The sequence below is a fragment of the Duganella sp. GW821-FHT01E12 genome, from assembly GCF_059422325.1.
Genome location: NZ_JBWKWR010000010.1, coordinates 57,244 through 226,088 on the forward strand (window position 1 = coordinate 57,244; position 168,845 = coordinate 226,088).

A 168,845-nucleotide genomic window follows, 5' to 3' on the forward strand; every position below is an offset into this window, starting at 1 on the left:
CTATCCGTCTTCCAGTAAAACTACTGCTGACTCCAAAACTTATAGGAATCGCTTTCACTTATCTCTTTTATGCGAGCATTAGTTCTTGAAATCATGCAATCGATCGAAGAATTCGGGCCACCATTTCCGCCAAAAAATTGAATATCAATAAGGTCGCCGCACTCGACTTTAACAAGGGAGCGCCATTTTTCGTCAGCCGTATTTATACCTGCAATCACCGACGCTTTCGCCTTTTTATCCATTTCAGAATTCGTGGAGGCAACTGTCGCAGATTCCACCTTAGCTATAAGCTGCTTTACTTTTTGCCTCTCCAACTTCTCGGCAACCCTGAGTTCTTTAATCAGGCAGTCGTAGACGCTACCGTTACTATCAAAGCATGGGCTATCTTCAAACGCATACGCCGACGAAAACAAAATCGACAGCATTACGGTTGATGTTGTCCGTATTCTTCTTGGCGGCATAAAATCCAATTCATAAAAAATTACCAACAGCAAACGTCTGCAACTGGCCGAATTCGGCCAAACATGCACAGCATATCATCTTGCCAAACTGAAAATCTCGCGCATTCTCACCCTGGGCAAAAGCCTGTCTTCATGCGATCAATAAATGGAACTCTGGCGCCCAAGCGCCGCCGAACGTGCGCGTCGAGGAGCATTTGCCGCTCCGGCTTGACGGTGGCCCCAATTCTCCCAACGACAGGCCATGTTCCAAAATTATAAAAAGGTTGCCTTATGGAAAAACGCGGACTATGATGAAGATGTACACAGACCTAAATAATGTCTAACGTTGTGAAAATAATAGGTGATCGCTATGCAACTCAGTGAACACACCGCCCTTTCGATCCGTCGAGGGCCGCCACGCCCGCAGGACGCGATGACCCAAATCCCGGCCTCGGCTAACTCGTATGAGATGACGGGCGAGGACGATATCGGCGACACGCTGACCCAATTGGCCGAGAGCGGCGACGCGATCTCGATGTACGTGTCCGGCACCCGCGAGCCGGTGCTGGGGCGCATCCTGTCGGTCGATCCCGAGCAGCCGCATTTTGTGATGGAGTTGAATGAGGGCTCGGTCCTGCCGCCCGGCAGGGTCACCTTTGTCACCTGGGTGTCGTCCGCGAAGCTGCAGTTCCGCCTGACCAGCCAGGAGTGGGCCTCGGTTCCCGGCAGTCCTCACCTGATTCCCATGGTATTCCCCGAGACCTGCTCGGTGCTGAACCGGCGCGCGTCGGAGCGCGTGGAAACGCCGCTGGCGGTCACCTTCAGCGCCTCGTTCGAGTTGAACGGTAAGCTCTACGAGCTGCCCATCTACGATTTCTCGCTGGGCGGAATCGGCCTGCGCTGCACCAAGAACGCCGTCAAGGGTTTGCTCAAGGGCCGCAAGCTGCTGAACGTGCAGCTGGAGCTGGAATCGGAATCGGTCATCATCGCGGAAATGGAAGTGCGCGTGACGCGTTCCTACCGCTCCTTCCTGCTGGGCGAGCAACTCCATATCGGCGCCATGTTCCTCCATCCGTCGCCGGAGGAGGAGGCCGATATCAAGACCCTCCTCAACCACATCCACAACATCCCGCGGGATTAGCGCGCCGTCATTCGGCGCCGTCGTCGTCGTCCTCTGTTTCCGGCGTGCCGTCCTTGACCGTGCGGACACGCGCGGCGTCGGCGGCGGTCTTCAGCCTGGCCGCATCGGCCATGAATTGATCGACGCTGTGGTCCGGACTATGCCGCACTTCCGGCGGCAGCAGCACCGACATGTACAGCTCGTCGGCGGCGCGGCCCGTGCCCTGCAGATTGGTCATCAACATCAGCGCGGCGCCGCCCACCAGCATCACCCAGCTGCTGATGGCGAAGCGGCGCGGATGGTGGGGCTTGATGGTGATCAGGTGGAAGAACAACATGCCGCAGGCGATCGCCAGCGTGACCAGGTTGCCGTAGCGCGTGAACGCCTCGGCCGACCAGGCATAGGCCAGCACGGAGCTGACCACCCGCCACAAACCGACCACGGCCAGCGCGCTGCCGAGGATGAACAAGTGCCGTCCCAGTCGCGCATGCACGCCGAACAGGCGGTTGGCCAGCGCCCACAGGCCGCTCCACACCAGGCCGGCGGCCAGGCTGGTGGCCAGCACCTGCAGGTAGCGGATCAGCGCGAACGGTTCGACGTCGGACAGCCAGGTTTCCGCGCAGGTGAAGAGGGCGATCAGCGCCAGGCCGATGGTGGCCGGCGCCGCGCCTTCCCAGCCGTGCATGGTGGTGTCGGCCCGCTCGTCGGCGACCGGGAAGTCGGCCGCGCGCACCCGCAGGCGCGTGTGGCCCAGGCGCACCATGGTGTCGCCGTCCAGCAGCATGCTGGTCTGGCGCCTGCCGTTGAGGTAGCTGCCGTTCTTGCTGCCCAGGTCGCGCAGCACCAGCCGGCCCTGCTCGTCGGCGTCGACCACGGCGTGGGCGGCGGCGCTGTGGGCGTCGTCGAGGATGACGTCGTTGTCGTAGCTGCGGCCCAGGCGGATCGGCAGCTGCGCCACCTTGTGACGGTGCAGCACGTCGCCGTTGCGGGCCAGGATCTCGATGAAGTAGGGGGCTTTCATTGCGCGCCTCCCTTGGCCGGCGCGGCGGGCTTCTTGCTCACCGGCGCCAGGCCGATCGAATCGATGAACACGCGCGACAGGCGCAGGCCGTTTTCATACGAGACGCCGTGCGCGTCGAGCCTGCTCTGCAAACTCATCAAGCCCTGGTCGGTGCTCGCGGTCAACAGCGCGAAGTCGTACAGGCCGGCGAACTTGCGGTAGGCGCGCACGCACAGCACGGCGCGCAGCGGCACGTCCTTGTTCTTGACGAAGTCCTCGGTGCATTGCGGGCCGGTCAGGCGGGTGTCCTTGTTGTTGCCGAAGTGCTCGTTCTTGAACGAGGCGCTGGCCAGCTGCGCGAAGCGCAGCTGACCCAGCCCGGTGCTGCGCAGGAACTGGTGGCGTATGCTCAGCTGCCCGGTCTGCAGCGAGCCGCTGACGAAGATGGCCGACTCCATCGCGCAACTGGCGTCGTCCACCGTGAACGGCTTGTCGGCCTTGACGTTCGAGCGGCCCCAGCAGCGCATCTGCTCCGACTCGCGCACCGGCACCTGGTACGGACCCATGGGCTTGAGGCTCAGCGGGCTGGCCAGCAGCTGGTCGACCATGGCGCGCTGGTGGGTCAGCAGCTGCGCGGCGACCACGGCGGTGAAATCGGCCGGCGCCTTCTTTTGCTGCTCCACGCGCTTGAGCAGGTCCTGCGCGTAGCGGGCCGGCACCAGGAAGCTGACCAGCTCGCCGTCGAGGCGCTTGGAGACGTTGACGCCGGCCACCGCGCCGTCGACCGTCACGCTGGGGCCGCCGCTCATGCCCGAGTTGATCGGGCCGGTGAACATCAGCTGGTCGTAGAAGCTGCGCGCGATCACGCCGTTGTAGGCGCCCTCGGAAATGGCGAAGCCCAGGTCGAGCGGATTGCCCAGCGAGTACAGGTACTGGCCCTGTGTCAGCTTGGCCAGCTGTTCGGGGATCTTGAAGAAGCCGGTGCCGTTGCGGCTCACGCGCAGCACGGCCAGGTCGTGCAGCACATCCACCGCCAGCAGTTCGACGTTGCCGCGCTGGCCGCTGGTGTCCACCCATTCGCCGACGTAGGTGTCGGGATCGAGCGCGAACTGCGACACCACGTGGTAGTTGGTCACCACCAGGTTGCTGGTGCCGATCAAAAAGCCGGAGCCGACCGACGATTGCGTGCGCCCGCTCTTGAGCAGCGAGCGCACTTGCAGGATATCGTTTTTGGCGGAAGCATACAGATGCTGGGCCGCGCTGGAGGGCGGCGGCAGCGGGGCGGCGTCGGCGTTGTCGGCGGCGGGCGCCGAGGCCTTGGCCGAGGACTGCGCGGCGGCCAGCTGGGGCGGCGAGGCGGGCGCATTTGCGGCCGGCGCCGCCAGGGCGCCGGCGCTGGCCCAGCTCAGGGCGAGGGAAACAGCAAGCTCGTTAAATTTCATGCAATCCTTTTAAAACAACCTTACAGCGCGCCATCCTCCACCGGGGCCGGGGTCAGCGGCGTCATCATGTGGCCCAGCTTGGCGGCCTTGGTATTCAGGTAGTGCTGGTTGAAGGCGTTGCGGTTGACCAGCAGCGGAACGCGCTCGGCCACCTCGATGCCCAGTTTGGTCATGGCGTCGATCTTACGCGGATTATTGGTCATCAGGCGTAAGCTTTTGACGCCGAACTGCGCCAGCATCGGCTGCACCAGGCCGTAGGTGCGCTGGTCCGGCTTGAAGCCCAGCTGCTCGTTGGCCTGCACCGTGTCGGCGCCGGCTTCCTGCAGGCGGTAGGCGCGGATCTTGTTGATCAGACCGATGCCGCGGCCTTCCTGGCGCAGGTACAGCAGCACGCCGCGGCCTTCGCTGGCGATGCGCTTGAGCGCGCCTTCGAGCTGGGCGCCGCAATCGCAGCGCTGCGAGAACAGCACGTCGCCGGTCAGGCACTCGGAGTGCACGCGCGCCAGCACCGGCTCGCCGTCGCCGATGTCGCCCAGCACCATCGCCAGGTGTTCCTTGCCCGTGGCCTTTTCGACAAAGGCGTGCAGCGTGAACTGGGCCCAGGGGGTAGGCAGGGCGCAGGAAGTCATGTAATCCAGTTCGTCGGTTGCCGGGGTTGCTGCGCTCTGCGACATAGCTATGCTCTTCAATTGATTGATATTCAAGGTAAAAAAGGCGCGCCGGGCTGTTCGAACAGACCCGGCGCGCCCTTCATGATACCAAAACTGGCGGAAAGTTTTTTTAGGCCGGCCTCTAGCTTATGCAGGGAGGTCGAACACCAGCACTTCCGCCTCGGTGGCGTCCTGCAGCGTGACCAGCGTTTCGGCCGTGATCTTCAGCGCGTCGCCGTCTTTGAGCGCTGTGCCGTTGACCGTCACGTCGCCGCGGATCACGTGGACGTAGGCGATGCGTCCCTCGGCCAGCTCATGCTTCAGGTGGTCGCCGGGCGCCATGATGGTGGCGTACAGCGCCGCATCCTGATGGATCAGCACCGAACCGTCGCGGCCGTCGCTGGAGGCGATCAGGCGCAGCCGGCCCTGTTTGCTTTCCGGCGTGAAGTGCTTTTCCTCGTAGCTGGGCGGGATGCCGGTCTGGTTGGGCTGGATCCAGATCTGCAGGAAGTGCACCTGTTCGCTTGGCGAATGGTTAAACTCGCTGTGGCGCACGCCGTTGCCGGCGCTCATGCGCTGGACGTCGCCGTAGTGCAGCACCGAGCCCGTGCCCATGCTGTCCTTGTGCTCCAGCGCGCCGCTCAGCACGTAGGAGATGATCTCCATGTCGCGGTGGCCGTGGGTGCCGAACCCCTGGCCGCCGAGGACCTGGTCTTCATTGATGACCAGCAGCGGGCCGAAACCGGTGTGTTTCGGATCGTGATAGCTGCCGAACGAAAAGGTGTGGCGCGATTGCAGCCAGCCGTGGTTGGCGACGCCGCGTTCTTCACTTCTACGAATTTGTAACATGGTAGGCTCCGTTTCTTTTTAGTTAATGTGCGATAATTTTGAAAGGCTTCGCTATCGCTGCATCCATGAATCACAGTATATTCCTCAGGTCCTGAATAAAAAAACGGAAAATTTACCACTTTACTATCGAAGAAATCGAATGCTCAGACTCAGCCTGGAAGCCCTGCAAATCGTCGACGCCATCGACCGCCGTGGATCGTTCTCCGCCGCCGGCAAGGAGTTGCACCGCGTACCCTCGACCATTTCCTACACCGTCAGCAAGCTGGAGGACGACCTCGGCGTGCAAGTGTTTGAGCGCATCGGCCCGCGCGTGGAGCTGACGGCGGCCGGCGCCGAGCTGCTCAAGGAGGGGCGCTACCTGCTCAAGGCGGCGCAGGATCTGGAGCACCGCGTGCGCCGCGTGGCATCCGGCTGGGAGACCGAGCTGGCCGTAGGCATGGATTCGATGTTCTCGGCCGGCGTGTTCCGCGACGACATCCATGCCTTCTACCAGGTCGCCCAGCAGACCCGGCTGCGCATCGTGCGGGAAGCGCTGTCCGGCGCCTGGGAGGCGCTGCTGGACCGCCGCGCCGACCTGCTGGTGGGCGTGGCCGGGGACGGCCCGGCCGGCGGCGGCTACGTCTCCCTGCCGATCGGCAAGATCGGCTTCGTGTTCGCGGTGGCGCCGTCGCACCCGCTGGCCTCGGTGGAAGGCAAGCTGGACCGTGGTCAATTGCAGCGCCACCGCGCCGTCAGCGTGGCCGATTCCGCCCGTCAGATGGCGCCGCGCACCGTGGGCCTGGTGCTGGGCCAGGACACGCTGACCGTGCCCGACATGTCCACCAAGTTCCAGTACCAGTTGGACGGCATGGGCTTCGGCTTCCTGCCCGAGCCCTGCGCGCGCGCCGCCATCGCCGCCGGCCTGCTGGTGGAAAAGCAGGTCGAGGAGCCGAAGCCGGCCGAAACCTTCCACCTGGCCTGGCGCAGCGGCGAGCACGGCGCGGCGCTGCAATGGTGGCGGGACCGCATGAAGCAGCCGGGACTGTTCGAGCGCTTGCTGGGCCATTTGCCCCATCGTTTGATATTGCCCGGTTCGCTACCATAATGTTGGCCGACGCCAATAATTTCGGAGTACCATAGCGGGATCATCGATTGCTCTTGCTGGACACCCCATGACCGCCTCGACCGCCATGCCGCCCGTGTTTTTGCATCCCCTGGCCGACCGCAACGGCGTGCCCTCGGCGTTGCTGATCGACGGGGGGCGCTTGCAGGCCGATACGCTGCCGGCCGGCGTTCTGCAGGAGCTCGCTTCCGGCAGCATGAGCTGCTATTACCGCGCCGGCCAGGCCGGGCCGGTCAACCAGATGCTGGACGCGGCCGGCTGGCAGCCGCTGCCCGCCGACAAGGTCCACCACAGCGACGCCGCGCTGGCCGCCGAGCTGCCCGCCGGCGCCGCCTGGGTCGAGGGCGACTGGTTCCTGGCGCCGCCGCCCAAGCCGGTGGGCAGCCAGGCCGCCTCGCGCGCGCTGGCGCTCAAGCTGGTGCAACTGGTCTCGGCCGACGCCGACACCCACGAAATCGAAGCGCTGCTGCGCCAGGACCCCACGCTGTCCTACCACCTGCTGCGGCTGGTGAACTCGCTGGGCATGGGCACCGGCCGCCGCGTCACCAGTTTTTCGCAGGCCATCCTGATCCTGGGCCGCTCGCAGCTGCGGCGCTGGCTCAACCTGATGCTGTTCTCGTCGCGCGAGGCCGACCAGCGCTCGGCCATGCTGCTGGCGCGGGTGTCGGTGCGGGCGCGGCAGATGGAGCTGCTGGCCAGGGCCGCCGGCCACGACAAGCCGCACCAGGAGCAAGCCTTCATGGCCGGCATGTTCTCGCTGCTGGGCGTGCTGTTCGGCATGCCGCTGGCCGAGGTGCTGAAACCGCTGACCATCAGCGAAGCCGTGCAGCAGGCGCTGCTGTCGCGCGAGGGCGAGCTGGGCCAGCTGCTCGGCGTGGTCGAGGCCGCCGAGCACGAGGACCTGGCGGCGCTGACCCAGGGCCTGCAGGCGCTGCAGATCGACACCGCCAGCTTCAACCAGATCCAGGCCGAAGCGTATTTGTGGATGCAGGGCGTGGCGGCGGGCAAGGCGGGAAATCCCCATGCATGACGCGATCGAGCTGTGCCTTGCGCTGAGCCGCCAGGCGCGCGGCGAGACGGGCGCGGCGCTGGCGGCCACGCTGGCCCGGCTGGACGCCGCGCTGGCCGAGGCGCGCGCCGGCGCGCCGCCGCCGGAGGCCGCCAGCGGCGCCGTGCTGGAACTGGACCTGGCCGGCTACGTGACCGCCTGGAGCGACGGCGCCCGCCAGATGTTCGGCTACGCCACCGAGGAGGCCGTGGGCCGGCACGTGCTGTTCCTGTACGCCGAGGGCGACGACGACGGCAACATCGCCGAGCTGTTCTTCGAGCACGACGGCAGCCCCGCCGGCGGCGCCCACACCGAGGTGCGGCGGCGCAAGAAAAATGGCGAGCTGATCTGGGTGAACCTGCACATCCTGCTGCGCCACGACGAGGCCGGCGAGCCGGTCGGCATGCTGGTCGAGCTGTCCAATGTCGACCAGACGCTGTCGGCGGCGGACAAGGTCAACCTGCACGCGCGCATCATCGAGGACAGCGACCAGGGCGTGCTGATCACCGACGCCCACGAGCGCATCGTGTCGATCAATTCCTCGTTCACCCGCATCACCGGCTACACGCCGGAGGAGTCGATCGGCAAGACGCCCGACCTGCTGCGCTCCGGCGTGCACGACGCCGAGTTCCGCGCCAAGGTGCGCTCGGCCATGCAGGGCGAGGGGCCGTGGCGCGGCGAGATCATCGGCAAGCGCAAGAACGGCGAGCTGTTCCCGCAATCGGTGACCATCAGCGTGGTGCGCGACGAGCACGGCAAGATCAGCCACACCTTCTCGCTGTTCTCCGACATCAGCGTGCACAAGGACGCCGAGGCGCGCATGCAGCGCATGGCCAACTACGATCCGCTGACCGGCCTGCCCAACCTGTGCCTGCTCAACCAGCTGGTCAGCCAGGCGCTGACCGAGACCAAGCGCTCGCAGGAGCACGGCGCCCTCTTGGTGATCGAGATCACCCGCATCGGCGCCATCAGCGACACGCTGGGCCACGAGATCGGCAACGGCCTGCTGTGCGAGATCGGCCGCCTGTTCCGGCTGTCGCTGCGCGAGGCCGACGTGCTGGCGCGGCTGGACGGCCACAAGTTCGCGGTCGCGCTGCTGCACGTGGAAAAGCGCGAACACGCCGCCATCGTCGCGCAAAAGCTGCTGGCCGCGCTGGCCGCGCCCATCGTGATCGGCGGCCACCGGCTGCAGGTGGGCGGCCACATCGGCATCACCGTCTACACCGAGGACGGCGCCGACGTGCCGACCCTGATCCGCTACGCCGACGTGGCCATGACCAAGGCGGCGCAGAACATCGAATCGGCCTTCCTGTTCTACAGCGAGGAGATGAACCAGCGCGCCAAGGAGCACCTGCGCATCGAGAGCGAGCTGCGCCAGGCGCTCGGCAACAACGAGCTGCTGCTGTACTACCAGCCCAAGGTCAGCCTGCGCAGCGGCCGCATCGTCGGCGCCGAGGCGCTGCTGCGCTGGCGCCATCCGGTGCGCGGGCTGGTGTCGCCGGGCGTGTTCATCCCGGTGGCGGAGGAGACCGGCCTGATCCTCGACCTCGGCAGCTGGGTGCTGGAGGAGGCCTGCCGCCAGGTGCGCGAATGGAAGGACGCCAACCTGATCATGCCGCCGATCGCGGTCAACCTGTCGGCGCGCCAGTTCGACAACCAGCTGCCCAAGCGCGTGGCGGCGGTGCTGGAGCGGCACGGCGTGCAGCCCGACCAGATCAACCTGGAGATCACCGAGAGCCTGCTGGTGCGCGGCACCGACAACGTGATCGCCATCATGAACGAGCTGGTGGCGATGGGCATGGCGCTGGCGCTGGACGACTTCGGCACCGGCTACTCCAGCCTGGCCTACCTGAAGAAATTCCCGATCAGCACCCTGAAGATCGACCGCTCCTTCGTCATCGGCCTGCCGTACGAGGAGAACGACTGCGCCATCGCGCGCGCCATCGTCACCATGGCGCAGCAGCTGCGCCAGGAGATCGTGGCCGAAGGGGTGGAGACCGCCGAGCAGATGAGCTTCCTGCGCGAGCTGGGCTGCGACCAGCTGCAGGGATATCTGTTCAGCCAGCCGATCCCGGCGGCCGAGTTCGCCAGCATGCTGCGCGAAGGCAAACGCCTGGCCTTCGGCAACCGCTGATGCGCGGCGTGATTGGCCTCCTGAAAAATCCCGCGATTGGCATCCCGCCGCCGCGCCGTCCGCAGGCACAATGAAACCATGATAGATCTCTACTACGCCGCCACCCCCAACGGCTTAAAAATGACCATGTACCTGGAAGAGGCCGGCATCGACTACCGGCTGATCCGCGTGAACATCGGCAAGGGTGAACAGTTTGCGCCGGAGTACCTGCGCATTTCTCCGAACAACAAGATCCCGGCGCTGGTCGACCACGCGCCGGCCGACGGCGGGCCGCCGCTGAGCATGTTCGAGTCCGGCGCCATGCTGCAATACCTGGCCGACAAGAGCGGCTTCGGCCTGCCGCGCGACCCGCGCGCGCGGCTGGTGGCCTTGCAATGGCTGACCTGGCAGGTGTCCGGCCTGGGGCCGATGGCGGGGCAGATCGGCCACTTCAACATCTACGCGCCGGAGCCGGTGCCGTACGCGATCGACCGCTACACCCGCGAAACGCGCCGCCTGTACGGCGTGCTGGACAAGCAGCTGCAGGGCCGCGACTTCATCGCCGGCGAGTTCTCGATCGCCGACATCGCCTGCTATCCGTGGATCGTGCCGCACGAGGGCCACGGCCAGACGCTGGCCGATTTCCCCGACCTGCAACGCTGGTTCGAGGCGATGCGCGCGCGGCCGGCCACCGTCAAGGCCTACGTCGGCGTGGAGAACGTCTACGTCCGCAAGGAGCATGCGATGTCGGACGAAGAGCGCGCCATCCTGTTCGGGCAGGCCCGGCCCGTTTGATACGGATGGGACAAAGCACGAATCGCCGGAAGGTGACAGAATAGGGGCAGCCATGGCAATTATGGCAACCTGCCACTCGTTCATCTTTCACGGAGACTTCCATGCAAAAACGTACTTTCCTGCTTCGTAGCACCGCAGCGCTGATGTTGGCCGGCCTGGCGCTGGGCGGTTGCACCACCACCACCTCGGCCGGCAAGGCCGATTCGGCCGCAGTCCGCACCGAGATCGAGCAGGGTTCCTACTCGACGCTGGAGCGCCTGTATGCGGAAGTGAAGGGTTCGCGCGAGCTGGTGCGCAAATCGGCCGGCGTGCTGGTGTTCCCGCGCGTGCTGGCGGCCGGCCTGGTGGTGGGCGGCGAGTACGGCAAGGGCGTGTTGCGCACCGGCGGCCAGTCGGTCGACTACTACAGCGTGGCGTCGGTGTCGGTCGGCTTCCAGGCCGGCGCGCAATCGAAGGCCGTGGTGCTGTTGTTCATGACCCGCGAAGCGCTGGACAAATTCCGCAACAGCAAAGGCTGGACCGCCGGCGTCGACGGTTCGGTGGCGCTGCTGAAGGTGGGCGCCAACGGCGAGATCGACACCACCACCGCCAACAATCCGGTGCAGGCGCTGGTGCTGACCAACGCCGGCCTGATGGCCAACCTCAACCTCGAAGGCACCAAGATCTCCAAGCTGGAGCTCTGATCCCTGGTCCCGGCGCGGAAAAGGCTTTGCCGCCGCGCCGGTTGCGGCTACTCTTACGCTCATCTGTCACCAACAAGGAATATCGATGAGCCGTAACATCCTGGACGAAGCCCACATCCACCCGGCCGTGCGCCAGCAGGTCAGCAGCTACCACCGCGAGCTGGTGGCCGAAGTGCAGGCGGCCGTGGCCGCCAACGCCGTGGTGGTGGTCGGCATGGGCCTCAATCCCTTCCCGCGCAAGGCCCGCAAGATCCTCGACGGCCTGGGCACGCCCTACCAATACCTGAGCTATGGCAGCTACCTGGGCGGCTGGCGTCCGCGCACGGCGCTGAAGATGTGGACCGGCTGGCCGACCTTCCCGATGATTTTCGTCAAAGGCACGCTGATCGGCGGCGCCAACGATCTGCAAAAGCTGGTCGATCAGGGCGAATTCGCGCGCATGGTGGCCTGATGCAAACGCTGGCGCTGCGCCTCGAGCCGGGCGACGACCTGCGCGCGGCGCTGGTGGCGGCCCTGCTGGCCAGCGGCCACGCGGCCGGCTTCGTGTTGCAGGGCATCGGCAGCCTGAGCGTGGCGCAGCTGCGCTACGCCGGCCAGCCGCAGCCGGACACGCTGCGCGGCGACCTGGAAATCCTGAGCCTGGCCGGATCGCTGTCGGCCGACGGCGCGCACCTGCACATGTCGGTGTCGGACGCGCAGGGGCGGGTGCTGGGCGGCCACGTGTGCGCCGGCTGCGTCGTGCGCACCACGGCCGAGCTGCTGCTGGCGCTGCTGCCCGGCCAACGCTTCACGCGCGAGCTGGACCCGCGCACCGGCTATCCCGAGTTGAAGATCGTCTAGTCGGGATCGACTTCGTACAGCTTGTCGGTGAGTTCCTTGAGCGGCGGCGGCACGGCGTCCAGATGGTAGTGCACGCAGTGCTGCCGCTGGTCATGGTCCACTTTGAGGTCGTACAGGAAATCCGACGAGCGCGGCGCGGCCTTGACCAGCTTGTCCGGCAGGGCGAAGAAGTCGCAGGCCGACAACAGGTGCTCCAGCTCGTGCGCCTGGTGCGGCGGCAGCAGCGACAGATCGACCGTGCGCGTCTGCGCGCCGGCCGGGCCGGTGAAACCTCCGGTGCATCGCAACGTTAAACGTGTCATACGATTTCTCCTAAACGACGCCGACCACCTTCCACGCCGCCAGCACCGCATGCTGCTCGGCCGAATCGGCGCCATACAGCAAGGTGGCGGCCTGCGAGGTGGCCTTGGCCATGTCGGCGAAGCTGGCGTTCGGCGTCAGCAAACCCAGGGCCTTGTACCAGATGGGTCCGGCCTTGTCCCACGAATTGCCCTTGAGCGCGATGGCCGCCGCATAAAAGGCATGGTTGGGGATGCCCGAATTGATGTGCACATCGCCACCCTCCACGTATCCTGCCATGGTTTTGGGTTGATCGTCGCCCGACCAGGTTAATTCTTTGTTGCCGGGATCGGCCATCGAGCGCAGCGCCTTGCCGACGCCGGCAGCCAGGATGCCGGCGCCGATCAGCCAGTCCGCCTGCTCGACGCTCTGCTTGAGCTTCCACTGCTTGATGATGCTGCCGAACACATCGGAGATCGATTCGTTGAGCGCGCCGCTTTGGTTTTCGTAGACCAGGCCGCCGGGGACGGCGTGCTGGGTCACGCCGTGGGTCAGTTCATGGGCGATGACGTCCAGCGCGCCGGTAAAGCCGAGGAACAGTTTGCCGTCGCCATCGCCGTAGACCATCTGCTGGCCGTTCCAGAAGGCGTTGTTGAAGCGGTTCTGGTAGTGGACGGTGGAATCGATGCGCAAGCCCTTGTTGTCGATGGAGTTGCGCTTCAGGACCTCGCGATAGAAATCGTAGGTGACGCCGGCGCCATCGTAGGCCTGGTTGACGGCGGCATCGGCCACGGCCACGCCGCCCTCGGTGCGCATCAGCTTGCCGGGCAGGGTGGTCTTGTGGCCGGCGTCATAGACGGTGCGGCGCTTTTCGCCGACCGCCGCCACGCCTGTCGCCACCGGCGAGATTGAGCGCTGGCCGCGCAGGTAGGCGGACGTTTCGCACTGGTCCAGCAGCAGGTCGCGGTCCACCGGCGAGGCGGCCTCGTCGGCCAGCTTGCGCAGCATGGTGGTCGGGATGATGAAGCAGGTACAGCTGTGCGGCTGGGTTGCCATGACGTTCTCCTTCGCTGATGCAATAGTGTCTTCTTTATACACGGATTCGCCTTTTCGGGACGTCACGATTGCTCTGGCAGGGGAGTTTTCAAAATGATATTCTTTGTTGGATTGGACAACTCACCGGAGACCACTGTGGCTACCATTACCTTTTCAGCTTACGCAGGCGTGTTCGACTTCAAGCAGGTAGACCCGGAGACTGGCGAGGAGGGCGTGTTGGTTGAAGACGCGGCTATCCTAAAGACTCTGGACGGCCTGTGCTACGACGAGGAAGTTTTTTCAGACTATCTGCTGGACGGCGAAAACGCCGGCGAACTGGAGGACGCGGGCATCAGCGGCGGCAGCCTGGTATTCGCGTTCGACAGCGTCTCGGGCAGGTTGATCGGCAGTACCCGGTACCAGCTTGAACGGGCGCTGAATCCCGACCAGATCGCGCTGCTGAAGGACTACACCATCGGCCAGTGGAGCGACGGCATAGGCTCCAACTTCTTCCAGGAGCGCATGAGGAGCGGGCTCGCGCCGCAGTTGCTGGTGCTGGATGAAAGCGCGGTGCAAGTGGAGCAGCGAGCCCATTAACAGCAATATCAACCATATTATTTATACGGATTAAGGAGTTCTTGCGTGCCCCAATTCAGCGCTTATTTGTTGGTGTTGTTTTTATTGATGAGCAATGTTGTGGCGCAAGCCGAGACCTGGCAACCATCGTCAGGCCAGGTGCAGGTTCCGATCTGGCCCGGCGCGGTGCCTGATGCGATATCCGCGCCGAAGGCGGAGTCCCTGGCGCAGCGCAAAGGGCACGGCGGCTGGCTCCAGGCAAGCGACGTAAGCCAGCCGAGCATGACGGTGTATGCGCCCAAGGGCCAGAACACCGGGGCGGCGGTGGTGGTCTTTCCCGGCGGCGGCTTCAAGGTGCTGGCCATGGATTTGGAAGGCACGGAAATCTGCGATTGGCTGACATCGCGCGGCATCACCTGCGTGCTGCTCAAGTACCGCGTTCCCGGCGGTAATCACTACTGGGACGAGAAATGCAATTGCCACGTCACGCCCAAGGTGCCGCGCGCGCTGCAGGACGCGCAAAGGACGATCAAGCTGGTCCGTTCCAGGGCGAAGGAACTGAACATTGATCCCGACAGAGTAGGCGTGATCGGCTTCTCGGCCGGCGGCTACCTGGTGGCGCAGACCAGCACGATCTTCGCGCCGGCCTACAAGCCGGTCGACGCGATCGACAAGCTCAGCAGCCGCCCGGACTTTGCCATTGCGCTGTATCCGGGCCACCTGTGCCGCGCCGGCGGCACGCTCGAACCGACCATCCGCGTCACCGCGAAGACGCCGCCGACCTTCCTGCTGCAAGCCTGGGACGACCCGGTCGACCCCATCTGCAACAGCACGCTGTACGCGCGGGCGCTGGACCAGGCCGGCGTGCCGGCGGAGGTCCATCTGTTCGCCAAGGGCGGCCACGCCTTCGGCCTGCGGGACAAGGATCATCCGATTTCGTCGTGGCCGGCGCTGGTTGAAAACTGGCTCAAGGATATGGGGATGCTGTAGCCCTGCCGGCCTGCTGGCGCGGCCGGAGCATGTTCGCGACGATCTGCAATATCGCTTGCCGTGGCAGCAACCGGGGCAGCCAACCCAGCATGCGGTTTGCTCCGCCGGGCACGACGTGGCTGCGGCCGCTATCCAGCGCCCGCAGGCTGACGTCGACGACAGTCTCGGCCGCCATGCGCGCGCCGACGCCGGCCTCCGCCGCGCCGACCACGTCAAAGAAAGCGGTGTCGGTCGCACCCGGACACACGGCAAGCACGCGCACGCCACGGTCGCGATACTCCTGCCACAAGGCCTCGGAGAACGAAAGCACGAACGCCTTGGTGGCGCCGTAGATGGCCATGTAGGGCAGGGGCTGCAAGGCGGCGGTCGACGCCACGTTGACGATCGCGCCCGCTCCCCGTTCCAGCATGGCCGGCAGGAACGCATGGCTGAGTTCGACCACAGCCCGGCAATTGAGCGATATCTCATCCAGCTGTCGATCCAGCGGCAGGGCCTCGAAACGGCCATGCGTCGCGAAGCCGGCGTTGTTGATCAGCATGTCCGGCGTCAGGCCCAGTGCGCTTGCCTTGGCGCGGACGCCGCCGGCGGCGCCGGCCTCGGTCAGGTCGGCCGCGAGCGCGTGGGCCTGGATGCCGTGCCGGCTCGCCAGTTCCCGCGCCAGGCTGTCGAGCTTGTCCTCGGAGCGCGCGACGAGGATCAGGTTCGCGCCGCGTGCCGCCAGCGCGTGGGCGTACGCCAGGCCTATTCCGGACGAGGCGCCTGTTACCATGACGGTGGTGTTGCGATAGTTGAGTGGTCGCATGATGAATTGATTGGTTGAGGGAGCACTGACTGTAAAGCGTGGACCATGGTCCACGGTCAACCGCTGTCTGCGTTTCGATGAGAAGGGAAGTGGCAATGCGCATTGGAGAAATAGCATCCCGGGCCGGTGTGTCGCGCGACACGGTGCGGTTCTATGAACGCATGGGCTTGCTCAACGAGGCGGCCCAGCCGCATCTGAGCAACAACTACAAGGAGTATTCGGCGCTGGCGCTGCGGCGCATCGAGCTCATCACCCACGCCAAGGCGCTGGGTTTCACGCTGAAGGAGATCAGCGAAGTGATAGGCGCGTGGGAACAGCAGGCGCTGGCGCCGAGCGAGAAGCGTGTACTGATCCGTGAAAAAATCCGCGAGGTGGAGAACAAGGCGCAGTCGCTGGCCGTGCTGCGCCTGGCGCTGTCCGAAGCCCTGGACAAGGTGGAAAGCGGCTGCAGCGACGAGCTGGCGGCCTAGCGTTGGCGGGCCGTAGCCTGGCGCAGCGGATCGAGCAGGCTGCGCAGGTCGTTGTGGTCGAGCTCGTACATCAGCGCGATCAGGCCGCCCAGTTCGCCGGAAGGGAAACCCTCGCGCGCGAACCAGCCCAGGTAGTGGCCGGGCAGGTCGGCGATGACGCGGCCCTTGTATTTACCGTAAGGCATTTCACGCGTCAGCAGCAGGGCGAGTTTTTCGGAATTCATCGTGGGACTACAGTAAAATCGGCTGGCTATTTTAACCCCTGACCGAAAAGGACTGTTATGTCATTCAAATCCGTTTTGCTCTTGTGCGCCCTGGCAGTTCCGATGATGGCGCAAGCCGATCCGCAGCCCATCCCTGCGGCCAAGCGCGCCTACATCGGCGACTGGAAGGGCAAGGACATGGAGCTCAACATCGAAGCGAGCGGCAAGCTGCACTATAAGCGCAATCAGCCGGGCAAGAACCTCGACCTCAACGTCGACATCATCGGTTTCAATGGCGATAACTTCGACGCCGGCGTGGGCATCATCCGCAGCACCTTCGTCGTCACCCAGCCGCCGCATCTGCAGGACAAGAAGATGAAAATGATCGTTGATGGCGTCGAGTTGACCAAGGTGGAGTGACGATCATTGCCTGTGGCGCAAATATCATTGCAAGTTACAGGCCTTTTTCTCAGTAAAGAAAATCCCGATACTGCATGACATCAACTTTTCAGGAGTGAATGTCATGCCTATTGCCTTGCTCGCGCTGACCATCAGCGCGTTTGCCATCGGGACCACCGAGTTTGTCATTGTCGGCCTGCTGCCGACCATCGCCGCCGATCTGGGCGTGAATCTGCCGTCGGCCGGCCTGCTGGTCAGCCTGTACGCCTTGGGCGTGGCCGTCGGCGCGCCGGTGCTGACCGCGCTCACCGGCAAGGTGCCGCGCAAGGCGCTGCTGGTATCGCTGATGGTGTTGTTCACCCTCGGCAATCTGCTGGCGTGGAAGGCGCCCGGCTACGAGTCGCTGGTGGTCGCCCGCATTCTCACCGGCCTGGCGCACGGTGTGTTCTTCTCGATCGGCTCGACCATCGCCACCTCGCTGGTGCCGAAGGAGAAGGCCGCCAGTGCGATCGCCATCATGTTCACCGGCCTGACCGTGGCGCTGGTGACCGGCGTGCCGCTGGGTACGTTCATCGGCCAGCATTTCGGCTGGCGCGAGACCTTCCTGGCCGTGTCCGCGCTGGGCGTGCTGGCCTTTGTCGGCAGCCTGCTGTTCGTGCCGTCGACCATCAAGCACAGCAAGCCGGCCTCGCTGCTGCAACAGGTCAAGGTGCTGGGCGAGCCGCGCCTGCTGCTGGTGTATGCGATCACCGCGCTCGGCTATGGCGGGTCGTTCACTGCCTTCACCTATCTGGCGCCGATCCTGCAGGACGTCACCGGCTTCGGCGCCAACACGGTGGGCCTGGTGATGCTGGTGTACGGCGTCTCCGTCGCGGTCGGCAATATCTGGGGCGGCAGGCTGGCCGACCGGCGCGGCCCGATCGGCGCGCTGAAGATCATCTTCCTAGGCCTGGCCGCCGTGCTGTTCGTGCTGAGCTGTGCGGCGCCGTACAAATGGCTGGTGCTGGCGACCGTGCTGCTGTGGGGCGCGGTGGCCTTCGGTAATGTCGCCGGCTTGCAGGTGTATGTGGTGCGGCAGGCCGAGCACTTCACGCCGCGCGCCGTCGATGTGGCCTCGGGCCTGAATATCGCGGCCTTTAACGTCGGCATCGCCGGCGGCGCCTGGGGCGGCGGACTGATCGTCGAGCATCTCGGCCTGGTGCACACCGGCTGGGCCGGCGGCCTGATCGTGCTCGGCGCGCTGGGACTGACCGCGCTCAGCGGCCGCCTGGACCGGCTCGATCCGCGTCCCGTCGGCGCGGGTGTTCGGGCCGCCGCTCATTTTTAACCCGCACGGCCAGGCAGGGTCGGACCCCGTACGGGGCCGACCCTTAAGTGGTGCGGCCAGCGTATCGCTGAAAGCCTGCGGGGTTGGGCGCGGCCGGTGTATATTGGCGGCGAATTGAATCATTGGATCGCCCCTCATGTCTGCTGTTTCCCTGTTTTGCCTGGTCTTCGCCTATTTCGCCTTGCTGCTGCTGGTCGCCTGGCGCACCTCCCGCAACGCCACCAACGACAGCTTCTTCATCGGTAACAAGCGCAGCAACTGGATGCTGGTCGCGTTCGGCATGGTCGGCACCACGCTGAGCGGCGTCACCTTCGTCAGCGTGCCCGGCGCCATCGGCCGCGACGGCTTCGGCTACCTGCAGGTGATACTCGGCTATGTGCTGGGCTACATCGCCGTGGCCTATATCCTGCTGCCGCTGTACTACCGCCTCAAGCTGACCTCGATCTACACCTACCTCGAGCAGCGCCTGGGCCCGCGCTCCTACCAGAGCGGCGCCGCCTTCTTCATCCTGTCGCGCACCTTGAGCGCGTCGGCGCGGCTGTACCTGGTGGTGAACATCCTGCAGGCTTCCATCCTCGACAGCCTGGGCGTGCCGTTCTGGCTGACCACGCTGGCCATCCTGGCCATGATCCTGTTGTACACATACAAGGGCGGCGTCAAGACCATCGTCTGGACCGACATGCTGCAAACCGGCGGCATGCTGCTGGGCCTGGTGATCTGCGCCGGCTGGCTGCTGGGCCAGATGCACCTGAGTCTGCCCGCCAGCCTGGCCGCGATGGACGCGCGCGGCCTCACGCACGTGGTCACCACCTCGGTCGACAGTCCCGCCTATTTCTGGAAGCAGGTGCTGGCCGGCTTCTTCATCGTGCTGGCGATGACCGGCATGGACCAGGAGATCATGCAGAAGAACATCTCGGTCCAGACGCTGCGCGATTCGCAGAAGAACATGCTGTTGCTGACCGTGGTGCTGACCGGCGTGCTGCTGCTGTTCATGTTCCTCGGCGGCCTGCTGCACCTGTACGCGCCCATGGTGGGCCTGACGGCGTCCGGCGACAAGCTGTTCCCCGCCGTGGTGATGCAGCACATGCCGGCCGCCGTGCAGCTGGTTTTCTTCATCGGCCTGGTGTCGGCGCTGTTCCCCAGCGCGGACGGCGCCATGACCGCGTTGACTTCGTCCTTCTGCATCGACATCCTCGGCATGCAGCGTCGCGCCAGCCTGACCGAGGCGGCCAAGGTGGGCCTGCGCCACCGCGTCCACCTGGCGTTCTGCGCGATCTTCCTGCTGCTGGTGCTGCTGTTCAAATGGGTGGACGACGCCAGCATGATCGGCCTTGTGTTGAAGCTGACCGGCTATACCTATGGACCATTGCTTGGCCTGTTCGCCTTCGGCATCCTGACCCGCCGCGCCGTGCGCGACCGCTTGGTGCCGCTGGCCGCGCTGGCCGGTCCCGTGTTGTGCTACGTTATTGATTCCAATCAGAAATTTCTCTTCGGCAGCTATCGTTTGGGGCTGGAGCTGCTTATCATGAACGGATTGCTGGTGTTTGCCGGGCTGTTGCTGATTTCCAAACCGAGACAGTAACGTTGGCATGCAGTATCATTCTTGTAACACCTAATCACCTGGAGTATTGATGAGCAGATCCCCGTTTTCCTACCTTCGCAGCGGCTTTGCCTTTTTCTGGCGCGCGCTGGACACCGGCCGCCGCACGCTGCTGAACCTGCTGTTCCTGTTGGTGCTGATCGTGCTGGGATACGCGATCTTCTTCGGCGGCGCCAAGCCGCTGGCGCCCAAGACCACGCTGGTGCTGAACCTGAAGGGCCAACTGGTCGAACAGTCCGCCTCCAACGCGCGCGACGCGCTGCTGACGAGCGTGCGCGGCGGCGAGAACCACAAGATGATGCAGCTGCGCGACGTGTTGTCCGTGCTGGAGACGGCCGCCAAGGACCCCGAGATCACCGGCGCCGTGCTGCTGACCGACGAGATGGAGGGCGGCGGCCAGGCCATGCTGCGTGAAGTGGCGGCCGGCATCGACCGCTTCAAGGCCTCCGGCAAGCCGGTGGTGGCCTGGGGTTCGAGCTACGACCAGCGCCAGTACCTGCTGGCCGCGCACGCCAGCGAGGTGTATCTGCACCCGATGGGCATGGTGCTGCTGGAGGGCTTCGGCCGCTATCGCAACTACTACCGCGACGCGCTCGACAAGCTGGGCGTGACGGTCAACCTGCTGCGCGTGGGCACCTACAAGAGCTTCGGCGAGCCATACATCGCCAACGGCCCTTCGCCGGCCGCCGTGGAGGCGGAGTCCTACCTGAACAACGCGCTGTGGGCCTCCTACACCGGCGACGTCGAAAAGGCGCGCAAGCTGCCGCAAGGCCAGGTCATGAAGACCATCAACGACCTGCCGGCCCAGGTGGCCGCCGTCAACGGCGACCTGGCCAAGCTGACCCTGTCGGCCAAGCTGGTCGACGGCCTGAAAACCAAGGACGAAGTGCGCGAGATGATGATCAAGCGCGGCGCCCTCGACACCGAAGGCAAGAGCTTCCGCCAGATCAGCTTTGACGACTACCTGGCCCGCGTGCACACCAAGCTGACCGGCGACGCCATCGGCGTGGTCGTGGCGCAGGGCGAGATCAGCGACGGCAGCACCGGTCCCGGCGCCATCGGCGGCGATTCCACCTCCAAGTTGATACGCGCCGCGCGCGAGGACGACCATATCAAGGCCGTGGTGCTGCGCGTCGATTCGCCTGGCGGCAGCGCCTTCGCCTCGGAGCTGATCCGCCGCGAGCTGGAACTGACCCGCGCCGCCGGCAAGCCGGTGGTGGTCTCGATGGGTAACGTCGCCGCGTCCGGCGGTTACTGGATCTCGATGGCGTCCGACGAGGTGATCGCCGAGCCGACCACCATCACCGGCTCGATCGGCGTGTTCGCCATCCTGCCGACCGCCGACAAGGTGATCGACAAGCTGGGCATCCACACCGCCGGCCAGCCGACCACCTGGCTGGGCGACGCCGGCAATCCACTGCGTCCGCTGGACCCGCGCTTCGGCCAGGTGATCCAGGGCAGCATCAACCATATCTACGCCGAGTTCACCGGCCGCGCCGCCAAGGCCCGCAAGACCACGCCGGAGAAGATCGACGCCGTGGCGCAGGGCCGCGTATGGACCGGCGTGCAAGCGAAGGAGCGCGGCCTGGTCGACACGCTGGGCAGCTACAACGACGCGCTGAAATCGGCCGCCAAGCGCGCCAAGCTGGCCGACTACCGCGTGGTCTACATCGAACGCGAAACCAGCAAGTTCGATCGCCTGATCGAAATGGTGGGCGGCTCGGCGGCGCATGCGGTGGCCCAATCTGTGGCGCAAGCCGTCGGCACGCAGCTCAAGCTGGGCGTGACCGCCAGCACCGGCCTGCCGCCCAACGCGGCCACCGGCATCGTCAACGACCTGGGTTGGCTGTCGGAGATCACGGCGGCGCACAAGCCGTTCACCGCGATCACGCACTGCCTGTGCGAATCGCCCTAAGCTGAGTAACGGCGCCTGCTACGGCGCCGTTGCTTTGCGCGTTCATTTTGGCGCTACCGCTAACGGCAACGTAATCTCGAAGCTGCTGCGGCCATCGGGCATCCGCACGCAGCGGGCCTCGCCGCCGTGGCGGCGGGCGATCTGGCGCACCAGCGCCAGGCCGAGGCCCGCGCCGCTGTTGTCGCGCGTGCCGCGACGGCGGTAGAACGGCTCGAACACCCGCTCGAATTCCTCTTCCGGTATTCCCGGACCACTATCCCAGACCGCAAGCGTAGCCTTGCCCTCGTCGCAGGCGATGGTGACGTGCGCCGGCGGCACGCCGTGGCGGCGCGCGTTCTCCAGCAGGTTGCGCAGCAGCCGGCGCAGCAGGCGCGGATCGCCCAGCATCACGGCGGAGGCGCCGTTGAGCAGCGCGTCGTCGTAGCGCGCGCATTCCTCCGCCGCCAGCGCCAGCAGATCCAGTTCCTCCAGCTCCGCGTTGTCGTGCGTGGCGCCCAGGCGGCTGGCCAGCAGGATCTCGTCCAACAGTTCGTTCAACTCGGCGATATCCTGTTCCAGTCCGGCGCGGCGCTTCGGATCGACGCCGTCCTTGATCAACTCCAGCGCCAGGCGGATGCGCGCCAACGGCGTGCGCAGCTCGTGCGAGGCGTTGGCCAGCAGTGTCTTGTGCGCGCCCACCAGTTGTTCGATCTGGTCGGCGGCGCGGTTGAAGCTCTGCGCCAGCCGCGCGATTTCGTCCTTGCCTTCGACCGGCACCCGCGCCGTCAGGTCGCCCGCGCCCAGCGACTCCACGCCTTGCTGCAGGCGTTCCAGCCGCTTGGTCAGACGCCGCACCAGCGGGAAGGCGGCGATGCCGATGCCCAGCGCGAGCAGCAGCAGGGCGTTGTGCAGCATGGCCTTGGGCCGCGTGAAGCCCAGCGGCTCGCTGGACAGCAGGCGGCGGCCGTCCGGCAGGCGCACGTACGATTCCGGCGGCGGGCCGCCCATCTCGTGCTGGCGCCAGCGGTGTCCGGGGATGGGCGCGCCGATCACGGCCAGCGGTTCCCAATTGCGGCTGTAGAGCGTCATGCGCGCATCGAGGCCGGCGGCCATGTGCTCCAGCGCGGCCTGCTGCGCGGCCGGCGGCGCGTCGGCCGGCGCCAGCGCGTTCTGGATCACCATCGCGAGCGTGGCATTGGAGCGCTCCAGCGGGCCGCCGCTGCGGTTCCACACCATCACCACGGCCAGCGCGAACAGCAACAGGCTGACCAGCAGCGCCACGTAAAAGCGGAAGTAGAGGCGCGGCAGGCCCCAGATGAAGCGCGGGGCGGCCATCAGTCCTGCACCTTGGCGAACAGGTAGCCGGCGCCGCGCACGGTGATGATGCGGCGCGGCTTCTTGGGATCGTCCTCGACGGCGGCGCGGATGCGCGACATGTGGACGTCGATCGAACGGTCGAAGGCTTCCATCGCTTCGCCCTTGAGCAGTTCCATCAAGCTGTCGCGGGACAGCACGCGGCCGGCGTGGCGGGCCAGCACCAGCAGCAGGTCGAACTGGTAGGAGGTGAGCTCGCAGGGCGCGCCGTCCAGCCGCGCCGAGTGCGAGGCCGGGTCGATCTCCAGCCGGCCGAAGCGCAGGAACTCGGCGGTGTGTTGAGGCGTGTTGTCCGGTTGGTGGCGGTGCTCGACGCGGCGGCGCAGGATGGCGCGCAGGCGGGCCAGCAGCTCGCGCGGCTCGAATGGTTTGGGCAGGTAATCGTCGGCGCCGATTTCCAGGCCGATGATGCGGTCGATGGCGTCGCCGCGCGCGGTCAGCATCAGCACCGGAATGTCGGACACTGCGCGCAGCTGGCGGCAGACATCGAGGCCGTCCATATCGGGCAGCATCAGATCAAGAATCACGGCGTCGGTGTCGCCAGCCGCGATGTGTTCCAGCGCGGCGCGGCCGTTGGGCGCGTGCGTGACGCGAAAAGCCGCCTGGCTCAGATACTCGGTGAGCATCTCGGCCAGGCGGGGGTCGTCTTCGACCAGCAGGATATGGTCAGGCATGGGGTTCATGGTTGAAGTTCACGCGGACCATTCTACGGACAGGCGACTCGCTCCACAAGGACGGCTTAGCCGTGATGCCCGTGGCGCTCGTGCATCTGGCTCAGATGGTCCGCCAGCTTCTGGCGCTGCGCCGGCGTAAGGGTATCACCTACGTCGGCCAGCAGCTGCACCAGCCGTTTGGATGCCTGGTCGGCCAGCGCCACGCCTTGTGCGCGGGTGGCTTCCAGCGCCGAACGGTCGATGGTGGCGGCGGACATCTGCTGCATCACCTGCTGGTGGATCTGGTGCAGCTGTTCGTGCATAGGCTTGATATCGGCCATGGCGGCCTTCACCAGCGGCTCGATCTTGGCCTTCTGCGCATCGGTGGCGTCGACTTCGACGTACAGGTGCTTGAGCATGCGGTCCATATGGGCGCTGGCGTCGATGGCGGCGTGCGGCCCGCTCATGTGGCGCTCGACGGCGAAGGCGCCGACGCCAACGACCAGTGTGGAACCCAGCAGGAATGCGGCGATGGTTTGGCGGTTAAAGATACTCATGTTCTGTCCTCGTTTGGTTGATGTGGGAGACAACGAGGCCAGTGTGCACGGCCAGCGTGAAGCGGCGATGTCGCGTTGGTAAAGATATGTAAAGCTGGATTAACGCAAAGTGCGCAAAGTCCTTGATTTGTAGCGAGTTTGTAACCTTAAGGGGAGGCGACTGACAGCGGCGGGATGCCTGTGCTAGAGTCCACGGATTGATCGCCATGGTGTGTTTGCCATGGACACGCACGCTTAAAAAGGACCACGATGGATACACCAGCCAAGCCGAATCAGACCGCCACCCCACCGCAGCGCAGCCGCCGTTCCAAGGTGGTCGGCAGCGTGATCGCCATCGCCGCCATGGCGGGGCTGGGCGGTCTGGCATGGTACTTGACGCACCAGCCGCCAAGCACCGGCGCGCCTGGTGCGCCGGGCGCGGGCGGGCCAGGTCCCGGCGGCCCTGGAGGCCCCGGTGGTCCAGGCGGCGGCCGTCGCGGCGGCCCGGCCACCACGGTGGGCGTCGCGACCGCCGAGAAGGCGGACATTCCGGTCACGCTGGAGGCCCTGGGCACGGTCACCGCAGCGGCCACCACCACGGTGCGTCCGCAAGTGTCGGGCATATTGCAGCAGGTGCTGTTCAAGGAAGGCCAGATGGTCAAGGCTGGACAGGTGCTGGCGCAGATCGATCCGCGCCAATTCGAAATGGCGCTGCTGCAGGCTTCCGGCCAACGCCAGCGCGACGAGGCGCAGCTGGAAAACGCCAAGCTCACTTTGAACCGCTATCGCACGCTGCTGGGGCAGGACTCGATCGCGCGCCAGGACGTGGACACGCAGGCCGCATTGGTCAAGCAGCTCGAAGGCACGGTGATGACCGACCGCGCGCAGGAAGGCACGGCCAAGCTGAATCTGGGCTACACCAAGGTGATCGCGCCGATCACCGGCCGCGTGGGCCTGCGCGTGGTCGATATCGGCAACCTGGTGGGCTCCGGCGACGCCAGCGGCATCGCCGTGATCACGCAGCTGTCGCCCATCGATGTGGAGTTCTCGATCCCGCAGGACAGCGTGCCAATGGTGATGCAGCAGGTGAACGCCGGCGCGCAGCTGCCGGCCATCGCGCTGGACCGCACCCGCACCAATGCGCTGGACAACGGCAAATTCTCGGCCATGGACAATCAGGTCGATGTGCAGACCGGCACCGTGAAGGCCAAGGCGCGCTTCGCCAACGCCAAGTCGACACTGTTCCCTAGCCAGTTCGTCAACGTGCGGCTGGAGCTGCGCACGATCAAGGACGCGGTGATGGTGCCGGTGACGGCGGTGCGCCACGGCGCCAACGGCGATTTCGTCTACGTGCTCAAGGCCGACAAGACCGTCACCATCCGCGCGGTCACGCGCGGCCAGGCCACGGTCGACAAGGTGCAAATCGCCAGCGGCCTGCAACTGGGCGAGCAGGTGATCACCGAGGGTGGGGACCGACTGAAGGAAGGCGCCAAGGTCACGCTGCCGGGTGAGGGCAAGGGCCGCCGTGACGGCGCTGGCGGCGAGCGCGCGGGCGGCTGGAAGGGCAAGCGCGATGGCGCGGCCGGCGAGGCTGCGGCTTCGGCGGCGTCCACGCCTGCTTCGGCTTCGGCGGCCGACGCGTCCTCCGCGCCAGCGGAAGGCGAGCGCCGTCATCATCGTAAAGAACAGGGCGCGGCACAACAATGAGTCCATCAGCACCCTTCATCCAGCGGCCGGTAGCGACATCGCTGCTGATGCTGGCGATCGTCCTGGCCGGCATCGTTGGCTTCAAGTTCCTGCCGCTGTCCGCGCTGCCGCAGGTGGACTTCCCCACCATTCAGGTGCAGACGCTGTACCCCGGCGGCAGCCCCGAAGTGATGGGCCAGACCGTGACCGCGCCGCTGGAGCGCCAGTTCGGCCAGATGGCCGGCCTGCAGCGCATGAGTTCCACCAGCGCCGCTGGCGTCTCCATCATCACCCTGCAGTTTGGCCTGGGCCAGACGCTGGACGTGGCCGAGCAGGAAGTGCAGGCCGCGATCAACGCCGGCGCCTCGCTGCTGCCGACCGACCTGCCGGCGCCGCCGGTCTACGCCAAGGTCAACCCGGCCGACGCGCCGGTGCTGACGCTGGCCATCACCTCGGACACGATGCCGCTGACCGAGGTGCAGAACGTGGTCAACACCCGCCTGGCGCTGAAGATCAGCCAAGTGTCCGGCGTCGGCCTGGTGACGCTGAGCGGCGGCCAGCGTCCGGCCGTGCGGATCCAGGCGGACACCAACGCGCTGGCGTCCTACGGCCTGGGGCTGGACACGCTGCGCACCGCGATCACCGCCGCCAACGCCAATGGCGCCAAGGGCAGCTTCGACGGCCCGACCCGCGCCTACAGCATCAACGCCAACGATCAACTGGTGACGGCCAAGGATTACAAAGAGCTGATCCTGGCCTATAAAAACGGCGCCCCGGTGCGCCTGACCGACGTCGCCACTGTCAAGGACAGCGCGGAGAACGTCGAACTGGGCGCCTGGTCCGGCAACAGGAAGGCCATCATCCTCAACGTGCAGCGCCAGCCCGGCGCCAACGTCATCGCCACCGTCGACGCCATCAAGGCGCGCCTGCCGGAGCTGCAGGCCGGCCTGCCGGGCGCGATGAAGGTCGAAGTGCTGAGCGACCGCACCACCGGCATCCGCGCCTCGGTCGAACACGTGGAGACCGAGCTGCTGCTGGCCGTGGTGCTGGTGGTGCTGGTGATCTTCGCCTTCCTGCATAGCCTGCGCGCCACCGTGATCGCCAGCCTGTCGGTGCCGATTTCGCTGATCGGCACCTGCGGCGTGATGTATTTGCTCGGCTATAGCCTGAACAACCTGTCGCTGATGGCGCTGACCATCGCCACCGGCTTCGTGGTGGACGACGCGATCGTCATGATCGAGAACATCGCCCGCTACATCGAGGAGGGCGAGACGCCGATGGCCGCCGCGCTCAAGGGCGCAAAGCAGATCGGCTTCACCATCATCTCGCTGACGGTGTCGCTGATCGCCGTGCTGATTCCGCTGCTGTTCATGGGCGACGTGGTGGGCCGCCTGTTCCGCGAATTCGCGATCTCGCTGGCGATCACCATTTTGATTTCCGCCGTGGTGTCGCTGACGCTGGTGCCGATGATGTCGGCGCGCTGGCTCAAGAGCCACGCCGAAGAGAAGCCTGGTCGCTTCGCCCGCCGCTTCCAGCAGTTCTTCGACTGGGTGATCAACCACTACGACCGTTCGCTGACCTGGGTGCTGAACCACGCCGGCCTGACGCTGCTGGTCGCCCTGGGCACGATGGCGCTGACGGTGCTGCTGTACGTGGTGATCCCGAAAGGCCTGTTCCCGACGCAGGACACGGGGCAGCTGCAGGCGCGCCTGGAGACCGGCAAGGCCGTGTCCTATGCGAAGATGGCGGAGCTGCAGCAGCAGGCCGCGCGCCTGGTCCTGGAAGATCCGGACGTCGCCACGCTCAGCTCCGTGGTCGGCGTGGACGCCGCCAACAACACCATGCTCCACACCGGCAGCATGCTGATCAACCTGAAACACCAGCGCACCGGCAGCCAGCAGCAGACCATGGACCGCCTGCGCCAGCGCGTGTCGCAGATCCCCGGCCTGACGCTGTACCTGCAACCGACCCAGGACTTGACCATCGACGCCGAATCCGGCCCGACCCAGTTCCGCGTGTCGATCGAAGGCGCGGACAACGCCACCGTCAACCAGTGGGCCACCAAACTGGCCGAGCAAATGCGCACCAAGCAGGAGCTGCGCAACGTGGTCTCCGACGTCGGCGCCAGCGCCAACGCGGCCTACGTCACCGTGGACCGCGACAGCGCCTCGCGCATGTCGATCACCGCCGCCTCGATCGACGACGCCTTGTACAGCGCCTTCGGCCAGCGCATCGTCTCGACCATCTTCACCGAGACCAACCAGTATCGCGTGATCCTGGAAGCGCGCCGCGATGACATCACCACGCCGGCCGACCTGGGCAACCTGCAGATCCGCACCGGCTCCGGCAAGGCCACGCCGCTGTCGGCGGTGGCGACCATCAGCGAGCGCGCCGCGCCGCTGCAGGTGACGCACGTGGCGCAGTACCCGGCCACCACGCTGGGCTTCGACACGGCGCCCGGCGTTTCGCTCGGCACGGCGGTGGACTCCATCAAGCAGGCCGCCGCCGAGATCAAGTTCCCGGCCTCGGTCACGCTGACCTTCCTTGGCGCGTCCGGCGCCTATCAGAACTCGCTGTCGAACCAACTGTGGCTGATCCTGGCCGCCGTGATCTGCGTCTACATCGTGCTTGGCGTGCTGTATGAAAGCTATATCCATCCGCTGACGATTTTGTCGACGCTGCCGTCGGCCGGCGTGGGCGCCTTGCTGGCGCTGCTGGTCAGCGGCCAGGATCTGGGCGTGATCGGCATCATCGGCATCATCCTGCTGATCGGTATCGTCAAGAAGAACGCCATCATGATGATCGACTTCGCCATCGAGGCGGAGCGGGAGGAGGGCAAGCCGCCGCGCGAGGCGATCCACCAGGCCGCGCTGCTGCGCTTCCGCCCCATCCTGATGACGACCCTGGCCGCGCTGTTCGCCGCCGTGCCGTTGATGCTGGGCTGGGGCGAGGGCGCCGAGCTGCGTCGTCCACTGGGCCTGGCCATCTTCGGCGGCTTGATCGTCAGCCAGATGCTCACGCTGTTCACCACGCCGGTGATCTACCTCGGCTTCGACAGCCTGGCGCGCCGCTTCGGCGGCGGCAAGCCCGCGCAGCCGCCGGCTTCCGTTGAAGGTGGTGCGCTGTGAACCTGTCGTCGCCCTTCGTCAAGCGTCCGATCGCCACCGTCCTGTTGACGTGCGGCCTGGCGCTGGCCGGCATCGGCGCGTTCTTCGTGCTGCCGGTGGCGCCGCTGCCGCAGGTGGACTTCCCGGTCATCTCGGTCAACGCCAACCTGCCGGGCGCCAGCCCCGCGACCATGGCCACCAGCGTGTCCACGCCGCTGGAGCGCCACTTGGGCGTGATCGCCGGCGTCAACGAGATGACGTCGCAATCGAACACCGGCTCCTCCAGCGTGACCCTGCAGTTCGACTTGAACCGCAACGTCGACTCGGTCGCACGCGAGGTGCAGGCGGCGATCAACGCCAGCCGCGTCGATCTGCCGGCCACGCTGCGCAGCAACCCGACCTACCGCAAGGCCAACACCTCCGGCATCCCGGTGATGATCCTGGCGCTGACGTCGGAAACCCGCACGCCGGGCCAGATCTTCGACGCCGTCTCCAACACCGTGCTGCAACGCTTGTCGCAGGTGACCGGCGTGGGCGATGTGGAACTGGGCGGCAGCTCGCTGCCGGCGGTGCGCGTCGAACTCAATCCGTATGCGCTGAACCGCTACGGCGTGTCGGCGGAGGACGTGCGCGCGGCCATCCAGGCCACCAACGCCAATCGTCCGCGCGGCGCATTGCAGGGCAATGGCCGCCGCCTGCAGATCTATACCGAGTCGGCCCACGCCAGCGGCGGGCGCTCCGCCGCCGACTACCGCAACCTGGTGGTTGGCTGGCGCAACGACAGCGCGATCCGGTTGCAGGACGTGGCGCAGGTGATCGACGGCGTCGAGGACAACAACAATCTTGGCCTGTTCAACGGCAAGCCGGCGATCATCGTCATCCTGCGTTCGCAGGCCGGCGCCAACGTCATCGAGACCGTCAACAGCGTGCGCGCGCAGCTGCCGCAGTTGCAGGCGCAGTTGCCGTCCGACGTCAAGATCGACGTCGCCAGCGACAGCACCAATTCGATCCGCTCGTCGCTGCACGAGATCGAGATCACGCTGATCATTTCGATCCTGCTGGTGGTGCTGGTGGTGAGCGCCTTCCTGCGCAGCGTGCGCGCCACCATCGTGCCGGCGGTGGCGACCATCGTCTCGCTGCTGGGCACCTTCGGCGCGATGTACCTGCTGGGCTTCAGCCTGAATAACCTGTCGCTGATGGCGCTGACGGTGGCCACCGGCTTTGTGGTCGATGACGCCATCGTGGTGCTGGAAAATACCACCCGCCATATCGAGGCCGGCATGAACCGCTTCGAGGCGGCGCTGCTGGGCGCGCGCGAGGTGGGCTTCACCGTGCTGTCGATCAGCCTTTCGCTGATCGCGGTGTTCATTCCGCTGCTGTTCATGGGCGGCCAGTTCGGCGCGTTGTTCAAGGAGTTTGCCGTGACGCTGTCGGCGGCGGTGATGATTTCGCTGGTGGTCTCGCTGACCACCACGCCGATGATGTGCGCCTGGCTGCTCAAGCCCGGCCACACGCACGCCAAGCCGCCGGGCCGCATCGCCCGGTTCTTCGAGCGCGGTTTCGATTTCATCCTCAAGGGCTACGAGCATAGCCTGGACTGGGCGCTGTCGAGCGTCTGGCTGGTGATGCTGAGCCTTGTGTTCGTGATCGGCCTGAATTTCTACCTGTTCGCCGCGATTCCAAAGGGCGGCTTCCCGCAGCAGGACACGGGCCAGATCAACGGCGGCATCCGCGCCGACCAGAGCATCTCGTTCCAGGCCATGCAGGGCAAGCTGCGCCAGCTGGTCAACATCATCAAGGACGATCCCGATGTCGCCACGGTGGTGGGCTTTACCGGTGGCCGCCGCGCCGGCGGCGGCTTCATGTTCATCAACCTGAAGCCGGCCAACCAGCGCACGGTGGCGGGGCAGGCGGTGATCGCCCGGCTGCGTCCCAAGCTGGCCAGGGTGACGGGCGTGAGCCTGTTCCTGAGCCCCGTGCAGGATCTGCGGGCCGGCGGACGACAGGCCAACTCCAACTACCAGTACACGCTCAAGAGCGACAACCAGGCCGATTTGAAGAAGTGGGCCAGCCGTCTCGCCGATGCGATGAAGGGCCAGAAGGCGCTGACCGACGTCGATACCGACCAGGCGGACAACGGCGTCGAGACCTTCGTCACCATCGACAAGAACAGCGCTTCGCGCCTCGGACTGTCGGCGCGCGATGTCGATAACGCCTTGTACGACAGCTTCGGCCAGCGCCAGGTGGCGACCATCTACGGTGAGTTGAACCAGTATCACGTCATCATGGAAGTGCCGCGCGAGTTCGCCAAGAGCCCGGCGGCGTTGAACGATGTGCACGTGCCGTCGAAAGGCCTGCCCGCGCCGAGCGCCAGCAATCCCAATGGCGCGCCGGTGGCGCTGACGGTGGCCGCGACGGGCAGCGTTACCGGCACGAGCGGCACCAGCACCAGCACGGCCAGCGCCACGCCGGCCAACGTCGCAGCGCCGGCGGTCAAGGATGCGTCATCCGGCTCCGCGTTGAGCACCAAGGCCACCACCATGGTGCCGCTGTCGGCGCTGGCCAGCTTCGCCGAGAGCTCGGCGCCGACATCGATCAACCACCAGGACGGCGAACTGGCGACCACCATCGCCTTCAACCTGCAGCCGGGCGCCAGCCTGTCCGACGCGGCGGAGCAGATCAAGGCGGCCGAAGCGGAAATCGGCATGCCGAACAATGTGCGCGGCAGCTTCCAGGGTTCGGCCAAGGCCGCGCAGGACAGCAACAAGTCGCTGCCGCTGCTGATCCTGGCCGCCATCGTGGTGATCTACATTGTGCTGGGCATCCTGTACGAAAGCCTGGTGCATCCGGTAACCGTGCTCACCACGCTGCCGTCGGCCGGCGTGGGCGCGGTGCTGGCGCTGCTGATCTTCAAGATGGAGTTCTCGACGATTTCGCTGATCGGCATCTTCCTGCTGATTGGTATCGTCAAGAAGAACGCCATCCTGATCATCGACTTCGCGCTGGAGGCGGAACGCTCGCGCGGCCTGACGCCGGTGCAGGCGGTGCGCGAGGCCTGCCTGTTGCGCTTCCGCCCGATCCTGATGACCACACTGGCCGCCGCGCTGGGCGCGCTGCCGCTGGCGATCGGCTTCGGCGAAGGCTCCGAGCTGCGCCAGCCGCTGGGCGTGGCCATCATCGGCGGCTTGATCGCCAGCCAGGTATTGACGCTGCTGACCACACCGGTGGTCTACATCCTGATGGACAAGCTGCGCCGCCGCGGCGCGTCCGAACAACATTTAAGCCGCATCCACAGCGAAGCGCCGAGCACACCATGAGTAAATACGCACCATCCTCCCGTTACCCCCTGATCGCGCTGGCCGCCTTGCTGGCCAGCGGCTGCGCGGTCGGCCCGGCCTACCAGTTGCCGTCCACGCCGCAGCCGTCGGCCTACAAGGAGACCGCCAGCGAGGCCGAGAAAGTCGCCGCCGGCTGGACCGCCGCCGCGCCGGCCGACGCGCTGGAACGCGGCCCGTGGTGGCAGCTGTTCGGCGACGCGCTGCTGAACCAGATGGCCGACAGCATCGAGGTCTCGAACCAGAACGTCGCCGCCGCCGTGGCCAACTACGCGCAGGCGCGGGCGCTGGTGGAGCAGCAGCGCGCCTCGCTGTTCCCGTCCGCCACGCTGAATGGCAGCGCCAACCGCTCCGGCGGTGGCGGCAACACGCCGACCGCCAACCAGTACCGCACCAGCATCGGCGGCAGCTGGGAGCCGGACGTGTGGGGCAAGCTGCGCGCGAACGCCAACAACGCCAGCGCCAGCATGCAGGCCAGCGCCGCCGAACTGGCCGCCGCGCGCCTGTCGGCGCAGGGCGAGCTGGCCACCAACTACTTCTCGCTGCGCCAGACCGACGCGCAGAAGGCGCTGCTCGACGCCACCACCGAGGGCTACGAGCGCGTGCTGCAGATCACGCAGAACCGCTTCGACGCCGGCATCGCCGCCAAGTCGGACCTGCTGCAGGCGCAAACCCAGCTGGCCAACGCCCGCATCGACCAGGTCACGCTGACGCGCCAGCGCGCCACGCTGGAACATGCGATCGCGGTCCTGCTGGGCAAGGCCGCCAGCGATTTCAGCCTGCCGCCGGCGCCGTGGAAGGTGGTGGTGCCCGACGTGCCGGCCGGCGTGCCATCGACGTTGCTGCAGCGGCGCCCGGACATCGCCGCCGCCGAGCGCCGCGTGGCTGCCGCCAATGAGCAGATCGGCGTGGCGCGCAGCGCCTACTTCCCCAGCCTGAACCTGACCGGCTCCTTCGGCTACGGCTCCAGCTCCACCGGCGGCTTGTTCAACGCCTCCAACAACCTGTGGTCCCTGGGCTTGTCGGCGGCGCAGACCTTGTTCGACGCCGGCGCCACCAGGGCCCGCGTCAGCGGCGCCGAGGCGCAGCGCGACGCGGCCATCGCCCAGTATCGCCAGACGGTGCTGGCCGCGTTCGCGGACGTGGAGAACCAGCTGGCCGCGACCCGCGCGCTGGCCCAGCAACAGGACCTGCGCAAGATCGCCTCCGAGGCGGCCGACCAGGTCGAGGCGCAGATGCTCAACCGCTACCGCGCCGGCCAGGTCGGCTACAGCGACGTGGTGACGGCGCAGAACACCGCGCTGGCCGCGCGCCGCGCGCTGGTGCAATCGCAGGCCGACCGCCAGACCACGGCGGTGGCGCTGATCCAGTCGCTCGGCGGCGGCTGGCATGCTGCTAGCGATTAGAGTGTTGTAAGGCAGGGCGCGGGTGCTTGGTTTTTGGGTGGGGTGTTTGTATAATCATCTGGCAAGATGTAAACAAATACCACTTTTCCGAGACGCCTGACCGCCGGTGCAGGACTGTTCCAGCTGTCGCCAAGCCACGATGACGAAACCAACTGCTCATGCAGCCGCAGTATCCGCCATCGACGAGCCGGTGGCGAAGCCCGCCCTTGGCCTGGTGCCGGTGGTGGGTGTTGGCGCATCCGCGGGCGGCCTCGATCCGATCTGCGAATTCCTGGTCGGGGTGCCGCCGGCCAGCGGCTTCGCCTATGTCATCGTCCAGCATCTCGATCCGACTCACAAGGCCATGCTGCCGGAGTTGCTGCAACGGGTCACGCGCATGCCGGTGCATGAGATCGAGCATGGCATGCAGGTCGAAGCCGACCACGTGTACGTGATCCCGCCGGGCCGAGACCTCGGTTTCGACGGTTCCGCCTTTGCCGTGCTGCCGCCGTGCGGCGCGCGCGGCCATCGTTATCCCATCGATAGCTTCTTCCAGGCGCTGGCCGCGCGCAGCGGCGAACAGGCGGTGGCCATGGTCTTTTCCGGCATGGGCTCCGACGGCACGCTGGGCCTGCGTGCGGTGCGCGAAGCCGGCGGCTTGACGCTGGCGCAGCAGCCGGCGTCGGCCCGCTTCGATCCGATGCCGCTCAGCGCCATTGGCGCCGACGTGGTCGATATCGTCGCGCTGCCGAGCGAGATGGCGGCCCATCTCGCCAGTTGGCTGAATGTCCGGGAACCGAGCCTGCCAGTCGAAGCGGCCGTTCAGCGCGACGCATTGCAGCAGTTGTTCCAGCTGCTGCTCAAGCAGACCGGCGCCAATTTTTCCGAGTACAAACTGAGCACCGTCTTGCGCCGCATCGAGCGCCGGATGAAGGTGTGCCAGTGCGCGACACTGGCCGACTATGTCGACTATCTGGACCAGAATCCGGCCGAGATCGAGCTGCTGTTCAAGGAGCTGCTGATCGGCGTGACCAATTTCTTCCGCGATTCCAGGGTGTGGGACTACCTGATGGCGACCGGGTTGCCGCAGCTGCTGGAGGCGCATCCGGGCGGCGCCGCCTTCAAGGCCTGGGTGCCTGCCTGCTCGACCGGCGAGGAAGCGTATTCGCTGGCGATCGCCTTCAATGAAGTGCTGGAGCGGGTGCGCCCGGCGGCGCGCTACACGCTGCAGATATTCGCCACCGATCTCGATGACGACGCCATCGACCGTGCGCGCCAGGGCGTGTTCGGCGCCGCCATCGAAGCCGACCTGCCGCCGGCGCTGCTGCAGCGTTACTTCGTGCCGGCCGAGAATGGCGGCTACCGCATCCGCAAGGACGTGCGCAACACCATCATCTTCGCGCGCCAGAACATCATTTCCGACCCACCGTTCACCAAGCTCGATATACTGTGCTGCCGCAACCTGCTGATTTACTTCACGGCCAAGCTGCAGGAGCAGTTGATCCCCCTGTTCCACTACGCGTTGAAGAACGACGGTATGCTGATGCTGGGCAGCGCCGATACGCCCGGCCATTACAGCGAGTTGTTCGCGCCGATGACCAGCGCGGGCCATATTTACCGCCGGCTCGACGCGTCCATCCATCGCGTGGCCAACTATTTCCCGACCCGCGTCAACGGCGTGTCCGCCCCCACAGCAAGTGAACCTCATCAGCCATCCATGAACGGTAATCTCCAACTCCAGGTCGAGCAGCAGCTGCTCAAGAAGCATACGCCGGCCGCCGTGCTGCTCAACGTCCATGGCGATATCCTGTACATCCACGGCCGCACCGGCGCCTACCTGGAGCCGGCCGCCGGCAAGGCCAACTGGAACATCCATGCGATGGCGCGCGACGGCCTGCGGCACGAGCTGGCCGACCTGCTCAAGCGCGCGGCCACGGGCGAGGGCGCGATCGCGGTGCGCGGCCTGGTCCTGCGCGACGATGCCGGCAAGCCCACGCAGGCGCTGGACCTGACCGCCGAGGCCATGCCGGGCGATGGCCCGCTGGCCGGCACCGTCATGCTGACCCTGGCCAATGTGCCGCTGCCGCCGGAAAAGCGCCGTTCGCGTTCCAGCAATCCGTATGTGCTGGAACTGGAGCAGCAGCTGGCGCAGGCGCGGATGGAGATCCAGGCGGTGCGGGCCGAGATGCAAGCCTCGCGCGAGGAGCTCAAGTCGGCCAACGAGGAACTCCAGTCCACCAACGAGGAACTGCAATCGACCAACGAGGAGCTGACCACCTCCAAGGAAGAGATGCAGTCGCTGAACGAGGAGCTGTACACCGTCAACGCCGAGCTGCAATCGAAGGTCGACGACCTGTCGGTGGTGAACGGCGATATGAAGAATCTGCTCAACAGCACCGACATCGCCACTATCTTCCTCGACGGTGAGCTGCGCATCCGCCGCTTCACCGATCAGAGCAAGCATATTTACAAGCTGATACCGGGTGACGTGAACCGGCCGCTGAGCGACATCGTCAACGATTTACAGTATCCTGAATTGGAGTCCGACGCGCGCGAGGTGCTGCGTACGCTGGTGTTCCGCGAACGCCAGGTGCCGACCAACAGCGGCGGTTGGTACACGGTGCGCATCATGCCTTACCGCACCGTGGACAACGTGATCGATGGCGTGGTCGTCACCTTCATCAACATCACCGAATCGAAGCAGCTGGAGGCGCAGCTGCGGTCGATGCAGAAAGAATAGGACCAGCATGAGCCACCGCCAGCGTCCCGAACTCGATCCGCAGCAATTGCGCCAGATCGCCGAACTGACGGTGGCGGCGCTGCCGAAAGTGAAGCCGCCGGCGAGCGGCGCCGGCAGCGATGAACTCAAGCGCTGGCACGAACTGCAGGTCAACCAGATCGAGCTCGATATGCAGAACATGGCGCTGGCCGAGCTGCAGGCGGAGCGCGACCTGGCCGAGGCGGGGCGCGACAGCTACGCGGAGTTGTACGATCATGCGCCGGCCGGCTACCTGTCGCTCGACGCGGACGGCCGCATCACCCGCGCCAACCAGGCCGCCGCCGTGCTGCTGGCGCGCGCGCTGGACGATTTGCCGGGGCGCGGCTTCGAGCAGTTCGTGGCGCCGCAGGCGCAGCCCACGCTGCGGGTCTTCCTGCATGATTTGCTCGCCAACGGCGGACGCGCGGTGCTGGAAGTGCCGTTGTTCGACCGGCGCGCCCGCCCGGCGCCGCAGGCGCTGCGCCAGGTCCGCATCGAGGCCAACATGGACCCGGTGGCCCGCACCTGCCGCATGATCCTGTCCGACATCGGCACCGAGGGTGTGCGCGAAGATGCGCGCCGGCGCGCCTTCCAGGTCCTCGACAGCATCGACGAGGCGGTGCTGGTGTGCGACGCCGCGCAGAACATCGTCTTCGTCAATCCCGCCTTCACCAAGCTGACCGGCTACGCGGTGGAGGAGGCGCTGGGCCGCAATCCGCGCTTCCTGGGCCGTCCCGGCGCGCATCCGGCCGGCTACCACGCCGAGGCGATGCGCTGCCTGCGCAGCTACGGCCGCTGGCAGGGCGAGGTGTACAACCGCCGCCGCGAAGGCACGCCTTACGTGGCCTCGATGTCGTTGACGGTGGTGCGCGACGACGATGGCGCGATCAGCCATTACATCGGCGTGTTCTCCGACGTCACCGCGCGCCAGCAGGCCGAGGCCGCGCTGCTGAAATTGTCGCGCGAGCTCGATGTGCGGGTGGCCGAGCGCACCGCCGAACTGACGGAGGCCAATCGCCAGCTGATGCTGGAGGTGGTGGAGCGCAAGCGCACCGAGGCCGCGCTGCACGAATCGCGCGAGCAGCTGCGCAAGCTGGCCGAGCACCTGGAGACGGTCAAGGAGAGCGAGCGCACCCGCATCGCCCGCGACATCCACGACGAACTGGGACAGAACCTGATGGCGCTGCGCATCGATATCTCCATGCTCAGCGCCCGCACCAGCGGGCGCCATGCGCGCCTGCACCAGCGGGTGGACGCGGTGCTGGAGAATGTGGACACCACCATCAGCAGCGTACGCGGGATCATGAACGAGCTGCGGCCGGCGGTGCTGGACCTGGGGCTGCAGGCCGCGCTGGAATGGCAGGTGGGCGAGTTCCGCAAGCGCAGCGGACTGGAATGCACGCTGGCGCTGCCCGACGACGCGGTGTGCGCCGCGCTCGCGCCGGCCATGCAGATCGTGCTGTTCCGCAGCCTGCAGGAGGCGCTGAGCAATGTGCGGCGCCACGCCAGCGCCACCCGCGTGGACGTGCAACTGGCGCGGCGCGACGGGCGGCTGCGCTTCAGCGTCAGCGACAACGGCGTCGGCATCGCGCCCCAGCACCGCGGCAAGAGCGAGTCCTTCGGCTTGATCGGCATGGCGCAGCGGGTCGAATCGCTGGGCGGGCGGCTCGATATCGGCCAGTACGCACCGGGGCGCGGCTGCACGCTGACGCTGGACTTCGCGCTCCCCGCCTGACGATAAAAGCATTTTCAGCTATCCGCAGAAGGAATATACTGCCGCCAGAACTCAAACTGGGGTGTATATCTTGTTAAAATATCTAATTCTGCCGGTGGCGCTGATCGGCGCCGCGTCGGCGCAGGCCGACGAAGGCCAATGGCAACCGTATCAGCTGCCGCAGCTGAAATCCGAATTGAAGCGCATCGGCATCACCATCCCCGCCGAAAAGCTGTCCGACCTGTCCAAGCACCCGATGAGCGCCATCGTGTCGCTGGTCGGCTGCTCGGCGTCGTTCGTGTCGGACGCCGGCCTGGTGGTGACCAATCACCACTGCGCCTACGGCGCCATCCAGCGCAACGCCACGCCCGAACATAACTACATCGTCGACGGCTTCCTGGCCAAGACCCGCGCCGAAGAGCTGCCGGGCGGCCCGAACACGCTGGTGTACGTGACCGACAAGGTGGAAAACGTCACCGACCGCGTGCTCAAGGGCGTGAGCGACACCATGAGCGGCAAGCAGCGCCACGACGCCGTGGAAAAATCGATCAAGGCGCTGATCGCCGAATGCGAGAGCGACAAGATCTACCGCTGCTCGGTGCCGGCCTTCCACCGCGGCCTGGAGTACTACCGCATCCGCCAGATGATGATACGCGACGTGCGCCTGGTGTACGCGCCGGCCGACATGATCGGTAACTTCGGCGGCGACATCGACAACTACGAATGGCCACGCCAGGGCGGCGACTACTCCTTCCTGCGCGCCTACGTGGGCAAGGACGGCCGCCCGGCCGATCCGTCGCCGGACAACGTGCCTTACCACTCGAAGGACTTCCTGGTGGTCTCCGCCGCCGGTCTGAAAAACGGCGATCCGGTGCTGTTGGCCGGCTACCCCGGCCGCACCAGCCGCTATAAGCTGCCGTCGGAAATCCGCGCCGCGCGCGACTCGGTCTATCCGGCCAAGGTGGCCGAGCTCCAGGCCGACCTGGACGTGATCGCCGCCGCCACCAAGGGCAATCCTGCCGCCGCCGTGCGTTACGCCAGCATCGACAAGAGCATGAACAACGTGATGAAGAAAACCCAGGGCCTGCTGGACGGCTTTGCGCGCAAGGACATCGCCGCCATCAAGGACGTGCAGGACGCCGAGTTCCGCGCCTGGTACGCCAAACAGCCGGGCATGTCGAAGACCCTGCTGGGCGAGCTCGATGCGGTGATCGCCGCCGACCTGGCGCTGAGCGACGAGGAATTCGGCTACAGCGTCGCCACCACCGGCGATCTGCTCAAGAGCGCGAGCACCCTGTACCGCCTGGCGCGCGAAGGCGCCAAGCCGGACACCGAACGCGAAACCGGCTACCAGCAGCGCGACCTGACCTTCATCAAGGCCCGCCTGAACCGCCTGGAGCAGTCGTATGTCGGCAGCATCGACCAGGCGCGCTTCGTCGCCGCCCTGCAGCGCTACGCCAAGCTGCCGAAGTCCATGCACGTCGGCGGCATGGACGCGCTGCTGCCGTCCGTCGAATCGGTGCCGGCCTTGTACGCCAAATCGGAACTGGGCGACACCGCCAAGCGCCTGGCATGGCTGGGCAAGGACGCAGCCGCCATCGCCGCGTCGAACGACGCCTTCCTGCAACTGGCGGTCAAGCTGGACGACGTGACGCAGTCGCTGAAGGAACGCCGCAAAGAACTGGACGGCAACCTGGAACGCGTGATCCCGCAATACATGCAGACCGTGATCGCGTGGAAGAAGTCGCAGGGCAAGCCGGTCTACCCGGACGCCAATTCGACGCTGCGCGTGACCTACGGCACCGTGTCGCCGTACTCGCCGAAGGACGGCATCACCAAGGGCCCGTTCACCACGATCGAAGGCATCGTCGAGAAGAACACCGGCAAGGACCCGTTCAACGCGCCGAAGAAATTACTGGACGCGATCAAGGCCAAGCGCTACGGCCAGTTCATGGATCCGATCCTGGGCACGGTGCCGGTTGACTTCCTGACCAGCGCCGACACCACCGGCGGCAATTCCGGCTCGGCGGTGATGAACAAGAACGGCGAGTTGATAGGCTTGAACTTCGATTCGACCTACGAGTCCATCACCAAGGACTGGTACTTCGATACCGCCATCACCCGCGCCATCCACATGGATATCCGCTACATGCTGTGGGTGATGGCCGAAGTGGACCACGCCGATAACGTGCTCAAAGAGCTGACCATCAAATATCCGGCCAAGAAAAAATAATGAACGAGCTGTCGGTTTTGTTGGGGTACCTGAACATGCCGTGGCGTCTGGCAGGCGTGGCCACGTCCCCGCTGGAACTGGTGTCGTTCATTTTGTCGGTGGCGACGGTGTGGCTGAACATCCGGCAGAGTCATTGGGGCTGGCTGTTCGCCATCATCTCGTCGGCCACCTACGGGCTGGTGTTCTTCGGTTCGCGGCTGTATGGCGACATGGCGCTGCAGCTGGTGTTCATCGCCGTGTCGTTCTTCGGCTGGTACCAGTGGCTGCACGGCGACGACAGCCACGAGCGGCTGCCCGTGTCCACGCTGGACGCGCGCGGCCGCTGGCTGGCCGCCGCCGCCTGGCTGGCCGGCTTTGCGCTGCTGGCCTGGTTCCTCAAGTCCTATACCGATACCGACGTGCCGAACTCCGACGGCTTCCTGACCGCGGGCAGCCTGGTCGGACAGCTGCTGCTGTCGCGTAAAAAGGTCGAGAACTGGCACGTGTGGATCATTGTCGACGTGCTGTACGTGGCGCTGTACCTGCACAAGCATCTGGTGCTGACGGCCGTGCTGTACGCGGTGTTCGTCGGCATGGCGGTGATCGGCCTGCGCGCCTGGAGCAGCGACGGCGCCGGCGGCCGCATGGCGCTGGAATGAATACGGCGGTGCCGCGGCGGGTGGCGATACTGGGCGCGGCGTCGTCAGGCAAATCGACGCTGGCGGCGGCGCTGGCCGAACGCTATCAAACGCTGTGGGTACCCGAGTACCTGCGCGAATTCGTCGACACCGAGGCCAGGATACCGGTGGCGGCCGACCAGTTCCATATCGCCGAAACGCAGCGCGACCGCGAGGATGCGGCCGCGCCACGCGCCAACCAGTATCTTTTTTGCGACACCGCGCCGCTGATGACGGTGGTCTACGGCCACCATTATTTCGGCGGCATCGACGAGCAGCTGGCCGCGCTGGCGGCCACGCACCAGCAGGATTACGCCTTCACGCTGGTGACGGCGCTGGATATCCCGTGGATCGCCGATGGCTTGCAGCGTGAATCCGAGGAAGTCAGCGTCATCGTCAACCGCATGCTGCTGGACGAGCTGGCGGCGCGTGGGATACCCTATCTGCTGGTGTCGGGCGATCCCGGCGAACGACTATCCCAAGTGGAGCGGCATCTACCATGAAGCAGCGGCTGGCGGTGATCCTGATGTGCGTATCCCCGCTGGCGTTGGCCGATACCGGCTACTACCTGGTCTCCACCTACGACGTGGAGGGCCAGGCATCCCTCGACTATAAATACTGGAACGCCCATTACAACGGGCGCACCGTGGCGGCGCCGGAAATCGGCGTCGGCTACGGCGTCACGTCGCGCTGGTACACGGAGCTCTACGTCAAGTGGGTCAAGATGAACGGCGGCGCGCCCCATAGGCAGGAGACGGCGTGGCAGAACGACTACCTGCTGACGCAAGGCCAGTATGCCTTCGACCTGGCGCTGCACACCAAGCTGGAAAAGGCCCGCGACAACGCCGACGGCTACGCGCTGGAATGGGGGCCGGTGCTGCAGACGGAGATCGGCCGCACGCAGTTCAACGCCAATCTGTTCTTCCAGCGCGACTACCGCGTGGCGCCGGGCGGCGGCGAGCATCCGATGGAGCTGACTTACCAGCTGCAAGTGAAGCATAACTGGATGCCCTGGCTGCAGCCGGGCGTGCAGGCATTTGGCGAGGTGGGGAAGTGGAACGACTGGCTGCCATACCGGCAGCAGTCGCACCGCGCCGGGCCGGCGGTGTTCGGGCACCGCGATATTGGCCGGCAGGAGATCAAGTACGAATTCGCTTACCTGATCGGCAGGAATTCGGCACGCGCAGCGAAGAGCTTTTCGATGCGCGTGCAGCTGGTCTTTTAAAGGTCGAACTGGGCCGACACGCGGAAGGTGCGGGTGGCGCCCGGCATCAGGTAGCCGCCCAGCTCCGGCGTGACGTCGCGCCAGTAGAACTTGTCGAACGCGTTGTCGATGCCGGCGCGCAGCGTGGTCTGCACGCCGCCGACGCGGGTGGCGTAGGCGCCGCCCAGGTTCAGCACATGGTAGCCCGGCACGAACACCTGGTTCTTCGTATCGAACGCCTTCTTGCCCGAGTAGACCCAGTTGGCGTTGACCGACAGCCCGGCCACTTGCGGCACGGCGTAGTCGGCGTACACGGTTGACTTGAAGGCGGCGACGTCGGCGACGCGTTTGCCGTCCAGTTCCGCCGAGCCGGTGTCGCGCTGCTGCGTGTTGAGCGCGGTGGCCGATACGCCCACCGTCAGCTCGCGCGAGGCGCGGCCGTTCAGGGCCATTTCCAGGCCGCGGTTCTGTGCGCGGCCGTTGCGCACGAAGGTGTTTTGCGCGTCGGTGTATTCCAGGCCCTTGCGGATCTCGAACAGCGCCACGCTGGCGCTCAGGTCGGGATGGATGTCGGCCTTGACGCCCACTTCGACCTGCTTCGATTTGCCCGGCGCCAGCGCGCGGGCTTCGTTGACGGTGCCGATCGGCGCAAGGCCGCCATGCTCGAGGCCCTGCGCGTACGAGGTGTAGACCGAGACGTTGGGACGCAGGCTGTACACCAGCGCCACGTTCGGCAGCCAGAAGCCGACATCGGTGTGGGCGGACGGCAGCCGGTTGCTGGCCAATTCGTCGCGCTTGACCTGCACGTAACGCGCGCCGGCGTGCAGCTTGAGCTGCTCGTTGAGGCTCAGGATGTCCTGCGCGAACAGGGCGCGTTCGTTGTCGCTGCGGCGTTCGGAGACCGGGCCGCTGGTGCCGGTCGCCGGCGCCACCATGATAGGGTGGTAGATGTTGCTGAACGCGGTGCCGTCGGCGCCGGCCTGCACGTACAGGTAGTCGCCCCATTTCTCGCTGTTTCTGAACAGCGATGCGCCGCCGGTGAAGTCATGCTTGATCGAGCCGGTGCTGAACTTGCCCTGAACCAGCGCCTGCACCGTCAGCGGCGATTTCTTCTCGCCCAGGCTGATGTAGTCGTAGATGTCGTAGTCGCCGTTGCCGCAGAAGCCGGGGTACAGCAGCTGCGCCGTGCAGCCGTAAGGGAAGGCGGTGTAGTCGTCGCGCTTGAACTGGTGCTGGTTGGCGCTGACGGTGGTGCTCCAGTCGGGCGTGAACTTGTACTCGAAGCGCGCGCCGATGTTGCTGCTGGTGGTTTCCACCGGACGGCTCCACGGCTGGTTGTTCAGCATGGTGTCGGCCGGGATGTTCGGCAGCGTCGTGTTGTTCAGCAGCTGGAAGCCGGGCGCGGTCACTTGCGATTTCTTCTGGTAGTCGGCGTCCACCTGCAGCAGCGCCTGCGGCGAGATCTTCCAGTCGAAGGCGGCCGAGACGAACTTGCGGTTGCCGTCCGCGCCCTTGATGTAGGAGCGCAGGCGCTCGGCGGCGGCGTTGAAGCGGTAGCCGAAGCGCTGGTCTTCGAAGCGTCCGCCCAGGTCGACGGCGCCGTACAGCGTGCCGCGTTCGCGCTCTTCCAGCACCACGGTGCGCAGCGGCGCATCGGTCGGACGCTTGGTGACGTAGTTGACCACGCCGCCCGGCGCCGACACGCCCGCCTGCAGGCCGGACAAGCCTTTCAGCACTTCCAGGCGTTCCTTGTTCTCCAGCGGGATCTGGGTGTCGGCCGAGACGGACATGCCGTCCTTGCGGTAGCTGGAGGCGTTGTCCAGCTTGAAGCCGCGGATGGAGAACTGCTCCGAGTAGCCGACCGCGTTGTAGGAGTCGCTCAGGCTGGCGTCGTATCTGGCGGCGTCGGTGGTGGAGCGCACCTGGCGGTCCAGCATCTGCTGCGAGGTCAGCACGCTGACCGAGGCCGGGGTTTCCAGCAGCGGCGTGTTGGCGAAGCCGGCCACGGAGGCGCGGCTGGCCTGGGCCTTGGCGCCGGTGATCACCACCTCGGGCAGGGCTTGCTCTGCGGCGGAGGTTTCAGCGACGGCGGCGCCGGGAAAAGCCTGTAACACCGCCAGCGCGATGGCGGAAACTGCAAATTTTGGTGTGGACATATGGACTCTCTACGTGTTCGGCTGGAGCCGCGGGGAGAGCCATCAAAGGAGGGGAAACACTGCTTTGCGCTTTCCTTCGCTGGCATTATCCAGATCAGGTACGAAGGGTATCTCTCACCCGGCAGCAAAGCTCCAGGACCCCTAGCGAGGCGTTAGTGTAGCACAGGCGCGGAGTGCGGTGCCGTGCGCCGCGTTCCGCGCCGCGCCGCTACACTGGGGGTTTGCGCCGCAGGGCGCCAACGAAGCAGTCACAGCTTTTAACGGAGGCGCCATGATGTCCGTGCATTTTGGCGACACCTTGCTGCATCGTGCAAGCGAAAGGGTGGGAATGAGGCAGTCGTATCAAGAGGGAAGCTGGTTTGCGATTCCGTTGCTGGATGGCGGCTATGGCTGGGGGCTGGTGGCACGCCTGTCGCCGGGCAGCAAGATCATGCTGGCGTATCTGTTCGGCCCCAAGCTGGCGCGCCTGCCGTCGCTGGAGGAGCTCAACACGCTGCAGCCGCAGGACGCGCTCAAGGTGCTGCGGGTGGGCGACATGGCGCTGGCCAGCGGCCACTGGCGCGTGCTGGGGGACATCGCCGACTGGAATCCGGCGCTGTGGCCGATGCCGCAGTTCCTGCGCCGTGCCGATTCGCTCAAGCGCGCCTGGCGCGTCACGTATTCGGACGCGGACCCGAGCCGCTCGGAGCGCGAGGAATCCGTCCCCTACGATACGCAAGGGCTGGAAACGGATTCGCTGTACGGCTACGGCTCCACCGAGCTGTTGCTGACCCGCCTGCTGGAGCCGCAGGACCACCCGATCAACCGCAGCAGTGGTGGCGGCAGCGCTAGTCGCAGCTGACGTTCCAGGCCGCGTACTCGCCGCGGTGCTTGCGCACGGCGACGCGGGCGATGGTGTCGCGGTCGCTTTCAAACACCAGGTTGAACATCACGGGCGCGCCGGCAGCCGGCGGCGCCGGTTCGATCGCGCGCAGCGTGAAGGGCAGGGCGCGCTGGCGGATGCAGCGCGAGTTGCCGGCCAGGAGCAGGCGCGCGCGGCTCAGCAATTCGGGATACTGGCGCAGCAGCGCCACCACGTCCTCCGGCGGCAGCGCCTGGTCCATCAGCACCGTGTGCGGCGCGGCGCTGCAGACGGTCTTGGGCTGCGCCAGCCACACATGCCAGCTGGGCGGCTGCGCCGCCTCGCTCCAGCGCGCGTCTCTGGGCGCCCTGGCGTCGTAGACAAAGCTGGAACGGATCTGCCGGCACAGGTCCACCGCCGAATGGCGCGGCGCCGAATCGACACGGGCGATCACCTGCCACGGCTTGCCGCGCTGGCGCTCGATCTCGAACGCCGGCGCGAACAGCGGCTGCACCACTGGCGCGCCCTTGGATTCGGCCAGCATCTTCTGGCGGAAGTAGTCGTCGAAGCTGGCGCGTTCCGCGTCGGTCGGCTGGCGCTGTTCGATGCGCGGCGGCGCGGGCGGCCTGGCGGCCGTGGCCTGGCCTGCGGCCATCAGCAGCACTGCAAGCGACATCGCCCGCATCACGCCGCCTTCATCACGATCTGGATCAGCAGGCCGCCGCCCTCGCGGTTGCGCACCTGCAGCTCGGCGCCGTGGCGCTGCATCACGCGGTCGACGATGGCCAGGCCCAGGCCGGCGCCGTTGGCCTGGCCGCGCGCGGCGTCGAGCCGGGTGAAGGGCTTGAGCAGCTGTTCGATCTGTTCGGGCGGCACGCCGTTGCCGTGGTCCTGCACCTCGATCACCACCCGGCGCGAGGTGTGCATGCCCTTTATGCTGCACTTGATGTCGATCTCGGTCAGTTCGCTGCCTGGCGTCTTGCCGTAGCGGCGGGCGTTCTCGATCAGGTTGTTGATGACGCGCTTGATGTCGGTGGCGTTGCCCATCACGTGGGCATTGGGCGCGATGTCGGTGTGGATGGTCACGTCCGGCAGGCGGCCCGCCTCGTGCGCGGTGTCGCTCAGCAGTTCGCTGAGGTCGACGTTGATGAAGCTCGACACCTCGGTCGGCTTGGCGTAGTCGAGGAACTGGCCGATGATGTCGTCCATCTGCGCGATGTCGGACTGGATGCCCTCGCGCGCCTCGTTCGACAGGTTGGCCATCTCCACCTCCAGCTGCATGCGCGCCAGCGGCGTGCGCAGGTCGTGCGAGATGCCGGCCAGGATCACGGCGCGGTCGGACTCCACCTGCTGCAGCTGGTCGACCATCTGGTTGAAGCTGCGGTTGGCCACCATGATTTCCATCGGCCCCTTTTCCGGCAGCGGGTCCGGGCGCTTGCCCTGGGCGAAGGCGCGGGTGGCCTGCGTCAGGCGCCGCAGCGGCAGGTTGATCAGGCTGGAGATGAAGGCCGCGCCCAGCAGCGACACCACCGACACCACGCTGGCCCAGCCCAGCCACTGGATGCCGGTCAGGCCGCGGATGCGCTCGCGTTCCAGCATCAGCCAGTAGGCGTCGTCGTCGATCTTGAAGCTGACCCAGAAGCCGGCCACGCCGTTCACGCGCGCCGAGAAGCGGGTGTCCTCGCCCAGCTTGGCCTTGACCAGCTTCTGGATGTCGGGCATGAGGGCGTTGTCGGGCGGCGGATCGACCTTGTCGTCGTCCTCCAGCGTGAACACGCGGATGCCCTCGTTGGACACCAGGTCGAACAGCAGCTCGCGCCGCAGCTCGGGCGCGGAGTGGGTGAGGGCGGCGTGGGTGATGGTGACCACCGAGATCACCTGCGACGAGATCTGCTGCACCTGCGGCTCGTGCTGCACCACGCTGATCATGCCGACCCAGGCCGTCATGCTGGTCGTGGTGAGCGCGCCCAGCAGGAAGAAGGTGCGCCAGAACAGGCCGCTCTTGAGGCTGGCGATGCGGAAGGTGAACGGGAACTTCGACTTCATGCGTGCTTCCGCGCCTTAGCGCGGCTGCCCCTCCGGAATGAACACATAGCCCAGGCCCCAGACGGTCTGGATGTACAGCGGGCTCGACGGATCGGGCTCGATCAGCTTGCGCAGGCGGGAGATCTGCACGTCCAGGCTGCGGTCGAACACCTCGTACTCGCGGCCGCGCGCCAGCTCCATCAGCTTTTCGCGCGACAGCGGCTGGCGCGCGTGGCGGGCGAATACTTTCAGCACCGAGAATTCGCCGGTGGTCAGCGGCACGGTCTCGCCGCTTTTCTTCAGCGTGCGCGTGCCCAGGTCCAGGATGAACTGGCCGAACTCGAACGATTGCGGGGTTTCCGACGGCGCGCCGGGGATCTCGTCCGGGCCGCGGCGGCGCAGCACGGCGCCGATGCGGGCCACCAGCTCGCGCGGGTTGAAGGGCTTGGGCAGGTAGTCGTCCGCGCCCATTTCCAGGCCGACGATGCGGTCGACGTCCTCGCCTTTCGCGGTGAGCATGATGATCGGTGTCTGGTCGCCGGCGCCGCGCAGGCGGCGGCAGATCGACAGGCCGTCCTCGCCCGGCAGCATCAGGTCCAGCACCAGCAGGTCGTAGCGCTCGCGCAGCCACAGCTTGTTCATGGCCGTCGCGCTCTCGGCGGTGAAGACGTTGAAGCCTTGCTCGGTGAGGTAGCGCCGCAGCAGGTCGCGCAGACGCACGTCGTCGTCCACCACCATGATCTTGGCCTGGTGGCCATGCTGGTTGGCGGAGGTGTTGCCGGATTCAGTCGTTGTGCTAGTCATGGGGCCTGCCAGATTTGTCATATTCATGTTGCTATGGTAACGTCATATTCGCATTGCGAAAACGTCTGTGACAACCCATTACAAAGTGTTACAAACTTTACCCAATTCGTCTTACCCCCTCAGGTAAAGCATCATACACTCTGGGCATAGATTCAGCTTTTTAGGAACGCCAATGGGCATCGATCACAAAAAAAACTACGCGGCAGCAAGCGCAACTTTTTGCGTTCGATCCCTCCTGGGTGTTCTGCTGCTGAGCGGCGCCGCCATGGCGCACGATACCGCCGGGGAGCGCGAGGCGCCGCGCCGCGAGGATCCACGCGGCTTGCCAGCACGCGAAGCGCAGCCGGTGCGCCAGGAAGTGCGCCAGGCCGAACCCCGCCAGATCGATCCGCGCAGCTACGAGGCCCGCGCCGAGGAACAGCGCCGCGCCATGCAGGACGCCGGCCGCAACGCGGAAATGAGCCGCCGCGCCGGCCGCCTCACGCCGGACGAGCGCCGCGACCTGCGCCGCCAGATCAACGAAGTGGGGCAGGATATTTACGCCAATCCGCCGCGCCACTGATCCAGATGTTATTGAACCAACATTGATCTGTGGCAATAAGTTCACAGTTGTAGCGCCGACGCCACTGAAATCGCTTTCTTTTCCTTATTCTGAGTGTAAGATTCGTTAATTACACGCAATGCCTTTCGGCCGCGTGCCGTTGGAAGGAAGATGGTGGTTCAAGAGCTTGCCCCTGTCGCGCCAGGTGAGGAGTCGCACGCTCCGGGCATCGGCTTGCCTGTCGGTTTGGCCAAGCGGCCGGACGGCATTTATATCGACCTGTCGCTGTCGCCGCTGACGCTGACCGCCGCCATCAACGAGGTCTTCCATTCCCACTGCTATTTCGCCGGCCTGAACTACCCCATCCTGAACAAGGCGCTGTACGGCATCGGCCCGGACGTGGGCACGCCGGGCATGGTGCGGCTGGCGGACGAGCTGCGGGTGATGGCGCCCGAGCGCATCGCGCTGTACAAGAATCCCAAGCTCGGGCGCGGCTACGCCGAATACTATTTCGAGACGCTGTACCTGGAGGAGATGACGCTGCCCGACGGCACCGTGATCCCCGAGCGGCCGACCCGCCTGGATGTCGACGAGTTCGTGGCCGAGATGTGGAACAAGGGCATCCTGTTCGGCATCGAGGTGGCGGCCGTGGCGGCGGCCATCGCCTCCACCAAGGCCGACCGCATCACCGTGGCCACCGAGCTGGAACCGGAGCCGGGCCAGGACGCGACCGTGGTCGAGGTCTCGTCCGACCTGCACCGCAGCGACGCGCCCAAGACCCGTGCCGACGGCCGCATCGACCTGGGCAGCTTCCAGAACCGCTTCCCGCAGATCAAGGCCAACGTGCGGCTGCTCAAGAAGCTGCCGCCGGTGCCGGGCCATCCGGGCTTCGACCTGGGCGGCCGCATGACGCCTCCCGCGTCGCCCAAGGACCTGACGCTGCGCTTCTTCGCCGGCGACGGCACCGAGGCCAGGGAACTGGAGGACGGCGAGTACCTGGTATCGACGCGCGAAGGTTTTTTGAACGTGGACGCCAAGTCCAACCGCATTTCCATCACCGATAAAATCGTCAGCACGGACGGCGTCAGCGGGCGCACCACCGGCAATCTGCAGCTGGCCGGCGCCTACGAGGAATTCGGCGACGTGCAGGAACAGCGCGACGTCACCGGCGGCGACATCACGGTGCACGGCAACGTCTACGGCAACATCCATTCGCGCGGCGGCACCGTGGTGCTGGGCCAGAACCTGGTCAGCGGCAGCGTCGCCAACGCGGCCGGGAACATCACCGTGACCGGCGTGGCCTCCGGCTCGGTGATCCATACGGACAAGGGCGCGGTGCATGTCGGCCGGGCCGAGAACTGCGTCATCTCCGGCACCATCGTGACCGTGGGCGAGGCGTCCAACTGCGAGATCATCGCCGACGAGATCCGCATCGAAGTGGCCGAGGGCTGCGCGGTGGCCGGCCGCAACGTGGAGATCGACAGCGCCGGGCCGCGCCGCCGCACCGAGATGGTGGTGTACGTGCTGGTGAAGGACGTGAGCCAGTTCGATCAGGAGATCGCCGACCTGGAACAGCGGGTGGCGGCATTCGGTGCGGCCAACCTGGCGGCGCAGCAGGAGGCCGAACGCATCGCGGCGGTGCCGGACGTGCGGCGCTACCTGGCACTGGCGGCCAAGCTGCGCGCCCAGGAGCTGCAGCTCAACGCCGAGCAGGGGCTGTTGCTGCGCAAGATCGCCGCCGCGGTGGCGACCGAATTGCAGACCATCGCCAAGCTGCGCACCGAGCTGCAGGCCGGCCAGACGCAGCAGAAGCTGTTGCAGGACAAGCTGGCGCGCGTGATCGAGCAGAAGGTGGAGGCGGCCGGCATCGCGCGCTGCGGCCTGCGCATGGTCAGCGGCGAGACCATGGTGCGCACCATGCCGTTCCATGCCGACGTCGCCGCGTTGACCCAGCTGCCGGCCAAGGACATCAAACAGCGCCTGCGCGGCTCGCCCAGCGCCGGCGAGGTGCTGTTCTGCGACAGCGCCGGTTCGCTGGACTGGCACCTCAACGCGCGCCAGCGCCCTGTGGACGCCTAGCCATGGCGTGTGCACAATGCGCGTGGTTCATGCTAATCTAGATTTAACATTAAAAAGTGAAGAAACCCCGCCCGGCCAGTCGGCGTTTCGACGTACATCTTCCTGGGGATTACTGTGTCCGATGACGCAACTGCGCTGGATGTAAACGCGGAGAGCGAGCTGCCCGCAGCGATCGTCAAGCGCGCGGACGGCGTCTATTTCGCCGGCGACGCGACGGCCGTTTCCTGCCTGGCGGCGATCAGCCAGGTGTTCCTCGGCAGCGCCTACTTCGCCAACCTCGATTACGCGCTGTTCATCAAGTTGCTCTACAACTGCGGCCCGGACCTGCCGCTCAGCATCACCAACAAGCCGTTGATACGCTTCGCCGACAGCATCGAGCCGTTCCACCCGCCGCGCAGGGCGCTGTACAAGTCCGTCAAGATCATCAACGGCGAGGCCGAATACTATTTCGAGCCGGTGTTCTTCGAAATACCGGACATGCCGGCGCAACCGGCGCGGCTCAATTTCGACGAATTCGTCTCCGACATGTGGGTCAAGGGCATACGCTTCGGGATCGACGCGCCGGCGGTGCGCGACGTGATCGCCAGCGGGCGGCTGGCGCGCATCATCGTCGCGCGCCGGCTCAACGCCACGCCGGGCCGCGACGCTTCCATCGAGGAGGTGTCGCAGGATATCCACCGCAGCAACGCGCCGCGCGAGAAGTCGGACGGCAAGCTCGATCTGCAGGCGTTCCAGAACCGCTTCCCGCAGGTCCGGCCCAACGTCAAGCTGCTGCGCAAGGTGCCGCGCACGCCGGGCGTGCGCGGCTTCGAATTGTCGGGCATCGTGCTGGAGCCGCCGGTGCCGCGCGATGTCGAATTGAGCAGCGTGGCCGGCGAGGGCACGGTGATCGAGAACCTGCGCGGCGGCGAGTTCCTGGTGTCGGCGGTGCAGGGCTTCCTCAGCGTGGACCCTTCCAGCAAGCGGTTGTCGATCGGGCCCAAGATCATCAGCCGCGAGGGCGTCAGCGCGCGCACCACCGGCAACCTGCAGCTGACCGGCGAGTACGAGGAATTTGGCGACGTGCAGGAACAGCGCTCGGTCGAAGGCGGCAACATCACCATCCACGGCGACGTGTTCGGCATCATCGCCTCGCGCGGCGGCGACATCGTCTTGAGCCGCAACCTGATGGGCGGCACCGTCACCAACGCCGACGGCGGCATACGGGTGCAGGGCGTCGCTTCCGGCGCGGTGCTGCAAACGAAGCGCGGCGAGGTGAATCTGGCGCGCGCGGAGAGCTGCATCATCTCCGGCTCGCGGGTGGTGATCGGCGAGGCGAGCAACTGCGAGATCATGGCCGATGAGGTGGTGATCAAGGTGGCCGAGGGCTGCGCCGTCGCGGCGCGCAAGATCGAGATCGCCCACGCCGGGCCGCGCAAGCAGAACGAGATGCTGCTCTACACGCTGGTGCCGGACATCTCCAAGTTCGACAAGAAGATCGCCGAGCTGCAGCCACGGGTGCAGCACGCGGCGCACGAGGCCAATCTGCGCAAGGCGGAGATCGACGCCATCACCGGCCAGGCCGAGGTGCGCAACTACCTGACGCTGGCCACGCGCCTGCGCAAGCGCGAGGTGACGCTGACGCCGGAGCAGGAGCCCTTGTTCCACAAGATGGCGGAGTCGGTGGGGCCGTCGCTGCGGGCGGTGGCCAAGATTTCGCTGGCGATGAAGGCGGCGCAGGTGCAGCAGGAGCAGGCGCAGGAAGAGGTGAACCAGGTGCAGCGGCAGAAGGCCGCCGTGATGCGCGGCTCGCGCTGCGTGGTCGAGACGCTGACCGGCGATGTGCTGCTGCGGACCATGACCTTCGTGCCGGACGGCCCGCCGGCGTACGACCGGCCGGCCAAGGAGGTCAAGGCCAAGGTGCGCACCACGGCCGCCGGCATGAGCACCATTTACGCCGGCAGCACCGGGCCGATCGCCTGGGCGCCGGAGACGGACTAGTCCCGCCGCAGCGCCGCGACCAGCTCGCGCGCATACCTGGGCAGCGCGGCGAGGTCGCGCACGCAGATCAGCAGTTTGCGTTCGGCCCATTCATCGGACAACTTCAGCACCAGCAGCCGGTCGGCCGCCGCATGGCGGCGCGCCGCCGTTTCCGGCATCAGCGCCAGGCCGGCGCCGCTGGACGCCATGCGGCATACCGCCTCGAAGCTGCGCAGCCGGATCTTGCATTGCATGCGCAATCCCAGCCGCGACGCCTGGTCCGCGGCGTACTGCTGGAAGGCGCTGTCGCCCGCCAGACCGATGAAATCGTGGCCCAGCGCGTCGGCGTAGCGGATGCTGCGGCGGTTGCGGTACTGGCGCGCCAGCGGGTGGCCGCGCCCCATCGCCAGCACGACGCGGTCGTCGCGGAAGGCGAAGGTCTGCAGCGCCGAGACGTCGGCCGCGTCGCTGACGATGCCGATGTCCGCCGCGCCCTCGGCCACCGCGCGCACGATGGCGTGGCTGAGGCGTTCTTCCAGGTCGATGCTCAGCTGCGGATGCGCGGCGAGGAAGGCGGACAGCGCGTCGGGCAGGAATTCGGTCATGGCGGAGGTGTTGCACAGCAGCCGGATGCGCCCCTTCAGGCCGGACGCGAATTCGGCCAGGTCGGCCTGCAGGTCGTCCACCTGGCGCGCGATGGCGCGCGCGTGGTGCAGCAGGGCGCGGCCGGCTTCCGTCGGTTCCGCACCGCGCCGGCCGCGTTTCAGCAGCGCCACGTCCAGCGCCTGCTCCATGCCGCGGATGCGGGCGCTGGCCGACGGCAGCGCCAGGTGCGACAGCTGCGCGCCGGCGGTGATGCTGCCGCTTTCGGCGACGTGGACGAACAGTTTCAGGTCGGTGAGGTCGAAGCGCATGATAATGGCAAGTGAGGTGTGCCTACGGATTTGGCGAAGCCTGGCTCAGTATATTCCACATTTTCAGCTGTCGCGCGCCGCGGCACAATGGCGCACATGGATACTTCGTTTATATTTATCGCGCTGGTGTTTGCGCTGGCGGGCATGGTCAAAGGTGTCACCGGCATGGGACTGCCGACGGTCGCCGTGGCGCTGCTGACGTTGCGGATGTCGCCGCTGGAGGCGGCTGCGCTGCTGATCGTGCCTTCGTCGGTGACGAATGTCTGGCAGCTGGCGGCGGGACCGGCGCTGTATCCGCTGTGGCTGCGCCTGCGCCCCATGCTGCTGGCGGTGTGTCTCGGCACGGCGCTGGCGGCGCTGCTGGCCGGCGCGCCGGCCGCCGGCCGGTGGAGCGGCGCGGTGCTGGGCATCGCGCTGGTGGCGTATGGCCTGCTGGGCCTGACCGGCTGGCGCTGGCCCGTGGCGCCTCGCGCCGAGCGCTGGGCCGGGCCGCTGGCGGGCGTCGTCACCGGCTTGATGTCCGGCGTGACCGGCGTGTTCGTCATGCCGGCCGCGCCCTACCTGCAGGCGCTGTCGCTGGAAAAGGACGATCTGGTGCAGGCGATGGGGCTGGCCTTCACTGTCGCCACGCTGGCGCTGGCGGTCATGTTGGCAGGCCGGGGCGAGTGGCAGGCGTCGGTGGCGGGGACGTCGTTCCTGGCGCTGCCGCCGGCCGCTGGCGGCATGCTGATGGGGCAGTGGCTGCGAGCACGCATGCGGCCGGCATTGTTCCGGCGCTGCTTCTTTGCCGGGCTGCTGGCGCTGGGCGCGCACCAGTGCCTGCGGACTTTTACAAACTGACCTTGCCGCGCAGCTGTTTGCGCTCGCCGTCCTTGGCCTTGCCGTCGAGCCGCTTGCGCTGCGAGCTGCGGGTGGGTCGCGTGGGACGGCGCACGGTGGGCAGCACGGCCACGCTGTCGACCAGTTCCTGCAGGCGGCGCAAGGCTTCCTCCTTGTTGGCCTCCTGGCTGCGCGACTGCTGCGCCTTCAGCACGATCACGCCGTCCTTGGTGATGCGCTGGTCGCGCATGGCCAGCAGGCGTTCCTTGATGTGCTCCGGCAGCGAGGAGTTGGCGATGTCGAAGCGCAGGTGCACCGCGCTCGACACCTTGTTGACGTTCTGTCCCCCCGGCCCCTGGGCGCGGATGGCGGTGAACTCCACTTCATTCACATCGATCACGGCGCGAACCTCACCGGCTGCGCCACCGACCACGATTCGCCCTCGGTGGCGTGCGCGCGGCGGCCGACGATGTCGCGGAACAGCGGATGCCGCAGCGCTTCCTCGGTGCGCAGCACCGGCGAGACGCAGCAGTCGGCGGCGGCGAAGGCCTCGGTCCATTGCGCCAGCGTGCGGGTGGCGAACAGCGCGTCCAGTTCGGCCTTGAGCGCCATCGCGTCGGCGCCGCCGACCTGTTGGCCCAGCTGCCAGTGGCGCGGTTTCAGGTCGGGCCGTTGCAGCACGTCGCAGCAGGCCTGCCAGAACTTGAGCTCCAGCGCGCCGACCGCCATGTAGCGCTCATCTGCCGTGCGGTAGACGTTGTAGCAGGGGACGCCGCCGGTCAGCAGGTCGCGGCCCGGCGCGGCGGGCGCGCCGTTGTTGACCGCCACCAGCGGCATGATGTTATGGGCCAGCACGGCGGCCGTCATCGAGACGTCGACGAAGCGCCCGGCGCCGCCCATCTTGACCGCCACCAGCGCCGCCAGGATGCCCTGCAGCGCCGACTGTGCGCCGCCCAGCAGGTCGCCCACCTGCAGGTTGGGCAGGGCGGGCACGCCGTCGGCGCCGGCGTTCTGCTCCAGCATGCCCGCGTAGCCGATGTAGTTGATGTCGTGCCCCGCCAGCTGCGCAAAGGGTCCGTGCTGGCCGTAGCCGGAGATCGCGCACATCACCAGCTTGGGATTGCGCTGGCGGAGCACCTGCCAGCCCAGTCCCAGCTTGTCCATCACGCCGGGGCGGAAGCTCTCGACCAGCACGTCGGCCGTCTCCACCATCGCCAGCAGCTGCTCGCGGTGGGCGGCGTCCTTCAGGTCCAGCCGCATCATCCGCTTGCCGCGGTTGACGGCGACAAAGAACTGCGACACCTCGTTGCGCACCGGTCCCATGGCGCGCGCGTAGTCGCCGGGACCGGGGTCTTCGATCTTGATCACTTCCGCGCCCATGTCGGCCAGGTGCATGGTGGCCACGGGGCCGGGCAGCAGGCGTGTCAGGTCCAGCACGCGGATGCCGTTGAGGGGGAGTTCTGTCGTCATGGGTTCATTGTAGCAAACGAACAACCGCAGACCCGGCGAATATTGACGCCGCTCAACGACCGCAGCGGGGGGCAAAGGTAGGATGGCACATGCCTGTTACCGCACGTCCTGGACGAAAGGATCATCATGCCCTCATCGACATTGCAATCCACCAGCGCCGATACCGCCGTCGCGCCGGGCCAGTATCTGGTTTTCCGGCTGGGTGGCCTCGACTACGCGCTGGACTTCAGCAAGGTGCAGGAGCTGCGGCCCTTGAAGGCGCTGGAGCGCTTTTCATCGGAGGGGGAAATCGTCGCCGGGGTGGCGGTGTCGCGCGGCGTGATCATGCCGATCGTCGACATGCGCATCGCCTTCGGGCCGCGCCCGCAGGAACACGATCCGCTGACGGACGTGATCATCCTCAAGCTGTCGAGCTGCGTGATGGGGATGGTGGTGGACGGCGTGACCGATATCGTGCAGCTGACCGTGGGGCAGATCCACCCCATCCCCGGCGCCAGCGCGGTGGAGTACCTGGTCGGCATCGGGGAAGCCGACGGGCGCCGCCTGATCGTGGTCGACATCGATAAGCTGATGTCGATCCAAAAAGTGCAGCTGGGCGCCCGCCAGGCGGCTTAGGCCAGTGCTTCCAGCTGTTCCTGTAGTTCCAGCCACTCAGCTTCCAGCTGGCCGAGATCCTTGGTGAAGAAGGACTGATCGGCCAGCAGCTGTTTCAGCTTGGCCTTGTTGGCGGCGTCGTAGATCGACGATTCGCCCAGGGCCGCATCCACATCGGCTTTCTGCGCGCTGCGCTTGGCGATCTGCTCGTCCAGGCGCTTGATCTTCTGCTCCAGCGGCTTGCGCAGTGTGGCCAGGCGCTGGCGGTCCTCCGCTTCCTTGCGCTTCTGTTCCTTGGTGTTGACCACCGGCGTGGCCGACGGCGGCGCGACCGGCGAGGCGACCGGGAACTCGGTCTTGTTGGCATTGCCGGCGGCCGGCAGCACGTCGGTGCCTTTGCCCATTTTGGTCTGCAACAGCCAGTCCTTGTAGTCATCCAGGTCGCCGTCGAACGGCTGCAGCTTGCCGTCGGCGACGATGATGAACTGGTCGGTGGTGGCGCGCAGCAGGTGGCGATCGTGCGAGACGACGACCAGCGTGCCTTCGAACTGCGCCAGCGCCTCGGTCAGCGCCTCGCGGGTTTCCAGGTCCAGGTGGTTGGTCGGTTCATCGAGCAGCAGCAGATTGGGGCGCTGCCAGACGATCAGGGCCAGCGCCAGGCGGGCCTTCTCGCCGCCGGAGAACGGCGCGATCGAGCTGGTGACCATGGTGCCGGGGAAGTTGAAGCCGCCCAGGAAGTTGCGCAGCTCCTGTTCGCGCACGGTCGGCGCGATCTTCGCCAGGTGCCACAGCGGCGATTCGTCATGGCGCAGCATCTCCACCTGGTGCTGGGCGAAGTAGCCGATGTTCAGGCCCTTGCCCATGGTGGCGTCGCCGGTCAGCGGCGACAGCTCGCCGGCGATGGTCTTGATCAGCGTCGATTTACCCGCGCCGTTCACGCCCAGCAGACCGATACGCTGACCGATCTGCAGCGAGAACTTGATGTTGTTGACGATGGTCTTGTGGGTGATCTCGCCGGTTGCTTCGTTTTCGATCTTGTAGCCGGCGTCGACGTCCTCCATCACCAGCAGCGGATTCGGGGCGCTGAGCGGCTCGCGGAACTCGAACGAGAATTCGGCGGCGGCGCGCAGCGGCGCCAGTTCTTCCATCTTGGCCAGCGCCTTCATGCGGCTCTGCGCCTGGCGGGCCTTGGAGGCCTGCGCCTTGAAGCGGTTGACGAACGATTCCAGGTGGGCGCGCTTGCGCTGCTGCTTTTCCAGCGCGCCTGCGGCCAGGATCATCTGCGCCGCGCGCTGACGCTCGAAGGACGAGTAGTTGCCCGAGTAGCGTTTTAGTTTGCGCTCGTCGATGTGCACCACCACGTTGACCACTTCGTCGAGGAAGTCGCGGTCGTGGGAGATGATCAGCAGGGTGCCGGTGTAGCGTTTGAGCCAGTCCTCTAGCCAGATGATCGCATCCAGGTCCAGGTGGTTGGTCGGTTCATCGAGCAGCAGCAGGTCGGAAGGGCACATCAGCGCCTGCGCCAGATTCAGGCGCATGCGCCAGCCGCCGGAGAAGCTGGCCACCGGCTGCTGCATCTGGTCGATCGAGAAGCCAAGGCCCAGCAGCAGCTGTTCGCCGCGCGACTGCACGGTGTAGGCGTCGGCGTCGGCCAGGGCGCTGTAGATCTCGCCGATGGCGATACCGTTCTCGGACGATTCGGGCTCCGCTTCCAGGCGCGCCAGTTCCGCCTCCAGCTTGCGCAGGGTGACGTCGCCGTCGATGGCGTAGTCGAGCGCCGCGCGTTCCAGCGGCGGGGTTTCCTGCGCCACGTAAGCGACGCGCCATTTGGCCGGGAAGTCGATCTCGCCCTGGTCCGGGTGCAGCTCGCCGCGCATCATCGCGAACAGGCTGGATTTACCGGCGCCGTTGGCGCCGATCAGCCCGATCTTGTCGCCGGGGTTGAGGGTGACATCGACCTGTTCCAGCAGCGGCTTAATACCGCGCATCAGGCTTACTTGAATAAAGCGAATCATTGGTTCTTGTTCTTCTTAAAGAGGGATTACAACTTCAGCTGGTCTGCCGTCAGCAGGAAGACCATGTCGTCGCCGTTGCTGGTGGTGAGCCAGGTCAGGCCCAATTCACCGAAGGCCGCTTCGGCGAATTCGCGCTCGTTGCCGATTTCGACGATCAGGATGCCGTCGTCGGTCAGGCGCTCGGCGGCGCCGGCGACGATCTTGCGCACCAGGTCCATGCCGTCCTTGCCGCCGTCGAGCGCCAGTTCAGGCTCGGCGCGGTATTCCATCGGCAGCTTGCTCATCGACGACGAGTTCACATACGGCGGGTTGGTGATGATCAGGTCATACTTCTTGTCCGGCACATTGGCGTACAGGTCGGACTGGATCAGCGTCAGGCGGTCTTCCAGCTTGTAGGTGGCGACGTTTTTCTTCGCCACTTCCAGCGCGTCGGCCGAGATGTCGACCGCGTCCACATGCGCATCCGGGAAGGCGTCGGCCAACATGATGGCCAGGCAGCCGGAGCCCGTGCACAGTTCCAGCACGTTGGCCACGTTCTCAGGCTCGTTGACCCACGGCGCGAAGTACTGCGGGATCAGTTCCGCGATGAAGGAGCGCGGCACGATGGTGCGCTCGTCCACGTAGAAGTTGTAGGTGCCCAGCCACGCCTCGTTGGTGATGTAGGCGGCCGGCACGCGCTCGTTGGTGCGGCGGTCGATGACGGCCATGACCGAGGCGATTTCCTCCGGCAGCAGCTTGGCGTCCAGGAACGGGTCCAGGCGGTCCAGCGGCAGCTTGAGCGTGTGCAGGATCAGGTAGGCCGCTTCGTCGAAGGCTTCGACGCTGCCATGGCCGAAGAACAGCTCGGCGGCGTTGAAGCGGGTGACGGCGTAGCGCAACAGGTCGCGCGGCGTGGTGAAAGGAGTCGTGTTCATGGCTATCTCGGTAAAACAGTAATCGGTTTGCGCACGCCGCGCCGCCAGCCTTCTGGAATCAGGCCAGCAGGTTTTCCAGCGTACGGCGATAGATATTCTTCAGCGGATCGACAAAACGCAGCTCGATATGCTCGTCGATCTTGTGGATACTTGCGTTGGGAGGCCCGAATTCTATCACCTGAGGGCAGATCTGAGCGATAAAGCGTCCGTCCGAGGTGCCGCCGGTGGTCGACAGTTCGGTGTCGACGCCGGTTTCGGACTTGATCGCGGCCGACAGCGCATCGCTCAACGTGCCGCGCGGCGTCAGGAACGGCAGGCCGCTCAAGGCCCATTTCAGGTCGTAGTGCAGATTGTGCTTGTCCAGGATGGCGTGCACGCGGCGCTTGAGTTCCTCGTGGGTGCTGGCGGTGGAGAAGCGGAAGTTGAAATCGATGATCATCTCGCCGGGGATGACGTTGTTGGCGCCCGTGCCGGCGTTAATGTTGGACATCTGCCAGGAGGTCGGCAGGTAGTACTCGTTGCCCTCGTCCCAGCGTTCGGCCACCAGCTCGGCCAGCGCGGGCGCGGCCAGGTGGATCGGGTTGCGCGCCAGCTGCGGGTAGGCGATGTGGCCCTGTACGCCCTTGATCGTCAGCTTGCCCGACAGCGAGCCGCGGCGGCCGTTCTTGATCATGTCGCCCAGGGTCTCGTCGGAGGTCGGCTCGCCGACGATGCAGTAGTCCAGCGTCTCGCCGCGCTCCTTGAGGAGATTGCAGACCACCACGGTGCCGTCGATGGCCGGGCCTTCCTCGTCGCTGGTGATCAGGAAGGCGATCGAGCCTTTGTGGTCGGCGTGGGCGGTGACGAACTCCTCGCAGGCCACCACGAAGGCGGCGATCGAGGTCTTCATGTCGGCCGCGCCACGGCCATACAGCTTGCCGTCGCGGTGGGTCGGGTTGAAGGGCTCCGAGCGCCATTGCTCGACCGGGCCGGTGGGCACCACGTCGGTGTGGCCGGCGAACACCAGCACCGGCGAGGTCGTGCCGCGGCGCGCCCACAGATTGGTCACGCCGTTCGATTCGATCACCTCGCAGGCGAAGCCCAGCGGCGACAGCAGGTCGATCAGGTGCTGCTGGCAGCCCTTGTCGTCCGGGGTGACAGAGGAGAGGGCGATCAGTTTTTCGGTCAGCGCCAGGGTCTTGGATGGAGTCATGTTCAAAGGTCGAAGATTTGTTTGTACTGGGCGTCGGAGAAGGAGACGGCGAAGGCGCCGTCTTTGTCCAGCACCGGGCGCTTGATTACGGAGGGGAATTCGAGCATCAGCGCGATGGCGCTGTCGTCGTCGACGATGGCGGCCTTGCGCTCGTCCGGCAGGCCGCGCCAGGTCGTGCCTTTTTTGTTGACCAGCACATCGCGCGGCAGGTGCTGGAGCCAGCCGGCGACGATCTCGCGGCTCAGACCCTGCTTTTTGAAATCGTGGAAGACGAAGTCCTGCTGCTGGCCGGCCAGCCAGACGCGGGCCTTTTTGACGGTATCGCAGTTCGGGATGCCGTAGAGGGTAATTTTCATAGGATGGTGAAGAAGTGCTTTGCGCGGAGGAGCAATAGAATACCATGGGGCAGCATAGCCTGGCGGATGGCGGTTCGCTGGCGCGGCTGTTGTTGAAAAGTCACTGTTTTAGTAAAGTTAAAATTTTTGTCATATATCTGTCATTTAATACAATCTTAAGTGATACATTGGAAACGTTGTGGATTGTATTACTGGCCTGCATGGCCAGCTGGCCCAGGTGCTAGATTCCTCCTGGAATTAAATGACGACTCTTTCAACCTTTAAAACTATGAAACTATCCGCTATCGCTTCCAAGGCTGCGATCAGTGCAGCCCTTCTGTGCCTCAGCACCTCCTCGTACGCATCGTTTGTCGAGAGTTTCGATGCCGGCGCCATGCCTGCCGGCTGGGTTACCAATAACTTAAGCACGCGCAACTCAACGGGCAATCCGTGGTCGGTCGCCGGGGGCATCCTGGATGATACCGGCGAGATCGTCGTTGGGCCGCATTCCGGCGACGGCATGGCCCTGGTCAACTACACCTCCGTCGGCGACGGTGGCGTCGGCACCATCAGCAACTGGCTGATCTCGCCGCTGATCACCGGCCTGCGCAACGGCGACACGTTCAGTTTCTACACCACCACCGTGCCGAATTCGGAGTACCCTGACCGGCTGGAATTCCGCATGAGCACGGGGAGCGGCACCAGCGTCGGCAGCTCCACCAGCAGCGTGGGCACGTTCACCACCGCTCTGCTGTCCATTAACCCGTCGGTGGACGTCGGCGGCTATCCCGAAGATTGGACCAAGTACACGGTGACCCTTAGCGGCCTGAGCGCTCCGGTCGACGGGCGCGTCGCGTTCCGCTACTTTGTTCCGAACGGCGGCGCCGCCGGCGACAATTCCAACATCATCGGCCTGGACGATTTCAGCTACGTGTCGGCGGTGCCGGAGCCGGGCAGCGTCACGATGATGCTGGCGGGCGTGGGCGTGCTGGCCGGCCTGCACCGGCGCCGGAAGGCGCAGCGCGCAGCCTGACGACAGCGCCAGAACGCTCCTTGCGCAAAAGCCGGCCACATGGGGTTCATGCGGCCGGTTTTTTTTGGTGGCTGCGCCGCCACGCCCCCTCAGCTTTAGCCCCACTCCCGAGGACTTTAAGCTTACAATTCGATAAATAACATTCTTCACGGAAATATCATTTTTGGCCATCCCCGCGCACCCATGACCGAATCCGAAGTCCTGCTGACGCCACCGGCCGATTCTCTGGTGCGGCGCCTGACCCGCCTCAATTTGCAACTGCTCAGCGTGACCATGCTGCTGACCTTCGCCCTGCTGGCGACGGCCACCTGGTATGTCGCGCGCGGCCGCCAGGTGCATGCGGCCCAACTGAGTGCGCAGCTGCTGGCCAACAGCGTCTCGCCGATGATGGTGTTTGCCGATCGTCCCGCCGCGCAAATCGAACTCGAAGCTTTCTCCCGCCGCAGCGACCTGCTGCTGGTGCAGGTGCAGACCCCGGCCGGCGCGGTGTTCGCGCAATGGCAGGAGGGTGGCGGCGCGCCGCTATCGCGCATAGTGCCGCCGCTCGCCGCCGCGCTGCTGGCCAACGCCACCTCGGTGACGATGCAGGAACTGGAAGTCTGGGCGCCGATCCGTCTGAAGGATGAAGTGGTCGGCGTGCTGGTGCTGCGCGAAAGCCTGGCCGGCCTGCGCATGGCGGTGCTGACCATCAGCGCGGTGGCGGCGGCGCTGATCGCGCTGGCGATCCTGGTCGCCTGGCGCGGCCTGCTGCTGGTGCAGCGGCGCGCGTTGGCGCCGTTGGTGGAGCTGTCGCGCCTGGCCGAGCACATCGCCCGCGAACGCGATTACGGCAAGCGCGCGACCGTCTATCGCCACGACGAAGTGGGGCGCCTGACGGAGCGCTTCAACGACATGCTGAAACGGATCGAAGTGTGGCAGGCCGACCTGCACCTTCAGCTGGAGCAGGAACAGGAAGCCGGCCAGCAGTTCCAGCGGCTGGCGCTCAAGGACAGCCTGACCGGCCTGCCCAACCGCCTGTTCTTCCAGGGCGAGTTGCAGCGCTACCTGGCGATGAGCGTGGAGCACGGCGAATTGATGGCGCTGATGTTCATCGACCTGGATAACTTCAAGACCGTCAACGACAAGCATGGCCACGAGGCCGGCGACGAGGTGCTGTGCGAAGTGTCGCGCCGCATGGCCAGCGTGGTGCGCGCGCGCGATGTGCTGTGCCGCCTGGGCGGCGACGAGTTCGCGCTGATCCTGCCGGCGCTGCCGGACCAGGCGGCGGCCGAGCACCTGGCCCAGCGCCTGATCGACGCGGTGCGCGTGACGATGACGATACGCGGCGAAGTCATGCCGATCGGCGCCACCGTCGGCCTGGCGTTCGCGCCGGTGGACGCCAGCGACGCCACCGCCTTGCTCAACGCCTCGGACCAGGCGATGTATGAAGCCAAGCGCGCCGGCAAGAACACCTACAGGAGGGCGCGGCATGCGGATGCGTAAGGCGGCCGTGCTGTCGGCGCTGTGCTGCGCGCAGGCCGCGCTGGCGCAGCAGCAGGCGCCGGCCAGCCTGGAAGAGCTGCTGCGCCAGACCCCCACCGACGTCACGCGCGACGTCGAGGAATCCACCTCGTCGCGCTTTGCGCAGAGCGCGTCGCAGGCGCCGTCGGTCACCTACGTGGTCACGGACACCGACATCGCCCGCCACGGCATGCGCAACATGGCCGACATCCTGCGCAGCATGCCGGGGCTGTACGTGACCGGGGACGGCAATTTCAGCTACGTCGGGGCGCGCGGCCTGGGCCGGCCGGGCGACTTCAATGCGCGCCTGCTGTTCCTGGTGGACGGCATGCGCATCAACGAGAACATCTACGACGCCGGCCTGCTGGGTTCCGAGTTCTTCGTCGACGTCGATCTGATCGACCGTGTCGAATACGCGCCGGGGCCGGGCTCCGCGCTGTATGGCAACAACGCCTTCTTCGGCGTGGTCAACATCATCACCAAGGGCACCGACAAGCTGGATGGCCTGCAGCTACGGGCCAACGTGGACTCCGACCGCAAGCGCGAGGTGCGCGCCAGCGTAGGCCACCGTTCGGAGCAGGGCTGGGAGGCGTGGCTGGCGCTGAGCGCCTTCAGGCAGGACGGCATCGCCGCGCCGTTCTCCGTGCCGCCGGAGGACGAGGCGCCCTACAAGGATCTGAACTGGGATCGCGGCCAGCGTCTGCTGACCATGGCCCGCTATGGCGGCTGGACGCTGCGCGCGGGCCTGAGCCACCGCGAACTTGGCAGCCCGGCCATCCTGCCGCCGGAAGCTCCGGTGCACATGGTCCAGAACCGCAACATCTACAACAACAACTTCGTGTCGGTCGAATATCAGCGCGACCTGGGGAACGACTGGAGCCTGTACGGCGCCGTGTCGTCCAAGCGCAGCGATTACCTGAGTGTTTATCCCTTCGTGCGCCCGGACGCGACGACGTTCGAGTTCGACAACCTTGGACTGGGCCGCTGGTACAACCTGGACCTGCGCGTCAGCACCCAGCGCTGGCGCGACCACGAGCTGATGGCGGGCTTCGAATACCAGTACGATCGCACGCAGTCCATCATCGCCGGCCCGGTGGGCGAGGAGCCCGACGCCGCCTTCTTCGGCGACAACCGGCGGCGCGGCCTGTTCGTGCAGGACTCCTGGCGCCTGAGCGATACGCACCGCGTTACGCTGGGCCTGCGCCGCGACAGCACCATGGTGGGCGGCACCAACACCAATCCGCGCTTCGCCTGGATCTGGAGCGGCTTGCCGGATGCCTCGCTCAAGCTGATGTACGGCAGCGCCTACCGCGAGGCCAACCTGTTCGAGTTCCAGGTCAACGCGCCGCAGGGGGCGCCGCTGCCGTCGCCGGAGCGGATACGCACGCTGGAGCTGGCGTGGGAGCACGCGCTGAATCACAATTTCCAGTACCGGACCTCGGTGTACGCGTCGCGCCTGCGTGACCTGATCAGCATCGACCAGGAGTCCGGGGTGTTCGAAAACAGCGGCGCCATACACAACGTCGGCGCGGAGCTTGGGCTGGAGCGGCGCTGGACCGGCGGCCAGCAACTGCAGGCGGCGCTGTCGCTGCAGCGGACCACCGACGCGGCGGGACGGCGTCTGGACAATTCGCCGCGCGCGCTGGCCAAGCTGCTGTACAGCCAACCGCTGCAAGGCGACCGGCTGCGGCTGTCGTGGCAGATGCTGGGCCAGAGCCGCCGTTCCATCGGCCCCGTGGCGCTGCCGGGTTATGCGCTGCTCAACAGCACCCTGCTGTGGCGTCCCGGCGAGGGGACCGACATCGCGGTCTCGCTGTACAACATCGCCAATGTGCGCTACTACGATGCGCCGTCCGGCGTGGACCAGCAGTACAGGCAGGAGGGGCGTGTGCTGCGCTTCTCGTTGACCAGGCGGTTCGGCCTATGAGGCCCCTGCGCCTGGCGTGGCTGCTGCTGCCGATGCTGGCCGCGCTGGCTGCGCCCGCGCGCGCGGGGCAGGACCAGCTGCAACTGAAGGCCGCCTTCATCTACCGCTTCGCCCAGCTGACCCAATGGCCGCCGCCTCCGCAGCGCGAGTTCACCTACTGCGTGGCCGGCGACGCGCCCCTGCAGGACGCGCTGCGCACGCTGATGCTGGCCACGCCGAGCGGCGTGATCGTGCACACGGTGCAGCTGAACGAGCCGCAGCGCGTGCCGCAATGCCAGCTGCTGGTGCTGGGCGCGGGCGTGCGCGGCGATCTGCGGCGCTGGCATGAGCTGCTGGCGGACGATCCGGTGCTGGTGGTGGGCGACAGCGCGGAGTCGTTCCGCAGCGGCGCCATCATCGGGCTGGTGATCGAGCCGAATGGCCTGGCCTTCCGCATCAATCAGACGGAAGCCAGGCGGCGGGGGCTGGCGATCAGCTATCAGATGCTGAAGCTGGCGCGCGAGGTGAGGTAGGGCGCTTCAGGTGTTGAGCGTGAACTCGGTGAACGAGGCTTCGTCCGGCGGCGACTTGGGTTCCGGCTCGGCCTGGGCGTTCTTGCTGTCCGGGCCATTGTTCAGTAGCCACAGCAGGTTGGTGGCGGAATCGGCGTTGGCCAGCGCCTCGTCCTGGCTGATCAAGCCGTCCTGCACCAGCTTGAGCAAGGCCAGTTCGAACGACTGCGAACCGGGCGACATGCTCTTTTCCATCGCCTCCTTGATCTGGCCGATTTCGCCTTTTTCGATCAGGTCCGAGATGTAGCGGGTGTTGACCATCACTTCCACCGCCGCCGTGCGCGTGCCGCCGTTGATCGAGCGGACCAGCCGCTGCGAGACGATGGCCTTGACCGTCGACGACAAATCCTGCAGCAGCGCGGCGCGGTTTTCGATCGGGTAGAAACTGATAATACGATTTAGCGCGTTGTAGCTGTTGTTGGCGTGCAGGGTCGCCAGCACCAGGTGGCCAGACTGCGCGTACGCCAGCGCGGCGGCCATGGTTTCCTTGTCGCGGATCTCGCCGATCAGGATGCAGTCCGGCGCCTGGCGCATGGAGTTGCGCAGCGCCGTGTAGAAGTCCTTGGCGTCGCTGCCGATCTCGCGCTGGTTGACGATGGATTTTTTATTCTTGAACAAGTACTCGATCGGGTCTTCCAGCGTCAGGATATGGCCGGAGCGCAGTTCGTTGCGGTGGTCCAGCATGGAGGCGATGGTGGTGGACTTGCCGGAGCCGGTCGAGCCGACCAGCAGCAGCAGGCCGCGCTTTTCCATGATCAGGTCCGCCAGTACGGGCGGCAGCTGCAGGTCGGCCAGCACCGGGATGGTGGCCGGCACGAAGCGGAATACGGCGGAGATGGTGCCGCGCTGCTTGAAGGCGGAGAGGCGGAAGCGGCCCATGTTCGGCACCGACACGCCCATGTTCAGTTCATTGGTGGCCGCCAGCTCCTCCATCTGCGCGGGGGAGGCGATCTCCGACAGCAGCGAATGGATGTTGTCCGGCTCTAGCTTCTGCTGATTGATGGGGATCAGGTTGCCGTTGATCTTGATGTGCACCGGCGAATTCACCGCGAAGAACATGTCCGACGCGTTCTTTTCCTTCATCAGCTGGAACAGGCGTTCCATGGCCATGGCACTCTCCTCAGTATCAAAAAAAACGGGGACTGCGCAGAGTCCCCGGTTCTTGTTGCCTGCTTAGATACCGCGCAGCAGTTCGTTGATGCCGGTCTTGGCGCGGGTCTTGGCGTCCACGCGCTTGACGATGACCGCGCAGTACAGCGAGTACTTGCCGTCGTCCGAAGGCAGGTTGCCCGAGACGACCACCGAGCCCGCAGGCACGCGGCCGTAGGTCACCTCGCCGGTGGCGCGGTCGTAGATCTTGGTCGACTGGCCGATGTACACGCCCATCGAGATCACCGAGTTCTCTTCGACGATCACGCCTTCGACGATCTCCGAACGGGCGCCGATGAAGCAGTTGTCTTCGATGATGGTCGGATTGGCCTGCATCGGCTCCAGCACGCCGCCGATGCCGACGCCGCCGGACAGGTGGACGTTCTTGCCGATCTGCGCGCACGAACCGACGGTGGCCCAGGTGTCGACCATCGCGCCTTCATCGACGTAGGCGCCGATGTTGACGTAGGAAGGCATCAGCACCACGTTCTTGGCGATGAAGGAGCCACGGCGCGCCACGGCAGGCGGCACCACGCGGAAGCCGCCCTTGGCGAAATCTTCGGCGGTGTAGTTGGCGAACTTGGTCGGAACCTTGTCGTAGAACTGCATGGTGCCGTCGGACGGCATCTGCACGTTGTTCTCCAGGCGGAAGGACAGCAGCACGGCTTTCTTGACCCACTGGTTCACCACCCAGTCGCCGGTGGTTTTTTCGGCCACGCGGATGGTGCCCGCGTCCAGGCCCGCGATCACGTGCGAAACCGCGTCACGCAGTTCGGCGGTGCCGTTGGCTGGATTGATGTTGGCGCGGTCTTCCCATGCCTGGTCGATGATTTGCTGGAGTTGTTGGCTCATGATATGCGATCTTATTTGTTAAGGGACTTGCAAAATTGGACGATGCGCTGCGCCGCTTCCAGGCCTTCCTCTGTCTCGGCGACCAGCGCCATGCGGATGCGGTTGCGGCCCGGATTGACGCCGTGCGCGTCGCGCGCCAGGTAGCTGCCCGGCAGTACCGTGACATTATATTCGGCGTACAGGCGCTGGGCGAATTCGGTGTCCGACAGGCCGGTCTGGCTGACGTCGGCCCACAGGTAGAAGCCGGCGTCCGGCAGTTCCACCTGCAGCACTTCCTGCAGCAGCGGGGTGATGGCGGCGAATTTGGCGCGGTATTTTTCGCGGTTCTGTTCGACGTGGGTTTCGTCGTTCCAGGCCGCGATCGACGCAGCTTGCACGGAAGGGCTCATGGCTCCACCGTGATAGGTGCGGTACAACAGGAATTTTTTCAGCACGTCGGAGTCGCCGGCCACGAAGCCCGAGCGCATGCCCGGCACGTTGGAGCGCTTCGACAGGCTGCTGAACACCACCAGCCGCGCGTAGGGCTTGTCGATCGTGGACAGGCCCAGCGTGTGGGCCGCTTCCAGCGCGCCCAGTGGCGCCTTGTCGCCGTGGTAGATCTCGGAGTAGCACTCGTCGGCGGCGATGATGAAGTTGTAGCGCTCGGACAGGGCGAACAGGTTCTCCCAGTCGGTCAGCGTCAGCACGGCGCCGGTGGGATTGCCGGGGGAGCACAGGAACAGCAGCGACACGCGCTCCCACACCGAGGCGGGGATGCTGTCGTAGTCGCAGCCGAAGTTGCGGGCCGGGTCGGAGTTGACGAAGTACGGCTCGGCGCCGGCCAGGTAGGCCGCGCCCTCGTAGATCTGGTAGAACGGATTCGGGCTGACGACCAGCGACTTGGCGCCCGGGTCGATCACGGTCTGCGCCAGCGCGAACAGCGCCTCGCGCGAGCCGTTCACCGGCAGCACCTGGGTGGCCGGATTGAGCTTGGGGATGCCATAGCGGCGTTCCAGCCAGCCGGCGATGGCGCCGCGCAGGGCGTCCGAACCGATGGTGGTCGGATAGCTGGCCAGGCCGTCCACATTGTCGATCAGCGCCTGCTGGATGAAACGCGGCGTGGGGTGTTTGGGTTCGCCCATGCCCAGGCTGATGGCCTTGTGTTGCGGGCTGGCGGTCACCTGCGCGAACAGCTGGCGCAGTTTTTCGAACGGATAGGGTTGCAGCTTGTCGAGATGTGGATTCACTTGGCGGACCGGATGCGGAACGTTGAAAAAGAAGCAGCGTAGACAGTCATTATAGCGCCTTCGCCCAGGCTTGGTCGGGCACTGCTTAGAGGCTTTGCTATCAATGCCAAATAATAAACATGTGAGATACTGCGGCCCATGGTTCACAAAGAGGCTGAGCATGGAACAGGATGAAACGACGTTGGAGGCGGAGGTCAGCCGGCGCGTGATGGCGCTGCGGCTGGCGGCCGGACTGGCGCAGGGCGCGCTGCTGTATTGGTTGTACCAGGCCGACCGGGGAGGATGGTGGCCGGCCGGGACGCCCCACGTGATGACGCCACTGTTGATGGCCTGCGCGCTGCTGCCCGCGCTGTTGATATCGGCCATGGGCCACATGGCGCCGAAGAAGGTGGCGCAATGGATGGTTGCCGCGGCCGGCGTGGTGCTGCTTATGGCGCTGCATGCCGTCAGCCGCGGCGCCGGGCGGGTGGACGGCATGCTGGCGAAGGGTGCCTTCGCATCGATACCGGGCCCCTTGATGGTCTTCGGCGCGGTCTTCCTGTACATCGCCCACGTGCTGGTGATGGCGGGGGCTGCGGACAGACGCCGCATCGCCAGCTACGACACCTATTTCGAACTGGCCTGGAAGCTGGCGGTGCAGCTGATGTTCTCGGCGTTCTTTGTCGGCGCGTTGTGGCTGGTACTGCTGATGGGCAGCGGCCTGTTTTCGATGTTGAAGCTGGACTTCCTCAAGCACATGATGGAAGAGTCGTGGTTCGTGGCGCCGGTGGTCTGCTTCGCCTGGTCGTGCGCGATGCACATCACGGATGTGCGCCCGGCGATCGTGCGCGGCATCCGCAGCCTGCTGCTGGTGCTGCTGTCGTGGATACTGCCGGTGGCGGCGCTGATCGTCAGCGGCTTCCTGTGCGCGCTGCCGTTCACGGGACTGGATGTGCTGTGGGCCACGCGCCATGCGACATCCCTGCTGCTGGCGGCGGACGCGGTGCTGATCATCCTGATCAACGCGGCCTTCCAGAACGGCCATGCCAAGGCGGCCCTGGTCGTGCGCGTGAGCGCGCGCGTGGCGTCGCTGCTGATACTGCCGCTGACGGCCATCGCCATCTACGCGCTGGGCTTGCGGGTGTATGACTATGGCTGGACCGCGGATCGGGTGGTCGCCGCCGCCTGCCTGGTGGTCGCAGGCGGCTACGCGCTGGGCTATGCGTGGGCTGCGCATCGCTACGAAACGTGGCTGTGCGCCATCGCCAACGTCAACGTGGCGACGGCTTTCGTGGTGCTGGCGGTGCTGCTGGCGTTGTTTACCCCGATCGCCGATCCGGCGCGCCTGTCGGTGAACAACCAGGTGGCGCGGCTGGAGAAGGGCCGCACCAAGGCTGCGAAGTTCGATTTCCACTACCTGCGCTTCGAAGGGCAGCGCTATGGGCAGGAGGCGCTGGAGCGCCTGGCGCAGCAGGCCGCCGGGCCGGACGCCGCGTTGATCCGCGAACTGGCCGCCAAGGCATTGAAGGAGACGGATCGCTGGCACGCAGGACCGCATGCCGCGCCGGTGTCGGTGGCCGATAACGTCAAGGTGTGGCCGGCAACTGCGAAGCTGCCGGACAGTTTCGTGGCGCAGAAGTGGAGTCCGGAGGATGACCAGGCGGTCCCGCCATGCCTGTTAAACCGCGGCAGCGGCTGCGATGCCTTGGTGCTGGATGTGGATGGCGACGGCAAGCCGGAGGTTCTGCTGTTTAACACCGGACGTTATTCGGCGGCGCCGCTCTACGCCGAGCGCGCCGATGGCAAATGGGTGGTTGCCGGCCATCTCGATGCCAGCGGCAGCGAGTGTGTTCCGCTGATCGATAAGCTGAAGGCCGGCCAGTATGAGCTGGTCGCGCCGCGCCTGAAGGCGCTGGAAGTGGCAGGTCAGGTATTACAGTTTCAATCGGAGTTCGGTTCCGACGATTGCAAACTTATAAAGGCCGGCCGATAGATTTATTACTTATTGGAGTTAATTATAAAACGTTACTTTTTACCTCTTAGCTTAGCCTTTTTCGCTGCTCATGTCCAAGCTGAGTCGATCGAAACAACTGGAGTCGCCAAATTGCTTCATGGGGTAGCAGAATCCGCCACTGTCGAACAGCATGCGCAGATTACCGATGCCATCAAGATTTCCCCAATGCTGACTACTCAGTTCAATAAGCTTGTAAGCACAGGGAAGTTGACTGAACTGCTATTGGTATCCTCCAGTGCCGCCGCGTCCTTGCAGAAACCGGGGCCATTCAATGGCTGGATTAAGGGGAGCAAGATTATTCTCGCCGACTCCCTTCTTATGGAGTTGCGAAAAAATATACAGTTTGACGTGCGGCGTGAAAATGACATCTATCCCAATAATACGACTTTCGTCCTTGGCCATCTGGCCTATCATCTGACGGAAAAATTGGAGATGCCTTCTGCTCGTCCCGAGAATATCGAAGAGGCGGTACGCGTGCGCCTGGAAAATGAGGCGCTGGCGTTCATTCAGGGGTGGAACGATGTAGTCGACGCGGCAGTCCAGGCCAATGGCGGTCAGGCCCTGACTGGCCAGCAGGTGGGGAGCCTGTTGTTAAATCTGCGTTATCGCTTTGCGTTTGTCCAGGCGCTACGGCAACCGGCTGGAAAACTGCAATTGCTGCAATCCGGCCTTATCGAGGCAAACGATGCGAATGTGAAGGCGATTGCTGCGGTGCTTCGGAATTCAGCCATGTCCGACATCGAATAAGGCTGCCTTTAAAAGCCGGTGGCGAGCAGGGAGGGGTTGCGTATGCGCCCCTCGTCTATCAGTTGGCAGCATATATCCAAAGCGTTTTGACCGGCTTCTTCGGGTGTTTCAAACTCCGTCACGACGGTGCTGGCGTCCATCCTGCTTACTTGCTTATAAATTTCCCACCGGCCTAGCCATTTATTCTTTTCATTTTTTTCGCTGAATGCGCGGATTTCAAAAGATTTGTAAGTTTTTTGATAGTTAGTCATGAAACGTATTCGATTCTGATCATCAACGGGATCAGCCCGTGTCGCAATCTGTGGTTATAGAACTTTGTATCGTATTGTATCCACGTGATGATTGCCTATCATTACATATTGGTAATGACGTTCCGGATAAAATCGAATTCCTCGTCGCTGGTTTGCGCAAGGCGGTATTGCCGCCTTATTTACGCCGCCTTTAACAAGGCGCGCGGCTTGCTCCAGACCTGCTGCGCCACGCGCATCATATTGCGGCCCATGACAAGCTCGGTCTCGCTGTCGGTCATGCCGACCTTGCGCAGCGCGGCGCCCAGTTGGCGCCAGATCTCGGGCGGGGTGAAGGTCGGTGGATGTCCGGCGCTGTAGCCGGCGGAGGCGGGCCACCAGTGACTCGGGTCGTAATCGCCGGGCGGCGTGTCGTCCAGGCCTGGTTGCTGGAAGCAGATATCGAGGCCGATGCCGGCGTGCGATACGCCCACCAGATCGGCCACGTAGGCCGCGTGGCGCGCGACGTCGTTGACGTCCGGATGCTCCTTACCCAGGAACCACGACAAGCCGGACACGCACACCACGCCGCCGGTGACGGCGCAGGCGCGGATCTGTTCATCGGTGACGTTGCGGCCGTGCTGCACCAGCGTATAGGGATTGGCGTGGCTGAAGATCACCGGCTGCGACGATGCGGACATGATATCGAGGCTGCATAGGCGCCCCGTGTGCGAACAGTCCATCAGGATGCCTGCGTCGTTCACGGCGCCCACCATGCTGTAGCCGAGCGACGTGAGGCCGCGCGGCTGGTCGTGGCAGCCGTCGGCGACGCTGTTGTTGCGATTGTAGGCGAAGTGCATCTGCCTCACGCCCAGTTGGGCGTACAGGGCCACCATCTCCGGCTGGTCGAGCAGCGGCATCGCGCCCTCCAGGTCGAAGCTGATGGCGATGCGGCCGTCGGCGGCGGCCTGGATGATGTCGTCCACGCTGGAGACGAGCAGATAGCGGTCAGGGTCCGAGGCGATGGTGGCGCGGTAGCCGGCGATCACGGACATCACTTGCGAGACCGGGTTCATGTCGCCGCCGACGTTGAGCGAGACATAGTTCACGCCGGCGGCGTGCAGTCGTTGAACCGGCGTGAAGTCGGCCTGCGGGTGTTGCGGCAGGCAAGCGTGGGCGTCCCAATTGATCATAATTTTTTTCTTAAAAAGATTAGCTATTTTTGCATGATAATGACGCATGTGGCTAATCACTGGGTGAAATTCTTATGCGAGGATGTGTTGTACTGATGTCGTTGATGGTCGCGGCAAGCGCCTGGTCCGCCGATGCGAAGAAGGATGCCTATCTCGACGCCGTGGTTGCGCCGGCGGACGCGAAGGCGATGGAAGCGCGCGTCGATCCCGCGATGCGCAAGGCGATCGCCGAGGCCATGGCGGCCGAGGTTCCGGCGCAGTCCCTGCCGCGCGCGGCGCCGGTGTTCGGTTCCGCCAGCAGCGACATCATGACAGCGGCCTTCAACGAAGCGAAGGTGCCGGACTGCTTGCATTCGGAGGGACTGAAGCGGCAGTCGACATTTTTACTGGGCGGCTACCTGGCGCTGCCGTTTATCCCAATCGCCAAGCTGCGGGGGAAATGTATCTAGCATGCTTTATACTGGCGGCATTCACACTATTAAGGCCGACATGTCTTTTTCTTCGCTGGGCCTTGCTCCCTCACTGATTAACGCCGTTACCGAAATCGGTTACCAGGAGCCGACCGCTATCCAGAGCGCCGCCATTCCCGCCATCCTGCGCGGAGAGGATGTGCTGGGCGCGGCGCAGACCGGGTCCGGCAAGACAGCAGCCTTTGCGCTGCCGCTGCTGCAATCGCTGCTGGACAACCGCAACGGCCCGCGCCAGTTGCATGGCCTGATACTGGTGCCGACGCGCGAACTGGCGGCGCAGGTGGGCGAGTCGATCCGCAAGCTGGTGGCGCATTTGCCGATGCAGGTCAAGGTATCGATCGTATTCGGCGGCGTGTCGATCAACCCGCAGATGATGGCGCTGCGAGGCGGCGCGGACATTGTCATCGCCACGCCGGGACGGCTGCTGGACCTGATCGACCACAACGCGCTGAAGATTTCGCGCACGGCGATGCTGGTGCTGGACGAGGCGGATCGCCTGCTGGACCTGGGCTTCAGCGAAGAATTGAACCGCATCCTGGAACTGCTGCCGAAGCAGCGCCAGAACCTGTTCTTCTCGGCGACCTTCCCGCCGGCGGTGCAGGCGCTGGCGGACGGCATGCTGCATCAGCCCACCCGCATCGAGGTGTTGTCCGAGCCGTTGAGCAAACCCGATATCGCCCAGCGCGCGATCATGGTCGATGTGCCGCGCCGTACCATGCTGCTCAAGCATTTGATCCAGGAGCACAAGTGGAGCAGGGTGCTGGTGTTCGTGGCGACCAAGTACGCGGCTGAGCATGTGGCCGACAAGTTGAACCGCAACGGCATCCGCGCAGGCGCATTCCACGGTGAGTTTAGCCAGGGCGCGCGCACCGAGGTGCTGGGCGATTTCAAGGCCAGCCGCCTGCAGGTGCTGGTGGCGACCGATGTGGCGGCGCGCGGCATCGACATTGCACGTTTGCCCGCCGTGGTCAATTACGACCTGCCTCGCTCGGCGGTGGATTATACGCACCGCATCGGCCGTACCGGCCGCGCGGGCGAGAGCGGCGTGGCGATCAGCTTCGTCAGCGCGGAGACGGAGCAGCATTTCCGCCTGATCGAAAAGCGGCAGGACATCCTGCTGCCGCGCGAGCAGATCGCCGGCTTCGAGCCGGTGGAGACGCTGCCGCCGGTGCCCGCCAATTCGGTGACGGACACCGTCAATGGCGGCATCAAGGGCAAGCGCAAGAGCAAGAAGGACAAGCTGCGCGAAGCCGCCGCGGCGGCCGGGGAGTAGGCGCCCGCGCCGTCAATCCGGCGCGGAGGTGCGATACAGCTTGCGGTACTCCGACGGCGAGGTGCGCAACGAAGCCCGGAAATGCTGGCGCAGCGACAGCGCCGAACCGAATCCCGCCTGCTGCGCCACCATCTCGATCGACACCTCGCTGCTTTCCAGCAGATGCTGCGCGTGCGCCAGCCGCTGGTTGAGCAGCCATTGCTTGACCGAGGTGCCGGTGGCCTGGCGGAAGTGGCGGGTGAAGTTCCGGCGGCTCATCAGCGCACGTTCGGCCAATACGTCGATGCTGTGGTTCTGGGTCAGGTCCTCGCCGACCCATGCCAGCACTTGCGCGAAGCGGTCGTCGCTGCCGGTGACGGGCAGCGGACGCTCGATGAACTGGGCCTGTCCGCCTTGCCGGTGCGGCGCCACCACCAGCTGCCGCGCCACGCGGTTGGCGATCTCCGCGCCGCATAACTGCCGCAGCAGATGCAGGCAGCAATCCAGTCCGGCCGCCACGCCGGCCGACGTCACCACTTTTCCTTCATCGACATACAGGACTTCGCGGTCGACCCTGACCTTGGGGTAGCGCTCGGACATTGTGTCCGCGCACGCCCAGTGCGTGGTGGCGGTGCGGCCGTCCAGCAGGCCCGCTTCCGCCAGCGGGAAGGAACCCACGCACAGGCCTACCACCTGCGCGCCGCGCTGGTGGGCGCGGCGCAGGGCGTGCAGCAGGCTTGGCGGAGCAGGGCGGCAGTCAGCGTGCCAGGACGGCAGGATAACGATGTCCGCGCGGGTCAGCGCGGACAGGCTGTGGGTGGCGGTGATGTCGAAGCCGGCGGTGGTGCCCAACGGCGTGCCCGGATCCTCCGCGCAGACCTTGACGTCGAAGGTGGCGCTGTCGCTGTCGGCGCGCTGGGCGCCGAACACCTGGCACGGCACCGACAGGTGAAACGGGTTGATGCCGTCGAAGGCGATGACGGCGATGCGGAATTTATGGATGGGCGAGGTGTGCGTGGGCATGGCCTGATTATATCGCATGGTGGCCTTCGGGCCACTTTTTGACAACGGCGCGATGGCGCAGAATGTCATTCACCGGGCGCTTCCGCCTTATCCTACAGGAGAACAAAATGACCGCAACCCCACGCCGTGCCTTGATCGTCATCGATGTGCAAAACGAATACTTCACCGGAAAAATGAAGATCGAATATCCGCCGGTCGAGACCTCGCTGCCGAATATCGGCCGCGCCATGGACGCCGCGCGCGAAGCGGGCATCCCCGTGGTGGTGGTGCAGCACGACGCGCCGGAAGCCTCGCCGATATTCGGTATGGGCTCGGATGGCTGGAAGGTGCATCCCCTGGTGGCGCAGCGCGCGCACGATCATTTCATCAACAAGAAGATGGCTAGCGTGTTCGCCGGGACCGACCTGGCGAAGTGGCTGGAAGCGAATGCCATCGACACGCTGACCATCGTCGGCTACATGACGCACAACTGCAATGCGTCCACCATCTACGAGGCGATGCATCGCGGCCTGCAGGTTGAGGTTCTGGAGGACGCCACCGGCGCACTGCCGTATGAGAACGCGGCCGGCAAGGCCAGCGCGGAAGAGATCCATCGCGTGTTCAACACGGTCTTCCATTCCAACTTCGGCGCGGTGGTGAGCACCGAGGCATGGCAGGCCGCCGTGCGCGACGGCCGCAAGCTGGAACGCGACAATATCTACCTGTCGAACCAGCGCACGCGCTAACCGCCGGTGCGCTTGGGCTGGTGGCCCTGTTTTTTTAGAGCTTCGATCACCAGGTCGCAGTGGTCGCCCTGGATTTCGATGACGCCGTCCTTGACGGTGCCGCCGGAACCGCAGGCGCTGCGCAGCTGCTTGCCCAGCAGGGCCAGCGCGATGGCGTCCAGCGCCAGGCCTTTGACCAGCGTGACGGTTTTGCCGCCCCGTCCCTTCGATTCGCGCGATACGCGCACGACGCCGTCGCCGGCAGGTTTGGCTTTGGCGGCGGCTTTGCAGCCGCAATCGGCGATTGGCTTGCCGCAGTCGGGGCACATGCGGCCGGTTTCGGTGGAGTAGACGAGGCGGGTGTTCATAGGGGCGAGATTCTAGCAGAAACCGGCCTACAGAAAACGCGCGTTCCTCAGCGATGCGGGCACGATGAGCCGGTGCATCGGCGCGACGAACAGCATGTAGACACGGCCCAGCAGGTTGTGGATATGAACCACGGTGCTGACGGTGACCTTGTCCTCCATTCTGCAAACGGAGACTTCGACGTGCAGATGCTTGTCGCTGTCGCCGAGGATGACTTCTTGTTCGCTCAGGTAGCGGATCGTGAAGATGCCGACACGGTCGCCGACGCGATAGTCGCCGGCCGGCTTGGCGGCGTTGACGTCGCCAAGGCCGCCAAGGTTCTTCAGGCCGAACAGGCCGACCACGCGATTACGCAGCGCCATCAAGGTGTTGATCCATGCCGGCGTACCGGCCACCACCTGCAAATACAGCTCCAGCGCGGATCGCGAAGTTGGGTTGATCTCCGTTTCGTAGGAGTCGTAATAATAGGCGCCGCTCAGGCGTCGGGAAATTTCGCTGTTCGGAGGGACATCGACTGCGGATATGGCGGTTGTCATAGTGGCTTCTCGGTGATTAGGTTGATGCGGCGTTGGATGCGCTGGGCTTCGGTGGTGTCGCCAGCTTGGGTGGCGCGCATCGCCTGTACGCCCAACCATGCCAGCAGCGGTCGGCGCCAGCCTTGGGCTGAGGCGGTGTCCACCGCGCCGTTGAGGACCTGCGGCGTGGCTTTGCCGGCGCGCAGCAGTACGCCGCTGGCCACCAGTTTGGACAGCGGATCGGTGATGGCTTGCGCGGCGCTTGCGGCGGCCGTATCGCTGGACGCGGAGGCCACCGCCTGATGCTGTGCGGGCAGCAGCGCGGCGTCGGCGGCGGTGGCGCGGCCGGCCAGGTAGGCCGCGTAGGCGCGGTCGGCCGGGCTGGCGTCCTGCGACAGCTTGTCGTAGCCGGCGCAGTCCTCGAACACCAGCGAGGCGACACGCGCAGCGCAGCGTATCAATTCGGCGCGTATCATCAGATCGACCTTGCCGGTGCTGGCCAGCGCTGCGTGGGCGCGCTTGGACTCGGCCGCTTCCACGCGGGCGTTGCCGGACATGTAGGCGGCGGTGGAGCGTTCGATAGAGCTCTGCGCGTTCATCTGCCAGTCCGGCACCGGCGGATTGTTGCCGCAGGCGGCCAGCAGCGCGGTGGCGAGCAGCGTCGCGATCAGTGGGGTGGTGGTCTTCATTGCAGTTTGATCTCCGTGTCGCGCTTGAACGGCCATTTGCGGTTGATCTCATTGACCAGTTGCTCGACCCGGCGCAAGCTGCTTTCCACCTCGCCGCGCAAGGTGCCCAGATCGGCGGTGGCTTCCTTGGCGTTGGCGCCGACGGCCTGCGCCTCGACCAGCACCGCGTCCATTTTCTTCAAGCTGTTGCGGGCGTCGGCCAGCAGGCCGTTGAGCTGCACGATGGTCGCCTGCGCGTCCGTCATCACGCCTTGTTTGCCGAATACCTGTGTGTCGGCGTGGCCGATCAGGCTATCGGCCTTGGTGGCCAGCGCATTCACGGTGATCAGCAGCTTGTTGGCGCGTTCCGCCAGCTGCTGGGCGTTCTTGTCGTCGCCGGCGATCAGGCCCATGGCGCCGCCGGGGCCATTCAGCTTGCCGGTCACGCCCTGCACGTTGGCCAGGCTGGCGGCCAGCGCGGAATTCTCCGCCGTCAGCGCGTTCAGGTTTTCCAGCAGATCCTTGGCGGCGGCCAGCAGGCGCGGGATCTCGGCGCCGGCGTCGCCGACCAGCAGCGAGCGCGTTGCGCCGTCCTCCAGCGGCGGATCGGTGGGGATGCCGCTGAAGGCGCGCAACTTGGCGCCGCCCACCAGGCCGCGCTCCAGCGTGAAGATGCTGGTGCTGCGCAGCCAGTGCGCGTCGCTGCGCGGCACGTCGACGATCACGCGCGCCTTGCCGTCCGGGCCCAGCTCGATGCGCCGCACGCGGCCTATCGGGAAGCCGGCGAAGGTGACGTCCATACCGACGGCGACGCCCTCCGAGTTATCCGTTTGCAGCACCAGCGTCTGCGTCGCCTCGAACGCGCCGCGCGCGTACAGCAGGTAGAGCGCCGATCCGGCCACCAGCACCACCATCAGCACCAGCAGCAGGGCCGCCTTGAATTCAGCGTTGCGCACCGGCGCCGCTTCGTTTGTTTGTTCGGTCATTATTCCATTCCGCTCAGTAGTAGTTGCCCATCAACGAGGCGATTTCGATCAGCAGCATCACCGCGAACAGCCGCACCATGTCGTACAGACCGTGCGTGACCTTGGCGCGGTAGCTGGCGCCGAAATAATAGGAGGAGGCCATCGGTATCAGCCCGACGGCAAAGCTGAAGAAGACGATCTTCAGCACCAGGATCAGCGCCACCGCCGGGTTGAACACTTGGCCGACCACGCGCGTGTAGCCGGGCAGCGCCCAAGGCGTGAAGCCGTACAGCGACAGGTAGGCGAGGATCAGCGTCGTCACGCAGCTGACGGCGGCCAGCATCCAGACGGCGAACACGCCCGCCGCCACGCGCGGGAAGAATTCCTGGTGCAGTTCGGCGTCGCTGGTATTGGCGGCGTTGCTGCGGCTTTGCGAGAACTCCAGTGCGGCGGGCAGCGTGGTGCGCAGGGCGACGAAGGCTGCGGCGGTCAGCGGGATCAGCTCCAGCACCAGCACGCGCACCACCATCTCCAGCGCGAAGCGCGACAGGCCGTAGCTTTGCGACGTGACGACCACGATGCGGATCAGCACCAGGCTGACCAGCGCCGACAGCACGCCGTACCAGGCCAGGTTGGGCGCGGTGTCGCGCACGATGCGGCGCGCCAGCAGATTGAGGTTGGCGCCGCGATAGCTGGCGGGGCTGAGCGCCAGCGACAGCATCTGCACGGCGAATTGCAGCAGCCGCCACCAGCTGTTCAGCCAGGAGACGGTCGCTTGCATCAGGCGCCGCAGCGCGACGGGGATAGCTGCTTCTATGCTCATGTTGACAGTTTAGCACCGCAAGCGCTTCGGCATGCGTCCGCCATCGCGGCGGCTATTCTTCCGCGAAGGTGGCGACGATGGCGTCGGCCGTGGCGCGCACGCGGGCGCTGCGACTCAGGTCGCTGTGCATCACCAGCCAGATGTCGTAATGGTCGACCCGGTCGGGCCAGATGCGGGTCAGCCGGGGATCGCCGTCGGCCATGTGGCAGGGAAGTTCGGCCACGCCCATGCCGCGCCGCGCCGCGTCGAGCATGACCATGCCGCTATTGACCTCGAGCGCCACGCGCGCATTGGCGATCGGTTCAAGGCACAGCTTTTCCATGTGGCGCGGCGCCACCGTGCCCTGGTAGACGATGATGTCGTGGCCCTGCATGCCGTTGCCCTGCACCGGCATGCCGCGTTCGGCCAGGTAGGCCGGCGTGGCATACAGGGCCATGCTGCGCCGGGTCAGGTGGCGCGAGATCAGGTCCGGACTGGTGGGCTTGAGCGAGCGCACGGCCAGGTCGGCCTCGCGCCGGGTCAAGTTGCTGATCTCGGTGCTGGTGCTGAGCACCACGCGGATCTCGGGATGCATGACGTGCAGCCGCTGCATCGCGCCCAGCACCGAGTGGCTGGCGATGGTGTCCGAGGTGGCCACGCGCACGATGCCGGACAGGCGGTTGTCGATGCCCTGCATCTCGCGCTGGAACTGCAGCGCCGCGTGCTCCATCAATTCGGCGGCGGTGACGGCCAGTTCGCCGGCGGGCGTGGCCAGGTAGCCGGACGGCGTGCGCAGGAACAGGCGCGCGCCCAGCGATTTTTCCAGCGCGTTGAGGCGGCGGCCAACGGTGGCCTGGTCGATATCGAGGGCGGCGGCTGCGGCGCGCAGCGTGCCTTTGCGGTAGATGGCGAGGAAGATCCTGGCGTTGTCCCAATCCATGCGGCTTATCCGGTGGTGATGCATTTTTGCATCGGAGTGCCGATATTATGCGTATTTACTGCATCATGCAAGGAGACTAACATCGGCGGCATCTCACGGAAGGAAGCATCATGACTACCCCTAGCACCACGGCGCCGGCGATTCAGCCGCGCCAGATCCCCGCCTTGCTGGTGTTGATGACACTGGCCATCGGCTTCGTCATGGCGATGATCGACGTCACCGCCGTCAATACCGCCTTGTCCGACATTTCGGTCAACCTGGGCGTGCCGCTCACCGGCCTGGTTTGGGTGGTGGACGGCTACACGCTGACCTTCGCGGCGCTGCTGATGGCCGGCGGCGCGCTGGCCGACCGCTACGGCCCGAAGAACGTCTACCAGGGCGGCTTGAGCGTGTTCATACTCGGCTCGGTGCTGTGCGCCGTGGCCCCCAGCGGCAACGCGCTGATTGCCGCGCGCCTGCTGCAGGGCGCCGGCGCGGCGTTGTTTATGCCCAGTTCATTGAGCCTGCTGACGCACGCCTACGAGGACCAAGCCACGCGCGCCCGCATGCTGGGCACCTGGTCGGCGATCGTCGGCTGTTCGTCGGCGGCCGGCCCGCTGGTGGGCGGCCTGCTGGTGCACGAATTCGGCTGGCGCAGCGTGTTCTGGGTGAACGTGCCTATCGGCCTGCTCGGCATCGTGCTGACGCAGATGGTGGCGCCGGCCACGCCGCGCTCGCAGCGTGCGTTGTCGATGTTGAGCCATGTGCTGGGCGTGGTCGCGCTGGCGGCGCTGAGCTTTGTGCTGATCGAAGGTCCGTCGCTGGGCTGGGGTTCGGCGCCGGTGCTGGGCGCCTTGGCGGCGACGGTGGCTGCGGCATTCCTGCTGGTGCGGCGCGAGCGTACCGGCGCGCATCCCTTGCTGCCGCGCGCCTTGTTCGACACGCCGGCCTTCGCTGCGGCCAACGGGGTCGGCTTCCTGATCAATTTCGCGGTGTTCGGCCAGCTGTTCCTGCTCAGCCTTTACATCCAGCAGTCCGGCGCGGATGCGCTGCACACCGGCCTGAAACTGATACCGATGATGGCCGCTTTCGCGATTGGCAACCTGACCTCGGGCCGCATCGCCGCGCGGGTCGGCACGCGGCCGCCGATGATGTATGGCTTGATGGTGGGGCTGGGCGTGGCGGTGCTGATGCTGGTTGGCCTGACGCCGCAAACGCCGTACTGGCTGCTGGTACTGGGTGCGGTGGTGATGAATGTCGCCATCGGCATCGCGATTCCGGGCATGACGGCGACGGTGATGCTGTTGGCGGGCAAGGCGCACGCCAACAGCGCCGCCGCCGCGCTGAACGCCAACCGTCAGATCGGCGCCCTGGTCGGCGTGGCGATGATGGGCACCGTGATGCATGCGATGCCCGAGTGGACGTGGCGCCTGCCATTGGCCTTCGGCCTGATTTCGGCGGCTTACGCAGGCGCGCTAGTGCTGGTGTGCCGCTACGTCAAATTGGGCAAACCGGCCTAAACGCCGCGCGTGGTGCGCCATTCGATCATCTCGGCGATGGTCAGGATGGGCATGCCGTGCAGCTCTGCGAAGCGTTCGATGTCGGCGCCGCGCATCATGGTGCCGTCCGGGTTCATCAACTCGCACAGCACGGCGGCCGGATTGAGGCCGGCCATTGTCGCCAGGTCCACCGAGCCTTCGGTGTGGCCTTTGCGGGCCAGCACGCCGCCCGGCGTGGCGCGCAGCGGGAACACATGGCCGGGGTGGACCAGGTCGCGCGGCTGCGCGTCCGCCGCGATGGCGGTGCGGATGGTGGTGACGCGATCCGCCGCCGACACACCGGTAGTCACGCCTTCGCGCGCTTCGATCGATACCGTGAACGGCGTGCCGTAACGGCTGCCGTTATCGGCGGCCATCATCGGCAGTTCCAGCGCGCGCACCTTGTCGGCGCTCAGGCAGAGGCAGACGATGCCGCTGCATTCGCGGATCATCATGGCCATCGACTGCACGGTGATTTTTTCGGCGGCGACGATCAGGTCCGCTTCGTTCTCGCGGTCGAAATCGTCGAGCAGGATCACCGGCACGCCGGCGCGCATGGCTTCCAGCGCCGCGTTGATGCGGCCTTCCAGATCGTCCGACACCAGGGAGTAGGGGGATACTGCGGATTGTTGGTCTAACATGTGGAACGCTCCTCGCAAATAGGCGAAAAACGCGACAGGGCAAGCGAATACGCGCGGCCCGCCGCACCGATCGCTCGGGCGGGTGGCCGCGTCACCGCACATCTTCTTTCATCCGGACTATACCGTCGGCTTTGGAATCACACCAAATCTGCTGACCCCTCTTGCGAGAGCGCTCGCGGGCTTGGCCATCGCTGGCCTTACCGCCGGTGGGGAATCGCACCCCGCCCCGAAGACGTCGTTAATACCTGCCGGCTGGCAGGCGAGGAAGGATTCTAGCCCAAATTAAGGATTTCAGTGTATGGTGGCTTTTTTCTTCTTTTTTATGCAACGGGTATGAAGCTGATGACAATGCGTAGCGCCTCCGCCGCCGTCCTTCTGGCGTGTTCCTTCATGGCGCAAGCCGACAATCCACCGCCGTTGAACTTGAGCGATCCGATACCGGTCGGCCCGCAGGTCAAGGTGGGCCGGCTGGCCAATGGCTTGACCTACTATGTGCAGAAAAATACCCGCCCCGAGAAGAAGCTGGAGCTGCGGCTGGTGGTGAAGGCCGGCTCGATCCTGGAGGAGGACGACCAGCAAGGTCTGGCGCACTTCACCGAGCATATGGCCTTCAACGGCTCCACCCATTTCAAGCGCAACGAGCTGGTGTCCTACCTTCAGTCGATAGGCGTGAAGTTCGGCGCCGACCTGAATGCCTACACCACCTTCAACGAGACGGTCTACATCCTGCCGCTGCCCACCGATAAGCCGGAGGTGGTGAAGCAGGGCTTCCAGGTGCTGGAGGACTGGGCGCACGGCCTTTCGCTCAACGACGCCGACATCGACAGCGAACGTGGCATCGTGCTGGAGGAACTGCGGCTCGGCAAAGGCGTGGACGACCGCATGAACAAGGTGCTGCTGCCGAAGGTACTGAATGGATCGCGCTATGCGCAGCGCATGCCGATCGGGAAAGAGGACATCCTCAAGACCTTCAACTACGACGCGGTCAAGCGCTTCTACCGCGACTGGTATCGCCCCGACCTGATGGCGGTGGTGGTGGTCGGCGATATCGAACCGGCCGATGCGGAGCAGCTCGTGACGCAGCATTTCGGCGGGCTGAAAAATCCCCAGAACGAGCGGCCGCGCGAATACGCCAAGATCCCGGAACGTTCGGAATCCGAGGGCGTGGTCTTTACGGACAAGGAAATCGGCGCGAACACGGTGTTTATCCGCTATCCGGTCAAGGAGTGGACGGCCGGTACCACCATCGCCGATTATCGCCAGAAGCTGATCGAGAACATGTACAGCTTTATTCTGAGCCAGCGCATGCACGAGCTGACGCAGCAAGTCGACCCGCCGTTCCTGCAAGGCGGCAGCGGCATGAGCTCCGTGATGCGGGGCTACCGCTCGTTCGGCGCCGGCGCGGTGCTGGGCAAGGGCGGCGCGACGCCGGCCATCAACGCGCTGGTGCAGGAAGACCAGCGCGCGCGCCAGTACGGCTTTACCGCGTCGGAGGTGGAGCGCGCCAAGAAGGGCATGCTGCGCAACTACGAGCGCATGTACAACGAGCGCGATAAATCCGATTCGTCCGGCTATGCGGCGGAATACATCCGCAACTTCCTCGACAAGGAGTCGATCCCCGGCGTGGCGATGGAGTACCGCTACGCCAACGAGCTGATACCGGGCATCACGCTGTCGGAGGTGAATGCCGCCGTGCGCGCGGCCATTCCGGATAACCAGAACAAGCTGGTGATCTATACCGGCACCGAGGTGGCCGGCGTGCCGGCGCCGAAGGCCGGCGAGCTGCTGGCCACCGCCAGCGCGGCCGAGAAGATCGGCGTCAGGGCGCGCGAGGAAAAGGTCTACGCCACCCAGCTGATGGCGGCGCCGCCCAAAGCCGGCAGCATCGTCAGCGAGAGCGTCAACGCCAAGCTGGGATTGACGGAGCTTGTGTTGAGCAACGGCGTCAAGGTGGTGCTCAAGCCCACCGACTTCAATAACGACCAGGTGATACTGGCCGGCCTGCGTTACGGCGGCTGGTCGCTGTTCGCCGACCAGGATCTGTTCAACGCGCGCTACGCCAGCAATATCGTTCATCAGATGGGCGTGCGCGATTACACGCCGAGCGATCTGGTGAAGGTACTGGCCGGGAAGACGGCGGGCGCCAACGCCAGCGTCAGTTCGATCAACGAGACGGTCAGCGGCGGCTCCGGCAGCGGCGACGTGGAGACCATGCTGCAGTTGGTGTACCTGAACATGACGCAGCCGCGCAAGGACCCCGCCATCTACAGCGCCTACGTCGACCGCCAGCGCGAACTGGCGAAGAACAATCTGGCGCGGCCGGAGTCGGTCTTCGGCGACGCCATCACGGCCACGCTGTACAACAACAACCCGCGCGTGCAGCGCGCGCCCAAGCCGGCCGATTTCGACCAACTGGGCTTGGACCGCGTGGTGGACCTTTACACCAGCCGCATGGCCAGCGCCAAGGGCTTCACCTTCTTCGTGACGGGCAGCTTCGATGTGGAGAAGATCAAGCCCCTGATCGCCACCTATCTGGCCAGCCTGCCGGTGGGGGAGATTCCGGTGGCCTTCAAGGACGAAGGCGTGCGGCCGGTGCGCGGCGTGGTGAAGAAGGAAGTGCATGCGGGGTCCGAGCCGAAGAGCACGATCTCGCTGTCCTTCACCGGCGAGGCGCAGTATTCGGCGCAGGAGCGCATGCGGATGCAGGCGCTGATCGAGGTGCTGAACATCAAACTGATCGAGGTGCTGCGCGAGAAGATGGGCGCGATGTACAGCGGCGGCGTGCGCGGCAACATGGAGCGCATCCCTTACCAGAATTATTCGATCACGGCCAACCTGCCGTGCGCGCCGGAGAATGTGGACAAGGTGCTGGCGGCCACCTTCGCGGAGATCGACAAGATCAAGGAGAACGGCGCGGAGGATGCGGACCTGGCCAAGGTAAAGGCTTCGTGGATCACCAACTATCGACGGGGCCTGCGCGAGAACGGCTACTGGATGGGGGTGTTGATGAACGCCTTCTTCAACAAGACCGATCCGGAGGAAGTGCTGACCTACGAGTCGCGCGTGGGAGCGCTGACGGCGGCGGAGCTGAAGGACACGGCCACGCGCTACTTCGACATGAACAACTACGTGCAGGTGGTGCTGTATCCGGCGAAGTAAGCGGGCCGCCTGTTACACTGGCGGCTTGTATCCATCACGATGTAGAGAATTATCATGGCAAAGAAAAAAGAAGAGCTGGACCCGGAAACCCTGGAGTTGATCAACTGGTGTATCGAAGTGGAGGGTTTCCTGGTGAAGGGCGGCGCAACGCAGGAGCAGGCGCAGGAGCATATCGAGGAGCAGGTCGAGTGGTTCACGGACCTGTTCTACGACGGCTTGACGCCGGAGCAGGCCGCGAAGGAAGCGCTGGCCTGACTTATCCGGTTACGGGTTCGGCGCTTCCGTCGGATTGGTCCAGCAGAACCGGCTGCAGTCCATGCTTGATGCAGTGGCGGAGATAATCCTGTCTCCGGTCCTGCGCGGTAATCCGGCGCAGCACGGAACCGTCCGGCGCCAGGTACTCCACGGTTCCGGTGACCACGACAAAGACCAGCAGCGGAGTGTCGCCTATGGCCTGCCACCAGTCGACGTTGCCCTCGGGTTCGTACACATAGGCGTGCGGGCCAAGCTGTTCGCCCGTTCCCAGCTGCCGGTATCCTTCGAGATTGATGGCATGCACATGGCCGGTGTGCCGGTGCAGGCCCAATTTGACGCCAGGCGCAAGCCGCATCAGTTCCACCCAGCCTGCGTCGCCGGGCAGGAATTGCAAGGGCCGTGACCATTTTCCCTCTCCTTCAATGATCCACTCGGGACCCAGCGTCGTGTTTTGTTCGGTTTTCATGTTTCCTGCCTTTCCAATAAGTGATGGGACTTCAAAAGGTGTAGATCAGGCCACCGTTCACGGTGTGTTGGGTCGCACCCGGGGCCGGCAAGTCTTGCCAGTAGGCCGCCACCGGGAAGGCGGCATCCCGGCTGTTGCGCACCACGGCGGCCGTGGCCCATAGCGTGAGCGCCGGGGCGAAGCTGTGTTCCCAGCCGCCGCTCAGCAGCAGGCCGCGGGCGTCGGACACGTTGGTCCGCGCACCGTAGATGCCGAGGCGCAGCAGATCGCTGGCGCCGACCTTGCGGTTAACCCCGGCCCACACATGCTGCATCGACGTGTCACTGCCGGCGGCGGCATCGGGCGCGCGCACGATGTTGTAGGCGGCAAACCAGGAGTTGTGGCCTTGCTCATAGCGGGCTCCGACGATCAATTCGCGCGACGCGTCGAACAAGTCCGACAAATGTCCTTGTTTGTCGCGGGTTTCATCGTAAATCGCCCGGAGATCCAGGCCTCCCCGTTGGTAGCTGAGTACGCCAGCGGTACTGCGGCAGGCGCGCCCGCCCACGGTGGTTTGGAGGCCGACGGCCAGGCCTTCCTGTCCCGCGCTGCGATAGCCGACGGTATGGGACCAGGCATTCCAGCTATGGCCTTTGGTCAGCGTGGCGGAGCCGGACCAGTTCAGGCCCATCGGATCGATATACCAGACGTCGTTGCTATAAGCCATGGAGCGGCCGGTTTCCAGCTTGCCCCAGCTGTTGCTTTCCACGCCGAGCGTGGCGTAGCGGTTGAACAGCATGCCGTCGCCGCCGACGGTGCCGGTGGCCGTGTTGAAGCCGCTTTCAAGCCGGGTGAGTGCTCGCAGATCGGACGTCAAGGCCTCGGCCGCTTGCACGCCGATCAGGCTGGTGCCCCATTCGCTGTTCGAGGCGCGCGCCACATGCTCGTTGTTTGCGCCGATATGGTCGATATAAGACAGCCCGGCGGTCACCGTGCCATACATCGTGGGGGCATCGGCGGCATGACCGGGCGCCATCGCTGTCAGCAACGCGGGGCTGGCAAAGAGGCGGAGCAGGTTTGACGGCATGTTGTTGGTGAATGAATTGAAGAGGTGTACAGTGTCGCAAGCCAGGGACATAGGCGGCAGAGCCAGTCCGGGCGAATTTCAGGGTGCCGGTTGGGAGGTTTTCGTGCCGGCTATTTCAACCACGACAGGTCCCGATGGAGCCAGTTCTTCCGATTACCCTTGCGCTGCCGGAGCGTGGCTCCCGGCAAATCCTGCGTTCCATGCACCAGCAAATGCGGACTGCCATCGTCGATGGCCGGCTGTCGGCCGGCTTGCGATTGCCCGGTTCGCGCACGTTGGCCGAGCACTGCGGTGTTTCGCGCAATTGTGCGATGGCGGTGTACGACTTGTTGCTGAGCGAAGGGCTGGTCGCGGCGCGCGCCGGCGGCGGCACCTTTGTGTCGGACATCTACCTGGCCGACCCGTCCGCCGTAGCGAACGTCGTGGCCGACCGGACGCCCTTGCTGTTGCCGCGCTGGCGCAAGGAGCCAACCGTGCTGCGACCTTCGCCGGCGGCGCGGTTCGAGTTCGATTTTGTGGTGGGGCTGCCGGATACCACCCAGTTTCCCTTCGATACCTGGCGCCGCCTGGATGGACGTTCGCTACGCCAGCTGGAGCGGGCGCCGGCCGAATATGCGGCGCCGGAAGGGCGGCCCGCGCTGCGCGCCGCCATCGCCAAGCATGTGTCGTTTGCCCGTGCCGTGGCCTGCAGCGGCACCGATGTGCTGGTGACTTCGGGCGCGCAGCAGGCCTTCGACCTGCTGGCGCGCATCTTTGTCGAGCCGGGCGTGACCAAGGTGGCGATCGAGGATCCTGGCTATCCGCCGTTGCGCTGGGCGCTGGAAAGCGCCGGCGCGGTGTTGGTCCCGGTGCCGGTCGACGCGGAAGGCATGGTGGTCGATTGCATACCGGCCGACGCGCGCTTGATTTGCGTGACGCCATCCCACCAGTTTCCGATGGGGCAGGCCATGTCGCTGCAACGCCGCATGGCCTTGCTGGCATTCGCGCGTGAACACGGCAGCTTGATCATCGAAGACGATTACGATGGCGAGTTCAGCCATTCGTCGCGGCCGCTGGACGCGCTGAAAAGCCTGGACCGCGCCGACTCGGTGTTTTATGTCGGAACTTTCTCCAAGAGCCTGTTTCCGGGCCTGCGACTGGGCTATGTCATTGCGCCGGCATGGGCCCGCCCGGCCCTGGTCGGCGCGAAACAGCGCAGCGACTGGCACGGCGCGGTAGCGGCGCAGGACACGCTGGCGGCCTTCATCGACGATGGCGATCTTGCCCGCCACATCCGCAAGATGCGCCAGGTCTACAGTCAGCGCAAGCAGATCCTGACACAGGCCTTGCAGCGTCATCTACCGGGAAAGTTTTCGGTGATCCCGGCCGAAGGAGGACTGCATATCGCCGCGTTGCTACCCGACGGCGCCCCGGCCATGCAGGTGGTCGCGACTGCGGCGGAGGCGGGTATCCGCATCGAGCCGCTCAGCCAGTATGCGCTGGCCGCCGCGCCACCGAACGGGCTGGTGTTTGGACTGGGCCTGATTCCCACGCACCTGATCGATCAAGCCGTGCTGCGACTGGCCAAGCATCTCGGATAGCTTCGTTGTACCTTGCGCGGTCTGCTGCGGATGGCGGGCCTGGGCGGCGTGACAATGTGAGGACTTTGCATTGATGCAAGCTGATATGCTGCTTCTTTGCTTCGTTCGGCCAATACCTGCCGTTCACCGATCTAAGCATTACACTTTTTGGAGCAACGATTTGAATGAGATTATTGTTTTGAGAATTTCCGAAAATGATAGTGTGGATTTAGATGGCTTGAAGCTGCGCTCGACAAATGAGGTTGCTGAAGCGCTTCAAAAAATGAGCGCAGATAATCCAGGTGCTACCGTTTCCATTGAGGCGGACGATTCCACGCATTACGAGGCCATAGGCAAGGCTATTTATGGAAGCCACCGAGCTGGTTTTTCGGGCGAACGATTGCGCATACTTATCGATGGGAAACTTTTGGAAACCTCGAATTTAGGGAATGAAAGCTAGTGCTGATACGTACCAGTGATTTAGTTCTTCCATATTTCGATTTGGCATTAGGGATGACTGCGTGAGAATTACGTTGAAATTATTACTTTCACTTATAGGAATTGCCTTCTTGTTTTTCGCGAGTCCTGTCTTCGCTGCTGCGGACCCCACAGCTGTATGGAATCTTGAGCCGCAAGGCTTGCTTGACGCACAGGCTCCGGCAGACGTCGCGCGGCTGATTAATACTTTAGATAACACCCGACAAGCTGCGCGCGCAATGGAACGACAACTGCGCGCTAACGGTATCAATCAATTGGCCATGATTCGTTTTGGGGAAGGGTACGACGAAATTTGGCTGCTTTACCGTCTCAAAGAAAAGGTGTTTGTTGTTGAATTCACATTCGCCCGCGGACGTGTTTTTTCCCGCTCAATGGGCGAAGCCGTTTCATCAGAATGGAGCAGCCTATTCAATACACTTCTTGTTAGTCAGCAAAAAAAGCCGACGCCACCATTGGCAGCAGGCAGATTTATGCGGGTTGGGGAATTTTGGCAGCAGGGTTACTTAGGGGTTGTGAATATTTACAATGAAGGGGAGACGCGTACGTATCTTTTGGCCACAGAGGACATCAAAACCCTTAGCGCTCAAAGTAGTGTTGATGCGTTATTGTGTTCAACTATATTCGCGGGGTTGCATTGCCAGAATGGTGACCACGTAATTGACGGATGGGTGCAACAACAACTACATACCCTTATGAAACATAGTCAATCCATAAGCCAAAGCTTGATTTCACCCGACTCCCTGCGGTCGATGGAGTAGAGCTGCCCCCGAATCCGAGCAATGGCAGCTCGCCGGCTTGGCGCGCGGCTTGGTGTCGTTGCATGCGCTGGACCGCAATCTGGCCGATTCGTGCGTCATGGTCGCTGGAAGCTTGGGCTTACCCGTTTACGTCGTTGGCGGCGAAGTTACGCAACTGCCCAGTAAGCCGCAGTGCGCAAATTAACGTATATTACGTTCGCTTAGAAAGGCTTCGTATGAATAATGTCAAGACTTCCGCTTTAGATGAAGTTCCAGGTGATTCTGAAAGTCTACGACAAGTTAAGGCACTTTATAGGGCGCTAAAATCGAAAGACCAGCAGTTAATACAAGAAATATTGGTTGATGAGCCCGTATGGGATGTTGCACCAGGTTTTCCAGACGGCGCAATATATCGTGGCATATCCGAGGTATTTGGCGGGTTTTATCACCGGCTACTTGCTCGCGTTCATTCTTTTGGTGCTTTTCCAGACAAATTTGTAGATGGTGGGGACACGGTCGTAGCACTTGGCCACTATCAAATTACAAAAAACGATGGTAGCCCCCCAGTATTGGTACGCTTCTCTCATGTTTGGGGCATCGATGACAAGGGCCGAGTTAAAGGCGTGTGGCAAGTTGCAGATTCTGCTCAGTTCTTTGCTTCATAGACGATAAGGCCACGCAACGCCGGTTGGGTCTGGGCGGCTGTCAGCTAATTTGCAAGACCCCGACCGGCTCCTTTTGGGGCGTGATCAGACCGACAGTGACAAAAAATCAACTTAAGTGAATCATTGGAAATGACGAAGGCGATGACTCGAGGATTATTTAAAATAACCCGCCAAGCTGGTCTTGTGCTTGTTTTTTTGCTGTCTTTTCAGCAGTGCTGGGCATGCCACGCGCCGCCGCAAGAGCAGTTGATCAGCGTTGATGAGCTACTAGCAAAGGCCTTCGATGTGTCCGTCGCCACGGTCGTCAGGGCGACTCCGATGGATGGGCAAATGGAGTACGAATTCCTGGTTCAGAAACGTATCCTCGGAGCGGCTCGGGAATCGTTTACTCTAAAACTCCGCGACACCGCGCAGCACCAGGAGGAGCAGAGTTTCGACAACCATCAGGCCGAACGGTTTTGGCAGCGCGGCGGCGGACGGTTGTTTAACGACACGGCTTGCGTCATCGATCCGACGTTCGTCGTCGGCCACAGCTACCTCGCGTTCGTCGGACAGCCGATCACCAAACGCAGCTTCGAGCGCATCGAAAGCTCAAATGGCCAGCTCAATTTCAACGACAAATGGCTGCAATATGTCGAAGCCAAATTGCGCGGACGATAGGATGGACCGATGCTGAACTCACAGCTCGATGCGATACTCGGCCAACTCAGTGCCCGCGAGCCGATCTTTCATCGACGGGAATTTGGCACCAGCCGCGAAGACCTGCTCAACATGACGGCGGACTGGCATGGCCGACCGTCTTCCACCAAGGGACGGTGATCAGCGAGCCTTATTCGGCATCGTGACAGACGACGCATAGCTTGTTCCCCTCCGGGTCGCGGAAGTAGGCGCCGTAGTAGTTGGCGTGGTAGTGCGGCCTTAGCGCCGGTGCGCCTTCGCATCGGCCGCCGTGCGCCAGCGCGGAGGCATGTGCGTGGTCGACCGCTACGCGCGTCGGCGCCATCAAGGCCATCATCTGGCCGTTGCCGCAGCTGGCCGGCTGGCCGTCGTACGGTTTGCCGATGATGAACAAGGGCCGCCCGCCCTCGGCCGGCTGCCAGGCCGCCCATGGCTTGGCCGCGTCGCTGAAGCGCAGGCGCACGCCCAGGTCCGCCATCACCGCGCTGTAGAAGGCGAACGCCGGTTCGAAGTCGTTAATCCCCACATAAACATGCGATAGCATCTGTTTCCCCGATAAAGTGAGTATATCGTCAACATTTCGGGGTATAGTGTACGCGGAGATGAATTCAAATGGGGGAACACCATGGAACTGACGTCCGTCGCGCCGCCGCAGCTGCGCAGCATCGCCGATTTGCCTGGCCCGAAAGGGCGGCCGCTGGTGGGGAATGTCCGCGACATCAATCGCAGGCCACTGCATCAGGCACTCGAAGACTGGAGCCGCCAGTTCGGCACCATGTACCGCTTCCGCATCATGCGCAAGGATATCCTGGCGACGTCGGATCGCGAACTGATCGCCAGCCTGCTGCGCGACCGGCCGGACGCGATGCGCCGCTCCAGCCGCACCGCCGACATGCTCAACGAGGTCGGCACGCGCGGCCTGTTCACGGCGGAGGGCGACGATTGGCGGCGCCAGCGCAAGCTGGTGATGCGGGCGTTGACGCCGGAAGTGATCCATAATTTTTTCCCGACGCTGAGCGCGTTGACCGAGCGCCTGCACCGGCGCTGGGAGGCGGCTATCGCCGCCGGCAAGCCGGTCGACGTGCTGCGCGACCTGAAGGCCTACACGCTGGACGTGACCATCGGCCTGGCGATGGGCCAGGATATCAACACGCTGGAGCTGGAGGAGCATCCGCTGCAGCGCGATATCGAGTTCCTGTTCAAGATGGTGGCCAAGCGCCTGACGTCGCCGTTCGCCTACTGGCGCGTGCCGATGCTCAGACGCGCCGACGACCATGAGGCCATCGCCGCCGCAGCACGCATCCAGACCGCCATCTTCGGCTTCATCGCCGAGGTCCGCAAGCGCATCGAGCTCAATCCGGCGCTGCGGCAAAAGCCGTCCAATATGCTGGAGGCGCTGATCGTGGCGCGCGACGAGCCGGATTCCGGCCTGACCGACGAGGCGGTGGTCGGCAATGCGATCACCATGGTGTTCGCCGGCGAGGACACCACGTCGAATACGACGGCCTGGCTGATCGATTTCCTGTCCACCCATCCGCAGGCCGCGCAGCGCATGGCGGCGGAGAGCGAACAAGTCCTGGGCGCGAAGGCCGTGCTGGACGACTACCGTCTGCTGGACCGACTGAGGTACATCGACGCCGCCACGCGCGAGGCGATGCGACTGAAGCCGGTGGCGCCCATCATGGCGGCGCAGCCGACCGAGGATACGGTGATCGGCGATCTGTGGGTGCCGGCCGGCACGGTGATTTTCCTGCTGCTGCGCCAGTCGTCGGAGCGCGATTGCGAGCTGGCGCAGCCGGAGAGCTTCCAGCCGGAGCGCTGGCTGGAGGGCGCCAACGGCAGTGGCGACGATCCCGCGCGCAAGCTGTTCCCCTTTGGCGGCGGGCCGCGCTTCTGTCCCGGCCGATATCTGGCGATGGCCGAGATCAAGATGGCGATGTCCATGCTGGTCAAGAATTTCGCCATCGAGCGCGTGCCTGGCGCGGCGCCGGCCGAGGAGCGCTTCACCTTCACGATGACGCCCAGCGCGTTGCCGGTGCGACTGACCAAAAAAACATGATAGGCTAGACGCGCAGCGTAACCGCGCATCCCAAACAAGGAGAAATCATGCTGAAGAAGATCGTCATCGGTGTCGTTGTTCTGGTATTGATTGTGCTGGGCCTGGCCGCGATGCAGCCAGACAGTTACCGCGTGCAGCGCACCATCGCCATCAAGGCGCCGCCGGAGAAGATCCTGCCGCTGATCAGCGACTTCCACAACTGGACCGCGTGGTCGCCGTGGGAAAAGCTGGACCCTGCCATGAAGCGCACCTTCAGCGGTTCGGCCAAGGATCTGGGCGCGGTGTATGCCTGGGAAGGCGACGACAAGGTGGGCGCCGGACGCATGGAGATCACCGGCCTGACGCCGGCCAAGGTGGACATCAAGCTCGATTTCCTGCGGCCGTTCGAATCGCACTGCCTGACCGAGTTCACGCTGGAGAGCAAGGGCGAGCTGACCACCGTCAGCTGGACCATGTCCGGCCCGAGCGCCTTCCTCACCAAGTTGATGGGCCTTATGGTCAGCATGGACAAGATGATCGGCAAGGACTTCGAAGCCGGGCTGGCCAACATGAAGGCGGTGGCGGAAAAATAGCATGAGCGGAGGCGGGCCATGAACAAGCGTCTGAGTAGGGCGGTGCTGGCGATGGCGTTGGTGGCGCAGGCCGGCGCCGGCGCGAAGGCGCCGCTGCGGCAAAGCCATCCCGTCATCGGCACGTGGCAGATCACCATACCCGATGGCTCCTGCAGCGAGACCTACCGCATCCGCGCCGACGGCACCACGCTGGTGTTCAGCAACGAGGAGGTGGCCGAGTCCACCTTCGCCATCAGCGACCAGCCGGACAAGGAGGGCTTCTACAAGGAGGTCGACACCATCGTCAAGGACAACGGCAAGCGCGATTGCCTCGGCGAGGTGACGAAGGTCGGGCGCGCCGTCACCAGCTACCTGCTGTTCCATCCCAGCGGCGACATGTTCCTGATGTGCGTGGAGCGGCGCACCGACAAGTGCATCGGTCCCTTCATCCGGGTCAAGGGCGATCCGATCTAGCCGCGGTAGGCGCCGGGGTTGACGCCCGCCCATTCCTTGAACGCGTGATTGAACGCGCTCTGTTCCTGGTAGCCCAGCAGGAAGGCGATATCCACCAGGCTTAGTTCCGGCTGGCGCAGGTAGTCCTTGGCCAGCGCGAAGCGGGCCTGGTCCAGTATCTGCTGGAAGGTAGCGCCGGCCTCGCTCAACTTGCGTTGCAGCGTGCGCGGCGACAGTTTCAATTCTTCGGCGATGGAGGCCAGCCGCACCTGCCCGTGCGCGAGGTTGCGGACGATGGCAGCGTGGACCTGCTGGGTGATCGAGTTGTCGTGCTGCGCGCGCTGGCGCAGCAGCTGCTCGGCGTGTTGCTGCAGCACGGGGTAGAGGCTGACGTCCGCGTTCGGCACCGGATAGGCCAGCAGCGCGGCGTCGAAGCTGGCGACGTTGGCCGGCGCGCCGAAGACGGGCATTGCGCCCAGCACGCGCAGGTATTCGTCGCGGGCCTCGGGCGCGCCGCCGTCGTGCATGAGCGTCAACCGCGCGGCCGGCAGCGTGGTGCCGGCCAGCCAGTTGCCGAACACGCGGATGCCGGCGAAGACGCTGTCGGCCAGGTGGCGCTGGGCCGGGCCGTAGTTGCTGTGCCAGGTGTAGTGGGCCACGCCGTCCGCCACGGTCAGCGCGGAGCGGCCAAGGTCGTGCGCCAGCTGCTCGTAGCGCATGGTCTGGTCGAAGGCCTGGCCGAAGTCGCGGCAGCTGAGAAGTATCAGGCCGTAGACGCTGTAGGTGCCCAGCTTGACCCGCTCCCCCACGTGCAGGCCGAAATGCGGATCGTCCGCCAGTTCGGCGCCGATGTCGAGCAGGCGCACGTAGTCGTCGGCGGGCAGCGAGTCGGGCAGCGGTTGCAGGGCGCCTGCGGCCATGCCGGCGGCGCGCTCCAGCGCTGCGGCCGAGACGCCGCGCGCGGCCGCCGCTTCGAGCAGGGGCTGCAAATAGGAGCCGGCTACGCGGCGCGACAGGTCAGCGCGCGGGCTTGGCATGATCGAACAAGGCGTGTGTCATGAAAGCGCAATACCAGGTCGGTTCCTTATCTTATTCTGTTGTCATTCAAACTCGGTGCGCGCCAGTATAGCAAGCGCTCCGCTACGCAGACAGGAAAACAATGAGACGCTGGAACGGTTGGGGTGACGATACGATAGAGTTTGCGCTGAACGAGGATGCGCTGGGCTTTCTGGCGCAGCGCATCGGCGCCGGGTCGCCGGTGGCGGATGCGGCGTTCGGGCAGGCGTGTGCGCGGATCGCGCCATCGCGGCTGCCGCCGCATGCCTTGATCGATACGTCGGCCGAGGTCCGGCTGCGCAATGCGCTGGGCCAGAGCCTGCCGGACTGGCTGCGCCTGCGCTACGGTGTGATCGAGACGGCGCCGGACGGCGTGGCCTATCCCGAGAGCCCGGAGCAGGTGCGGGCGCTGATCGATTATGCGCAGCAGTTCGGCGTGGCGCTGATCCCGCAGGGCGGCGGCACCAGCGTGGCCGGGCATCTGACCGCGCCGGCCGGCGCGCAGCCGGTGCTGGCGGTGAACCTGACGCGCATGCGCCAGCTGTATTTCCTGGACACCGAATCGCAGCTGGCGACGTTCGGCGCCGGCGTGTTCGGGCCGGACCTGGAGGCGCAACTGCGCGCGCGCGGCTACACGCTGGGCCACTTCCCGCAGTCGTTCGAGTATTCGACGCTGGGCGGCTGGGTGGTGACGCGGTCGTCGGGCCAGCAATCGCTGCGCTACGGGCGCATCGAGCAGATGTTCAGGGGCGGCAAGGTGGAGACGCCGGCCGGCACGCTGGATATCCCCACCTTTCCGGCATCGGCGGCGGGCACGGACCTGCGCGAGATGGTGCTCGGTTCGGAGGGCCGCCTGGGCATCTTGACCGAGGCCACCGTGCGCGTGACGCCGCTGCCGGAGTACGAGGCGTTTCATGCGGTGTTCTTCCCGAGCTGGGAGGCTGCGGAAGCGGCGGTGCGGCAGGTGGTGCAGGGTGGCTTGTCGCTGTCGATGCTGCGCTTGTCCAATCCGCTGGAGACGACCACCATGCTGGCGCTGGCCGGCCACAAGAAGCTGATCTCCGCGCTGGAGCGCTACCTGTCCTGGCGCGGCTGCAAGGACGGCAAGTGCATGCTGATGATAGGCGTGAGCGGGCGCAAGGCGGCGGCCAAGGCGGCGCTGCGCGATGCGCTGGTGCTCGCGGCGCCGCACGGCGGCGTGCATATCGGCCGCAAGATGGGCGACAAGTGGAAGCAGAACCGCTTCCGCAATGTCTACCTGCGCAACACGGCCTGGCAGCACGGCTATGCGATCGACACGGTGGAGACGGCGGTGGACTGGCCGCGTGTCGGCGCCATGATGCGGGCGGTGGAGGCGGCGGCCGCCGATGCGTTGTCGCAGTACAGCGAGCAGGTTCACGCTTATACGCACCTGTCGCACCTTTATGCGCAGGGCGCCAGCGTCTATACGACCTTTGTCTACCGGCTGGCGGGCAGCTACGAGCATGACCTGGCGCGCTGGCGCACGCTCAAGCACGCGGTTAGCATGGCGATCGTCGAGAATGGCGGCACGATAAGCCATCAGCACGGCGTCGGCAGCGACCATGCGCCGTACCTGGTGGCGGAGAAGGGCGAGTTGGGGCTGTCGGCGATGCAGGCTTTGTTTGCGCACTTCGATCCGCAGCAGATCATGAATCCCGGGAAGCTGCTGCCATGATGGCGCTGTGGCGCAGCGGCGGGCGCGCCGGCCTGCGGGAGGTGCTGGAGCGCGAATGGGATTTGATCGTCATCGGCGGCGGCATCACCGGGGCGGGCATCCTGCTGGAGGCTTCGCGGCGCGGCTTGAAGGCGTTGCTGGTGGAGCAGCGGGATTTTGCCTGGGGTACGTCGAGCCGCTCGTCAAAGTTGGTGCATGGCGGTCTGCGGTATCTGAAGGAAGGCCAGTTCGCGTTGACGCGCGAGTCGGTGCACGAGCGGCAGCACCTGCTGCAGCAGGCGGCGGGGCTGGTGGAGCCGCAGAGTTTTGCGTTCGGCGAGTTCGAGGGACGCAAGCCCGGCAAGCGCATGTTCCTGCTTGGGCTGGCGATCTACGACCGGATGGCGGGGCAGAAGGCCCGCCATTACTACGGCCTGAACGAATTCAAGGCGCTGGCGCCGAACGTGTCGACCGTTAATCTGAAAGGCGGCATGGTCTATACCGACGCCAAGACGGACGATGCGCGGCTCGTGATGCGCGTGCTGCAGGAGGCGCAGCAGCATGGCGGCGTGGCGGTCAATTATATGGCGGTGGAGTCGCTGCTGCGAACCGACGGCGCGGTGCGCGGTGTGCGGGTGCTCGATGGCGTGGGCGGTGTGCAGCACGAGGTGCGCGCGCGGCTGGTCATCAGCGCGACCGGCGCCTGGGCGGACGGCTTGCGCATGCAGGGCGATGCGGCGGTGCGCGGCACCAAGCCACGGCTGCGGCCTTTGCGCGGCAGCCATCTGGTGCTGCCGGCCTGGCGCCTGCCGCTGGCGCAGGCAATCAGCTTGATGCATCCGCAGGATGGCCGACCGGTGTTCGCCTTTCCGTGGGAGGGCGTGACGCTGGTCGGCACAACGGACGTCGATCACAAGGGCGACATGTCGAACGAGGCGGCCATCACGCGCGCCGAAGTCGATTATCTGATGGCGGCTTTGCACGACCAGTTCCCGCAACTGGGCCTGCAGGAGCGCGACGTGATCGCCAGCTATGCGGGCGTGCGCCCAGTGATCGACAGCGGCAAGGCCGATCCGTCGAAGGAGGGGCGCGACCATGCGCTGTGGCTGGAGGACGGCTTGTTGACCGTCACCGGCGGCAAGCTGACCACCTTCCGCGTGATCGCGCTCGACGCGCTCAAGCTGGCGGCCACGCTGCTGCCGGGCTGGCGCGACAAGCTGGAACCGCAGCCGGTGTTCGGCGTGGCCACTACGCCCGTTCTGCGCTATCAGCGGCTGCTGCCTGCGGGGCAGGCGCGGCGCCTGCAAGGGCGCTATGGCGCGCTGGCGCAGCAGCTGGTGGCGGCCGCGCAACCGGGCGAGCTGGCGCTGATCGCGGGCACGGAGACCATATGGGCGCAGCTGCGCTGGGCGGCGCGCTGCGAGTCGGTGCAGAAGCTGGAAGACCTGATGCTGCGCCGCAGCCGCATCGGCATCCAGCTGCGCGGCGGCGGTGTGGAGATACTCGGTCGCCTGCGTGCCATCTGCCAGCCGGAGCTGGGCTGGAGCGACGAGCGCTGGGATGCAGAGCAGGCCGCGTATCTGGCATTATGGAATACCCATTACAGTCTGCCCGCATAAGTACGGACAGACATTACGAGACTAGAGCGACATGGCCGACCAATACCTACTTTCCATCGACAATGGCACCCAGAGCGTGCGCGCGCTGCTGTTCGATTTGAATGGCAACCTGGCCGCCAAGGCGCAGGTGCATTTGCAGGCCTACTTCTCCGAGTACCCCGGCTGGGCGGAGCACGATGCGGACGGCTACTGGATGGCGGTCGGTCAGGCGTGCCGGCAGCTGTGGGCCGCCACCGATATTCCCCGCTCGGCGGTCAAGGGCGTGGCGGTGACGACGCAGCGCGGCACGGTGGTCAACCTGGACCGCGACGGCAAGGTGCTGCGGCCGGCGATCACCTGGCTGGACCAGCGCCGCGTGGGCAAGCAGAAGCCGTTGAGTTTTTTGTGGCGCACGGCGTTCAAGCTGGCGCGTGTTTCCGGCACCATTGAATACTTCCGGCGCGAGGCGGAGATCAACTGGATCGCCGAGTATCAGCCGGAGATCTGGGCCAGGACCGACAAGTACCTGCTGTTGTCGGGCTTTCTGAATTTCCGCTTGTGCGGGCGGCATGTCGATTCCATCGGTTCGCAGGTGGCGTATCTGCCGTTCGACTACAAGCGCCACAAGTGGGCCGGTGCGCGCGACTGGAAATGGGAAGCGCTGGCGCTGCGGCCGGAGATGCTGCCGGAGCTGGTGGAGCCGGGCACGGTGATCGGCGCGATCACCGCCGCCGCCGCCGAGGCGACCGGCATCCCGGAAGGCACGCCGCTGGTGGCCGCCGCCGCCGACAAGGCCTGTGAGGTGATCGGCGCCGGCGCGCTGGAGCCGCATATCGCTTGCCTGAGCTACGGCACCACGGCGACCATCAACACCACCACCAAAAAATATGTCGAGGTCACGCCCTTGATACCGCCTTATCCGGCGGCCATTCCGGGCGCCTACAGCACGGAGGTGCAAATATTCCGGGGCTACTGGATGGTGAACTGGTTCAAGGAGCAGTTCGGGCACTTCGAGCAGATGGCCGGCGCGGAGCAGGGCACGTCGCCGGAGGCGATGTTCGATCTGTTGGTGAACGAGGTGCCGCCCGGTTCTATGGGGCTGATGCTGCAGCCTTACTGGAGCCCCGGCATCAAGACACCGGGGCCGGAGGCCAAGGGAGCGATGATCGGCTTTGGCGATGTTCACACGCGCGCCCATATGTACCGGGCGATCCTCGAAGGCCTGGCCTACGCGCTGCGCGAGGGGAAGGAGCGCATCGAGAAGCGCAGCGGCGTGCCGGTGACGGAGCTGCGCGTGGCAGGCGGCGGTTCGCAGAGCGACGCGGCGATGCAGCTGACGGCCGATATCTTCAGCCTGCCCGCGGCGCGCGCGCATGTGTACGAGACGTCCGGACTGGGCGCGGCCATCGCGGTGGCCGCGGGGCTGGGGCTGCACAAGGACTTCGACACGGCGACGCGCGCGATGACGCGGCCAGGCCGCGTGTTCCATCCGATCGAGGCGAACCGGCAGATCTACGACAAGCTGTATCGGCGCGTGTACCTGAACATGTACAAGCAACTGCAGCCGATGTACCAGGAGATCGCCGATATCACCGGCTATCCCGAACGGCTCTGACCTGCCTCGGCCCGTCGTTTGCCTTTCGATGTGGTCGTACTGTGCGTGGCTTTTTTCAGGAGCGGCTGCTTGGCTGCCGACGCCGTCGTGCAGTAGTAATTGGGGAAATTGGCCTGGAACGCTGCGCATATCTGCGTTCTCATGCTGGTTTGTGTGCTGGCGGTCCAGGTATTGGGGAATGGCTGCGCCGAATTAAACACCGCTTGATATTGCTGGTACAGGGCGTTATCCGAAATCTGCGGCTGCGCATAGAATTGTTGGTAGGGCACCAGCAGCGTGCGCCACGGCGTGCCCAGTTGCAGGTCCTGCGCCGTCACAATATAGTTCTTCATCTGCATACTGGTCATCAAGCCGATGAAATTTGCGGCGTCGCCGGCGCACGGCGAGCTGGGCTGGCAGGTCGTGCTATTGGTCACGAAACTGTCGGCGAATAACAAGGGCTGTGGGTTGTTTCCCCAAGGGACGGGCGCGACGTACAGCGGCGCCTGGTCGCCGGCAAGCGCGACGAAAAACGATTGCTCAGAAAATCCCATATCGGTGTAGGCCGTACCGCTGGCAAACACCTGTTCGGTGATGCCATCCGCGGCATTGTGATAGGTGCCGTCGATGCAGTAATCGCTGCCGCCGTTCGTGCACGTTTTGACCAGGGAACTCAGATTCGCCATGACGGTCGCGTCGGGTGGCATGGTGAAGGCATTCTGGAGACTGGTATAGCCGTAGGTCTGAGCGTAAGCGTTCACGTACATCGATGGCAGGCGCCACTTGCCGTCGTAGTCGCCCACCAGTGCGGTCTGGTTTGGGGATGCCAGGGCCAGGAACGATTGCAGCGCCGATAGCGAAGTCAACCCTTGAACGGCCGGATTGGTCGAATACAGAAAATCCATGCATAACCAGCTTGGTATGCCGTACAGCACGCCGCCGATGCTCGACGCGCTCTGCGCGACCGATAGCGGAGCGGTAGCGGGTGCCTGTTGTGGATTGACTAATCCATTACTGACCAGGAAACCCAAGTACAGCATGTCCAACTCCATCACGTCGAAGCCCTGGGAACCAAGGTAGCCCGGCAAAGCGTCGAAGCTATAGGTGTTGACGGCCTGGTCCATCACTGCGTTCAGCAGTACCAGCGGGTTCTGCGCTTGATAGGTTTGAACGACGTAATTGAGCAGCGCGGAAAAATTGTTTGCGGGCGCGCTGGGCAGGTATGGGTACAGCGAGACGTTCAACACCCGTGTCTGCAGTCCGTTGAGCAGCAGGTTGTGGTCTGGGCTCGTTGCCGTCACGGGCAGGTTGAGTATCTTTAACTTGCCGCACTGGACCCACTTAATGGCCGGCACTGCCAAGGACGAATTGGGCGCCACGGTTAAGCGCGTGCCTGCCTCGACCGTAAAGGACGTCACGTGATTGGCGCCGCTTTGGATGGTATATCCGTCCACTGTGCAGGCGATGCTGGTTTGCGCCGCGTTCTCGATGACGAGCTGGCCCGCTTGAGAGGGCGCCACCGCAGCCAACAGCGTCAGGACCAGCGCGCCAAGGCGCCACGCGTGGTTTCGATGCGTGCGCACCGTGCGCGATATCGCAGGCAAGGTCTTTTCAATCATCTCGTTCTCCCGACAGTTTGGATGTGGAGCCGATGTAAATATGGGATGTTACTGGCGGGCCCGGCGACGGCCCTAATGAAATATAGCCCTGTTTCCACTTGCAATAATCACACATTGTTACAATTTGATAATTATCAAAATAATATAATTTCGTTGCAAAGTGGTAGCCGCATGGCCGTGCGTCGGGATCGGGATGGCCGACGTCTTCATTATGTGAACCGCCACCGATGCACCAGCGTTCATCAACGGCGACATGATCGATATGAACAACGGTAGCGATTGCCGCTAGCCTTGTCTGCGGCGCGCGGCAGACCAGGCCGCCGCGCGTTCGTCGGCCGTTACAGGCTGCCCCTCAACTCCAAGCCGATCGCGCGTGGCGCGGTGACGCTGGCATATGGCATGCCGAGCGTCTTGGTCTGGCCATCGAGGTTGTAGACGTAGCGCTTGTCGAACACGTTGTTGACCAGTAGCGCCACGCCGAATTTTCCGCTGGCGTGGTCCCAGGCCAGGCGCAGGTCGGCCTTGCTGCCCGCTTCCCCAGTGCGGAAGGCCGGCGCGTTCATGCACTGCAGGGCGCGCGTGTCGTCGTTGCAGCGGGACTTGCTGTGGTAGCTGGCTTGCAGCGTCGCGCTGATCCTGCCGCCGGGCGCTTCCCAACTGCCGTTCATGCCGGCCATGCCGCTGAAGTAGGGCGTGCCGACCGCCTGCCCGGAGAGGTTCAGCGGCACGCCGCCGTCGCCGGTGGTCTGGTAGCGGTGGTAGGTCTGGTCGATCACCTCCAGCCCTGCGAACAGCGTGAGGCCGGGCGCGATGCGGATGCGGCCATCGAGGTCCAGACCCTTGGCCTGCTGGTCGCTGCTGACGATGTTGTAGGTGGAGATGGCGCCGCTGCCACCGAGCTTGATGTCCTGCAGGTTCTTGAAGCGGTAGGCGAACAGGGAGCCGTTCAGCGTGGCCTTGATGCTCGGGACGTAGAGCTTGAAACCCAGCTCCAGGTTGGTCATCTTCTCGGGCGCGAAGCTCGGGTCGCGCGCCTTGGCGTCGGCCGACGCGGGATACGGCGGGGTGAAGACGTTGAAGCCGCCGGCCTGGTAGCCTTGCGACAGCGAGGCAAACAGCAGCAGGTCGCCGCTCACCTTATGATCGACCACCACGCGCGGACTCCAGTCGCTCCAGCTGTGCGAGGCGCTGACCGGCGATGCGGCCAGCTGCCCGGCCGCGCTGAACACCACGTTGGCCGGCAGGGCCGAGGCATCCAGTCCGGCGGCGGGGCCGTAGGTGTTGAGCAGGCGGTCGAGCTCCGGCGACTGGCGCGCGGGTACGTACCACTGCATGGTCTTGCGGTCGCGGCTCCAGCGCACGCCGGCGGTCAGGTTGGTGGACGGCGTGGCGTGCCAGATGATGTCTTCGTAGATCGACACCGCGCGGCTATGCAGCTTGTTGTAGGTGTTCTCGCCCCACGTGAAATTCGACGAGCCGTCGACGCCCGGCACGCCCGCCTGCGCCAGGCCTGCGAACAGCGTGGCGAAATCGGCGGCGCCGCCCTGCATCTGGCTGATGGTGTCCAGCGTCGCGGTGTTGACGATGGCGGATGCGGTCTGGCGTTCGCGGTTGTCGTAGAAGCTCACGCCGGCGACCCAGTCCAGCTTATCGGTCTTGCCGGACAGTTTGAATTCCTGCTGCCAGTTGTAGGCGTTCTTGTGGTCGTCGGTGGCCAGGTGGAAGTCGGCGCGGCTGGTGCCGTCGTTGTCGGTCAGGTTGGACGAGGAGAAGGTGCGGAAGGCGGTGGTCGAATGCAGCGTCACGCCGCCCAGCGGCAGCTCGGCGCGCAGCGTCACGCCGTCGAACACGCGCCGCTCGGCGCCGTCGGTGTCGTTCTCCAACGGCGCCTTGCGCGGGTCGACGAAGTTGGCGATGTAGGCGGCGTCATAGGCGCCGGTGTAGCCGCCCTGCGGCAGCGCGGGATCCTTGACCACGCCGAACGAAGGCCAGCCGTGCTGGCGCAGCTGCTCGTGTTCCCACGAGAGGTTGAGCGTGGCGTCCTTGATCTTCTGCTTCAGCGACAGCCGCGTGGCCCAGGAGTTGTCGCCGCCGGTGCGGGTGCCGGTGGCGCTGTTGCGCACCCACCCGTCGCTGGCGGCGCGCACCAGCACCAGGCGCGCGGCCGTGTCCTGGCCCAGCGGGACGTTGATCATCGCGTCCATGTTGGCGCGGTTGTAGTTGCCCAGCTTGATGTGGCCGGCCATGTCGAAACTGCTGTCCGGTTCATTGGTGACGACGGAGATCGCGCCGGCGGCGCTGTTGCGGCCAAACAGCGTCCCCTGCGGGCCTTTCAGCACTTCCACGCGCTGGATGTCGATGAAGTTCATCAGGGCGCCGCCGGTCTTGCCGGTGTAGACGCCGTCCACGTAGATGCCGACCGGCGTATCGGTGCCGATGCCGAAATCGCCCGGCTGCACGCCGCGTATGCCGAACACCGGCTGCGTGGCCTGGGTGGAGTCCACCTGAAGCCCGGGCAGGTAGCCGTTCAAATCGCCGAGGTTCTTGGCGCCGAGGTTCTGGATGTCCTTGGCCGATACGACCTCCATCGAGATCGGCACTTCCTGCGCCGATTGCGAGCGCGATTGCGCGGTGACGACCACTTTTTGGATGTCGTCGTTGGCGGCGTTCGCTGCGAGCGCCGCGCCCCCGGCGAAGGCGATGGCGATGCTGTGCGCGAGGGTGCGCATATGGCTGGATGGTGGCTTTGCTGCTGTCTTCACGATATCTCCCGGTTCGTTGGTTATGTTTTTTGCTGCCTTGCGAATGGACTGTAGACGCGCGCCGAACGGGGAGGGGGGCTGGATCGGACAGCCGGGGATGCCGGCATGGCCAAGGCGGCCCCGCCGTTGTAAGCGCGCCCAAGCGGCCGGCTTGGCCGGAATTGCTCCCTGCCTGTCCTTTTGGCCCCCGTGCGGCGGCGGCTTTGTTTGCACAATGAATCCTGGCTTTTCATAAAACGGGAGATAGAACATGGCTGACCAACAGACGGATAAAATTATCGAGTGCGGCAACGCGGTGTGCGTGGTGGGGGCGGGGCCGGGCGGCCTGTCGGCGGCGCGGGCCTTGAAGGGCATGAAGCTGGAGTACGAGCAGTTCGAGCGTCATTCGGACGTGGGCGGCATCTGGGACATGGGCAATCCCGGTAGCCCGATCTACGAATCGGCGCACTTCATCTCGTCGCGCGACCTGTCGGGCTTTATCGGCTTTCCGATGCCGAAGACCTTCCCGGACTATCCCACCAACCAGCAGATCCTGAGCTATGTGCGCAGCTACGCTGACGCCTTCGATCTGCGCGGCGCGATTCGCTTCAACACGCCGGTGCTCAACGTGCGCAAGGAGGACGGCGGCGCATGGGTGGTGACGCTGGGCGACGGCAGCCGCCGGCGGTATCGCGCCGTGATCTGCGCGACGGGCTGCAACTGGGATCCCAATATGCCGGAGGTGAAGGGGCACTTCAACGGCGAGATCCGCCATTCCGTCACCTACAAGAGCAGCGACGAATTCGCCGGCAAGCGGGTGATGATCGTCGGCGCCGGCAACTCCGGCGCGGATATCGGCTGCGACGCGGCGGCGCGCGCGGACAAGGCTTTCATCAGCCTGCGGCGCGGTTACCACTTCATTCCCAAGCATCTGTTTGGCCTGCCGGCCGACCAGGTGAGCGAGAGCGGCCCGCACCTGCCGATGTGGATCGCGCGCCCGGTCATGGGCCTGCTGCTGAAGATGTTCACCGGCGACCTGACGCGCTTTGGCCTGCCCAAGCCGGACCACCGCCTGTTCGAGAGCCATCCGTTGCTCAACTCCCAGCTGCTGCACAATCTCCAGCACGGCAATATCGCCGTCAAGCCCGATGTGGCCTACTACGACGGCGACGATGTGGTCTTCAAGGACGGCAGCCGCGAGCAGCTGGACTTGGTGATCTACGCCACCGGCTACAAGTGGAGCTGCAAATACGCGGCCGAGTATTTCGAGTGGCGCGGCGGCAGGCCGCAGCTCTATCTGTCGATGTTCAGCCGCGACCACCGCAACCTGTTCGGCATCGGCTATGTCGAAACCAATTCCAGCGCCTACAAGCTGTTCGACACGGAAGCCTTCATGATCGCCGCCTATCTGCGCGACCAGTTGGACAACCCGAGTGGCGCCAGCCGGTTCGACGCGCTCATCGCGGGCGACGATCCGGACCTGTCGGGCGGCCTGAAATTCGTCAAGTCGCAGCGGCACGAGGTCTATCTGGAGGCGCACGCGCTCAAGTCCTACCTGAAGCGCCTGCGCAGGAAGATGGGCTGGCCGGAGCTGAGCGAGACCTATTACGACCATCTGCGCACCGGCGCTTCGGCGCGGCCGTCGCCCGCGCTGCGCGTGGCCGCATGAGGAACGCATACATGGACAAGACTTTGCAGTACTACCAGCAGCAAGCGGCGCAGCTGGATTTTGAAACCCGCGCGCTGATCGGCGGACGCTTCGTCAACGCCGTCTCGGCCGAGGAGTTCGACTCCATCAACCCAGCCAACGGGCGGCGCCTGGCCGGCATCGCGCGCTGCGGCGCGGTGGAGGTGGACGACGCGGTCAGCGCGGCGCGCCAGGCGTTCGAGCGCGGTCACTGGTCGGGCGCATCGCCCAAGCACCGCAAGAAGGTGCTGCTGCGCCTGGCCGACCTGGTCGAGGCCAACCTGGAGACGCTGGCGTTGATGGAGAGCCTGGACTCGGGCAAGCCGATACGCGATGCGCTGGCGGCCGACCTGCCGGACATGATCGAGAGCCTGCGCTGGCACGCCGAGGCGGCCGACAAATTGTACGACCAGATGGCGCCGACCGCGCCCGATGTGGTGGCGATGATCGTGCGCGAGCCGATCGGCGTGGTGGGCGCGGTCCTGCCGTGGAATTTTCCGCTGTACCTGGCCGGCTGGAAGATCGGTCCCGCGCTCGCCAGCGGCAATTCGATGGTGATCAAGCCCGCCGAGCAGACGTCGCTGACGGCGCTGATGCTGGGCCGCCTGGCGCTGGAGGCCGGCGTGCCGGAGGGCGTGCTCAATATCGTGCCGGGCTACGGCGAGACGGTGGGGCAGGCGATGGGCCGGCACCGCGACATCGACTGCATCAGCTTCACCGGCTCGGGCGAGGTGGGACGGCTGTTCCTGAAGTATTCGGCGGAGTCGAACCTGAAGCGGGTGGTGCTCGAATGCGGCGGCAAGAGCCCGGCGCTGGTGCTGGCCGACGCCGCCGACCTGCCGCGCGTGGCGCAGCAGGTGGCCACCGGGGCGCTGTTCTGCCAGGGCGAGAACTGCAGCGCGGGCTCGCGCCTGATCGTGCATCGCTCGCGCAAGGAGGAGCTGCTGGAGCTGGTCAAGGGCGCGTTCGACGAGTGGCGGGTCGGCGATCCGCTCGATCCGGCCACGCGGGTGGGCGCGCTGATCGAACCTGGACACATGCAGCGCGTGCTGGCCTACATCGACGGCGGCAAGGCGCAGGGCGCGGCGCTGGTGCACGGCGGCGCGCAGGTGCGGCGCGATTCCGGCGGCAGCTTCGTGGAGCCGACGATTTTCGACCATGTGCAGCCGTCGATGAACATCGCGCGCGAGGAGATATTCGGGCCGGTGCTGTCGGTGCTGGCTTTCGACACGCTGGCCGAGGGCGTGGCGATGGCCAACGACACCAACTACGGCCTGGCTTCCTCGGTCTACACCAGCAATCTGGATGCGGCGCATGGCGTGGCGCGGGCGATACGCGCCGGCACGGTGTCGGTCAACTGCTTCTCCGAGGGAGACACCGGCGTGCCGTTCGGCGGCTACAAGGAGTCCGGCTTCGGCGGGCGCGAAAAATCGCTGATGGCGCACGACCAGTACACCGAGACCAAGACCATCTGGATGCAGCTCGGCGCGGCCGGCGGCACCATCTGAGAGGAACACACATGGCAATGACATCGAAGAGCGGCAGGATCGCCCTTATCACCGGCGGCGCCGGCGGCATCGGCCGCGAGATCTGCCGGGGCTTCATCGAGCGCGGCATCATCTGCGTGCTGGCCGACCATAACCAGGATGCGCTGGACCGCGCCACCGCCGAGCTGGGACCGGCGGCGGTCGGCGTGGCGGTCGACCTGTCCGATTTCAGCAAGCTGCCCGCCTTGCTGGCCTTTGTGCAGGCGCGCTACGGCCGGCTCGATATCCTGGTCAACAACGCCGCCATCACCGGCACCGGCCATTTCGAGGAACGTTCGGTCGAGCATATCCTGGGTGAGCTGAACATCAACCTGCTGTCGCCCATCGTGCTCACGCGGCTGGCCTTCGCGGCCCTGCAGCGCAGCGGCGACGGCCGCGTGATCAACACCGTGTCCCTGGGCGGCATCTTCCCGCTGCCGGAGACGGGCGTGTATTCGGCCACCAAGTTCGGGCTGCGCGGGGCGATGCTGTGCCTGGGCATGGACCGCGAGCGGCACGGCGTGCATGTGGGCAGCGTGCTGCCCTCGGCGACGGAGACGCCGATGCTGATGCGCGAGGCGGTCGAGGGCGGCAACACGCTGCAGTTCATGGACCCGCCGCAGCAGCCGGCGGACGTGGCGCGCCAGGTGATGCGCATGCTCGACAACCCCTGTCTGGAGCGCTATCCGCGCTGGAGCGAGTCGTGGTCGGTGCGGCTGGCGATGCTGGCGCCGAACTTCCTTCCGCGCTTGATACCGCTGTTCCGCAAGAAGGGAGTGCGCGGCCATGCGCGCTACCTGGAGTCGCTGCGCAAGCGCGGGCTGGCGGTGGCCCGCGAAGGGAAGTGGGAGCTGTCCTGATGCCCTAGGCCCAGGCGTTCAGGCGCGGCGCGGCGGCGCCTTGCCGCACCTGGTTCGGCAGCATGCCGGACCAGCGCTTGAACGCGCGGCGGAAATTGCGGGCATCGGTGAAACCGGTGGCCATGGCGATTTCCACCAGCGGCAGGTCGCTGCGCTTGAGCAGGTCCAGCGCGCATTCGTAGCGCACCTGGTCGACCAGCCGCTGATAACTCGTGTTCAGGTCCGACAGCCGGCGGCGCAGCGTGCGCTCGCTGAGGTTGAGCGCCGCGCCGACCGCCGCCAGACCGGGTGCCTCGTCCACCGAGGCGCGCAACAGGTTCATGATCGATTCCACAAGGTCGTTGCGCGGCTGGTCCACGGCCAGCAGCTGGCCGATCTGCGCCTGCAGGGAGGCCTGCATGTAGCGGTCGTAGGTGGGCAGCGGGCAGTGGAACCAGGCCATGTCGCAGATCAGCCGGTTCATCGGCGCGTTGAACGTCACCGGGCAGCGGAAATATTCGTTGTAGGCGCTGGCGTAGGCCGGGCGCGGGTAGCGCAGCTCCAGCCGCGCCGGCCGGAAGTGCGAGCCGACCAGCGCGCGCGACACTTCCACGCTGCTGACGAAAATCTCCTCGATGAAGAAGGGCTCCATTTCAGGATCGTGAAATCGGGTGGCGACTTCGGCGACGAAGTGGTGTTCGTCGAGGAAGCCGAGTTCATTGACGGTGAGCGAGCCGGCGGCGCGCTGGTGGCGGATCAGGTAGTGGAAGGCCTCGCCCAGCGTGGCGCAGGTCAGCATGCCCAGGCCGGGCAGGCCGAAACAGACCACGGTCTGGCGCGCGCCGGTGGCGATGCCGAGGGCCGGGTCGCCCCAGCGCTGCATGGCGCGCTTCACCAACAGGCTGGTTTGGCGGTAGGAGACGCGGAAGCTGGCGTCGCACAGGTTCTCCGGCGTGAAGCCCAGGCCCTTGCACAGGCGCTCGGGCGAATGGCCGCGGCTTGCGAGCAGCTGCAGCACCTGGCGGATCACATGGGGCGGCACGTCGGCGTCGGAATCGGGGTGGTGGGATTTCGCCGTCACGGTTGCTCCTTTTGTCGATGGAGCCAGCATAGTATGGATTCGCGGGCGCGGGGCGCCCGGCGCGGAAATGGCCGGATCGGTGTCTCTTTTTGGCCGCTTCGGCCCCCTCGGCGCGCGCCGCCGCCGTATGCTTGACTCCAGCGTGCAATCTCGCCGCTCACTTCGGAGAAAAGATGATCATCACGCCAGCGCAGCGCGCACGCAAAATCCGTCCCACCTTCGTCCTGGCCTCCTGCTGGGCGCTGGGCATAGGCGGCACCACCATGATGCCGCTGCTGGTGACGAACGCGATGGCGCGCCTGCGGCTGGACGAGGGCGCGGCCACCATGCTGGCCGGGGCGGAGATGGTGGGCATGCTGGCCGGCTGCATCGCGCTGCCGGCGCTGGCCAGGCGCTGGCCGTCGCAGCTCACCGCCGGCGCGCTGGTGCTGCTGGTGTGGAGCCAGGTGCTGTCGGCGTTGACGGTGTCGGCGCCGGCGTTTGCCGGGGCGCGCTTCGCGGCCGGCTTTTGCGAGGCGCAGATGATCGTCATGGTCGGCATTTGCCTGGCCTGCCATCGCGACGCGGAGCGCCTGTGGGGCGTGGTGCTGCTGCTTTCCGGGCTGGCGGTGGCGGGGGTGTTCACGCTACTGACGCTGCTGCCGGGCGTGGCGGCGGGCAGCGGGATCTGGTACGGACTGGCGCTGCTGGCGGCGGTGCTGGGGCTGGCGGCGGCGCGGGTGCCGGCGCTGATGCCGGCGCCGCAGCCTGCGGTCCATGCCCGCCACCGGCGCGGCCGGGCGGAGGTGTGGCTGGCGTGGGGCGTGTTCGTCGGCGTCTACAGCGTGCAAGCGGGCGTGTGGGCGGTGTCGGCGCTGCAGGGGGAGCGCATCGGCCTGTCGCTGCCGGCCATCGGCATGCTGCTGTCGCTGTCGTCGCTGCTGGGGTTCTTCGGCGCGGTGGTGCCGGCCATTCCGGCGCTGGCGGCGCGGCGCGGACTGACGGTGATGGCGGCGCTGGCGGTGATGTCGGCGTCGGTGGCCGGCTTCTTCATGGCGCGCAGCGTGGCGGCTTTCTTTGTGGCGCAGCTGGCGCTGAACGCCGCCTTCTATACCGTCATGGCGATACTGAACAGCTTCATCTCGGCGCGCGACCGCGACGGCACGCTGCTGTCGCAATCGGTGGTGGTGACCTTCGCCGCAGTGGCGCTGGGGACGGTCGGCGCCGGGGCGCTGTTCCAGGGCCTGGGCGGCGTGGGCGTGATCCTGTTCTCGCTGCTGGCGCTGGCGGCCAGCGTGCCGCTCGGGCTCAAGGCCCTGCGCGGCCATGGCAGGATCAGCGCATCACCAGCGCCTTGACGGCCTCCATCGCGGCGCTGCCGGTGGTGGTGGCCTGCACCTGATTGCGGCCGCCTTCCTTGGCCACGTACATGGCGCGGTCGGCGGCGACGAACAGCGATTCGATGTTGTCCAGCTGGTGCGGCTTGATGGTCGCCACGCCGATGCTCACCGTCAGCCACGCCGAGGTGGTCGAGCGCGGGTGCGGGATCTGCAGCGATTCGACGTGGGCGCGGATCGATTCGGCCAGCAGGTGGGCCGAGTCGCCGTCGGTCTCGGCGAACAGCAGCACGAACTCCTCGCCGCCGTAGCGCGCGGCCAGGTCGGTCGGGCGCAGCGCGTGCGAGGCGATGGCCTGCGCCACCTGCTGCAGGCAGGCGTCGCCGGCTGGGTGGCCCAGGGTGTCGTTGTACAGCTTGAAGTGGTCGACGTCCAGCACCACCAGCGACAAGGGCAGGCCGCTGCGCATGGCGCGCTGCCATTCCTTTTCCAGGAAGGTGTCGAAGTGGCGGCGGTTGGCGATCTTGGTCAGCGGGTCGACCATGGCGGCGCGCTGCAGCGCGTCCTCCGACTGCTTGTGGTGGGTGATGTCGTGCAGCAGGCCGATGAACAGCGGCTGGCGCAGGTACATCGGCGTCAAGGTCAGGTCCATGCACACCGAGCTGCCGTTGCGGTGGCGGATGATCACCTCGCGCGTGCCGTGGCTGTGCGCCGTTTCCGGCGCGGCGGCGTAGCGGTCGAAGTAGTCCAGGTATTCCTGCGCCACCAGGGGGTTGAGCAGGTCGGCGATGGAGCGGCCGGCCAGTTCGTTTTCCTGGTAGCCCAGGTATTTGTCGCAGGCCGGGTTGGTGAACTGGATGCGGCCGTCCGCCTCGATGATCAGCAGGCCCTCGGCCATGTTGTTGACGATGGTGCGCAGGCGCTCGGCCTGTTCCTCCTGGGTCTCGCTGCGGCTGCGGATGGTGAGCTGGGTGCGCACGCGGGCGCTCACCTCGGCCATGCGCAGCGGCTTGCTGATGTAGTCCACCGCGCCGATGTCGAAGCCGGCCACCACGTCGTCGGTGTCGGTGCGCGCGCTCATGAAGATGACCGGGATGCGCTGGGTGGCGGCGTGGCTTTTGAGCTGGCGGCAGGTTTCGAAGCCGTCCATGCCGGGCATGACCACGTCGAGCAGGATCAGGTCCGGATGGACGCGGCGGGCGATCTTGAGCGCCCGCTCGCCCGAGGTGGCGACAAAGGTCTGATAGCCTTGCTGGACCATCAGCTTGCGCAGCGCGCTCAGGTTCTCCGGCGCGTCGTCCACTATGAGTATCGCGGCGTCGCGCCGCGTGGCTAGGAGAGGATTGGGGACTGGGTTGAACAAAGGCTGGCCTGATAGGAAAGTGACTATTCGTTCAAATCATAACGCTTCAGGCCGCCTCCATGTGGAAAAACATGAGTGGTTTTTTGAGTAAGTCTTCGGAATTGGCGGCCACGCCACGCCGCGATGGCACTGGCTTGATTAATGTTGGCGGGATGTTACGGCTTTGGCGGGGTTGTGTGACTTTTGGTGATAAAGTCGCGGCACAGATGTTGTATTTGCGGGCGGCGCGGGCCGCCCGCAAACGGTAGGGCGGCTTAGATCTTGGCGGCGATCAGCTTGCCGAGAATCTCGATGCCGGTGCGGATGCGATCCGGCGCCACGGTGACGAAGGACAGGCGCAGCGTGTTCGTTTCCGGCTCGTTGGCGTAGAACGGCGAACCCGGTACGAAGGCGACCTTCTGGGCAATGGCTTCGTCCAGCAGCTTCATGGCGTCGATGTGCTTAGGCAGCGTGACCCAGATGAACATGCCGCCTTCCGGCTTGGTCCACTCGACGCCGGCCGGGAAGTGCTGGGCCATGGCGTCCAGCATGACCTGGCACTGGTCGCCGTACAGGGCGCGGATTTTCGGGATGTGGCGGCCCAGGAAGCCGTCCTTGATCACTTCGTGCACGACCATCTGGGTCAGCTGCGAGGTGTGCAGGTCGGCGGCCTGCTTGGCCAGCTCCAGGCGGCGCACCAGCGGCAGCGGGGCGACCACGTAGCCCAGGCGGATGCCGGGGGTCAGCACCTTGGAGAAGGAGCCCATGTAGATCACGCCGTCCGGGTTCATCGCCACCATCTTCGGCAGCGGGTCGCCCTTGTAGCTCAGGGCGCCGTACGGGTCGTCCTCGATCAGCGGCAGGCCGAGGCGGGCGCAGGTTTCCACCAGCTCCAGGCGGCGCTCGACGGACAGGGTGCGGCCGGTCGGGTTCTGGAAGTTCGGCAGCGCGTACAGCAGGCGCGCGCCCTGGGCCACGGCGTCCAGCGACGACGGCACCAGGCCGTGTTCGTCGGTGGCGACGGATTTGAATTCAGGACGGTAGACCGAGAACGCCTGCAGCGCGCCCAGGTAGGACGGGGTCTCGACCAGCACGCGGCTGCCTTCGTCGATCAGCACCTTGCCCAGCAGGTCCAGCGCCTGCTGGGAGCCGGAGGTCATCAAGACCTGTTCCGGCACGATCTTCGCGCCGTTGGTGGAGAGGGAGTCGGCGATCCACTGGCGCAGCGGCAGATAGCCGTCGGTCGGGCCGTATTGCAGGGCGACCTTGCCGTTTTCGCTGAGCACCTTGTCGAAGGCGGCTTTCATCTCGTCGACCGGGAAAGTCAGCGGCGACGGCAGGCCGCCGGCGAAGGAGATGATCTCCGGCTGCTGGGTGATCTTGAGGATCTCGCGGATGAACGACGATTGCAGCTGGTCGGCGCGTTCGGAGAAGCGCCACTGGATCGGATTAGGGTTTTCGATTTTCATACATGTCTCACTAAAGGTAACCGGCGCTGCCGGTTGTTCAACAAGCCGCTTGTGGCGTGCTCTTATAAAAGGAACGGCTTCGGGTAAGAAGCCGCCCGCTTACGCGACTTCCGCGATCAGTTCGATTTCGACGCAGGCGCCAAGCGGGATTTGTGCGACACCAAAGGCCGAGCGGGCGTGCTTGCCGGCTTCGCCGAAGACTTCGCCCAGCAGCTCGGAGGCGCCGTTGGTGACCAGGTGCTGTTCGGTAAATTCAGGGGTGGAGTTCACCAGGCTCATGACCTTGACGATGCGCTTGACGCGGGTCAGGTCGCCGCCGACGGCCGCCTGCAGGGTGCCCATCAGGTCCACGGCGATGGCGCGCGCGGCGGCCTTGCCTTCGGCGGTGTCGATGTTCTTGCCCAACTGGCCGACCCACACGCTGCCGTCGGCGCGCTTGGCGATATGACCCGACAGGAACACCAGGTTGCCGGTTTGGGCGTACATGACGTAGGCCGCCGCCGGGGTGGCAGGTGCGGCCAGGGTGATATCGAGGGCTTGCAGTTTTTCGTAGACAGACATGTGGTTATCCAAAGAGTAAGTGGGAAATGCTGGTTCAAGACCGATATTGTACGTCAGCGGCTGGGCATGCCCGCAATCGCGGCGAAATCAAGATAGTCTACGGTTTTAGCCCCGTTTTACCTGCATTTTGCGGCCGGCACCCACCACGGCGATGACGGCGATTGCAAAAACCACGGTGGGCCAGGCCAGCGTTTCGCCCAGCACCAGGGCCGCGCCGAGCAGCGACAGGAAGGGCTGGACCAGCTGCACCTGGCCGACCCGCGCCACGCCGCCCAGCGCCATGCCGCGGTACCAGAAGAAGAAGCCGATGAACATCGAGAACACGCAGACGTAGGCGAAGCCGGTCCAGGCGGCGGCGCCGGCGGCGGCCAGGCGCGGGCCGTCCTGCCAGCACAGCCAGCCCACCAGCGGCAGCAGCACCGGCGCCGACAGCAGCAGCGCCCAGCAGATGGTCTGCTGTCCGCCCAGCGTCTGCGACAGGCGGCCGCCGGCGGCGTAGCCCATGGCAGCCAGCAGCACGGCCAGGAAGATGGCCAGGTCGGCCGGCTGCAGACTGCCGCCGCTCTGGCCCAGCGCAAAGCCGATCACCAGCGCCGAGCCCACACTGGCCATGATCCAGAAGCCGGCCGACGGCTTTTCGCCGGCCAGCAGGGCGCCGAAGACGGCGGTGGCCAGCGGCAGGATGCCGACCAGCACGGCGCCGTGGGCGGCGGGCAGGCTGCGCATGGCGATGGAGGTCAGCCACGGGAAGCCGATGATGCAGCCCAGCGCCACCATGGCCAGCGCCGGCAGGGCGGAGCGCGGCGGCAGCGGCGCGCGCTTCCAGGCCAGCCAGCCGGCGGCCAGCGCGGCGGCCACCAGCGCGCGGCCGAGGGCGACGAAGGCGGGCGGGAGGCCGGCGCCTTGGCTGGCCAGGGCGCCGCCCACGGCCAGCCGGGTGAAGGGGAGCGTCAGGCTGAAGATGACGACCGCGATCAGGCCGAGCAGCATGCCGCTGGTTTCGTCGCTCAGGCCGGGACGGGTGGCGATGGTGACGGCGGCGGGCGGCGGGGCGCTGTGGGTCATGCGGGTCTCCGGTGGCGGTGATGGTTGGTATGGATGTATGCTACGTGACAAAACCAGTACAGTGCCAGTACACTTGTGCACATAATTTCTCATACTGTGACGGTAAAATGACCAATACACGCACGCGCACTTCACTTTTGGGCGCCGCGGCGTCGGCTGCGGCGGAGGCGGTGGCCGATGCGCTGGCGGCCGCCGAGGCGCGTTCGGCGGCCAAGGCGGCATCCAGCCGGGCGGTGGCGGCGGCCGCGCCGGGGCCTGCGGTGGCGGCGGTGGCGCCGACGCCTGCGCCAGCGCGTGCGGGACGAGCGGCTGGCAAGGCGGCGCAGTCCGGGACTATCGTGGGCCTGCTGTCGCGCGAGTCGGGCGAGACGCTGATCGACCAGATCGTGCGCTCGGTGGCGGCGCGCATCGACGACCGCCTGCTGCGCGGCGGTGCGCGCATGCCGTCGATCCGCGCGTTCGCGGCGGCGCATGGAGTGTCGGCGTTCACGGTGGTGGCCAGCTACGACAAGCTGGTGGCCTCGGGCTATCTGGAGTCGCGCCGGGGCGCGGGCTTCTTCGTGCGCGAGCCGGCGGCGATGGAGCTGAATCTGGCGGAGCGGCGTCCGGGCGGGCGGCGCAGGACGGGCGAGGCGGAACGCGATCACCCGGGCGTCAAGCCGATCGATGTGGTCTGGCTGGTGCGGAATATGTTCCGCCAGATGCCGCACGGGCAGATGCCGGGCACCGGCGTGCTGCCGCCGGACTGGCTGGACGGCGTCGCCATCGGCAACGCGCTGCGGGCGGTCAGCCGGCAGAACCCCAATCTGCTGATCGGCTATGGCGTGCCGCAGGGCTTCCTGCCGCTGCGCCAGCAGCTGCAGCTGAAGTTGGCCGAGATGGAGATCGCCGCCGCGCCGGAGCAGATCGTCACCACGGCCGGCGTGACGCAGGCGCTGGACCTGGTGGCGCGCGAGTTCACGCGCCCCGGCGACACCATCTTCGTCGACGATCCGGCCTGGTTCCTGATGTTCGGCTCCTTCGCGGCGCTGGGCGCCAAGGTGGTGGGCATTCCGCGCCTGGCCGACGGCCCGGACATCGCGCAGCTGGCGGAGCTGGCGGCGCTGCACAAGCCCAAGCTGTACATCATCAATTCGGTGCTGCACAACCCCAGTTCGACCTCGCTGACGGCGGCCAAGGCGTTCCAGGTACTGCGGCTGGCGGAGGAGCACGACTTCATCATCGTCGAGGACGACATCTATTGCGACCTGCATCCGGGCGCCGCGGTGCAGCCGGCCACGCGGCTGGCGGCGCTGGACCAGCTGCAGCGGGTGATCTACCTGGGCGGCTTTTCGAAGACGATGGCGGCCAACCTGCGGGTGGGCTTCATCGCGACCTCGCCGGAGCGCGCCGAGCGCCTGGCCGACCGCAAGATGCTGACCATGCTCACCACCAGCGATATCGGCGAGCGGGTTGTGTACAAGGTGCTGTCGGAAGGCTCGTTCCGCAAGCATACGGACAGGGTGCGCGCGCGGCTGGACGGCATCCGCGCCAAGACCATCCGCCAGATGGAGCGGGTGGGCCTGAAGGTGGATGTGGTGGCGCCGGCCGGCATGTTCGTGTGGGTCGATGCCGGCTGCGACACCAATGTGCTCACCGAGCGCGCGATGGCGCACAACCTGCTGCTGGCGCCGGGCAGCCTGTTCTCGCCCAAGCAGCTGCCGTCGACCCGCATGCGGCTCAATGTGGCGGCCATGCAGGAGCCGGCGGTGTGGCGTTTCCTCGAACGGGAGTTGGGCAAATGAGGGGCCGCTCTTGAAATCGCTCTTATAATCCCCACTTTCTTGGAACTTTTGCGTTTTTTGTATCAACCACCACAAGACTATTGAGGCTTTCAAAATGGCAGACACCGATAAGCAAACCCTGGGTTTTCAGGCCGAAGTGAAGCAGCTGCTGCAGCTGATGATCCACTCGCTGTACTCCAACAAGGAGATTTTCCTGCGCGAGCTCATTTCGAACGCGTCCGACGCGTCCGACAAGCTGCGCTTCGAGGCGATCAACAACGACGCCCTGTACGGCAACGACCATGAGCTGAAGATCAAGGTATCGTTCGACAAGGCCGCGCGCACCATCACGATCTCCGACAACGGCATCGGCATGAGCCGCGACGAGGCGATCTCGCACCTGGGCACCATCGCCAAATCGGGCACCAAGGAGTTCTTCGGCAAGCTGTCGGGCGACCAGCAGCAGGACGCGGCCCTGATCGGCCAGTTCGGCGTGGGCTTCTATTCGGGCTTCATCGTGGCCGACAAGATCACCGTCGAAACCCGCCGCGCCGGCGCGCCGGCCTCCGAAGGGGTGCGCTGGGAATCGGCCGGCGAGGGCGATTACTCGGTCGAGCAGATCGAGAAGACCGGCCGCGGCACCGACATCATCCTGCATCTGCGCGAGGGCGAGGACGAGCTGCTGTCGTCGTGGAAGATCAAGTCCATCATCCGCAAGTACTCGGACCACATCTCGCTGCCTATCGTGATGGCGAAGGAGGAGTGGGACGAGGAGAAGAAGGAAACCGTCGTCAAGGACGAACTGGAGACCATCAACCAGGCCAGCGCGCTGTGGGCCCGCAACAAGGCGGACATCACGCCGGAGCAGTACGACGAATTCTACAAGCATGTGTCGCACGACTTCCAGGCGCCGCTGACGCACACCCACAACCGCGTGGAGGGCCGCAGCGAGTACACGCAGCTGCTGTACATTCCGGCCAAGGCGCCGTTCGACCTGTGGGACCGCAACAAGCGCGGCGGCATCAAGCTGTATGTCAAGCGCGTGTTCATCATGGACGACGCCGAGCAGCTGATGCCGGCCTACCTGCGCATGGTCAAGGGCGTGATCGATTCGGCCGACCTGCCGCTGAACGTGTCGCGCGAGATCCTGCAGGAGTCGCGCGATGTGAAGGTGATCCGCGACGGCTCGACCAAGCGCGTGATCGGCATGCTGGAGGAACTGGCGAACGCCGACGAGCAGGAGAAGAAGGACAAGTACGTCACCTTCTGGAAGGAGTTCGGCCAGGTGCTGAAGGAGGGCATCGGCGAGGACGCGACCAACAAGGACCGTCTGGCCAAGCTGCTGCGCTTCGCCTCGACCGCCAACGACAGCGACGAGCAAAGCGTCTCGCTGGAGCAGTACGTGGCGCGCCTGAAGGAAGGCCAGGACAAGATCTACTACGTCACTGCCGATAACTACGTCGCCGCGAAGAACTCGCCGCACCTGGAGATTTTCCGCAAGAAGGGCGTGGAGGTGCTGCTGCTGACCGACCGCGTGGACGAGTGGATGCTGTCCTTCCTGACCGAGTTCGAAGGCAAGGAGCTGGTGTCGGTGGCCAAGGGCGGCCTGGATCTGGGCGCGCTGGAGGACGAGGCCGAGAAGAAGGAGCACGAGGAGACCGAGACCTCGTACAAGGATTTGGTCGGCAAGATGAAGGAAGCCTTGTCGGACAAGGCCAAGGACGTGCGCGTGACGTTCCGCCTGACCGATTCGCCGGCCTGCCTGGTGGCGGACGAGCATGAGCTGTCGGGCAACCTGCTGCGCATGCTGAAGGCGGCCGGCCAGAGCGCGCCGGAGTCCAAGCCCATCCTGGAGATCAACCCCAACCATCCGCTGGTGACGCGCCTGAAGTACGAGGAGGCGGGCAGCGCCTTCAGCGACTGGGCCAACATCCTGTTCGACCAGGCGCTGCTGGCCGAGGGCGGTTCGCTGAGCGATCCGGCCACCTTCGTCAAGCGTCTGAACGAGATGCTGCTGAACGGGGCCAGCAAGTAAGACCGGTCCCGGGAGTTGTGCTATTTTAGGGCTTCACAGGCACACTCCCGGGATGTACATGAAAAAGATCCTATGGGCGCTGACTGGCGCCCTTGTTGTATCCGCACCTGCCGTTCTGGCCCAGCTGCCGGCGTCGACGCCGGGCGTGGCGGCCGTTCCCCTTTACCCCGCATTGCCGAGCGAGACGCCGGACGAGTTCAAGGCGCCCTTGGACGGCCTCGACTACGTCAAGCGCAGCGTGATGATAGCGATGCGCGACGGCGTCAAGCTCAACACCGTGGTCATCGTGCCGCGCAAGGCCAGCCACGCGCCCATCCTGCTGACGCGCACGCCCTACAACGCGGTCGAGCTGACCAGCCACAACGAGAGCTCGCAGATGGAGTCCATGCTGCAGGGCTATGACAACGCGGCCGACGTCATCGCCGAGGGCGGCTATATCCGCGTGGTGCAGGATGTGCGCGGCAAGTACGGCTCCGAGGGCGATTATGTGATGAACCGGCCGCTGAGTGGCAGCGCGCTCAATTCGACGCCGGTCGACCATGCCACCGACACCTGGGACACCATCGACTGGCTGGTCAAGAACATCCCCGAGACCAATGGCAAGGTCGGCATCATCGGCATTTCGTACGACGGCTTTTTGCCGCTGATGGCGCTGGTCCACCCGCATCCGGCGCTGAAGGCGGCCGTGCCGATGAACCCGATGGTGGACGGCTGGCGCGGCGACGACTGGTTCCACAACGGCGCGTTTCGGCAGGTCAACCTGTCGTACGTGCTGGAGCAGGTGGTCACGCGGCGCAACGAGGCCAAGTGGTACACCTCGCATTTCGACGATTACGATACCTTCATGCGCGCCGGTTCGGTGGGCGAGCTGGCGCGCCAGCGCGGCGTGGAGCAGAGCGGCTTCTGGCGCAAGATCGTTGCGCATCCCAGCTACGACGCGTTCTGGAGCGCGCAGGCGATGGACAAGATACTGGCGCGGCAGCCGGTGACGGTGCCGACCCTGCTGGTGCACAGCCTGTGGGATGCCGAGGATATCTATGGCGCGATCGCGGTGTACAAGGCGATCAAGCCGCACGACCAGGACAACAAGGTGTACCTGGCGATGGGGCCGTGGAACCATGGCGGCGCCATCGGCGAGGGCAGTCGTCTGGGCGCGCTGCGCTTCAACAGCGACACGGCGCTGCACTTCCGGCAGGAGGTTCTGCGGCCTTTCCTGGACCGCTATCTGAAGGACGATGCGCCGCCCGCGCAGATCGCGCCGGTGACGGCGTTCGAGACGGGCAGCAACAAGTGGCGGTCGCTCAACAGCTGGCCGAGCGGCTGCGCCAGCGGCTGCGCGATCGCGCCGGCCACGCTGAGGCTGGCGGCCGGCGGCAAGCTGCGGCTGACCAACGAGGCGTCCCGGCCGGCTTCGGCGCCGGCGCAGCGGGCCGCGTTCGACGAGTATGTGTCCGATCCGGCCAAGCCGGTGCCGTACCGCGCGCGGCCGATCGCGCCGTATGGCTACGACGAGGCCAAGGGACAGACGTGGCCGCGCTGGCTGGTGGACGACCAGCGCGAGGCGTCCGGCCGCACCGATGTGCTGAGCTACACGACGGACGTGCTGACGGCGCCGGTGAAGATCAGCGGCGAGCCGGTGGCGCACCTGCTCGCCGCCACCAGCGGCAGCGACGCGGACTGGGTCGTCAAGCTGATCGACGTCTACCCGGACCAGGTGGCGGCGCAGCCGGAGATGGGCGGCTACCAGTTGATGGTGTCGGCCGACATCTTCCGTGGCCGCTACCGCGAGAGCCTGGAGACGGCCAAGCCGATCGCCGCCAACACGGCCCTGCCTTACACCTTCGCCATGCCGACCGCCAACCATGTGTTCCTGCCGGGGCACCGCATCATGGTGCAGGTGCAGTCGAGCTGGTTCCCGCTGTACGACCGCAACCCGCAGACCTTTGTGCCGAACATCTTCTACGCCCAGCCGGGCGACTACAAGAAGGCGACCCAGCGCGTCTACCACGACAGCTATGTCGAGCTGCCGCTGGTTGGCGCGGCGCGCTAGCTAGGCCTTGCGGCGGCGCCGCGCCATCAGCAGCACGGCCGGCACGCCCAGGCCCAGCATGCCCAGCATGGCGGGTTCGGGCACCGGTGCGGCCATCAGGAAGCCGCGGATTTCGCCGCCCGGATATGTGCTGCTGTGGATGTTGAGATAGGCTGCGCCGCTGGCCAGGCCGGCGCCGAAGGCCGCTTCCGCGCCGGCCGTGGTGCCGCCGTGGCTGCTGATGAAGGCCGGGTTCCAGCTGCCCATCAGCGAGGTGTTGTAGCTGTTGCTGTAGGCGCCGTTCAGCACGCCCATGGGGAAGCCGCCGAGGGTCGGGGTTTCCGTGGCGATGCCGGCGGTGCCGGCGTCCGGCGTGGTGGTGCAGCAGTGGATGTGCGCGGCGGTGCTGGGGCCGAGCAGGCCGCTGAAGGCCACGTCCACCTGCAGCACGTGGGTGGCGGCGTCGAACGCGACGACCGCCGCGCCTATGCCCGGCGAGCTGTTGGGCGGAGACTCCTGCGGGCCGGTGAGGATGGCGGTGTAGGTGACGGCGCTGGCCGTCATGGCCATGAGCAGCAGGCCGGCGGCGGCTGCGCAGTGGCGGAGATGATGGTTCATGTTTCTTCCCTCCTTGTGCGTGATGCCTAGTTAGAGGGCCGGCCGGCGCGGGAGTTCCCTCAGCGTTGCAGCTTTGCGCAGAAATCGCGCAGCAGGCGTTCGCCTTCGGGCCAGGGGCCGTAGCCGGCGTCGCCGTTGATGTGGCCGGCGTTGCCGATCTCGACGTGCTCGCTGCCCCAGGCTTGCGCGAACTGGCGGGCGCGCTGCGGGCTGACGTACTGGTCGTCGCTGCTGGCGATGACGATGCTGGGGAAGGGCAGGTGTGCCAGCAGCATGGGCTGGAAGCCGGTGGTGCAGCCGGGGTAGCCGGAGGCGTCGGTGTCGCTGGGGGCGACCAGGAAGGCGCCGGCGATCTTCAGCGGCGACCCGGAGGCGGCCCAGCGGCCGACCAGCGAGCAGCTCAGGCTGTGCGCGGCCAGCACCGGCGGGCGTTTGCAGCGGGCGATGGCGGCGTCCAGCTCGGCCACCCATTCGGCGCGGTCGGGCGTTTCCCAGTCGCGGTGCGGCACGCGGACCCAGCCGGGGTGCTTGCTTTCCCACTGCGTTTGCCAGTGGGCGGGGCCGGAGTTCCACAGGCCGGCCAGGGTCAGTACTTCGTAGTCCATGCGTTTTCCTTGCTGGGTAAGATGGTGTTTATCTTACCTTGGCGCGGCGCGGGATTTTTGCAGGCGCCGGCAGTTTGCGCAAGCGTGGACAATCGCCTTCAATCGAATGCGACGTCTTCAAGGCGGAAGCGGAATTTTCTGCGCTCTGGCTCCGTCCAGCCTCGGCCGGGGGCGGGGTCGCGGGGCAGGGGCAGGGGCGGGGAGGACGGCGTCCCTTCAGGCGGCAATGATGGCGCTGGCGCGGGTGCCGCGCACGGCGCGCTGGCAATGACTTGGGGCTGCGCGGCGGCCGGAATGCTTGCAGCAACGGGTGTGGGCGGTGCCGCTGCCGCTGGCGCTGCGGCGCGTGCCAGTTCGCGGCGGCGCAGGCCGGCCAATTTCCAGTTCTTTTCGCCGGGCATGCGGATGGAGATGTCCCGCCAGGCGTTGCGCACGCTGTCGGCGTAGCCGCTGGCGAATTGGTTGGGGGAGACGGAGCGGCCTTTGTACATGATGCGGTCGCCTTCGACGATGGCGTATTCATGGTCGCCGCGCAAGGCCATGCGCAGCCATGTGCCTTCAGGCAGGAACAGCGTTTTCCATTGGTAGCCGCGCGGTGCGGCGTCCGATGCCGGGAGCGGCGTTGCGAGCCACTGGCGTATTGCGGCATCGACGGCTTCGGCCGGATCGATGTTCGCGCCGGTCTCGCGCAGCCGCTCCATCAGCGCGAGCAGGGTGGAGGGGGAGACATTCACACTCATTGTCGCAACCATGCTGTTCTCCTTACTGAAACTGCCTGATTTCTGCTTCCGGCTACTGAGTTAGACAGTGGCAGGCAGAGGAAGTTCGTTTCAGGCGAATTCAGTAAAAAGATCAGCAGGTTTGCTAGAAGGAGGATACACATACCCCCGGTATGTGTATTCTCGCGGCAATCTCAGAGGGCGGTGCGCAGGGCGAACAGTTCGGGGAACAGCACCACGTCCAGCATCTTGCGCAGGTAGCTGACGCCGGCCGTGCCGCCCGTGCCGGTCTTGAAGCCGATGATGCGCTCGACCGTGGTGACGTGGCGGAAGCGCCAGTAGCGGAACGCGGTCTCCAGGTCGACCAGTTTTTCGGCCAGCTCGTACAGCGCCCAGTGGCGGCTGGGGTCGCGGTAGACTTCCAGCCACGCGTTCTTGACGGATTCGTCGGCGACGGTCGGCTGGGTCCAGTCGGCGTTCAGGCGTTCGGCGGCGACCGGCAGGCCGTTGCGGGCCAGCAGCTTGATCGCCTCGTCGTAGACCGAGGGTTCGCGCAGCGCCTTGTCCAGCACGGCGAACGCGGCGGGCGCGGTGGTGTGGACGTTGAGCAGCGCGGCGTTCTTGTTGCCGAGTATGAACTCGATCTCGCGGTACTGGTAGGACTGGAAGCCCGACGAGGCGCCCAGGTAGGGGCGGATGGCCGTGTATTCGGGCGGCGTCATCGTCGCCAGCACGTCCCAGGCATGCACCAGCTGGTCCATGATGCGGGCCACGCGGGCCAGCATCTTGAAGGCCGGGGCCAGGTCGTCCGATTGCAGGTGGCTGCGCACCGCGTGCATTTCATGCAGCATCAGTTTCATCCACAGTTCGCTGGTCTGGTGCTGGACGATGAACAGCATCTCGTTGTGGTTGGGCGACAGCGGGTGCTGGGCGGTGAGGATCTGGTCCAGGCCCAGGTAGTCGCCGTAGCTCATCGAGTTGCTGAAGTCCATCTGCGCGCCGTGCCATTCGGCGCTGCCGGCGGCCGCGTGCATCGGGCAGCCGCTGGTGGTTGGTTTGGAATCGCTCATATTGTTTATCTCGTTATCAGGTCACTGCGTCGCGCATGATGTCGACGTTGTAGTCTTTGCGGTCGAGGATGTCGCGCAGGATCTCCACCGCGTCCCAGACGTCGGCATAGCTGGTGTACAGCGGCGTGAAGCCGAAGCGCATGATGGCCGGCTCGCGGTAGTCGCCGATGACGCCGCGCGCGATCAGCGCCGACATCACCGCGTAGCCGTGCGGATGGGTGAAGCTGACCTGGCTGCCGCGGCGCGCGTGTTCGCGCGGCGTGACCAGCCCCAGCGGATGGTCGGCGCAGCGCTGCTCGACCAGCATGATGAACAGGTCGGTCAAGGCCAGCGACTTGGCGCGGATGGCGGCCATGCTGGTCTTGGCGAACACGTCCAGGCCGCACTCGACCATCGCCAGCGACACCACCGGCTGCGTGCCGCACAGCGCGCGGCCGATGCCGTCGGTGGGCGCGAAGTCGGGCGCCATGGCGAACGGGGCGGCGTGGCCCCACCAGCCCGACAGTGGCTGCTGGAAGCGCTCCTGGTGCTTGCGCGGCACCCAGATGAAGGCCGGCGAACCGGGGCCGCCGTTCAGGTATTTATAGGTGCAGCCCACGGCCAGGTCGGCGCCGTCGGCGTTCAGGTCGACCGGCACCGCGCCGGCCGAGTGCGCCAGGTCCCAGACGATCAGCGCGCCGGCCGCGTGGGCCAGGGCGCTGGTGGCGCGCATGTCGTGCTGGTAGCCGGTGCGGTAGTTGACGTGGGTGAGCAGGACGACGGCGGTGTCGGCGCCGATGGCGGCCGGCAGTTCGTCCACCGAGTCGACCAGCTTGACGCTGTAGCCGCGCTCCAGCCAGGTACTCAGGCCCTGGGCCATGTAGATGTCGGTGGGGAAGTTGGAGCGTTCGGTGACGATCACGCGGCGCGCGGCGCTGGCCGGATCGCCGGCCTGCATGTGCAGCGCGGCGGCCAGCGCCTTGAACAGGTTGACCGAGGTGGTGTCGGTGACCACCACCTCGCCGACGGCGCCGCCGATCAGCGTGGCCAGGCGGTTGCCCAGGCGCTTGGGCAGGTCGAACCAGCCGGCGCTGTTCCAGCTGCGGATCAGGTCATGGCCCCATTCCCGGGCGATCACGTCCTGCGCGCGGGCCAGCGCGGCCTTGGGGCGGGCGCCTAAAGAGTTGCCATCCAGATAAATCACACGGTCGGGCAGGTCGAACTGGTCGCGCAGCGCGGCGAGCGGATCTTGCGCGTCGCGGTCCAGGCAGTCGTTGCGAGTTGTCATTATGTAACCTTCTTGCAAGGGTGGTCAAATGCTTTAGGCTTCAATAAGTTGCCAGTGTAACCCGAAAAACCGGGGCCCGACTCCGCACGGGGCCGGACCCCGGGCCGGCGGGGCGCCCGCAAACCCGCATGGATGCTGGCTTTGCGGCTTTTTTTAAATTATTTTCGATTTTTTTCAAAAAAACCCTCAAGTTCCCCAAAACGCTGCCGTTACCAGATTCATGATGAGCGGAAAAGCGCCATCAGGTTGCAGGAAGCGAGTCGAAAATAGTTCAAAATATTTTCAGCGGAACCCTAAAGTTCCTGGAAAAGCTGCCGTAACCGGGTTAGATGTAGCAAAAAAGAGTCGCTGAATCGCATTATTTTTCGTTTCATGACAGGGCTTTTTTGAAGATCTTGGACCTTAGCAAACCGGCGCCGCAAGGGCGTTGATGAGTGATTCGCGTGTGTTTGTCAGACAAACACCGACGGGTCGCGTTCGCTATTTCCCGACGAAAAATACGGAGGACATCCTCTACTCGTATTTTTGTTGCTCCCGCAGAATGTATCTCACTGGAAACGCAATTGTGTTCCGCAGTGCAGATAACGGACTAGGAGATGGAAATGACCGCTAACGATATGATGGCTGAAATTCGCGACGCCAACCTGAGCTACCTGATGTTGGCCCAGCAGATGATCCGCGCCGACAAAGTCACCGCGATCTTCCGCCTCGGCATCGCCGCCGAGATCGCCGACCTGATCGAAGGCATGAGCAACGCGCAAATCCTGAAACTGGCAGGCGGCAACATGATGCTGGCCCGCTTCCGCTTCGACGACAGCGCCATCCTGTCGATGCTGACCAACTACAATAAAGACCGCGTGCTGGCCCAGTCGCACGCCGCCATCCTGATGGCCGGCCAGGCCGTCGAAGAAATCGCTTAACCCACGCGCCGGAGCGGATCATGAGCAAGAAAAGCGTAGTGACGGAAGCCCAGGAAATCCAGCTGGCCATCGAACTGATCCAGCTTGGCGCGCGCCTGCAGTTGCTGGAGTCCGAAGTGTCGCTGTCGCGCGAGCGCCTGCTCAAGCTGTACAAGGAACTCAAGGGCGTGTCGCCGCCCAAGGGCATGCTGCCCTTCTCCACCGACTGGTTCCTGACCTGGCAGCCCAACATCCATTCCTCGCTGTTCATCAACATCCACAAATTCCTGACCGAGCACGCCGGCGCCACCGGCATCGAGGCGGTCATGAAAGCCTACAAGCTGTACCTGGAACAAATGCCGCCGGAGGCAGGGGAGGAGCCGCTGCTGTCGCTGACGCGCGCCTGGACCCTGGTGCGCTTCTTCAGCGGCAAGATGCTGGAGCTGGCCCCGTGCGGCAAGTGCCAGGGCAAGTTCGTGGTCAACTGCATGGACCTGAACGGCAGCTATGTCTGCGGCCTGTGCCACATGCCCTCGCGCGCCGGCAAGACCAAGAAGGCGCGCGACGCCGATGTCCTGGCCGCGTGAGCCGGCCCGGTCCCGATCCCTACCTGGCGCGCATCGCCCGCGCGCCCGCCGTGCGGGCGCTGCTGATTCAATGCGGCGCCGCGCCGCTGACGCTGGCCATCCTCTATGTGATGGCCAGTTTTCGTTTACCCGTCGATGTGTGGAGCGCGGCCGCCGTGCAGGGCCTGCTGGCGGCCGGCCTGACCTGGAAGCTGGGCCTGGCCGCGTGGTGGCGCGCCATCCAGCTGCTGTTCCCGGTCGCGCTGCTGGCCGCGCTGGCGCTGCGGCTGCCGCCGTGGCTGTTCCTGGCCGGCTTCCTGTTTCTGCTCGGCCTGTACTGGTCGACCTTCCGCACCCAGGTGCCGTACTACCCGTCGCAGCCGGCGGTGTGGGATGCGGTACGTCAAATTCTGCCGCCACCGGCGGCCGGCGGCGCGCCGCCGCGGGTGATCGATATCGGCAGCGGCCTGGGCGGGCTGGTGCTGTACCTGGCGCGCCAGCGGCCGGACGCCGGGTGCGAGGGCATCGAGCTGGCGCCGCTGCCGTGGCTGGTCAGCCGGCTGCGCGCGGCCGCCAGCGGCAGCCGCGCCCGCTTCACCCTGGGCGATTACGAAAAGCTCGATTTCGGCCGCTACACGCTGGTGTTCGCCTACCTGTCGCCGGCCGCCATGCCCGGCCTGTGGCGCAAGGCGGCGGCCGAGATGCGGCCCGGCGCCATGCTGGCCAGCTACGAATTCGCTATCGACGCCCGTGCGCCCGACCGCACCATCCACGCCACAGGGGCCGAGGATGCCCTCTACATATGGTACTTTTAAGCATCATTTCGCGTTATTCACTTGCCCGCTCCCCCCTAGTCACGCTATTGTAGTTCTACATGTAAATTTATTGAAATCGGGCGATTGTTAGGTATGATACCGCCCGTTTTCATACCGGGGAGTCAGGGCGCTTTGTTAGTCATAATTGGATATGTAGTGGTCTGCGTCGGCGTGTTCGGCGGCTTCGCCATGAATGGCGGGCATCTGGCCGCACTGCTGCAGCCGCTGGAGCTGGTGATGATAGGCGGCGGCGCGCTTGGCGCTTTCCTGGTCGGCAACAACGCCAAGGCCCTGAAGGCCACGCTGGCCGCGATTCCCACCCTGTTCAAGGGCTCGCGCTACACCCGCGACTTGTACATGGAGCTGATGTCGCTGCTGTTCGATGTGCTGTCCAAGGTGCGCAAGGAAGGCTTGATGTCGATCGAAGGCGATATCGACAGCCCGGAGCAGAGCCCGCTGTTCAGCAAGTATCCGAGCGTGCTGGAGGACCATCACATCGTCGAGTTCATGACCGACTACCTGCGCCTGATGGTGTCCGGTAATATGGATGCGTTCCAGATCGAGAACCTGATGGACAACGAGATCGAGACCCACCACCACGAGCACGCCGTGCCGGCGCACGCCATCGCCAAGCTGGGCGACGGCATGCCGGCCTTCGGCATCGTGGCCGCGGTGATGGGCGTGGTGCACACGATGGAATCGGTGGGCTTGCCGCCGGCCGAGCTGGGCATCCTGATCGCGCACGCGCTGGTCGGCACCTTCCTCGGCATCCTGCTGGCCTACGGCTTCGTCGGCCCGCTGGCCAGCCTGCTGGAACAAAAGCTGGACGAATCGACCAAGATGTACCAGTGCGTGAAGGTCACGCTGCTGGCCAGCCTGAACGGCTACGCGCCGGCGCTGGCGGTGGAGTTCGGCCGCAAGGTCCTGTACTCGACCGAGCGCCCCAGCTTCGCCGAGCTGGAGGACCATATCAAGAAATCGAAGTCCAAGTGAGCGCGCGCATGAGCGTCAGCGCCCGAGCAACCTTAAGGAATCGCCATGGCTGAAGAAGGCTTGCGGCCGATTATCGTCAAGCGCATCAAGAAGGGCGGCGGCGGCCACCATGGCGGCGCCTGGAAGATCGCGTACGCCGACTTCGTGACGGCGATGATGGCCTTCTTCCTGCTGATGTGGCTGCTCGGCTCGACCACCAAGGGCGACCTGAACGGCATCTCGGAATACTTCAAGACGCCGCTCAAGGTGGCGCTGCAGGGCGGCTCGGGCAGCGGCGACAGCTCGTCGGTGATCCCCGGCGGCGGCAAGGACCTGACCCGGCGCGACGGCCAGGTCAAGGCCAGCGACGATCCGCTGGTCAAGAAGACCTTCAACCTGACCGCCGCCAAGGCCGCGCTGGAGGCCGAGGAGAACCAGCGCCTCAAGGCGCTCAAGGCCAAGATCGAGGCGCAGATCGAGGCCAACCCGCTGCTCAAGAAATACAAGGACCAGCTGCTGCTCGACATCACCAGCGAGGGCCTGCGGATCCAGATCGTCGACGAGCAGAACCGTCCGATGTTCGCGCTGGCCAAGGCCGAGCTGCAACCGTACACGCGCGAGATCCTGCACGCGATCGGCTTCGTGCTGAACGACGTGCCCAACAAGATCGGCCTGTCCGGCCACACCGACTCGACGCCGTATTTGAGCGACGCCGGCTACAGCAACTGGGAATTGTCGGCCGACCGCGCCAACGCCTCGCGCCGCGAGCTCATCGCCGGCGGCATGGCCGACAACAAGGTGCTGCGGGTGGTGGGCCTGGCCTCGGCCGCCCACCTGGACAAGGCCGATCCGTTCAACCCGATCAACCGCCGCATCAGCATCATCGTGATGAACAAGCGCACCGAGGAAAACGTGATGCGCGACGGCGCCCGCCAGATGGAGGTGGGCGCGGACGAAGCGGCGCCGGCGCCGGCGCCCGCGCCGTCCGGCCCGCCGGTGCGCAAATAAAGCAGGTGGAGTGACGAGACTGTTATGACGAGAAAAAAAATCCTGGGCTCCCATGTCAAGCGCCTGCTGTCGGGCGTGTCCGACCATGGGCGCAAGCATCTGACCGAAGTCGAGACCGACCTGATCCAGACCGGCCTGCTGCTGGAGGAGGCGATCGAAAAGCTGTCCTTCAACTTCATGGCCATCCACCAGGCGGTCGAGGCCGAGCAAGCCACGATCCGGCTGCTGCTGGACGGCGGCACCGCCACGCCCGAGCAGCGCGCCCAACTGGAATCGCTGCAGGGCCAGGTGGGCGGCTATGTGAACGCCGCCATCACCAGCCTGCAGTTCCAGGACATGACCAGCCAGCTGCTCGACCGCACGCTGAAACGCGTGACCGGCCTGCGCGAGTTCCTCGGCACGCTGGGCGCGCACGGCGCCGAGATGCTGCCCGAGAGCGACAACGAGGAGATCGTCGCGCTGCTGGGCAAGGTCAGCATGGCGCTGGCGATCCAGAGCCTGGAGCTGCGCAGCGTGCTGCGCAAGGCCGTCAGTCAACAACACCTGGAGAGCGGCGACATCGAATTATTCTAGACGCCGCAACCTGCCGATTGAACTACCCGGACTCCGCGTCCCGCATTTAATGAGTGAGAGCAAAGATGGCCAAGACAATACTTGCAGTTGATGATTCCAGTTCCCTGCGCCAGATGGTGGCCTTCAGCCTGAAGGCGGCCGGCTACCTGGTGGTGGAAGCGGTGGACGGCCAGGACGGCCTGGAAAAAGCCAAGCTGCAAAGCGTCGACCTGGTGCTGACCGACCAGAACATGCCGCGCATGGACGGCCTGCAGCTGATCAAGCTGCTGCGCGAACTGCCGGCCTACCAGAAGACCCCTATCCTGATGCTGACCACCGAATCGTCCGACGAGATGAAAGCCAAGGGCCGCGCCGCCGGCGCCAACGGCTGGCTGGTCAAGCCCTTCGATCCCCAGCGGCTCATCGAGGTAGTGAAGAAGGTCATCGGCTGATAAGGCGCATGCAATGATGCTGAGCGAAACTTACGGAGTATCCCCATGACCATCGATATAAGCCAGTTCTTCCAGGTCTTTTTCGATGAGGCCGAGGAGCTGCTGGCTGAAATGGAGCGCCTGCTGCTGGCCGTCGACGTCGACCATCCCGACCCCGAGGACCTGAACGCGATCTTCCGCACCGCCCACTCCGTCAAGGGCGGCGCCTCCACGTTCGGCGTCACCGACATGACCGAGGTCACCCACATCCTCGAGACGCTGCTCGACCGCGTGCGCAAGGGCGAGATGGCGCTGACCTCGGAGCACGTGGACGCCTTCCTGGCGGCCAAGGACATCCTCAAGATGCAGCTCGACGGCCACCGCCACGGCGCGGCCGTCGACCAGGACGCGGTGGGCGACGTGCGCATGATGCTGCAGTCGCTGGCGCAGGACGTGCCGCTGGCGGCGCTGGCGCCGGTGGCGCCGTCGTTCCACGCGGCCGAGGCCAAGGCGGTCGACCACAGCGGCGGGCGCCGCTACCGGCTGGAGCTGCCGGCCATGGCGCACCGCGAGGTGACCGCGCTGGGCGCCGAGCTGGGCCTGATGGGCCATGTGTCCATCACCCCGCTCGACCAGGAGCGCAACGCCATGCTGGTCACCACCCACGAGAGCCTGGACGACATCATCGCCATCTGCTCCTTCGTGCTCAACCCGGACGAGATGGTGGTGACCGAGCTGCCGGCGCTGGACGCCAAACAGGCCAGGCTGGAAAACGCCGAACGCGCCAAGGTCGAGAGCGCGCTGGGCTACGGCTTCTTCGACGAGACCGAGCTGCACCCGGCCGGCAGCGGCGAAGGCTATGGCTTCTTCCAGCCGCTCGAGGAGATCCGCGCCGCCGCCGAGGAGGGCGCCGACGACGCCCGCGGCTACGGCTTCTTCCAGCCGGTCGAGCAGATCCGCGCCGCGGCCGGCATCGTGATCGAGGCCCCGGCCGCGCAGCAGCAGGCCGCCGCCGAGGAGGAAAAAAAGGCCGCCAAGAAGGAGGAGAAGGCCGGGGCCGGCCCGGGCGCCGAGTCGTCGTCGATCCGGGTGTCGATCGAAAAGGTCGACCAGCTGATCAACCTGGTGGGCGAGCTGGTCATCACGCAGGCGATGATCGAGCAGCGCGTCGACACGCTGGACCCGATGGTGCACGAGCGCCTGTTGAACAGCGTGAGCCAGCTGACCCGCAACACCCGCGACCTGCAGGAAGCGGTGATGTCGATCCGCATGATGCCGATGGACTTCGTGTTCTCGCGCTTCCCGCGCATGGTGCGCGACCTGGCGGCCAAGCTGGGCAAGAAGGTCGACTTCATCACCAACGGCGCCGCGACCGAACTGGACAAGGGCCTGATCGAGCGCATCGTCGATCCGCTGACCCACCTGGTGCGCAACTCCATCGACCACGGCATCGAGATGCCCGAGGTGCGCCGCGCCGGCGGCAAGAGCGACGCCGGCCGCTTGTTCCTGTCGGCCTCCCACCAGGGCGGCAACATCATCATCGAGGTGTCGGACGACGGCGGCGGCCTGAACCGGGAGAAGATCCTGGCCAAGGCCCAGCAGAACGGCTTGCCGCTCTCCGAGAACATGAGCGACGCCGAGGTGTGGCAGCTGATCTTCGCGCCCGGCTTCTCCACCGCCGAGCAGGTGACCGACGTGTCCGGCCGCGGCGTGGGCATGGACGTGGTCAAGCGCAACATCACGGCCATGGGCGGGGTGGTCGACATCCGCTCGGCCAAGGGCTTCGGCACCACCATCTCGATCTCGCTGCCGCTGACCCTGGCGATCCTGGACGGCATGTCGATCCGGGTCGGCGAGGAGGTCTACATCCTGCCGCTGGGCTTTGTCATCGAGTCGCTGCAGCCGGCGCCGGAGGACGTCAAGGAAATCTCCGGCAAGGGCCGGGTGATCAAGGTGCGCGGCGAATACCTGCCGCTGGTGCCGCTGTACCAGATGTTCGGCATCACGCCGCGCTTCACCGACCCCTGCCAGGGCATCGTGGTCATCATCGAGACCGACGGCCGCAAGGCCGGCCTGTTCATCGACGACCTGGTCGGCCAGCAGCAGGTGGTGGTCAAGAACCTGGAATCGAACTACCGCAAGGTGGCCGGCATCTCCGGCGCCACCATCCTGGGCGACGGCGGCGTGTCGCTGATCCTCGACGTGGCGGCCCTGATCCGCTCCTCCCGTCAGCTCGCTGACGAACAGATTTTTAGCTAATCCCACCAAGGAAACCATCATGGCAGACGTACTTAGCACCGGGGCCAACGAAATCGCCGGCCACGAATACCTGGCCTTCACGCTCGGTTCGGAGGAATACGGCATCGACATCCTCAAGGTGCAGGAGATCCGCGGCTACGAGACGGTGACCCGGATCGCCAACGCGCCCGAGTTCATCAAGGGCGTGATCAACCTGCGCGGCATCATCATTCCGGTGGTCGACATGCGCATCAAGTTCAACCTCGGCTCGCCCGTGTACGACCAGTTCACCGTGGTCATCATCCTCAACATCGGCGGGCGCATCGTCGGCATGGTGGTGGACTCGGTGTCGGACGTGACCACGCTCACGCCCGAGCAGGTCAAGCCGGCGCCGGAGATGGGCACGGCCTTCAGTTCGGACTACATGATTGGACTGGGCACCATCGATGAGCGTATGCTGATCCTGGTGAACATCGATAAACTGATGTCGAGCGCAGAGATGGGCTTGATGGAACAGCTGGCGGCCTAGCCCACGCCCCAGCGCAGTCGCACGGCAGCGGCCACAGAGCGCGCACCATCCACTACACAATAACGGGGTCCGCAAGCAGTGCCCGGCGGACAAGCACAGACAGCATAGGGGAGAAACAACATGAATTTACGCGACTTCAAAATCGGCGCACGGCTGCGCCTGGGCTTCGGCGCCATCCTGGCCATCCTGGTGGCCATGGTCCTGATGACCAATTATCTGAACTACAGCAACAAGGGCAAGCTCACGCGCGGGCTGGAACTGTCGACCCAGAAAAACCTGCAGGCCGGCGCGATGAAGAGCGCGATGCTCGAGACCGGCATCGCGATGCGCAACATCGGCCTGCAGTCGGACGTCAGCCTGATGCAGAAGGAAGAGCAGAAGGTCAAGGACCAGCGCGCCCGCTATGAAAAAGCGCAGGCCGACCTGAGGGCGCTGGGCCTGAACGACAACGAGAAGAAGGCGCTGGCCGACATCGCCGCGCTGGACGCCGACGTCGACAAGGCCTTCAAGGAAGCCATCGGCCAGGTGCTGGCGTTCAACAGCGAGGGCGCGGCCAAGGTCATCTCCGGCCGCATCGATCCGCTCAACCAGCAGACGCTGGCGCTGATCAACAAGCTGGTCGACATGCAGCAGGCCGCCGCGCGCGACGTGATGGACAGCTCGGTCACGGCCGACCGCAGCCTGATGATGATGTTGTTCCTGCTGGGCGCGGTCGCGGTGGCGATCGGCGTGGCCTGCGCGGTGGTGATCACGCGCTCGATCACGGTGCCGCTGTCGGGCGCGGTCGAGGTGGCGCAGAAGGTGGCGGCCGGCGAGCTGACCTCGCAGGTCCAGGTCGAGGGCAAGGACGAGACCAGCGAACTGCTGCAGGCGCTCAAGGACATGAACGACAGCCTGGCCAAGACGGTCGGCGACGTGCGCAGCGGCACCGACCTGATCTCGACCGCCTCGCAGGAGATCGCCTCCGGCAACGCCGACCTGTCGGCCCGCACCGAGTCGCAGGCCAGCTCGCTCGAGGAGACCGCCTCGTCGATGGAGGAACTGACCTCCACCGTCAAGCAGAACGCCGACAACGCGCGCCAGGCCAACCAGCTGGCCGTGACCGCCTCGTCGGTGGCGGAGAAGGGCGGCACCGTGGTGGCGCAGGTGGTCGAGACCATGGGCTCGATCAAGGCCAGCTCCAGCAAGATCGTCGACATCATCGGCGTGATCGACGGCATCGCCTTCCAGACCAACATCCTGGCCTTGAACGCGGCGGTCGAGGCGGCGCGCGCGGGCGAGCAGGGCCGCGGCTTCGCGGTGGTGGCGTCCGAGGTGCGCAACCTGGCGCAGCGCTCGGCCGGCGCGGCCAAGGAAATCAAGGAGCTGATCGGCGACTCGGTCGACAAGGTCGACGCCGGCAGCAAGCTGGTCGACGAGGCCGGCCAGACCATGGGCCTGATCGTCACCTCGATCCGCCAGGTGGCCGACATCATGGGCGAGATCACCGCCGCCACCCAGGAACAGAGCAACGGCATCGAGGAGGTCAACCAGGCCATCACCCAGATGGACGAGATGACCCAGCAGAACGCCGCGCTGGTGGAGGAGGCCGCCGCGGCGGCCGAGAGCATGCAGGAACAGGCCGAGATGCTGGCCCAGGCGGTGAGCATCTTCAAGCTGTCGCACGACCAGGTGCGCCGTCCGGCCCCGGCCGTGCCGGCCCCGCGTCCGGCGCCGGCCGTCAGCGCCCGTCCGGCCCCGGCCCCGCGTCCGGCCGTGGCGGCCGCCAAGCCGGCCGCGCCGAAAAAGCTGGCGCCGGCCGCGCCGGCCGCCGGCGACGAGTGGGAAGAGTTTTAAGCAGTCCGCAGCAAGGCGGCGCCAGCGGCGCCGTCGCAGGCATTGTTGGTTTTAGATTAAGGAATACAGAACATGCCGCAAACCAAAGACACCGTCAAAGAGTTTGATTTCAACGCCAAGGACTTCGAACGCGTCCGCGGCCTGATCTACAAACGGGCCGGCATCTCGCTGGCCGACAGCAAGCAAGAGATGGTGTACAGCCGCCTGGCGCGGCGTTTGCGCGCCACCGGCATCGGCTCCTTCGGCAAGTACCTGGACGATCTGGAGGCCGGCCGGCTGGGCGAGGAATGGGAGTCGTTCACCAACGCGCTGACCACCAACCTGACCTCGTTCTTCCGCGAGGCCCACCATTTTCCGCTGCTGGCCGAACACGTCAAGCACAAGCGCGAGCCGATCAGCATCTGGTGCTCGGCCAGCTCGACCGGCGAGGAACCGTACTCGATCGCCATGACCGTGTGCGAGGCGTTCAACACGCTCACGCCCAACTGCCACATCATCGCCACCGACATCGACACCAATGTGCTGGCCACGGCCGCCAACGGCGTCTACACGATGGACCGGCTGGACAAGATGTCGCCCGAGCGCTCGCGCCGCTTTTTCCTCAAGGGCAAGGGCGACCGCGAGGGCATGGCGCGCGTGCGGCCCGAGCTGCGCAACATGATCACCTTCAAGCAGCTCAACCTGCTGGCCGACAACTGGCCGATCAGCGGCCCGTTCGACGTGATCTTTTGCCGCAACGTGATGATTTACTTTGACAAGGCCACGCAGCGCAAGATCCTGTCCCGCTTTGTCCCCCTGATGAAACCGGACGCCCTGCTGTTCGCGGGCCATTCGGAGAATTTCCTCTACGTGTCGGAGTCGCTCAAACTACGCGGCAAGACGGTGTACGAGCTGGACGATCAACACCGTGGCGCTGCCCTCAAAGCATCGCAACGCACATGAGAGTAAAACATGGACCTCGAACAATTTGCCACGAACGTGTATTACGACAGGACGTTCGACTGTGAAGCGGCCAAGATCCTGCCCGGCGAGTACTACTTCACCAACAAGGACATGTTGATCGTGACCGTGCTGGGCTCCTGCGTGTCGGCCTGCATCCGCGACCGGGTCACCGGCCTGGGCGGCATGAACCACTTCATGCTGCCCGACGGCGGCAGCGACACCAACAGCCCGGTGTCGGCCTCGGCCCGCTACGGCACCTACGCGATGGAAATCCTGATCAACGATTTGCTCAAGGCCGGCGCCAAGCGCGAGAACATGGAGGCCAAGGTGTTCGGCGGCGGCGCCGTGCTCAAGGGCTTCACCGCCATCAACGTCGGCGAGCGCAACGCGGCCTTCGTGCTGAACTTCCTCAAGGTCGAGAAGATCCGCGTGGTGGCCGAGGACTTGAACGACGTCCACCCGCGCAAGGTGTACTTCTTCCCGCGCACCGGCAAGGTGCTGGTCAAGAAGCTGATGCAGACCCACAACGACACCCTGGCCAAGCGCGAGATCGAATACGCCAGCCGCCTCAAGGTGGCGCCGGTGGGTGGCGAGATCGACCTGTTTTGATAGTGATAGTGGGCCTTTTGCCCGGAAAGTAGCGTTTTATGAAGATCAAAGTCCTGATCGTCGACGACTCCGCGCTGATCCGCAGCGTGATGAGCGAGATCATCAACAGCCAGCCCGACATGGAAGTGGTGGGCACCGCCCCCGATCCGCTGGTCGCGCGCGAGCTGATCAAGCAGACCAACCCCGACGTGCTCACGCTCGACGTCGAGATGCCCAAGATGGACGGCCTCGACTTCCTGGAAAAGCTGATGCGGCTGCGGCCGATGCCGGTGGTGATGGTGTCCTCGCTGACCGAGCGCGGCTCGGAGATCACCATGCGCGCGCTGGAGCTGGGCGCGGTGGACTTCGTGACCAAGCCGAAGATCTCGATCCAGGCCGGCATGCGCGAGTACACCGAACTGATCACCGACAAGATCCGCGCCGCCTCCAAGGCGCGCGTGCGGGCCCGCACGCTGCCGCAGGCGGGCGCCGAAGGGCAGGCCCAGCTGCCGCAGCTGCGCAATCCGCTGACCTCGTCGGAAAAGCTGATCATCATCGGCGCCTCCACCGGCGGCACCGAGGCGATCCGCGAATTCCTGATGCAGATGCCGTCCGACTGCCCCGGCATCCTGATCACCCAGCACATGCCGGAAGGTTTTACCCGCTCGTTCGCCAAGCGCCTCGATACGCTGTGCAAGATCTCGGTGCAGGAAGCGGCCGGCAACGAGCGGGTGTTGCCCGGCCACGCCTACATCGCGCCCGGCCACTCGCACCTGTACCTGACCCGCAGCGGCGCCAACTACATGACCAAGATCGACCAGGCCGAGCCGGTCAACCGCCACCGGCCCTCGGTCGACGTGCTGTTCCGCTCGGCCGCCCAGTGCGCCGGCAAGAACGCGGTGGGCGTGATCCTGACCGGCATGGGCAAGGACGGCGCGGCAGGTATGCTGGAGATGAAGGGGGCCGGGGCGTATAATTTCGCCCAGGACGAGGCCAGCTGCGTGGTGTTCGGCATGCCGCGCGAGGCGATCGCGGTCGGCGCGGCCCACGAGGTGGGGGCCTTGCAGGCGCTGCCGGGCATGGTGCTGGGCTACCTGGCGGCCCACGGCATGCGCGCTTTGCGGGTATAAAAAGCCTTAAATCGTCAAGTGTGACGTTTTACTGCTACTTTGTTCGCCTTAAAGCAACGAAAATGCTATCCTACAACTTGCTGGCAATTGTAGGCACTATTAACAACCGCGTAGAGAAACAACGGAGTAATTCATGGCTGATCCAAAGATGAAATTTTTAGTCGTTGACGATTTTTCGACGATGCGCCGCATTGTCCGGAATCTGTTGAAGGAACTGGGTTATGCCAATGTCGACGAGGCCGAGGACGGCGTGATGGCGCTGGCCAAGCTGCGTGCCGAATCGTTCGACTTCGTCGTGTCCGACTGGAACATGCCGAACATGGACGGCTTGACGATGTTGCAAAACATCCGTGCCGATCCCGCGCTGGCCAAGCTGCCGGTGTTGATGGTGACCGCCGAAGCCAAGAAGGAAAACATCATCGCGGCGGCCCAGGCCGGCGCCAACGGCTACGTGGTCAAGCCGTTCACCGCTGCAACGCTGGATGAAAAGCTGAACAAGATCTTCGAGAAGCTCGGAGCTTGATGATGGTTGAGCAACAAAGCGGCGCCATCGCGGGTGCGGTGGAGCCGAACGAGGAGTTTTTGTCGCGCATCGGTCACATGACGCGCGCCCTGCATGAAAGCCTGCGCGGCCTGGGGCTGGATAAATTGATCGAAAAAGCCGCGTCCGACATTCCGGACGCGCGCGACCGGCTGGACTACGTGGCGCGGCTCAGCGAAGACGCGGCGCAGAAAGTGTTGAACGCCACCGACGCGGCCAGTCCCTTGCAGGACCGGATCGCCGGCGACGCCAGGCAGCTGAGCGCTTCCTGGAACGGCCTGCTGGCGGCCGGCGCCTCGGACGAGCAATGGCGCGCGCTGGCGCAGCAGACCATCGCCGCGCTGGACGGCGCCACCGCCGGCACCTCGCAGACCAAGGCGCACCTGATGGACATCATGATGGCGCAGGATTTCCAGGACTTGACCGGGCAGGTGATCAAAAAAGTCACCTCGATCGCGCAAAACCTGGAGAAGCAGCTGGTGCAGATGCTGATCGACTTCGCGCCTGACCAGATGAAGAAGGAACTCGACAACGGCTTGCTGAACGGACCGCAAATCGATCCGACCCGCGAGAACGTGGTGGCTGACCAGGAGCAGGTGGACGACTTGCTGGATAGTCTGGGCTTCTGATCTGTTCCGGCCCGTTCGCCGCGGGCCCACTCCGATACGAGCATCATGCATCAGACCAATTTCATCGTTCGTGAACCGCTGCTCGATCCCAAGCAGCGTGTGGTTGGGTATGAGCTCTGCTGGCAGCAGCAGGGGGCGGCGCCGTCGTCGCCCGCCGCGCTGGAAGCGCTGCTGGACTTCGTGGCCGGCCAGGTGATCGACGACGACGACAACTGGCTGCTGCGCGACAAAATCCTGTTCCTCGACGCGGTGCCGGCCATGCTGTCGGCCGACGCGCTGCACCGGCTGCCGCCGGAGCGCACCGTGCTGTCCCTCAAAACGGCCGAACTGGCCAATCCCGACACCCTGGCCGCCGTGCAGGGCTTGCGCGCGGGCGGCGTCGGCGTGCTGCTGCGCGAGGCCGACCTGGCCCGCATCGGCAGCCGCCTGCCGACCATCGCCTCGTATGTGGAGGTGCGCTTTTCCGGCGCCGACGTCGGCAGCCAGGCGCGCGCCTACGCGGCGCTCAAGCAGTCGAGCGTGGGCATGGTGGCGCGCCCGGTCAGCAACTGGGCCGACTTCGACGCCTGCGCGGCGCTGGGCCTGAACGCCTTCGTCGGCAAGCTGCACCTGACGCCGCGCCCCAGCGCCGATGCCAAGGGCTTGAATCCGGCCCAGACCATCATCATGCAGCTGATGCAGATGGTGCGGCAGAACGCCGACATCGCCCAGCTGGAGGCCGTGCTCAAGCGCGACGCCACGCTGTCGTACAAGCTGCTGCGCTTCATCAACTCGGCCGGCTTCGGCGCCGGGCGCGAGATCCAGTCGCTGCGCCAGGCGCTGACCCTGCTGGGCTACACGCCGCTGTACCGCTGGCTGACCCTGCTGCTGGCCACGGCCAGCACCTCGGGCTATTCGCCGGTGCTGCTGGAGACGGCGGTGGTGCGCGGCCGCCTGGCCGAGCTGCTGGCGCAGGCCGCGCTGGGCAAGAGCGAGGCGGAGAATGTGTTCGTGGCGGGCATGTTCTCGCTGCTGGACCGGCTGCTGGGCATCGCCATGCAGGAGGTGCTGGCCAACATCCAGTTGTCGGACGATGTGGTGGCGGCGTTGCTCACGCGCAGCGGCAAGTACGGCCCGTATTTGGCGCTGGCCGAGGCGTGCGAACTCAATTCCGACCTGGTGGCCTCGCTGGCGGCCGGGCTCAAGCTGGGGCCCGAGGACGTCAACCGCGCCCATCTCTCCGCGCTGGCCTGGGCGCAAAACGTCGCCGCCTGATCCGTCTCAAGCAGGACGCGTGCGCGCGTTGACAGGGCAGGTTGCGGGGCGGATCATCGGCGTATGAACTCCAATGCCGACAAAGACTATATCGACGCCAAGGTGGAGGGGCTCGACGCCAGGCTGGCTGCTGCCAGCGGGACGAGCGACGCCAAGTTCGGCACGGTTGATGCCCGCTTCGACGCGGTCAATACCCGCTTCGACGCTACCGATGCCAAGCTTGAGGCCATCATGGCGAAGATCGAGAGCGCTTTCCAACGGGCCACCTCGCAGATGGTCAAATGGATGGTGGGCGTATTGGCGGCGGGGATCACCATCGTCGTCACGGTGATGACCTTCGTGCTGAACAACGCCATCCCCAAGGCGCAGCCGGTTGCGCCCGTCGCGCCGGCCGCCGCAGCGGTGCCGGCCGTGATCATCCAGGTCACGCCGCAGGGCCTCACCGTGCAGCCATTGACCCCGGCGGCGCCTGCGGCGCCACCGGTCAAACCTTAAATTTCCAGATTGTCGATCAGGCGGGTCGAGCCCAGCTTGGCGGCGGCCAGCACCACCAGCGGCGTGCCCTGCGCCAGGTCGCCCGCGCTGGGCGGCTGCAGGTCGATGCGCTTGCGGATCGAGATGTAGTCCGGCTTCCAGCCGCGCTGGGCCAGATCCTCCATCGCCTTGTGCTCCAGCTGGAACACGTCCAGATGGCCGGCGCGCACCTCGTTGGCCACAAAGTTCAGGCTCTGGTACAGGGCCGGCGCCTCGGCGCGCTCGGCCTGCGACAGGTACATATTGCGCGACGACAGCGCCAGGCCGTCGTCGGCGCGGTAGGTCTCGGCCGCGATGATCTCGGTCGGCAGCGCGAACTGGCGGCTCATGTTGCGCACGATCATCAGCTGCTGGTAATCCTTCTTGCCGAACACGGCCACGCGCGGCTGCACGCAGGAGAATAGCTTGAGCACCACGGTGGTCACGCCGGTGAAGAAGCCGGGACGGAACTCGCCCTCCAGCGTGTTGCCCAGGTCGTCCGGCGGGCGCACGCGGAACTCCTGCGGCTCCGGGTACAGGTCCTTCTCGGTCGGCGCGAACAGCACGTACACGCCTTCCTTCTCCAGCTTCTCGACGTCGGCCTGGAAGGTGCGCGGGTATTTGTCGAAGTCCTCGTTCGGGCCGAACTGCAGGCGGTTGACGAAGATCGACGCCACCACCGGGTCGCCGTGCTTGCGCGCCAGGCGCATCAGGGACAAATGGCCCTCGTGCAGGTTGCCCATGGTCGGGACGAAGGCGGTGCGCAGTTGGCCGCTGAGTTGGTCGCGCAATTCTTCTATGGAGGTGATGATTTTCATGACTTGGTCGCTATGAGCGTAATGGGAATGGATGGGGCGCCGTTCAGGCCGGCGAATACGCCAGCCGCACGTAGATCGGCGCGAACGGTTCGGCCTGGGTGATTTCGATCAGGGTTTCCTTGGCCAGCTCCAGCAGCGCGACGAAGTTCACCACCACCACCGGCACGCCGCCGGCGATGTCGAACAGGTCGGCGAACTCGACGAAGCGGCTCGACTGCAGGCGCCGCAGGATGCCGGTCATGTGCTCGCGCACCGACAGTTCCTCGCGGCTGATCTTGTGGTGCTGGGTCAGCTTGGCGCGCTTCATCACGTCCAGCCAGGCTTGCTGCAGGTCGATGGCCTCGACCTCGGGCCAGGTCGGCACCAGGCTTTGCTCGATGAAGATCTGGGTGCGCACGAAGTCGCGGTCGAGCTGCGGGATCGTGTTCAGGTCGTAGGCGGCCAGCTTGATCTGCTCGTATTCCAGCAGGCGGCGCACCAGCTCGGCGCGCGGGTCGTCGCTCTCGATGTCGAGCTCGGACGGGCGCTGCGGCAGCAGCATGCGCGACTTGATTTCGATCAGCATGGCCGCCATCAGCAGGTATTCGGCGGCCAGCTCCAGGTTGGACAGGCGGATCTGGTCGACATACTTCAGGTATTGCAGCGTCAGCTGCGCCATCGGGATGTCGAGGATGTTGAAGTTTTGCTTGCGGATCAGGTAGAGCAGCAAGTCCAGCGGGCCTTCGAAGGCGTCGAGGAAGATCTCCAGCGCGTCCGGCGGGATGTACAGGTCGTTGGGCAGCTTGAGCAGCGGCTCGCCGTACAGGCGGGCGAGGGCGGCCACTTCGGTGGTGACGGCAACCGCTTCCAGCGCGGCGGCGCCGGCGGCATCGGCGGCCTCGGCCAGCTCCGGCGACAGTGGCGCCGCCACGCCGGCGAGTTCGCCGTCGCTTGCTGGCGGCTGCGCCTCAGCCGTATCGTCTGGCAACATCCTTGCCGCCCCGGGTGCTTAGACCTTGTTCTGGTAGACGTAGGCTTGTTGCTTGATGGCCGATTTCAGCTGGCGCTCCTGCTCGTCCAGCGACACCGGCGGACGGTCCCACAGCAGGGCACGGCCCTGTTGCTGGCCCGCTTCCATGCCCGGATTCTTTTCCTTGAGCGCCTTGATGAACAGGGTGTGCTCGGATTCGTACATCGAATGTTGTTTGGAGAGTTTCATATTTTTCAAGTGGGTGGATCAGCAACGGCTATTTTACCGCGCCGCGGCAGCCGGACGCCAATCCTATCGGTGGCCGCCAGCGAGAAACGGCGGAATCGGCTATGCTTAAGTTGCAATATTGCATAGTTTCCCCCGATAAAACCCCCGATGAGCACCCGCCTGACGCCCCGCACCGTTTTCCTGCTGACCCTGCCGCCTCTGCTGTGGGCCGGCAATTCCATTGTAGGCCGGCTGGTACACGACCAGCTGCCGCCGGTGCTGCTGAACCTGCTGCGCTGGGTGCTGGCGGGCGCCATCCTGCTGCCGCTGGCCGGGCCGGTGTTCGGGCGCGCGGCCGGCATGTGGCGCTACTGGAAGCAGTACGCGCTGCTGGGCCTGCTCGGCATCGGCCTGTACAACACGCTGCAATACATGGCGCTGCAAACCTCGACGCCGATCAACGTCACCCTGGTGGCGTCCGGCATGCCGGTGTGGATGATGCTCACCGGCTGGCTGTTCTTCGGCGTGCCGGTCAGCCGGCGCCAGATGGCCGGCGCCGTGCTGTCGATCGCCGGCGTGCTGCTGGTGCTGGCGCGCGGCGAGTGGCGCCACGTGCTGGAGCTGCGGCTGGTGGCGGGCGACCTGTTCATGATCCTGGCCACCATCGCCTGGTCGCTGTACAGCTGGCTGCTGACGCGGGCGCGCGAGCCGGCCGCGCTGCGCGCCGACTGGGCCGGCTTCCTGCTGGCGCAGGTGGCGTTCGGCGTGCTGTGGTCGGGCGGCTTCGCGCTGGGCGAGCAGGCGCTGGGCGCGGCGCCGGTGCAGTGGAGCTGGCCGTTGGCCGCCGCGCTGGCCTATGTGTCGGTGGGGCCGGGCGTGATCGCCTTCCGCTGCTGGGGCGCGGGCGTGCAGGCGGCGGGGCCGGCGATCGGCGCCTTCTTCGTCAACCTGACGCCGCTGTTCACGGCCCTGCTGTCGGCCGCCTTCCTGGGCGAGGCGCCGCACGGCTACCACGTGGCCGCGTTCGCGCTGATCGTCGGCGGCATCGTGGTGTCGGCGCGCCGCTAGGCGAAAGGTTGACGGAGCGTAACAAACCGCAGGCCGGGCCACTCTACACTGCAGCTTCGCCATCTTTCTCGGGAGCGACAGCATGTGGCACAGCGCATACACCACCACCGGCGTCCTGGCGGCAGCGGCCCTGATCGGCGCCGCCATGCCTGCCCACGCGGCGCCAGCCGAACCCAGCCTGCGGGACGCGCTCGCGCCCGGCCTGCTGGGCCTGTATTCCAGCGAACGATTCAAATTGGCCACCGGCCGCTGCCAGGACTGCGCGGCGCCCGAGCAGGCGCTGTGGTACTTCAGGGACGACATGATCGCCGTGGCCAAGGCCGACCCGGCCGGCTACGCGCCACGGCTGCGGGCGCAGGAGGACGTGCAGGCATGGCTGGCCGAGACCGGCGGCCGAGCGCGCGACCAGGCGCCGCCGCTGGTGTGGATAGGCTCGCCGCATGTGGCCGAGGGCCGCCTGGGCGCCGATGCGCGGCTGGCCAGGGCCGACGGCGCGCTCTCGCTGGCGGTCGAGCTGACGCCGAAACTGTCCACCAACCGTTCCTATGTCGATCCCTCCAGCCTGGCGTTCTTTGCCGGCGGCGACGTCAAGGCCCGTGGCGCGTTGACCGAGGAACGCTTCGTGCTGCGCACGCTGTGGCCCAAGCGCTACGCGATCGGCGCGGCCGCGCCCAGCGTGCCATTGGCCGGCGGCGAGACGGTCGAAAGCCTGGTGCGCGCCGAGCAGGGCGGCGCCACCGCGCCGTTCGCCAGCCGGACCTTGTGGCGGCGCGACGGCGGCCGCGCGCCGCTGCCGCTGGCCGGCAAGCCGGTGCTGGCCTTCATGCTCAACGGCGCGCAGGGCGACGACGATGAATCCTACGGCGGCCACTTCGCCGTCGCCACCGGCCGCTTCGGCCCGGCCGGCGAATGGGACAACTGGCTGGTGAACAATTTCTACAGCCTGGCCTCGGTCAGCGAAAAGGGCATCGTCGCCTCGATCCTGCCGATGGACGCCTATATGGGCGACCTCAACAGCGGCCAGGCCTGGTACCGGCCGTCCTATATGCTGGTGGCCGTGCTGAAGGACCAGCGCGCGCCGGCGCTGTACCAGGAGGCGATCGGCCGGGTGTTCAACCATTTCTACCGGCAGGATTTCCACTACCGCCACGCCAGCACCAACTGCGCCGGCATCAACGTCGAGACGCTGCGTACGCTGGGCTGGAGGATCCCGCGCCTGGGCGGCGAGAGCCCGCTGAAGGCGGCGCTGGCCTTGCCGTACATGGCCTTGAAGGAGGTCAGCCTGGCCAGCGGCCAGAGCGCCTACGACTACCTCAAGACCGAGCGCACCGAGCTGCTGCCCTTCGCGGCCTTCAACACCATCGCCGAAGACCTGCTGACCCGCCTGGCCGTGCCGGGCCGCGCCGGACGCGAGCAGCTGGAGGCGCAACTGGGCCAGGATCTGGAAGCGCTGCTGTTCGTGCGGATACCGCAGTTCCCGTCGTCGCGCGCGTACGGCAGCGATCCGGTGCTGTCGCTGCGCGAATACGAGCGGCGCGCGCCGGCCAACCACGCGGACTGGAAAATCGTGCCGGTGGCGCCGCGCGTGCTGCCGGCCTCGTTCCGCGACGCCGGCGCGCCGAGCGAGCGCAAGCCGCCGTCGGTGCTGGCGACCTGGCTGTGGTTCGGCGTGCTGGCGGTGGCCGGGGCCGCGCTGGTGGCGCGCCTGCGCCGCCGTGCGCCGCCGCAGTCGCAGTCGCGCTAATCGCGTGAATTGCGCTAGCCGCCCGCCGCTTCCTTCAGCGCGTCGATGAACACCCGCACCTTTTGCGGCAGGTGCGGCGTGGCCGGGAACACCGCGTGGATATCGCCCTCCGGCAGCGACCACTCGGGCAGCAGCGGCAGCAGGCGGCCGGCCGCCAGATCCTCCCGCACCGAAAACAAGGTCGCGCGCAGCACGCCGTCGCCGGCCAGCGCGGCGGCGCGGCAGGCGGTGGCGGTGTTGGTCGAGAACACGATGTTGCGCATCCTGACCTCGTCGTGGTTGCCGGCCTGGTCCACCAGCGTGAAGGTGTTGGGCTGGCGCACCACTGTCAGCGAAATATAGGGCAGCGGCGCCAGCGCCTGCGGATCGGCCGGCATGCCGTGGCGCGCCACGAAGTCCGGGCTGGCCACCAGCAGGCGCACCATGCGGCCGACGCGCGCCGCCATGTAGCCGGAATCGGCCAGCTTGCCCAGCCTGACCGTGACGTCGATGCCTTCGGCGATCAGATCGATCAGGCTGTCGCCGCACACCAGTTCGACCTTCAACGCCGGAAAGCGCCGCCGCAGCTGCGACAGCACCGGCGCCACCACCATCACGCCGTAATCGATAGGCGCGGCCACCCGCAGCGTGCCCTGCGGGACGGTGCGTCCGCTGCGGGCCTGCTCGATGGCCTGTTCGGCCTGCTGCAGCAGCTGGCGGCTGGACTCGTAGAAGGCGCGGCCGGCCTCGGTCAGCGACAGCTTGCGGGTCGAGCGCAGCAGCAGGGCGACGCCGACCTCGGCCTCCAGCAACTGCATGTGCTTGCTGACCATGGACTTGGCCAGGCCCAGGCGTTCGGCGGCGGCCGTCAGCGAGCCGGCGTCCACCACGGCGACCAAGGTGATCAGGCGGTTCAGGTTGATGGTGTTTAAATCGGCCATGGCGTGTGCGGGGAATGATTGTCCACTTAGGGTGAACTGAGTGTCCTATTTTGTCCAGCTTATCAGCACGATTGTAGCTGAATATACTGGCCAGACTATCCATCGTCACAGGACATCCATCATGAAACTCTACGGCTCCCTCCTTTCCGGCCACACCCACCGCGTGCGCCTGTTCCTCAGTCTGTTGAACTTGCCGTATGAATTCGTCCAGCTCGACATGCGGGCCGGCGAACACCGCTCGCCCGAGCATCTGGCGCGCAGCCCATTCGGCGAAGTGCCGGTGCTGGAAGACGGCGACGTGACCATCCCCGATTCGACCGCGATCCTGGTCTACCTGGCCTTGAAATACGACGACAGCGGCCGCTGGCTGCCGCGCGAACCGGTGGCGGCGGCCACGGTGCAGCGCTGGCTGTCCAACGCCTCGGGCAAGATCGCCTACGGCCCGTGCGTGGCGCGGCTGGTGGTGGCGTTCGGCATGCCGTTCGATCACGAGCGCGCCAAGAGCATCGCGGTGCGCCTGTTCGACGCGATGGAGGTGGAACTGGCCGGCCGCCGCTTTGCGCTGGGCGAGCAGGCCAGCATCGCCGATGTCGCCGCATTCAGCTACATCGAGCATGCGCCGGAGGGCGGCGTCTCGCTCAAGCCTTACCCGAACATCCGCGCCTGGCTGGCCAATGTGCGCGCGCTGCCGGGCTTCGTGGCGATGCAGGCCACCGCCTGCGGCCTGGCGCCCGAAATCATTTAAATCATTTAAGCGGAGGCCATCATGAGCGTTACCCCATTCCATGCGGGCGAACTGGCCATCCAGCAGCGGGTGGGCGTGCGCGAACAGATGGCTGGTGCAGGCAGCGCCGGTGTGCGCGACTACATGCCGGACCAGCATCGCCAGTTCTTCGGCGAGCTGCCGCTGTTCTTTATCGGCGCGCTCGATGGGGCGGGGCAGCCGTGGGCGACCATGTTGGTCAACGACGCCGGCTTCGTCTCCACGCCCGATGCGCGCACGCTGCGCGTCGACGGCGGCATGCTGGCCGGCGATCCGCTGCAAGGCCAGTTGCGCGTGGGCGCCCACATCGGCGGACTGGGACTGGTGCCGGCCACGCGCCGGCGCAACCGCGTCAACGGCGTGATCGCGGCGATGGACGAGGGCCGCATGCAGGTGGCGGTGACGCAGAGCTTCGGCAACTGCCCGCAGTACATCCAGGACCGCGTGCAGACGCCGGTGCCGGCCGCGCCCACGCCGCTGGTGCTGCGCGCCGACGCGCTGAGCGCGCAGGACCGCGAGTTGATCGCCCGCGCCGATACCTTCTTCATCGCCAGCGCCAACCTGGAGACCGAGGCGGGGCGCGGCGTGGATGTCTCGCATCGCGGCGGCCGGCCCGGCTTTGTGCGGATCGACGACGAGCGCACACTGACGTCGCCTGAATTTGTCGGCAACTTCTTCTTCAACACCATGGGCAATCTGCTCGCCCATCCGCGCGCGGGCCTGCTGTTCATCGACTTCGAGCGCGGCGACATGCTGCACGTGGCGGTGGACGCGGAGATCATCTGGGAAGGCGCGCAGCTGCGGGCCTTCGCCGGCGCCGAGCAGCTGCTGCGTTTTCACGTGCGCGAGGTGGTGCGCAATGTCGGCGCGCTGCCGTTCCGCTGGAGCGCGCCCAAGCCCGCCGCGCAGGTGGCGCGCACCGGCATCTGGGAGGAGGCGGATCGCGTGCTGCAAGCGGCCGCGCTGACCAGCGCGTGGCGGCCCTACACCGTGGCCGAGGTGGTGCGCGAAAGCGCCACCGTGCAATCGTTCTATCTGGAGCCGGCGGACGGCATGGCGGTGGCCGCGCATGTGCCGGGCCAGTTCATCTCGCTGCGCGCGCCGGCGGACGGCGAGGCCGCGCCGCGCATCCGCAGCTACACCTTGTCCGACGCGCCGAACGGGCGCCGCTACCGCATCAGCGTCAAGCGCGACGGCGCCGTCTCCGGCTGGCTGCACGACCATCTGGCGCCGGGCGCGCGCGTCGAGCTGCTGGGGCCCGGCGGCGATTTCGTCTTCGAGCGGGGCACGCGGCGTCCGGCGGTGCTGCTGTCGGCCGGCATCGGCATCACGCCGATGATCGCCATGCTGAACGGCTTGCTGGTGAACGGCAGCCGCACGCGCCACCGGCATGCCATCCACTTTTTTCATGGCGCGCGCAACCGCGACGAGCATGCGTTTGCAGCGCATCTGCAGGCGATGGCGGCGGGCCACCGCAACCTCAATGTCCACATACGCTACAGCGGCGGGGAGGGCGAACGCAGCGAGATCGCCAACTGGCAGGCCAGCAGCGGCCGCATCGACCTCGATTGGCTGAAATCACAGCTGCCGTTCGACGATTACGATTTCTACCTGTGCGGCCCGGCGTCCTTCATGCAGCAGATGTACGATGGCCTGCGCGGCCTGAACGTCGCCGATGCGCGCATCCGCTTCGAGGCCTTCGGGCCGGCCAGCGTGCGGCGCGACGCCAAGGCGGCAGCCAACGCCACCGAGCGTCCCGGCCCGCCGGCCGCGCCGGTGCCGGTGCAGTTCGCGCAATCCGGCGTGACGGCGATGTGGGACGGCAGCGCGGACAGCCTGCTGGCGCTGGCCGAAGCCAAGGGCGTGCCGGCCGAGTCGAGCTGCCGCTCCGGCCAGTGCGGTGCCTGCGCGGTCGGCCTGGTTGGCGGCGCGGTCGAATACACCCGCGCCTGTGCCGCCGACATCGCGCCGGGGCAGGTGCTGCTGTGCTCCGCCGTCCCCGCCGCTGGCGGCGCGGCCATCACGCTGGCGCTGTAAGGCCGCGCGTCTCAGGGACAGGCGCCGATGACGTAGTAGCCGGCCGCCGTCTGCGCCAGCATCGTGGTGTAGAACAGATTATCCAGACCCATGTTCTGATTGGAGCCGTTGGCCAGCGCGTAGCCGCCGCTGTCGTGCGCGCGGCCCGCGTGCACATGGGCGTAGTTGCTGGCGCTGACGGCGGTGCAGCTCCACGCCGGCGCGGTGGTGACGTTGATCGCGTTCGACAGCGCGCTCTCGCCGGCCGAACCCACCGCCGATACGGCGAAGCTGTAGCTGGTGCCGGCCGCCAGCCCGGTTGCGGTGTAACTGGTGGCGCTCAACGGCGACGCGTTCAACTTGCCGCCGTTGCGGTAGACGTTGTAGCCGGTGGCGCCGTTGACGGCGCTCCAGGCCAGCGCCACGGCGCTGGAGGTGGGCGTGCCGGCGCTCAGGCCTGTCGGTGGCGGCAGCACCGGCGCGCTGCCAACCAGGAACTGCGCCAGCGGACAGGCAGTCGAGACCTGGCCGAGCGTGTCGGTGGCGGTGACGCTTCCGGTGTAGTAGCCGCTGGCCACGTTGTAGCTCTTGCTGAAGCTGGCCCCGCTGCCGGCCGCCGCATCGTTGATCGCGGTGGGGCCGTTCAGCTGCACCGCGTAGCTGGCGACGCCGCCGCTGGCCGTGGCCGCGCCGCTGACGGTCACGCCGCTGCCGCTGACCACCGTGGTGCCGCAGGAGTTCATCACCGGCCCCGCCGTCGACGACACGCGCAGATTATTCTTGAACCAGAAATCCATGACGAAGGCCGGGTAGTTGACCTTGGTGCTGTCGACGAAGTTGGCGTTCTGGCCGCCGCTGCCGGCCGGCCACGCGTGGCCCATGCCGGTCACGGTGATCTCGTGCGTGCGCAGCTTGCCGTTGCTGTCGGTGTAGGGCACGTTGCTGCCGCCGCCGGCCACCGACACCGCGCCGCCCTTGCTGTAGCTGCCGCCGTAGGCCAGGCGGATGCCGGCCGTGTCGATCGGCCCGTAGGCCTGGGCCACCGTGAAATCGGACGTGCCCCAGATGGCGCCGGCGATCTGCGTGGCGAAGGCGCTAGCATTGGAGCCCGCCATCGCCTTGCACTGATTGCCCGCCGTGGTGGCGGTATAACCCGACGGCACGGCGCCGATCTGCGCGGTGGTGGTGCCCGGCGGCGGGCCGGCGTTGATGCCGACGCCGGCGAAGATGTCCGGCGCCAGGCAGCCCAGCACCATGGTCTCGCCGCCGCCCGACGACAGGCCAGTCACGTACACCTGTTTGGGATCGATGGCGTACTGCGGATCGTTGACGAAGCGGCTCACCAGGTCGAGCAGGATGGCGTCGTGGCCGGGTGCGCTGCGTGTGTGCGTGGTGTTGGCGTAGTCCCAGCAGTGGTTGTTGTAGACGTTGCCGGTGGCGTTGGGCGCGAGGATCACGGCGCCGTATTGATCGGCCACCGCCTTCCAGTTAAAGCCGCCATCGCTGGCGCTGTCGATCACGTCGCCGGCCGCCGTCTGCAGGCAGCCGTGCAGCACCAGCACCAGCGCGCGCTTGCCGCCCAGCGTGGGCTGCGACGCGGGCCAGTAGAAGTAGCCGGTGAGATTGCCGCCGTTGACGCTGTCGGCGGCCCAGGTCTGCTGGGCGCTCCACGCGCCGGGATCGGCCGTCGCCGCTTGCGCGAAGCAAGCCGCCAGCAGGATCGTACAGGCGAATATATGCGACACCAATCGCTTGATGTGGTTGGCCATGATAGTCTCCGTTGTCGTTGTGTGGGTGCGCCGGCGGCAGGAAAATAGTAGTTCAAAAAAGCGCGCGCACGCGCACCCCAGTATTTTTACTGTTGTGCAAACGGCGGGGTGTGAATTCAGCCCAGCGACTTGATGTAGCGGGGATCGATCTGCGCGCAGTAGCCGGCGCAAGCCTGACGGGCGGCGTTGGCGGCGGCGTGCACCAGCATCTCGGCGTTGGAGTGGAAGCACATCGACACGATGATGGCCGGCGGCTCCGGCTGCACCGGCAGTTCGATGAACTCGCCGTTCTTGAGCGCGTCGACCACGAACAGGCTGGGGATGGCCGCCACGCCGTAGCCGTCCTTCACCAGCTGCACGATGGCCGCCACCGACGGCGAGCAGGTGATGCGGGTCTGCTCCAGCGGCACCATCGCCAGGTTGGCCATCTTGCTGACGATGGCCTCGATCATGCGCTGCGGCGCGGTGCCGCGGCCGAAGGTCAGGATGGGCAGGGCCAGCAGGCGCTGGTTCAGGCCTTCCTTGCGCGTGTCGATCAGGCCCTTGCGGGCGATCCAGTGCAGCGGATACACGGCCAGCGCTTCGGAGACGATGTCGCTGCTTTCGACGCCCTCGACCTGGATCACCAGATCGAGCTCGCGCGAGCGCAGACGCCGCTCCAGCACATTGCTCATGTCGACGGTCAGGTCGACCTCCAGCTCCGGATACATGGTGTTCAACTCGCGGATGTACTGCGCCAGCCAGCTGTGCACCACCGATTCGATCACGCCCACGCGCAGGCGGCCGCGGATGGCGCTGTCCTTCTGCGCCGCCGCCATCAGCCGGCGCGTGGCGTCGACCACCGCCTTGGCGTGGCCCAGCAGGTATTCTGCGTTGGCGGTCAGGCGGAAGTCCTTGCTGGTGCGGTCGATCAGCTCCGTTTGCAGCTCCTCCTCCAGCGTCTTGATGCGCAGCGAGATGGCGGCCGGCGTCGCGTGCAGCGCGCGGGCTGTGGCGCGGAAGCTGCGCAGTTGGGCCAGGGTGACGAAGGTTTCCAGGAAGCGGGTGTTCATGGCAAACAAGAATACCTTAACCTGGCGCACCAAGATAGCGCAGAGTGGTAAGAAAAACTATACAACAACAGCAAAAATAACTAGATGGCGTGTAGGGTTATTCAAGTTTATTCTTAACTCAAGCAAGTTATTCACGATTTGATAGCGATGAACGAGACCAGCGCCATGACCCCGATCGAATTACGTCACAAAGTACGCAGCGGCGAATTCCGCCTGCCGACCTCCGGCTACTGCGGCCAATACGCCCAGGCCAACCTGGTGATCCTGCCGCAGGCGCATGCCGACCAGTTCCTGCTCTTCTGCCAGCGCAATCCGCGTTCCTGCCCGCTGCTGGCGGTGGGCGAGCCTGGGCAGTGGAACGTGCCGCGCCTGGGCGCCGACATGGACCTGCGCAGCGACGTCCCCGGATACAACATCTATCGCGGCGGCCAGCTGGCGTCGCAAACCCACGCGCTGCACGAGGTGTGGCGCGACGACCTGGTGGTGTTCGCCATCGGTTGCTCGTTCTCGTTCGAGCAGATGCTGATCGAGGCCGGCATCCAGCTGCGCCACATCGAGCAGCGCCGCAACGTCGCCATGTACCGCACCCATATCCGCAACCACAGCGCCGGCCCGTTCGGCGGCGAGATGGTGGTGTCGATGCGGCCGATGAAGGCGGCCGACGCCATCCGCGCGATCCAGATCACCAGCCGCTATCCGGCGGTGCACGGCGCGCCGGTGCACCTGGGCGATCCGTCGCTGATCGGCATCGCCGACATCGCGCGGCCCGAATACGGCGATCCGGTCGAGATCATGCCGGACGAGATACCGGTCTTCTGGGCATGCGGCGTGACGCCGCAGGAAGCCCTACGCCACGCGCGCCTGCCGCTGGCGATCACCCACCAGCCGGGCTACATGCTGGTGACGGACATACTCAATTCATCTTTAGCAGCGTTCTGATTTAAAACCAAAGTGGCACCCGCGACGGACCCGCACAGCGCGTCCGCAGGGGAGTGCTACGCCTGACAAAAGGGGACCACCATGAACACCAGAGCACTATCAACCACCCAGCCGGAGGGATTCTTCTCCTGGTTCCACGCCTTGACCGGCAAGGAGCGCCGCACCTTCTGGAGCTGCAAGATCGGCTACGCGCTCGACGCGATGGACACGCAGTTCCTCAGCTTCGTGATCCCGACGCTGATCGCCACCTGGGGCCTGTCCAAGGGCGACGCGGGCCTGATCGGCACCGTCACCTTGCTGACCTCCGCCGCTGGCGGCTGGATCGCCGGCATCCTGTCGGATCGCATCGGCCGCGTCAAGACGCTGCAGCTGACCATCCTGTGGTTCGCCTTCTTCACCGTGTTGTGCGGACTGGCGCAGAACTTCACCCAGCTGCTGGTGGCGCGCGGCCTGATGGGCTTCGGCATGGGCGGCGAATGGACCGCCGGCGCCATTTTGATCGGCGAGGTAATCCGCGCCAAGGACCGCGGCAAGGCGGTCGGCATGGTGCAGGCGGGATGGGCGATCGGCTGGGGCGTGTCGGCGCTGCTGTATGCGCTGATGTTCTCGCTGCTGCCGGCCGAGTGGGCATGGCGCTCGCTGTTCCTGCTGGGGATCTTGCCGGCGCTGTTCGTGATCTTCATCCGCCGCTTCGTCGATGAACCCGAGGTGTTCGTGGCGCAGCAGAAGAAGGTGGCGCCGGCCGATCGGGCCTCGTTCGCGCAGATATTCGCGCCGAAAATGCTGAGCACAACGCTGCGCGCCGTGCTGCTGACCACCGGCGCCCAGGGCGGTTACTACGCCATCACCACCTGGCTGCCGACCTTCCTCAAAACCGAGCGCCATCTGACGGTGCTGGGCACCGGCGGCTACCTGGCGATGGTGATCGTGGGCTCCTATGTGGGCTACATCGTCAGCGCCTTCCTGACCGACTACCTGGGCCGCAAGAAGAACTTCATCCTGTTCGCCACCGGCTCGCTGTGCATCGCGCTGGCCTACACCCGGCTGCCGGTGACGGACGGCGTGATGCTGTTCCTCGGTTTCCCGCTGGGCTTCTGCGTGTCCGGTGTGTTCAGCGGCATGGGCGCCTTCCTGACCGAATTGTTCCCGACCGAGATACGCGGTTCGGGCCAGGGCTTCAGCTACAACATGGGCCGCGCCATCGGCTCGCTGTTCCCGCTGATGATAGGCATGAGCAGCCAGTCGATGGCGCTGGGCGAGGCGATCGGTGTGTTCGCAGGCACCGCCTACGGCGTGATGATCCTGGCCGCGCTGACGCTGCCCGAAACCGCCGGCAAACAACTTGAATCCTGAATCAAAAAGGTAAGACCATGAAAAACGACATCCCCGCTCAACAACTCCGCTGGCAGTTCTGGGTCGACCGTGGCGGTACATTCACCGACATCGTCGCGCGCCGTCCGGACGGCAAGCTGGTCACGCACAAGCTGCTGTCCGAGTACCCGGAGCGCTACGACGACGCCGTCACGCAGGGCATGCGCGACATGCTGGGACTGAAGACCGGCGATCCGCTGCCGGCCGGGCAGATCGAAGTGATCAAGATGGGCACCACCGTCGCCACCAACGCGCTGTTGGAGCGCAAGGGCGCGCGCACCGCGCTGGCGATCACGCGCGGCTTCGCCGACCAGCTGCGCATCGGCTACCAGGACCGGCCGGACATCTTCGCCATGCGCATCGAGCTGCCGGACCTGATCTACGAAAAAGTGATCGAGATCGATGAGCGCATCGGCGCGCGCGGCGAGGTGCTGGAGGTGCCGGACGAGGAGCACCTGCGCGGCCAGTTCGTGGCGCTGCGCGCCATGGGCATCGACGCCATCGCCATCGTGCTGATGCACGCCTACCGCTATCCGCAGCACGAGCAGCGGCTGCAGGCGCTGGCCGAGGAGGTGGGCTTCACGCAGATATCCGTCAGCCACCAGGTCAGCCCCTTGATGAAGATCGTCGGCCGGGGCGATACCACGGTGGTCGATGCCTACCTGTCGCCGGTGCTGCGCGATTACGTGTCGCGGGTGTCGGCCGACACCGGCGACGTGCGCATCATGTTCATGCAGTCCAACGGCGGCCTGACCGACGCCGGCCGCTTCCAGGGCAAGGACGCGATCCTGTCCGGCCCTGCCGGCGGCATCGTCGGCGCGGTCAAGAGCTGCGAGGCGATCGGCCTGAAACAGGTGATCGGCTTCGACATGGGCGGCACCTCGACCGACGTGGCCCACTACGACGGCGCCTACGAGCGCGTGTTCGAGACCGTGGTGGCCGGCGTGCGGGTGCGCGCGCCGATGATGCACATCCATACCGTGGCGGCGGGCGGCGGCTCGATCTGCAGCTTCGAGAACGGCCGCTTCAAGGTCGGGCCGGAATCGGCGGGCGCCAATCCGGGGCCGGCCAGCTACCGCAAGGGCGGCCCGCTGACCGTCACCGACTGCAACGTGATGCTGGGCCGTATCCAGCCGGAGCACTTCCCGCGCGTGTTCGGCCCGAACGGCGACCAGCCGCTGGACCGCGACGTGGTGGTGCGCGCCTTCGGCGAACTGGCCGAGAAGATCGCCCGCGAAACCGGCACGCGGCTGTCGCCGTCCGCCGTGGCCGACGGCTTCCTGGCGGTGGCGGTCGACAACATGGCGCAGGCGATCAAGTCGATCTCGGTGGAGCGCGGCTATGACGTCAGCCGCTACGCCATGTGCTGCTTCGGCGGCGCCGGCGGGCAGCACGCCTGCCGCGTGGCCGATGTGCTGGGCATGACCAAGATTGTGATCCATCCGTTCGCCGGCGTGCTGTCCGCGTTCGGCATGGGCCTGGCCGACATCCGCGCCATGCGCGAGGGCGCGGTCGAGCAGCCTTTGAGTGAGGCCACGCTGGCCGATCTGGGGCCGCAACTGGTGGCGCTGGCGCGCGACGCCGCCACCGAACTGCTGGAGCAGCAGGTGGCGCAGGAGGACATCCGCGTCGAACTGTGCGCGCGCCTGAAGTACCAGGACAGCGATTCCGCCTTCGTCATTCCGCTGGACGGCATGGCCGAGATGAGCGAGGCCTTTGCGGCGCTGTATCGCGGCCGTTTCGGCTTCGTCATGGAAGGCCAGCCGCTGGTGATCGAATCGGTGTCCGCCGAAGCGATAGGCGCGGGCGACGGCGCCGACTTCGTCATCGAAGTGCCGGCCGGCGGTGGCGGCGATTCGCCGGGCCGCGTCTACAGCTATGTCGATGGTCAGACCGTACCGATCGCGCTGCACGTGCGCGCCGAGCTGCCGGTGGGCAGCCGCGTGGCCGGCCCCGCGCTGATCCGCGAGGAGATCGCCACCACCGTGGTGGACGCCGGCTGGACCGCGCGCGTGCTGCCCGACCACACGCTGATGCTGGAGCGCAGCGCGGCCGCCGGCAGCGCGCACAAGATGACCACCGCCGTGCATCCGATTCATCTGGAGATATTCAACAACCTGTTCATGGCGATCGCCAAGCAGATGGGCACCACGCTGGAGAACACCGCCTACTCGGTTAACATGAAGGAGCGGCTGGACTTCTCCTGCGCCATCTTCGACCGCCACGGCAACCTGATCGCCAACGCGCCGCACATTCCCGTGCATCTGGGCTCGATGAGCGACAGCGTGTTGTGCGTCATCCGCCAGCATGCGGCCACGATGGCGCCGGGCGATGCGTATGTGCTCAACGTGCCGTACAACGGCGGCACCCACCTGCCGGACATCACCATCGTCTGCCCGGTGTACGGCGACAGCGACAAGCCGCTGTTCTACGTCGCCGCGCGCGGCCACCACGGCGACGTCGGCGGCATCACGCCCGGCTCCATGCCGCCCAACAGCACCAGCATCCTGGAGGAGGGCGTCCTGCTCGATAACATTAAGATCGTCGACAAGGGCGTGTTCATGGAGCCGCTGGTGCGCGAGCTGTTTGGCGCCGGCCCTTGGCCGAGCCGCAATATCGACCAGAACATCGCCGACCTGATCGCCCAGCTGGGCGCCTGCGAGACCGGTGCCAACGAGCTGCTGAAGGCCGTGGCCTGCTACGGCGAGGACGTGGTGCTGGCCTACATGCAGCACGTGCAGGACAACGCCGAGGCGGCGGTGCGCAAGGCCATCGGCGGCCTGCGCGACGCCAGCTTCGCCTACGAGATGGACGACGGCGCGGTACTGAAGGTGAAGCTGACCATCGACCATGCCAGCCGCAGTGCCACGGTGGACTTCACCGGCACCAGCGAGCAGCGTCCGACCAACTTCAACGCGCCGCTGTCGGTCTGCAAGGCGGCCGTGCTGTACGTGTTCCGCACGCTGATCGACAGCGACATCCCGATGAACGAGGGCGTACTGAAGCCGCTCAAGCTGATTATCCCGGAAGGCTCGATGCTCAATCCGCGCTATCCGGCGGCGGTGGTGGCGGGGAATGTGGAGGTGTCGCAGTACGTCACCGACGCGCTGTATGGCGCGCTGGGCGTGATGTCGGCCTCGCAGGGCACGATGAACAACTTCACCTTCGGGAATGCGGAGCACCAGTACTACGAGACCATCGCCGGCGGTTCCGGCGCGGGGCCGGGCTTCGACGGCACGGCGGCGGTGCAGACGCACATGACCAACTCGCGCATGACCGATCCCGAGGTGCTGGAATGGCGCTTCCCGGTGCTGGTGGAAACGCACGCGATCCGGCGCGGCAGCGGCGGCGAGGGTGCGCAGCGTGGCGGTGACGGAGCCTTGCGCCGCATCCGCTTCCTGGAGGCGATGACGGCCAACATCCTGGCTGGCCACCGCCGCATCGCGCCGTTCGGCCTGGAAGGCGCGGCGCCGGGAGCGCTGGGCCGCAACTGGGTCGAGCGCGGCGATGGATCGATCGAGGAATTCGGCGCCACGCACACCGCGGAGATGCAGGCCGGCGACGTGTTCGCGATCGAGACGCCGGGCGGCGGCGGCTTCGGCATCAAATAAGCAGATGGGCGGGGTAGCCAGGGCTCGTTATCCCGCCTTCAATTTCAGAGCCTGAACAACTGGGGACAAAATGAAGAAAACTATGTTTGCGCTGGCGCTGAGCGCCTTGGCTGGAGCGGCTGCCGCTCAATCTAACGTGACGGTGTACGGCATCGTCGACATGGCGCTGGTGCGCGAGAGCGGCGGCGTTGGCGCCGCGGCGTCCAGCACCAAGTTGACCAGCGGCGTGGAATCGGGCTCGCGGCTGGGCTTTAAGGGCACGGAGGATCTGGGCGACGGCTTGTCGGCCATCTTCCTGCTGGAGAATGGCTTCCAGGCCGATACCGGCGCGATGGGGCAGGGCGGCCTGCTGTTCGGCCGCCAGGCCTACGTCGGCCTGCAGAGCAAGACGGCCGGCACGCTGACGCTGGGCCGCCAGTACACGCCGCAGTATCTGGCGGTGGCGGCGGTCGATCCCTTCGGCTCCGGCACTGCGGGCGACACCAAGAACCTGATGGCGTCCACCGGTAATAGCGCCAGCCGCATGGACAACGCGGTCAAGTACACGTCGCCGGTGGTGAACGGCTTCAATGCGGAAGTGGTCTACGGCGTGGGCGAGGTGGCTGGCGACAGCACGGCGCAGCGCCAGTTCGGCGGCGCGGTCGGTTACGCGAATGGCCCGCTGGTGCTGCGCCTGGCGCATCACAACCGCAACAACGATACGGCCACGCTGAAAAACACCAGCAGCGCAAAGAACACCGTGCTGACGGCGCTGTACGACTTCGGCGTGGCGAAGGCGCACTTCGCGTATGGCGTGGACAAGGGCATGAACAGCGCCTTGCCGCGTAATCTGAACAATCCGTTCGGCTACGCGGTGGCGCCGACGCCGTCGATCGACAGCAGCGTGGTGCTGCTGGGCGTGACCGTGCCGCAGGGGATGGGCACGTGGATCGGTTCCTACATCCGCAAGAACGACAAGACCAGCTTCAATCAGGATGCGGAGCAGCTGGCGGCGGGCTATCGCTACTACCTGTCGAAGCGCACGGACTTGTACGGGGTGTATGCTTACATCCGCAACAAGAACGGCGCGGGTTACACGGTCGGCAGCGCGATCGAGGGCGGCACCGGCAACCGCGGTCTCAATCTCGGCATTCGTCACGTTTTCTAAGGAGAGGTCATGAAAAAACTATTCACGGGTATGTTTGCTGCGTTGATGATGTTCGCTGCGCTGGGCGCCGGCGCGGCGGAGAAGGGTACTGCCGATGAAGCGGTGGCGATGGTCAAGAAAGCCGCCGAATTCATGAAGAAGAACGGCAAGGAGAAGGCGCTGGCCGAGTTCAATAATCCCAAGGGCGCCTTTATTCATAAGGACTTGTACATCTTTGCCTTCGGCGCCAACGGCGACGGCGTGGAGCTGGCCAACGGCGCCAACGTCAAGCTGGTGGGCAAAAACGTGCTGGAGATGAAGGACGCCGATGGCAAGTACCTGATCAAGGACATCCTGGCGCTGGGGATGAGCAAGGAGGGCAAGGGCTGGGTCGATTACAAGTGGCCCAACCCCACCACCGGCAGCATCGACGGCAAGCGCACCTACGTCGAGCGCGTGGACGACGTGGTGATCGGCTGCGGCATCTACAAGTAAGGAGTATGTATAGGGGGAGGCGTAATTCGGGCCTTCGCCAGACCATACTATTTCGCCCATCTATTTCCCTCTATTCCCGTTGGTTCCGCGCTATGTGCAGGCGCAGCAAACAAAATAGATGGAAATAGAAGACGGGAGCAGGAACCAGAGGGCGGAAATAGTACGATCTGTCGAAGGATGCGCGCGGCCTCTCCCATCGCGCACCCTCGGCGCGGATCAGCTCAGTACCTGAGCATGCGCCGCATCACCAGCGGCGGCGGCTCCAGCGGATTGGCGTGCGTGTATTCGAGTTCCTCGGCCAGTTCGAATTCGAAGGCGGAGTAGAAGTCGATCAGCTTGGGCTGGTCGCTGCGCACGGCCAGCCGCACTTCCTCCACGCCGCAGGCCAGGCCGTGGTGGATCACCGCCTCCAGCAGATGCTGCGACAGGTTGCTGCCCCGGTATTGCGGCAGCACGCCCATGCGGCACACTTCCCACACGTCCGGCTCGGCGTCCAGCGGCAGCCAGCGCACCGAACCCACCGGCTGTTCGTCCACCAGCAAAATAAAACCGCCGCCGTCGCGCAGATGGTCTGCGACCAGGACGGCGGTCTCGCGGTGGCCGCTGGAAGTGACGCTGACCTTGCCGGCCCACGCGGCGCGCGTGAGCTCGGCGATCAGCTGGACATCGTCATTCCTTGCTTCCCGAACCACGATGTTCATGCCCACGTCCTTAGCGGATGCGCATGCCCGGCTCTGCGCCCGGCCATGGGTTGAGGATGTAGATGCCCGGATTGGCTTTCTCGTCCTTGGCCGAGCCGGCCAGCACCATGCCTTCGGACACGCCGAACTTCATCTTGCGCGGCGCCAGGTTGGCCACCATCACGGTCAGCTTGCCGACCAGCTCTTCCGGCTGGTACATGGACTTGATGCCGGAGAAGACATTGCGCAGGCGGCCTTCGCCCACGTCCAGGGTCAGGCGCAGCAGCTTGTCCGAGCCGTCCACGTGTTCGCAGTTGACGATCTTGGCCACGCGCAGGTCGATCTTGACGAAGTCGTCGATGCTGATCTGCGGCGCCAGTTCTTCCACGCCTTCGGGCATCGGCAGCGCCGGTGCGGCTGGCGCGGCGGCGGCCTTGGCCGGCTTGGCGGCGGCCGCAGGGGCAGCAGCGGCGGCGGCCTGCTGGGCCGGCGCGTCGAACAGGTCCTCGATCATCTTGGCGTCGACGCGCGTCATCAGGTGCGCGTAGGCGCCGATGGTGCGGCCCAGCATGGCGCTGGACACCACGCCGCTGGCGACGTCGGTGTCGGCCCACACCAGCTGATCGTCGTTGAGGAACTTGGCCACGTTGGCGGCCACGCCCGGCAGCACCGGCGACAGCAGTATGGTCAGCTGGCGGAACAGGATCAGCGCGGTGGTGCAGACGTCGTGCAGCTCGGCCAGTTTGGCCTCGTCCTTGGCCAGTATCCACGGCTTGTTCTCGTCGACGTACTGGTTGGTGATGTCGGCGATCTCCATGATCTCGCGCAGCGCCTTGCCGAACTCGCGCGCCTCGAAATTGGCGGCGATGCTGGCCTGGCGTTCGACGCCGTCGGCGGTGATCAGCGCGCGCTTGATCCAGCCCTGCGCGCCCTCGGACAGCGACAACGCCAGCTTGCCGTCGAACTTCTTGGCGATGAAGCCGGCGCAACGCGAGGCGATGTTGACGTATTTGCCGATCAGGTCGCTATTGACGCGGGCCACGAAGTCCTCGCCCGTGAAGTCCAGGTCTTCCACCTTGGAGTTGAGCTTGAAGGCGATGTAGTAGCGCAGCCATTCCGGATTCATGCCCAGGTTCAGGTAGCGCAGCGGCGAGATGCCGGTGCCGCGCGACTTGGACATCTTTTCGTTGTTGACGGTCAGGTGGCCGTGCACGTTGACCTTGAGCTTGTCGATCACCGGGTGGCCGGCGAAGTTCAGCATGGCCGGCCAGAACAGCAGGTGGAAGGAGACGATGTCCTTGCCGATGAAGTGGATCTGCTCGGTGCCCGGATCCTTCAGCAGCGCCTCGTAGTCGATGCCTTTTTTCTCGCAGTAGTTCTTCAGACTGGCAAGGTAGCCGACCGGCGCGTCCAGCCACACATAGAAGAACTTGCCCGGCGCGTCGGGAATCGGGATGCCGAAGTAGGGCGCGTCGCGCGAGATGTCCCAGTCGGCCAGCTTCTCGCCGGCCTCGCCCAGCCATTCGCTGACCTTGTTGACCATCTCGGGCTGCAAGCGGCCCGGCGTGTTCAGCCAGTCCTTGAGGAACTGGTAGCAGCGCGGGTCGGACAGCTTGAAGAAGTACTGCTCCGAATCCTTGAGCACCGGCGTGGCGTTGGTGAACACCGAGAATGGGTTGATCAGCTCGGTCGGCTGGTAGGCCGCGCCGCACACTTCGCAGTTATCGCCGTACTGGTCCTTGGCGTGGCAGGTCGGGCACTCGCCCTTGATGTTGCGGTCGGCCAGGAACATGCCTTTGACCGGGTCGTAGAAGCGCGGCACGATCTTGGTCTGGATCAGGCCGTTGTCGCGCAGCTTGCGGTAGATGCCCTGCGACAGGTCGACGTTTTCCGGCGAGTCGGTCGAGTACCAGTTGTCGAAGGCGATGTGGAAGCCGTCCAGGTACTGGGCGCGGCCGGCCGCGATCTTGGCGACGAATTCCTGCGGCGTGATGCCTTCCTTTTCGGCCGCGATCATGATCGGCGTGCCGTGGGTGTCGTCGGCGCCGACGAAGTGCACCACCCGTTGCGCGTCGCCGTCGCGCTGCATTCGCTGGAACCGGACCCAGATGTCGGCCTGGATGTACTCCATCATGTGGCCAATATGGAAAGCGGCGTTTGCGTAGGGCAGGGCAGTGGTGACGAACAGCTTGCGGGTCATGGTTGATGCACTTTGTGGGTGGAAAAAGAACATTTTAACAGTGGAAGCCGCAACTGCGCACGTTCGAGGGGTTTTCCGGCGCGATGCGCTAGAATGAGGGCACATTTTACGGAGAGAGTTACATGAGCATCACAGTAGAAGACGTCAAAGCCGCGCTGTCCAAGATCGTTGACCCAAATACAACGAAAGACTATGTGACCGGCAAGGCCGTGAAGAATCTGAAGGTCGAGGGCGGCGACATCTCGCTCGACATCGAGCTGGGCTATCCGGCCAGGAGCCAGTTCGACGCCATCCGCGCCAGCGTCATCGCCGGCCTGCGCGCGCTGCCGGGCGTGGGCAACGTCAGCGTCGGCGTGTCGAGCAAGATCATCTCGCACACCGTGCAGCGCGGCCTGAAGCTGATGCCCAACGTGAAGAACATCATCGCCGTGGCCTCCGGCAAGGGCGGCGTCGGCAAGTCGACCACCGCCGTCAACCTGGCGCTGGCGCTGGCCGCCGAGGGCGCCTCGGTCGGCCTGCTGGACGCCGATATCTACGGCCCGTCGCAGCCGATGATGCTGGGCGTGTCCGGCCGGCCCGAGACCAAGGACGGCAAGACCATGGAGCCGCTGGAGAACTACGGCGTGCAAGTGTCGTCGATCGGCTTCCTGATCGACCCGGACGAGCCTATGGTGTGGCGCGGCCCGATGGTCACGCAGGCGCTGCAGCAGCTGCTGGAGCAGACCAACTGGCGCGACCTGGACTACCTGGTGGTCGACATGCCGCCCGGCACCGGCGACATCCAGTTGACCCTGTCGCAGAAAGTGCCGGTCACCGGCGCCGTCATCGTCACCACGCCGCAGGACATCGCGCTGCTGGACGCGCGCAAGGGCTTAAAGATGTTCGAGAAGGTCGGCATTCCTATCCTGGGCATCGTCGAGAACATGAGCACGCACATCTGCTCGAACTGCGGCCACGCGGAGGAAATCTTCGGCGCCGGCGGCGGTGCGAAGATGTGCAAGGATTTCAATGTCGAGTTCCTGGGCGCGCTGCCGCTGACGCTGTCCATCCGCGAGCAGGCCGATTCCGGCAAGCCGACCGTGGTGGCCGAGCCGGACGGCAAGGTGGCCGCCATCTACAAGGATATCGCGCGCAAGATTGCAGTACAGGTCTCGGAGAAGGCCAAGGATATGACCAGCAAGTTCCCTAGCATCGTCATCAAGAACGACTAACCGGAGATTCCCTATGATGAAAAAAATGATTGCCGCAGCAGCCTTCCTGACCCTGGGCGCGAGCGCCTATGCCCAGCAGTCGGTCGCCTTTGTCGAGCCCTTCGACGGCTCCACCGTCACCAGCCCGTTCCGGGTCAAGTTCGCCGTCACCGGCATGGAGGTCAAGCCGGCCGGCGACATGACCGCCAACACCGGCCACCACCACCTGCTGATCAACGCCGCGCCGGTCAAGGCCGGCGAAGTGGTGCCGGCCGACGAGCAGCACATCCACTTCGGCAAGGGCCAGACCGAGACCGAAGTCAAGCTGGCGCCCGGCACCTATGTGTTGTCGCTGCAGTTCGCCAACGGCCTGCACCAGTCCTATGGCCCGGGCATGAGCACCAGCATCAAGGTCACCGTCAAGTAAGCCGGATGGTTGCGCGCGGCCCACACCGCGCGCAAATTTTCCAAAAAAGATATTAAAAAACGCAACATCATGGGTTAGCATGCGGTTTTGTTTGCCGAGAGCCTGCCTTGACGTCGCCCCATCTGCACGCGGTCCCCGCACCGACCGCCCATCACGCCGCACCTGAATTCTGCCCCAGCTGCAATACCCGCCTCGGCGTCAACTTTTGCCCGCAATGTGGCCAGGAGGCCGTGCTGCATCCGCCCAGCATGGGCGAATTTGTCGCCGAGTTCATCGGCCACTATGTCGCCATCGAAGGCAAGCTGTGGCGCACGATGGGTTTGCTGTTGCTGCGTCCGGGCGCGCTGACCAAGGCTTACATGGCGGGCAAACGCGTCAACTACCTGCAGCCGCTGCGGCTGTTCCTGACGCTGAGCGTGATCCTGTTTTCATTGCTGCAGTTCGGCGGCTTCAAGATCGGCGGCAATGACGCCAGGCCCGCCGCGCCGGGCGAGGTGGCCTTCACCGCCGATATCAAGCAGACCGACACGGCAGCCGCGCCACCGCCGCTGGCGCCCGGCGCGACCCGGTATACGGCGTCGCTGGGCTACTATCGTTTGAGCCTGCTGCGCCAGGGCCGGGAATCCGAGTTTGGAGTCAATTTCAGTTTTCCGAACGGCGAGCAGCCCTCCCTGCTGCGCTCGGCGGTTCTGCTGGTGTTCCCGCAATACGATGAAAAGTCCAAACGGTTTAGCCATTTGCCGGCCGAGACCAAGGCTGAACTGCTGACGCACGGCTTCTTTGCCCGCATGCCGTATGTCATCTTCTTCATGGTGCCGGTGTTCGCGCTGTTCCTCAAGCTGCTGTATCTGCCGTCGCGCCGGCCTTACGGCGAATACCTGCTGTTTGCGCTGCATGTCAACGCCTTCGCCTTTTTCGTCATGGTGCTGATGCACGCGATGCCCTGGGCGTGGGGCGTGGGCGCGCTGGCGCTGGTGCTGATGCTGTATGTGGGCCGCGCCATGCACAATGTGTACGGCGGCGCGCCGCTCGCCACGCTGGCCCGCTGGCTGGTGCTGGCCGTGGCCTATCTGGCGACGCTGGCGGTGCTGATCATGCAGGTGATGCAGGTGCTGGCGATCACTTCGGTCTGAGTCGGGCGCGGCTAAAAAGCGAATGGCGTCGTCGCGCGTATGTTGATCTAAGCCGCAAGTCCTTGTTTTCACGCCATCTTTTCGCCGCCGCGCGGACGCGTCGCGGCGAATAGCCGGCGCCCGGCCGGCTCCGTATTCTGTGGCTTCCACCAACCCACGCAACCGGAGTCCACCATGCGTTTAAACCACCTGAGTTTCCCTTCCAACGATGTCGCCGCCAGCGTCGCCTTCTTCGAGCGCCAGCTCGGCTGCCGGGTCGAACTGGCCGGCCCGACCAGCATCCTCAAGCGCGACGGCTTCGACATCGTCATCGAAGACTGCGGCGACCGCAGCACCGTCTGGCCGCACAATTTCCACCTCGGTTTTGAGCTGCCCGGCGTCGACGAGGTGCGCGCGCTGCACGCCCGCTTCAAGCAGGAGGGCGTGACGATGAAAACCGAGGTGTTCCACCACGAACGCGGTTCGCGCTTCTTCTGCGAGGCGCCGGGCGGCCTGCTGTTTGAGATCAACACCCGCGCCGACGCCGAAGAGCGCTATCGCCGCACCTTCGCCGACGCGGTAAAATAGCGTCTTTTACACATAAGCATTCCTACTTCGATGACTACTGCACCAGCCAAGCCAGTCCGCACCCGTTTCGCACCGAGCCCGACCGGCTACCTCCACCTGGGCGGCGCCCGCACGGCGCTGTACTCCTGGGCCTACGCCCGTCACTTCGGCGGCACCTTCGTGCTGCGCATCGAGGACACCGACCTGGAGCGCTCGACCCCGGAGGCGGTGCAGGCCATCATCGAAGGCATGGAGTGGCTGGGCCTGAGCCACGACGAAGGCCCGTTCTACCAGATGCAGCGCATGGACCGCTACCGCGAAGTGGTGGCGCAGATGCTGGAGGCGGGCACCGCCTACCATTGCTACTCGTCGCCGGAAGAAGTCGAGGCGATGCGCGAGCGCATGCGCGAAGCGGGCGAGAAGCCGCGCTACGACGGCACCTGGCGTCCGGAGCCGGGCAAGACGCTGCCGGCCATCCCCGAAGGCCGCAAGCCGGTGGTGCGCTTCAAGAACCCGCTGGACGGCGAGGTGAGCTGGGACGATTTCGTCAAGGGCACCATCACCATCGGCAACAAGGAGCTGGACGACCTCGTCATCGCCCGTCCGGACGGCACGCCCACCTATAACTTCTGCGTGGCGGTCGACGACTGGGACATGCAGATCAGTCACGTGCTGCGCGGCGACGACCACGTCAACAACACGCCGCGCCAGATCAACATCCTGCGCGCGATCGGCGCGCCGCTGCCGCTGTACGGCCACCTGCCGATGATACTGGGCGCCGACGGCCAGAAGATGTCCAAGCGCAAGGACGCGGTCAACGTCATGGACTACCCGGCGCAGGGCTATCTGCCGGAAGCGATCCTGAACTACCTGGCGCGCCTGGGCTGGAGCCACGGCGACGACGAGGTGTTCTCGATGGAGCAGGTGTGCGCCTGGTTCGACGGCAGCCACCTGTCCAACTCGGCCGCGCAGTTCAACATCGAAAAGCTGAACTGGCTCAACAACCACTACATCAAGCAGGCCGACAACGAGCGCCTGGCCGCGCTGGCGCAGCCGCGCATGCTGGCGGCCGGCGCCGTGTTCGACGGCGCGCCCGCGCTGCCGGCCGTGCTGGCGCTGATGAAAGAGCGCGTCAACACCGTCAACGAACTGGCCGACGCCGCCATGCTGTTCTATCGCGCGCCGCAGCCGGACGCGGCGCTGATGGCCCAGCACCTGACCGAGGCCGTCAAGCCGGCGCTGGCGCAGTTCGCCGAGCGTTGCGCCACGGTGGAGTGGAGCAAGGAAGCGCTGGCCGCGATGATCAAGGAAGTGCTGGCCGCCAACGGTCTGAAGATGCCGCAGATGGCCATGCCGCTGCGCCTGATCGTCACCGGCCAATTGCAGACGCCGGCCATCGACGCCGTGCTGCACATCTTCGGCCGCGAGGCCATCGTTGCCCGCCTGGCGAAATTTTTGTGATTCTGAATTGAATCCTGAGCAAAGTTGCAAAAGGGTATTTGCATAGCGCAGCTTCTTTGCTATACTCTTGTTTCTGCAGCAAACGGGGGTATAGCTCAGCTGGGAGAGCGCTTGCATGGCATGCAAGAGGTCAGCGGTTCGATCCCGCTTACCTCCACCACGTTGCAGAATTGGTTGTTCGCAGTCCCCATCGTCTAGAGGCCTAGGACATCACCCTTTCACGGTGAGTACGGGGGTTCGAATCCCCCTGGGGACGCC

Annotated in this window: 153 protein-coding genes, 2 tRNA genes and 2 riboswitches; of the genes, 95 read left to right on the forward strand and 60 right to left on the reverse strand. The window is 65.6% G+C overall.

What is annotated here, in order from left to right; all coding sequences use genetic code 11:
- Positions 1-20: 20 nt before the first annotated feature.
- On the reverse strand, positions 21-425 hold the full coding sequence (locus tag AC07WS_RS23650) for a lysozyme inhibitor LprI family protein (RefSeq protein ID WP_494731422.1): 405 nt from the start codon (positions 423-425) through the stop codon (positions 21-23).
- A gap of 448 nt (positions 426-873) precedes the next feature.
- Between AC07WS_RS23650 and AC07WS_RS23655 the strand changes: the two genes are divergently transcribed.
- Positions 874-1,581 (forward strand): flagellar brake protein, encoded by a 708-nt coding sequence (locus AC07WS_RS23655; RefSeq protein WP_494731423.1) that lies wholly within the window; start codon positions 874-876, stop codon positions 1,579-1,581.
- A 7-nt stretch (positions 1,582-1,588) separates the two neighbouring features.
- Here AC07WS_RS23655 and AC07WS_RS23660 read toward each other — a convergent pair whose 3' ends face one another.
- The 4 genes from AC07WS_RS23660 to AC07WS_RS23675 form a co-directional block, all read right to left on the reverse strand.
- Complete coding sequence (locus tag AC07WS_RS23660; protein ID WP_494731424.1) at positions 1,589-2,581, reverse strand: FHA domain-containing protein; 993 nt, start codon at positions 2,579-2,581, stop codon at positions 1,589-1,591.
- Positions 2,578-4,002, reverse strand: a complete 1,425-nt coding sequence (locus tag AC07WS_RS23665; RefSeq protein ID WP_494731425.1) for a S1 family peptidase — start codon at positions 4,000-4,002, stop codon at positions 2,578-2,580. Before AC07WS_RS23665 ends, AC07WS_RS23660 begins: the two co-directional genes overlap by 4 nt.
- Before the next feature lie 20 nt (positions 4,003-4,022).
- Positions 4,023-4,676 (reverse strand): GTP cyclohydrolase II, encoded by a 654-nt coding sequence (gene ribA, locus AC07WS_RS23670; protein ID WP_494731426.1) that lies wholly within the window; start codon positions 4,674-4,676, stop codon positions 4,023-4,025.
- Between the two features lie 123 nt (positions 4,677-4,799).
- On the reverse strand, positions 4,800-5,501 hold the full coding sequence (locus tag AC07WS_RS23675) for a pirin family protein (RefSeq protein WP_494731427.1): 702 nt from the start codon (positions 5,499-5,501) through the stop codon (positions 4,800-4,802).
- A 139-nt stretch (positions 5,502-5,640) separates the two neighbouring features.
- Here AC07WS_RS23675 and AC07WS_RS23680 point away from each other — a divergent pair, with 139 nt between their 5' ends.
- The 7 genes from AC07WS_RS23680 to AC07WS_RS23710 all read left to right on the forward strand — a co-directional run bounded on the left by AC07WS_RS23680 (position 5,641) and on the right by AC07WS_RS23710 (position 12,082).
- The gene (locus AC07WS_RS23680) at positions 5,641-6,585 is read left to right on the forward strand and encodes a LysR substrate-binding domain-containing protein (RefSeq protein WP_494731428.1); all 945 of its coding nucleotides are present in this window, start codon (positions 5,641-5,643) and stop codon (positions 6,583-6,585) included.
- A 67-nt stretch (positions 6,586-6,652) separates the two neighbouring features.
- Positions 6,653-7,633 (forward strand): EAL and HDOD domain-containing protein, encoded by a 981-nt coding sequence (locus AC07WS_RS23685; protein ID WP_494731429.1) that lies wholly within the window; start codon positions 6,653-6,655, stop codon positions 7,631-7,633.
- The gene (locus AC07WS_RS23690; RefSeq protein ID WP_494731430.1) at positions 7,626-9,785 is read left to right on the forward strand and encodes a putative bifunctional diguanylate cyclase/phosphodiesterase; all 2,160 of its coding nucleotides are present in this window, start codon (positions 7,626-7,628) and stop codon (positions 9,783-9,785) included. Before AC07WS_RS23685 ends, AC07WS_RS23690 begins: the two co-directional genes overlap by 8 nt.
- Before the next feature lie 78 nt (positions 9,786-9,863).
- Positions 9,864-10,559: a glutathione S-transferase N-terminal domain-containing protein gene (locus AC07WS_RS23695; RefSeq protein WP_494731431.1), complete on the forward strand. Its 696-nt coding sequence runs from the start codon at positions 9,864-9,866 to the stop codon at positions 10,557-10,559.
- Positions 10,560-10,660: 101 nt separating this feature from the next.
- Positions 10,661-11,242 (forward strand): BPSL1445 family SYLF domain-containing lipoprotein, encoded by a 582-nt coding sequence (locus AC07WS_RS23700; RefSeq protein ID WP_494731432.1) that lies wholly within the window; start codon positions 10,661-10,663, stop codon positions 11,240-11,242.
- Between the two features lie 85 nt (positions 11,243-11,327).
- The gene (locus AC07WS_RS23705) at positions 11,328-11,693 is read left to right on the forward strand and encodes a glutaredoxin (protein ID WP_494731433.1); all 366 of its coding nucleotides are present in this window, start codon (positions 11,328-11,330) and stop codon (positions 11,691-11,693) included.
- Positions 11,693-12,082, forward strand: coding sequence for a PPC domain-containing DNA-binding protein (locus AC07WS_RS23710; protein ID WP_494731434.1), 390 nt, complete (start codon positions 11,693-11,695; stop codon positions 12,080-12,082). Before AC07WS_RS23705 ends, AC07WS_RS23710 begins: the two co-directional genes overlap by 1 nt.
- On the opposite strand, the gene AC07WS_RS23715 is transcribed toward AC07WS_RS23710, so the two are convergent.
- Together AC07WS_RS23715 and AC07WS_RS23720 are read right to left on the reverse strand one after the other, a co-directional pair.
- The gene (locus AC07WS_RS23715) at positions 12,079-12,384 is read right to left on the reverse strand and encodes a protealysin inhibitor emfourin (RefSeq protein ID WP_494731435.1); all 306 of its coding nucleotides are present in this window, start codon (positions 12,382-12,384) and stop codon (positions 12,079-12,081) included. The two genes, AC07WS_RS23710 and AC07WS_RS23715, sit on opposite strands and share 4 nt — an antisense overlap.
- 10 nt (positions 12,385-12,394) lie before the next feature.
- Positions 12,395-13,417 carry a M4 family metallopeptidase gene (locus tag AC07WS_RS23720; RefSeq protein ID WP_494731436.1) on the reverse strand — a complete coding sequence of 341 codons (1,023 nt, stop codon included), beginning with the start codon at positions 13,415-13,417 and terminating at the stop codon, positions 12,395-12,397.
- Positions 13,418-13,552: 135 nt separating this feature from the next.
- Here AC07WS_RS23720 and AC07WS_RS23725 point away from each other — a divergent pair, with 135 nt between their 5' ends.
- The gene (locus AC07WS_RS23725; RefSeq protein ID WP_494731437.1) at positions 13,553-13,993 is read left to right on the forward strand and encodes a hypothetical protein; all 441 of its coding nucleotides are present in this window, start codon (positions 13,553-13,555) and stop codon (positions 13,991-13,993) included.
- An 87-nt stretch (positions 13,994-14,080) separates the two neighbouring features.
- Positions 14,081-14,962 (forward strand): alpha/beta hydrolase, encoded by an 882-nt coding sequence (locus AC07WS_RS23730; RefSeq protein WP_494731438.1) that lies wholly within the window; start codon positions 14,081-14,083, stop codon positions 14,960-14,962.
- On the opposite strand, the gene AC07WS_RS23735 is transcribed toward AC07WS_RS23730, so the two are convergent.
- Positions 14,940-15,767: an SDR family NAD(P)-dependent oxidoreductase gene (locus AC07WS_RS23735; protein WP_494731567.1), complete on the reverse strand. Its 828-nt coding sequence runs from the start codon at positions 15,765-15,767 to the stop codon at positions 14,940-14,942. The genes AC07WS_RS23730 and AC07WS_RS23735 overlap by 23 nt on opposite strands.
- Positions 15,768-15,859: 92 nt before the next feature.
- On the opposite strand from AC07WS_RS23735, the gene AC07WS_RS23740 reads away from it, so the two are divergent.
- A complete protein-coding gene (locus AC07WS_RS23740) occupies positions 15,860-16,234 on the forward strand; it encodes a MerR family transcriptional regulator (protein ID WP_494731439.1) in 375 nt (124 codons plus the stop codon).
- Here the strand turns inward: AC07WS_RS23740 and AC07WS_RS23745 are convergent.
- Positions 16,231-16,458, reverse strand: coding sequence for a DUF3820 family protein (locus tag AC07WS_RS23745; RefSeq protein ID WP_494731440.1), 228 nt, complete (start codon positions 16,456-16,458; stop codon positions 16,231-16,233). The genes AC07WS_RS23740 and AC07WS_RS23745 overlap by 4 nt on opposite strands.
- 102 nt (positions 16,459-16,560) lie before the next feature.
- On the opposite strand from AC07WS_RS23745, the gene AC07WS_RS23750 reads away from it, so the two are divergent.
- From AC07WS_RS23750 to sppA, 4 genes are all read left to right on the forward strand, one after another.
- Positions 16,561-16,857, forward strand: coding sequence for a hypothetical protein (locus AC07WS_RS23750; protein WP_494731441.1), 297 nt, complete (start codon positions 16,561-16,563; stop codon positions 16,855-16,857).
- A gap of 103 nt (positions 16,858-16,960) precedes the next feature.
- The gene (locus tag AC07WS_RS23755; protein WP_494731442.1) at positions 16,961-18,163 is read left to right on the forward strand and encodes an MFS transporter; all 1,203 of its coding nucleotides are present in this window, start codon (positions 16,961-16,963) and stop codon (positions 18,161-18,163) included.
- 136 nt (positions 18,164-18,299) lie between these two features.
- The gene (locus AC07WS_RS23760; RefSeq protein WP_494731443.1) at positions 18,300-19,745 is read left to right on the forward strand and encodes a sodium:solute symporter; all 1,446 of its coding nucleotides are present in this window, start codon (positions 18,300-18,302) and stop codon (positions 19,743-19,745) included.
- A 49-nt stretch (positions 19,746-19,794) separates the two neighbouring features.
- Positions 19,795-21,678 carry a signal peptide peptidase SppA gene (sppA, locus tag AC07WS_RS23765; RefSeq protein WP_494731444.1) on the forward strand — a complete coding sequence of 628 codons (1,884 nt, stop codon included), beginning with the start codon at positions 19,795-19,797 and terminating at the stop codon, positions 21,676-21,678.
- A gap of 42 nt (positions 21,679-21,720) precedes the next feature.
- On the opposite strand, the gene AC07WS_RS23770 is transcribed toward sppA, so the two are convergent.
- The 3 genes from AC07WS_RS23770 to AC07WS_RS23780 are packed head-to-tail and all read right to left on the reverse strand — an operon-like array spanning position 21,721 to position 24,241.
- The gene (locus AC07WS_RS23770) at positions 21,721-22,992 is read right to left on the reverse strand and encodes a sensor histidine kinase (protein ID WP_494731445.1); all 1,272 of its coding nucleotides are present in this window, start codon (positions 22,990-22,992) and stop codon (positions 21,721-21,723) included.
- A complete protein-coding gene (locus AC07WS_RS23775) occupies positions 22,992-23,714 on the reverse strand; it encodes a response regulator (RefSeq protein WP_494731446.1) in 723 nt (240 codons plus the stop codon). The genes AC07WS_RS23770 and AC07WS_RS23775 overlap by 1 nt, the downstream gene beginning before the upstream one ends.
- A 56-nt stretch (positions 23,715-23,770) precedes the next feature.
- Positions 23,771-24,241, reverse strand: coding sequence for a Spy/CpxP family protein refolding chaperone (locus AC07WS_RS23780; RefSeq protein ID WP_494731447.1), 471 nt, complete (start codon positions 24,239-24,241; stop codon positions 23,771-23,773).
- 249 nt (positions 24,242-24,490) lie between these two features.
- Between AC07WS_RS23780 and AC07WS_RS23785 the strand changes: the two genes are divergently transcribed.
- From AC07WS_RS23785 to AC07WS_RS23830, 10 genes are all read left to right on the forward strand, one after another.
- Positions 24,491-25,927, forward strand: a complete 1,437-nt coding sequence (locus AC07WS_RS23785) for an efflux RND transporter periplasmic adaptor subunit (protein WP_494731448.1) — start codon at positions 24,491-24,493, stop codon at positions 25,925-25,927.
- Positions 25,924-29,034 (forward strand): efflux RND transporter permease subunit, encoded by a 3,111-nt coding sequence (locus AC07WS_RS23790; protein WP_494731449.1) that lies wholly within the window; start codon positions 25,924-25,926, stop codon positions 29,032-29,034. The genes AC07WS_RS23785 and AC07WS_RS23790 overlap by 4 nt, the downstream gene beginning before the upstream one ends.
- The gene (locus tag AC07WS_RS23795) at positions 29,031-32,330 is read left to right on the forward strand and encodes an efflux RND transporter permease subunit (protein ID WP_494731450.1); all 3,300 of its coding nucleotides are present in this window, start codon (positions 29,031-29,033) and stop codon (positions 32,328-32,330) included. The genes AC07WS_RS23790 and AC07WS_RS23795 overlap by 4 nt, the downstream gene beginning before the upstream one ends.
- Positions 32,327-33,754 (forward strand): efflux transporter outer membrane subunit, encoded by a 1,428-nt coding sequence (locus tag AC07WS_RS23800; protein ID WP_494731451.1) that lies wholly within the window; start codon positions 32,327-32,329, stop codon positions 33,752-33,754. The genes AC07WS_RS23795 and AC07WS_RS23800 overlap by 4 nt, the downstream gene beginning before the upstream one ends.
- 139 nt (positions 33,755-33,893) lie before the next feature.
- Positions 33,894-36,473, forward strand: coding sequence for a chemotaxis protein CheB (locus AC07WS_RS23805; RefSeq protein ID WP_494731452.1), 2,580 nt, complete (start codon positions 33,894-33,896; stop codon positions 36,471-36,473).
- Between the two features lie 7 nt (positions 36,474-36,480).
- Positions 36,481-38,226, forward strand: coding sequence for a sensor histidine kinase (locus AC07WS_RS23810; RefSeq protein ID WP_494731453.1), 1,746 nt, complete (start codon positions 36,481-36,483; stop codon positions 38,224-38,226).
- A 61-nt stretch (positions 38,227-38,287) separates the two neighbouring features.
- Positions 38,288-40,438, forward strand: coding sequence for a S46 family peptidase (locus AC07WS_RS23815; RefSeq protein ID WP_494731454.1), 2,151 nt, complete (start codon positions 38,288-38,290; stop codon positions 40,436-40,438).
- Positions 40,438-41,076, forward strand: coding sequence for a nicotinamide riboside transporter PnuC (pnuC, locus tag AC07WS_RS23820; protein ID WP_494731455.1), 639 nt, complete (start codon positions 40,438-40,440; stop codon positions 41,074-41,076). The genes AC07WS_RS23815 and pnuC overlap by 1 nt, the downstream gene beginning before the upstream one ends.
- Entirely contained in the window at positions 41,073-41,597 is a 525-nt protein-coding gene (locus tag AC07WS_RS23825) for an AAA family ATPase (protein ID WP_494731456.1), read from the forward strand. Before pnuC ends, AC07WS_RS23825 begins: the two co-directional genes overlap by 4 nt.
- A complete protein-coding gene (locus tag AC07WS_RS23830; protein ID WP_494731457.1) occupies positions 41,594-42,319 on the forward strand; it encodes a hypothetical protein in 726 nt (241 codons plus the stop codon). Before AC07WS_RS23825 ends, AC07WS_RS23830 begins: the two co-directional genes overlap by 4 nt.
- Here the strand turns inward: AC07WS_RS23830 and AC07WS_RS23835 are convergent.
- Positions 42,316-44,454, reverse strand: a complete 2,139-nt coding sequence (locus AC07WS_RS23835) for a TonB-dependent siderophore receptor (RefSeq protein ID WP_494731458.1) — start codon at positions 44,452-44,454, stop codon at positions 42,316-42,318. The genes AC07WS_RS23830 and AC07WS_RS23835 overlap by 4 nt on opposite strands.
- 54 nt (positions 44,455-44,508) lie before the next feature.
- Positions 44,509-44,607: riboswitch (TPP riboswitch) on the reverse strand.
- A gap of 118 nt (positions 44,608-44,725) precedes the next feature.
- Between AC07WS_RS23835 and AC07WS_RS23840 the strand changes: the two genes are divergently transcribed.
- Complete coding sequence (locus AC07WS_RS23840; RefSeq protein ID WP_494731459.1) at positions 44,726-45,295, forward strand: Imm26 family immunity protein; 570 nt, start codon at positions 44,726-44,728, stop codon at positions 45,293-45,295.
- On the opposite strand, the gene AC07WS_RS23845 is transcribed toward AC07WS_RS23840, so the two are convergent.
- The 3 genes from AC07WS_RS23845 to ompR are packed head-to-tail and all read right to left on the reverse strand — an operon-like array spanning position 45,282 to position 48,124.
- Positions 45,282-45,980: a hypothetical protein gene (locus AC07WS_RS23845; protein WP_494731460.1), complete on the reverse strand. Its 699-nt coding sequence runs from the start codon at positions 45,978-45,980 to the stop codon at positions 45,282-45,284. The two genes, AC07WS_RS23840 and AC07WS_RS23845, sit on opposite strands and share 14 nt — an antisense overlap.
- On the reverse strand, positions 45,980-47,341 hold the full coding sequence (locus AC07WS_RS23850; RefSeq protein ID WP_494731461.1) for an ATP-binding protein: 1,362 nt from the start codon (positions 47,339-47,341) through the stop codon (positions 45,980-45,982). Before AC07WS_RS23850 ends, AC07WS_RS23845 begins: the two co-directional genes overlap by 1 nt.
- Positions 47,342-47,356: 15 nt before the next feature.
- On the reverse strand, positions 47,357-48,124 hold the full coding sequence (gene ompR / locus AC07WS_RS23855; protein ID WP_494731462.1) for an osmolarity response regulator transcription factor OmpR: 768 nt from the start codon (positions 48,122-48,124) through the stop codon (positions 47,357-47,359).
- A gap of 265 nt (positions 48,125-48,389) precedes the next feature.
- Here ompR and AC07WS_RS23860 point away from each other — a divergent pair, with 265 nt between their 5' ends.
- The 3 genes from AC07WS_RS23860 (at position 48,390) to AC07WS_RS23870 (ending at position 52,724) form a co-directional block, all read left to right on the forward strand.
- Positions 48,390-48,686 (forward strand): hypothetical protein, encoded by a 297-nt coding sequence (locus AC07WS_RS23860; protein WP_494731463.1) that lies wholly within the window; start codon positions 48,390-48,392, stop codon positions 48,684-48,686.
- 150 nt (positions 48,687-48,836) lie between these two features.
- The gene (locus tag AC07WS_RS23865; RefSeq protein WP_494731464.1) at positions 48,837-50,744 is read left to right on the forward strand and encodes a flagellar assembly protein A; all 1,908 of its coding nucleotides are present in this window, start codon (positions 48,837-48,839) and stop codon (positions 50,742-50,744) included.
- A gap of 114 nt (positions 50,745-50,858) precedes the next feature.
- A complete protein-coding gene (locus AC07WS_RS23870) occupies positions 50,859-52,724 on the forward strand; it encodes a flagellar assembly protein A (RefSeq protein WP_494731465.1) in 1,866 nt (621 codons plus the stop codon).
- On the opposite strand, the gene AC07WS_RS23875 is transcribed toward AC07WS_RS23870, so the two are convergent.
- Positions 52,721-53,617: a LysR family transcriptional regulator gene (locus AC07WS_RS23875; RefSeq protein WP_494731466.1), complete on the reverse strand. Its 897-nt coding sequence runs from the start codon at positions 53,615-53,617 to the stop codon at positions 52,721-52,723. The genes AC07WS_RS23870 and AC07WS_RS23875 overlap by 4 nt on opposite strands.
- Positions 53,618-53,704: 87 nt before the next feature.
- Here AC07WS_RS23875 and AC07WS_RS23880 point away from each other — a divergent pair, with 87 nt between their 5' ends.
- The gene (locus AC07WS_RS23880) at positions 53,705-54,457 is read left to right on the forward strand and encodes a sulfite exporter TauE/SafE family protein (protein ID WP_494731467.1); all 753 of its coding nucleotides are present in this window, start codon (positions 53,705-53,707) and stop codon (positions 54,455-54,457) included.
- On the opposite strand, the gene arfB is transcribed toward AC07WS_RS23880, so the two are convergent.
- Both arfB and AC07WS_RS23890 read right to left on the reverse strand, forming a co-directional pair.
- Entirely contained in the window at positions 54,447-54,836 is a 390-nt protein-coding gene (gene arfB, locus AC07WS_RS23885; protein ID WP_494731468.1) for an alternative ribosome rescue aminoacyl-tRNA hydrolase ArfB, read from the reverse strand. The two genes, AC07WS_RS23880 and arfB, sit on opposite strands and share 11 nt — an antisense overlap.
- Positions 54,833-55,906, reverse strand: a complete 1,074-nt coding sequence (locus tag AC07WS_RS23890; RefSeq protein WP_494731469.1) for a CaiB/BaiF CoA transferase family protein — start codon at positions 55,904-55,906, stop codon at positions 54,833-54,835. Before AC07WS_RS23890 ends, arfB begins: the two co-directional genes overlap by 4 nt.
- Before the next feature lie 126 nt (positions 55,907-56,032).
- Between AC07WS_RS23890 and AC07WS_RS23895 the strand changes: the two genes are divergently transcribed.
- The gene (locus tag AC07WS_RS23895) at positions 56,033-56,521 is read left to right on the forward strand and encodes a chemotaxis protein CheW (RefSeq protein WP_494731470.1); all 489 of its coding nucleotides are present in this window, start codon (positions 56,033-56,035) and stop codon (positions 56,519-56,521) included.
- On the opposite strand, the gene AC07WS_RS23900 is transcribed toward AC07WS_RS23895, so the two are convergent.
- The 4 genes from AC07WS_RS23900 to AC07WS_RS23915 are packed head-to-tail and all read right to left on the reverse strand — an operon-like array spanning position 56,518 to position 60,977.
- Positions 56,518-58,488, reverse strand: coding sequence for an ATP-binding cassette domain-containing protein (locus AC07WS_RS23900; RefSeq protein WP_494731471.1), 1,971 nt, complete (start codon positions 58,486-58,488; stop codon positions 56,518-56,520). The two genes, AC07WS_RS23895 and AC07WS_RS23900, sit on opposite strands and share 4 nt — an antisense overlap.
- Before the next feature lie 53 nt (positions 58,489-58,541).
- The gene (gene prmB, locus AC07WS_RS23905; protein ID WP_494731472.1) at positions 58,542-59,429 is read right to left on the reverse strand and encodes a 50S ribosomal protein L3 N(5)-glutamine methyltransferase; all 888 of its coding nucleotides are present in this window, start codon (positions 59,427-59,429) and stop codon (positions 58,542-58,544) included.
- A 58-nt stretch (positions 59,430-59,487) separates the two neighbouring features.
- Positions 59,488-60,621, reverse strand: a complete 1,134-nt coding sequence (gene dapE, locus AC07WS_RS23910) for a succinyl-diaminopimelate desuccinylase (protein WP_494731473.1) — start codon at positions 60,619-60,621, stop codon at positions 59,488-59,490.
- Positions 60,622-60,623: 2 nt separating this feature from the next.
- Complete coding sequence (locus AC07WS_RS23915; protein ID WP_161096242.1) at positions 60,624-60,977, reverse strand: arsenate reductase; 354 nt, start codon at positions 60,975-60,977, stop codon at positions 60,624-60,626.
- 268 nt (positions 60,978-61,245) lie between these two features.
- On the opposite strand from AC07WS_RS23915, the gene AC07WS_RS23920 reads away from it, so the two are divergent.
- The 4 genes from AC07WS_RS23920 (at position 61,246) to AC07WS_RS23935 (ending at position 65,928) form a co-directional block, all read left to right on the forward strand.
- Complete coding sequence (locus tag AC07WS_RS23920; protein ID WP_494731474.1) at positions 61,246-61,989, forward strand: choice-of-anchor J domain-containing protein; 744 nt, start codon at positions 61,246-61,248, stop codon at positions 61,987-61,989.
- A gap of 183 nt (positions 61,990-62,172) precedes the next feature.
- On the forward strand, positions 62,173-63,471 hold the full coding sequence (locus tag AC07WS_RS23925; protein WP_494731475.1) for a diguanylate cyclase domain-containing protein: 1,299 nt from the start codon (positions 62,173-62,175) through the stop codon (positions 63,469-63,471).
- Positions 63,458-65,416: a TonB-dependent receptor plug domain-containing protein gene (locus AC07WS_RS23930; protein WP_494731476.1), complete on the forward strand. Its 1,959-nt coding sequence runs from the start codon at positions 63,458-63,460 to the stop codon at positions 65,414-65,416. The genes AC07WS_RS23925 and AC07WS_RS23930 overlap by 14 nt, the downstream gene beginning before the upstream one ends.
- Positions 65,413-65,928 carry a YfiR family protein gene (locus AC07WS_RS23935; RefSeq protein ID WP_494731477.1) on the forward strand — a complete coding sequence of 172 codons (516 nt, stop codon included), beginning with the start codon at positions 65,413-65,415 and terminating at the stop codon, positions 65,926-65,928. The genes AC07WS_RS23930 and AC07WS_RS23935 overlap by 4 nt, the downstream gene beginning before the upstream one ends.
- A 6-nt stretch (positions 65,929-65,934) precedes the next feature.
- Here the strand turns inward: AC07WS_RS23935 and AC07WS_RS23940 are convergent, their stop codons facing one another.
- From AC07WS_RS23940 to dapC, 3 genes are all read right to left on the reverse strand, one after another.
- Entirely contained in the window at positions 65,935-67,077 is a 1,143-nt protein-coding gene (locus AC07WS_RS23940) for a PilT/PilU family type 4a pilus ATPase (protein ID WP_494731478.1), read from the reverse strand.
- 63 nt (positions 67,078-67,140) lie between these two features.
- Positions 67,141-67,968 carry a 2,3,4,5-tetrahydropyridine-2,6-dicarboxylate N-succinyltransferase gene (gene dapD, locus AC07WS_RS23945; RefSeq protein WP_117013568.1) on the reverse strand — a complete coding sequence of 276 codons (828 nt, stop codon included), beginning with the start codon at positions 67,966-67,968 and terminating at the stop codon, positions 67,141-67,143.
- Between the two features lie 11 nt (positions 67,969-67,979).
- Positions 67,980-69,194 carry a succinyldiaminopimelate transaminase gene (gene dapC, locus AC07WS_RS23950; protein ID WP_494731479.1) on the reverse strand — a complete coding sequence of 405 codons (1,215 nt, stop codon included), beginning with the start codon at positions 69,192-69,194 and terminating at the stop codon, positions 67,980-67,982.
- A 160-nt stretch (positions 69,195-69,354) separates the two neighbouring features.
- Between dapC and AC07WS_RS23955 the strand changes: the two genes are divergently transcribed.
- Positions 69,355-71,166 carry a DUF4153 domain-containing protein gene (locus AC07WS_RS23955; protein ID WP_494731480.1) on the forward strand — a complete coding sequence of 604 codons (1,812 nt, stop codon included), beginning with the start codon at positions 69,355-69,357 and terminating at the stop codon, positions 71,164-71,166.
- A gap of 12 nt (positions 71,167-71,178) precedes the next feature.
- Positions 71,179-71,934 (forward strand): hypothetical protein, encoded by a 756-nt coding sequence (locus AC07WS_RS23960; protein WP_494731481.1) that lies wholly within the window; start codon positions 71,179-71,181, stop codon positions 71,932-71,934.
- 8 nt (positions 71,935-71,942) lie between these two features.
- On the opposite strand, the gene AC07WS_RS23965 is transcribed toward AC07WS_RS23960, so the two are convergent.
- On the reverse strand, positions 71,943-72,185 hold the full coding sequence (locus AC07WS_RS23965) for a DUF6566 family protein (protein ID WP_494731482.1): 243 nt from the start codon (positions 72,183-72,185) through the stop codon (positions 71,943-71,945).
- Positions 72,186-72,364: 179 nt separating this feature from the next.
- Positions 72,365-73,354: a dipeptidase gene (locus AC07WS_RS23970; RefSeq protein WP_494731483.1), complete on the reverse strand. Its 990-nt coding sequence runs from the start codon at positions 73,352-73,354 to the stop codon at positions 72,365-72,367.
- Between the two features lie 95 nt (positions 73,355-73,449).
- Between AC07WS_RS23970 and AC07WS_RS23975 the strand changes: the two genes are divergently transcribed.
- A complete protein-coding gene (locus AC07WS_RS23975; RefSeq protein WP_494731484.1) occupies positions 73,450-73,803 on the forward strand; it encodes a hypothetical protein in 354 nt (117 codons plus the stop codon).
- A gap of 40 nt (positions 73,804-73,843) precedes the next feature.
- Positions 73,844-75,097 carry a DEAD/DEAH box helicase gene (locus AC07WS_RS23980; protein ID WP_494731485.1) on the forward strand — a complete coding sequence of 418 codons (1,254 nt, stop codon included), beginning with the start codon at positions 73,844-73,846 and terminating at the stop codon, positions 75,095-75,097.
- Between the two features lie 12 nt (positions 75,098-75,109).
- Here AC07WS_RS23980 and AC07WS_RS23985 read toward each other — a convergent pair whose 3' ends face one another.
- Positions 75,110-76,099, reverse strand: a complete 990-nt coding sequence (locus AC07WS_RS23985; RefSeq protein WP_494731568.1) for a GlxA family transcriptional regulator — start codon at positions 76,097-76,099, stop codon at positions 75,110-75,112.
- A gap of 107 nt (positions 76,100-76,206) precedes the next feature.
- Here AC07WS_RS23985 and AC07WS_RS23990 point away from each other — a divergent pair, with 107 nt between their 5' ends.
- Positions 76,207-76,824, forward strand: a complete 618-nt coding sequence (locus tag AC07WS_RS23990; protein ID WP_494731486.1) for a cysteine hydrolase family protein — start codon at positions 76,207-76,209, stop codon at positions 76,822-76,824.
- Here AC07WS_RS23990 and AC07WS_RS23995 read toward each other — a convergent pair.
- From AC07WS_RS23995 to AC07WS_RS24020, 6 genes are read right to left on the reverse strand one after another with little or no spacing between them, the layout of a single operon-like run.
- Positions 76,821-77,171 (reverse strand): translation initiation factor Sui1, encoded by a 351-nt coding sequence (locus tag AC07WS_RS23995; RefSeq protein WP_494731487.1) that lies wholly within the window; start codon positions 77,169-77,171, stop codon positions 76,821-76,823. The two genes, AC07WS_RS23990 and AC07WS_RS23995, sit on opposite strands and share 4 nt — an antisense overlap.
- Positions 77,172-77,198: 27 nt before the next feature.
- Positions 77,199-77,705, reverse strand: a complete 507-nt coding sequence (locus AC07WS_RS24000; RefSeq protein ID WP_494731488.1) for a DUF2867 domain-containing protein — start codon at positions 77,703-77,705, stop codon at positions 77,199-77,201.
- A complete protein-coding gene (locus tag AC07WS_RS24005) occupies positions 77,702-78,373 on the reverse strand; it encodes a hypothetical protein (protein WP_494731489.1) in 672 nt (223 codons plus the stop codon). Before AC07WS_RS24005 ends, AC07WS_RS24000 begins: the two co-directional genes overlap by 4 nt.
- On the reverse strand, positions 78,370-79,338 hold the full coding sequence (locus AC07WS_RS24010) for an MlaD family protein (RefSeq protein WP_494731490.1): 969 nt from the start codon (positions 79,336-79,338) through the stop codon (positions 78,370-78,372). Before AC07WS_RS24010 ends, AC07WS_RS24005 begins: the two co-directional genes overlap by 4 nt.
- Before the next feature lie 13 nt (positions 79,339-79,351).
- On the reverse strand, positions 79,352-80,140 hold the full coding sequence (locus AC07WS_RS24015) for an MlaE family ABC transporter permease (protein ID WP_494731491.1): 789 nt from the start codon (positions 80,138-80,140) through the stop codon (positions 79,352-79,354).
- A 52-nt stretch (positions 80,141-80,192) separates the two neighbouring features.
- A complete protein-coding gene (locus AC07WS_RS24020) occupies positions 80,193-81,059 on the reverse strand; it encodes a LysR family transcriptional regulator (protein ID WP_494731492.1) in 867 nt (288 codons plus the stop codon).
- 110 nt (positions 81,060-81,169) lie between these two features.
- Here AC07WS_RS24020 and AC07WS_RS24025 point away from each other — a divergent pair, with 110 nt between their 5' ends.
- Entirely contained in the window at positions 81,170-82,558 is a 1,389-nt protein-coding gene (locus AC07WS_RS24025; protein ID WP_494731493.1) for an MFS transporter, read from the forward strand.
- Here the strand turns inward: AC07WS_RS24025 and ribB are convergent.
- On the reverse strand, positions 82,555-83,217 hold the full coding sequence (gene ribB / locus AC07WS_RS24030) for a 3,4-dihydroxy-2-butanone-4-phosphate synthase (protein ID WP_494731494.1): 663 nt from the start codon (positions 83,215-83,217) through the stop codon (positions 82,555-82,557). The two genes, AC07WS_RS24025 and ribB, sit on opposite strands and share 4 nt — an antisense overlap.
- Before the next feature lie 96 nt (positions 83,218-83,313).
- A riboswitch (FMN riboswitch) is annotated at positions 83,314-83,455 on the reverse strand.
- A 95-nt stretch (positions 83,456-83,550) separates the two neighbouring features.
- Here ribB and AC07WS_RS24035 point away from each other — a divergent pair.
- Both AC07WS_RS24035 and AC07WS_RS24040 read left to right on the forward strand, forming a co-directional pair.
- On the forward strand, positions 83,551-86,376 hold the full coding sequence (locus AC07WS_RS24035; protein WP_494731495.1) for a M16 family metallopeptidase: 2,826 nt from the start codon (positions 83,551-83,553) through the stop codon (positions 86,374-86,376).
- 54 nt (positions 86,377-86,430) lie between these two features.
- The gene (locus AC07WS_RS24040) at positions 86,431-86,631 is read left to right on the forward strand and encodes a hypothetical protein (protein WP_494731496.1); all 201 of its coding nucleotides are present in this window, start codon (positions 86,431-86,433) and stop codon (positions 86,629-86,631) included.
- Between the two features lies 1 nt (position 86,632).
- Here AC07WS_RS24040 and AC07WS_RS24045 read toward each other — a convergent pair whose 3' ends face one another.
- Positions 86,633-87,097 carry a cupin domain-containing protein gene (locus AC07WS_RS24045; protein WP_494731497.1) on the reverse strand — a complete coding sequence of 155 codons (465 nt, stop codon included), beginning with the start codon at positions 87,095-87,097 and terminating at the stop codon, positions 86,633-86,635.
- A 31-nt stretch (positions 87,098-87,128) separates the two neighbouring features.
- Entirely contained in the window at positions 87,129-88,214 is a 1,086-nt protein-coding gene (locus AC07WS_RS24050) for a porin (protein WP_494731498.1), read from the reverse strand.
- Positions 88,215-88,363: 149 nt separating this feature from the next.
- Between AC07WS_RS24050 and pdxR the strand changes: the two genes are divergently transcribed.
- From pdxR to AC07WS_RS24080, 6 genes are all read left to right on the forward strand, one after another.
- Positions 88,364-89,743 (forward strand): MocR-like pyridoxine biosynthesis transcription factor PdxR, encoded by a 1,380-nt coding sequence (pdxR, locus tag AC07WS_RS24055; protein WP_494731499.1) that lies wholly within the window; start codon positions 88,364-88,366, stop codon positions 89,741-89,743.
- Positions 89,744-89,903: 160 nt separating this feature from the next.
- A complete protein-coding gene (locus AC07WS_RS24060; protein WP_494731500.1) occupies positions 89,904-90,182 on the forward strand; it encodes an ExbD/TolR family protein in 279 nt (92 codons plus the stop codon).
- A 73-nt stretch (positions 90,183-90,255) separates the two neighbouring features.
- A complete protein-coding gene (locus AC07WS_RS24065) occupies positions 90,256-90,978 on the forward strand; it encodes a hypothetical protein (RefSeq protein WP_494731501.1) in 723 nt (240 codons plus the stop codon).
- A 215-nt stretch (positions 90,979-91,193) separates the two neighbouring features.
- Positions 91,194-91,622: a nuclear transport factor 2 family protein gene (locus AC07WS_RS24070; protein WP_494731502.1), complete on the forward strand. Its 429-nt coding sequence runs from the start codon at positions 91,194-91,196 to the stop codon at positions 91,620-91,622.
- A 129-nt stretch (positions 91,623-91,751) separates the two neighbouring features.
- The gene (locus AC07WS_RS24075; protein ID WP_494731503.1) at positions 91,752-92,282 is read left to right on the forward strand and encodes a hypothetical protein; all 531 of its coding nucleotides are present in this window, start codon (positions 91,752-91,754) and stop codon (positions 92,280-92,282) included.
- A 9-nt stretch (positions 92,283-92,291) separates the two neighbouring features.
- On the forward strand, positions 92,292-92,441 hold the full coding sequence (locus AC07WS_RS24080) for a hypothetical protein (protein ID WP_494731504.1): 150 nt from the start codon (positions 92,292-92,294) through the stop codon (positions 92,439-92,441).
- 10 nt (positions 92,442-92,451) lie between these two features.
- On the opposite strand, the gene AC07WS_RS24085 is transcribed toward AC07WS_RS24080, so the two are convergent.
- Complete coding sequence (locus AC07WS_RS24085) at positions 92,452-92,844, reverse strand: VOC family protein (RefSeq protein ID WP_494731505.1); 393 nt, start codon at positions 92,842-92,844, stop codon at positions 92,452-92,454.
- 81 nt (positions 92,845-92,925) lie between these two features.
- Here AC07WS_RS24085 and AC07WS_RS24090 point away from each other — a divergent pair, with 81 nt between their 5' ends.
- Genes AC07WS_RS24090 through AC07WS_RS24100 form a run of 3 tightly spaced genes read left to right on the forward strand, consistent with a single transcriptional unit; the run spans position 92,926 to position 95,384 of the window.
- On the forward strand, positions 92,926-94,359 hold the full coding sequence (locus AC07WS_RS24090; protein WP_494731506.1) for a cytochrome P450: 1,434 nt from the start codon (positions 92,926-92,928) through the stop codon (positions 94,357-94,359).
- Between the two features lie 47 nt (positions 94,360-94,406).
- Positions 94,407-94,931, forward strand: coding sequence for an SRPBCC family protein (locus AC07WS_RS24095; RefSeq protein ID WP_494731507.1), 525 nt, complete (start codon positions 94,407-94,409; stop codon positions 94,929-94,931).
- 18 nt (positions 94,932-94,949) lie between these two features.
- Positions 94,950-95,384 carry a hypothetical protein gene (locus AC07WS_RS24100; protein WP_494731508.1) on the forward strand — a complete coding sequence of 145 codons (435 nt, stop codon included), beginning with the start codon at positions 94,950-94,952 and terminating at the stop codon, positions 95,382-95,384.
- Here AC07WS_RS24100 and AC07WS_RS24105 read toward each other — a convergent pair.
- On the reverse strand, positions 95,381-96,400 hold the full coding sequence (locus tag AC07WS_RS24105) for an AraC family transcriptional regulator (protein WP_494731509.1): 1,020 nt from the start codon (positions 96,398-96,400) through the stop codon (positions 95,381-95,383). The two genes, AC07WS_RS24100 and AC07WS_RS24105, sit on opposite strands and share 4 nt — an antisense overlap.
- A gap of 122 nt (positions 96,401-96,522) precedes the next feature.
- On the opposite strand from AC07WS_RS24105, the gene AC07WS_RS24110 reads away from it, so the two are divergent.
- Genes AC07WS_RS24110 through AC07WS_RS24120 form a run of 3 tightly spaced genes read left to right on the forward strand, consistent with a single transcriptional unit; the run spans position 96,523 to position 101,307 of the window.
- The gene (locus AC07WS_RS24110; protein ID WP_494731510.1) at positions 96,523-98,115 is read left to right on the forward strand and encodes an FAD-binding oxidoreductase; all 1,593 of its coding nucleotides are present in this window, start codon (positions 96,523-96,525) and stop codon (positions 98,113-98,115) included.
- Positions 98,112-99,713 carry a glycerol-3-phosphate dehydrogenase/oxidase gene (locus AC07WS_RS24115; protein ID WP_494731511.1) on the forward strand — a complete coding sequence of 534 codons (1,602 nt, stop codon included), beginning with the start codon at positions 98,112-98,114 and terminating at the stop codon, positions 99,711-99,713. The genes AC07WS_RS24110 and AC07WS_RS24115 overlap by 4 nt, the downstream gene beginning before the upstream one ends.
- Positions 99,714-99,744: 31 nt before the next feature.
- The gene (locus AC07WS_RS24120; RefSeq protein WP_494731512.1) at positions 99,745-101,307 is read left to right on the forward strand and encodes an FGGY-family carbohydrate kinase; all 1,563 of its coding nucleotides are present in this window, start codon (positions 99,745-99,747) and stop codon (positions 101,305-101,307) included.
- On the opposite strand, the gene AC07WS_RS24125 is transcribed toward AC07WS_RS24120, so the two are convergent.
- Both AC07WS_RS24125 and AC07WS_RS24130 read right to left on the reverse strand, forming a co-directional pair.
- Positions 101,289-102,905: a type 2 periplasmic-binding domain-containing protein gene (locus AC07WS_RS24125; RefSeq protein WP_494731513.1), complete on the reverse strand. Its 1,617-nt coding sequence runs from the start codon at positions 102,903-102,905 to the stop codon at positions 101,289-101,291. The two genes, AC07WS_RS24120 and AC07WS_RS24125, sit on opposite strands and share 19 nt — an antisense overlap.
- A gap of 338 nt (positions 102,906-103,243) precedes the next feature.
- Complete coding sequence (locus AC07WS_RS24130) at positions 103,244-105,667, reverse strand: TonB-dependent receptor (protein ID WP_494731514.1); 2,424 nt, start codon at positions 105,665-105,667, stop codon at positions 103,244-103,246.
- 250 nt (positions 105,668-105,917) lie between these two features.
- Between AC07WS_RS24130 and AC07WS_RS24135 the strand changes: the two genes are divergently transcribed.
- The 3 genes from AC07WS_RS24135 to AC07WS_RS24145 are packed head-to-tail and all read left to right on the forward strand — an operon-like array spanning position 105,918 to position 109,719.
- A complete protein-coding gene (locus AC07WS_RS24135; RefSeq protein ID WP_494731515.1) occupies positions 105,918-107,315 on the forward strand; it encodes a flavin-containing monooxygenase in 1,398 nt (465 codons plus the stop codon).
- A gap of 11 nt (positions 107,316-107,326) precedes the next feature.
- Positions 107,327-108,841, forward strand: a complete 1,515-nt coding sequence (locus tag AC07WS_RS24140; RefSeq protein WP_494731516.1) for an aldehyde dehydrogenase — start codon at positions 107,327-107,329, stop codon at positions 108,839-108,841.
- An 11-nt stretch (positions 108,842-108,852) separates the two neighbouring features.
- On the forward strand, positions 108,853-109,719 hold the full coding sequence (locus AC07WS_RS24145) for an SDR family NAD(P)-dependent oxidoreductase (RefSeq protein ID WP_494731517.1): 867 nt from the start codon (positions 108,853-108,855) through the stop codon (positions 109,717-109,719).
- A 4-nt stretch (positions 109,720-109,723) separates the two neighbouring features.
- Here the strand turns inward: AC07WS_RS24145 and AC07WS_RS24150 are convergent, their stop codons facing one another.
- Positions 109,724-110,779, reverse strand: a complete 1,056-nt coding sequence (locus tag AC07WS_RS24150; protein ID WP_494731518.1) for an AraC family transcriptional regulator — start codon at positions 110,777-110,779, stop codon at positions 109,724-109,726.
- A gap of 173 nt (positions 110,780-110,952) precedes the next feature.
- Between AC07WS_RS24150 and AC07WS_RS24155 the strand changes: the two genes are divergently transcribed.
- Positions 110,953-112,116 carry a hypothetical protein gene (locus AC07WS_RS24155; RefSeq protein ID WP_494731519.1) on the forward strand — a complete coding sequence of 388 codons (1,164 nt, stop codon included), beginning with the start codon at positions 110,953-110,955 and terminating at the stop codon, positions 112,114-112,116.
- On the opposite strand, the gene AC07WS_RS24160 is transcribed toward AC07WS_RS24155, so the two are convergent.
- The 4 genes from AC07WS_RS24160 to AC07WS_RS24175 form a co-directional block, all read right to left on the reverse strand.
- Positions 112,094-113,458 carry a diguanylate cyclase domain-containing protein gene (locus tag AC07WS_RS24160; RefSeq protein ID WP_494731520.1) on the reverse strand — a complete coding sequence of 455 codons (1,365 nt, stop codon included), beginning with the start codon at positions 113,456-113,458 and terminating at the stop codon, positions 112,094-112,096. The genes AC07WS_RS24155 and AC07WS_RS24160 overlap by 23 nt on opposite strands.
- 254 nt (positions 113,459-113,712) lie before the next feature.
- Positions 113,713-114,906, reverse strand: coding sequence for an aminotransferase-like domain-containing protein (locus AC07WS_RS24165; RefSeq protein ID WP_117013611.1), 1,194 nt, complete (start codon positions 114,904-114,906; stop codon positions 113,713-113,715).
- 99 nt (positions 114,907-115,005) lie between these two features.
- On the reverse strand, positions 115,006-115,467 hold the full coding sequence (locus AC07WS_RS24170; RefSeq protein ID WP_494731521.1) for a RidA family protein: 462 nt from the start codon (positions 115,465-115,467) through the stop codon (positions 115,006-115,008).
- 105 nt (positions 115,468-115,572) lie between these two features.
- The gene (locus tag AC07WS_RS24175; protein WP_494731522.1) at positions 115,573-116,532 is read right to left on the reverse strand and encodes a DMT family transporter; all 960 of its coding nucleotides are present in this window, start codon (positions 116,530-116,532) and stop codon (positions 115,573-115,575) included.
- Between the two features lie 107 nt (positions 116,533-116,639).
- On the opposite strand from AC07WS_RS24175, the gene AC07WS_RS24180 reads away from it, so the two are divergent.
- The 3 genes from AC07WS_RS24180 to AC07WS_RS24190 all read left to right on the forward strand — a co-directional run bounded on the left by AC07WS_RS24180 (position 116,640) and on the right by AC07WS_RS24190 (position 122,380).
- Complete coding sequence (locus tag AC07WS_RS24180; RefSeq protein ID WP_494731523.1) at positions 116,640-118,316, forward strand: aminotransferase-like domain-containing protein; 1,677 nt, start codon at positions 116,640-116,642, stop codon at positions 118,314-118,316.
- A gap of 94 nt (positions 118,317-118,410) precedes the next feature.
- Complete coding sequence (htpG, locus tag AC07WS_RS24185; RefSeq protein WP_494731524.1) at positions 118,411-120,330, forward strand: molecular chaperone HtpG; 1,920 nt, start codon at positions 118,411-118,413, stop codon at positions 120,328-120,330.
- 58 nt (positions 120,331-120,388) lie between these two features.
- Positions 120,389-122,380, forward strand: coding sequence for a CocE/NonD family hydrolase (locus tag AC07WS_RS24190; RefSeq protein ID WP_494731525.1), 1,992 nt, complete (start codon positions 120,389-120,391; stop codon positions 122,378-122,380).
- On the opposite strand, the gene AC07WS_RS24195 is transcribed toward AC07WS_RS24190, so the two are convergent.
- From AC07WS_RS24195 to kynU, 5 genes are all read right to left on the reverse strand, one after another.
- Positions 122,381-122,977, reverse strand: coding sequence for a CHRD domain-containing protein (locus AC07WS_RS24195; RefSeq protein WP_494731526.1), 597 nt, complete (start codon positions 122,975-122,977; stop codon positions 122,381-122,383).
- A 59-nt stretch (positions 122,978-123,036) separates the two neighbouring features.
- Positions 123,037-123,582 carry an RBBP9/YdeN family alpha/beta hydrolase gene (locus AC07WS_RS24200; RefSeq protein ID WP_494731527.1) on the reverse strand — a complete coding sequence of 182 codons (546 nt, stop codon included), beginning with the start codon at positions 123,580-123,582 and terminating at the stop codon, positions 123,037-123,039.
- A gap of 98 nt (positions 123,583-123,680) precedes the next feature.
- Positions 123,681-124,334, reverse strand: coding sequence for a hypothetical protein (locus AC07WS_RS24205; protein ID WP_494731528.1), 654 nt, complete (start codon positions 124,332-124,334; stop codon positions 123,681-123,683).
- A gap of 161 nt (positions 124,335-124,495) precedes the next feature.
- A complete protein-coding gene (kynA, locus tag AC07WS_RS24210) occupies positions 124,496-125,371 on the reverse strand; it encodes a tryptophan 2,3-dioxygenase (protein WP_494731529.1) in 876 nt (291 codons plus the stop codon).
- A gap of 16 nt (positions 125,372-125,387) precedes the next feature.
- Entirely contained in the window at positions 125,388-126,638 is a 1,251-nt protein-coding gene (kynU, locus tag AC07WS_RS24215) for a kynureninase (protein WP_494731530.1), read from the reverse strand.
- Between the two features lie 602 nt (positions 126,639-127,240).
- Here kynU and flhD point away from each other — a divergent pair.
- From flhD to AC07WS_RS24300, 17 genes are all read left to right on the forward strand, one after another.
- Positions 127,241-127,558: a flagellar transcriptional regulator FlhD gene (gene flhD / locus AC07WS_RS24220; RefSeq protein ID WP_008450090.1), complete on the forward strand. Its 318-nt coding sequence runs from the start codon at positions 127,241-127,243 to the stop codon at positions 127,556-127,558.
- A gap of 20 nt (positions 127,559-127,578) precedes the next feature.
- On the forward strand, positions 127,579-128,124 hold the full coding sequence (flhC, locus tag AC07WS_RS24225; protein WP_161092992.1) for a flagellar transcriptional regulator FlhC: 546 nt from the start codon (positions 127,579-127,581) through the stop codon (positions 128,122-128,124).
- On the forward strand, positions 128,121-128,918 hold the full coding sequence (locus AC07WS_RS24230; protein ID WP_494731531.1) for a class I SAM-dependent methyltransferase: 798 nt from the start codon (positions 128,121-128,123) through the stop codon (positions 128,916-128,918). The genes flhC and AC07WS_RS24230 overlap by 4 nt, the downstream gene beginning before the upstream one ends.
- 132 nt (positions 128,919-129,050) lie before the next feature.
- Positions 129,051-129,911: a flagellar motor stator protein MotA gene (gene motA / locus AC07WS_RS24235; RefSeq protein WP_494731532.1), complete on the forward strand. Its 861-nt coding sequence runs from the start codon at positions 129,051-129,053 to the stop codon at positions 129,909-129,911.
- Between the two features lie 45 nt (positions 129,912-129,956).
- A complete protein-coding gene (motB, locus tag AC07WS_RS24240; protein WP_494731533.1) occupies positions 129,957-130,898 on the forward strand; it encodes a flagellar motor protein MotB in 942 nt (313 codons plus the stop codon).
- Between the two features lie 24 nt (positions 130,899-130,922).
- On the forward strand, positions 130,923-131,471 hold the full coding sequence (locus tag AC07WS_RS24245; RefSeq protein ID WP_494731534.1) for a chemotaxis protein: 549 nt from the start codon (positions 130,923-130,925) through the stop codon (positions 131,469-131,471).
- A gap of 65 nt (positions 131,472-131,536) precedes the next feature.
- Positions 131,537-131,902 (forward strand): response regulator, encoded by a 366-nt coding sequence (locus tag AC07WS_RS24250; RefSeq protein WP_008450079.1) that lies wholly within the window; start codon positions 131,537-131,539, stop codon positions 131,900-131,902.
- 45 nt (positions 131,903-131,947) lie between these two features.
- Positions 131,948-134,140: a chemotaxis protein CheA gene (cheA, locus tag AC07WS_RS24255; RefSeq protein ID WP_494731535.1), complete on the forward strand. Its 2,193-nt coding sequence runs from the start codon at positions 131,948-131,950 to the stop codon at positions 134,138-134,140.
- Between the two features lie 19 nt (positions 134,141-134,159).
- Positions 134,160-134,648, forward strand: coding sequence for a chemotaxis protein CheW (locus tag AC07WS_RS24260; RefSeq protein WP_494731536.1), 489 nt, complete (start codon positions 134,160-134,162; stop codon positions 134,646-134,648).
- Positions 134,649-134,768: 120 nt separating this feature from the next.
- Positions 134,769-136,484, forward strand: a complete 1,716-nt coding sequence (locus AC07WS_RS24265) for a methyl-accepting chemotaxis protein (RefSeq protein ID WP_494731537.1) — start codon at positions 134,769-134,771, stop codon at positions 136,482-136,484.
- A gap of 72 nt (positions 136,485-136,556) precedes the next feature.
- Positions 136,557-137,426 (forward strand): CheR family methyltransferase, encoded by an 870-nt coding sequence (locus AC07WS_RS24270; protein ID WP_494731538.1) that lies wholly within the window; start codon positions 136,557-136,559, stop codon positions 137,424-137,426.
- A gap of 9 nt (positions 137,427-137,435) precedes the next feature.
- Positions 137,436-138,035: a chemoreceptor glutamine deamidase CheD gene (gene cheD / locus AC07WS_RS24275; RefSeq protein ID WP_494731539.1), complete on the forward strand. Its 600-nt coding sequence runs from the start codon at positions 137,436-137,438 to the stop codon at positions 138,033-138,035.
- Between the two features lie 38 nt (positions 138,036-138,073).
- The gene (locus AC07WS_RS24280) at positions 138,074-139,144 is read left to right on the forward strand and encodes a protein-glutamate methylesterase/protein-glutamine glutaminase (protein WP_494731540.1); all 1,071 of its coding nucleotides are present in this window, start codon (positions 138,074-138,076) and stop codon (positions 139,142-139,144) included.
- Positions 139,145-139,277: 133 nt separating this feature from the next.
- On the forward strand, positions 139,278-139,667 hold the full coding sequence (gene cheY, locus AC07WS_RS24285; RefSeq protein WP_008450066.1) for a chemotaxis response regulator CheY: 390 nt from the start codon (positions 139,278-139,280) through the stop codon (positions 139,665-139,667).
- A gap of 2 nt (positions 139,668-139,669) precedes the next feature.
- On the forward strand, positions 139,670-140,314 hold the full coding sequence (cheZ, locus tag AC07WS_RS24290) for a protein phosphatase CheZ (RefSeq protein WP_494731541.1): 645 nt from the start codon (positions 139,670-139,672) through the stop codon (positions 140,312-140,314).
- Positions 140,315-140,359: 45 nt separating this feature from the next.
- Entirely contained in the window at positions 140,360-141,568 is a 1,209-nt protein-coding gene (locus AC07WS_RS24295; protein ID WP_494731542.1) for an EAL and HDOD domain-containing protein, read from the forward strand.
- Positions 141,569-141,631: 63 nt separating this feature from the next.
- Positions 141,632-142,063, forward strand: coding sequence for a hypothetical protein (locus AC07WS_RS24300; RefSeq protein WP_494731543.1), 432 nt, complete (start codon positions 141,632-141,634; stop codon positions 142,061-142,063).
- Here AC07WS_RS24300 and panC read toward each other — a convergent pair.
- Genes panC through AC07WS_RS24315 form a run of 3 tightly spaced genes read right to left on the reverse strand, consistent with a single transcriptional unit; the run spans position 142,060 to position 144,097 of the window.
- Positions 142,060-142,899, reverse strand: coding sequence for a pantoate--beta-alanine ligase (panC, locus tag AC07WS_RS24305; protein ID WP_494731544.1), 840 nt, complete (start codon positions 142,897-142,899; stop codon positions 142,060-142,062). The genes AC07WS_RS24300 and panC overlap by 4 nt on opposite strands.
- Before the next feature lie 43 nt (positions 142,900-142,942).
- Positions 142,943-143,869, reverse strand: coding sequence for a segregation and condensation protein A (locus tag AC07WS_RS24310; protein ID WP_494731545.1), 927 nt, complete (start codon positions 143,867-143,869; stop codon positions 142,943-142,945).
- A gap of 18 nt (positions 143,870-143,887) precedes the next feature.
- Positions 143,888-144,097, reverse strand: a complete 210-nt coding sequence (locus AC07WS_RS24315) for a DUF3460 family protein (RefSeq protein WP_008450053.1) — start codon at positions 144,095-144,097, stop codon at positions 143,888-143,890.
- A 147-nt stretch (positions 144,098-144,244) separates the two neighbouring features.
- Between AC07WS_RS24315 and AC07WS_RS24320 the strand changes: the two genes are divergently transcribed.
- Together AC07WS_RS24320 and AC07WS_RS24325 are read left to right on the forward strand one after the other, a co-directional pair.
- Entirely contained in the window at positions 144,245-145,144 is a 900-nt protein-coding gene (locus AC07WS_RS24320) for a DMT family transporter (RefSeq protein ID WP_494731546.1), read from the forward strand.
- Between the two features lie 82 nt (positions 145,145-145,226).
- Positions 145,227-146,888, forward strand: coding sequence for a hypothetical protein (locus tag AC07WS_RS24325; RefSeq protein WP_494731547.1), 1,662 nt, complete (start codon positions 145,227-145,229; stop codon positions 146,886-146,888).
- 14 nt (positions 146,889-146,902) lie between these two features.
- Here AC07WS_RS24325 and AC07WS_RS24330 read toward each other — a convergent pair whose 3' ends face one another.
- A complete protein-coding gene (locus AC07WS_RS24330) occupies positions 146,903-147,808 on the reverse strand; it encodes a LysR family transcriptional regulator (RefSeq protein WP_494731548.1) in 906 nt (301 codons plus the stop codon).
- A 121-nt stretch (positions 147,809-147,929) separates the two neighbouring features.
- On the opposite strand from AC07WS_RS24330, the gene AC07WS_RS24335 reads away from it, so the two are divergent.
- Complete coding sequence (locus tag AC07WS_RS24335) at positions 147,930-148,553, forward strand: glutathione S-transferase family protein (RefSeq protein ID WP_494731549.1); 624 nt, start codon at positions 147,930-147,932, stop codon at positions 148,551-148,553.
- A gap of 21 nt (positions 148,554-148,574) precedes the next feature.
- The gene (locus AC07WS_RS24340; protein ID WP_494731550.1) at positions 148,575-150,608 is read left to right on the forward strand and encodes a 2Fe-2S iron-sulfur cluster-binding protein; all 2,034 of its coding nucleotides are present in this window, start codon (positions 148,575-148,577) and stop codon (positions 150,606-150,608) included.
- An 11-nt stretch (positions 150,609-150,619) separates the two neighbouring features.
- On the opposite strand, the gene AC07WS_RS24345 is transcribed toward AC07WS_RS24340, so the two are convergent.
- Together AC07WS_RS24345 and AC07WS_RS24350 are read right to left on the reverse strand one after the other, a co-directional pair.
- Entirely contained in the window at positions 150,620-152,356 is a 1,737-nt protein-coding gene (locus tag AC07WS_RS24345; RefSeq protein WP_494731551.1) for an extracellular catalytic domain type 1 short-chain-length polyhydroxyalkanoate depolymerase, read from the reverse strand.
- A 116-nt stretch (positions 152,357-152,472) separates the two neighbouring features.
- Positions 152,473-153,408: a LysR family transcriptional regulator gene (locus AC07WS_RS24350; protein ID WP_494731552.1), complete on the reverse strand. Its 936-nt coding sequence runs from the start codon at positions 153,406-153,408 to the stop codon at positions 152,473-152,475.
- A gap of 147 nt (positions 153,409-153,555) precedes the next feature.
- On the opposite strand from AC07WS_RS24350, the gene AC07WS_RS24355 reads away from it, so the two are divergent.
- The 5 genes from AC07WS_RS24355 to AC07WS_RS24375 all read left to right on the forward strand — a co-directional run bounded on the left by AC07WS_RS24355 (position 153,556) and on the right by AC07WS_RS24375 (position 160,950).
- Positions 153,556-154,347: a putative hydro-lyase gene (locus AC07WS_RS24355; protein WP_494731553.1), complete on the forward strand. Its 792-nt coding sequence runs from the start codon at positions 153,556-153,558 to the stop codon at positions 154,345-154,347.
- Between the two features lie 81 nt (positions 154,348-154,428).
- Positions 154,429-155,700 (forward strand): MFS transporter, encoded by a 1,272-nt coding sequence (locus AC07WS_RS24360; protein ID WP_494731554.1) that lies wholly within the window; start codon positions 154,429-154,431, stop codon positions 155,698-155,700.
- A 17-nt stretch (positions 155,701-155,717) separates the two neighbouring features.
- Positions 155,718-159,329: a hydantoinase B/oxoprolinase family protein gene (locus AC07WS_RS24365; RefSeq protein ID WP_494731555.1), complete on the forward strand. Its 3,612-nt coding sequence runs from the start codon at positions 155,718-155,720 to the stop codon at positions 159,327-159,329.
- A 70-nt stretch (positions 159,330-159,399) separates the two neighbouring features.
- The gene (locus AC07WS_RS24370; protein ID WP_494731556.1) at positions 159,400-160,476 is read left to right on the forward strand and encodes a porin; all 1,077 of its coding nucleotides are present in this window, start codon (positions 159,400-159,402) and stop codon (positions 160,474-160,476) included.
- A 9-nt stretch (positions 160,477-160,485) separates the two neighbouring features.
- A complete protein-coding gene (locus tag AC07WS_RS24375) occupies positions 160,486-160,950 on the forward strand; it encodes a cache domain-containing protein (protein WP_494731557.1) in 465 nt (154 codons plus the stop codon).
- A gap of 221 nt (positions 160,951-161,171) precedes the next feature.
- Here the strand turns inward: AC07WS_RS24375 and AC07WS_RS24380 are convergent, their stop codons facing one another.
- Together AC07WS_RS24380 and metG are read right to left on the reverse strand one after the other, a co-directional pair.
- Positions 161,172-161,651 carry a GNAT family N-acetyltransferase gene (locus AC07WS_RS24380; RefSeq protein WP_494731558.1) on the reverse strand — a complete coding sequence of 160 codons (480 nt, stop codon included), beginning with the start codon at positions 161,649-161,651 and terminating at the stop codon, positions 161,172-161,174.
- A gap of 10 nt (positions 161,652-161,661) precedes the next feature.
- A complete protein-coding gene (gene metG / locus AC07WS_RS24385) occupies positions 161,662-163,830 on the reverse strand; it encodes a methionine--tRNA ligase (RefSeq protein ID WP_494731559.1) in 2,169 nt (722 codons plus the stop codon).
- Between the two features lie 122 nt (positions 163,831-163,952).
- Here metG and apbC point away from each other — a divergent pair, with 122 nt between their 5' ends.
- The 7 genes from apbC to AC07WS_RS24420 all read left to right on the forward strand — a co-directional run bounded on the left by apbC (position 163,953) and on the right by AC07WS_RS24420 (position 168,843).
- The gene (gene apbC / locus AC07WS_RS24390; protein WP_494731560.1) at positions 163,953-165,041 is read left to right on the forward strand and encodes an iron-sulfur cluster carrier protein ApbC; all 1,089 of its coding nucleotides are present in this window, start codon (positions 163,953-163,955) and stop codon (positions 165,039-165,041) included.
- 13 nt (positions 165,042-165,054) lie between these two features.
- Positions 165,055-165,447 (forward strand): DUF4399 domain-containing protein, encoded by a 393-nt coding sequence (locus tag AC07WS_RS24395; RefSeq protein ID WP_494731561.1) that lies wholly within the window; start codon positions 165,055-165,057, stop codon positions 165,445-165,447.
- Between the two features lie 107 nt (positions 165,448-165,554).
- Positions 165,555-166,580, forward strand: coding sequence for a DUF3667 domain-containing protein (locus AC07WS_RS24400; RefSeq protein ID WP_494731562.1), 1,026 nt, complete (start codon positions 165,555-165,557; stop codon positions 166,578-166,580).
- Between the two features lie 174 nt (positions 166,581-166,754).
- Positions 166,755-167,147 carry a VOC family protein gene (locus tag AC07WS_RS24405; RefSeq protein WP_494731563.1) on the forward strand — a complete coding sequence of 131 codons (393 nt, stop codon included), beginning with the start codon at positions 166,755-166,757 and terminating at the stop codon, positions 167,145-167,147.
- Between the two features lie 30 nt (positions 167,148-167,177).
- Positions 167,178-168,587: a glutamate--tRNA ligase gene (gltX, locus tag AC07WS_RS24410; RefSeq protein ID WP_494731564.1), complete on the forward strand. Its 1,410-nt coding sequence runs from the start codon at positions 167,178-167,180 to the stop codon at positions 168,585-168,587.
- 84 nt (positions 168,588-168,671) lie between these two features.
- Positions 168,672-168,747: transfer RNA gene (locus AC07WS_RS24415), tRNA-Ala, on the forward strand.
- Positions 168,748-168,770: 23 nt separating this feature from the next.
- A tRNA-Glu gene (locus tag AC07WS_RS24420) sits at positions 168,771-168,843 on the forward strand.
- Positions 168,844-168,845: the final 2 nt, after the last annotated feature.

Coding starts and splice junctions, on each gene's coding strand:
- AC07WS_RS23650 (WP_494731422.1), bottom strand. CDS start 425: ATGCTGTCGATTTTGTTTTCGTCGGCGTATGCGTTTGAAGATAGCCCA.
- AC07WS_RS23655 (WP_494731423.1), top strand. CDS start 874: ATGACCCAAATCCCGGCCTCGGCTAACTCGTATGAGATGACGGGCGAG.
- AC07WS_RS23660 (WP_494731424.1), bottom strand. CDS start 2,581: ATGAAAGCCCCCTACTTCATCGAGATCCTGGCCCGCAACGGCGACGTG.
- AC07WS_RS23665 (WP_494731425.1), bottom strand. CDS start 4,002: ATGAAATTTAACGAGCTTGCTGTTTCCCTCGCCCTGAGCTGGGCCAGC.
- ribA (WP_494731426.1), bottom strand. CDS start 4,676: ATGTCGCAGAGCGCAGCAACCCCGGCAACCGACGAACTGGATTACATG.
- AC07WS_RS23675 (WP_494731427.1), bottom strand. CDS start 5,501: ATGTTACAAATTCGTAGAAGTGAAGAACGCGGCGTCGCCAACCACGGC.
- AC07WS_RS23680 (WP_494731428.1), top strand. CDS start 5,641: ATGCTCAGACTCAGCCTGGAAGCCCTGCAAATCGTCGACGCCATCGAC.
- AC07WS_RS23685 (WP_494731429.1), top strand. CDS start 6,653: ATGACCGCCTCGACCGCCATGCCGCCCGTGTTTTTGCATCCCCTGGCC.
- AC07WS_RS23690 (WP_494731430.1), top strand. CDS start 7,626: ATGCATGACGCGATCGAGCTGTGCCTTGCGCTGAGCCGCCAGGCGCGC.
- AC07WS_RS23695 (WP_494731431.1), top strand. CDS start 9,864: ATGATAGATCTCTACTACGCCGCCACCCCCAACGGCTTAAAAATGACC.
- AC07WS_RS23700 (WP_494731432.1), top strand. CDS start 10,661: ATGCAAAAACGTACTTTCCTGCTTCGTAGCACCGCAGCGCTGATGTTG.
- AC07WS_RS23705 (WP_494731433.1), top strand. CDS start 11,328: ATGAGCCGTAACATCCTGGACGAAGCCCACATCCACCCGGCCGTGCGC.
- AC07WS_RS23710 (WP_494731434.1), top strand. CDS start 11,693: ATGCAAACGCTGGCGCTGCGCCTCGAGCCGGGCGACGACCTGCGCGCG.
- AC07WS_RS23715 (WP_494731435.1), bottom strand. CDS start 12,384: ATGACACGTTTAACGTTGCGATGCACCGGAGGTTTCACCGGCCCGGCC.
- AC07WS_RS23720 (WP_494731436.1), bottom strand. CDS start 13,417: ATGGCAACCCAGCCGCACAGCTGTACCTGCTTCATCATCCCGACCACC.
- AC07WS_RS23730 (WP_494731438.1), top strand. CDS start 14,081: ATGAGCAATGTTGTGGCGCAAGCCGAGACCTGGCAACCATCGTCAGGC.
- AC07WS_RS23740 (WP_494731439.1), top strand. CDS start 15,860: ATGCGCATTGGAGAAATAGCATCCCGGGCCGGTGTGTCGCGCGACACG.
- AC07WS_RS23745 (WP_494731440.1), bottom strand. CDS start 16,458: ATGAATTCCGAAAAACTCGCCCTGCTGCTGACGCGTGAAATGCCTTAC.
- AC07WS_RS23750 (WP_494731441.1), top strand. CDS start 16,561: ATGATGGCGCAAGCCGATCCGCAGCCCATCCCTGCGGCCAAGCGCGCC.
- AC07WS_RS23755 (WP_494731442.1), top strand. CDS start 16,961: ATGCCTATTGCCTTGCTCGCGCTGACCATCAGCGCGTTTGCCATCGGG.
- AC07WS_RS23760 (WP_494731443.1), top strand. CDS start 18,300: ATGTCTGCTGTTTCCCTGTTTTGCCTGGTCTTCGCCTATTTCGCCTTG.
- sppA (WP_494731444.1), top strand. CDS start 19,795: ATGAGCAGATCCCCGTTTTCCTACCTTCGCAGCGGCTTTGCCTTTTTC.
- AC07WS_RS23770 (WP_494731445.1), bottom strand. CDS start 22,992: ATGGCCGCCCCGCGCTTCATCTGGGGCCTGCCGCGCCTCTACTTCCGC.
- AC07WS_RS23775 (WP_494731446.1), bottom strand. CDS start 23,714: ATGAACCCCATGCCTGACCATATCCTGCTGGTCGAAGACGACCCCCGC.
- AC07WS_RS23780 (WP_494731447.1), bottom strand. CDS start 24,241: ATGAGTATCTTTAACCGCCAAACCATCGCCGCATTCCTGCTGGGTTCC.
- AC07WS_RS23785 (WP_494731448.1), top strand. CDS start 24,491: ATGGATACACCAGCCAAGCCGAATCAGACCGCCACCCCACCGCAGCGC.
- AC07WS_RS23790 (WP_494731449.1), top strand. CDS start 25,924: ATGAGTCCATCAGCACCCTTCATCCAGCGGCCGGTAGCGACATCGCTG.
- AC07WS_RS23800 (WP_494731451.1), top strand. CDS start 32,327: ATGAGTAAATACGCACCATCCTCCCGTTACCCCCTGATCGCGCTGGCC.
- AC07WS_RS23805 (WP_494731452.1), top strand. CDS start 33,894: ATGACGAAACCAACTGCTCATGCAGCCGCAGTATCCGCCATCGACGAG.
- AC07WS_RS23810 (WP_494731453.1), top strand. CDS start 36,481: ATGAGCCACCGCCAGCGTCCCGAACTCGATCCGCAGCAATTGCGCCAG.
- pnuC (WP_494731455.1), top strand. CDS start 40,438: ATGAACGAGCTGTCGGTTTTGTTGGGGTACCTGAACATGCCGTGGCGT.
- AC07WS_RS23825 (WP_494731456.1), top strand. CDS start 41,073: ATGAATACGGCGGTGCCGCGGCGGGTGGCGATACTGGGCGCGGCGTCG.
- AC07WS_RS23830 (WP_494731457.1), top strand. CDS start 41,594: ATGAAGCAGCGGCTGGCGGTGATCCTGATGTGCGTATCCCCGCTGGCG.
- AC07WS_RS23835 (WP_494731458.1), bottom strand. CDS start 44,454: ATGTCCACACCAAAATTTGCAGTTTCCGCCATCGCGCTGGCGGTGTTA.
- AC07WS_RS23840 (WP_494731459.1), top strand. CDS start 44,726: ATGATGTCCGTGCATTTTGGCGACACCTTGCTGCATCGTGCAAGCGAA.
- AC07WS_RS23845 (WP_494731460.1), bottom strand. CDS start 45,980: ATGCGGGCGATGTCGCTTGCAGTGCTGCTGATGGCCGCAGGCCAGGCC.
- AC07WS_RS23850 (WP_494731461.1), bottom strand. CDS start 47,341: ATGAAGTCGAAGTTCCCGTTCACCTTCCGCATCGCCAGCCTCAAGAGC.
- ompR (WP_494731462.1), bottom strand. CDS start 48,124: ATGACTAGCACAACGACTGAATCCGGCAACACCTCCGCCAACCAGCAT.
- AC07WS_RS23860 (WP_494731463.1), top strand. CDS start 48,390: ATGGCGCACGATACCGCCGGGGAGCGCGAGGCGCCGCGCCGCGAGGAT.
- AC07WS_RS23865 (WP_494731464.1), top strand. CDS start 48,837: ATGGTGGTTCAAGAGCTTGCCCCTGTCGCGCCAGGTGAGGAGTCGCAC.
- AC07WS_RS23875 (WP_494731466.1), bottom strand. CDS start 53,617: ATGCGCTTCGACCTCACCGACCTGAAACTGTTCGTCCACGTCGCCGAA.
- AC07WS_RS23880 (WP_494731467.1), top strand. CDS start 53,705: ATGGCGCACATGGATACTTCGTTTATATTTATCGCGCTGGTGTTTGCG.
- AC07WS_RS23890 (WP_494731469.1), bottom strand. CDS start 55,906: ATGACGACAGAACTCCCCCTCAACGGCATCCGCGTGCTGGACCTGACA.
- AC07WS_RS23895 (WP_494731470.1), top strand. CDS start 56,033: ATGCCCTCATCGACATTGCAATCCACCAGCGCCGATACCGCCGTCGCG.
- AC07WS_RS23900 (WP_494731471.1), bottom strand. CDS start 58,488: ATGCGCGGTATTAAGCCGCTGCTGGAACAGGTCGATGTCACCCTCAAC.
- prmB (WP_494731472.1), bottom strand. CDS start 59,429: ATGAACACGACTCCTTTCACCACGCCGCGCGACCTGTTGCGCTACGCC.
- dapE (WP_494731473.1), bottom strand. CDS start 60,621: ATGACTCCATCCAAGACCCTGGCGCTGACCGAAAAACTGATCGCCCTC.
- AC07WS_RS23915 (WP_161096242.1), bottom strand. CDS start 60,977: ATGAAAATTACCCTCTACGGCATCCCGAACTGCGATACCGTCAAAAAG.
- AC07WS_RS23920 (WP_494731474.1), top strand. CDS start 61,246: ATGAAACTATCCGCTATCGCTTCCAAGGCTGCGATCAGTGCAGCCCTT.
- AC07WS_RS23925 (WP_494731475.1), top strand. CDS start 62,173: ATGACCGAATCCGAAGTCCTGCTGACGCCACCGGCCGATTCTCTGGTG.
- AC07WS_RS23930 (WP_494731476.1), top strand. CDS start 63,458: ATGCGGATGCGTAAGGCGGCCGTGCTGTCGGCGCTGTGCTGCGCGCAG.
- AC07WS_RS23935 (WP_494731477.1), top strand. CDS start 65,413: ATGAGGCCCCTGCGCCTGGCGTGGCTGCTGCTGCCGATGCTGGCCGCG.
- AC07WS_RS23940 (WP_494731478.1), bottom strand. CDS start 67,077: ATGGCCATGGAACGCCTGTTCCAGCTGATGAAGGAAAAGAACGCGTCG.
- dapD (WP_117013568.1), bottom strand. CDS start 67,968: ATGAGCCAACAACTCCAGCAAATCATCGACCAGGCATGGGAAGACCGC.
- AC07WS_RS23955 (WP_494731480.1), top strand. CDS start 69,355: ATGGAACAGGATGAAACGACGTTGGAGGCGGAGGTCAGCCGGCGCGTG.
- AC07WS_RS23965 (WP_494731482.1), bottom strand. CDS start 72,185: ATGACTAACTATCAAAAAACTTACAAATCTTTTGAAATCCGCGCATTC.
- AC07WS_RS23970 (WP_494731483.1), bottom strand. CDS start 73,354: ATGATCAATTGGGACGCCCACGCTTGCCTGCCGCAACACCCGCAGGCC.
- AC07WS_RS23975 (WP_494731484.1), top strand. CDS start 73,450: ATGTCGTTGATGGTCGCGGCAAGCGCCTGGTCCGCCGATGCGAAGAAG.
- AC07WS_RS23980 (WP_494731485.1), top strand. CDS start 73,844: ATGTCTTTTTCTTCGCTGGGCCTTGCTCCCTCACTGATTAACGCCGTT.
- AC07WS_RS23985 (WP_494731568.1), bottom strand. CDS start 76,099: ATGCCCACGCACACCTCGCCCATCCATAAATTCCGCATCGCCGTCATC.
- AC07WS_RS23990 (WP_494731486.1), top strand. CDS start 76,207: ATGACCGCAACCCCACGCCGTGCCTTGATCGTCATCGATGTGCAAAAC.
- AC07WS_RS23995 (WP_494731487.1), bottom strand. CDS start 77,171: ATGAACACCCGCCTCGTCTACTCCACCGAAACCGGCCGCATGTGCCCC.
- AC07WS_RS24000 (WP_494731488.1), bottom strand. CDS start 77,705: ATGACAACCGCCATATCCGCAGTCGATGTCCCTCCGAACAGCGAAATT.
- AC07WS_RS24005 (WP_494731489.1), bottom strand. CDS start 78,373: ATGAAGACCACCACCCCACTGATCGCGACGCTGCTCGCCACCGCGCTG.
- AC07WS_RS24010 (WP_494731490.1), bottom strand. CDS start 79,338: ATGACCGAACAAACAAACGAAGCGGCGCCGGTGCGCAACGCTGAATTC.
- AC07WS_RS24015 (WP_494731491.1), bottom strand. CDS start 80,140: ATGAGCATAGAAGCAGCTATCCCCGTCGCGCTGCGGCGCCTGATGCAA.
- AC07WS_RS24020 (WP_494731492.1), bottom strand. CDS start 81,059: ATGGATTGGGACAACGCCAGGATCTTCCTCGCCATCTACCGCAAAGGC.
- AC07WS_RS24025 (WP_494731493.1), top strand. CDS start 81,170: ATGACTACCCCTAGCACCACGGCGCCGGCGATTCAGCCGCGCCAGATC.
- ribB (WP_494731494.1), bottom strand. CDS start 83,217: ATGTTAGACCAACAATCCGCAGTATCCCCCTACTCCCTGGTGTCGGAC.
- AC07WS_RS24035 (WP_494731495.1), top strand. CDS start 83,551: ATGAAGCTGATGACAATGCGTAGCGCCTCCGCCGCCGTCCTTCTGGCG.
- AC07WS_RS24040 (WP_494731496.1), top strand. CDS start 86,431: ATGGCAAAGAAAAAAGAAGAGCTGGACCCGGAAACCCTGGAGTTGATC.
- AC07WS_RS24045 (WP_494731497.1), bottom strand. CDS start 87,097: ATGAAAACCGAACAAAACACGACGCTGGGTCCCGAGTGGATCATTGAA.
- AC07WS_RS24050 (WP_494731498.1), bottom strand. CDS start 88,214: ATGTCCCTGGCTTGCGACACTGTACACCTCTTCAATTCATTCACCAAC.
- pdxR (WP_494731499.1), top strand. CDS start 88,364: ATGCACCAGCAAATGCGGACTGCCATCGTCGATGGCCGGCTGTCGGCC.
- AC07WS_RS24070 (WP_494731502.1), top strand. CDS start 91,194: ATGAATAATGTCAAGACTTCCGCTTTAGATGAAGTTCCAGGTGATTCT.
- AC07WS_RS24075 (WP_494731503.1), top strand. CDS start 91,752: ATGACGAAGGCGATGACTCGAGGATTATTTAAAATAACCCGCCAAGCT.
- AC07WS_RS24080 (WP_494731504.1), top strand. CDS start 92,292: ATGCTGAACTCACAGCTCGATGCGATACTCGGCCAACTCAGTGCCCGC.
- AC07WS_RS24085 (WP_494731505.1), bottom strand. CDS start 92,844: ATGCTATCGCATGTTTATGTGGGGATTAACGACTTCGAACCGGCGTTC.
- AC07WS_RS24090 (WP_494731506.1), top strand. CDS start 92,926: ATGGAACTGACGTCCGTCGCGCCGCCGCAGCTGCGCAGCATCGCCGAT.
- AC07WS_RS24095 (WP_494731507.1), top strand. CDS start 94,407: ATGCTGAAGAAGATCGTCATCGGTGTCGTTGTTCTGGTATTGATTGTG.
- AC07WS_RS24100 (WP_494731508.1), top strand. CDS start 94,950: ATGAACAAGCGTCTGAGTAGGGCGGTGCTGGCGATGGCGTTGGTGGCG.
- AC07WS_RS24105 (WP_494731509.1), bottom strand. CDS start 96,400: ATGCCAAGCCCGCGCGCTGACCTGTCGCGCCGCGTAGCCGGCTCCTAT.
- AC07WS_RS24110 (WP_494731510.1), top strand. CDS start 96,523: ATGAGACGCTGGAACGGTTGGGGTGACGATACGATAGAGTTTGCGCTG.
- AC07WS_RS24115 (WP_494731511.1), top strand. CDS start 98,112: ATGATGGCGCTGTGGCGCAGCGGCGGGCGCGCCGGCCTGCGGGAGGTG.
- AC07WS_RS24120 (WP_494731512.1), top strand. CDS start 99,745: ATGGCCGACCAATACCTACTTTCCATCGACAATGGCACCCAGAGCGTG.
- AC07WS_RS24125 (WP_494731513.1), bottom strand. CDS start 102,905: ATGATTGAAAAGACCTTGCCTGCGATATCGCGCACGGTGCGCACGCAT.
- AC07WS_RS24135 (WP_494731515.1), top strand. CDS start 105,918: ATGGCTGACCAACAGACGGATAAAATTATCGAGTGCGGCAACGCGGTG.
- AC07WS_RS24140 (WP_494731516.1), top strand. CDS start 107,327: ATGGACAAGACTTTGCAGTACTACCAGCAGCAAGCGGCGCAGCTGGAT.
- AC07WS_RS24145 (WP_494731517.1), top strand. CDS start 108,853: ATGGCAATGACATCGAAGAGCGGCAGGATCGCCCTTATCACCGGCGGC.
- AC07WS_RS24155 (WP_494731519.1), top strand. CDS start 110,953: ATGATCATCACGCCAGCGCAGCGCGCACGCAAAATCCGTCCCACCTTC.
- AC07WS_RS24165 (WP_117013611.1), bottom strand. CDS start 114,906: ATGAAAATCGAAAACCCTAATCCGATCCAGTGGCGCTTCTCCGAACGC.
- AC07WS_RS24170 (WP_494731521.1), bottom strand. CDS start 115,467: ATGTCTGTCTACGAAAAACTGCAAGCCCTCGATATCACCCTGGCCGCA.
- AC07WS_RS24175 (WP_494731522.1), bottom strand. CDS start 116,532: ATGACCCACAGCGCCCCGCCGCCCGCCGCCGTCACCATCGCCACCCGT.
- AC07WS_RS24180 (WP_494731523.1), top strand. CDS start 116,640: ATGACCAATACACGCACGCGCACTTCACTTTTGGGCGCCGCGGCGTCG.
- htpG (WP_494731524.1), top strand. CDS start 118,411: ATGGCAGACACCGATAAGCAAACCCTGGGTTTTCAGGCCGAAGTGAAG.
- AC07WS_RS24190 (WP_494731525.1), top strand. CDS start 120,389: ATGAAAAAGATCCTATGGGCGCTGACTGGCGCCCTTGTTGTATCCGCA.
- AC07WS_RS24195 (WP_494731526.1), bottom strand. CDS start 122,977: ATGAACCATCATCTCCGCCACTGCGCAGCCGCCGCCGGCCTGCTGCTC.
- AC07WS_RS24200 (WP_494731527.1), bottom strand. CDS start 123,582: ATGGACTACGAAGTACTGACCCTGGCCGGCCTGTGGAACTCCGGCCCC.
- AC07WS_RS24205 (WP_494731528.1), bottom strand. CDS start 124,334: ATGGTTGCGACAATGAGTGTGAATGTCTCCCCCTCCACCCTGCTCGCG.
- kynA (WP_494731529.1), bottom strand. CDS start 125,371: ATGAGCGATTCCAAACCAACCACCAGCGGCTGCCCGATGCACGCGGCC.
- kynU (WP_494731530.1), bottom strand. CDS start 126,638: ATGACAACTCGCAACGACTGCCTGGACCGCGACGCGCAAGATCCGCTC.
- flhD (WP_008450090.1), top strand. CDS start 127,241: ATGACCGCTAACGATATGATGGCTGAAATTCGCGACGCCAACCTGAGC.
- flhC (WP_161092992.1), top strand. CDS start 127,579: ATGAGCAAGAAAAGCGTAGTGACGGAAGCCCAGGAAATCCAGCTGGCC.
- motB (WP_494731533.1), top strand. CDS start 129,957: ATGGCTGAAGAAGGCTTGCGGCCGATTATCGTCAAGCGCATCAAGAAG.
- AC07WS_RS24245 (WP_494731534.1), top strand. CDS start 130,923: ATGACGAGAAAAAAAATCCTGGGCTCCCATGTCAAGCGCCTGCTGTCG.
- AC07WS_RS24250 (WP_008450079.1), top strand. CDS start 131,537: ATGGCCAAGACAATACTTGCAGTTGATGATTCCAGTTCCCTGCGCCAG.
- cheA (WP_494731535.1), top strand. CDS start 131,948: ATGACCATCGATATAAGCCAGTTCTTCCAGGTCTTTTTCGATGAGGCC.
- AC07WS_RS24260 (WP_494731536.1), top strand. CDS start 134,160: ATGGCAGACGTACTTAGCACCGGGGCCAACGAAATCGCCGGCCACGAA.
- AC07WS_RS24265 (WP_494731537.1), top strand. CDS start 134,769: ATGAATTTACGCGACTTCAAAATCGGCGCACGGCTGCGCCTGGGCTTC.
- AC07WS_RS24270 (WP_494731538.1), top strand. CDS start 136,557: ATGCCGCAAACCAAAGACACCGTCAAAGAGTTTGATTTCAACGCCAAG.
- cheD (WP_494731539.1), top strand. CDS start 137,436: ATGGACCTCGAACAATTTGCCACGAACGTGTATTACGACAGGACGTTC.
- AC07WS_RS24280 (WP_494731540.1), top strand. CDS start 138,074: ATGAAGATCAAAGTCCTGATCGTCGACGACTCCGCGCTGATCCGCAGC.
- cheY (WP_008450066.1), top strand. CDS start 139,278: ATGGCTGATCCAAAGATGAAATTTTTAGTCGTTGACGATTTTTCGACG.
- cheZ (WP_494731541.1), top strand. CDS start 139,670: ATGGTTGAGCAACAAAGCGGCGCCATCGCGGGTGCGGTGGAGCCGAAC.
- AC07WS_RS24295 (WP_494731542.1), top strand. CDS start 140,360: ATGCATCAGACCAATTTCATCGTTCGTGAACCGCTGCTCGATCCCAAG.
- AC07WS_RS24300 (WP_494731543.1), top strand. CDS start 141,632: ATGAACTCCAATGCCGACAAAGACTATATCGACGCCAAGGTGGAGGGG.
- panC (WP_494731544.1), bottom strand. CDS start 142,899: ATGAAAATCATCACCTCCATAGAAGAATTGCGCGACCAACTCAGCGGC.
- AC07WS_RS24310 (WP_494731545.1), bottom strand. CDS start 143,869: ATGTTGCCAGACGATACGGCTGAGGCGCAGCCGCCAGCAAGCGACGGC.
- AC07WS_RS24315 (WP_008450053.1), bottom strand. CDS start 144,097: ATGAAACTCTCCAAACAACATTCGATGTACGAATCCGAGCACACCCTG.
- AC07WS_RS24320 (WP_494731546.1), top strand. CDS start 144,245: ATGAGCACCCGCCTGACGCCCCGCACCGTTTTCCTGCTGACCCTGCCG.
- AC07WS_RS24325 (WP_494731547.1), top strand. CDS start 145,227: ATGTGGCACAGCGCATACACCACCACCGGCGTCCTGGCGGCAGCGGCC.
- AC07WS_RS24330 (WP_494731548.1), bottom strand. CDS start 147,808: ATGGCCGATTTAAACACCATCAACCTGAACCGCCTGATCACCTTGGTC.
- AC07WS_RS24335 (WP_494731549.1), top strand. CDS start 147,930: ATGAAACTCTACGGCTCCCTCCTTTCCGGCCACACCCACCGCGTGCGC.
- AC07WS_RS24340 (WP_494731550.1), top strand. CDS start 148,575: ATGAGCGTTACCCCATTCCATGCGGGCGAACTGGCCATCCAGCAGCGG.
- AC07WS_RS24345 (WP_494731551.1), bottom strand. CDS start 152,356: ATGGCCAACCACATCAAGCGATTGGTGTCGCATATATTCGCCTGTACG.
- AC07WS_RS24350 (WP_494731552.1), bottom strand. CDS start 153,408: ATGAACACCCGCTTCCTGGAAACCTTCGTCACCCTGGCCCAACTGCGC.
- AC07WS_RS24355 (WP_494731553.1), top strand. CDS start 153,556: ATGAACGAGACCAGCGCCATGACCCCGATCGAATTACGTCACAAAGTA.
- AC07WS_RS24360 (WP_494731554.1), top strand. CDS start 154,429: ATGAACACCAGAGCACTATCAACCACCCAGCCGGAGGGATTCTTCTCC.
- AC07WS_RS24365 (WP_494731555.1), top strand. CDS start 155,718: ATGAAAAACGACATCCCCGCTCAACAACTCCGCTGGCAGTTCTGGGTC.
- AC07WS_RS24370 (WP_494731556.1), top strand. CDS start 159,400: ATGAAGAAAACTATGTTTGCGCTGGCGCTGAGCGCCTTGGCTGGAGCG.
- AC07WS_RS24375 (WP_494731557.1), top strand. CDS start 160,486: ATGAAAAAACTATTCACGGGTATGTTTGCTGCGTTGATGATGTTCGCT.
- AC07WS_RS24380 (WP_494731558.1), bottom strand. CDS start 161,651: ATGAACATCGTGGTTCGGGAAGCAAGGAATGACGATGTCCAGCTGATC.
- metG (WP_494731559.1), bottom strand. CDS start 163,830: ATGACCCGCAAGCTGTTCGTCACCACTGCCCTGCCCTACGCAAACGCC.
- apbC (WP_494731560.1), top strand. CDS start 163,953: ATGAGCATCACAGTAGAAGACGTCAAAGCCGCGCTGTCCAAGATCGTT.
- AC07WS_RS24395 (WP_494731561.1), top strand. CDS start 165,055: ATGATGAAAAAAATGATTGCCGCAGCAGCCTTCCTGACCCTGGGCGCG.
- AC07WS_RS24405 (WP_494731563.1), top strand. CDS start 166,755: ATGCGTTTAAACCACCTGAGTTTCCCTTCCAACGATGTCGCCGCCAGC.
- gltX (WP_494731564.1), top strand. CDS start 167,178: ATGACTACTGCACCAGCCAAGCCAGTCCGCACCCGTTTCGCACCGAGC.